Here is a 230,686-nt window from a genome sequence, read left to right on the forward strand (position 1 = left end):
CTCCACGATCGCCATTGGGGCTTTATCACCTTGACGGAATCCTGTTTTCAGGATTCTTACATAGCCACCAGGGCGACTAGCTGAACGTGGACCAATGACATTGAAAAGCTTTGTTACAGCTTCTCTATCGCCAAGTCTTGCGAAAGCCAAGCGGCGATTCGCTACAGAATCTTTTTTGCCTAAAGTAATCAGAGGCTCAACGACACCACGTAACTCTTTAGCCTTAGGCAAAGTGGTACGAATGATTTCGTGTTCAAACAAAGATGTAGCCATGTTTTTGAACATAGCCTTTCTGTGGCTGCTGTTACGATTTAATTTACGACCAGAATTACGATGACGCATTGTTGTTACCCTATTCTTTTATGCTGAATTACTTCAGTATTATTTTTGCTCTAAAGAAGCAGGTGGCCAATTATCAAGGTGCATACCTAATGACAAACCTTTTGAGGCTAATACTTCTTTAATTTCCGTTAATGACTTTTTACCCAAGTTCGGTGTTTTCAGCAATTCCATTTCTGTACGCTGAATTAAGTCACCTACATAATAAATATTTTCTGCTTTCAAACAGTTTGCTGATCTCACAGTAAGATCAAGATCATCGATTGCTTGAAGTAGTGCTGGATCTACAGCAGGTTGTTTTGGTTCAGATACACTTTCTTCAATGACAGTGAAATCAACAAATGAAGTCAGCTGGTCACTTAAGATAGTAGCCGCATATTTGATGCTGTCTTCAGCTTCAAGTGTACCATCTGTTTCAACATCAATGATTAGCTTGTCTAAGTCTGTACGGTTTTCAACACGTGCACTTTCTACGCTATATGTAACCAAACGAACTGGACTGAACGAGGCATCTAGATAGAGCTGTCCAATAGCACGGTCTTCATCTTCACCAACATTACGAGTATTTGCTGCAGAGTAGCCACGACCTTTAGTTACTTTAAACGTAATAGAAAGGCTACCACCTGTGAGATTAGCGATGACATGTTCTGGATTCACTATCTCAACATTATGTGGTAACTGAATATCAGCTGCTGTGACTGGGCCCACACCTTCTTTGTTAAGAGTCAAAACGACTTCATTGCCTTCATGAAGTTTGACCGCAATACCTTTCATGTTAAGAAGAATATCTAAGACATCTTCTTGAACACCATCAATAGCAGAGTACTCATGTACAACACCATCGATTTGGGCTTCAACAACTGCAGCACCCTCCATTGAAGACAATAAGATTCTGCGCAGTGCATTACCTAAAGTATGACCAAAGCCACGCTCTAACGGCTCAAGTACAAGACGTGTACGCGTATCACTAAACTTTTGGATATCTACGATCCTTGGTTTTAGAAATTGACTCGTGTAAGTCGTCATGCAAATTCCTCTAGTAAACTTCTAATGAAGTTTAGTTATGATTATTTCGAGTAAAGCTCTACAACCAAGTTTTCTGAAAGTTCGGCTGGAAGCTCATCACGTTCTGGTAAACGTTTAAATGTGCCAGAAAATGCTTTTGTATTCACTTCAACCCATTCAGGAAAACCTAATTGTTCAGCAACAGACATTGCGTTAGCAATACGCTCTTGCTTCTTAGCTTTTTCACGGATCTCTACAACATCACCTTCTTTAACTTGATACGAAGGAATATTTGTTGCTTTTCCATTAACTAAAATAGCTTTATGTGAAACAAGTTGTCTCGCTTCGGCACGTGTACCAGCAAAGCCCATTCTGTAAACAACGTTATCTAAACGCTGTTCAAGCATGCTTAACAGATTGACACCTGTAGCACCTTTCTTTTGATCTGCTGATTTGTAGTAGTTACGGAATTGTTTTTCTAAAACACCATAAATACGACGAATACGCTGTTTAGCACGAAGCTGCATTGCATAGTCAGAGTCACGACCTCTACGAGCGCCATGTTGACCTGGTTTTGTTTCAATCTTGCATTTACTTTCGATTGGGTTGCCTCTGCTCTTCAAGAACAGATCCGTACCTTCTCTACGGCTTAATTTACAAGTTGGGCCACGATATTTTCCCATTATGTATTACTCCGAAATCTATTAAACGCGGCGACGCTTAGGTGGACGGCAACCGTTGTGAGGAATTGGTGTAACGTCTGAAATATTAGTGATTTTAAAACCTAAGTTATTCAGAGCTCTTACAGCTGACTCACGACCTGGACCAGGACCTTTGATTTCTACATCAAGGTTCTTCATACCAAATTCTTTAGCGACTTCTCCAGCTTTCTCAGCAGCAACCTGTGCTGCGAAAGGAGTGCTTTTACGTGAACCGCGGAAACCACAACCACCAGATGTTGCCCATGACAAGGCATTACCTTGACGATCCGTTATAGTAACGATTGTGTTGTTAAATGAAGCGTGCACATGTGCTACGCCATCAACAACATTCTTTTTAACACGTTTACGTTGTCGTGCTGATGAATTTGCCATCGTTTATCCTTACTTAACCATACGGCGAGGACCTTTACGAGTCCTTGCATTTGTTTTAGTTCTTTGGCCGCGAACCGGAAGACCTCTACGGTGGCGAACACCACGGAAACAGCCAAGGTCTTTCAACCGTTTGATATCCATAGATACTTCACGACGTAAATCACCTTCTACAGTGAATTTTGCAACTTCTGTACGAAGCACTTCGACTTCTTGCTCAGACAAATCCCTTACTTTTGTGTCTGGAGCGATTCCAGCAGCTTCACAGATTGATTGAGCACGTGTGCGTCCAATACCGTAAATTGATGTTAAAGCAATTACAGTGTGCTTCTGCACAGGAACATTAATACCAGCTATACGAGCCATTGATTTACCCTAAATTCCTCAGGAGTGAACAGTGAATTGTAACATACAATTGTTTTGTTCAACAACTAACTAAAGATATTCGCCAATTAACCTTGGCGCTGTTTATGACGAGCTTCTGTACAGATAACCCGTAAAACACCATTTCTTTTTACAATTTTACAATTGCGACAAATCTTTTTAACTGACGCCTGAACTTTCATGTTTTTTCTCCAGCAAACCTTATTCGTGGTTCTAGCCTAAAAAGCCAGACATCCCACCATTATTTTTATTTGACTTTTTCATCAAACTTTCATACTGCTGAGACATCATGTGAGACTGGACTTGAGAAACAAAATCCATTACCACAACAACGATAATCAGCAGAGATGTACCACCAAAATAGAATGGAACACTCCAATATAAAATCAGAAACTCTGGCAGCAAACACACCGCAGTAATATATATAGCTCCAGCTAAGGTTAAACGCCCCATCACTGTATCAATATATCTAGCTGTTTGTTCGCCTGGACGAATACCAGGAATAAAAGCGCCAGACTTTTGTAAGTTCTCTGCAGTTTCTTTAGGATTAAACACTAAAGCAGTGTAGAAGAAACAGAAGAAAACAATAGCTACAGCGTAAGCCATAACATACATTGGTTGACCAGGAGACATCAGTGTAGATATATCCTTCAACCAGCCCATACCATCAGTTGAGCCGAACCAGCCGGCTATTGTAGCAGGAAACAGTATGATACTTGAAGCAAAAATTGGAGGTATGACACCTGCCATATTCAGCTTTAATGGAAGATGTGTAACCTGCCCAGCAATCATTTTTCTACCTTGCTGGCGTTTTGCATAATGCACAGGTATACGGCGCTGTGCTCTCTCGACGAAGACAACAAATGCTGTCACAGCCAACGCAAGTATTATTAGAGCGATAACTAAGAAAGCATGAAGTTGACCCGTTCTCGCTAATTCTAACGTACCACCTACTGCAGCAGGTAATCCCGCGACAATACCAGCAAAGATGATTAATGAAATGCCGTTACCAATGCCACGTTCAGTGATCTGCTCACCAAGCCACATTAAGAACATTGTTCCTGTAACTAGAGTAATAACTGCTGTTATACGGAAAACAAAGCCTGGGTCGATGACAACATTTACACCAGATGCACTTTGTGATTCTAATGCAATAGCAATACCTAGAGCTTGGAATGTAGCCAGAACCAGCGTGCCGTAGCGGGTATATTGCGTAATTTTTCTTTTACCAGCTGCGCCTTCCTTCTTAAGTTGTTCAAGTTTAGGGTGAACAACAGTTAAAAGCTGCATGATGATGGAAGCTGAGATATACGGCATGATACCGAGAGCAAAAACAGACAAACGCTGCAAGGCGCCACCAGAAAACATGTTAAACATGTCTAAGATGGTTCCTTTTTGCTGTTCAAACATAATCGCTAATGCCGCCGGGTCAATGCCTGGAACAGGCATAAATGTCCCCATACGATATACGATCAATGCACCTAAAACGAATAGTAGGCGACTTTTCAATTCGCCAAACTTACCGTTTCCGAGCATAGCTGCAGCAGCTTGTTGTCTGTTTTTTTCCACTTATATTACTCTTCGACTTTTCCGCCTGCAGCCTCAATCGCACTTTTTGCGCCTGCGGTTGCAACAATGCCTTTCAAATTAACTGCAGATTTAATCTCACCTGAGTTAATCACTTTTACACGCAATGTATTTTCTGGGACAAGGCCAGCTGATTTCAGCGATAACAGGTCAATAGTGTCTGCTGTCACTTTTTTCAGATCATCCAGACGAATCTCTGCCGTTGTACGACCAACACGTGAACTGAAACCGACTTTAGGTAGACGACGTTGTAAAGGCATTTGACCACCTTCAAAACCTCTCTTGTGAAATCCGCCAGAGCGAGATTTCTGACCTTTGTGACCACGGCCACAAGTTTTGCCTAAACCAGATCCGATTCCACGTCCGACGCGTTTTGCTGATTTTTTCTCACCTTCAGCAGGAGCAAGTGTATTTAGGTTCATCTTAAACTTCCTCAACCTTTAATAAATACGATACATGGTTAATCATGCCTCGATTTTCAGGTGTATCTAGCACGATGGCACTGCTTCCAGTTTTTCTAAGACCTAAACCAGATACACATGCTTTATGTTTTGCTAGACGACCGATGGTACTTTTCACCAAGGTGACTTTCAATTTAGCTTGTGATGACATCTTTATTATTCCGTAATCTCTTCAACTGTCTTACCACGCTTGGCAGCAATTGCTTCAGGATTATTCATATCAGTTAACCCTTTAATCGTTGCACGAACAACATTAAGTGGGTTAGTTGATCCATTTGACTTAGCCAGTACGTTATGTACACCTACAGCATCGAATACTGCACGCATCGCACCACCGGCAATAACACCTGTACCTTCAGATGCAGGCTGCATAAATACTTTCGCTGCGCCATGGCTAGATTTCACTGCGTGTTGCAGTGTATCGCCTTTCAGAGCAACTGTTTTCATATTCTTACGGGCTTCATCCATCGCTTTTTGAATTGCAACAGGTACTTCACGTGCTTTACCTTGGCCGAAACCAACTCGACCATTTCCGTCACCGACAACTGTCAGAGCAGAGAAACCAAATACGCGACCACCTTTCACAACCTTAGCAACGCGACGAATACCAACTAATTTTTCAATTAAGCCATCAGAGTTATTGGCTTGTCTTTGATCATTCTGAGCCATGTTAATTACCTTTTAAATTAGAACTGAAGGCCGTTTTCACGGGCTGCATCAGCTAATGCTTTTACACGACCATGGTATCTAAAACCTGAACGATCGAAAGCGACTTCAGTAACACCTTGTTTAGCAGCACGCTCTGCAATAGCTTTACCTACAGCTGTTGCTGCATCAATATTGCCTGTAGCTTTAAGGTCTTTTTTCACTTCAGCATCTAAAGTTGATGCAGTAGCGATAACTTTAGAACTGTCATGAGTCAGAACTTGTGCGTAGATATGGCGAGGCGTTCTGTGAACAGTTAGTCTATAAACTTCTAACTCTTTCAACTTTGCACGCGCTCTAGCTGCTCTACGTAAACGTGAAATTTTCTTATCCATTTTTCAGCCTATTTACTTTTTCTTAGCTTCTTTACGAGCAACATGTTCGTCAGAATAACGTACACCTTTACCTTTATAAGGTTCTGGTGAACGGTATGCGCGAATTTCTGCTGCAACCTGACCAACAGTCTGCTTATCAGCACCCGAGACAACAATTTCTGTCTGACTTGGTGTTTCAACAGTAATACCTTCAGGTACTTCATATTGAACAGGGTGAGAAAAGCCTAGGGTTAGATCTAATTTATTTCCTTGAGCTTTAGCACGGTAACCCACACCAACCAGAGTCAGCTTTTTCACAAAGCCTTCTGTAACACCAATAACCATGTTATTGAGTAGGGCACGGGTTGTACCAGCTAAAGCCACTGCAGCTTGTGAATTAACATTTGCTGCAAATTTCAAAGCTGAATCTTCTTGGCTGACGTTAACATCAGGGTGAATATTACGCGTCAACGTTCCTTTAGAACCTTTAACTGTAACTTCTGTATCACTCAGTGAAATTTCTACGCCTGCCGGAATTTGTACTGGTGCATTTGCAATACGTGACATTTTACAATCTCCAATAAATAAAGGCTTAGCTAACAGCGCACAAAACTTCGCCGCCTTGACCTAAGGCGCGAGCTTTACGGTCAGCCATCACACCTTTAGATGTAGACACGATAGCAACACCTAAACCACCAACAACACGTGGTAATTCATCGGCTGATTTATACACACGTAAACCAGGACGACTTACACGGTTAATTTCAGCGATTACAGGTTTACCCTCAAAATATTTAAGAGTAACTGTCAAAATTGATTTACCTTCTACATCACTCACATTGAATGATGAAATGTAACCTTCATCTTCTAATACTTTTGCAATGCTAATCTTTACCTTTGATGAAGGCATTTTCACATCGACTTTATTTGCTTGCTGTGCATTACGAATGCGAGTCAGCATATCAGCAATAGGATCTGTCATACTCATTTATATAGCTCCACTAATCAGGTTGGTAATTACCAACTAGCCATTACCAAACCAGGGATATCGCCCTTCATTGCATGCTCGCGCAGCTTATTTCTTGATAAACCAAACTTACGGTAATAACCGTGTGGTCTACCAGTCAATTCACAACGATTTCTCATGCGTACAGGACTTGAATTACGTGGAAGCGCGTGGAATTTTGTCGCCGCTGCTTCACGTTGTTCAGCAGGTAGAGACATATCCAACATTTGTTTCTTTAATTCCGCACGTTTTGCAGCGTATTTTTCAACCAGTTTCGCTCTTTTGATTTCGCGATTAATCATGCAACGTTTAGCCATAATCTTTTACCATCCAACCTTGTTTATTTTCTAAATGGAAACTTGAATGCAGTTAACAAAGCACGTGATTCTTCAGCATTTTTTGCTGTTGTCGTAATGGTGACATCCATACCACGTAATTTATCGATTCTGTCATATTCAATTTCTGGGAAGATAATTTGTTCTTTAATCCCCATACTATAGTTTCCTTGACCATCAAAAGACTTCGGATTTAACCCACGAAAGTCTCTGATACGAGGAATTGAAATGGTAATCAGACGGTCAAGAAAGTCATACATGCGGTCTGCACGTAATGTTACTTTACATCCAATTGGCCAGCCTTCACGAACTTTAAAGCCTGCAACTGATTTTTTTGCTTTTGTCACAACGGGTTTCTGACCGGCAATTTTTTCCATGTCAGCCATTGCATTTTCAAGCACTTTTTTATCAGTCAATGCTTCACCAACACCCATATTAAGAGTGATTTTTGTGATGCGCGGCACTTCCATTACTGACTTATAGTTAAACTCGTCTTGTAACTGTTTAACTACTGTTTCACGATAATAATCTTTTAATCTGCTCACTGTGTTTTACCTAATACGAAGCTCAAGCGCTTACAACTTCGCCATTTGATTTAAAGAAGCGGACTTTCTTTCCGTCTTCAAGCACTTTAAACCCAACTTTATCGCCCTTACCTGTAGCAGGGTTTAATAAAGCCAGATTCGACCCATCGATTGGCATTTCTTTTTCGATAATGCCACCTGTGCGACCTAAAGCCGGATTGGGTTTTTGATGTTTTTTCACTAAGTTTATGCCTTGAACGACAAACTTAACTTTTCCATCTTTTTCAATTCGACTTAAGATTTCGCCTTGTTTACCACGATCTTTGCCTGTTAATACAACAACTTGATCGCCTTGTTTTAATCTTTCCATCTCAGCGCTCCTTTTACAGTACTTCTGGTGCCAGAGAAATAATCTTCATGAACTTTTCACCACGTAGTTCACGTGTAACTGGTCCAAAAATACGCGTACCGATCGGCTGCTGAGCCGCGTTCAGAAGTACTGCAGCATTTTCGTCAAAACGAATTACTGAGCCATCCGGACGACGAACACCTTTACGTGTTCTTACGATAACTGCGTTATGAACAGTACCTTTCTTCACTTTACCGCGCGGGGCAGCTTCTTTGATTGTCACTTTGATGACATCGCCGATACCTGCATAACGTTTATGCGAACCGCCCAACACTTTGATACATTCTACTCGTCTGGCACCACTGTTATCAGCGACTTCCAGGCTACTTTGCATTTGAATCATGGTCTAAACTCCAAACTGAATAGTTGCTTATTTCGCACGATCGACAATTTCGACCAACTTCCAGCACTTTGTCTTAGACTGTGGGCGAGTTGAGGCAACACTGACGGTATCACCGATGTTACATTCATTATTTTCATCATGAACATGTAATTTGGTAGAACGTCTTACATATTTTTTATAGATCGGATGGGCAACTCTACGTTCGATCAGAACGGTAATTGTTTTGTCCATCTTGTCACTAATGACACGACCGGTTAACGAACGTGCTGTACTTTGCTGATCACTCATTTCCGTGCCCTATCTCTTTTCGTTCAATACAGTCTTAATGCGAGCAATGTCTCTACGAACACGTTGTAACTCACTATTGCGAGTTAATTGCCCTGTTGCATTCTGCATACGCAGATTAAACTGCTCTTTGTGCAACTCACCTAGTTCTTTAACTAGATCTTCAGTTGACTTTTGTCTAATTTCGCTTGCTTTCATTACAGTATCGCCCGCGTTACAAATGTGGTTTTAACGGGAAGTTTTGCTGCTGCCAGACGGAATGCTTCACGTGCAATCTCTTCAGACACACCTTCCATTTCATAGAGCATGCGACCTGGTTGAACATTGGCCACCCAGTACTCGACATTACCCTTACCTTTACCTTGACGTACTTCCAAAGGCTTGCTTGAAATCGGCTTATCTGGAAATACACGAATCCAAATTTTACCGCCACGTTTGATATGACGTGTCATTGCTCTACGAGCTGCTTCAATCTGACGAGCTGTGATACGTCCACGCTCTAGAGACTTCAAGCCAAACTCACCGAAGCTTACTTTTGCTCCGCGATGTGCAAGACCTCTGTTGCGCAGCTTCTGCTGCTTTCTAAATTTCGTTCTTTTTGGCTGTAACATTGGTTATAACCTTATTTTTCAGCTGCAGGTGTGTTTTGAGCAAATGCATCAAAAACTTCACCTTTAAAAATCCAAACTTTGACACCGATGATACCGTATGTAGTTTTAGCTTCCGCTGTACCATAGTCGATGTCAGCACGTAATGTATGCAGAGGTACACGGCCTTCGCGATACCATTCTGTACGTGCGATTTCTGCGCCGTTCAGACGACCTGCAACATTAATACGTATACCTTCAGCACCTAGGCGCATAGTATTAGTAACCGCACGCTTCATAGCACGACGGAACATAATACGACGCTCTAGTTGCTGAGCTACACTTTCCGCAACCAATGTTGCGTCAAGTTCAGGCTTACGAATTTCTTCAACGCCGACATTGACAGGTACACCCATCAGTTTTGACGCTTCTTGACGCAACTTATCGATATCTTCGCCTTTTTTGCCAATAACAATTCCAGGACGAGCTGTGTGAATTGTGATTTTGGCAGTTTTGGCTGGTCTATCAATCTGGATCTTGCTAACTGAAGCATGTGACAATTTTCCTTTAAGGAAGTCACGTACTTTAAGATCGTTGCCCAGCATATTTGAGAAATCTGCTGAATCGGCATACCAGATCGAATTCCAATCTTTAATTATACCAAGTCTAAAACCTGTTGGGTGAACCTTTTGTCCCATAAGTCTGCTCTCTTACTTCTCGTCTACAACCACAGTAATGTGGCTTGTGCGTTTAAGAATACGGTTGCCGCGGCCTTTTGCGCGAGCCTGCATACGTTTCATGGTAGGACCTTCGTCAACCATGACTGCTGAAACGACTAATTCGTCGATGTCGGCACCGTCATTATGTTCAGCGTTAGCGATCGCTGAGTCCAGCACACCTTTCATAAGCTCTGCAGCTTTTTTAGGACTGAACGCTAGTAGATTGATTGCTCGTTCTACTGGCAAACCTCTGATTTGATCTGCAACCAAGCGCACCTTTTGTGCGGAAATGCGTGCGTAGCTGAGTTTAGCTTTTGTAGCCATATCTTAACCTTATCGTTTAGATTTCTTGTCAGCGGCATGACCTTTAAAGGTGCGAGTTGGTGAGAACTCACCCAACTTATGCCCAACCATATCTTCTGTAACAAACACCGGTACGTGTTGACGACCGTTATGAACGGCAATTGTTAAACCGATCATCTCTGGAGAAATCATCGAACGACGTGACCAAGTTTTAATTGGACGTTTGTTATCAGTTTCTCTCGCTTCCAAGACCTTCTTTTCAAGGTGCTGGTCTATAAAAGGACCTTTTTTAATTGAACGCGGCATAGGATTCCCTAAATCTTATTTACGATTACGACGGCGTACGATCATATTGTCAGTACGCTTATTCTTACGTGTTTTGTAGCCTTTGGTTGGTACACCCCAAGGTGTAACTGGGTGACGACCACCTGATGTACGACCTTCACCACCACCATGTGGATGGTCAACTGGGTTCATTACAACACCACGTACTGTAGGACGAATACCACGCCAACGAGTCGCACCTGCCTTACCTAGTGAACGTAGTGAATGTTCACCGTTACCAACTTCACCCATTGTAGCTTTGCAATCTAATGGTACTTTACGCATTTCACCACTACGCAAGCGGATTGTTGCATAACCATTCTCACGAGCAACATACTGTGCGCTACTACCTGCACTACGTGCCAACTGTGCACCTTTACCAGGCTTAAGTTCAATGCAGTGTACTGTACTACCCAGGGGGATAGCAGACAGTTTTAATGCATTACCTGAACGGATTGCTGCATCTTCACCAGACTCAAGACGGTCACCAGCTACCACACCTTTTGGTGCGATAATGTAGCGTTTTTCACCGTCTACATAGTTCAGTAAAGCAATATGTGCAGTACGATTTGGATCGTATTCAATTCTTTCTACTACCGCTGGGATACCGTCTTTATTACGTTTGAAGTCAATCAAACGATAACGTTGTTTATGACCACCACCACGGTGTCTAACAGTAATACGACCAGCGTTATTACGACCGCCAGATTTTGACTTCTTCTCTACTAACGGCGCATATGGTTGGCCGTTATACAAGCCAGGTGTACTGACTTGGACAACAAATCTGCGTCCAGCTGATGTAGGTTTAGCCTTTTTTAATGCCATTCCTGATTCCTCACACGTATTCTATATGTCTATTCGCCAAGGAAGTTGAGATCAGCACCATCAGCTAATGTCACATAGGCTTTTTTCCAGTCACTACGTTTGCCCATTACTCGGCCTGTACGTTTGACTTTACCTTTAACATTAGTGGTAGTTACTGCTGCAACTTTCACATCAAACAAGGTTTCAACCGCTTGTTTGATTTCGATTTTATTGGCATTAGGTAATACTTTCAGTACGACCTGATTGTTGTTTTCAGCAACACGCGATGCTTTTTCAGCAACCACAGGCCCTAGAATTACTTTTGTTAAGCGTTCTGAGTTCATGCGAATGACTCCTCTAATTTGCGAATAGAGTCTTCGCTCATCACAACTTTTTCGAAGCGCAGTAATGCTACTGGATTCACATGCGCTGCATCAGTCGCAGCTATGTCATATAAGTTGCGTGATGCTAGTGCAAGGTTACCTGCAGCATTCTCAGTCACAATCAATGCATTAGAAACACCTAAGCTTGCTGTCTTAGTCAACAAATCTTTCGTTTTAGGTGAGTCAACTTCAACTTTGTCGACTACAATTAATGCATCATTACGACGTAATTCAGACAGAATTACTGCTAATGCTGAACGGTACATTTTACGATTAACTTTTTTGCTGTAATCACGATTTTTAGCAGCAAACGTTGTACCACCCGAACGCCATAAAGGACTACGAATTGTACCAGCACGAGCGCGACCACTTCCCTTTTGAGCGAAAGGTTTACGACCACCACCGCTCACTTCAGAACGTGTTTTTTGTGCATGTGTACCACTGCGAGCACCAGCCAAGTATGCTGTAACAACTTGGTGAACTAATGACTCATTATACTCACGGTCAAATAAAGCATCAGAAACTGTAATGTTTCCCGCTTTTTTGCCGTCAAATGATTGTAATTGAAGATCCACGTTTATTCCCCTAAGAATCTTACTAGGCTTTGACAGCCGGGCGGATAATTACATCACTACCTGTAGCGCCAGGCACTGAGCCTTTTACTAACAGTAAATTGCGATCTGCATCCACCTTGACGATTGACAGGTTTTGAAGGGTACGTTTTTTGTCACCCATATGTCCGGCCATTCTCTTGCCTTTAAATACACGGCCAGGAGTCTGACATTGTCCAATAGAACCAGGTGCTCTATGAGACAGAGAGTTACCGTGTGTAGCGTCACCGCCACGGAAACCATAGCGTTTTACGACACCTGCAAAGCCTTTACCTTTAGTAAGACCAGACACATCAATCTTTTGTCCGTCTTCAAAAATATCAACTTTAACTTCAGCACCCAGTGCTAAGTCGCTCAGTTCATCAACTCTGAACTCCATAACTTTACGACCCGCAGCAGCTTGTGCTTTTGCGAAATGTCCAGCTTGTGGTTTTGTCACACGTGATGCTTTACGCTCGCCAACTGTAAGTTGAATTGCGTTATACCCATCCGTATCGACAGTCTTAAGCTGACTTACACGATTTGGTTCTACTTCAATTACCGTTACTGGGGTAGAAACACCATCTTCAGAGAAGATTCGTGTCATACCACGCTTACGGCCGATGAGTCCGATAGTCATTGACCCAGCCCCTCTTAATTCAATTTAATCTGGACATCGACGCCTGCGGCGAGGTCCAGTTTCATTAAAGCATCTACTGTTTTATCAGTAGGCTCAACAATATCCATAAGACGTTTGTGAGTACGGATTTCATACTGTTCACGAGCATCTTTATTCACGTGTGGCGAAATCAATACAGTGAAACGTTCTTTTTTGTCGGTAACGGTATAGGTCCGTTAATACGAGCACCAGTACGTTTCGCTGTTTCAACGATTTCTTTTGCTGACTGATCAATCAAACGATGATCAAAAGATTTCAGCCTAATTCTAATAGTTTGGGTTGCTGCCATTTCTATTACTCAACGATTTTACTAACGACACCGGCACCAACTGTGCGGCCGCCTTCACGAATAGCAAAACGTAACCCTTCTTCCATCGCAATCGGTGCAATCAAAGTTACGTCCATCTTAACGTTATCACCAGGCATAACCATTTCTACACCTGATGGTAATTCACATGCGCCTGTTACGTCTGTTGTACGGAAGTAGAACTGTGGACGGTAACCATTAAAGAATGGTGTGTGACGACCACCTTCGTCTTTCGACAGTACATACACTTCCGCTTCAAAACGTGTGTGTGGCTTGATAGTGCCTGGGTGTGCCAGTACCTGACCACGGTCTACGTCTTCACGTTTTGTACCACGTAACAAGACACCTACGTTGTCCCCTGCTTGACCTTGGTCTAACAGCTTGCGGAACATTTCAACACCTGTACAGGTGGTTTTTTGGGTATCTTTAATACCAACGATTTCTAATTCGTCACCTACTTTGACAATACCGCGCTCTACACGACCGGTAACAACTGTACCGCGACCTGAGATTGAGAATACGTCTTCAATCGGCATCAGGAAGGCACCGTCAATGGCACGTTCTGGTTCTGGGAAGTAGGTATCCATCGCTTCGGCTAAACGGATGATTGATGGTGCACCAATCTCGCTTGTGTCGCCTTCCAAGGCTTTCAGTGCTGAACCAACAATGATAGGTGTGTCATCACCTGGGAAGTCGTAGCTGTCTAACAGTTCACGGACTTCCATTTCGACTAATTCAATCAGTTCTTCGTCATCCACCATGTCAGCTTTGTTTAAGTAGACAATGATGAAAGGTACACCAACCTGACGTGATAACAGGATGTGTTCACGTGTTTGTGGCATAGGGCCGTCTGCTGCGTTAACAACTAGAATCGCGCCGTCCATTTGTGCCGCACCGGTGATCATGTTTTTAACATAGTCAGCATGGCCTGGGCAGTCTACGTGAGCGTAGTGACGATTTGCTGTTTCGTATTCGACGTGAGCTGTTGAGATAGTGATACCACGCTCTCTTTCTTCTGGTGCGTTATCAATATCCGCGTAATCTTTGAATTCACCACCAGACATTTCACCCAACACTTTGGTGATCGCCGCTGTCAGCGTAGTTTTACCATGGTCAACGTGACCAATAGTGCCCACGTTGACGTGGGGTTTTGTACGTTCAAATTTTGACTTGGACATTCTCGTCTACCTCGTTTAACTTACGTTATTTAGTTTTGTTAATGATCGCTTCTGCAACATTGTTTGGTATTTCACTGTACTTGGCGAACTCCATAGAGTAGGTAGCTCGACCTTGTGTAGCAGAACGCAAATCAGTTGCGTAACCAAACATTTCTGCAAGAGGCACTTCAGCCTTAATAATTTTTCCACTAGGCGCATCGTCCATACCACTGACCATACCGCGACGGCGATTCAAATCACCCATCACATCGCCCATATATTCTTCGGGTGTTACCACCTCAATATCCATTACAGGTTCTAGCAGAACCGGAGATGCTTCTAAAGCGCCATTCCGGAAAGCCATTGAGCCTGCAACTTTAAAAGCCATTTCGCTGGAATCGACATCATGATAGGAACCATCAAACAGGGTTACCTTGATATCTTCCACAGGGTAGCCGGCTATTACACCATTTTTCATCTGCTCTTGTATACCTTTATCTACAGATGAAATATATTCTTTTGGCACAGTGCCACCAACAACCGCATTTTCAAAGGCATAGCCAGCACCTTGCTCTTGTGGTTCGATCTTGATCCACACGTGACCATATTGACCTTTACCACCACTTTGGCGCACAAATTTACCTTCTGCATCAACAGTTTTACGAATTGTTTCACGATAGGCGACTTGTGGAGCACCGACATTAGCACTGACACTAAACTCACGTTTAAGACGGTCGATGATAATATCCAGATGAAGCTCACCCATACCTGCGATAATGGTCTGAGCTGACTCTTCATCGGTAGAAACTCTGAAAGAAGGATCTTCTTTAGCTAATTTGCCAAGAGCAATGCTCATTTTTTCTTGGTCAGCCTGAGTTTTTGGTTCAATAGCAACAGAAATGACAGGCTCAGGAAACTCCATTCTTTCCAGTGTGATTTTATGGTCTATATCACAAAGCGTTTCACCTGTTATCGTATCTTTCAAACCGATTGCAGCAGCAATATCACCAGCGCGAACTTCTGATATCTCTTCTCGACTATTAGCATGCATTTGGACTAGGCGACCAATACGTTCTTTTTTTCCTTTCAAAGGATTAAAGACAGCATCACCAGATTTTAATACACCAGAATAGACACGGAAAAAAGTTAAGGTACCGACAAAAGAATCTGTTGCTATTTTGAATGCAAGTGCGGCAAATGGGAGCGAGTCGTCAGCTTCACGAGTTTCGTATTTTTGATTGTCGACGTCGACCAAACCTTTAATGGCTGGTACGTCATTTGGTGCAGGCATATATTCGACCACAGCATCAAGAACAGCTTGAACACCTTTATTTTTGAACGCTGAACCACAAAACACAGGAACGATTTCATTAGCAAGAGTTTGGTTACGGATGCCTTGCTTGATTTCATCAAGCGTTAATTCACCAGCTTCAAGATACTGGTTCATCAATTCTTCACTTGATTCCGCTGCTGACTCGACAAGAGCTTCATGATACTTCTGGCATTCAGCTGACATGTATTCTGGGACATCGCGTAACTCGTACGTGACGCCTAAGTCTTCCTCGTTCCAATAAATGGCTTTCATTTGAACAAGGTCAACCACACCTTCAAATTCGTCTTCGGCGCCAATAGGTAACTGCATCGCTACAGGCTTTGCACCAAGACGATTCTTGATCTGGTCAATGACTCGAAGAAAATTAGCACCCTGGCGGTCCATTTTGTTAACGAACGCGAGACGAGGTACATGATATTTGTTAGCTTGACGCCAGACGGTTTCTGACTGAGGCTCTACCCCCTACAGCGCAAAATACGGCTACCGCGCCATCAAGAACACGAAGAGATCTCTCTACTTCAATCGTAAAGTCTACGTGACCTGGGGTATCGATAATGTTGATTCGATGTTGCTCAAATTGTTGATCCATACCGGCCCAAAAACAGGTAGTAGCAGCTGAGGTAATGGTAATTCCACGCTCCTGTTCCTGTTCCATCCAGTCCATAACAGCAGCACCATTGTGAACTTCACCAATTTTATGCGAAATACCTGTATAGAACAGCACGCGCTCAGTTGTCGTGGTTTTACCCGCGTCAATATGAGCCATGATGCCTATATTTCGGTATCTGTTAATAGGTGTAGTTCGTGCCACTATTAGCTACTCTTAAATCAACAATGTTAAAGAACAAATCGTCACCAGAACAAAGCTGGTGACGAGCAAATATTTTTTAGAAGCGGAAGTGCGAAAATGCCTTGTTTGCTTCTGCCATACGGTGTGTATCTTCTTTTTCTTAACTGCAGTGCCTTTGTTTTCATAAGCATCTGCAATCTCACCAGCCAAGCGCATACCCATTGATTTTTCGCCACGTTTACGTGATGCTTCAACCAACCAACGCATCGCAAGAGCCACGCGGCGTTCTGGGCGAACTTCGACCGGAACCTGATAAGTTGCACCACCAACACGGCGAGATTTTACTTCGACCATTGGACTGATGTTTTCGATGGCTTTTTGGAAAACTTCCAGACCATTTGCAGATTTACTTTCAGCAACTGAATCCAGTGCGCCATATGTAATTTTTTCTGCAACTGACTTTTTACCATCTTTCATGATGACGTTAATAAACTTGGCTAAACCGATGTTTTGAAACTTCGGATCAGGCAGTACTTCACGTTTAGCAACAACCCTTCTTCTTGGCATTTGTCTTTCCTAATACTTTATACGTTTAACGCTTAAGTTTTGTACTTAGCCCTTCGGACGCTTAGCGCCGTACTTAGAGCGGCCTTGGCGACGAGCAGACACACCTGAGGTATCTAAGGCGCCACGAACTGTGTGATAACGAACACCAGGTAAATCTTTAACACGACCACCACGGATAAGAACAACACTATGTTCTTGCAGGTTATGGCCTTCACCACCGATGTAAGACGTCACTTCAAAACCGTTTGTCAAACGAACACGAGCAACTTTACGCATCGCTGAGTTAGGTTTTTTTGGTGTAGTTGTATAAACACGAGTACATACACCACGGCGTTGCGGACATGCTTGCAAAGCCGGTACATTATTCTTTTTCTTTTGTTTCAATCTTGGCTTACGAACCAACTGATTAATTGTTGCCATTAGTACAACCTTAACAAATATCTATCGATGGTATCCTGCGATACTATTATTCTCGCATTACCATTCATTAAAAAGCGGGCACCCATCGAAGAGTGCCCGACAAAGAAGACGAATTCTATAACGTATGACTAATTACGTCAATACTTATTATGAAACCTCTTTGATTTCTTCGTCTTTATCTTCTGAAGTCAGCGCAGTCTTTGTCACCGGTGACTCACCTAATGCCTCCTGACGACGACGTTGACGTTCCTTGTGGTACGCCAAGCCAGTACCTGCAGGAATCAGACGACCGACTATAACGTTTTCTTTCAGGCCACGTAAGTTATCACTCTTACCTGTGACAGCAGCATCTGTCAGAACGCGCGTTGTTTCTTGGAACGAAGCCGCAGAAATAAAGGACTCCGTTGCCAGTGACGCTTTAGTAATACCCAGTAATAAAGGTGTGAACGTACATTCTACTTTTTCTTTAGCACGCAACTCATCGTTCGCATCTAAAGCGCGGTCATATTCAACCTGCTCACCTTTCAAGAATTTACTATCACCGACAGAATCGATTTCTACTTTGCGTAACATTTGACGCACAATCACTTCAATGTGCTTGTCGTTAATTTTTACACCCTGTAATCGATAGACTTCTTGTACTTCACTTACCATGTAGTTAGCTAAAGCGAGAACACCTTTAAGACGCAAGATATCATGCGGATCTTCAGGTCCATCAACTAACATTTCACCCTTCTCAATGTGCTCACCTTCAAATACTGAAACGTGACGCCATTTCGGAATAAGCTCTTCATATGGCTCACCCTCTTTTGGTGTGATAATCAGTCGTTGCTTACCTTTCGTTTCTTTACCGAAGCTAACTGTACCGGTGATTTCAGCCATCAATGCAGGGTCTTTAGGCTTACGCGCTTCAAATAAATCGGCAACACGTGGTAGACCACCAGTGATGTCACGAGTCTTACTACTTTCTTGAGGGATGCGCGCTACGATATCACCGATTTCAACTTCTTGGCCGTCGCTTACACGAACAATCGCACCACCAGGAAGGAAGTACATCGCTGGTATATCAGTACCAGGAATAAACACATCACTACCATTCGCATCTGTCAGGCGAACCATTGGACGCATGTCTTTTGCTGAACTACTACGCTGCTTTGGCTCACGAACAATAAGGCTTGTCAAACCAGTCACTTCGTCTACTGTTTTATCAACTGTAACACCTTCAACTAAATCACTTAGTTGAACGATACCAGCAACTTCCGTTACGACCGGATGAGTGTGTGGATCCCAGTTTGCTACAACTTGACCAGCATCAACAGCATCGTTATCCGCCACCGTCATTTCAGCACCGTAAGGAATCTTATAACGTTCGCGCTCCCTACCGTTCTCATCAATTAAGTGTAACTCACCTGAACGAGATACGGCGATGAACTTACCCGCACTATTCTGTACATATTTGATGTTGTGATAACGGATATTACCTTTATATTTCAAGGCAACTGAATTATCTGCAGCCGTTCTCGATGCCGCACCACCGATGTGGAACGTACGCATTGTTAACTGTGTGCCAGGCTCGCCGATGGACTGTGCAGCAATAACACCCACTGCTTCACCAACGTTAATTTTATGACCACGGCCCAAGTCACGTCCGTAACAAGCTGCGCAAACACCATAGCGAGATTCACAGGTAATCGCACTACGTACCAAGACTTCGTCAATACCTTCACTTTCGAGTTTATTTACAGCCGCCTCATCAATCATTTCACCAGCTGAAAGTACAATACGCTCGCCATCAGATGATTTCAGATCTTGTGCAACGACACGACCAAGCACACGTTCACCAAGAGGTTCAACAACATCACCACCTTCAATGATAGGTGACATGTTTAAGCCTAATGTTGTGCCACAATCTTCTTCGACTACAACCAAGTCTTGAGAAACATCGACCAAGCGACGTGTCAGGTAACCTGAGTTAGCTGTTTTCAATGCCGTATCGGCCAAACCTTTACGAGCACCATGAGTCGAAATAAAGTACTGTAAAACGTCCAGACCTTCACGGAAGTTTGCCGTGATCGGTGTCTCGATGATCGAACCATCTGGTTTAGCCATCAGTCCGCGCATACCAGCAAGCTGACGAATCTGAGCAGCAGAACCACGAGCACCAGAATCCGCCATCATATAGATAGAGTTCATCGATACTTGCTCAACAGCATTCCCTTCAGCATCCGTTACTGTATCCTTACCAATACCATCCATCATTGCTTTCGCAACTTGGTCATTTGTACGCGACCAGATATCGATAATTTTGTTATAACGTTCGCCATCAGTGACCAGACCAGACGCGTATTGTGAAGCGATTTCTTCCACTTCTGCTTCTGCTTTTGCCAATATGGTTGCTTTCTCAACTGGAATCACCATATCGTCAGCACCAACTGATGCGCCAGATTGTGTGGCTTGTGTAAAGCCTAGATACATTAGCTGGTCAGCAAAGATAACGGTATCTTTCAGACCGAGGCGACGGTAGCTAGTGTTGATTAAATCACCTATCGCTTTCTTCGTCATGGCACGGTCGACGACTGAGAATGGCAGTCCTTTTGGCACAATGCTAAATAAAATGGCACGGCCTACTGTTGTTTCTACACGAATGCGACGTGTTTGCTCAGGTTCTGGCAAAGTAATATCAGTTTCTTCTAAACGAACTGTTACTTTCGCATGCAGCGAAACAACTCTGTTATCGTAAGCACGACGCAGTTCTGAAAGGTCCGCAAAGACACTGCCTTCACCTTTTTCATTCACACGGTCACGAGTCATGTAGTAAAGACCAAGGACCACGTCTTGTGATGGGATAATAACGGGTTCACCATTTGCTGGTGACAAGATGTTATTAGTTGCCATCATTAAAGAGCGTGCTTCTAACTGTGCTTCTAATGATAAAGGTACGTGTACCGCCATTTGGTCACCGTCAAAGTCAGCATTGAATGCGCTACAGACGAGTGGGTGCAATTGAATAGCTTTACCTTCAATGAGTAGTGGTTCAAAAGCTTGAATACCTAATCTATGCAGAGTTGGTGCACGGTTAAGCATAACTGGATGCTCACGAATAACGTCTTCCAGAATATCCCAAACTTCAGGTCCTTCACGCTCAACCATTTTTTTGGCAGCTTTGATAGTTGTCGCCAATCCTGCACGCTCTAATTTGCCGTAGATAAATGGTTTAAATAGTTCTAAAGCCATTTTTTTAGGCAGGCCACACTGGTGTAACTTCAGGTATGGACCAACCACAATAACTGAACGACCAGAGTAATCGACACGTTTACCTAACAGGTTTTGACGGAAACGACCTTGCTTACCTTTAATCATGTCTGCCAAAGATTTCAATGGCATACGGTTTGTACCAGTAATTGCACGACCACGACGACCATTATCTAATAATGCGTCTACTGACTCTTGCAGCATACGTTTTTCATTACGGACAATGATATCTGGTGCATTCAGATCTAATAAGCGTTTAAGACGGTTATTACGGTTGATAACACGACGATAGAGATCATTGAGATCAGATGTCGCGAAACGACCACCATCAAGAGGTACTAAAGGACGAAGATCTGGTGGGAGTACAGGCAGTACTTCCATTACCATCCATTCTGGCTTATTGCCAGACTCATGGAAAGCTTCCATTAACTTCAGGCGTTTGCTCAGCTTTTTGATTTTCGTTTCTGAGTTTGTACCATCGATTTCTTCGCGGATTGTTTCAATTTCTTTGACGACATTGATGTTACGAAGTAACTGTTGAACAGCTTCAGCACCCATACGAGCGTCAAATTCATCACCGTATTCTTCAACGGCCTGCAAGAACGTTTCGTCAGACAGCAACTGGCCCTTCTCCAAAGGAGTCATGCCTGGATCAACAACGATAAATGCTTCAAAGTAAAGCACGCGTTCGATATCACGTAGTGTCATATCCAGAAATAATGAAATACGTGATGGTAGCGATTTCAGGAACCAGATATGTGCTACTGGGCTTGCTAATTCAATGTGACCCATACGTTCACGACGTACTTTAGCTACAGTGACTTCAACACCACATTTTTCACAGATCACACCACGGTGTTTTAAACGCTTATATTTACCACATAAGCATTCGTAATCTTTTACTGGACCAAAGATTTTGCAGCAGAACAAGCCTTCACGTTCTGGTTTAAAAGTACGATAGTTGATGGTTTCAGGTTTTTTGACTTCACCGAACGACCATGACCTCACCATTTTTGGTGAGGCAAGGCCGATGCGAATGGCGTCAAATTCTTCTGGCTGAGTTTGTTGCTTTAACAAATTAAGCAAGTCTTTCATCTTTCATTCTCCGCTGCCGTTAAACGGCTAATATCTTGATTATCTGTAACAACCCGGTATGACTTATTCATCGACCAAATCGACATCAATACCAAGTGAGCGAATCTCACGGGTTAATACTTTGAATGATTCAGGCATACCTGCATCCATTCGATAATCACCATCAACGATGTTTTTATAAATCTTAGTACGACCGTTCACATCATCTGACTTCACAGTTAACATTTCTTGCAATGTGTATGCTGCACCATATGCTTGCAGTGCCCACACCTCCATCTCACCGAAACGCTGACCACCAAACTGCGCTTTACCACCCAGAGGTTGTTGTGTAACCAAGCTGTATGGACCAGTAGAACGTGCATGCATTTTATCGTCAACCAAGTGATTCAGTTTCAGCATGTGCATATAACCAATAGTGACTGGACGGTGGAAGAAATCACCAGTTCTGCCATCAATCAATTTTGCTTGGCCGCTACGTGGTAGCCCAGCTAATTCAAGCATGTTTTTGATTTCATCTTCGTCAGCACCATCGAATACTGGCGTTGCCATTGGCACACCACCTTGAAGGTTTTTAGCCAACTCGATAACTTCGTCATCTGATAATGAATCCAGATCTTCTTTCGTACCGCTAGTGTTATAGACCTTATCCAAAAAGCCACGCAGATCAGCAATAGACTTCTGTTGTTCCAACATTTCTTGAATGCGGTAGCCTAAGCCACGCGCAGCCCAACCAAGATGAACTTCCAGAATCTGACCGATATTCATACGTGAAGGTACACCCAATGGGTTCAGTACGATATCAACCGGACGACCATCTTCGGTATATGGCATATCTTCCACAGGAACGATATTTGAAATAACACCTTTGTTACCATGACGACCCGCCATTTTATCACCAGGCTGAATACGACGTTTCACAGCCAGGAAGACTTTAACCATGCGTTGCACGCCAGGAGCAAGGTCATGACCTGAAGTCAGTTTTTCTTTCTTCAGCTCAAACGCTTCTTCCATTTCCAGACGATACTGTTTCAGGTGGGCATTCGCCTGTTCAAGTTGTGTATTGAGTTCTTCTGACTCCATACGAAGATCAAACCATTTAGCATGCTCTAAACCAGCTAGATAGTCTTTAGTCAGTTTAGTACCGGCTTTCAGGTTTGGACCACCTTCAGCAACTTTGCCTACTAAAGCACGTTCCAGACGTTCAAACACGTCTTCAACCATAATACGGTTCTGATCTTTTAAGTCAGCCCAAACTTTCTCAAGTTCCGCTTTCTCAATTTCACGTGTACGTTCGTCTTTTTCCACACCATCGCGTGTAAAGACTTGGACATCAATAACTGTACCGTAGGTACCAGATGGAACCCGTAATGATGAATCTTTAACATCCGCCGCTTTTTCACCAAAAATGGCTCTTAGCAGTTTTTCTTCTGGTGTTAACTGTGTTTCACCTTTCGGAGTCACTTTACCAACAAGAATATCACCAGGTTTAACTTCAGCGCCCACATAGACAATACCGGACTCATCCAATTTAGCCAGTGCACTTTCACTGACGTTAGGAATATCACTAGTCACTTCTTCTGTGCCGAGCTTGGTATCACGGGCTAAACAGTTCAGTTCCTGAATGTGGATAGTGGTGAAACGATCTTCTTCGACCACACGCTCGGAGACAAGAATCGAATCCTCGAAGTTGTAACCATTCCAAGGCATGAAGGCAACCAGAATGTTTTGGCCTAATGCTAATTCACCTTTATCTGTCGATGGACCATCAGCAAGTACGTCACCTGCACCAACCACATCACCTGGTTTAACGATTGGACGCTGATTGATACATGTACTTTGGTTAGAACGAGCGTATTTGATCAGGTTATAAATATCGACACCAGATTCAGAACCTTCAGTTTCTGCATCATTAACGCGGATAACGATACGGCTGGCATCAACAGAATCGACCACACCGCCACGTTTGGCTGTAACCATAACGCCAGAATCTTGTGCTACAACACGTTCGATACCTGTACCAACTAAAGGTTTATCAGCACGTAATGTAGGCACGGCTTGACGCTGCATGTTCGAGCCCATCAAGGCACGGTTAGCATCGTCATGTTCGAGGAATGGAATCAATGATGCTGCTACCGATACCACCTGACGAGGTGAAACGTCCATCAACTGCACTTGTTCAGATGGTGTCAGTGATGATTCGTTACGATAACGACAATGAACCATGTTCTCTGCAATAGAGTTATCATCATTCAGTGCAATTGTTGCCTGAGCAATTTTATACTCACCCTCATCGATAGCAGACAGATAGACAATTTCATCTGTCGCTTTACCATCGATGACTTTACGATATGGTGTTTCGATAAAGCCATATTCGTTGGTACGAGCATAAGTCGCCAGCGAGTTGATCAACCCGATGTTTGGACCTTCAGGTGTTTCGATTGGACACACACGACCGTAGTGCGTTGGATGTACGTCACGCACTTCGAAGCCTGCACGTTCACGAGTCAGGCCACCTGGGCCTAACGCAGAAACACGACGTTTATGTGTAACTTCTGATAATGGATTGTTCTGGTCCATGAACTGTGAAAGCTGACTTGAACCAAAGAACTCTTTAATTGCAGCAGCTACAGGTTTTGCATTGATCAGCTGTTGTGGCATTAAGCCTTCTGATTCAGCGATGCTCAAACGTTCACGTACAGCACGTTCAACACGGACCAAACCAACACGGAACTGGTTTTCAGCCATTTCACCAACACTACGTACACGACGGTTGCCTAAGTGATCGATATCATCGACAACACCATTACCGTTACGGATAGCGATTAGTTCTTTCAGGACATCCAGGATATCTTCTTTAGATAAAGTCCCTTCACCTTCCATTTCTTCACGACCCAGGCGACGGTTGAATTTCATTCTACCGACGCTAGATAAATCGTAACGATCTAATGTAAAGAATAGGCTAGTGAATAAGTTTTCAGCAGCATCTTCAGTTGGTGGTTCACCTGGGCGCATCATGCGATAGATTTCTACTTTTGCCTCTAATGGGCTATGTGTTTCATCTAAACGCATTGTGTCAGACATGAACGGACCATCATCCAGATCATTAGCATAGATGGTTTCAATTTCATTGATATCGAAACGAGCAAATGCTTCTAACAGATCTTCGGTGATTTCATCATTAGCAGAAGCCAGTAATTCACCCGTTTCTGGGTCAATCATGTCTTTGGCGATGACTTTGCCGACAAGATAAGTTGATGGAACGGTCAGCGAACTAATACCTGACTTTTCCATACGACGGATGTGACGGCCAGTGATTTGGCGTTCAGCCTCAACAATGACTTCACCATCATTATCAACGATTTCAAACGGTACTGATTGGCCACGTAAACGTTGTGGCTCTAGCTTCATTTCGAAGTTATCACCTTTGCGGACAAAGCTATCTGTACTGAAGAAAATCTCAAGGATTTCTTGGTTGTTATAACCCAATGCTCTCAGTAGAACAGTTGCAGGGAGTTTACGACGACGATCAATACGAACAAATACTGAATCTTTTGGATCAAATTCAAAATCTAGCCATGAACCACGGTAAGGGATCACGCGTGCGTTGAATAAGATTTTACCGGAAGAGTGAGTTTTACCGCGGTCACTGTCGAAGAACACACCAGGTGAACGGTGTAGTTGCGACACGATGACACGCTCAGTTCCGTTAATGACAAAGTTACCTTTTTCAGTCATTAACGGGATTTCTCCCATATATACTTCCTGCTCTTTAATGTCTTTGACGACTTTTGACTTTGCAGGGGCATCTTTGTCATAGATGACAAGACGCATTTTAACTCTTAAAGGTGCGGCATAGGTTACACCGCGCAGTTGACATTCTTTAACGTCAAATGATGGAGTGCCTAAACGATAGCTGACATACTGTAGCTCTGCCATGCCTGTATGGCTCTTGATAGGGAACACAGATTCAAATGCGGCATGTAAGCCTTTTGCTCCGCGCTCATCTGCAACGACGCCCATCTGCAGGAAATCCTGATAGGAATTCACCTGGGTAGCTAGAAGGTTTGGAACTTTCAAGACACTTGGACGCTTGCCAAAATCTTTACGAATCCGTTTTTTCTCGGTAAACGTATAGGCCATTTATTACACCTCGAAGAACGTCCTGAGTTCACTTTTGTGGACTTCAGGAAAGATTGTTTTCTTAATGGTCAGTAATATGCACTGACCAGCAACGGAAAAAGGCCGGTGACCAAAGTCACCAGCCATTTTCTTTTTCGTAATAGTCATTTGACCATCACGATGTGTGTGATGCTTACTTAAGTTCAGCAGCTGCACCAGCTTCAGTAAGTTGTTTAACAACGTCTTCAGCTTCAGCTTTTTCAACACCTTCTTTAACTGTAGCAGGTACGCCTTCAACCATGTCTTTAGCTTCTTTCAAGCCAAGACCAGTGATGCCACGAATTACTTTGATGACAGAAACTTTATTGTCACCGAAGCTTGTCATAACAACGTCAAACTCAGTTTGTTCAGCGGCAGCAGCAGCGCCACCTTCAGCAGGAGCAGCGGCAGCAGCTACAGGAGCAGCAGCAGTTACACCAAATTTTTCTTCCATTGCTTCGATCAGATCAACGATCTCAACAACAGTCATATTGGAAATCGCTTCCAAAATATCGTCTTTAGATACAGCCATGATAATTTTCCTATTTCAAGCTTACAGAATTTATTTACTTGCTCAACCCAGTAAAGGATTAAGCTGCGTCTTTCGCATCGCGAACAGCCGCGAACGTACGAACCATCTTGCTGGTAGGTGCTTGCAAAGTACGAACAAATTTCTCAATAGGCGCTTTGATGGTACCCATGAACATGCTTATAGCTTGATCTTTGGTTGGCATCTTCGCCAGTCTATCCAGCTCACTGGCCGGGAATAATTTTCCACCCAGAGAAACCATTTTGACTTCAAGTTGTTTGTTATCTTTCGCAAAATCACCCATGACCCGTGCTACTGCACCTGGATCTTCCATAGAGAAGCCAAGAATCAAAGGACCTGTCATTCCTTCCTGCATGCAGGCGAAATCAGTACCTTCTACAGCACGGCGAGCTAATGTGTTACGAACAACACGCAAATAAACGTTTTGTTTACGAGCTGCAACACGTAGCTCGGTCATTTCAGAAACTGTCAACCCACGATATTCTGCTGCAATAGCAGAATAAGCATTGGCAGCTACTTCAGCGACCTCAGCAACGACGGCCTTTTTACCTTCAAGATTTAAAGCCACCTAAGACCTCCTTAGGTTCATTCATTACTGAATGAATAGTTGCTAAACAAGAGAGTGAAACCACTCCCACCTTTTACGGTATTCAACGTCAGAGATTCTGCAGCTGAACCCGTCTGCGCAGGCTTGCTCTTACAAAGAGCCAATTAAAATTACTTACCTGCGGTCTTAGACGACTCAGCCCGAAGGCTGAGCGGTCCAAATTTTTTAATCTATCCTAAGAAAGATTTATCTACAGTGACACCTGCACCCATTGTGCTAGAGACACTGATGCGTTTGATGTAGACGCCTTTTGCTGAGCTTGGCTTCAGCTTGTTAAGATCATCGATCAACGCTTGTAAATTTTGACGTAATGCGTCGGTTTCAAAGCCTGCATTTCCAATTGGGCAATGAATGATGCCCGCTTTATCTGTGCGGTAACGAACCTGACCAGCTTTAGCATTTTTAACAGCTTCAGCAACATTTGGTGTCACAGTACCCACTTTAGGGTTTGGCATCAGACCACGTGGACCTAAAACCTGACCAAGTGTACCGACGATACGCATAGCATCAGGAGAAGCGATAACGACATCAAAATCCATGTTACCTTTTTTGATATCTTCAGCTAGGTCTTCAAAACCGACAACATCTGCACCGGCTTCTTTTGCCGCATCAGCATTTGCACCTTGTGCAAAAACAGCAACACGAACAGTTTTACCAGTACCATTGGGTAGTACAGTTGAGCTACGAACAACTTGGTCAGACTTACGAGGGTCAACACCTAAGTTGATTGAGACATCAATTGATTCAACAAATTTCGCAGAAGCGTTTTCTTTCACAAAAGTTAACGCATCATCAATTGAAAACACTTTGCCGTCTTTTAATTTCTCGCGAATAGCGCGAGTTCTTTTACCTAAAGCAGCCATTACTCAACACCCTCCGTATTCAGGCCCATGCTACGAGCAGTACCTGCAATTGTTCTTACAGCAGCGTCTAAGTCAGCAGCTGACAGATCAGGCATTTTTGTGTTTGCAATTTCTTCAAGTTGTGCACGAGTCACTGTACCGACTTTGTCAGTGTTAGGTCGGCTGCTACCACTTTTCAGGCCTGCCGCTTTTTTCAGAAGAATTGAAGCAGGTGGTGTTTTAGTGATAAAAGTAAAACTCTTATCATTATAAACTGTGATAACAACTGGAATTGGTAGACCATTTTCCATGTTTTGCGTTTGCGCGTTGAAGGCTTTACAGAACTCCATGATGTTCACGCCTTTCTGACCTAACGCTGGACCAACTGGTGGGCTTGGGTTAGCACCGCCGGCTGGCACTTGCAGCTTGATATAAGCTTCAATTTTCTTTGCCATGATTTCTCCTTATGGGTACAAACGCTTTTCAGCTCCCCGCTTAAATATCAAGTCAACGTAATGAAGTTGACCTTTTTTGTTGAATTTAGCCTTTTGCTACTTGGCTAAACTCTAATTCGACAGGTGTTGAGCGACCAAAAATAACCACCTCAACACGCAGTTTACTTTTCTCGTAATTCACTTCTTCAACAACACCTGTAAAGTCGTTGAAAGGACCATCAGTCACGCGAACCACTTCACCGGGTTCAAACAAGACTTTAGGTCTTGGACTTTCTGCGCCATCTTGAACTCGTTGTAGAATTTGGTTGGCTTCAGCTTCACTAATTGGAGCCGGACGGTCACCCGTACCACCAATAAAACGGAGCACACGTGGCAGATCATTGACCACATGCCATGTTTCATCATCCATTTCCATATTGACGAGAACATATCCAGGGAAAAATTTGCGCTCACTCTTGCGCTTTTGCCCTTCTTTCATCTCAACGACTTCTTCAGTCGGGACGAGGATTTCACCGAACTTGTCTTGCAGTTCAAGGCGATTAATACGCTCTTCGAGAGACCGTTTCACTTGTGCTTCAAAGCCTGAATAAGCTTGAATTACATACCAACGTTTACTCATTTGAAACCCTGTTTTATAGCGTTAGAGCGCGAACGCCCCAACCTAATAATGAATCAACGCCCCATAACATCAACGCGACCATCATTACCATTAAGATAACAACTAAAGTCGTTTGAAGCGTTTCTTGACGTGTGGGCCATACAACTTTTCTAACTTCAACATTGGTATCTCTTACATAAGATAAGACCGTTGAGCCGATGGTTGTTTTAGAGGCGATAAACAGTGATACGCCAGCAACGACCAGGAGACCGAGTACACGTAACAATGTTGAATACTCTGCGTAGGTATAAAACAAAGTAATCGCAGCCGCCATTAAGACAACTGCGATAATTAGTTTGATATTGTCTGCCATTTTTATTCGTTATATCCGCTTTGAGGAAAACATATGATGGCAGGCCAGGAGGGAATCGAACCCCCAACCTACGGTTTTGGAGACCGTCGCTCTGCCAATTGAGCTACTGGCCTATCATATGCTCTCAAAAATTGCTGAGTGCCTATGCACTCAGCATTGTGGCATCCTAATACTATTCGACGATTTTACTAACGACACCGGCACCAACTGTGCGGCCGCCTTCACGAATAGCAAAACGTAACCCTTCTTCCATCGCAATCGGTGCAATCAAAGTTACGTCCATCTTAACGTTATCACCAGGCATAACCATTTCTACACCTGATGGTAATTCACATGCGCCTGTTACGTCTGTTGTACGGAAGTAGAACTGTGGACGGTAACCATTAAAGAATGGTGTGTGACGACCACCTTCGTCTTTCGACAGTACATACACTTCCGCTTCAAAACGTGTGTGTGGCTTGATAGTGCCTGGGTGTGCCAGTACCTGACCACGGTCTACGTCTTCACGTTTTGTACCACGTAACAAGACACCTACGTTGTCCCCTGCTTGACCTTGGTCTAACAGCTTGCGGAACATTTCAACACCTGTACAGGTGGTTTTTTGGGTATCTTTAATACCAACGATTTCTAATTCGTCACCTACTTTGACAATACCGCGCTCTACACGACCGGTAACAACTGTACCGCGACCTGAGATTGAGAATACGTCTTCAATCGGCATCAGGAAGGCACCGTCAATGGCACGTTCTGGTTCTGGGAAGTAGGTATCCATCGCTTCGGCTAAACGGATGATTGATGGTGCACCAATCTCGCTTGTGTCGCCTTCCAAGGCTTTCAGTGCTGAACCAACAATGATAGGTGTGTCATCACCTGGGAAGTCGTAGCTGTCTAACAGTTCACGGACTTCCATTTCGACTAATTCAATCAGTTCTTCGTCATCCACCATGTCAGCTTTGTTTAAGTAGACAATGATGAAAGGTACACCAACCTGACGTGATAACAGGATGTGTTCACGTGTTTGTGGCATAGGGCCGTCTGCTGCGTTAACAACTAGAATCGCGCCGTCCATTTGTGCCGCACCGGTGATCATGTTTTTAACATAGTCAGCATGGCCTGGGCAGTCTACGTGAGCGTAGTGACGATTTGCTGTTTCGTATTCGACGTGAGCTGTTGAGATAGTGATACCACGCTCTCTTTCTTCTGGTGCGTTATCAATATCCGCGTAATCTTTGAATTCACCACCAGACATTTCACCCAACACTTTGGTGATCGCCGCTGTCAGCGTAGTTTTACCATGGTCAACGTGACCAATAGTGCCCACGTTGACGTGGGGTTTAGAACGTTCAAATTTTGCTTTAGACATGAGTAGTATCCCCGGCACTAAATTTATTGAGCCAAAAAATCAAAACAGGCAGGAATACCCTGCCTAAGACAAATTGTGGAGCCCGCAATCAGAATCGAACTGATGACCTCATCCTTACCATGGATGCGCTCTACCGACTGAGCTATGCGGGCCTAAATTCTTCCAAAAAAAATGGAGCGGGTGATGGGAATCGAACCCACGTGATCAGCTTGGAAGGCTGGAGTTCTACCATTGAACTACACCCGCAATTCAGTCATCTTGTATATTAAATGGTGGAGGGGGAAGGATTCGAACCTTCGAAGGTAGAACCGTCAGATTTACAGTCTGATCCCTTTGGCCACTCGGGAACCCCTCCACTAAAGACGTGGCATTTTCCGTAAAACAGAGACTAATGTCAACACTTAAATCAGTAATTCTTATTTAGCTGCTGTCTTTGTACTCGAGATGGCTAAATCTATTCATGATTAACTGAAGTAGAAAAGCATGAATAGTATACTATTGCGTTCTATAAATTTGTCACACTTTAAAAAATCAAACAGGAGTCTCTATGGAGCAGTACCGCGGTACGACTATCCTTTCCTATCGCCGTGACGGCCAAGTGGTCATTGGTGGTGATGGGCAGGTGAGTCTTGGCAATACCATCATGAAAGGCAATGCACGCAAAGTCAGACGTCTTTATCACGGTAAAGTGATTGCTGGTTTTGCCGGTGGCACCGCAGATGCATTTACGTTGTTCGAACGCTTTGAAGCAAAGCTTGAAAAGCATCAAGGTAACTTAACTAGAAGTGCACTTGAGTTAGCTAAAGACTGGCGCACAGATCGGATGATGCGGCGCTTAGAAGCTTTACTCGCTGTCGCCGATGCAGAAGCATCACTGATTATTTCTGGTAATGGCGATGTAATCGAACCAGAACACGGTCTTATTGCTATTGGTTCTGGCGGTCCGTTTGCTCAAGCTGCTGCGACCGCTTTATTGCAAAACACGTCACTCAGTGCGAGGGAAATTGTTGAGAAAGGGTTGAATATTGCCGCTGATATCTGCATCTATACTAATCACAATCTTACAATCGAAACTCTGGAATCAAACTGACATCTACCATGCAATCATTAACGCCAAAACAAATAGTTAACGAACTTGATAAACGCATCATCGGACAACAAGCGGCAAAAAAAGCGGTTGCTATCGCTTTGCGTAACCGCTGGCGCCGCCAACAACTAGATACCTCACTTCAACATGAAGTCACGCCAAAAAACATTCTTATGATTGGCCCAACGGGTGTAGGCAAAACAGAAATTGCTCGTCGACTTGCCGCTCTCGCTAATGCCCCTTTCATTAAAGTAGAAGCCACAAAATTTACTGAGGTGGGTTATGTTGGCCGTGATGTTGAATCAATCATTCGCGACCTCGCTGAAACTGCGATGAAGATGTTACGTGAATCGGCAATATCCTCAGTTAAAACAAAAGCCGAAGATGCTGCAGAAGAACGCATTTTAGATGCCTTACTGCGACCAGCACGCGATGTTGATAGTGAAGATGAATCAGCCACTCGCCAACGTTTTCGCAAAATGCTGCGCGAAGGTAAGCTCGATGATCGCGAAATTGAACTTGAACTGAATGCGCCAAATGTTGGTGTAGAAATCATGTCTCCACCGGGCATGGAAGAGATGACCAGTCAGCTTCAGGAAATGTTTCAGAACATGGGAACAAACCGTAAGAGCACACGCAAGATTACTGTTGGTAATGCCATGCGCATACTGGCTGAAGAAGAAGCCCTAAAACTCATTAATGAAGAAGAGTTGAAAGCGGATGTGCTGGAGCGTGTCGAACAAAACGGCATTGTCTTCCTTGATGAAATTGATAAAATCACCGGTCGTGGTGAGAGTGGTAATAACGCTGATGTCTCGCGTGCAGGCGTTCAGCGGGATTTATTGCCTCTGGTTGAGGGCAGTACAGTTTCCACTAAATACGGCATGATAAAAACCGATCATATTTTGTTCATTGCCTCTGGCGCCTTTCATTTGAGCAAACCTTCTGATCTTATTCCTGAACTTCAGGGTCGTTTACCCATACGCGTCGAACTTGATGCACTTTCTTCTGCGGATTTTGTCCGCATTCTGACCGAACCTGATGCCTCATTAACCGAGCAATATATTGCATTGCTGGCTACTGAGGGAGTGGAACTTCGTTTTACCGACGACGGTATCGAACGAATTGCCGAACTGGCCTGGGAAGTGAATGAGAAAACCGAAAATATTGGCGCACGACGCTTACACACCATGCTTGAGAAATTGTTAGAAGACATTTCTTATGAAGCAGGGAGTGAACAGAATCTCTCCGTCGTCATTGATAGAGACTATGTCAATGAACAACTGTCCGTTGTAGCTGAAGACGAAGACTTATCACGCTATATTCTGTAAGGAATGCTCTAATGGCAGAAACTCAATTACCAACAGACATCACCTTGCACAAACAATCAAAGTGCCTATCTCTCAGTTATGGCGATAGGCAATATCGTCTTTCCGCTGAATATTTACGCGTTTACTCACCTTCTGCAGAGGTACGTGGGCACGGTCCCGGACAAGAAGTTCTGCAAACAGGTAAAGAAAATGTTGGTCTCGATAAAATCGAACCCGTAGGTCACTATGCGCTAAAGTTGTTTTTTGATGATGGTCATGACAGTGGTTTGTATACATGGGATTATTTATACGAACTTGCCATGCATCAAGAATCCCTTTGGCAAGACTATCTTAACCGGCTCGAAAAAGCCGGTTACCAGCGCCAATAACAATAGGTCACGTTATGGAAGTTAAAGAGACAACGCATTTCGGTTACAAAGAAGTGCCCACTGCCGAAAAAGCCAAGCATGTAGCTGAGGTTTTTCACTCCGTTGCCGGTAAATATGATCTTATGAACGACTTGATGTCGCTTGGCATTCATCGTTTCTGGAAACGATTTACCATTCTCAACAGTGGTGTACGGCGCGGAGCTACAGTTCTAGATATCGCAGGCGGAACAGGTGACTTGACGCGAAAATTTTCCAAGCTTGTTGGTGACACAGGTAAAGTAGTGTTAGCTGATATCAATGCCTCAATGCTCAATGTTGGTCGTGACCGTCTAACAGATGACGGTATTGTCGGTAATATCGAGTATGTTCAAGCCAATGCAGAAGCTCTACCCTTTCCTGACAATAGTTTTAACTGTATTACCATCGCTTTTGGCTTGCGTAATGTCACGGATAAAGACAAAGCCTTAGCTTCAATGTATCGGGTTCTCAAACCCGGCGGTCAACTGATGGTCTTGGAGTTTTCTAAACCTGCTGAATGGATGGCCCCCGTTTACGACGCCTATTCCTTCAAGATATTGCCACAACTAGGAAAAGTATTTACTGGTGATGAAGACAGCTACCGCTATTTGGCTGAATCTATTCGTATGCACCCAGACCAAGAGACCTTGAAACAGATGATGGAAAATGTGGGATTTGAACGTTGCGAATATCACAATATGACTGCTGGCATCGTTTCACTCCATCGTGGTTACAAGTTCTAACCCCATGACTACACTATTGCGTCCTATCGAGTTTGCCATCAATCAGGGGTTAAAACAGGATCCTGAAACGTGTGAGCGCCTTGAGGCTTTCGAAAATCGCGTCATCGTTATCCATGTTGAAGACTGGCAGCAATATCTGCATGTCTCCTTCCATCAATCTACTGTCAAATTGTCACATAACGATGAAGAGAACGCTGACTTATTAATCACTGCGAAAGCCTTGAGTTTATTAAAACTCGCCAAGCAGCCTGAGCATTTATTTTCTAATGAAATCCATATTCACGGTAATGTTCAGTTCGCTAAACAATTACAAGACGTACTGGATGGTTTCGATTTTGATTGGGAACAACAAATAGCCAACATAACTGGTGACGTTATCGCCCAACCGCTTAGTTATACGATTAAACACAGTTTCTCATGGCTGAATGCAACTCAACGTTCATTATCTATGTCACTTTCCGAGTACCTTCGTGAAGAAGCGCACATATTACCGGACAAGATTCAAATTGATGACTTTATGAATGATGTGGACAGGTTAACTGCGGATATCGATCGACTTGAAGCACGAATAAACAGGTTGGAAACAGAGTATTGACATTGTCCCTTGACCGCAGTCATAACCATGTAAGGAGCCATTAATGAAGGCTAATCAGTTATCCAGGCTGATTCAAATTAATCACGTCCTGGCAAAACATCGCCTGGACGAAGTGATCAAAGCAATCCATTTATTGCGTCCGCTTCGGTATTTCAGTTTTTTATCGCCACACCGCTGGCGCAATAAACAATCGACACTGCCTCGAGGCGAAAGATTAAGACTGGCATTACAGGACTTAGGACCTATCTTTGTAAAGTTTGGACAGGTGTTATCAACGCGTCGCGATCTCTTGCCGCCTGACATAGCCAATTCATTAGCTAAACTTCAAGACCAAGTAGCACCTTTTCCCGCTGAGCAAGCAAAACAACTGATTGATAAAGCCTATGAAGCAGAATCCATTGAGACATTGTTTGCTCATATTGAACCAGAACCATTAGCTTCTGCCTCCATTGCACAAGTACACGCAGCTACATTAAAAAGTGGTGAGCAAGTCGTTATAAAACTGGTTCGTCCTGGCATAGAGCCCATTATCAAGCGTGATATTGCTTTGTTGTATACCTTGGCATCTTTTGCTGAACGATACTGGTCTGAGGGAAAACGATTACGGCCCAGAGAGATCGTAGCTGAGCTTGAGAAGAACCTTTTTGATGAACTCGATATGTTGCGCGAGGCCTCTTCAGCCTCTCAACTGCAACGCAATTTTGAAGGCACCACCTTACTATATGTCCCCAAGATATACTGGAAGCTGACCAAGCCTAATATCCTGGTTCAAGAACGTATTTATGGCACGCCTATTAGCGATACTGAAGGTTTAATCGCGAAAGGTGTGGATATGGCAAAACTGGCAGAAATGGGGGTCGAAATCTTTTTCACCCAAGTATTCAAGCATAGTTTTTTCCATGCGGACATGCATCCCGGTAATATCATGGTGGATAGTCATGATCCGGCAAATCCACGTTATGTTGCTGTTGATTTTGGCATCATGGGGACATTATCTCCAGATGATCAGCGTTATTTAGCTGAAAATTTCCTTGCCTTTTTTAATCATGACTATCGCCGGGTTGCCGAGTTACATGTGCAATCAGGCTGGGTGCCGGCTGAGACTCGACTTGATGAGTTTGAAGCAGCCATAAGAAGTGTTTGTGAACCCATATTCGCTCGTCCTTTAAAAGAAATTTCTTTCGGACAACTGCTGCTGAGACTTTTCCAAACAGCGCGTCGTTTTAATATGGAAGTGCAACCACAGTTGGTGCTGCTACAAAAAACCTTACTGAATATTGAAGGCTTGGGCCGTGACCTCTATCCCGATCTGGATCTATGGAAAACAGCCAAACCCATTTTAGAATCATGGATGAAGGAAAAAATGGGCTGGCAAGCAGCGTTAAGAACGCTAAAGCAAGAAGCTCCTCATTGGGCTGAAACCTTACCCGAGATGCCGCGTCTATTATATGACCTGACTAAGAGAGCCCAAGATGGTCAGCTGAACGTTAATTTAGCATCACATGATATTCAACAGCTGCGTAAAGAAATCAAAAAAGCCAGTTATCGTAGTGCTGCTGCTACCTCTGGCGCTGCATTTTTGGTAGGCGCTGCCGTTATCACCGGTCTCGATGGTTACTCGACAACTATGTTTGCAGGGTTACCAGTACTGAGCTGGGTATTTGGGCTATGGGGGCTCGGTCTTATTTATTTTAGTATTTCAAACAAAAGTTAATTGTTATGTTTAAGTGGATTGGCCTTATTCTAGGCTTTATATTACTCAGTACGATGAGTGTAGGATTACTCATTTTAGGAATTTTTGGCGCACTGATTGGCTTACTGTTTGGTGGTTTTGCTGACCGTATACGAGCGTATGGTCTGGGCGGTGCTAATCCATTTACAAGTCAAACCCGTCAAACAGTTTTTCTTGAAACTGTGTTTGTTTTGATGGGGAAACTAGCGAAGGCAGATGGTCGAATCAGCCAGATTGAAATCGATCACGTGGAAGCCTTTATCAAAAAAATGGGGATGTCGGGTGAGCATCGACAAGAAGCCATCCGCCAATTTAAGCGAGGCGCAGAACCCGACTTTGATATTACAGACACAATGAATCATTTCAAACAACATTGTGGTAATACGTTTAATTTAAAACAAGTCTTACTGGTTTACCTGATAGTCATGGCCTTAGCTGATGGTAAGCTTGATCCACAAGAAAAAGATATTCTGGAACAAGTCTCTGCTCAGCTAGGATATAACCGGGCCGAGTTTAACCGTATTCTGGATATGGTGATGAGCCAGGCAAGTTTCGCAAGAGGTCATCAGCAGCAATACTCTTCCGGTCCGCAGCGCTCTTATTCTGATGAATTGGCCGATGCTTATAAAGCGCTTGGGGTGACTGAAAAGAGTTCTAATCAAGAAATTAAACGTGCTTATCGAAAACTGATGAGCCAATATCATCCGGATAAACTCATGGGACAAGGCGTTCCAGAAGATATGATTGCCGTTGCGACAGAGCAAGCGAAAGAAATTCAGTTAGCATACGATTTAATAAAAAAACATCGAGAACAAAGTTAACAATTTCGTTTTATTTATTATTATCTGTTTGGTACTATTTTTTCTGGAAACACTTTAACCAAAGCCAAACTCGGTGTGAACCAAGGACGGAAAGTTACAGACCTTATGATACTAAGGTGGCTGTACTGCAATAATATCTAAGGAAAGAACACATGAAAAAAATAGTTTTTATCGCACTGGCTTTATTTACTGGTTTAACTAACGCTGCTATAGCTGCAACAAGCTTATCAACTAATGGTTCATGGCAAACAGCTAATGGCGACCTAAGTTCATTGCTCGGCCAGTCTGCACCAGCTACATGGTCTTACGATACAGACCTAGCATCAGCGACCCTCTACTCATCATATACTCTTCCAAGCACAGGCACAGTGAGTACATACGTATCATCAAATTACGTTCTCTCAGGTACAGCTGCCCCCACTTTGTTTGATGGCAGCCAGTTTGCTCTCAGTATATTAGATAATACTATTGCAAACCTTGATGCATTCAATACAGATATCGTTACATCAATGGTGAATAAAGGTCTCAATCCCGATATCACAGGTGATGCGATTCTATTTACAACTAGCACTCTTTTTCCGGTGTCTGAATTCACAGAAAGTTTTTCTCTGTCTGGCCTGATGATGTTTGATAAAGACTTTTTCACTGGCCCTATATCAACATTACCTTCTGCTGATATTCTGCTTGATAATGCATTATTCATTTATGCATCACTTTCACATGAAATTAACTTTGAAGAAACTGGCTTTGCTAGTTATATCCAAACGCCATCAGCAGTGCCTGTACCTGCTGCCTTATGGATGTTTGCTCCAGCGTTGTTAGGTTTTCTTGGTTTGCGTCGCAAGGTGAATACTCAGGCTTAAAAAATTTAAGCACATAAAAGAAAAAAGCCGTAGTGATAAATCTTTACGGCTTTTTTGCTTAACACCCTTAATATTTGAGCTTTTTTATATCAAAACAGCCCGACTATTGAGCCATTATCATCAATATCAATACGTTCAGCAGCTGGGTGCTTAGGTAATCCAGGCATAGTCATCACATCCCCACAAAGTACAACCAGAAAACCAGCACCGTTTGACAGACGAACATCACGAATTGTCAGCGTATGATTCTCAGCCGTGCCACGTAAGCTCGGGTCACCGCTAAAAGAATACGGTGTTTTTGCCATACAAACTGGAATATCCCCGTGCTGCTCGTTCAACATAGCGATCTTATCCATCACTTTTTTATCAGCAACGACTTCACCACTGCCATATAGACGTTTAGCAACCTGATTGATTTTGTCCCATAGCGGTAAACTATCAGGATATAACAGACGACAAGGCTCAGCAGGGCTATCCAGTATTTCGACAACACGTTCCGCCAGTGTTTCTGCACCGGCCCCACCTTGTGCCCAATGACGAGCAAGAATGGCTTCAGCCCCCATTTCTTTTACAGCCGTTGTAATTAGTTCTATTTCTGCATCGCTATCATTAACAAAGTGATTGATGGCAACAACACAGCGTAGACCAAACTCATTTTGTAAGTTGCTTAAATGCCGTTTTAAATTAGCCAGTCCCACCTGTAACGCATCCAGGTTTTCTTCGCCAAGCTCTTTCAGTTCCAGACCACCGTGATATTTCAAGGCTTTTACTGTGGCGACAACAACAGCCATATCTGGCTTAATCCCAGCTTTGCGACACTTAATATCAATAAATTTCTCAGCACCTAAATCCGCTCCAAAGCCCGCCTCAGTGACCACATAATCACTCAGCTTAAGTGCCATTTTGGTTGAGATAACCGAATTACAGCCATGCGCTATGTTCGCAAATGGACCACCATGAACAAAGGCTGGATTATTTTCTAAGGTCTGCACAAGATTGGGTTTTATCGCTTCTTTTAATAATGCAGCCATAGCGCCGTGGGCCATGATTTCTCGAGCATATCTTGGTGTCCCATCAACGGAATAGCCGATCAGGATATCTCCCAAGCGTTGCTTCAGCTCAGGTAAAGAATTAGCTAGGCAAAAGATAGCCATAACTTCTGAAGCAACAACGATATCAAAACGCTCTTCACGCAAATAACCATTGGCAGAACCGCCCATACCCACCACGATATCCCGCAATGCACGGTCATTCATATCCATGACTCGCTGCCAAACAATACGTCTGGCATCCAACTGTAAGGCATTTCCATGATGGATATGATTATCAATCATCGCTGATAATAAATTGTGGGCTGAAGCTATTGCATGCAGATCGCCCGTGAAGTGAAGATTGATATCCTCCATGGGTACTACCTGAGCATAACCACCACCGGCAGCCCCGCCTTTCAAACCAAAGCATGGCCCCATAGAAGGTTCGCGTACACAGACAATGGATTTCTTACCAATTCGGTTTAGCGCATCACTCAGGCCGATCGTGGTTGTCGTTTTTCCCTCACCAGCAGGAGTCGGGCTAATAGCAGTTACTAGGATTAACTTACCATCGGGCCGGTTTGCCAACTCATCCATGACATCTAATGATACTTTCGCTTTGAAATGTCCGTATGGGTCAATATGTTGAGAGGCAAGACCCAGCTTTTTCTCGGCGAGCTGGATGACTTCCTGCATGGCAGCCTGTTGGGCAATTTCAATATCAGACATGGTTTTCCTGAACGGCATTAAATTTAAGCCACATTATACGTGAGTTAACGACGAATCCCGAATAGCCCATTACTCCCCCATCGCGGCATCAAGTCATGCTCTATCTTGGCTTGGTCAAGTATTCTCGCGACAACAAAATCGACCACTTCAGCTAAGGATGTTGGATTAAAATAAAATCCAGGATTGGGTGGCAAAATACAGACTCCCAGTTTAGCTAACTTCAACATATTTTCGAGATGAATCACAGAAAATGGCGCTTCTCTTGGAACCACGATCAATTTCCGATCTTCTTTAAGCATGACGTCGGCAGCACGGTTGATTAAATTATCACTCTGACCACAAGCAATTGCTGATAACGTTCCCATGGTACATGGGCACACAATCATGGCGGGCACGCGATGTGAACCACTTGCCAGTGGTGATGACCATTGTTGTTCACCATAAACCTGCAATTGTTCAGGAACACAGTCGAATTCCTGACTCAGCTTTTCCTGCACATCCGATGCTCTTGCAGGCAACTTCCAATTGAGTTCATCAGCGAGCACAATTCTACCAGCGGTAGAAATCATTAAATGTACCGTGAGCCCTTGCTTGAGTAATACCTGCAATAAACGCTTCGCGTAAGGCGCGCCAGAAGCACCGGTAATGGCTAATGCAATTTGTTGCTGATCCAACATTCTTAAGCTATCGCCTCTAAAATTCGCTGATGAATACCGCCAAAACCACCATTACTCATTACTAAAATCTCATCACCCGCTTGTGCTTCCTGGCTGATCGTCTTCACAATAGCATCGATCGAGTCAAAGACACTAACATGTTCGCCCAGTGTTTCAGTCACGTTTTTTAATGACCATTTCAAGTCGCTATCTTGTAACAACAATACTCTATCTGCCTGAATAAGTGACTGAGCCAGAGTATCTTGGTGAATTCCCATCTTCATCGTATTTGAACGAGGTTCCAATACAGCTACCAGACGACGGTTACCTATTTTGGCTCTCAGCCCAGCAATTGTTGTTGCTATCGCTGTCGGATGATGGGCAAAATCATCATAAACACGAATATTATTGATTTCACCTTTTAACTCTAAACGACGCTTCACACCAGCAAACACGGATAAAGCCTCACAGGCATGCTCAACCGTGACACCAACATGATGGGCAGCAGCAATAGCGGCAAGCGCATTATTCACATTGTGTTGGCCGAGCATATCCCAACTGACTCGGGCTGTAGACTCACCATATCTGACTTCAAACTCACTGCCATCATTTTTCAATAATGTCGCACACCAATCAGCATTAACACCCAATGTCTGTCTTGGCGTCCAACACCCCATATTAAAGACATGGTCAATCGTCTTATCCTGAGGTGAAATAATCAAACCCTGTTCAGGTACCGTTCGTACCAGATGGTGGAATTGCTTTTGAATTGCCGCCAGGTCATCAAAGATATCAGCATGATCAAACTCAAGATTATTAATAATCAGTGTTCTGGGCATGTAATGCACAAATTTTGAACGTTTATCAAAAAAGGCCGTGTCGTACTCATCTGCCTCAATCACAAAAAATGGCGTATTACCTAAACGTGCTGTTTCGCCAAAATTATCAGGGACACCGCCTATCAAGAAACCTGGCTGCATACCTGCATGCTCCAGAATCCATGCTAATAGACTACTCGTCGTCGTTTTTCCATGTGTACCCGAGACCGCTAATACCCATTTGCCTTGCAGGACATGTTCATTTAACCATTGAGGGCCAGACACATAAGGCAGACCTTTGTTTAAAACATACTCCACAGCCGGGTTGCCACGCGACATGGCATTGCCCATCACCACTAAATCAGGTGCAGGGTCTAAATGCTCAGGTTTATAGCCTTCTTTTACATCAATACCTGCAGCTGCAAGTTGGTCACTCATAGGCGGATAGACATTGGCATCAGAACCACTGACTGTCATGCCTAACTCCCTCGCAAGAATCGCCAGCCCCCCATGAAGGTGCCGCAAATCCCCAGTATATGAATGTGCATTAAGTCACTCCTGAAATAGTAAGTCCAACAACTATCAACGATACGATGACATATGCCACCGTGATAACGGCTGCCAGCCCCGGTCGGATATCTAGTGCATACCTGAAGATATGTGCAACAACAAATAAACTCCAGAAAATGATAATAAGCACCATCAATAGAATGATGCTGGTCAGTTGACTATGTGGTTCGACCAACCTGAATACAGAAAAAACAGGCCAACTCACCAGACCTACGATAGCGCCAGTACTGGCCATCGCTGTAACAGTTTGTTCAAAGCGATGAGATAAACCTCTACTGACTAATAATAGTTTTGTCACGATGATCAACATAATTGTGTCGGCTAGACTCGCCACGAGACTGATAATCCAGTTGTGATCGATATGACTGACCAGCACGCCGACCATAAAGTAACAGACGATACTGATATTAACTAATACTGATGATGCTGGAATATCTGCAGGGCTGGCCTGGAACAAACAAATCTGCAAAAAACGCTTAATCACTTTATTCATCGAGGCATAATAACGTGTCAGTAATTGCTAACAAAGTATTTAATGATCTTTTTCATCACAAACAAAAAAGCCCGGCTTTATAACCGGGCTTTTTCTAAGAAGGTTTAACTATAAATCAATCGTCAACCACTACGCCCCATGGGAATTTTCCAACGTTGATAGTTTTGATATTTTTGTTTGTCGCTGTATCAACCACAGAAACCGTGCCACTCACGCCATCTGCTGTGTATAAACGCGAACCATCACGAGTCATTCCTAAGCCCCATACACGTTTGCCTACAGGGATATTAGCCTGCATCTCAAGCGTTTTGGCATCAAGTACTGCGACAGAATTACCACGACCAGTTGTCACGTAGATTGTTTTATCATCAGGACTAACCGCTATGTCCATCGGTTTTGAATTAGGTAAGTCGATTTCTGCTTGTTTGATAATGGACAGCGTTTTGGTGTCGATAATAGTGACTTCATTACCCACTTCACTGCTTGAATAAGCCAATGAACCGTCACTGTTAAATGCTAGACCACGAGGACGTGCAGCAACCAAAATATTTTTCACCACTTTATGTTTTGCAGTATCGATAACATGCACCATGTTGGTGGACTCGCTGGTGACCAATACCAGACTTCCGTCAGGTGAAACAGCGACACCTTCTGGTTCCAGACCAACGGGAATCACTTCAATGGTTTCGCCTGTTTTGGGATCAATCACACTGGCTTGTGCGTCATCTTCATTAGAAATGTAGATATTGCCATTAGGTGCCACATCAAATGTTTCCGGATCATCACCTGCATCCAGTTTTTTTACCACTTCTAATGTATCAAGATTTACAACGGCAATAGCGCCTTCCTCACTGATGGCAACATAAAGCTGTTTTTGGTCTGGCGATAAACCGATACCTCTAGGACGTTCTCCGATATTGATGGTATTGATTACCTCATTGGTTTTTGTATCAATAACACTGACTGTATTGTCTTTTTCATTGGTCACAAATGCACGGTGTGAAGGTTCAGCCCAGGCCGCTGTGCTGGCTAAAACCAATGTCGTTAACAAAATACTTTTTAATTTCATTATGCTTCCTTCTTCTCTCAAATTATTTACAGCTGATTAGTCCAAGACTATCCAGCCCACCCTTAACACCTCTTAAAGGTGCTTCGGCAACGATGTTGTCATCTTTATCTATCAGCAGAACAATCTGACGTAATTGTCCAGTATCTCTGAATGTGGCGGTGTCACCTTTTTGTCCATCAAAAGACAAGTCCTTCTTGAGGTAGTTCAGCATAGCTGCAGAATCCGTTTTTTGAGTTCTCGCTACAGTATCAGACAACATTTTGATAGCAGCCCATCCGGCCCATGCATCATCCGTCATTTGTGTTTTATGGTTTCTGGTAAAACGATTATTGAGTTGTGACGCTGCAAATTTTACAAAGTCATGATGCCAGGCATGCGCTGTTACTAATTTATCTGGGTTTTTATTTTGCCATTGAGCTAATGCATCCTGCTTCATTTGCTTACTCAGGGGAATATTTAATAAGTTTGGCAAACAAACCTGTCGCAGACTGTCAGCATCTGAACTCAAATTAAAGACCGGTACAGTAGTCAACTTATTCAGTTTAGCTATTTCCAGCATATGCTTTGCATCAGTGCCAACCAGAACCGCCGTTATCTCAGACGCTGGTAATGCGTCAACCTCTTCTTCCGTAATGTTTTTAACATCATATGTCTGGCCTAGAAACTGACCTTGCAAATTAGCCTCTGTTAGACCTTGCTGAATACCAGCCCACACTTGGCCATCTGTAGGACCTATGTAGTGAAGCGTCACATTAATAGTATTGGCAAAAATGATTTGGGGCCATAACAGCAGCATGGCAATCCCGAGATTCTTCAGCATATTTAAACTCTCCGTTATTATTCTTTGTTTGTTGCCTGTGACAATACACATTCACATGGCTAAATAAATCAGCAAATTCCCTAATTTTATAGAGCAATCATCACTCCATAAGGTTCGCTTCTAAACCATTGTGTCAGTAAAACACCCTTTTTACCTCTAGGAGTTTTTCCTGTTTTTTCTGACTAAGATCACAATTCACTAATCACGGCCATCTTTTCGATCGGTTTTCATCTCAAGAAATCAGGACCTGTGTCGATATCTTGATTATCACAACAGGTAGTTTTTATGAATAAACAATTCCGCTCTTTACAGATGCAGCAAACACAGGAAAGCCTCGAAGAATTTATGAATTTTATGAGCTTTCGTAGTGATTGTAGTGGTGTAAGAATATTGTCTATTGAAACAACAGAACAGGCTGCCATTAGAGATGAAGCAGAACGTTCAGGTAAGGTGGTCTCAATCGGAACTCGTCGCAGAACCAAACCCGTGACAGTAACTATCAGTAAAGAGCTGCGGTTTAACGATCAAAATATACACTCATAAAAAAAGCCCGATTGCTCGGGCTTTTTTATTAAACCTGGCTACCATCTTCACCAATTTCCTGGTCACTCTCCTTCACTGGTGGTAGCAAATCTTCTTTACTTACCCCCATAAAGAGCACAGCAGAGCTTGCTACGTAGATCGATGAATAAGTACCAATCATGATGCCTAACAGTAACGCCTCTGCAAAGGAATGAATGACTTCACCTCCAAGCACAAATAAGGCAAAAACAACCAGCAGCGTCGTAAATGAAGTCATCAGCGTACGACTCAAGGTTTCATTTAAAGATGAATCAATCACTTCTTGTGGTGAGGCCTTACGCGCTTTTAAAAATCCTTCCCTGACTCTGTCAAAAACCACAATGGTGTCGTTGAGAGAATAACCAATGATTGCCAATACAGCGGCAAGTACCGTTAGATCAAACTCAACATGGGTTATGGAAAAGAAACCTAGAGTGATAATAACGTCATGCACCAAGGCGGCAACAGAGGCGATAGCAAAACGATATTCAAAACGGAAAGCCACATAAATCAAAATACCAATTAAGGCATATAAAACCGCTAAACCGCCTTGTTCAGTTAAATCATCGCCTACCTGAGGGCCAACAAACTCGACACGACGCACATCGATGGCATTACTGGAATCGACTTGTAGCAGCGAGACAACATTGTTACTGATTTCAGCCATATTCTCAGTTTCGATTATCGGCAAACGAACTAAAACATCATGGATAGAACCAAAATTCTGAACAACAGCCTGAGGATATCCACCGTTTTGAAGGGTTGATCGGATGTTATCTAGATTAGCCGGTTCCTGATAACCGAGCTCGATCATGGTTCCACCAGTAAAGTCGATACCAAAGGTTAAGCCTTGAGTTATCAACGAACCGATAGAAACAATCAGTAATATGCTCGAGAACACCAGCGCAGGCCAGCGTTTCGACATAAATTTGATATGCGTTTGTTTATTAAAAAACTGCATGAAAATGATTCCTAAATTGATAGCTTAGGTTTATGTTTACGACCGTAAAACAGATTCACTAAGGCACGTGTGCCCATAATTGCCGTAAACATAGAGGTTAAAATACCGAGTGATAAGGTGACCGCAAAACCTTTAATTGCACCTGTACCAAAACCAAACAAGACAATTGCAGCAATGAGTGTCGTGATATTCGCATCGGCAATGGTCGAAAAGGCTTTGTCATAACCTGAGCTGATACTGGCTTGGGGGCTATTGCCATTGCGTAGTTCTTCTCTAATACGCTCATAAATCAACACATTGGCATCCACAGCCATACCAACGGTGAGAACGATACCGGCGATACCTGGTAAGGTAAGTGTCGCTTGGAGTAATGAGAGTAATGCCACGATAAATATCAGGTTCGCAGCCAGTGCCATATTGGCAAACACACCAAATACTCGATACCAGATAATCATGAAAACAAGCACTAAAATAAAGCCGATAATGACAGATTCAAAACCCTGCTCGATATTTTGCTGTCCCATGCTTGGGCCAACCGTGCGCTCCTCAACGATTTCTATCGGTGCGGCCAATGCACCAGCACGTAATAGTAGTGATAAGTCTCGTGCTTCCGTAGTGCTGTCCAGTCCAGTAATCTGAAACTTCTTGCTCAACTGATCTCGTATAGTGGCTACATTGATAATTTCAGGTACCTGGCGACGTACAGAGACCAGCTCACCATCAATTTCTTTTGTTTCCATTTTAGACTCAATGAAAACCACCGCCATTGGGTTACCAATATTATCGCGAGTGACATTACTGAAAGCGCGCGCGCCTTTCCCATCTAAAGTCACGGAGACGGCAGGAGAACCAGACTGACCATCTAGTGTTGATGCGGCATTGATAACATGCTCACCTGTTAACATCACACGTTTATCAAGAAGATATGGGCGACCATCACGACTGTAATAAAGCTCCGTATTTGGTGGGACACGGCCATTGAGTGCATCTTTTACATCCTGCTCGATATCAACCAGTCTAAACTCAAGTGTTGCCGTCGCTCCCAGGATTTTCTTTGCTTGAGCAGTATCTTGCACACCTGGTAGCTGGACGACGATTCGGTCTTCGCCTTGCTGTTGCACAGTCGGCTCTGCCACACCCAGTTCGTTTATGCGATTTCTCAAGGTGGTGATATTTTGTTGTAAGGCTAATTGTTTTGTTTCACGAATGCTCTGTTCAGACACATTCATAATGAGCTCAGGGTTAGCTTCATCTTCTGAGACGGTCACTTGAAGATCATTGAAATCATTGTTGATTAACGCTTCCGCTTTATCTCTGTCCTCAGTATTTCGCAGAACCAGAACGATAGTCTGCCCTTCTACTTTGATTTGTTTATAACGAATTTTTTCATCACGAAGTGATAAACGGATATCGCTACCATAGCTATCTAAGCTTTGCTTAACCGCAGCATCCATATCGACTTGCATCAAGAAATGAACGCCCCCTCTTAAGTCCAAGCCCAGATTCATCGGCTCCGCGCCCATAGAAGCTAACCAATGAGGCGTTGTAGAGGCTAAATTCAATGCGATGATGTAATCACCGACTAAGGTTTTACTTAAGACATCTTTTGCCTTTAATTGATTATCAGCAGAGGTCAGTCGGATGAGTAACTTATCATCTTCAAGCTGAACACCTTTATAATCAATCCCAGCCTCTTTTAAAGCCTTTTCTGCTTTGTCTGCTAGATCCAAGTCCACTGTGGCCGTTCTGCCAGCAGAAATCTGGACTGCCGGGTCATCCCCATAAAGATTGGGTAGCGCGTAGAGCCCTGCGACCAGTAACACAACAAGAACGAGTAGATTTTTCCACAGTGGATATCGGTTCATATTTAATTCCTGACATTTTCAAGCCATCTGAAGCGATGGCCAGACTTTATAGCTTTTTCAATGTACCTTTTGGCAAAACAGCATTCACTGATTCACGACGCACTTTCACTTCAACATTTTCAGCAATCTGAACAGCGATAGCGTTATCAGTGATTTCTATAATTTTCCCCATCAGGCCACCATCGGTAACGACTTCATCACCTTTTGCCAATGCAGACTGCATAGCCTTGTGTTCTTTGGCGCGTTTTTGCTGCGGTCTGATTAACATGAAGTAGAACAACACCAGCAAAATAATAGGAAATGCGAAATCCATCATGCCTGGAGAAGCAGCCGTTGTTGTCGCTGCATCAGCAGCAGCGGCCGGAGAGATAAAAAAGTCCATCGTTAATCCTCAAAATCAACAAGAAAAAAGAAACCGATTATGCCACAGCAGACCCAGTGTTCGATAGCATTGAAGCGTTTTAAACAATTTCGGTTTGCCTGAACGCATAAAACTCTTGGCGGAATTGTTCCAGCGTATTGTTTTCTATGACCTGCCTTAAGCCTTTCATTAATGTCTGGTAATAATGAAGGTTATGGATGGTATTTAACCGAGGGCCAAGCATCTCACCTGTTTTATCTAAGTGGTGTAAATATGCCCGGCTATAATTTTGACAGGTATAACAATCACAATAGGGATCCAGGGGGTTTGTATCCGTCTTGAACCGACTATTACGAATTTTGATCACGCCTTGATGAACGAATAGGTGTCCATTTCGAGCATTACGGGTTGGCATGACACAATCAAACATATCCACGCCACGCATCACACCTTCGACAAGATCTTCAGGTCGGCCAACCCCCATAAGATAGTGCGGTTTATCTTCAGGCATTCTTGGCGCCAGAAAATCAAGAATGCGTATCATATCCTCTTTGGGCTCACCAACAGACAGTCCACCGATGGCATAACCATCAAAGCCAATCTCTGTTAAACCATCCAGTGAAATTTGACGCAGCTGCTCATGCATCCCACCTTGCACGATACCAAACAACGCAGAAGGATTTCCGGCGTGGGCTTCCTTACTACGTTTTGCCCAGCGTAGGGATAACTCCATAGATTTTGCTGCTGTTTCCAGATCAGCAGGATAGGGCGTACATTCGTCGAAAATCATCACGATGTCACTACCCAATGCACGCTGCACAGCCATCGATTCTTCAGGGCCCAGAAATACTTTATTACCATTGACTGGTGAACTAAAATGCACACCTTGCTCTGTAATTTTACGCAGCTCGCCTAGGCTGAAAACCTGAAAACCGCCAGAGTCAGTTAGAATTGGGCCTTGCCACTGCATAAAGTCATGCAAATCACCGTGAGCTGAGATAATCTCGGTGCCGGGTCTCAACATTAAATGAAATGTATTACCTAATAAGATTTCAGCTCCTGTTGCACCGACTTCTTCTGGCGTCATTGACTTGACTGACCCATACGTTCCAACAGGCATAAAAGCTGGGGTTTCAACAGTTCCCCGAGAAAAAGTTAAGCGTCCTCGACGAGCAAAGCCATCTCGCGCAAGTAAATCAAATTTCATTCATTCATTCTCAGCAAAAAACGCCCGACAGCATATCATTTTCTTGATCTAAACGGCGAAACAGACGCAATTCTGATCTTCTTAAGGTAGGATCACGGTCATTATCAGTAATGGAGATATCAATGTCCGACTCTAGAATCATTGTTGCCCTTGACTATGCTAACGCGAGTGACGCCCTGCAAATGGCCGATCAAATTGATCCAAAACGTGCGCGAGTGAAAGTGGGAAAAGAACTTTTCACCCGTTCAGGTCCTCAAGTTGTCACTGACTTAGTCTCGCGTGGGTTTGATGTCTTCCTCGATCTGAAATATCACGACATTCCACATACAGTGGCAAAAGCCTGTGCTGCGGCGGCTGACTTAGGCGTTTGGATGTTAAATGTACATACGCTCGGCGGGCCAGCCATGATGCGTGCTGCCAGAGAAGCAGTTGAACAATCATCCAATAAACCTTTATTAATAGGTGTAACGTTATTAACTAGCATGGATCAAACGACTTTTGATCAGATTGGCCTTACTGGCAATATGTCTGAGACTGTCACCCGACTTGCTCAATTGGCAAAACAAAGTGGTCTTGATGGCGTCGTCTGCTCGGCTCAGGAAGCCAGTGCCCTCCGAGATACGCTGGGTAATACCTTTCAACTTATTACTCCTGGCATAAGACCGGAAGGCAGTGAAAAAGGCGATCAACATCGAATCATGACACCCAAACAAGCATTAGACGCGGGAAGCCATTACCTTGTGATTGGCCGTCCAATTACCAAAGCACCCGATCCGATGCAGGCACTTGAAGAGATAGAACAAAGTCTACGTTAAATAAAAAAGCCCGGTTACCCGGGCTTTTTTATGAACTGTATGACACGTTATACCTTAAACTTACTCGCCGCTTCCTGAAGTTGGGTAGCAAGGTTACTCAAGGTTTCGACAGCGACTGAAGACTCTCTCGCGCCCTCCGCTGTATGCTCAGCCACTTGGCTGATATTGACTATACCTCGGTTAATATCTTCAGCAACGGAAGATTGCTCATTCGCAGCACTGGAGATCTGTGCGCTCATTTCATCCATGGTGGAAATCATAGCAGTAATAGAATCTAAGGCAGCACCAGCACTTGATGCCTTTTCCACACTATGTTTTGCTCTTTCACGACCTTCGTTCATGACCTTAACAGCGACTTGAGCGCCTTGCTGTAGTCGTTCAACCATCTCTTCAATTTCATGCGTGGAGGATTGCGTTCTCGCTGCCAGTGTACGAACTTCATCAGCAACAACAGCAAAGCCTCGACCATGTTCGCCTGCGCGTGCCGCCTCGATCGCAGCGTTCAGTGCAAGGAGATTGGTTTGTTCTGTAATACCACGAATGACATCAACTATCGCGCCGATATTACCAATATCTGACTCCAAACTACTTAATTGCTCTGCGGCTTTTTCCACCTCAGTGGCCAATGAGTCAATAGCCTGCATGGTTTCCATAACAACTTGTTTACCAGCCTTGGCCTCGATATCCGCATTACGAGCTGCTTCAGCAGCGCTTGATGCCGTTCTGGCTACTTCTTGAACTGACGCTGTCATTTCATTCATGGCGGTCGCTACCTGAGTCGTTTCAGACTGCTGACGCAACACTCCATCCACTGTCTCTTTGCTGATAGCTTGCATATTTTGGCTGGCTGAAGTGAGCTGCGTTACGCCGCCAACCAATGTATGAACCAGGTTCGCCACATTTTTTCTGGCACTGTCTAATTCAAATGCCATCCAACTAAAGTCGCTTTTACCTGATATAGCCACTTTATTAGTGAGATCACCTTTTTTGATGTTTTGAATCGCACCGACCAAGGTGGTAGCACGTTTATCACCAAAACGGCCTATGTAGTGTGCAATGCCAATCACCGTAATGCTAGCGATGACGACATATATCGCAGCGATATAAATCGCTTCAATTTCCTTGATATCAGAATGGTACATATAGCCTACAAGAACAAGTAGTCCCAATAAGGCAAATACACCCAGCCCACCAATGATATACATGCGTTTTCTCAAAGAGAAATTTTCAAGTTTAAACACGCCCGTCTCTCCCGGATTGAACTTAATATTATTGTTTTATGCCTTAGACGTATAAACTCAGGCCGCTATCCTGCGTAACTGAACCTGCTGTTTCGTCGGCTTCACTCATTATATCGTCACTTTGACGATTGGCTTGAGTAAAATTCTGAGAATTCTGCATTTGCTGTGGCTGCTCATCTCTTTGCTGTTGTTGCTGTTGCTGACCTACTTCAGCATGAGTCAATTGCATACCGTTTTCGGCAAAACTCTCTCGTAATTTTGGTAAAGCTTGTTCCAGCGCATCGCGCGTTGTCGAGTGCTGAGCTAAGAAAGTTACACTGGCTTGTTCATTTTGTACATGGAGTTTTACTTCAACAGGGCCTAAATTTGCCGGGTTCATTTTCATTTCTGCCTGTTGAATACCCTCTTTAGCCATCCAGACCACACGGCTATTCATCACCTGTGACCATGCTGAGCTTTGTATGTTGGGCTGAACAGGCAAACTCACTACTGCACTGGCTGAGGCCGAGGGTGATGAACCAGATGTTGATGCTACACTGCTAGCTGTCGATGTATTCGTTGTCGGGCTCGCTCCAAATAAACGCTCCTGAAGCGTTTTATCTGCTCGAATACCAGACAAATCTATCTCTGTTCTATCTTTATTTTCTGTTTGAGCGGCGATCATATTACGAACAGTCATATTCTGTTCACCATCGACTTTTTGGCGCTGTCTGTTAATGGCATCCATAATATCAGCACGAATTTCGCTAGTTTTACCGTCGGCCTCATTCATGGATTGTAGTGCCTTGGCGAAATTCGGTACCTTGTCACCCTCGGCAGCATGTTGAGTTTGTTTGATAACCGCTTTTTCTGTATCTGTTACTGTCACCAGGCTGGCATCAGGCTGTTTTTTGTTAATCACATAAGACTCAGAAGCTTCATTAGTCGATTTTGTTTGAGTCGAAGCAGCCGCATTCGGTGTTGTTGACTCAGCAACGGCTTGCTTGCCTACAGATTTCTCAGCCACCCCAGCAGTGCTCACTTTGTTATCACTGTTTACTACTTTCGTTTCAGAGGCGGATACCGACACAACGTTTTTTTGCTCAGGCTCAACACTCACATTAGTTTGAGTGTCCGATGAGACTACATTGCTTTCGGCATTATCACTTTCACTATCTTGGTCATCAGACGGCAATTTGTTGCCGTCATCAGCGTCAGTTTTTTCCGTTTGCCCCTCTGCCTCGGCAGTGACTTTATCATCACTATCAGATTGTTCGTTGAGTTTATTCTCGGAAGCTTCAGAGGACTTCGACGGGGCCTTAGTGGATTCAGCAGGCTTATGCTCAGCTGTATTGATATGCTTGTCTAACGTCTCAGAGAAGGTATTATCTTTTGATATTTCTCTGGCCTTTGCAGGCTTTGTATTGACGACATTATCAGTCTGTATAGAAACACTTTGTGGCATACCGCCTCTCCTACTCAATCGTCGTTATCGACTTGTTCATGTAGATAAGAGCAAGCAATGTGCCAGATATGCTTTAGAAGAGTTCGATATCCCCTGCATCGACATTTTTTTGAGTAACTGATCTGTGTTGAGTTTCGTCAATTTTTTTGTGCAGCTCAGCTACAGTTTTTTTGACCTCGAGAAATTGCTGTTGGCATGCCGCCAGATCAGCATCACTCTCTGATGACGAAGGCAAATCATTGATAACCTGAATAAGGTCCGAAACAGTATTTAAACGCTTGTCCATGTGTTCACTTAATTGATGACACATGTCTTCAAACTGCAAAGACGTGACCGCCTGATTTACTAAACCCGAGATTTGCTGACTAATTTCGCTTGTGCCAGAGATAACAGATAAGGTTTTATTGTTGAGAGATGACATAGTCGTCATCATTTCAGCGACTTTCGCTTCACTATTTGTGACCAGATCCGTATCCGCAGTCACTAACTCTGCAATAACTGAGCTTGCCTCATCAATAGTTGATTTTACATTCATTGTGATCTTATTTATCTGATCACTAAACTCATCAGATTTTTGTGATAGTTTTCTGACTTCATCAGCAACTACAGCAAAACCACGACCTGTATCTCCAGCTCTGGCAGCTTCAATGGCTGCATTTAAGGCGAGTAAATTTGTCTGAGAAGCAATATCTTTGACGTCATCAAGCAGAGAAATAACACCATCTACTCTTCGATTAATTTCATCTAACTTTGCCATCACCAAACGACTATCGTCTGTGTTTTTTAGCAATGTCTGCACAAGAAAGCTCATCACAGACTCAGTCTCTTTGATAAACTCAGACAAGCCCTGCTCACCATCTTTTTGGTCAATCAAGCTATGGAGCATATCGTCCTCGTTTGAAGCCTGTTCATTCAATCCTTGGAAACTGTCTCCCAGTGACCGCACAGCATCATTTAAAAGCGTAGCTATTTGCTCATTCTCTGCACGTATATTTTCGATCTGCAAGCTGATATCAGTAACGACGTCTTTTTTTAACTTGTCTATATCTGCTGATTCAAATCGTGATGTATTGATTACTACCTGACTCTGAACAGGCATATTTTGAAACTGTAATAAAAACACCGAAACTGTGGCGAGTAGAACAAGCAATGCCGCCAGCCAATTCACCAAGAATAGGGCGACTAGAACAAATCCCAAGGACGATAGTGAAGCAATAACAAATTTTTTATTCAGTAATTTTTTCATCATATCGTCCTTAATTAACTATCGAACCTGTAACAAAGCTTATCGACCCTGCTTCATGATCTCTTGAGCGATTTTATCCAGTGGCAGCATGAGTTCAGCGGCACCAAGCTTATAAGCTGCACCTGGCATACCCCAGACTACGCTGCTTTTTTCATCCTGAACCATGTTACTCGCTCCATTCTCCCTCATCTCCAACATCCCTCTAGCACCATCATCACCCATGCCGGTCAACATAACCCCAATGGCATTGGCCCCGACATTTTGAGCAATCGAACGAAAGAGAACATCCACGGAAGGTTTATGGCGTGAGACTGCAGGCCCATCATTCAAACGGCAATAGTAACGAGCACCGCTACGCTCGACTAATAGATGCTTATCACCAGGCGCAATGTATGCATGTCCAGGCAGAATCTGTTCTCCATCAATGGCCTGACTAACATTAAGGGCTGACATTTTATTTACCCTTTCAGCAAAAGGGGCACTGAAGCTAGCTGGAATATGCTGAGTAATAACAATGCCCGGCGCATTCGCTGGTAAAGCACATAAGACTGTTTTTATTGCTTCTGTTCCGCCCGTAGAAGCGCCAATGGCAACGATTTTTTCTGTGGTTTTTAAGGGGATGTTTTTGGTGCTCTTAGCGATGACGGCATCTGCTGTTAAGCGCTCCTCAACTTCCAGCATGGCTTTTGTGGTTAATTGCTGAGGCTGAACGCCTGCCGCCGCTTTAATCTTACTGATAATTTCTTCTGAGTAGGAGGACAATGTTTGAGATAAATCTAATTTGGGTTTTTCTACGAAATCAAATGCACCTAAAGCCATCGCTTCAAGGGTAATTTGTGCGCCTTTTTCAGTTAGGGTTGACACCATAACAACTGGCATTGGTCTGAGCCGCATCAGATTACGTAAAAATGTCACCCCGTCCATCTTTGGCATTTCAACATCCAGCGTTAACACATCTGGATTAAACTGTTTAATCTTGTCTCTCGCCTGATAAGGGTCCCCAGCAGTGGCAACAACTTCTAGCTCAGGATCAGAATTGAGAATTTCTGTTAGCAACTTACGAACTAGAGCTGAATCATCAATAACAATGACGGAAATCTTTTTCATGGCTGACCTTTACTCAAACAATTCCACGCCACCGCTAAGCGATGTTTCTTTTAAGCGTTCATGATACTGAGACTCGCGAACCAGGATTGTATCGTTGTATAAATGTTGAATACGTTTGATAAACATTTTTCCTGTTTGAGGGTAATACATTAATTTTCGCGGGTAGATATCACCTAAATCATAGGCAATAACAGGAATGCCTTCGAGTTTTGCAAAATTAAGTACAAACTCACTATTCTGGTGACCAATATCATTGGAAATCCCATCAATAATTTTGCCACCACCACAGACTTTCATTTCCAGGTTTTTACGCGTACCGCCCGCCTTTAGAATTTCGTTAATCAATGCTTCCATAGCATAGCTACCATATCGCGTCCCTAATTTTTTCCAACACTCACTCGTACCATCGCCTTCACAGGGCAACATAAAGTGATTCATGCCAGCGATACCAGCCACAGGATCACGAATACAGGCTGCAACGCACGATCCCAGTGTGGTCGCAATCAGTTCTTTCGCACCACGATTAACATAAATTTCACCAGGCAAAATTTTCGCCACCCAGGCTTGGCGAGAGTTATCCCAATAACGGTTTATATTTTCAAATCCAGCTAATGCCTGAGGCATATCCGTTTTTAATGCCATCATGTAATACGCCGATATATCGTATTGCCATCAGAAACAAACTGGTTACTGATATTGAATAAGGTTTCTGAGTGACCGATAAAGAGATATCCACCAGGTAACATTTTTTCAGCGAAACGATGAAAAAGACCAACCTGCGTTGTTTTATCAAAATAGATAATGACGTTTCGGCAGAAAATCACATCAAACGTTCCTTTCATTGGGAAAGGGTGTAAAAGGTTAAGGCGCCTGAAGGAGATAAACTCTTTTAAAAAAGACTTCACTTTAACCAGCCCATTATTTTCAGCTTTTCCACGTGAGAACCAAGCATGTTTCTCGTCCTCTGAAAATTGACTTACCCGCTCAATGGTGTAAATCCCGGAAGCAGCTTGTTCTAGTACGTTCGCATCTAAATCTGTCGCCAGTACTTTGACATCCCAACCAGGGTGTCCTTTAAAAAACTGATGTAAGCAGATAGCCAAGCTATATGGTTCCTCACCAGTGGAACAACCCGCTGACCATATTCGTATTTTTTTAGTCGCCTGATTTTTAATCAACAGTTCAGGAAGTACATGTTGTTTCAAATAATCAAAATGATGTTTTTCACGAAAAAAGGCGGTTAAATTCGTTGTGATGGCATTGATTAATAACTCAATGGTGTCAGGGTCACCGTTATCAACTGCCAGACAAAATGCGTCAAAACTCCCACCATAGTTTCTACGAACATGTTTAGATAAGCGGCTATAAACCATATCTTTTTTTGCCGCAGGCAGCAGGATGCCTGTCTGCGCTGTGACGAAGCTACTTATTCGAGCAAAATGTTTATCTGAGAACTCAAATTCTCGTGCCGCTTTATCCATAAAACAGTCTTTCTCATTGGAAGGATTAATTGATGAATGGGCTAGAACTCTTCCCATTCATCACTTTCCTGCTCTTTAGTCATTACCTGCCTTTTTGTTGGTAATGATGGCTGAGGAGGAGTCTTAGCATGAGTCGCTATTTGGCGTTTTACATGAGAAGTAGAGGCTTTAGGCGTCGTAACCTGGCGCGGTGTATGCTGTTCAGTAGCATTTGTTGTGAAAAATTGCATCATTTCTTCCAGATGCTTGCCTTGTTCATCTAGAGATTCGCTCGCCGCTGCTGCTTGCTCCACTAGTGCAGCATTTTGCTGTGTCATTTCATCCATTTGTGTCACAGCCTGGTTGACTTGCTCAATACCCGATGTCTGTTCAGTACCTGCTGCCGCGATTTCAGAGATAATATCGCCGACTTTTTTTGCACCTTCAACAATTTCTTCCAATGTCTTCCCTGATTCATTTACAAGAGTAGAGCCCTCTCTTACTTTCTCACCACTATCATTAATGAGCTCTTTTATCTCTTTGGCAGCAGCAGCAGATCGTTGTGCTAAATTACGGACTTCAGAAGCCACTACGGCAAAACCTCGGCCTTGCTCTCCAGCGCGAGCGGCTTCCACAGCCGCATTGAGTGCCAACAAGTTAGTCTGAAACGCAATCTCATCAATCACGCCAATGATGTCTGCTACACGCTTACTGGAAGTACTGATGGCAGCCATGGCCTGAATCGCTTCCTGGATGACATTGCCACCTTTTTCAGCTTTACTTCTGGCGTCTACAGCAAGTTGATTAGCCTGACGAGCATTGTCGGAATTTTGTCTGACTGTGCTGGTGAGCTCCTCCATACTCGCCGCTGTTTCTTGTAATGACGACGCTTGCTCTTCTGTTCGCTGACTTAGATCCGTATTGCCTTGGGAAATTTCACTCGCCGCGGAAGAAATACTGATCGATGCTTCGATAATGTCTTGCACAATCGTTGAAATTTTGCTGATTGAACCATTGACCGCTTGTTGCAGCAGTGCGAACTCTCCTTCAAACTCACCATCCATTAGTCTAGTGAGGTCACCTTGCGCCAATGCATTCATAACCATGGATGTAGCTGATAAGGCCTTCTGAACGTCAAACTGTAAGTGTTTCTCTTCAGTGATATCTGAAGCGTATTTCACCACCTTATAGGGCTTACCGTTCAGGTCAAAAATCGGATTGTAACTGGCCTGTAACCAAATATCTTTACCATCTTTACCAACGCGCTGATACTCACCAGAATCAAACTCGCCGCGATTCAGCTTTGCCCAAAACTCTATATAATCAGGACTTTGTGCTACCTCTGGCACAGCAAACATACGATGATGCTTGCCTACCACTTCCTCACGGCTATACCCCACCACATTAAGAAAATTATCATTCACACTGCGAATGGTGCCATCCATATTGAAACTGATCACACCCATCGCCTTGTTAATAGCAGAAATTTGACCTTCAAAATTGGCACGTTGTAATTTTGTTTCTGTAATATCTGTGGCAAATTTCACCACTTTGAATGGTTTACCATTCATATCAAGAATAGGATTGTAGCTAGCTTGTAACCAGATTTCCTTGCCACCATTGGCAATTCGTTTGTATTCACCACTATCAAACTCACCACGATTGAGTTTTGTCCAGAATTCAGCATACTCAGCACTTTGAGCTAGCTCAGATGTGGCAAACATTCGATGATGCTTACCGATGACATCTTCACGACTATAGCCCACCACTTTGAGAAAGTTTTCATTTACATCAATGATGGTGCCATCCATTTCAAAACTAATCACTCCCATCACTTTGTTGATGGCATCAAATTGACCATGAATATCAGCATTACGAAGTTTTTCTTCAGTGACATTGTGCCATTCAAGCATATTGCCGATATAGCTATCCTCTTCATCCAACATGGCTGTTACATTTAGACGAAAGGCAAGTGGACCGACTTTGATGTCTGCTTGATGAGGTAAATTATCGGGATTACTGAGCATTTGCCTTTGATGAGCAGGATTTTTATGGAACATATCAATATTACTTCCGACCAATCCTTTTATGGAAAATCCAGGGTAGATTCTTCTTAACGTCTCTTCATGCTCTCCCAACATATTTAATGTTGATTGATTGGCATATGTAATAGTGAAGTCTCTATCAATCATCATTACCGCCGTGACCGCATTATCAAGTGCGTTGGCTCTATTTAAGATGTCTTTATCTGCCTTTTCATTAACAGCCATGTCTCTCTCCTCCATGGGATATGCTCCCGTCGTCATTTTTTTAATAACGTTATCTAATGTTTCGTTCCATGCTGATGCAACAGGTTCTGACCATGATGACTCAGCATATTTTTCCAGCACCTTTAACAAGCAACTTTTGACAGCCTGATAATCTGGCTCTTTCACGCCATATGAAATGTGACGTTCACCTAATTCAGTCAAATAACTATCTAGTAAGGCTGGGTGACGCAGGTTTTGTACCAATAACACTAAAGCAGCTAATAATTTTTTCTGTTGCCCTTGCTGCGAGATACTTTTAAACAAGCCTTTTAGCTCCGGGTGCTGTTGAAAAAGCAACGTGTAAAAGTCGGCAACGACATATTCACCACGAGCGGCAATAGGAATGAAGCTCTCTTCTACCAGCTCGATATTCGTTTTAGGCGGTAATGACACTTCAGCCATAGCGTCTTCTGGTAATGATGATGTATCAGCAGATCTGTTCGTTGATTGTGTCGGGGGTTGATTATCTGCAGTCAACCAGGCAAGAGGATCGTTGCCCATTACATTTTTACTCTTGGCCATCAGCCACTCTCCTCTCTAAGACATCGCTAGCCAAAGAAAAATAGTCTTCTGCACCGGAGCTCTTTTTCCGATAGTCGAAAATAGTTTTACCAAAGCTAGGGCATTCTGCTAACGCCACGTTTTCACGAATAGGTGTGAATAGCACTCTACTAGGAAAATATTTCAGTACGCGTTTACGCACTTCTGCTGTGAGTTTTCTACGTAACTGCATCCGCGTTGATACCAGCCATAATCGAATACGGTGCCCAGAGATTTCTTCTGAACGTTTAAGGATCTGCATCATGCGTGATAGGCCTTGTAATGACAGATAGTCTCCAGATACGGGCACAATCAATTCACTAGAAGCAAACATCGCATTAACACCCAGTAAACCTGATGAGGGCGGACAATCTATCAACACAAAATCATAAGCTGATAATGACGACGCTTCGATTGCTTTTCTTAAGCGATGACCGCGCTCTACCCCACCTTCATTCAGGTGTTCAAACTCATTCAAGCGTGGCCCTGCTGGCACGACATCAAGGTTGTCCCGGGCATGCAGCTTGACGGTATCAATGGTCTCCCCTCCAACAGCACAACATCAATGCCGAGCTGCTGATTGTCCAATCCTAAACTGGTGGCCACTTGCCCTTGAGGATCCATATCAATCATGGCTACTTGTTTGCCTTGGATAGCGAGTGCATGCCCAAGATTGACGGTTGTTGTCGTTTTCCCAACGCCCCCTTTTTGGTTCATAATCGCAATGATGCGAACGTGTTCAGAAGTCATCATTAGCCTATTTGCTCTACGCTGAGAAGCTTATCGATATCCAGTAACATCAACATACATTCATCGATGTCAGCAATCCCTTTAATAAAGCTGGTATCAACGATACTGCCTAAGTCTGGTGCATTTGAAATCATATCTGGATGAACATTGTATGCATCAGACACAGCATCAACGACTATACCTAGAATTCGGTCAGTTATACCTTCCACTTTGACAACAACGACAACAGTAGTCTTGGTGTAGGCATTGAAAGGCATACCGAATAGCAATCGAAGATCGATAATCGGCACAATCACGCCACGCAAATTTAATACACCACAGACATGTTCTGGTGTATTTGGAATCGATGTCACCGACCCCCAGCCTTTTATCTCCTGCACACGCAGGATCTCCACACCATAATGTTCGCTATCCAACTCAAATGTCAGGTACTGCTGGGAACCATCGTCGATGCTGTCAGCAATATCAAGAATATCCAGAATCTCATTTTCTGTGTTCATCTCAGCCATGACTCAAACCACACTCTTGAGAGAAGTTTGTTTTATTATTGATGGCTCTTTGTGCATTGCCATCACCCCTGCAATATCCAGGATTAAAGCAACTGTTCCATCACCTAGGATGGTTGCGCCAGCGAGACCTTTCACTTTACGGAAATTCGTCTCTAGACTCTTAATGACAACTTGTTGTTGTGCCAGAAGCTCATCAACAAACAAACCAATTTTGTAATCCTCACAGTCCACAATCACCAGCAAACCATGTTCTAGATCTTCAATACCGCCATCCAGGTTGAACACATGCCGCAATCTGATAAGCGGTACGTATTCGTCCCTGATTTTGTATAACTCCCCTTTACCAGTCACTTTTTTGACTTTGCTGATATCCACTTCAACAGATTCAATAATGGAAATCAGAGGAATGATGTAACGTTGATCTGCAACCTGAATAATCTGACCATCCATGATCGCCAATGTCAGAGGTAGTCTAATAGTGAATGTTGACCCGATTCCTGACTCAGATTTCACCTCAACAGCCCCTCCCAGGCTGTTAATATTTTTCCTCACCACATCCATGCCGACACCACGGCCAGAGAGATCACTTACTTGATCGGCAGTAGAAAAGCCCGGTAAGAATATAAGTTCATGTATTTTCTCAGGTGAAAGTGATTCATTCGGCTCGACCAAACCTTTTTCGATTGCCTTCTGTAAAATCTTCTCTTCGTTTAACCCTGCACCGTCATCACTAATCTCAATCACAATATTGCCACCCTGGTGATAGGCATTGAGTTTTAGAACACCGGTTTCAGATTTGTTAGCCGCCAGGCGTTTTTCGGGTGTTTCCAGGCCATGATCCAGGGAGTTGCGAACAAGATGAACAAGTGGATCACCAATTTTTTCCATCACTGTTTTATCAAGTTCGGTCTGCTCGCCGGTCAGCACCAGTTCCACCTGCTTTCCAAGTTTGCTGGTCATATCATGGACAAGGCGAGGGAAGCGATTAAACACAAAACTGATGGGCAACATACGAATACGCATGATGCTTTCTTGCAACTCTCGGGTATTACGCTCTAACTGCTCTAAACCATCAATTAGTTGTGGCAGCATACTGACATCAAAATTATCACCGATCTGACCTAACATCGACTGAGTAATAACCAACTCACCGACTAAGTTGACGAGTGAGTCGACTTTATCTGTACCCACGCGTATAGAAGCGGTGGAGGCATCACTGCTGACTGTTTTCTTTTTAGGTGCGACGTCATTTTTGATTGGTGTTTTTGATGGAGCATCACCGGCTATAGAGGCGAGGTCAGTCGCCATGGGTTGAGATACAGCTTCAACAACCTCAGGTTTATCATGGCTCTGTTGTTCCTGTAACAGTTCAGGTGAGTCTGAAGCTTCATTTTCTTGAAGTCGTTCAATTGTTAGCTCACAATCACCATCCACCCATTCGAAGACTTCATTTATCTCAGCTTCATCCATTTCGCCAGTAAGCGTCAGTTCCCAACTGAAATAACATATTTCAGGGTCAAGGTCTGTAAAAGGTGGCAACTCTTCATCATTCACATTTACAGCTAATTCACCAAGTTCAGCTAGCTCACGGAACATACGTATGGGTTCATTACCCGTTTGAAGCAGGTGAGGTAGTGGTTTGAAGTGAATCAACCAAGACTGTTGCTGAGTATTCGTTTCAGTAGTATCAGACTCATCGCTGTCTGGTACGGAGGTATCTTCAACATTCATCCCAGTTTCAGCCACAGCAGCATCTAATATCTTCTCAAGCGCGTGAGAAACTTGAGCTACTTTTTCCTCATCAACATCTGAGCTGTTTTGAACAGCTGTCAACATTTCACGTAAGGTATCGACAGCGGAGAGTAATGTTTCAATGACCTCATGAGTTGCTTCACGCTCACCGTTACGAATTTGATCTAAAAGGGTTTCAAGACCATGCGTGAACTCAGAAATATGGCTAAAGCCGAACGTGCCAGCCCCACCTTTAATTGAGTGTGCAGCACGAAAAATGCCATTAACCGTATCATCATCGATCTCCCCTTGAGACATGCTCAGCAGGCCTGTTTCCATAATATCGAGGCCTTCGAAGCTTTCTTCGAAGAATACGCCATGAAATTGGGTAACATCGATGCTCATCTGTCTACCCCAGGACTTTTTTCACCGTTGCTAAAAGCTGATCTGGATTAAAAGGTTTAATCAACCAGCCCGTAGCACCGGCAGCACGCCCTTCTTGTTTCTTTTCAGGGCCTGCCTCGGTTGTCAAAACAAGAATGGGAGCAAACTTAAAACTAGGTAACTTTCTTAATTCTCGAGTTAGCGTCAGGCCGTCCATCACTGGCATATTGACGTCCGTAATCACGAGATCAAAAGATTGTCTTTGAGCAATATCCAGTGCTTGTTTACCATCATCTGCCAGCGTGACTTTATGCCCTGCTCCTTGCAAAGTGAATGTCACCATTTGGCGCATTGAGGCAGAATCATCGACTGCGAGAATATTAGCCATAACAAAAAAGCTCCTTCTTTAACTGTAGTTTTTTTATATTTTATTGTGCGTAAAATGCTTTGATACCCAATCTATCGACAGCTTCACAAAAAAGTTGACTAGGATTTGACCAAATGACTACCAGCCCCTGAAGTTGGGCATCCCGAGAGAATGAATAAAAAAGCTGAATAACGGCCGTGTCGATACGTTCAATATCACTTAAATTAATTTGAATAGCCTGACCTTCAGCCATGGCCATTAAGAGCTGGGCATATAAATCTGCAACTTGTGCGATGGTGACAGACTCAGCACAGTTTATTTCGACAATAGACTCAGCCATTTTTCTATTCCCTCTATTTCTATAGACGATAGATGATGATTTTTCTCACTTGACTCATCTTCACTATTGTTTTTCATATCGTTTTACTAATATCGGCCAGTAATGAGAAAAAATTATCCTGTTTTTCAATTATCTAAAATTTAAGTATCTATTTTATTTATTTCGATTTCTCAACCATGCACCATTAGTATGTTCATCCATTTCAACCTGCTCCCTCTTTAACTGTTTCTTGAGCTCAGTTGCTTCGTAGCGGGCCATTAAAGCATCAATTGCCTGCTCTTTATTTCTTGCTTGCAACCAAAGCTTCTGTTGACGCTCTACATTGGCATTGGCTGACTTAACTTGGGATTCTTGGCTGAGAATAGCTTGATCTAGTTTTGCTAAAAAGCTTCTTAAATCGAGAGCTTTTTTGGCCGTCATGACCATAGGATCATCCTGGCGAAATCGTGCCAAGTATTCGGCTCTGTATTGACGGAGATCATCCAATTGGAATTGCTCCTGTTGAAGTAAGGCATTTTGCTGGCCGAGTTTTTGTAATTCTGACTCCGTTGCCTTTCTTGCCATTTCTATCACGGGATCAAGTTTACGACTACGACTCATGTATTGACTCCACGTTAAGCACGAACATTAAAAACGCCGGGTATTTCCATCCATCAGCATTGGGGCTTGTGATACGTTTTGTTGCTGCTGATTCTGTAATTGCTTTCTTAACTCAAGCACCTGTTTCAGACGTTGATCACTTTGCTCCCAGTTCACCGCTTCATTCATTCCCTGTCGTAACAGCTGAAGTAAAGCAGGGAACATCGCTATCGACTCATCAATAGCAGGATCACTTCCCTTACTATAAGCGCCTACACTGATAAGATCTTGATTTTGTCGGTAAGTGGAATAAATCTGTTTGAACTGCTGGGCCTGTTTCAGGTGGTCTTCACTGACTATATTTGGCATCACCCGACTAATCGAGGCTTCCACATCAATCGCAGGATAATGGCCCGACTCGGCCAGCTGTCTTGATAACACTATATGACCATCCAAAATTGCACGAGCCGCGTCTGCAACCGGATCCTGTTGATCGTCACCTTCGGTTAACACCGTATAAATAGCAGTGATAGCCCCACCATTAAGTGGACCATTCCCTGCACGCTCCACTAATTGCGGTAATAAGGAAAAAACGGAGGGTGGATAACCTTTAGTTGCCGGAGGTTCGCCAATCGCTAATGCAATTTCACGCTGTGCCTGGGCAAAGCGAGTCAACGAATCCATCAGCAATAATACTTGCTTACCTTGGTCCCGAAAGTATTCTGCAATACTGGTAGACAACATCGCACCGTGCAATCGCATCAAAGGCGAATGGTCGGCAGGTGAGGCAACAACAACCGACCGTGACATTCCTTCCTCACCAAGAATATCTTCAATAAATTCTTTTACTTCTCGACCACGTTCACCAATCAAACCAACGACAATGACATCGGCCTCTGTAAATCGTGTCATCATGCCCAATAACACACTTTTACCCACACCACTGCCAGCGAACAGGCCCATACGTTGGCCTCGGCCTACGCTGAGCAAGGCATTAATGCTCTGGACTCCCACATCCAGATGCTGACGAACAGGAGAGCGTGCTAGTGGGTTTACCGGTTCACCGTGTAAGGGAACCTTATCTTGAACACGAAGTGGGCCTTTACCATCTAAGGGTTTACCAGCGCCATCCACAACACGGCCAAGCATCGCTTCGCCGACAGGCACTTGAGAATCACTACGGACCGGCCTGACTTTCGCATTAGGTACCAAACCTCGCATATCACCTGTCGGCATGAGAAACGTCGTTTCGCCAGAAAAGCCGACCACTTCCGCTTCTATCGGTTTTTGTCCCTTACCAATAATCTCACAACGACTACCAATAGGCACCTGAAAGCCTACCGCTTCCAATGTTAACCCCACCATTCTGGTCAACCGCCCTTCAATCAATACATCCTGCTCGTCACCAGAATCCAATCGCTGCTGATATTGCATCAGTTTATTTTGTAGTCGCGATTGGCGTTCCGCATTAGTCATTGTCAGCGTCTCTCTCATCGCCAAGGACTTTACTAATGATGCTATTCAATCTTGATTCAACGGTTGCATCCACACTAGTGTCAGACGTTTCCAGTCTTAATCCACCCCGGGTTAATAAAGGATCTTCTATCCATTGGTATTTGTTTGAATCATGCTCAAGAGATAAGCCTTTCTGAATAATCAAAAGATCATCTGGATGAACATAAATTTTGAGTTGACGGTCACTGATGGGTAAAGCTTCCAACGCCGCACGCATAGCACCGATAACATGCTCGGGTTGATGCTTAAGTTCGCGACGAACCAACTGGCGAGTCATGGTTATCGCTAGATTGACCAGATCTTTTTCTAAAAGCTCATCGAGTTCTGTCAGGGGTTGCTGTAATGTTTGGAGCATTTGCTGGAGCTTTTCAACCTGCAGCTGAATATCTTTCAGCCCAGCTTCCTGACCGTCAGCAAAACCAGCCTGGTGTCCTTCTTCGTAACCCGCCTTATAACCTTCTTCTTGCGCTTGTTGCTGAAGCGCTTCAATGGCTTTGATATCAAGTACTTGGGGCGCATCCTTATCTTCAACGTCCGTCACTGACACCATTCTTGGTGCCTCCCAACGTTTTATCGCATCAGCAATCTCATCGGCAGATAAGACATCAGCTTGTTTAGTAACAACTGTGTCATCAGACGAAGTCATCACCTGCACCTCCGCCTAGCATAATTTCGCCTTTATCAGACAAGCTTCGTGCTGTGGCAAGAATGGCTTTTTGTGCAGCCTCAACATCACTCAAACGAACCGGCCCCATGGCCTCTAAATCATCACGCATCATCTCGCCTGCACGTTGTGACATATTACGCAGGAATTTCTCTTTCAATGCATCATCAGCACCTTTCAAGGCAAGTTGTAATTGATCTGTCTGAATTTCACGCATCAAGGTTTGCATACCACGATCATCCACATCAATAAGGTTTTCAAAGACAAACATAAGATCTTCGATATTTTGACCAAGATCAGGTTCACTTTCTTTGATTTTTTCCATGATAGCGGCTTCAGATGTGCCATCAACGAAGTTGAGAATATCGGCAGCCGTTTTCAGACCACCAACCATGGTGGACTGCCCTCCTGCAGCACCGGTAAATTGTTTTTCCAGAATTTCATTGAGCTCACTCAATGCCGAAGGCTGCACCCCATCAAGCGTCGCTATCCGCAAAATAATGTTGGCTTGATCACGAGCAGGGAACTGTGACAAAACTCCTGCTGCCTGATCGGCATCAAGAAATGAGCAAACAATCGCGATAATCTGAGGGTGTTCAAGTCGGATGATTTCATAAATGCCTCTGGCATCCATCCACTTAAGCTGTTCAAGACCATTGGTATTACTACCCGATAGAATACGATCTAATAAGCTGCCAGCACGATCTTCACCTAAAGCACCCACCAGCATTTTACGAACATAATCATGTGAGCCGATACCCAGTCCGGTTTCTTGCTCGACAGTGGTAACAAAACTATCCAGTACAGATCGAACTTCCTCACGCGTCACATTTTGTAAGGTCGCCATTGCCTGACCGACTTTCTGAACCTCTTTCGGGCCCATATGCTTGAGTATAGCCGCCGCTTCCTCTTCACCGATAGATCGTAAAAAGACAGCCGCTTTTTCAGTGCCTGTCAGTTTTCTGAGTTCTTCTGCCATTAGGCATCACCCGCCGTCCAATTTTTGACTACTTGCGCCACGAGCGCAGGGTCTTGCTGCACTAAACTTCGGACATTAGATAGTTGCTCTTCCATCTTTTCCGAACCAGTGGTCAGTTTAGCAATCTCTTCACCGCTTGCGCTACTTCTAGCTAAAACTTCTTCTGGTGATAAATTGTCATTATCACTCTCGGTGACGGGCACTTTCGTCATATCTCTGAATGCTGGACGAATCACACCAAAGATAAGGAACAGAACAACCAGTGCACCACCCACTTGTTTGGCTAGATTCCAGACCCAAGGCTCTTCCCAGATTGGTTTTTCAGGCAAGGCTTCAACCGTTTCAGGTGCCATGAATGGGGCATTGACCACATTCAAACTGTCGCCTCGCGCTTTGCTAAAGCCAATGGCATCCATGACTAAGGCATTGATACGGGTCATTTCTGATTCAGACAATGGTACGGAAGTAACATTACCTTCGGCATCCACTGTTCTTCTCTCGTCAACCAATACGGCCACACTCAGTTTTCTGACATTACCAGGTGCCATTCGGGTATGACTGATAGTACGGTCTAACTCAAAATTACGTGTCGTGCTTTTTCTGCTTGAACCAGGCGCTGTTGTCGTAGTGGCCGCTTCATCAGCACCTTCCTCTGGAACCGCTTGCTCAGGTGCAACACCACCACCAGGAGGTTGATTACTGAGTGCGCCGGGCACGCCAAACGGTCCACCATTACCAACACGCTCTTCTTCTTGCAGCTGCTCACTTCTCACTGCTGTCATGTCCGGGTTATAACTTTCGTGTGTTTGTTCAGACATTGTAAAGTCAACATCGGCCACGACCTGTGCACGTACACCATTCATACCCACAATAGGTGACAAGATATTTTCTATGCGGTCGATATAGATTTGCTCAACCTTACGTGTGTATTCAAGCTGGGTATCACTCATTGCCACACCCGCCGCACGCTCTGGTTGAGTTAATAAGTTGCCACGCTGATCCACAATAGTGACATCGGCATTTTTCATATCTGGCACACTGGAGGCGACCATGTGTGTGATGGCTGCCACCTGAGATTGGTCAAGTGTTCTGCCAGCATAAAGATGAACCACCACAGAAGCGGTTGGATCTTTACGATCGCGTACAAAAACAGATTGTTTAGGAATAGCAAGATGCACTCGCGCACTTCTGACGTTATTGAGTTCAGCAATGGAGCGAGATAACTCCTCTTCCATTGCACGCTGGTAACGGGCTCGCTCGATAAACTGACTGGTACCAAACCCTTGATCCTGATTCAGCATCTCCATGCCCAGGGCAGCACTTCTGGGTAGGCCTTCAGCAGCAAGTTTCATTCGCAATGTTTGCACATCACCAGCAGGTACTAACAATGCGCCAGTGGCCGGATCCAATTTGTAATCGACATTCATCTGCTGCAAAACGTCAACAACTTCAGTCGATTCAGCAGGTGCCATATTCGCGAAAAGGACCTGATATGAGGGAGTTTGTGACCACAACAGCACGTAACCACCTACGGCGATACTGGCTGCAATTGCCAATAAAAACAACATCTGTTTCACAACAGGTTGTTGAGAGATATTTGCCTGCATAGCGCCCAATGCTGTTGTGGGTCGTGCTGTTGGCATATTGGCTTGTGAGCCGGTGGTGGCAGGTGCGTTTTCCATAGTGTTTCTCTACTCAGGCATATTCGTCAATTAAACAGACATACGCATAACTTCTTGGTAAGCCTCAATCAGTTTATTTCTGACTTGTAAGGTTGCCTCAAAAGCGACACTGGCTTTTTGCGATGCAATCATGACATCAGCCAGATTGACATTCGGGTCACCTAACTCAAATGCCGTTTTTAAATCACCGGAGTTTTTTTGCAGATCATTCACCTCATTCACAGCTTTTTGCATTACGCTGCCGAAATCCACTCGACCATTGCTCTCAGCCTCACCAGAAGGCATGGGTTGTGTTGCTGGTGAAGCCTGAGCTTGTAAAGCTCGCATCTGAGTTAGTAATTGGTTGGGGTCGATAGCTTTAATCATCTTTGTCTCTGCTCCGCTATAAAAATGACGCTGATAGTTGCCTTATGCAGACTTCTTGCCAAGTTTTTCAGGGATTTCCACCCCTTGCTCACGGAATTTGGCGATTTTGTAACGCAAGGTACGTTCACTTATACCTAGCTCTTTTGCGGTCAGTCTTCGGCTGCCTTGATATTTTTCCAGCATGTCGAGAATATGACGTTGCTCTTGTGACCGTAAATCAAATCCCTCTACACTGCTTTTACTGCTTTCTGTAGATGAACTGACCTCAGTTTGACTCACTGAGGTATTCAACTCTTGGCCAGACACCGCCTCAAAAATAATATCTTTTGCTGTGATTGATTGACCCGATTGCAAAATTAACGCCCGCTGCAAGACATTATCTAACTCACGAACATTACCCGGCCAGTTGTGAGAAATTAAGCGAGACTTAGCCGCAGCATCAAGTAAAGGCGCGACGCGTCGTGATTGACTGGCATGTCGCGTCAACAGGCGCTGGGATAAAGGAAGAATATCATCCTGACGTTGTCTAAGAGGTGAAATTTCCAATGGGAAAACATTCAAACGATAATATAAATCCTCACGAAAACGGCCGGCTTTGACCTCCTCTCGTAAAGTTCTATTGGTGGTGGCTAACACTCTGACATCCAGCGGTATCACCTTCCTGCCACCAATACGTTCCACTTCACGCTCCTGCAAAACACGTAAGAGTTTTGCTTGCAACGATAAGTCCATTTCAGAGATTTCGTCTAATAAAATCGTGCCATGATTAGCTTGTTCAAATTTACCGGCATAGGCTTGGCTGGCGCCTGTAAACGCCCCTTTCTCATATCCAAAAAGAGTTGCTTCAAGCATATTCTCAGGAATAGCCGCACAGTTAATCGCTACAAAAGGATGTGAAGATCGGGGGGAATGTACATGAAGGTAGCGAGCTAACACTTCTTTACCAGTGCCACTCTCGCCATTGATAAGTACAGTGGCATCACTGTCGGCCACACGCTTGGCGATAGCTTGCAGATCTTTCGATGCCTGGGCCTGCGCCACCATGTCATCTTCTTCAGTGCCAATATCATTGATATAGCGCTGCACGCGCTGTAAGAGTTCATCAGCTTCAAACGGTTTTAATAAATAATCAGAAGCCCCCTGATGCATGGCATCGACAGCACTTTGTACGGTACCGTAGGCTGTCATCATCACCACAGGTAAATCAGGCATCATGGCTTTTGCCCGCTGCAGTAAAGTATGTCCATCCATCGGTGACATCTGTAAGTCACTTAATAGTAAACCCACTGGCTCGCTGGCGATCTTATCCAGTGCAGACTGTCCATGCTCCATACCAACGGCTCGATAACCAGCGAGTTCAAGTGTGTCGCATAATGCCGTGCGAAGATTAGCATCATCCTCGACCACTAAGATATTTGAGTGATTCATAATGCGACCTCCTCTGCTGCTTGCTCTGGCGATGTATTTGCTGATGTATAAATAGGAAACAATAATTTTACTGAGCTGCCTTTTTTGGGTTCACTTTCGATCGCAAGTAAGCCTCTATGGGCTTTGACAATTGACTGAACAACGGCAAGCCCAAGTCCGGTGCCATTAGAACGAGTGGTGTAGAAAGGCGTTAACACTTTATTTAGCTCAGCTTCAGACATCCCCTCTCCATTGTCATTTACGCTGATCTGGATGCATTGTTCTTTGGCGTTATTTTCAGCGTACTCTGCCATCACCTCAATCTGACCATGACCTTCACATGCTTGACGAGCATTATTGAGTAGATTGGTAATGGCGCTGATTAATGCAGATTGACTACCATAGATGTAATCGTCATTAACCTGGTTGACGAGTGTCATCGTCACTGTGCTGTTTTCTACATCATTTTGAGCAGAAAACTGTTGTTCTAATTCACTTAATAACTCACTCACCGCCACCGGTGAGGGTGATGCCATATTCCCTCTAGAGAAAGATAAAAGATCACGAATCAACTGCTCCATATGGGTGAGACTGTCTTTTACTCTTGTCGCAAAACGCTGCTTAACTTGTTCATCAGCCCCCTCTTTCAGTAAAGGTGAAAGATAGAGCATGGCGGATGACAGGGGGTTCTGATTTGATGAGCCAGTCTTGCTGTAACTTCACCGATGGTCGATAAACGTTGCAAATGGGAAACTTTGCTTTGCAGTGCTCGAGTATCCGTTACATCCTGTAATAAGATAATTTGTCCCGGTTCATGGCCAAGTGGATTCGTTGAGATGTGGACCAGGCGACCATCTTTTAAAGAGACATCATGACCATCACTGGGCTTGGGATCAAAAGCCCGTTCAATGACATTTACCCAACGCTCACCTGACAAAGGTTCACCCAACAACGATATCGCTGCCTCATTGGCTTCCTGAATAAAGCCGGAACCATCAATCACCACCACGCCTGCGGGTAGCACAGCCAATAAACGACTATGACGATTGGCGAGTTGGTCCGCATCGGTATTAGTGGATTGTTGAATATGTTCAGCTGAGATATGGCTGACATTTGAAATAGTGCTGAGATCGATGTCTCGTGAAAAGGGTTGCGACAGATAATTCGATTGTTGAAAATCGTCACCCAGTGATAATTTCAGATTCATGTTTCTTGCTCCTACATGCACTATTGCATCGTATTAGAGCCTGAGCAATTACCATGCCCAAAACATAAAACCTTATTTATCAAACACTTAAATAGAAAACGTCAAAAGATCGACGTTGTTACTTTGATTATTCAGTATCGCGCTGAATACCGTATTTACGCATTTTCTCTACTAGCGTTGTTCTACGCATTTTCAGTTTATTCGCTGCATGAGCAACCACGCCCTCAGCATCATCTATGGCTTGTTTTATCAATAGATATTCAAGATTGGCAAGATGTTCTTTCAGATCAATACCCTCTTCTGGCAACACCATATCTTCTGGGCCAGAAGATGAATTAACTGGGTCAGAGGATGTCTCTGGCACGGGTTTAATCTCTGGCGATGTCTCAGGTAGATTCCTTGAAGCTTCTTGCTGTGGGCCAGCGGCAATGATGCTGGTAATTTCTTCAGGTAACTCATCACCTTCTAGCTGATACTTTTCTGGAAGGTCATCAAAATCGACCGTGCCGTATGGATAGAGAATCACTAATCGTTCGACCACATTCGCTAATTCACGTACATTTCCAGGCCATGGGTAACGGCATAATGAGGTAATCGCAGCAGGGGTGAGTCGAATAGTGCCTCTGTTTTCATGTTCAATACGTTTAATCAATTCATGAATCAGCAGCGGAATATCTTCTGGTCTGTCTCTTAATGCTGGCATTTCAATAGGAAAGACATTCAGTCGGTAAAATAAATCTTCACGGAACCGACCATCAGCAATATGCTCTTCGAGGTTACGATGTGTGGCGGCAATCACGCGAACATTGGCTGTTTGTGTTTTATTACTACCTACTTTTTCATAGGTTCTTTCTTGGAGTACACGTAACAGTTTGACCTGCATTGGCAGTGGCATATCGCCTATTTCATCCAGAAATAATGTGCCACCTTCAGCCATTTCAAAACGTCCTTTTCTGGCCGTTATCGCCCCGGTAAAAGCACCTTTTTCGTGACCAAATAACTCACTTTCCAGTAACTCTCCTGGAATGGCCCCACAATTGACTGGCACAAAGGGTTTATCTCTTCTGGATGAAAAGTGGTGTAAGTTACGAGCAACGACTTCTTTACCAGTTCCTGATTCGCCCAGAATGAGCACATTGGCTTCTGAGTCAGAGACCTGATCAATCATCCGCTGCACATTCTTAATGAGCCGACTATTGCCTACCAGTGACCGGAATAAGTTATTGGGTGTGCTGGCTTCAGCCGTCATCCCCCGATAGATGGTCGCCTGCTGTAACGCATTGCTGAGTTGAGGATACTTAATGGGGTAACGAATAGAACCAATGGTGCCCGGAAAGTCTAATGCTTCGCCAGAGGAAGATTCAAGAACAAAGACGGGAACCCGTGAGTCGTGATTAACCAGTTCTCGAAGTAACTGCTTAGTTTGATTTTGTCCGCCGCAGTCACCCACAATGGCCATCACCACATCATCAAGGTTTTCAACATGCTCAAACCAAAGGTCTGATTCTGAAATCACCACCGGCTGACAATTTATAAACTCAATGAGTGTGCTTAACATCTCGCATCGGTCAATATCACTTTCAACGACCAATACATTATTTACACTCATACTCACTCCATCTCTTCACTTGGTTTTGAACTGGCGATAAGCCTTGAATAACTGGAGTTAAGCATTTTCTGGCAGACATTGTCAAAATTATGACGGGGTAAATTTAAGCAATATGTGACGTACTAGTTAGATTGGTAGGCTGCTGCCACTTTTTTGTTTTTATTGAACTGGCCTAACTCGGTTTGGATCGTTTGTCTTGCATCACGACAACGTTGTTCAACATCCTTATTTAACATAACAATTTGTTCTATCAATGGACGCGCTTCTGACTGGTCAACATGATTATCAAGAGGAAAGATACTTTCCATTAATTCTGCTCGTAGCTTTGTCAAAGTGGAGACATCACTCCATTTGCCAGCATTCACTGCAGCACTCATGTCCTCAGTTAATCTTAATACCTGTTTTAAACGTGTTATCTCAGACATAACTAGTGAAACTCAGGTGGAATGCCGTCCCACCCAGCTTTTATTTCTTCAAGAAGTTTTGTGACTTCATCTAATATCGCGACATCATTGCTCACATTCGCTTCGAGTAAGCGACGAGTAATATAGTCATATAATGAATCAAGGTTTTCAGCTATTTCGCCGCCTTTCTCAGCATCCAAACTGGTTTTTAAACCATCTATGATACGGATACACCAAGAAATTTGATGACCTTTTTCTGCAATTTCATTACGGGCAATACAGCCTTTTGCAGTGGCGACGCGAGCAAGCGCACCTTCCATCAACATCTGAATAATTCGATAGGGAGAGGCATAATTGACTTCTGACTCTATGGCATTCCGGCCATAACCTTCCATCGCTTTTTTATTCACCATTACCTGCATACTCCAATCCTTAATATAGGGATCATTCTACTTAATTTGAGTTCATCGCGGATAGTTGCGAAATCAAATAATTGCCCTGTGACTGTAAACTGCTGACCAAGGTATCCATGGCTGCATACTGAGCTCGTAAACGTGTTTCGGTCATCTCTAGACGTGATTCCATTTGCTCTTTTTGCGTATCCATTCTTTTTAAACGCGAATTGAGCCCTTCTTCTCTTGAGTCAATCAATCCATCTGTTTGTAACCAAGTATCAGCTAGAGACTCTAAACGATTAGCAAAACCTTCACCTTCAGCTGAAAACAGGTTCGCAAATGAGTTAAAGTCAGAACTTAAGACCTCATTAACTTTATCTTCATCAACCGTCATCACGCCATTTTTATCAAAAGAAATGCCTGCCTCAACTAAATAACTAAAGCTCGATCCGGTGATACTGGCTCCCGAGTTGAAGACATCTCTGACTTGGCGTTCAATTGTAAGTAGTGTGCTGTCCGCCTCTAATTGACCACTTCGCTGAGATTTAATTTCTGTCATCAACGTATTGTATGCCGAAGCAAACTCGTTTACTGACTCTAAGATAGCCTCATCATTTCTTGTGATATCGAGTGTCGAACTACCCACATCTTTTACGTTTAATGTCACTCCATCAATAGCGTTGGCTATGGAGTTTGAACTACTGGTAGTCGTGAAGCCATCAATATTAACAATCGCGTCTTTTGCCGTGGAGATAGATGACAAGTTTTCTGTACCGCCAGAGCTATAAACAAAGGCTGACAAACCTGACGTATCGGCATTATTGCCATCACTGTCACCACTCACAGACACACTGATCGCGTTTTCAGTCCCGGTTTCGTTTGATGTCAGAACCAATCTGGCACCACTATCATCTGTAATGATTGATGCCGTTACGCCAGTGTTATCAGAAGCATTATTGATGGCGGTACGAATTCCTGCGAGAGAGCTATTACTGGAGTCTATCGCGACATCGAAGCTCTCACTTCCCACACTGATACTCAGTGTGCCTTCGCCGACTATCGAGTTGTAATCAGTGAATGCAGATGACGCTAACTTATCTCGACTGGCAACTTGGGTGACATCAATATTGTAGGAACCAGCAGATGCTGAACTGGTCGATGTCGCCGTGAATAAGTCTTCATCTTGTGAATTAGCTTGGAACACCTTAAAACTGGATGCACTTGCCAACGACGCCATGGCCGTTTGAAAAGAATCGAGTTTACTCTTAAATGAACCATAAGCACTGATCTGTGCGTTGATAATACTCTGCTTGCTCTCGAGTCTGTCGAGCGGTTGACGCTCAAGATCCATTAAGCCTGTAACAATGCTCTCCAGATCGAGTCCCGTTCCTACGCCTAATGATGAAATTGTCGCCATGTCAATTCTCCGCCTAAACTTAATTGCAAAATTGCAGCAAGTTTTGAGCCAATCAAGCCTTTGTTTCTAGCAATATACCGCGATACTTTTCAGCAGCATGTCTTGCTTCAAGTATCTCCTCAGAAGGGATCTGCCTGACCACTTCCTCAGTTTCTGAGTCAATTACTTTAATCACCGTATCACCACTCGTATCATCGACACTAAATTGCAGGTTACGGTTCATATTCTGCATATAATCGTTAAGTTGAGCCACCTTATCACGCAAATCGTCTGCACGTTGTTGCTGCTGGCTATTCTGTTTCTCAGCTTCTTTCTGAAGAGCTTGAGATTGAACAGATAATTCAGTAACAGTCTCAGTCTGAACAGATTGCGTAACCGGTTTAGACTGACTAGTAACATTGTTTTGCACTGATTGAAGGGCAGATTGCACTAACAGATCATTATTAGCCATTGTCTTCCTCCTAATCTAATTTTTTTGTAAACGGCATAAAGCCTGGAGAGTAGTTTACCCACCAGGCCCATGCGTTTCATCCTTTTGTTATTATCCCAACAGTGATAATGCAGACTGAGGAATAACGTTCGCTTGCGATACGATGGATACACCAGCCTGTTGCAGAATTTGCGCTTTAGTTAAAGAAGCAGTTTCAGCAGCAAAGTCAGCATCCATGATACGGCTACGAGCTGCAGATGTATTCTCTGAAAAACTTTGTAGATTTGAGATTACAGCTTCAAAACGATTTTGAATAGAACCGAATGTAGCACGCAATGTGCTCACAGTGTTTATATCTGAATCTAAATTACCAAGTGCAGTTGAGGCTGCAGTAGAGGTTGAAACGTCTGCTGTAGTATTGCTTAGAGCAGATGCAGATACAGATACAGTATCACCACTATCCTGACCAACTTGAATTGAAATACTCAGTCCACTCAGTACTGCAGTACCATTAAATTTTGTACTAGATACTATACGAGTGTTTTCTGCTTCAAGCTGGGTCACCTCAGCAGACAGACCTGTTCGGTCGGTTACAGTACCGTTAGCAGACTGTACCGCGATTTCACGAATACGTTGTAAGTTATTACTGATTTCCGCTAAAGCACCCTCAGCCACCTGAGCCAAAGAGATACCATCTGCAGCGTTACGTGCTGCCTGGTTCGCACCACGAATATCAGCTGTCATTTGCTGAGCAGTATATAGACCAGCCGCATCATCTTTTGCACTATTGATACGTAAGCCCGAAGACAAACGCTGTAAAGATGTATTCAGTGTGCTTTGAGATTTGTTTAAGTTACGCTGTGCATTTAATGATGCAATGTTTGTGTTGACTACTAATGCCATGAGATTTACTCCCTCATAGGGTCGAGCTAGGCTCGCTTTATACATGGCGGACAAACTATGAATTGTCTAGTTTTTACCGCCTCCGAAAACATTAGCGGCATGGGATTAGGATTTCTTTAAGGCAATTTACAAAAAAAAGGCCAGACTTTGCAAAAGTCTGACCCAGTTCACATTTTACTTTTTTCAGCTTATCCCTGAAGCAGGGATAACGCGTTCTGTGGCAAGGTATTCGCCTGTGCAAGGATAGATGTTCCCGCTTGCTGCAGAATTTGAGCTCGCGTTAATTTCGCCGTTTCTTCAGCAAAATCCGCATCCATAATACGGCTACGGGCAGCACTCGTATTTTCAGCTAAACTTTGCAGATTCGAAATAACCGCTTCAAACCGATTTTGTATCGACCCAAAGGTCGCACGTAATTGACTGAGATTATTAATATCAGTATCAAGTGTGCCAAGAGCAGTAGATGCACCTGTAGAGGTTGACACATCAGCAGTTGTCGTCGTCGCAGCCGTAGCCGCTACAGTTACAGTATCAGCGGCGTCAGCCCCCACCTGAAATGTCAAAGAGACGCCACCCAAGACCTGAGTACCGTTAAACTGGGTACTTGCAATAATACGGGCATTTTCTGATTCAAGCTGCGTTACCTCGGCTTGCAGACCATTTCTATCTGTGACTGTGCCGTTAGCTGACTGTACCGCTATTTCACGAATACGTTGTAGGTTGTTAGTGATTTCAGCCAAGGCCCCTTCTGCGACCTGAGCAAATGAGATGCCGTCAGCAGCATTTCTTGCCGCTTGATTAGCACCACGAATATCCGCAGTCATTTGTTCAGCTGTATATAAACCAGCAGCATCATCTTTAGCGCTATTGACACGAAGACCAGAAGATAAACGTTGTAATGCAGTGTTCAAATCACCTTGCGATTTTGTTAAGTTCCGCTGCGCATTAAGCGACGCAAGGTTAGTATTTACGATTAATGGCATTTGAATTCTCCCATTTCAAATATTATTTGCCTGTAGCCACAAAGGGTTACCAGACTCGATGGGAGTAAAGCAGTTTGCGTACCAGTTTTTTAATCGGTCAACGCAAAAACCATTAACTATTTGTTTTTATTAAACTTAAACACTTTCAACCACTCATGCAAGTGATCTTCAAGGATAAATTTTTGACGTACCCAGTTTTGAAGCTGCCGGCCATGAGCGGCAATTTTCTCCGGTTCGGCTAAAGCGGCAAGAATAGTTTCTATCCACACAACCTCATCATTTGGCACTAATGTCACAGGCGCGCCATATTGCTGGTATGGATAGATATCACTGGCAATAACTGGCCAGCCCATCGCCCCATACTCAAGAAGTCGTAAATTACTTTTTGCTTCGTTAAAAGGGTGTTCCTCTAGAGGTGCGAGAGCCAAATCTAAATCAAGATCGGCTAAAACCTGCGGATATTGATTAAACGACACAAATTGATGGAACTCTTTGACATAAGGTCTGAGTTCAAGCGGACACATCCCCATAAAAACCCAATCTATTCTATCTGCCAATGATTCAACAACAGGAGTCATTAAAGCTAAATCGCCGGCATGCTGATTCGCCCCAGCCCAACCCACTCGGGGTTTTGGGTGAGCGTTTTTCTGTGGTAAGGATAGATTTAACCAGCGTTGTGACTCCAACCTATTAGGAATAACCGTCACATTGTCAGTATATTGACGACATAGATCCGCTAATGGCTCGGTAGAGACGATTGTATGGTCACATAAGGCGAGTGTTTTTCTGAGCCTTGAACGCATATCCCGGAAAACCAGTTTTTTTCTATCACTCATTTTTGGCAAGTTGGTGACCAAGTCGTCCAAGGAAAGGACAATGCTGATTTGGGTGTGCGCTTTGACCTCTTTAAGAAAATTATAGGTGACATCAGTCAACATTTGTTGCAGGTAGATCACATCGGGCTTCAATCGCATCAATTCAAATAAGGTCGGCAATAATGGTTGCTCTTTGAACTCATGAAACGGCATCCATGTGAGTTCTACATCACCTCGTTCTGCCAAAGCCTGCATTGGTGCAATCATGCGATACTGGCCAGTGCCAGAACCATTAAGAGGAAAAACAACAACCCGTGTTTTTAAATTAAACCGAGGGTCCCACTGTCGTTGGATATCTACTTCTGGTGCAAAAAATCGTGAGCGCAGACTCAGGTTGTCATTATAGAAAGGATCGTGTTTGAACAAATCAGACCACTTTTCGACGATGAACTCTTCTCTGTGAGAATTGTAATCGGCCACACCATTTGATTGCTCTGCCAGCTTTTTGTCCTGAAACAAGGTGGCATAGGGTGACCAGATAACCTTTTTACCTTGCTGCTGGATAGTGAGACATAAATCCATAACGGTATAACACGTATCTGAAAATATACTTTCACTCAGCCCTCCAGCCTGGATGAACGTCTGTTTTTCAATACCGAAACATGCTGATGACACGGAGGAATACTGCTGAATGCAATGCGCTCGTTCCATATAGCCCGGTTCAGTAATATCGAGCCCTTGGAATAGACCACTGACATCATCCGTGATACCGAAAACGCCTCCAGCATGAATAATCTTGTTGTTATCATCGAGGATACGGGCACCCACAATCCCCACGTCCTCTCTGGCCAACAATGGCATCATCTCATTTAACCAATTGCCGTTCACAGCCATAGCAAAGCAAGACATAACAACAATATAATCACCACTAGCGATGTTCACACCATGGTTAATAGCTGCCGAGTAGTTTTTCTGTTCAAAACGTGTTGAAACGAAACGTTCCCCCCACATTTCTGACATCTCAGCATACACATCTTCGAGATCTTCGACATCACTCATGACATCTACAACGACCACTTCGTAGTTAATATAGGTCGTGTTGAGCTCTAACTCTTCCAAACATCGGGCAAGGTAGGAAACATAGTTATGATGAGCAACGATAATAGAGACTTTGGGCTGATTTTTCGTGCTATAGACTGTCTGGAATCGCGGCTTGTTTTTGGGGTTCGATATTGTGGCTGAAATACCGCTCCTGTTTAGATGTGCATGGCGGGTCAACCATTCATTTTCTGCCAATAGCTCTTTATTAATCTCTAATGGAATAGATGTGAGCAATACATCAGGGATATGAGAAAACGCTGATTGCTGATATTGCTCATACACCTTAAATGCCATATCGGTGGTGTGCACATAAGCTAAGTTTGAATATCCACCGACCTGTTCAAAGGCTTCTCTACTGACAATGAATGAACGCCCTAAGTATGAATAGGCCCTCAGATAATCCAGACTAAACTCAGGTTTGAACCAGATATCAGCTTTAGACTCATCGACTAATTCATCACTATAGATAAACTGCGCTTTTGTCTCTAAGTTAATCGTATCAGCAAAGCTCAATAAAGCATGTGGCGCTAACTTATCACCAGGAATTAATTGCATAATCCAATCAAGCTGAGCAGCAACCACAACCTGTTCGATGTCTTCATTCAGATTTTTCCCTGAGATCTGGACCCATTCAATATTCTCAGGCACAGAGGAAAACGCATCTGGGGCCGGGATATTACTTAGGATAGTCAAACCCCAAGCTTGATAGAGCTGTTGCTCAAGTGACTCAATCGTATTGGAAAGAGCCTCTAGTTCTGATGCATTGACGATGATAAGTAAATGAAAACCTGGCGTCATTGTCCAAGTACTTGACATTCGTTCAGCAAGTGACATAACAGAGGTTTCTGACAACTCATGTTGATATAACCATCGTTTATTTTTGGAAAGACGTTCCCTTTCTGCAATCAATACATCACTTTGTTCGGAGACAACACCATTTATGTAAGCTAGTGTTTTATCAACCCATGCATTCGATAATCTCTTTCTTTTTGAAAAGAACTCTTGCGTTTGAATCACAAACCATTCGATCTGGGTGGTGCAATCGTTTATTAGTTTTTCGTAGTTTACACCGACCTGTGCGACCGTATTTCTCGCCATTGCTATGGCATCTGGATCAGTTCCAAATGCAATACCAGGGCCATTCAAATCACCATCGATTTTATCCAGATATGGTGTGGGTATCATCGCGACAGGACAACCGCACAAAAGCGCCTCAGCGACTATTGAAGAAGGTTCATAACAGAGTAACAATTCACTTTTTCTAAGAATGCTGGCAAGCTCAGCCTGAGACAAAGAAACATCCTGGCACAAGCTTCTGGCACCCGTAATATGCTCAGTTAAAGCTCTCCCACTGGCTAAATATTTGTTTGCGTAATAACAAATCCCCTCTCTACTCTGATCATCGGGGTTATCGCGATTATTGAATAAAGTATTATCAACAACAGGAACTCTGAGGATATTCGCTTCAATATTGACTGGAATAAAATCAGCTGAGAATGCAAATATCATTTCATCTTCAGAAAAAGTTTTATCACCGCCAACCACACCAGGTGCATTCAACAACCATCGAACAACATTTTCCGCTTCAAGGGGATTACCGGAAATGACCTCTGGATAAATGACGATAGGTGAGAGGCCTAAACGTTCATGACGAACAACATCAAGCTTCGTTAACTGCGGAGTCCTCAAACTGGTATCGACCTTTTTCGTTCCCACGACATATGCCTCAGCACCAAGCTGGTTTAGTGCATGGCATAGATAGTGTAAAGCTCTAACACCAGCGAATTTATTAACAAATTCTGAGGTGTAGATATAGAAAGGTTGCTGTTCCGTTGTAAAAAAATTCAATCGCGCCATTAATTCCTCTTTACTAAGCCATCGACTTAACTTCCGTATGTTGCCACTACACTAATTTGTCAAACTCAGGCTATCGCCATATTCTTGTTGTCACTTTAATAAATGCAGACAAATAATGACACCCATACTTTCAATTTGCATACCAACACTAAATCGAGCCCATTTACTCAAGTCAATGCTGTTCCAACTAGCCAGAGTCGTCGAGGGCTATCTAGACCGAGTTGAAATTGTTATTGCCGATAACGCTTCAATAGATGAGACAAAGAAGGTAGTTGAATCTTGCCCGCTTCCGATTCAATATGGATGCCAAAAAGAAACGGTTGGGTTCACTAAGAATGTATTATTTGCGACCACAGAACTAGCGAGAGGTGAGTTTATATGGATCGTTGGTGATGATGACCTTATTGTTCCCAACGCTCTCAAGCATATTTTTGATTCTCTCGCGAGAGCCCCCGACGTCAGCTACCACTACCTCAACTTTGGTTGGATCAATATCGCCAAGAGAGATGAGATTATTTACGGGCAATCTGGCTACCCCAATGAAACGCAACTCAATAAACTTCAATTTAATGAAACATCTTGGCAACTACTCGACAAAATCGAATTATTGACTCAGCTTCCCTCTGACAACATCTCAGCCTCTTTTAGCGGCATTTTTTGTTTTATTTGTCGCCGACAATTATTTATTAGAGAACAGATAACATTAAATCCTACTGATAGCCTTGATGGCTCATCCACCAATATGAGTGATTGTTTTCCTCATGCAATGCTTACTCTCGCTCCTCTGGCGGGTGAGCCGATTGCTTATGTGGCTGAACCCTGTTTACTACAGGGCATCAACGGATGGGAGTGGGGAGGTTACGCTTATAAAAATATGATTTTGGGCACGTATCAGCTGTTTAGATGGCTGCAATCAACTGTGTTCGATCAGAATGCCCTAGAAATACTATGGAAGAGCTACTACTCCATGGCAGGCAGACTGTTTGCCCGGATGCAACATGAACCAGATCAACATAAAGGGGCTGAGCTGATACTAAAAGAAGCGATCCCTTACTCCACATCGCACCCTCAATTTTGGGATAGCTTGATTACCGAAATGAAAATGTTAATAAATATAGACAATGATGTTGAGGCGTTAGCAAGTTGGCTGAGGCAGGAGCTAACTCATCACCCACAAGCAAAGCTAGGGTTATGGGGTGTAGCCGGTAGAGGAACAAAACTATTCAGAAAACATCCCAATTTTCTGAGAAATCTCATTTGGATAACTGATAAAAATGAGCTGGAACATGGTTTGCCTTTTCTGCAATCTGGACAGTCCATATCACAGCCAGAATCACAGAGTGGAATGGATATTGATATATTACTTATCGGAACACGCTCAGAGTTTGTAATTGATGTAGAAAATCACGTTTGCTCAATCAGCCCATCGCTCACCACGATTAGCGTGAACGGAATAAAAAGACACAAACACAATAATACAGCCATTCATAAAGCTTCTGAAACAGAATACAACGAGACCCAAAAGAATTAGAAAACCTTTACGTGAATTTTATGACGGGATTATTGAGCATTATTCCTGAAACGAGCATAAGTCATCATTAAACATATTTTCCATCTCCATGGTTTTTCTAATTGCGGCACGAAGGTCTGTCCACACATCTAACCCTAGTTCATCTTTTGCAGTCGTAATATCTGGAACATAAACTTGGCGACTACTGCTTTGGTTAGCGCCCCCTTTCCCCACAAATATAGATTTATTTGGAGCAATAATTTGACGAATATGTTCAGCATGATCAATTAAGGATTTTACATCATCAGAACCGACATCGTAGGCTGCTTTATCTCTCCCATTGATAAGTATTTGTAATAGCCATAGCGCCATATCAGCCGCATAAAGGTAACTTCTCACAGGAGAACCATTGCCATGAATAGTGATACATTCATCATTTAAAGCACTTCTGATGAACTGTGCAACAGCAAGATGCTTTGGCAAAAGATAACCAATAAAAGCAAAACATCTGGCCAGTTTTAATTGACACATACTTCCTTCAGTTTCGCTAAGAGCGACCTGCTCCATGAGTTGCTTAGCGATACTGTAATAATTCGCTGAGTTTAATTTGCCTGGTTTTTGCGGAACATAATCAGACTCATATACTGCACCTGAACTGACTATCAAAATAGAATTTGCAGAAGCCATTTTCGCCTGTTCAATAACTCGCTTTATGCCTCTTGTGGCAATATCAATCAAGTCACTACCATTTTTTAATTTATCTGGCCGAGTATCCATGGCTGCGTGAATAACATAGTCATAGACCTCGTTCTTGAATGGGAAATCTCTGATCTCTCCCTTAATTAGATGAAGCCACTTTTTACTTAAAAAGAAAGGGTGTCGCTGATAAAACTCATCAGGATGCCTAGATATACCCGTTACCTGTATATTAAACCCTTTGATATTTAGGCAATGAATCGTCATTAATATCCAATAGCCCATAAATCCGGTACAACCAGTGACGAAAAGGTGCTTATCGGATAACAAGGAGAAGTCAACAAACTCTAGGAGATGATTAATATCAGCCTGAGCTAACTCATCAACATTTAACTCAGAGAAATTTTCAGCCATTATAATTGCTTATAAAATGAAGCAGTTGTAATGGTGAATTGAATACAGTGTGTGATGACTCCCAGTCCCCATACCCCCAGCCAGCTGCAACAAATGGCATAGAATTGAATGTAGCAGCTTGATAGTCGTCTAATTTGTCTCCGATATAAAGTGCTTCTTTTTCTTCAATATTATGTTCTTTCACCAACCTTTGGATAAGAAGCGATTTTTTTTGCTTTCCTAAGGGTAACTGATCGACGGCACCAATATCGGTGAAATACTTTGCTAGTGATAAATGTTCAATAACTGCCATGGTTGGTTCATAACGCTTGTTTGTTGCGATATATAGCTGATACCCCTGTTCATTTAACCAGGCTAATACTTCCTCTATCTCAGCATACATTGGCGTTTCTGTTGCCACACGGCTGTCATAAAAGCTTTTAAACGCGGTTGCCATGTTTTCGATGAGAACTTCATCTTCAGTATTTGCCAGCATGGCTACAGTGTCAGTAAGAGGAGGGCCAATTATCGACGCAGTTATCGGAACAGATGGTGTGATATTCAGATCCGACATGACCTGCTCATAACAATTGAGAATACATGGTGCCGAATCAATGATTGTGCCATCAAAGTCAAAAAGAATATGTTTTAAATTCATAGCTGGTACATCGTTATAATAGGATTTGGATAAATGTCACTAAGCACATGGTTAATGGCATTCTGAGATCGGTATGAAGAGACAAGAACAGGGATATCAGGACAGCGGTTTATTAATATTTCTGGCACATCAATCACCCATTTTCCCATCTGCTTACCCTGAAGATTTGTGTTGCCATCAACAATGCCAACAATATGTTGAGAAACCTGGCAGTCATCGAGATAGGGTAGTAACCGTGCGGTATGGCTACCTGCACCATATATTATTACGGGCTGCCGAACCAATGACTTTATTTTACTTAAGCCTAGCTGCAATTTACTCTCAGACTCTGCCATGTATTCATCCAAAGCGGTATCAGTTGCGATGACATTATCTGTTTTTTGTTTACGCGAATAGAGGCTTAAAAGACTGTCCGTTGTTCCTGGAGGTAAATCCAAGATGTGAGACGTTATTGGATAAAAACCAAAGTTCTCCATTAATCTGTCCAAGGAACTTGCACTAAAAAATTGAATATGTTCCAGAGAGAACTCGCCATAGGGCTCAAAATCACCTCGTGTAAATCGCTCACAAGCAGGTACTTCAATCAGTATGCTGGCATCCTCTTTCACACTATTTAATAATAAGGTGAGATCATCATATAAGTTGGGCAGATGCTCCAATACTCCCATCAGACAGATTAAATCAGCCTCTATCAGCCGATTTAAAGACACTGCATTTTCCAAGCTCCCCGTTGTAATACAGGACAAACCATAAAGCTGGTTTGCTTGGTCGGCAGCATTTGGGGCTGGGTCAACGCCATAGATATTTGACCAACCACTCATCGAGAACCAGTTGAGTAACGTTCCATGTCCACACCCTAAGTCAAAAACTTTTTTATCCAAAGAAATATATGGCTGGATGAAAGAGATAACTTTCTCAGCTCTATAATTATCTATTTCTGGTATCGAGCTGGCAGAAAGAGTGACATCATATTTAGACAAAGATCGATAGTAAGACTGATACGATGATGCCTTAGGTAGCTGATTCGCATAATGAAATCCACAGTGACTGCAGGTTGTAACACTATAGCTCATGTCTCTACCATCAATGACAGCAAGTTGGTTCTCATACAAAACCGACAGATTCAATGTCCCACAAACCTGACAAGCCCTGTTCCAAGCGAAATGCTTATCAGCCATTGCTATTCACCCCCAGCAAGATATCGCTGAGATAATAGATATTATTTAAAGACACTTTTTTCTGAAGCAACTCGTCACGGATCTGCTCCTCATAACGAATACTCGCTATTAAAATGGGGCGTTGTTCATTTTTTTCATTTTCGAAAAGTATGACAGGTTTACCTCCCATCTCTTTTTTCATTGCATCATTATCGAATAATGATATGACGTTTAGATGGGGCATAATCGGCTCTATGTAGTTTTTAAAATCCCCACCCACACAAAAAACATCAAAGGGTTCATGTATCGTTTTTCTGATAGCTTCTATCAGGCTATCCTGTTTGTCTTTTCGAGACAGTGCCAACTCAGCTACTAAGCGAATGCTATCGGTATAACTTGGTGATTCAAAAAAGCCGGTGCTCATCATCTTGATTATGAAGCCATGCCTTTGCAATAAAGCAGCTATTGAACTCATTCCAAATTGGTGAATATGTTCAGGGTTATTATCGTCCTCAACCCACGGATGCCCAGCGTTATTAGGCACCTCCAGAATCACTATTCCATTAGGCTTTAACCAATGTTTCCAATCTACAATGACAGCACTAAGATCAGAGATATGCTCCAATACATGAAAACTCATGATGAGATCAAACTTCCGTTCTTCGCTCACTTGATCAGCTAAACGGAACACACCGTCAAGAACTGTCATGGCTTGTATGACATCTTGCGAAATTTCAAAGCCATAGTATTCCAATTGATACTTTTCTTTAACTTTCTTGCCCAGCTCCCCTTCAGCACATCCGATCTCTAATACTGACATCCCTGTCCTTAAGTAAGGTGCCAAATACTCAACTCTCTCAAGAAGTTTTTTTCTACGTATTTATCAGGAAGTTCATTTCGACCTGTTAATTTAATGTAATGTTTACTTACCCAATGGGGGTCAACATCTTTCCAAACATGATGGCAATGGGGACAGACAAATACACTATTTATAGTATGGTTTATAAGCGACAGACAACATGGGCATGCTAATGATTTGCGGTTTTGAGTATCAACCATCTCCTCGTACCACTTGTTGAGAAATGTCAGCTAAGGACACTAACATTTCCTGTTTTAACTTCTCTAAAGACAATAATGGTGTCATATCTTCTAATGGCATAGAAATCATCGAACCATTTGCTTGTGGGATAGCGGATACTTTTGGCCATAACGCTTCGTCTTTAATGATAGTGATATCACAAAGAATTGGGCCTGGATGATTGAGAACATATTGGATTTTTTCATCCAACTCACTGGCGTCATTAATACGTATTGCTTCAAGGCCGATTGCTTCAGCCAGTTTGACTAAATCCGGAATCAGTAAGCCGGCCTCTTGCCCTGTTGCCACATAGCGTTCATCAAAATAATTGCGTTGTGTGTTTCGAATGGAGGCATAGCCATTATTGTTCATAATGAATAGGCGTATAGGTAAATTGAGGGATTTTAAAGTGCTTAATTCTTGAAGATTAAGCTGCAAGCTGCCGTCACCTTCTACCGAAACGACGGGCTTTTTACCTGAGGCCAGACAGCCACCAATTGCCGCGGGCAAGCCATAGCCCATAGAGCCTAAACCCGAGGTGAGGAAAATACGTTGACCGGTTTTATTCACAAAAGTGGAGTAAAACACTTCGACTGCCAGCCCTGAACTACCGGTAATAATAAGCTCGTTCGCTTTTGTCAGCGTGGATAAACGATCGATAAAATGATAATGACTGATCTGACCATGCTCTGGAAATTTTTCACCATCACAACGTGGATAACGTTGTTTCCAATCGGCTATTTTCGTTATCCATGCTGAATAATCAGCTTTATGTTGAGGCAGCTCAGTATTCAGTTGTTCGATGAAGGTTTTGGCATTCGCCTGAATTAAACGGGCTTTGGGTAGCTGATGTTTTTTCAGTTCAGAGGCGTCAATATCGACAATCACTTTATCGGCATATTGAGCAAAGTTTTGCGGGTTATGGGCGGTGACCACATTATCCAGACGGGCGCCAATGCTGATCAATAAATCACAATTCTGGGCGGCAAAGTTTGCCGGTCTGAGTGCCACTGAACCTGGTCGACCAGCACATAATGAATGTTCGTAAGGAATTAGATCCAGAGAATTCCATGTGGTTAATACCGGAATACCGGTTTTTTCATAAAGTTGTTTGAATGCGTCAGCGGCACCTGATAGACGGATACCATGACCAGCCAAAATAATAGGACGCTCTGCCTGCTGAATGAGTTGGATAACTTCATCCAGCTCAAGTGCACAGTCTGACTCATTGTCTGTATTCGACTCATCCCGGGCTAGCTCTTCCGGCTCAATCAAACTGGCTTGTACATCCAACGGCACATCCAGCCAGACAGGGCCTTTTCGCCCTGTCATCGCTTCATGTAAAGCCTTATCAAGATAAAGACCAATATTCTCTGGCTCATCAACGGTGATGGCATATTTGGTAATGGGTTTAACCATCGACACGATGTCAACTTCCTGCGGGCCCATTTGCCGTACACCGCTATCATCTTTCATATCGGCCCGTTTCACCTGACCGGAAATAATCAGCAGTGGTACAGACTCAATCCAGGCACCCGCTACAGCAGTCAAAGCATTGGTCGCACCTGGCCCTGTGGTGACCAACGCCACGCCGAGTGTTTCATTCACGCGAGAGTAGGCTTCAGCCGCAATCGCTGCAGCTTGTTCGTGATGAGTCGGTATGAAAGTGATATCAGGATTCTGCCCCAAGGCATCCACCAGATGCATGGCCCCACCACCAGGAAGTAAGAAAACCTCTTTAACGCCTAAATCAGCCACTCGGGCAAAGATATAGTCAGCAACGCGTTGTTCGCTCATGCCCACTCCGAAGTTAGCCAGTCAGCACGAAATATCAGGTTCGTTTTGCGACGACTGTTCTGGTTGATGCTTTTATCGTCGTAATATGAGTCATCAGTGAAATGTGTGGTGGATAACTCTTCAAATATCGCCCCAGTTTCACTGCTAAAAGCATGTTTAACACCGCGCTCAACGGTGACCATTTCACCGGCTTTGATGGTTTTTAGCTCATCACCTAGTTGTAAGTACATCTCTCCCGCCAGCACATTAAAGGTTTCTTCTTTTTTATGATGAGCGTGCACCGGATGATTTTGTCCTGGCAGTAGCACCAGAATCTTTTTACAGTATTCACGGTTAACCACATCAATAATGGTCGCACCTGTTTCTTCGAACTTCTCAATGCCATAGTGATGCGATAACTGGCAGTTCACGCCATCAGCAATAGCAATGCCGGCTTCACGTAATAAAGCACACACTTTAGATAATGAAGCTGAAACCATGTCACGGGTATCGGTGATTTCTAACTGCTTGAGTAATAAAGGTTCATTAACCTTTACCGCCGCTTTTAACTCAAACTGTTTGTATTTGGATAAGTCATTGGCCAATAGTTGACCGGGTTGACTTGGAATCGCCAAGTAAAAATCTTCTGTTTGCAATGCTTTGCCTGCAGCGAGATCTTGTTTAGCAAACACCGCTCGGCGTAATGAATTCAGTGTGGTTAATTCTGTCTCTGTCACCGTCACACGCTCGCCCTCAAGACCAAGCATGGCATAAGCTTCTTGCGCTGAGAGTAACCATTGTCTGACTTGTTCAGGGTTCGCCGAGTAAGCATTGAGCTCACCTACCCCAACATGCTTTTCAAACAGCTGCGCGCCCATGGCGACGGCCATTTTCACTGCTTCCGACTCATTAGGATCTTCATGGGTTGAATAGCCCACCGTCACCTCAGGAAAACGTTGTTTTAATAGAGCAATTTGGCCTAACTGTAGATTTTGTCTTGGCGTTGGATACTCACCAACACAGTGCATCACGGCTAATTGTTTGTGGCGATGTAAGAAAAACTGAACGACATTGTCAATCTCTTCCATCGAGGCACCGGCGGTAGACATCACCAGCGGCAAAGAGGATTGAGCGATACGTTCTAATAATGGCCAATCTGTGAGTGAACAGGAAGCAATTTTTAAGATATCAAAACCATGTTGTTCAATCCAATCAACAGAAGCTTCATCAAACGGCGTACACATGGAAATAAAGCCTGCTTCATCAATGGCTTTTTTAACTCCAGCAGTTGGGCTTCGTCTAACTCTGTATCACGAAACCGCTTAACGTATTTTATATCTTGTCTATCTCGATAATCAGGATGAATAAAGGTTTTCAGGTTACGGTACTGCAATTTAAAGGCAAACTGGAAAGGAAAGTCGTCACATACTTGTTTCATTTGCTGAATAACCTGCTTGCCATGAGCAATATCACCTTGGTGATTATTGGCCATTTCCAGCACAAATAACTTTTGGTACATCGGTGTTTTGTCAGTCATCACTCACACTTTGAAATAAGATTGGATAGTATCGATCATATAATCAATCATCTCATCAGATAGCCCCGGAAAAACGCCGATCCACAACGAATCATTCATGACCTGATCGGTGATGGTTAATTCGCCAACTTTACGATAGCTTTGCTGTTCAAAATACGGCTGTTTGATGAGATTACCGCCAAAAACCAGTCGATTGGCTATCTTATGTTGTTCAAGATACTGAATAAAGTCAGCTCGATTACCTTGTTTTAAGGTAATAGCGAAACCAAACCAGGACGGTTCAGCATTATTTTCTGCTTCCGGCAGTAACAAATAATCTTGTAGAGAAGCTAAGCCAGCATATAAACGTTGAAAGTTAGCTTTACGCTTTTCAATAAAGCCCGTGACTTTATCCAATTGAGATAAGCCCACAGCGGCCTGCATATCAGAAATTTTCAGATTATAACCAAGATGAGAATAGGTATATTTGTGGTCATAGCCGCAGGGCAGTTGTCCCAACTGATAACTGAAGCGTTTATTACAGGTGTTATCTTTACCGGGTTCACAGAAACAATCTCGACCCCAGTCACGGAATGACTCCAGAATCAGTTTCAGTTGGCCATTATTGGTATAAACCGCTCCACCCTCTCCCATCGTTATATGATGAGCGGGGTAAAAACTTAAGGTAGCAATATCACCAAAGGTACCGACATGTCGGGGCTGATTCAATGCAATCGGCTGTCCCCGATAATCTGTTAATTCTACAGAAGGTGCATAGGTGGTCCCCAGAGCATCACAACAGTCTTCGATTAACCAAAGGTTATGTTGACGTGCAAAACGCACAACAGCATCTATATTGAACGTATTACCTAATGTATGCGCCATCATAATGGCTCGGGTTTTATCAGATAACGCCGCCTCAAGCTGACTGACATCAATATTGTAGGAAGGCAAGGTAATATCAACAAAAACCGGCACTAAACCGTTTTGTAATATGGGATTCACCGTAGTCGGAAACCCAGCCGCGACAGTGATGACTTCATCGCCTTTTTGTAATGCTTTATCACCTAACTTAGGTGAAGTCAGTGCAGTTAATGCCAACAAGTTCGCTGATGAACCTGAATTTACCGTGAGAACATGTTTGACACCAATAAATTCAGCCAGTGCTTTTTCAAACTGGGCATTAAACCGTCCAGTTGTTAGCCAGCCATCCAGTGAGGCATCCACCATATGCTGGATATCATTGTTATCCAAAACTTTTCCTGACACAGCAACAGCATTCTGCCCAGGCTGGAAAGCCTTTGATGGAAATTTATGTTGGCTGTAGCGTTTCACTTGACGTTGAACTAAGGCACGTAATAACGCTTCTATTGTTGAAGCCGAAAGTTGACCTTGTCGACTGGCGATATTCATTGGACCAGTAAAAATAGGCTGCCGTAAATCCAGATATTCTGCTGAACGGCTTGCTGTCGCTTCCGATAATAAAAACCAGTTATCCCCTGAAGTTGAAGGATTGTCTGTTAAAGCCAGTACTTCATAACATTCTATGACGGCTTCTTCCTGAGAAATCACGACACACAAAGTTGGCGAGGTGGCAGGTTTATTGACAATACACAGTTCACCGCAAGCAAAAGTAGCAGCGTGATTTGTCATATCATGAGAATGCATTGGGTTCATAATGTTGCTTTATGTTATCGAGCTCGCTTACTCGCCTGAACAAACTGCTGAATTTGTTGCAAGCTTATCTCGCGCATGGGCTTTCCAGAATAAAAAGCATCATACCAGTCAAATGTGAGAGAGAGTGCATCATCAATATGCCAAACAGGTTGCCAGTGAAGTTGTTGTCGGGCTTTACTACAGTCGAGCATCAGTATCGATGCTTCATGATGCTCGTTATGCTGAGGTGCAAACCAATCAAGAGACGGCCAACGTTGTTGAGCAAATTCGACAATATAATCTACGGGCTTCGTGTCTTCCATTTCAGGACCAAAATTCCATGCATCACCCACTTCTTCGCCGCACTCAATCAGCTGTTGAGCCAGTAATAAATAACCTGATAAAGGCTCCAATACATGCTGCCAAGGTCTAATGGCTCGCGGATGACGAATCTCAAGCGAATGACCTGTCTGATTGGCTTTTATTAAATCTGGGACTAACCGGTATTCAGACCAGTCACCGCCACCAATCACATTACCGGCACGCGCACTAGCTATGGCAGTTTTATTATCCATAAAAAAGGACTGTCGATAGGCACTGGTGACAAGCTCGGCACAGCCTTTACTATTGCTGTATGGGTCATGCCCACCCAACCGATCGTTTTCGCGGTATGGCCAGGACCACTCATGGTTTTCGTAACATTTATCTGACGTCACCACGACCACAGCTTGAACACTGGGACAATGTCTGACGGTTTCTAGAAGATTGACTGTCCCCATCACATTGGTTTGATAAGTTCCAACAGGATCAAGGTAGCTGGGTTTAACTAATGATTGTGCAGCGAGATGGAACACCACATCGGGTTGTGTTTGATTAACAACGTCAGATAGTGTTGATAAATCAGAAATATCTGCTATCACAGAATTGATAATTGTCTCTAACTCGAGAGCTTGATATATCGAAGGCGTAGTATTTGGCTCAAGCGCATAACCGGTGACTTTGGCGCCAAGCTGGGTTAACCACAAGCTGAGCCAACTCCCTTTAAAACCGGTATGTCCGGTAATCAAAACTGATTTGTTCTGCCAGAAAGTCTTATCAATCACCACACTTTCCATGGTGCATTGCCTGACTGCCAGAGTTGTTCGAGATGCTGTTTATCACGCAAGGTATCCATAGGCTGCCAAAAGCCAGTGTGCTTAAACACCGATAGTTGCTGTTCTTTTACCAACTGCTCCATTGGGCTGGACTCCCAGCTCGTTTGGTCGCCCTCAATATAGTCAATCACTTTGGGTGACAACACAAAAAAGCCACCACTGACCATGCCATTGTCACCTTTAGGCTTTTCCTGAAACTTAGTGACCTGATCCTTTTCAATCTCAAGCGCACCAAACTTGGCTTGAGGATAAGCTGCCATGACCGTGGCTAACCTCCCCTGCTCTTGATGAAAACGAATAGAATCTGTGATGTTGACGTTACTGACACCATCGCCGTAAGTCAGGCAAAATACTTCATCCTCATTGACATATTCGGCAATACGCTTGATGCGGCCACCAGTCATACTATCGTCACCGGTATCCACCAGAGTCACTTTCCACGGTTCAGCATGAGCCTCATGCACATGCATTTTATTGTTTTGCATATCAAACGTGATGTCCGACATATGCAAAAAATAATTCGCAAAATATTCTTTGATGAGGTAGCCCTTGTAACCACAGCAGATAATAAAATCATTCACGCCATGATAGGAATAGATTTTCATAATATGCCAGAGAATAGGCTTTCCACCTATTTCTATCATCGGTTTAGGTTTATTGATGGACTCTTCACTGATACGCGTGCCTAAGCCACCTGCCAGAATTACTGCTTTCATATTTTTATAACTGACAACGGTAAAAAATGTCAGTGTTTCATAAAAAGTTAAAGAGGGACAGTCCTTGTACTTTGACATAGGCTTGTTGAGCGGCTTGCAAACCCGTTGTTTGAGAGTTCAAACGCGATATAGCCTCGGCGTAATCCAAATCTTTTAATTTAGTCAAACTGGTTTCCAGGCTGGCTAAACTGTCTTCATTAATACTACGTTGCTGGTCTATTGAATTGATTCGAGCACCCACTGATGTTCTGGCCGTAGTGAATGAATCAATGGCTGTCGACATATTATCGAGAAACTCACCATTATTAGGGGCCGTACCGATAGTATTGGCTTTCAGCGCAGTAGAAAAATCATCAATAGTTTGGAAGACAGCCTGAGTAGTGGTGTCCGCATTGGTAATGACAAATAACTCATCACCAGGAAAAGTCGCTTCTACCATGTAATCACTTCCCACACGCATACTTCGCTGCCCACCATCGCCACCATAAGCATAGGTAGTGGTGTCAAAGGCTTGTGTGAATGATTGGTAACCAGAAAATAAAAACTCGCCGTTCGCATCTGTCGTATTGGCAAGGCTGACTAGCGAATTATTCAACTCATCAATTTCTTCTGCGATACCCGCTCTTGCATTAGCGTCGTTGCTATCATTAAGCGCTTGAATAGCCAGTTCACGAATGCGTTGAACAATATCTGTTGCACTGGTTAAGGCATTTTCAGCCGCATTAAGTTTATTATTGGCTACGTCGGCATTCGCCTGATATTGCTCATTAATGCTGACTTCACGCTGGTAGTTTAGTGACTTCACCGCTGCCACGGGATCATCAGAAGGTCGTAAAATTCGTTGCCCAGTGGAGACTTGTAACTGTGTATCCGCCAACTGCTTTTGTTGGGCCAGCATCGTATCAACACTCTGCTGTTGAATATAGGATGTAGAAATTCTCATGGTAATCTCCTAAACAGCATTAATCAGTGAATCAAAAATAGTATTGGACACAATAATGATCTGTGATGCCGCCTGATAGGCTTGCTGAAACTTGATCAGCTGAGCGGCTTCTTCATCCAGATTTACACCGCCTACCGCGTCGAAACGCTGTTCGGTCTGTTGCAGTAATGCCAGTTGTGTTTCCTGACTGGCTTCTGCTTGCTGAGTTCTGGTGGCGACATCAGACACCAGCACGGCATAACCTTCTGATAGAGAACGCGTTACACCGGGGGCAATTGTCACGAGCGTTTTATCTGTTTCCAGATTAGCCAGCGCCAAAGCATTTTCGTTATTACCAGAGCCAGAAATATTTATCGTACCTGTTGCCGCATCAAATTTAGAGGAGGCGGCAATGGCGCGCGGATCACTGATTGCCAAGGAGATCGTGGCAGCGGTAATATTTGCCGGGTTAAAGAAATCCCCACCATCATTACCATCCAAATCAACTGAACCCTGACCGCCATTGGCAATATTCGTTGTATTGTTGTGGACGGCATTAAAACCTTCCACTACAGCTTGAGCCAACACATCAAGCTCCGCTCTCACATCATCGATAATCGTGTCACGAAAATCCAAAGCCCCACCTAAGGTACCTCCAGATAACTGACTGGTAATATTCGTGCTGCTATCACCATAGCCAATACCTAATCTTGGTGGACTGGTTGAGGTATCCGTAACCGTTGTGAGAGCCATACTTTTTGTGCCCGCGACAAGGGCCTGGCCATTACCAATCAGGATATTTGTGGTGCCGTTTGATTGCTCAATCGCATTAACGGAGACAATTTCAGACAAGTCAGTAATCAATTTGTCACGTTTATCAAGCAAATCATTTGGCGATCCGCCCGCACCTGTGGCGGCAGTGATGGCCGAATTTAACTCGGCAATACTTTTCGACAGATTATTGATGTCATCGATGGCAACGGTAATATCGTAATCGACCTGCTCGTCAAGCTTTGTTAGCTGTGAGTCCATGGTATTGAACCGATTCGCGAGCAACTCACCTTGGGTCAGCATCAATTGTCTGGCCGCTATAGAAGTCGGGTCATTTGCTACTTCATTAACAGCATTAAAAAATTCACTGATGCCTGTACTCAGGCCTAAGTCTTCTGAGCCAAGTAGATCATCCACCTGTTGAGAGTAACTGAGATAGCTTCTCTGGGCTGCTTCTTGTGCGGTATACGTTCTAACCTGGCTCGCCAGAAAGGTGTCATAAACACGTTCAACCGACGTTATCTGTACGCCAGTGCCAAAATACATATCACCTTTGTAATCAGGTGTACGTGTAGCCTGATCAGCACGCTGGCGTGTGTATCCCTCAGTATTGACGTTACTGATGTTATGACTTGTCGTCGATAAATTACCTTGGGCTGTTAATAATGCCGATGTCCCAATCCCTAGCAGACTCATGGCATGCTCCTTAACTCGTCAGCGTGATTATGCATGGTCTGACTCCAGCGAAATTCGTGCCAGAATGTCACTATTCATAATGCGTTTGATTTTGTCAGCGTATTGAGGATCGGTTGCAAACCCGGCTTTATGCAGGTGTTCAACAAAGGCTTCAGCATCATTGGTGTGCTGCAATGCGTTACGGTAGCGTGGTTGAGTTTGTAAAAACTCAACGTAGTCATTGAAGCTATCTTGGTAAGAATCATAAGCACGAAATTGAGAAGCCTCGTTGTACGCTTTGCCATCACGGTACTCAAGTGCCACTTTACTGACACGCTCTCCGTCCCAGCTTTTATCCGCTTTGATGTTAAACAGGTTAAAACTTGTTTCACCGCTTTTGCTTTTTAATACAAATTTACCCCAGCCGGTTTCGAGTGCAGCCTGCGACAATATCACTTCAGGCGACACGCCTATTTTATCTGCAGCTTGTTGTGCGTACGGCCACAAGGTTTGCACGAAATCTTTGGGTGAATTAAAGACCTTTTCCCCAAGATCCGTTAAGTCTGCTTTTGTCTCAATCTCACCGTTTTCTGCATGAATCTCACGGATTTGTTTGATCATCAGTTCATTCACTTTCTTAGCGAGTGCTGGCCGAATAGTCACTGTGTCATAACTATAGGGTTGATCCGTTCTCGCTGGTTGAGAGGACTGCAACTGATAACTACCTAGCTGTTTGATAATGGCATCTTGCAGTCCCAGACCACCTCGCATCGATAAATCTGAGGCCAGTTGCTGATCAGCCATATCCTGATACATTTTGCTTTGTGTCGAATCAAACATGCCTTCAGCTAAACTGGCTTGACGCATGGACTTGAGCATCATATTCACAAATAATGACTCAAACTGACCAGCCACCTGCTTAAGCGTTTGCTCAGCATCACTACCTTTCACGGCCTGCTGACGAAGCTGGTTCAGACCATGGAAATCAACTGCAGACTGGGCAATATTTGATTCGTAAGCCATGATTAGATGACCACTAAGTCTGCTTTAAGCGCACCCGCTTGTTTGAGTGCCTCAAGTATAGCGACCAAATCACCAGGTGCCGCGCCAACTTGATTCACAGCACGTACGATTTCATCCAGTGACACGCCCGGGTTAAACACAAACATACGACTATTTTCTTCCGTGATATTGATATCGTAGTTAGGCGTCACCACGGTTTGTCCTTGTGAGAACGGTTCAGGCTGGCTAACCTCAGGATTTGCTGAAATAGTGACTGATAAGTTGCCATGAGTGACAGCAGCTGGACTCACTCTGACATGCTGACCAATCACCACCGTTCCGCTGCGTGAGTTAACCACGACTCTGGCAGGAGCCTCACCTGGGCTAAGCTCTAAGTTTTCAATCAGTGATAAAAAAGGTACTCGTTGATTAGGATCTCGTGGCGCATTAACTTTTACGGAAGAAGCATCCATCGAAAAGGCCGTGTTTTTACCCAGAGTATGGTTAATCGCATCACTTAAACGACTGGCTGTGGTGAAGTCAGGGCTATGTAGATTCAGAATAATCGAATCTCCTACATTCAATGCATTTCTGACCGCCCGCTCGACGGTTGCACCGTTAGGCACACGACCAGCACTGGGAATATTGACGGTAACACGTGAACCATCAGCTGCGTCAGCGCCAAAACCACCTACGATTAAATTGCCCTGTGCCATGGCATAAATCTGTCCATCTGCCCCTTTTAAAGGAGTCATCAATAAACTACCACCACGTAAGCTTTTCGCATCGCCTAAAGACGAAACGGTGATATCAATGGTTTGTCCAGGCTTCATGAAAGGCGGCAGATCGGCATGAACAGAAACGGCTGCTACGTTTTTACTTTTTGGGTCAGTACCTGGTGGAATGTTGATGCCCATTTCTACCAGCATGTTTCGTAAACTTTGGCCGGTAAACTTGGTTTTATCACCCGTACCATTGAGGCCGACTACAAGGCCATAACCAATTAATTGGTTATTTCGCACACCCGCAATTGAGGCTAGGTCTTTGACCCGTTCGGCATAAGCCATGCTCGAACTCACTATGAACGCAAATGCGATAAACACTTTAAACTTCATAACTTTCACCCTTTAGAAAGGCATTAATGCACTGACGAAGAATCGACTTAACCAGCCCATCACATTGGCATCATTAGTCGGACCATCTCCTACATAAGAAATCTGAGCATCGGCAATGCGGATAGACGAAATAGAATTATCGGCCTCAATATCTCTGGGACTTATCATGCCTGACAACCGGATATATTCATTGCCTTGATTGATAGTGATGACTCGCTCACCACGAATCACCATATTGCCGTTTGGCAGTACTTCTACAACCGAAACACTGATATTACCGCTCAGTTTGTTATTCTGATCACTGTCGCCCGCACCAGTAAAATCTGAGTTAGAGCCAATACCAAATGCCAAATTGTTATCTGTTGTGTTAGCTAGAGGTAACTGACTGGGTAAATTGAATTGAGGCGTAGTTCCAAACAATGTTGGATTATCAATGTTGTTACTATTTGATTTACTAACAGTGGTTTCTGTTTCTTTTTCGGCATCAGTCTGCTCTTCCAGCTTCACCGTCAAAATATCGCCGACTCGTCTTGCACGATAATCTTCAAATAGAGAAATATTACTGCGTGCGTCAAAAATAGCACCGTCATAATTATCTTGTGGTTCAATAGGAGCAGGACGAACAGCAGCAAACGCGGGGTCACGCTTCACTTCATTGTTGTAGCAACCCGATAACATTGCCACAGCAAGAAATACTAAAAATGGGGCAACAGTTTTCATTTTGACACTCCGAAAAAACCAACTTCACATGAAATAATCTTGCAGAGTTCGTGCCAAAAATGAGTAAGATAGTGAATATTGAAAAAGAAAAAAGGCTACCTGGTGGGGGACCAGGTAGCCAAGTGCTGTAACTAGAGATTTTGGCTGGCGTACTGCAGCATTTGATCGGAAGTAGAAATCGCTTTTGAGTTCATTTCGTAGGCGCGTTGAGTTTCGATCATATTGATCAGCTCAGTCACCACATTCACATTCGATGTTTCTAAAGCGCCCCCAATCGTTTGACCAAAGCCATCCAATCCAGGCGTTCCCGTTATCGGTGTGCCACTGGCGCCGGTTTCCTGAAATAAATTCTCACCGATAGGCTGCAGACCTGTTGGATTAACAAAGTCAGCTAACTCAATGTTGCCTACGATGGTCGGGGTAGCCGTACCTGGCTGAGTTACGCTAACCGTGCCATCTGAACCTACCGTGATACTCTGCGTGTCAGCTGGAATCGTAATGGAGGGTTCTAAAGGGTTACCGTTTGACATCACAATCTGACCATCAGAGTCTAATTGAAATGTACCATCACGAGTGTACGACAATGTGCCATCAGGCATTAAAATCTGAAAAAAACCACGACCATTAATAGCAATATCCAATGCTTGTTCAGTTTGAATAATATTACCTTGACCATGTAACTTTTCCGTCGCAACAGTGCGAACACCTGTACCAATCATTAAGCCGGATGGTAGTTGAGTGCTTGTTGAAGACTGGGCACCAGGCTGTCTTATAGTCTGATATAGCAAGTCTTCAAAAACGGCACGATCTTGTTTAAAACCTGTTGTATTCACGTTAGCCAGATTGTTTGAAATAACTGACATTCGTGTTTGTTGGGCATCAAGGCCGGTTTTGGCAATCCACAAAGCCTGATTCATAATTGTCTCCTGAAATCTATGCAGTCAGTATTACATTGAATGCTAATTACTCATCTGCATTAAACGTGCCGATGCCGCACTATTTTCCTGGGTTGTATCCATCATTTTGACTTGCATCTCATATTGACGCTGCAACTCAATCATATTTACCAGCGCCCCAACCGCATTCACATTGCTTCCTTCCAGTGTGCCGGAAGCGACTTTTACTGTGGCATCTAAAGGTGCTTCAGAGCCATCTTGCATACGCATGAGGCCATCACTATCTTTAAACACTTGCTGCAAGTCTGGTTTGACTAATTTAATCCTGTCTAACACGGCAAGGGCATTTGCCGCTTCACCAATAGGACGGATAGATATCGTGCCATCACTGCCAATTTCGACAGTTTGTGCCGGTGGGATGGCAATAGGTCCACCTTCTCCCATCACGGCCAGACCCGTTCCTGTGACGAGCTGCCCTGCTTCGGTGACATGCAAATCGCCTGCACGCGTGTATCCTTCACGGCCATCTTTACCTTGCACAGCAATAAAGCCTTCGCCTTGAACAGAAATATCCAGATCACGTCCCGTAGATTGAATCGAGCCAGTTTGATAATCCGTCTGAGGCCGTTCCAGCATTGAGTAGACCCTGCTGGGTAAACCTTCACCAAACACTGGCATACTTCTGAACTGCTCAAAGTCAGCCCTGAACCCTGTTGTGTTCACATTCGCCAAATTATTGGCATTGGCTGCCTGAGCAAGCATGGTTTGTTGAGCGCCATTCATGGCGATATATAAGCTACGGTCCATTTTTTCACCCTCAATGTGCTGTTTTAAACAGCGCATTTATACTAAAAACGTTATCGCAGGTTGATAATGGTCTGAGTAATAGCGTTATTTGTCTCAATCGCTTTGGAGTTCGCCTGGAAGTTACGTTGTGCTGTAATCAGTCCCACTAACTCTGCTGTCAAATCAACATTCGAGGTTTCTAATGCACCCGCCTGAATTTGACCAAAACTACCTGTCGCAGCTTCTCCTGCAATGACCGGGCCAGAATCTGTTGTTTCCTTCCATGCCGTACTACCAATTTTGTTCAGCGCTTGTGGATTGGCAAAGTTACCCATAGCAATCTTACCGATTGGGATGGCTTGACCATTACTATAGTTTGCGCGAATCAGTCCTTCTTCACTCACATCAACACCCGTCAAACGTCCGGTCGGAAAACCATTGACCGTCAAGGCACCGACGTTAAAGCTACCTGAGTTCTGTGTCGACCCTCTCAATGAGATAGTAATATCTTGAGTTTCGGCACCACTGGCCCACTCCGTAGCACCACCATCTGTGAAGGATATGACCACATCATCAAGCGCCGCCGTACCAGGATCGGCATCAACGCTGGCAAGTGTACCGTCGGCATTAAAACTGATTCTGGCATCGGTTTCTAACGCATATGGGACACCAGCCGTACCACCTTTGACTTCACCACCATCCACATAAGCAGCCATTTGCCATTGATTGTCACCGACAGGTGTACCACCATCCAAGGCTGCTTCATCAATGTGCTGATAGTAAGTGGTCACAATATGTTCATTACCCAATGAATCATAAATCGTGGCTGATGTTGAAAAGCTGTATGTGGTGTCATCCGTCGGATCAATCGCCAAAATACCACCAGTACCACTATCGATAATGCCATCAGAAGTAGAAGGCAAATTGGTCGCGATAGTTAGCGCCGTTGTAGCTTCAGGCGCACCCACTGAAGCCGGTAATTGAATTGGCGAGGTTGCATTCATACTTGTGGCTGAAATATTGCCTTGCAAATCAACAGGGAACGTTCTCAGATACCAGCCCTCATTTGAAACAATATAACCATCCTTATCCACACCAAACTCACCCGCCCGAGTGTAGATGACTTCACCACTATCCAACTCAGGTGCTAAAGCAAAAAAGCCTTGCCCACTTATCGCTAGATCCAAGGAATTATCAGTGAATTCCAGATTACCCTGGTTAAATTGCTGAGCCACGTTCTGTAACACTGCGCCACTACCAATCGCGGTTTGATTGGTTGAACCAAACGCCGACACGGCAAAGACGTCACCAAACTCTGCACGAGACATCTTAAAGCCTGTCGTGTTGACGTTAGCAATATTGTTTGATTTGACATTTAGATCGGCGGTTGCCGCATTCAAACCACTTAAAGCTGTACTAAATGACATAAGATGTTCTCCTAAAGAATTTCAACTACTTCGCTAAATGACGCAGAACCAATTCCGGCCAAATTCACTATCAGGCCATCGGTCGAGCTAATGGATACACTCGATACCTGAGCCATAACCCCGGTGGCAAAAGCCGTGTTAGATCCGTCTACCGTACCCGAGGCTTTAAACTGATAAACACCTTCTGGTAAGGCCTCACCATTGTCGTCAAATCCATCCCAGGTGAAATCGGTATAGCCCGAAGCAGCACCCATTTCGATGGTACGAACCACCACGCCAGCCTCGTCGTAAATATTCACTTTTAGATCCGTGACAGGATCGGCAACATTTATCCGCCCAGACATACCATCTGTTGCCGTTAAATTACCGATTGAAGATGGAAGTAGTACTTTACGTCCTACTAATGATGATCCCTGCAGTGCTTGGTTAGACTGCATGGAGTTAGAAAAAGTAGAGAACGAATCCTGCAAGTCAGATAAGCCTGTGACCTGGGCAAAAGATGCGATTTGTCCAAGAAAATCACCATTCTCCATAGGGTTCATTGGATCCTGATACTTTAATTGGGTGGTCATCAAGGACATAAAATCTTCCATGCCCAATGTGCCAGGATCTTTTTTGGTTTCTTCACTTGAACGATTCGAGTTCAAGAATGCATACGGATTGTTATCGTTAACGCCGCTCACAGCCATCTTTCACCCCTCCTTATTGCCCTAACTGTAATGTTCTTAACAGCAATTGTTTTGAGGTATTCGCGATTTCAACGTTGTTTTGATAAGAACGTGACGCGGACATCATATTTGCCATTTCGGTAATTGGATCCACATTAGAGTGGAAAATATAGCCATCTTCGTTTGCCATTGGATGACTTGGGTTGTATTCCTGTCTCACAGGTGCCTGGCTTTCAACCACTCCCTGAACTTGCACTGCACCCTGCTTGTAACCTTCCTGAACATCATCAAGTACGGTCGCAAAGACCGGTTGTCTGGCTTTGTATGTTTGATCAACACTGCTACTGACACTGTCCACATTCGCTAGATTACTTGCTGTTGTGTTCAGACGCAGAGACTGAGCACTCATGCCACTACCGGCAATATCAAAAATATTAAATAAAGACATAGTGCCTACTCTCCTTTCAGTGCTCGTGTCATCGAACTAAACTTGCCACCCAAAAACTGAAGGCTGGCCTGATACTGAACAGCATTCTGCATAAACTGTGCCTGCTCAACCTCCTCATCGACACTATTGCCATCAAGTGAGTCCTGAGTGGCCACTCGATATTGGATGGGTCCCATAAGCCCATTAGATTCCGGATTAGTGGCGTAGTGTTTGTTATTCGTCGTGTTCAGTTGGCTAGGAGAAGATCCTGCCATCGCATTCTTCAAAGTCTCTTTAAAATCAATATCCTGAGCTTTGTAATTAGGCGTATCAGCATTAGCCATATTGCTGGCCAGTAACTCTGCACGCTGTGATCGCACCCGCAATGCATCAGCATGAACTCCAATCGCACTATCAAAATTAATCGGCATCTGTACGCCTCCATCCTCATTTACAATTGTCCTTCAGCATTTAACGTGCCAACTAAACTAAGCTCATGAATTGCCGATAAACAGATAAGAATTCGGCAACATATTGGTCGAACATGGCGGCAAAGATTTCCCCTATTGCCGCCATGTTGCTACACTTTAAAATGACGATATGGCTGATATTCACCGTTATTTTTCAAAATATGAGACAAGCCCCACAAAGTCTATTGATTGAAGCTTGACTGAGAAAATAAATAAGACTAAAACCGACCACATGGAGAGGACGATACGACGTGGTAAAAGACAAAATTAATCAAGGATTTACTTTAGTTGAATTGATGGTAACACTCGCTGTTGCAGCCATCATATTAGCTATTGCTGCCCCTAGTTTTTCTCAAATGATTCGAGACCACCGCCTTATCACGACAGCAAATGATTTTATGGGCACCATGCAACTGGCACGCAGCGAAGCTATCAGAAGAGGCATTCAAGTCACCATGCTACCGATTACCAATGGTGACTGGAGTAGTGGTTGGAATGTATTTACTGACTGGGATGCTGATGAATCGCTTGGAGATGTAGGGGCAGCTTGTGCAGAGAATCAGGATTGCTTTCTATCTCAACAAAATGCATTGGACAGCGTTACGTCAGTCGCTGCCGGAAATACAGGCAGTGGATTTCGGTTTATGCCGACAGGTGAAATTCTATCCACACTAGGTTTCCCAAATGGCAATATCACTTTTTGCTCGACAGGCAGCAATGAAAGAATTATTACCGTGAACCAGTCAGGTAGTAGCAGAATTTCTATCGGGAATGTTTGCCCATGATGAGACGTCAACAAACCGGCTTTACCTTACTGGAAGTTATGGTGGCAGTATTTGTCTTAGCTATAGGTTTACTTGGTATGGCACATTTACAAGTCACCACCCTCAAGGCCAACTCAACCGCAGGCCTCAAAACCCAAGCTAATATTCTTGCTGGCAGCATACTAGAGCGCATGAAAGCCAATACCACGGCAGCCTATGCAAAAAACTATGACATTCTTTTTAATCAAGGTACGCCAGCTGGCAATAGTGTTTCTGATACGGATGTTCGAGAATGGCGAGCGGCTTTAGCAGCCTATCTTCCTGCAGGTGAAGGACAAATTGTGTGTGGCAACTTTCTTGTGAACCAGCCCTTCATTTGTACGATCACGGTGAGATGGTCAGATATTCAAATTGGTGATGAGAATACTAATTATGGTGACTATGCGACCTCGACAATGGTTCTGGAAAGTGCAATATGAATAAAGAAAAAGGGTTTTCTCTAGTCGAATTGATGGTGGCACTTGTCATAGGCCTTTTACTGATTGCTGGGGTAATAGAGTTATTCGTTAGTACGCGTCAAACCTATCGTGTACAAGATATGAAAGCGCGCATGCAAGAAGATGGACGCTATGCAATTCATCACATTTCATCGCTTTTAGACCGCGCCGGTTACATCGGTTGTAACTCTATCCCTACAGGGAATAGAGGGGCTGCAGGAAGAAATTCAGGGGGTACAGGTAGAAGCCTAGTCAATAATCTGAACACGGCAAATAATTATTTCTGGGACATAGGTGGTGCCCCAGTCTTAGGCCACGAAGCAGATAACAACGGTGGCTGGTCTCCCGCATTACCTGCTGGAATCAATCAAGCGATAGCAGGTAGTGATGTATTTACCTTACGTACAGTGAGCAATGTCTTTATTGAAGTGAGTCATTTCGATAGCAGTTTAGGCCCCTCTGCTCCGGTTAAAATTCCACAGGATAATCCTCTGGATGACTGCGATCCGGCGACAGAAGCAAAGCCTGGTGAGTGTGCTAACATCGTGATTGCTTCTGACTGCAATAATAGCGTGATTTTTCAGGTGACCAATGATCCCTCAGTAGACGGCAATCTTGAACATGAAACAGGTATCGGTACACCTGGAAATAGTAGAGTTGACTTGGGACTATCTGGCCTAAGTCAGGGCTGGTTAAATACCATCACTACACATACTTTTTTTATTCGAAATGGCCCCAGTAATTACCCTTCTCTTTATCAGATGGTGCTAGGAAAAAATCCAGATGTACTTATCGAAGGTGTCGAACAGATGCAGGTGGAGTATGGTGTCGATACCAGCAATAACGGTAGTGTAGACCAATATGTCAAAGCAAATGCAGTGGCTGACTGGGAGCAGGTTATCAGTGTTCGCATCTCCTTAGTCATGATCAATATTGACCCTCAACAAAATGATAATGTGGCATTAGGGGATGGCACCTATACCCTCGAGGGCAATGTCATCACCCCAGATGACGGCAGGTTGAGGCAAGTCTTTACCAAAACAATAACGCTCAGGAACCGTATATTATGAAAATTCAACAATCAGGTGCGGCCTTGATTGTCAGTCTCATTATGCTGTTATTGCTGACCATGATAGGAATCTTTGCCATGCGTACAGGTGTCATGGAAGAAAAAATGGCAGCTAATCAAATTGACAGAGATATAGCGTTTAAAGCAGCTGAAGTGGCGTTACGAGCTGGTGAAGGTACCGTCTTAAACTGGGTTAATCTGCCAATTTGTTCCGATACTGGTGCCCCCGGGTGTTGGACCAAACAATCTATGGATCCTGTCGGCACAGATGCGACCCCTTGGTGGCTTCAACGTAACGCCGCCTGGTGGACTGCAAATGGCACAGCCGCCACCCAACCACAAGGTGCTGTCAGCCCACCACGTTATGTCATTGAAGAAATTATAAAACCCGGAAATAGTAACGGTAATAAGCCTCGAGACCAGCAACAAGGTGGTGCTAAGTTCTACCGCGTTACTGCCCGCGGTGTGGGTGGCTCAGTGCAATCCGTGGTCCTTTTACAGTCTGTCGTTCGTATGAGGTAAAAATATGAATAAATTATCCTCTTTCACAGCGCTCGTATTATTGGGTATTTACTCGCTGACATCTTCAGCAGCTAATCTCAACATCAGTAATGTGCCACTCTATCTCGGTGGTGTGGTTGCACCGAATATCATGTTTACACTTGATGATTCAGGTTCAATGCAATGGGAGGTCATGCCTGATGAGAATTTACATTATGCGAATTACCTGTTCCCTAGACCGTCCAGTCTTTATGGTGGTGTTACCTACAGTAACCAGGTACCAAACTTTGATGACGATAACGTCCATAACTTCTTTTCACGCTCATCTGTCAACAACGCAGTGTTCTACAACCCAGATGTGACTTATGTGCCTTGGAGTAAGGCTGATGGCACGAGTATGGGGAATGCGAATCCATCAGCTGCGCTATATAACCCGGCCGATCCTTCACGTGGAAGTATCAACTTAAAAACTCAACAAACACAATATTCATGCTGGTTCAAACATGGCAGTAGCCTCAGTAGTGCTTATGGAGACCCATGCAATGGTAACCATAGTTTTTGGCCCATCACATACTACAAATACAATGGCAGCGCTTCTGACTCAGAGGCATTGCGATTAGATCGCTCTCGCTATACACGGGTAAGAATTACCGACTCCACTTCAGCTAGTACAACATTCACCAGTCCAAACGGTACGACTCGAACTCGTGATGAAGAAATACAAAACTTTGCTAACTGGTTTCAATATTACCGCTCAAGAATTTTGACAGCTCGTGCTGGTGTAGGCCGCGCATTTGCCACCCAATCCGAAAATTCCCGTGTAGGTTTTGCTGCAATAAACGAGGGTAGCCGCACTATCGATGGTGTCAGCAGTAACAGAGCCCTCATCAGAGGCGTCAGAAAATTTAGCGGTGCGAACAGGACCGCATTTTACGATAACCTCTACGATCATGTGATTAACAATTACGGTACGCCACTCAGGTCAGCTGCAGCCAGTGTAGGCCAATATTACGAAAGAACCGACAACAGAGGACCATGGGGAGCTAACCCAGGTACTGATGACTCCTCTGCTCACCTGACTTGTCGTCAGAGCTATCATATTCTTACTACAGATGGCTACTGGAATGGCGGCAGCCCTGGGCTTGGAAATGTCGATAATAACAACGGCACCACCATCAGTGGTCCCAATGATGACGATTATACGTACATTGCATCTCCCCCTTTCTCTGACTCATGGTCAAATACACTGGCTGATACAGCCATGCACTACTGGAAACGGGATCTTCGGACAGACTTAGAAAATGAAGTACCAACCAACACGGAAGATCCAGCATTTTGGCAACACATGGTCACATTCACTGTGGGGCTCGGGGTCAAAGGCTCACTCGACCCAGAGAATGATTTAGACGCGCTTTCAGCCACACCTCCGACCAAATCATGGCCTGACCCGGGAAGTTCAAACCCAGCAAAAATAGATGACTTATGGCATGCTGCAGTCAATAGTCATGGTAATTTTTTCAGTGCTGCTGATCCTGATGAGTTTGCCGAATCACTTGCTGGCATTTTACAAAATATCACATCGAGAACTTCGTCCTCCGCTGCTGTTGCCGTTAACTCGGGTGCCATAACTAGTGACAGTAAAGTCTATCAAGCCCGTTTTAACAGTGGCGACTGGACAGGACGACTACTAGCGTTTGGCTTTGATGACGATGGACAATTATTACCTTCAGCATTGTGGGATGCTGCTAATAAAATTCCAAGCGCCGACCAACGAGTGATATTCACCTCTGATGGTAATAATGGTTATGCATTTGACTGGAACGCATTGAATTCTAGTCAAAAATTATTATTAGGCAGCGAAGATGTATTGAATTATCTGCGTGGTAACCAATCGAAAGAGCAGAGTAAGTCCGAGGGTATCTATAGAACACGAACTAAATTACTTGGCGATATTATTAATTCCTCTCCAGTGTTACTTGGTCCTCCTAGATCAGATTATTACGATCAATGGGGCAATAGATCAGAAGATGATGAGCCAGAAGATTCTGTCCTATATTCTGAGTTTGTCAGCACCTATCTGAACCGAACCGCTATGATTTATGTAGGGGCGAATGATGGTATGTTGCATGCGTTTGATGCTGATTCTGGAGTTGAAAAGTTTGCCTACGTCCCGAATAGTGTCTATGACAACTTGAAAGAATTATCATCCCCCAGCTACTCACACAAATATTACGTTGATGCCAGTCCGACTGTTGTGGATGCCTTTTTTGATGGCAGCTGGCATACAGTACTTGTTTCAGGTCTTGGTGCGGGTGGTCAAGGTTACTTTGCCTTGGATATTACGGATCCTTCAGCATTTTCAAATGAAACAGAATCAGCTAAAAAAGTGTTGTGGGAATTTACCGATAAGAATGATCCCGATATGGGATACACAATGGGACAAGCAAATATTGTTCGTTTGAACAACGGTAAATGGGCAGCCTTATTTAGTGGCGGGTACAACAATACTTTTGATAATGACGCTGATGGCAGTGCAAATAATGCAAGTCATGACAGTGATGATGGCAATGGTTATATCTATATCGTAGATTTAGAAACCGGTAGCCTGATTCGTAAGTTTGATACACAAACAGGCAAAAATGAGGATCCAACCGAACAGTTTAGACCAAATGGAATCGCCACGCCGACAGCTATCGACACAAACCAGGATGGCACCACCGATCTAATATATGCCGGTGATATGTTTGGTAATGTTTGGAGCATTGAAATTGGTAGCAATAATAAGAATGAATGGGACTTTACATACAGAGATGCGGATACCAATAAACCACTGCCCTTATACTCAGCGTGTTTCGGGACAAGCTGTAACAAAGACAACATTCAACCAATTACAACACCAGTTAAAGTAGAGCTTCATAGCGAAAAAAATGGCTATTTACTTTTATTTGGTACCGGTAAATATTTTGAAGTTGGTGACAATACTCCAGTTGATCAAGTTACACAGAGTTTTTATGCTATTTGGGATCCGAGAGTATATGATGCTGATACATCCTCCTATACACGTTATGCATTTTCTCGGGCTCAACTTAATAAGAGAGCATTGGCTGAGTTCACGATTCTAGGCACAAACTATCGAACAATTTCGGCCTCAGAATCAGATAAAATCATTAACTGGGGTACAGCTAACACTGATGACCGAGGCTGGTATGTTGACTTAGTCAGTGCATCATCAGGTGAAAATAGTGGTGAAAGACAAGTTTCTGAAGCCATTATCCGAGATGAAAAAGTGATCTTTACGTCACTTGTGCCATCAGAAGATGCATGTGATTTTGGTGGTAGTAGTTGGTTAATGGAATTAGACTATTACACGGGACTACCTCTGAACTATCAGCCGCTGGATATCAATGGCGATGGTGTGATTGATGCAAATGATCTCTATGTAGATACTGATGGTGACGGTGAGCCAGATACCGAGGTGCCAGTTGTCGCAGGTAAAGGCTATGACAGTATCATTTCTCCACCTAAAATCAGCAGACGTGTTCCTGGTTCTGGCTCCACTGAAGTGAAATTTATGAGTGATGCCGAGACAGGTGAGCTTATTTTAGAAGAAGAGTCTTCAAGTGAGGATGCGATAGGAAGACGATCTTGGATTCAACTGACTGATTAAGGACATATGTATGTTTAAAAAAATTATTTAACCATCCTCTCTGTGTTATTAATACCAATGTCAGTATTTGCACAGACTTTTAGTCAGAGTGGAACAGTAACGGACTCATCGCTATCCTCAGATAGATTAGTGATTTCTAATCAAGAGTATCTTATCGACCATAATACAGTCGTGCATGGTCTTGTACCACAAGGGGAAAAAGGTCCTATCGTGAATAAAGACACAGCCATAGGCTTTAACACAAGTCGCTATACAGATGATGAGATCCCCTATATCACTGAAATATGGTTATTAAATGAATAACATAAAATATAGAGAAAATGGTTTTACACTTATCGAATTGATGGTTGTGGTTGTCATTCTCGGTATTTTGGCTGCCATTGCTTATCCATCCTATCAAGAGCAAGTCAGGCAAACTCGACGAGCTAATGCTCAGGCTGATTTAATGGAACTGGCAAGTTATATGGAGAGGTATTACACAGAAAACTTTACTTACGTAGGCACACGGGGTGCCTTACCTTTTGCTCAGTCACCTAAGACTGGAACAGCCTATTACACTATCGTTGTAGCAGCGAATCCTACGGCGACAAGTTATCAATTAGTGGCAACAGCCCAAGGGAGCCAAGCAAATGACGTCAACTGCACCCCCTGACAATAACTCAGACAGGTGCCACTGGTCCAGCTGGTTGCTGGTAGAAACATATAAAATACCCTAATAAAAAAGCCGACTAACGTCGGCTTTTTTACTTTTCTCATATACTGACTTAACTTTGATCTACTTGTATCTGACCACTAGTAATCAAAGAGTTGATAATATCTGCATTTGACATACCAGATGCATCACTACCAACCAGTTGATCAATACTGGTATTTTGTAAGGTGATTGTTTGTGTCATATCACCACCATCGCCTTCTGGGGTTAGCGAAAGTACAACATCGCTACCTTGTTCAGCGACTGAGATATAATCGGTAATATCATTACTTTCTTCTCCCTGCAGAATATCAGAAAGATCCAATACATCACCTTCACTGCCATTAAAATCAGTGACAATATCAGCAGCAGGGCTGGCAGCTGAGCCTTGATCACCTGAGTTCCAGATAAACAAGTCTGCGCCTTCACCACCAGTAAGGATATCATTGCCGCCACCGCCGACAAGCGTATCATCCCCTTCACCACCAAGTAGAATATGCTCACCATCACCACCGACGAGAATATCGTCTCCTGAACCACCATCCAGGGTTTCCGTCACTATTGGTGAGTCATTGACTGTTGCTGTGCTTCCACCATTTACAGAGTCCGACTCATAAGACCCATCGAGACTGGTTCCATCACTGAAAGAGACCTTAAAAGGCACTTCTCGTGATCCAAAATCTTCACCTCTCGTCATCCCCCGGCCATCAGTATCAATACCGAAGGTGAGAGTCTCTCCATTCGTGAAAGTACCAGGTTCAAACGTGATGACTAGCTCATCAGTATCGCCACCTGTAACCATCTGAATGTCATCACTTGATATAGTTGAACCATCACCGAGGGTGAAGGTATAGCTATCGGTTCCTACCTGATCAAAAAAGGCATTATATTCGGCTAAGGAGATACGTACCTCCGTGACATATAATGCAGCAGCGGCTAATGCAGTCAAAGTGAAAGAAAACTGATTATCATTGCCCGTACCAGTTTGTCCTGGACTTACCCTGGCAATGACTTCTCTTTCACCTGAATTATATGTACCGCCTGTACCGCCTATCAGAACATCATTACCAGCGCCGCCATAGATAAAATCAACGTCGTTGCTACCAATTAGAATTTCATCTCGGAATGTGCCTTCCAACAGACTTCCATTCACCTGTGTAACAGAGACATTGGCAGAATCTTGTTGACTGCCTGCCTGATTCTGATAGCTGAAACTGCCGCCATTACTATTGGCATCATTGAAGGTCACACTATTACCATTGACTGAAGCACTATCGGAGTCCGATGGAGCACTAACTCCATTTAGGGAGTATGTTTCACCATCAGCACCACTATCATTAGCAAATAAAGCCCAATCAGGTATATCAACGGAGCTTTGATTAGTAATAACGACGTCATCACTGACGACTAACGTAGATAAATCCACATCGACATCGATAGTAAATGAGTTACTAGCACTATCACCATCGCCATCAGTGACCGCGTAGGTTATTTCTTCAGTGAAGGTACCACTTGCAGAATCCCCTACTGTATAGGTGTATTCACCATTATCCATATCAACCGTTAAAACACTTCCATTAGCGGTTGTAATCGTCCATACGTGTGTTGTCACATCAAAACTGGCGACAGCGCTACCGACAGAGGCTGTATTCGTGAATTGATTGTAAGTATAGTCAACACCATCGATCGTAATCTGACTAATCCAACCGCCATCGGCTCCTGCACTTGATGGGAGTCCGCCGTCGAGTAGATCGCCAGAGACACTATTGCCTGTGACAGTACTTGTTAAAGTGTCACTAAGCTGAGAAAAATCCGTCACTGTAATGACCGGGATTTCTGAACTATTGACACCGTCATAAGCTATCGGCGCTAATTCCTCAGATACAGCATCTGCCCCCATACCTAGGGCGTATGAAGTGATGCCATTATCAATTAAAAACTGTTCCCAGGCCTGTTGCTCACTGCTATCAATGCCCACACCAATAAAATTGCCATCAGCATCGGTTTGATTACTTTCATTTGGTGCGCCATCAGACATGAAGTAAGCAATATTCCGTGCACCGTCTAATTTGCCTGTATCATTAAAGGCATCTATCGCCTCTCGAATAGCATCATCATAATTTGTTTCACCAGTTGCAGAAAGTGAGTTGATGATGTCTTTTGCTGTGGCAGTGTCAACCCAGAGGCTGGTTGGATTCTCAGCATTATTGTTAAATGTCACTAAGTTCACCATGACATCACCAAGGGCTTCGTACTGCTCGATTAAGTTCAAGCTGGATTTAATCATTACTTCCAGTTTCGTCATGCCCTGAAACTCAGCAGATCCATTCATGCTGTTAGACGTGTCAAGGATCAATAGTAGATTTGTATCAACTGATTGTCCTAGCGTTGTTGCACGTTGTTCCGGATTTGCGACAGGCGCATCATCTTGCACTGTAACGTTGAAACTAGCTGACGATGTGCCACCGAGGTCATCAGTTACGTTAACGTTTACATTTATGTTTTCAACAACACCATCGACATCACGTAACGGTTGGAGAAGCTCAACGGTGTAGGATGCTTGCGAATTTGAAATATTACTGAGTGATACTGTAAAAACCTGGTTAGCTGAGTCACTAGAATCTGTTCCACTGATGTAACCTATCAATGTCCCTGTAGAACTATCCCAAACGGTGTCTATCGCTGAACCATCAAGTGTTAATAAATCAGTGGTATCACCTGTGGTGGACAAGGAAATAGAGCTTAAATCATTTCCACCGAGTTCCAAGCTAATCGTTTGTGTCGATGTTGCCGAACCACCTGATATTCCGTTCACTAGTCCGCCTTCAGAAACCAAACTGGATGGCGCCTGGATAACAATATCACCTGGTGGCGGAGGAGGCGGTGGCGGCTCAATTGGCGGTACATCAGACTGTTCAGGATCATTATCATCAATAAACAGCAGATCTGCCTCAGGAAAGTCATAAGTATTGCTGACGCCAACGGTATCAAATCCTGCCTCGGGTATTCTTTCCGGCTCTAAATAGTCGACAAAGACCGCATCATGGCCTTCATTTCCCGCCGCATTACCCGCGCCAGCAGCAGTTTCTTCAGCAGCTTGTGTAGGATCTTGCCCTTCTAAAATAGCCTGTTGGATAGCATCAACATCGTCACTAACAGACTCTTCATTATCAGCAACGTCAATATTGACTGGATCAAATACTTCACTATCCAGCAATGCTTGAGAGCTTCGGCCCAGATCCATGACACTGCCGTCTGCAAACTCGATTTCAATGGCACCTTCTGCCCCTGTTGAAATCAAATCATTGGCATAGACCACATCACCCACTTGTAGTGTTCTTACAGAACCATCCGTGGAGGTGGCTGTTACAGCGCCAATGAGCGCTTTTACAACACCAATTTCTGTAGCCATATTTATTCCCCTGATCGCTGTACTGGAATAGCCAGCACGCGTAACTTATTCATCATGTCGTAATATTGCCCTGAGAGCCTTATTTGATCTACTGTACTTTGGTACTACACCCGCCGTTAAATGTGAAACTGTTCACATTTTTCAAATTCTTGATGGCGAATTCCTGCTTTTGAAAGCAATATCAGTACCATTAATTTCAACTAAGGGAGGAATGAGCTATCAGCTCTTGATGAGATTTTGCCGTTTTTCTTCTTTAGCTAGGTGATCAAGTACATCCGTCACTAACTTTCTAGGAATCCAGGCTTCCCCATCATGCACAACACGCACAGCTCTAACAATAGCATGCCGTTGTTCGTAAGCTACAAATCCTCGACATGTAAAAGCAGACAGCTTTAATTGTTCGTAAGTTGCAGGTTTATCGGTAATAATAATCGTTTTTGTATGCGGTGAACGCAAATTAACATAGAAGCAGAGCTCATCAGCTGAAAGTTCGTCAGTCCGGTCTGAAATGACTAGCACATCAGGCTTAGATTTTGCGATCGCTTCCAGAAGTATTTCAAAGGAAGAGTCATATAATGCATTGGTCGTAATGTTATGCTGGCTCTGCAACAGAGCGAGTTCTTTCTTTATATCAGAACCAACCAGACACACATTTATCATGCATAAACCTCAAGCATTTTTGCCAATAACTGCCATTTTTGATCCCAACCAATAAGCGGTGATTGCCGGTAACTACTTCTCACATATTGCTGCATCTGACCTTCCACCACAGCAAGTAGTAAATTAGCCGTTTCATTTACAGGCCTTCCTCCGGCCTGAGTCAACGTCAACTCGCGCTCTCTAAGGATCTGCCTAAACTGCGTTTCTAAACGGTCAAAAAATTGACTCACTCGCTGTCTTAATCGTTCTGTTTCCCCGGTTAAAGCTGCGCCCATTAATACACTGGTGATCCCCGGATTTTTGGTTGAAAACCCAAGCAGAAGCGTCATGATTTTCTCAATACGGTGCAACGCATTTTGTTCGTCTTGCAAAATACGTTGAATCAAGCCAAACACCGTGTCTTCAGCGAAACCAATTAAACCTTCAAACATCCTGGCTTTACTTGGAAAATGTCTATAAAGAGCCGCTTCAGACACGCCTAAACTCGCAGCGAGCTTAGCGGTTGTGATACGTTGTCCGGGACGCTGTTCTAGTTCTGATGCAAGCGCTTCCAGAATATCCTGACGTCGTGAACGTTTTGTTTCAGCTCTACTCGTTTGCACAGCCTCGCTCATCGACCACCTCCACGAATCAAAGTCCCTACCCCTTCATCAGTAAACATTTCTAGTAAAACAGCATGCTGAACACGCCCATCAATGATATGTGCAGTCGTCACACCCGACTGAACAGCGTCTAGTGCACAGCCTATTTTGGGGAGCATACCACCATATATGACCCCTTCGTCAATTAACTCATTGACTTGCTTAGCATTTAATCCAGTTAATAATTCACCATCAGCATCTAATAGTCCGGCAGTGTTAGTGAGTAGAATTAACTTCTCAGCTTGAAGAACTTCTGCAATCTTTCCTGCCACCAAATCAGCATTGATGTTGTATGACTCACCATCTTTACCAACACCAACTGGCGCGATGACGGGAATGAAATCACTGTGTATCAGCATATCAATCACGCTGGTATCAATGCTCGCGACTTTACCGACATGACCTAAATCGATTAATTCTGATGGTTTGATATCAGGCGACCCGGTTATCTGCAGTTTCTCAGCAAAAATTAAACTGCCATCCTTACCTGTTAAGCCCACAGCTCTACCACCGTGATTATTAATTAAGTTAACTATACTTTTGTTAACTTGACCGCCCAACACCATTTCTACGATATCCATGGTTTCACGGTCAGTAACGCGCATACCATTCACAAATTCACTTTGCTTACCAACCCGCTGTAGTAACTCACCGATTTGCGGGCCTCCACCATGAACAATGACCGGATTAATCCCTACTGCTTTGAGTAACACCACATCTCTGGCAAAACTGTTTTTTAGGGCTTCATCGACCATGGCATTACCACCATATTTGATGACCAGTGTTTTGCCAGAAAACCGCTGAATGTAAGGCAAAGCTTCAGTTAATACCTGAGCGATATGGGTAGCACGTTGTGTGTTTAAACTCATTCTTATTAGTCTTAATTAAATTATAGTTTTAATGCCAGAGTGGGTTTCACTTGCTGCATTTGCTCCACAAACAACTGTTTGATTCTTTCTAACTCAACATCATTTGTGGCTTCAAAACGTAATGTCAACGCAGGCAATGTATTTGAAATACGCACTAATCCCCAGCCATCAGCATAATCCACACGAATACCATCAACCGTCGAAACGTCACCACCATCTGCATTGAAATTGCTTATGAGCGTCGTCATAAACCGTTTGGCTTCTGGGTAAGGCATGTTCACCATAATTTCAGGTGTTGATACACGTTGACTAATTTCAGAGAACAACTGGGTAGGTGTTCGTGACATCGGATCGGCGGCTAATAACTCGATTAACCTTGCTGCGGCATATGTCGCATCATCAAATCCATACCAGCGGTCATTAAAGAAGAAATGTCCGCTCATTTCAGCAGCCAACGCGGCATTATACTGTCGCATTTTATTTTTGATAACAGAATGTCCAGATGGCACCATCATTGGCTCACCACCCGCAAAGCGTATCACGCCCTCAAGCAAACTCGTACTTTTTACATCATAGAGTATCGTAGCCCCTGGCGACTTTTCCAGAACATCCCTTGAAAACAAGATCATAAGTTGATCCGGCCAGATTATATTGCCTTGCGTATCGACCACACCAAGGCGATCACCATCTCCATCCACGGCAATACCCAGCTCTGCTCCTGTAGATTTCACTTCAGAGATGAGTGATTTTAAGTTTTCTGGTTCGCCTGGATTAGGGTGATGATTAGGGAACCGGCCATCAACTTCACAGAATAACTCAATGACATGGCAGCCTATTTCTTTGAGCACTTTAGGTAATACTTTACCTGCAACACCATTGCCACAGTCCACTACCACTTTGATTTTGCGCTCGGGTTTTACCTCAGTTTTTATTCTTTGAATATAGGCATCTGTCACATCCGTTGCACTGATGTTGCCTCGTCCTATTTCAAATGCACCCGTTTTAATACGGCGGTATAAGGCGTGAACTTCATCACCTTCAAGCGTTTTTCCGGCGATAACGAGTTTTATTCCATTGTAATTAGCAGGATTGTGACTGCCTGTGATCATCGCGCCAGAATGCGTATTTAAATGCTCACATGCGAAATAGACCACAGGTGTGGGCACCTGCCCAAGATCAACCACATGACAACCTGTATTGGTAACACCGCGCATGAATGCTTTAGCTAAAGGTTGACTGCTTAAACGTCCATCATGACCAACAACTAACTCGGACACGCCTTGCGCCAACATTTGACTGCCCACAGCGCGACCAATCAATGTCATCACGGGAACAGTTAACTGCTCACCCACAATACCTCTAATGTCATACGCTCTGAATATGCCTTCATCAGGCATATTCTGTGCTGACGGTGGATTCAACTCCAGTTTCTTTTCTGGTGTTAACTGACTTTGCTGAGTATCTTCATGGAAGCTTTCTTTTGCTTCCTCGGGGCTCTCATCGACTTCTAATTCAAAATTAATAGTTGGCTCAGGTGACGTTTCTTTTCCGTCTGAAGAGTCGGGTTCAATAAAGATAGAAGAATCATTCTTGTCCGTCTTTTCTTCTTCATCATTTAATTCGAGCTCAAGAACATCAGAACGGTTGTCAACGGTTTCATCAAGACGATTAGATTTGAATTCATCAGTCACCATCTCATCATCTATTTGCTGAGGGGATGTCATCTCAGCATCTTTGTTCTCGTATGGTTGGTCATAATCAATAACGTCATGATTGCTAGGCTCATTATCAGTAATTAACGACGTCTCTGTTTCAGCACTTAAGTCTGCTTCAGTTGCCTCATCATCTATGACAAAAACGCTGTTTGGTTCATCCACGGGGACGGGACGTTTCTTTTCTGGAATCGCCAATTGTTGAATAAACTCTCGAACGCCATAAAACTCCTGGAAAATCAGTGGGTATTTTGGTTTGAGTTTGACGTCTTGTAGATCATGAAGCTGCTCTTCCAGCGTATCGGCATCTGATCGTAATAATTTTTTCTGCCACCATTCTCGCACCCACCATATCAGTGCAATTAATAGCATCACAGGTAGAAATATCATCCATAGCGATGCACTAGTTGCAAGCGGTGCGGCCCAGAGTTTCACTTGCCAGTATGAATTGGATATTGGCTGACTAACAACAGGATCGGCATGTTTATATTGACTGTTGCCGAGCGTTGTCAGAATGCCCAGTGACATATCGCCCTGAGTAATTTCAACATACGCACCTGGAAGCAATCCTGGATTAATCATTTGGATATCGACAGGCTCAAGCGCAACTGCCACCGCCGCATACTGTTGCTCATCATCAAGAGGTACTTTCGCCGCCAATAAAATATGATCTGCCTGGCCATCCTGCATGATCATAGCGACATCAGCCTGCGCTTCTGTATTCAGTTGCCGCAAGCTTTTTAAGGAAGCATAGGTAATTGACAGGCAAGCTTCACGTGTAGGCGAATCATACTCTTGTGTGATTAAACATACGGCCTTGGCTGTTGGAAAAAAGTGTTCGCTACTGTCTTCCAGTCGTCAATTTCGAAGATATTCTTAGTTTTTGCCAATTGCTTGGTTTCGTCTAACTCAGCCAGCCTCAGCGTTTGTTGCTGCCAAGCTGTAATTTGTTGCTGATAACTCGCAACAACCGCATCGATAATCTGTTGGTTATGTTGGCGCTCACTACTTTCTTGTGCTGTATTGGCCTTTTTATCAGCGAACAGGACGGCAATGCATAGCAATACGAGCACGGACAATAACAACATACTACTAACGAGCCTGCTTCCCAGCGCTATCGCGAGCTTATCCTTCATCGCCATGCCCATCCCCTTTGCTTACTTTTACTGACGACCGGTATGGCCAAACCCACCCGTTCCGCGCTCCGATGAACTGAATTCATCAACTTGCTCAAATCCTACCTGCACGACAGGCACAAATACCATTTGTGCAATCCGTTCTCCCACGCTGATTTCAAAACTATCGCTACCGCGATTCCAGCAGGAAACAAAGACTTGCCCCTGATAGTCACTATCAATCAGTCCAACCAGATTGCCTAAAACAATACCGTGTTTATGACCTAGCCCGGAACGTGGCAATAACACAGCCGCCAGACTGGCATCATCAATATGAATAGCCAGGCCTGTGGGAATTAACACTGTTTCGCCTGGAGCAAGAGTGACAGACTCATCAAGACAAGCACGCAGATCTAAACCGGCCGAACCTGATGTTGCATAATCGGGCAGTGCAATCGTGTCGCCAAGGCGAGGGTCAAGAATTTTTAATTGAATTTTTTGCATAGAATCTTTTTATTATTAATGTCATCAGTTCTCGCGCCAACTGAGTTTTAGGCATCAGTGGCAATGTTTGTTCACCATCATTCCATATCACATGCAAAGCATTGTCATCGACAGCAAACCCCTGTTTTTGTCCAACCCAATTCGCTGCGATCATATCGAGCTTTTTTCGTTCTAATTTCGACTGTGCATATTCCACCAGGTTTTGTGTTTCTGCAGCAAAGCCAACAACAAATGATGGCCTATTGTGGCTTGTCGTTACAGCCGACACAATATCTTTTGTTGGCTGGAGTTCTATTTGTAACGGCTGTTTTTCTGTTTTTTTGATTTTTTCTTGCTCAAACAGTTTAGGTCGGTAATCAGCCACTGCGGCACAGCTAATGAAAATATCACATGATTCCAAGCTGGCATCAACTGCATTTGCCATTTGTTCCGTCGTTTCCACATCAATCCGTTTCACGCCTGTGGGCGTTGTCAGACTGACCGGGCCGCTAATCAGCGTCACGTTTGCACCTGATTCTCTGGCCGCCTGAGCTAAAGCAAAGCCCATTTTCCCCGAACTTCTGTTACCAATAAATCTAACAGGATCTATCGGTTCGTAGGTCGGGCCAGCTGTAATCATGACGTGTTTGTCTATTAACTGGCCTGGCACCATCAACCGACTTAATTCCTCAATAATAGCCAAAGGCTCGAGCAATCTACCTTCTCCCTGTTCGCCGCAAGCCTGGTCGCCACTAGCAGGACCAATCACATGAATGCCGCGATGCCGCAGCAAGCTGAGATTGCTCTGTGTGGCAGTGTTGGACCACATTTTATTATTCATGGCCGGGGCGACAGCAATTGGCGCTTCAGTTGCCAGGCAAACAGCACTCAGTAAGTCGTCAGCACGACCGGCAACCAGCCTCGACAGGCAGTCAGCGGTTGCCGGGGCAATCACTATCCAATCTGCCCAACGAGCTAAGGCAATATGTCCCATTGCGGACTCTTCATCAGCGTCCAACAAGGTCATCGCTACAGGATGCCCACTCAATGTCTGCAATGTCAGTGGTGTAATAAATTCGGCCGCGCCATGTGTCATGACGACACGCACTTCAGCACCAAACTCTTTCAAGCGACGAATTAAATCTGCGGCTTTATAAGCAGCAATACTTCCTGTAACGGCGACAACAATTTGTTTGTTTTTTAGGGATGAAACATTGCTCATTCGCCATCTTTCCTCATCGCAAGTTCACGCAGTGTTAAATCACCTAAGACCTCGGCTTGAGCATCACCAATATCTTTAAGTAATTTGTTCACATCTTTATCCATCATACCTTTGACATGATAGGCACTGTTCTCTTCGGCAGTGCGTAAACAGTTCAATAATGCTGCTACCTTGATTGTTGCCACATCACGCGAGGGCACATAACGTGTTTCATCACCAGCAATTTCAATAAGAAACCCGCCTTTTTCAAGACTGGTGAGTAAATCCTGAACAGCATTATTCGTCAGTCCGGTTTGCTCTTCCAAGTGTTGAATCGTTAGCGGAGGTTGATTTTGACAAAATCGTCTCGCAATCACTGTCATCAGCCAAAGTCCTTCTCGTTCCCGTAGTCGAGGACTTAATATCAACGGTTTACCTGCTAGTTTAACCAACTTAGGATGCTGAAGATAAAAGGCTACCTGAGATCCTGTTAATAGGATGAACCACGCGAGATATAACCAGATCATAAAGAAAAACAAAATAGCAAAGCTGGAATAAATCGCCGTGTAGTTGGATGAAGAAGCCACAAATTTGGCAAATACGGTGCCGACCCCAATCCATAAAGCACCCGCCACTGAAGCACCAATCAATGCCGGACTGAATTTCACTTTTGTGTTCGGTATAAAGGTGTATAAGAACGTAAATGCCGTGATAATCATCAGGTAAGGCAATAGCTTGGTGCCTATCACCAGCAATGTGCCAAAAGGCTCGATACTGCTTAATTGTTGAACAAACTCATGGTTTACAACAGTTGCCACCAGTCCCAATGCTGAAAAAATCAACACTGGGCCAATCATCACCACACTCAGATAATCCGTAAAACGTCGTGCGAATGATCGCGATCGCTTTACACGCCAGACAAAATTGAACGCATTCTCAATTTTCTGGACCAGCGCGATAATGGTGTAGAACAACATCGCCACACCAATTGAACCTAAAACGCCAACTTTGACGTTCTGCACAAAACCAATAATATTTTCCGTTATTTCGGGACCACGCTCACCCAGTGGCTCCAACAAACTCAATAACATCGGTTCCATTTGGTTATGAACACCAAACGCTTTCAAAACAGAAAACGCGACAGCAATTAAGGGGACCAGAGAAAGAATGGTGGTAAACACCAGACTCATGGCACGTAAATTCAACTCACCGGTCGCCAGTTCACGAATCATGATATATGTGACACGAATGGCATTAACCCATAAACGCCATAATGGCGAAGCATCTTCAGCAATGTCTTGCCACAAGGTTATTTCAAAAAAACGTTCAATGCGAAGGCGCTGTTTTTCATAAAAATTTAGAATGGAATTAAACATAAGAACCTAAACCGGATTATCGATATCAATAAAATGATGAGTGATTCCAAACTGTTCCGCCAGCCGTTCACCCAATGCTTTCACCCCATAGCGCTCCGTGGCATGATGCCCCGCCGCCATGTAGTTAATACCTAATTCACGTGCCATATGCACAGTTGGCTCAGAGATTTCACCACTGATATAAAGATCTAACCCCAGTTCAGCCGCCTGCGCTAAATACCCCTGAGCGGCACCAGTACACCAACCAACCGTATTAATTTGGCGTTCATGCCCTTGTATTACCAGCGGATCTCGTTTGAGTTGTTGTCGAACATGACTCGTGAACGCAGCTAGAGATACAGGCTCGGGTAGACTCCCACATAAACCTATTGCTGGATCTCCCATACCTGAAATTCGCCCATCAACTTCGATGCCTAACAATGCAGCAAGCTGGGCATTGTTACCTAAGTTTGGATGAGCATCCAAAGGCAAATGATAGGCGATTAAATTAACTTCATTTTCCAGCAATAATTTTAATCTGCGCTGCTTCATACCGATTATTCGGGCATCTTCTCCACGCCAGAAATAGCCATGATGGACGATGACAGCATCGGCATTTCGATCTACTGCTTCCTTCAGCAAGGCTTCTGAAGCCGTAACACCGGTCACCAGCGTTGAGATATCCTCACGACCTTCAACCTGGAGACCATTCGGGCAATAATCGTTAAAACGCTCAGGCTCTAAAAGTGTATTGATGTAGGCGAGAAATTCAGTTCGGGTTATCATCGACTTAAATCCCTGTGGCTAAGTAAGTCATCACTATAACAAAATGGAGAGCCATCAATGGAAGCAGTCAACATTATTGCACTCAGTATGGGTGCTGCATGGGCAAGCGGGATCAATCTCTATGCCACTATTTTTATGCTTGGTTACATGGGAATCACCGGAAATATTGTCTTACCTGATGAACTTCAGATTCTAACTGATCCGATGGTGATGGCTGCCGCTGGCTTTATGTACTGCGTAGAATTCTTTGCTGACAAAATTCCTGGTGTCGATTCTGGCTGGGATACGATGCACACCTTTATCCGAATTCCTGCTGGGGCGATACTAGCCGCAGGCGCCGTAGGTGATGTCAGTGCAGCTGCTGAATTAAGCGCCGCGTTATTGGGAGGCACCTTAGCGGCTGGCAGTCATGCCACCAAGGCAGGAGGTCGTTTATTGATTAATACCTCTCCCGAACCTGTGACAAATTGGGGCGCCTCTATCAGCGAAGATTTATTAGTGATTGCTGGTTTATGGACAGCGCTTCACCATCCAGTACTGTTTCTGATAATGCTTGTTGTGTTTGTTGCTTTGATGATTTGGTTACTGCCAAGACTATGGCGCTTGCTCAAAGCCATATTCAGTAAGGTTGGTCGTTGGCTTGGCCTGACAAAAACGCCAGAAAGCAGTTTGGGTGAATCAACAACAAATACTGAAGACACACCAGTCAAAAAAATCGAGCACGATCCAAACTAATCTTTTTTGCGATAAACGGTGCTATGTGGCGTACGAACGAGATCAAAGGCATCGGTGTAACCACTAATTGTTTCTGACGCGCCAAGGAAGAGATACCCACCTTTGTTCAGTGATTGCGCCATTCGCTGCAGAATGTCTTTTTTGCGATCGGCCGAGAAGTAAATCAGTACATTTCGACAAAAAATAATATCGAACTTGCCTAAGGTGCCAAAGCTTTGCAACAAGTTCTGAGGCCTAAAACTCACTCGCTGCTTGACTTCATCAATAATACGCCAGCGCTCTCCCTGTTTGGTGAAAAACTGTTGGCGCCGTTGATCAGATAAGCCGCGACCAACGGCCACATCCTCATATTCTGCTTTTTTTGCCTGCACTAACATTGAACTGGAAATATCCGTGGCGATGATTTGACTTGTTGCCAGTCTACTTGACGATACTTTTCGGCAGTATTCACTTAACATCATGCTGATGGTATAGGGTTCCTGCCCAGATGAGCATGCGGCCGACCATATTCTAAGCGACGTTCCTCGCACCTTCTCTAATTCGGGGAAAATCACCTGACCGAGGGTCTCAAAAGGCTGAACATCTCGAAACCAAGACGTCTCATTGGTTGTCATGGCATCAATAACCGCATCACGCAGATGATGGGGCTGACCTCGCTCAACCGCACTAATCAACTCTGACAAGCTTGTCATCTTTTCATCGCGCAACAGACGCGTCAGTCTGCTGACAATGAGATATTGTTTGCCATCCCCGAGAAGAATACCGCAGGCATCTTCTAAGAAACGCTTAAAGCGCTGGTAATCAATATCCGTTATTTCTTGCGTCTGCATAGTGTCTCAAGGTTAAGTGTTAAGGGAATATATAGCATATCGGACAACAGACTTAAACATTTACCCTAACATCCGATAAAGTGATAAATCATTTCGTAAAGATGAAGTAATCAAATGAAAACATGTCTCATCACAGGCTGCTCCAGCGGCATTGGTTTATGTGCCGCCATCACATTACATCAGCGTGGCTATAAAGTCGTGGCCACGGTACGTCAGGACAGCGACAAAGCAGCGCTTGAGGAGCAAGGTATCCATACCATCATTATGGATTTAGCGGATGAAAACAGTGTGAGCGCAGGTTTTCAACAAGCATTAAACTATCTTTCTCATCAACTGGACGGGCTGTTTAATAATGCTGCTTTTGGACAACCAGGTGCCGTTGAAGACTTATCACGCACCGCACTGACAGAACAGTTTGAAACGAATGTATTTGGTACACAACAGCTAACCAATCTGGCTATCGCTCATATGCGCCAACAAGGCTATGGACGCATTATTTATAACAGTTCGGTCTTGGGATTAATCGCCTTAGCTTACCGGGGCGCCTATAACGCCAGTAAATACGCCATAGAAGGTTTGGCTGATACCTTACGAATCGAACTCCATGGCTCTGACATCCATGTCAGTCTGATTGAGCCAGGCCCAATCAGCAGTCGTTTTCGCGACAACGCCTACGCAAAGTATATGCAGCATATTAATAAAACTCACAGCGCTCATCGCCAAACTTATGAAGCGATGGAAGCCAGACTCAAGAAAAAAGGCCCAGCCGCCCCTTTTACGCTGCCTGCAGATGCTGTTGTAAAAAAATGTATTCATGCCTTAGAAGCTAAAAAGCCTAAAAGACGTTACTACGTCACTTTTCCTACTTATCTTTTTGCATATAGTAAGAGACTACTGCCAACAGGTGTACTAGACTGGATGTGCCGTAAGGTCTCCGATAGCTAGCTTGAAAGGATGCGTATCATGAACGAGCTGTCATCATGAGAAGTACCAGACACTCCAATTCAGTCTCCATGACTCAAAACTGGATTATGGTAAGCAGTGTTTTATCCGCTGTCATAGCCCTTGGTACTTTCTTCTTAATACGTTATTTTTTTCCGACATTTTCATCTATCACCTGGATTGCAGGAGCACTGAGTGTTCTCTCTTATTTATGTCTAACTCTATTGTTTTCTCGCTACATTATTCGCCCTCTGCAGTCAGGCATCGATGAGATAGGTCAACTGACTCTCTCCATCCCACTGGTTGCCAGCAAAAAATACATTGAGGCCCGCGAGCAATGTGAAAAAATCGATGAAGTCCAGTCAGACCCGGCCATCGTGAAGCTGAAACAAGCGCTGTGTGATTTAGCTAGTATGCTTGAAGCACTGGAAAGCAAGGTTAGTCAGCGTAATAAAGCGGTATTTAGGGCCCATCAAGCCTTAAAGAGTGAACGCGATTTCATCACACAACTTGTTGATACCGCTCAGATGATTGTGATGACTTCAGACGATCAACACATCATTCAGTTATTCAACCACTATGGTGAGCAATTGACCGGTTTTAGTCGTGACGAAGTGGAAGGTTCGGATGTCGCACGTTTTTTCCCTCCTGGTCACTGGTCCGAAACCGATCATATTCTGAAAGAGCTGCTACTTGGTAACATCCAGATTGCGCAGCAAGAAGCTGAACTTGTTGATAAAGCAGGACATTTAAAACAAATCTCTTGGTTTCATTCACGTGTAGAAAGAAATAATGAAACAACACTGATTCTCTCTGTGGGTCTTGATAATACACAAACCCGAGCAGCTGAGAAGCGTATCGTCTGGATGGCAGAACATGATCCATTAACGGATTTATGTAATAGAAGAAAGTTTACTGAAGAATTCGAAAAGTCATTGCAAACAGCCATTCGTTATCAACATAATAATACGCTTTTGCTACTAGATTTAGATCGCTTTAAAGATATCAACGATACCAGTGGCCATCGAGCTGGTGATGAAGCCTTAAAGCTTGTCGCAAAAACCCTCAATAGAATCACACGTTTTACTGATTTTGTTGCCAGGCTAAGTGGTGATGAATTTGCGATTATCATGCCGGAAAGTGATGAAGCTGGCGCCATCACTCTGTCGAAAAAGATACTGGCTGAGCTATCAACCATTCATCTGAATTATGCGTCTGTGCGTCATACCATCTCGGCCAGTATTGGTATCGTCAACTATCCCCTACAAGATGCCACGACCAATGAACTCATAGGCTTTGCAGATTTGGCCATGTATCGAGCGAAAGCTAACGGCAAAGGTCGCTATCATGTTTTTTCATTGGATGATCAAAGTCGTGAACAGCTACAAAAACGGGTTTATTGGAAACAAAAAATCGAAGAAGCCTTGGAAAATCATCTCTTCGTTCTCTATTTCCAGCCCATACTCAATCTGAATAATAATAACATTCAGCATTATGAAGTCCTGGTCAGAATGCGTGATCCCGCCACCCAAGAAATCACTTTACCCGGCAAATTTATCGAAATTGCTGAAGAAGTCGGACTCATTCAAAGCATCGACCATTATGTTTTACATCACAGCATAAAAAAATTAGGCGAACTACAAAAACAAGGTTCTAAAGTAGAGTTTGCTATCAATCTGTCTGGTGCCGTTGTGGATACTCCCGTCTTATTGCCCTATCTAAAAAAATTAATTAAACGCTTTGATGTGGACCCTACCGCCTTAATTTTTGAAGTTACCGAAACGGTGGCGGTTTCAAACCTGTATCAAGCGAAATTAATGATGACCGCCATCAAAGCGCTGGGATGCCGTTTTTCACTGGATGACTTTGGCGTTGGTTTCGCTTCATTCAATTACATGCGGGAATTGCCCATAGACATCATTAAAATCGATGGTATTTTTATACAAAATCTGGATATCAATAAAGACGATCAGCTCTTTGTTAAAGCATTAATTGATGTAGCAAAAGGGCTTGGTCGCCAGACCATTGCCGAATATGTCGAGAATGAAGCCATACTCCACATTCTACAAAGATACGGGGTCGACTTTGCTCAAGGCTTTTATATTGGCAAGCCCCAACAAGATTTATTACCCGAGTCAGATTAAATCTTACTGCCCTGCACCATGCAGGGACAAAATATTCAATATGGTGCAAAAAACCAGCACTGCCCAAGACCAAAACATCCCTATCACACTGATAAATAAAGTATTATTAAACTGGCATAATAAATGCCAATTTAAATCCACCTTACTTTTTTAGTTCTGTGGAGAAATAAATGCTATGTCTTATATAAGCCCTGGTGAGTTTGTAAAAACAATGGTGGATGCTGGTGAGTCAAAATTATTCATGGCCACCCGAGATGTGTTGATTCGTTCATTTATGGCTGGTGCCATTTTAGCCATCGCCGTCGCTCTGGCTGTGACGGCCGCTGTACAAACCGGTATTCCAATAGTCGGTGCTTTAATCTTCCCCGTCGGGTTTTGTATTCTGAATTTATTAGGGTTTGATTTATTGACCGGTGTGTTTGCACTTGTGCCATTAGCTTTATTTGATAAACGCCCAGGTGCGACATTCAATGGTTTACTTAAAAACTGGGGGCTAGTCGCTCTGGGTAATTTACTGGGGGCATTAACTACAGCGGTGTTGATTGGCATTGCCTGGACCTTCGCCTTCACAACTGAGCCCGGAGCAGTCGGACAAGCGATTGCTAGAGCGGCTGAAGCGAGAACGCTTGGCTTTGCCGAACACGGTGCAGCAGGTTGGTTTACCGTATTTGTCAAAGGCATTTTATGTAACTGGATGGTGTCTGTCGGTGTGGTCGGTGCCATGCTGTCAAAAGACGTGGTTGGTAAGGTCATCGCCATGTGGATGCCGATTCTTATCTTCTTTGGTCTGGTATTTGAGCATGCTGTCGTCAATATGTATTTATTCCCGCTGGGAATGATGATGGGTGCACCTATTACTATTGCTGACTGGTTAATCTGGAATGAAATCCCCGTTATTTTAGGTAATTTAGTAGGCGGTTTATTGTTAACCGGCATGGTGCTTTACGCCACTCACCTTAAACCGGGACCTACTCGTAGCCGTGTTATCGAGCCGGCTAATAAAGTCACCGTTAGCTAATATTGCATTCGTTAATCTGTCGATATCACTTAATAATGCGAGAAATAAGATGAACAAACTGGATATGACTCAAGCCATCATGGTGGCTAAAGAAAGTAAACAGCTTCAGTGGGAAACGATTGCCAACACCATCGGTATGTCCACTGTGTGGACCACTTCAGCTTGCATGGGCATGAATAGCATGCCAGCCGAAAAAGCACATGCTTTATGTGAACTTTTAGAACTACCAGCCGAAGTCAAAACAGCACTTGAGGCTTACCCGATCAAAAGTTGGGATGAGAGCGTGCCTAAAGATCCGTTGATTTATCGCCTCTATGAAATTGTTGGCGTATATGGCCCCACTTTGAAAGAAGTCATTCAAGAAAAGTTTGGCGATGGCATTATGAGTGCCATTGATTTTAATATGTCGGTAGAGCGGGAACACGACCCCAAGGGGGATCGTGTTGTTGTGACAATGAATGGCAAATTTTTACCTTATAAAGCCTGGTAAGTTGCCCCCTTGGTGAAGGGAGATAAACCTCGGTTTTCTCCCTTCTTTTTTCTCATGTTTTAGTGAAGCTTCAGCTCTTTGAACACCAGCTTGTCCGCTTCAACATCGATATTGACGGTATCACCCGCTGAGAACTTACCTGACAATAAGTCCTGCGCCAGAGGGTTTTCAATCTCCTGTTGAATCACACGTTTCAGTGGTCTTGCACCATAGACAGGGTCAAAGCCTTCTGAAGCAATCAAATCCAATGCCTCATCAGATAACATCAGCTTCATCTCACGCTCGGCCAGTCTTGCACGCAGATGAGATAACTGAATCTCAGCAATCGCACGGATTTGCGCCTGTTGTAATGGATGGAATACCACCACATCATCAACCCGGTTGATAAACTCCGGACGGAAATGTTGTGCCACAATCTCCATGACCGCCGCCTTCATGGCGTCATAATTTTCTTCACCGGCCATTTCCTGAATCACGCTTGAGCCTAAATTAGAGGTCATCACAATAACGGTATTACGGAAATCCACTGTACGCCCCTGTCCATCAGTCAAACGGCCATCGTCCAACACCTGAAGCAGGATGTTAAAGACATCCGGATGGGCTTTTTCCACCTCATCTAACAAAATGACAGAATAAGGTTTACGTCTGACCGCTTCCGTCAAATAGCCACCTTCCTCATACCCAACATAACCAGGCGGCGCACCGACCAGACGAGCGACGGAATGTTTTTCCATAAACTCAGACATATCAATTCGAATCATCGCGTCCTGTGTATCAAACAGGAAGTTAGCTAGTGATTTACATAATTCTGTTTTACCCACACCTGTAGGCCCTAAAAACAGGAACGAGCCATTGGGTCGTTGCGGATCAGATAAGCCTGCTCGACTACGACGAATCGCATTGGCCACTGAGGTAACCGCTTCATCCTGACCAATCACGGTTTCATGTAAGGCGTCGTCCATTTTCAGTAGTTTGTCACGTTCACCTTCCAGCATTTTAGAAATGGGAATGCCCGTCCATTTGGACACAACTTCAGCGATTTCCTCTTCACCCACTTTGTTACGTAGCAGAGTGAACTCCTGCATCTCAGCTTCTGTCGCCAGTTTCAGCTGTTTTTCCAACTCAGGAATACGTCCGTATTGTAGTTTCGCCATTTTTTCATAATCAGCATTACGATTAGCTGCATCAAGTTCAAGACGCGCTTTTTCCAGCTCTTCTTTTACGTGCTGACTACCGTGAAGTGATGCTTTCTCAGACTTCCAGACTTCTTCCAGATCAGTATATTCTCTGGCCAGTTTTTTCATCTCGGTCTCAAGCGTTTCCAGACGTTTTTTGGAGGCATCATCACTTTGTTTTTTCAGTGCCATGCGTTCAATTTTTAATTGAATCAAACGACGCTCCAGGCGATCTAACACCTCTGGCTTGGAATCGATTTCCATACGAATGCGACTGGCGGCTTCATCAATAAGGTCAATCGCTTTATCTGGTAACTTTCTGTCTGTAATGTAACGGTTGGACAAGGTCGCCGCAGCCACAATCGCCGGATCCGTAATATCGACACCATGATGGACCTCATAGCGTTCTGTCAGCCCACGTAAGATGGCGATGGTCGCTTCGACAGTAGGCTCACCAACGAGCACTTTTTGGAAGCGACGCTCTAAAGCCGCATCTTTTTCCACATACTGACGATATTCATTTAAGGTGGTGGCACCGATGCAGTGAAGTTCACCACGCGCCAGTGCGGGCTTGAGCATATTACCGGCATCCATCGCGCCTTCCGCTTTACCGGCCCCTACCATGGTATGGATTTCATCAATAAACAGAATAATCTGACCTTCTTGTTTCGATAGATCATTCAAAACAGCTTTCAGGCGTTCTTCAAACTCACCACGGAATTTAGCACCGGCAATCAAAGACCCCATATCCAGCGCTAAAACCCGTTTATTTTTCATACCATCAGGCACTTCACCATTGACGATACGTTGTGCTAATCCTTCCACAATCGCGGTTTTACCGACACCAGGTTCACCGATAAGAACGGGGTTATTTTTAGTACGGCGCTGTAAGACTTGAACAGTACGACGAATTTCATCATCACGACCAATCACCGGATCTAATTTGCCTGCTTCTGCTCTTGCAGTCAGATCAATGGTGTATTTCTCCAAGGCCTGCCGTTGTTCTTCTGCATTTGGATCAGTCACGCGTTCCCCTCCACGAATCTTATCGATGGCGTTATTAATCGCCGTTTTGTTACCACCATGCTGACGTAATAGATCGCCATGTTGGTTTTTATCTTCTGCCAATGCCAATACAAACAGTTCACTGGAAATGTACTGATCCTGACGTTTTTGTGCCAGCTTATCGGTTTGATTTAATAACCGGCTTAAGTCTTGTGAAACATGGATATCACCATTGCCACCTTCCACTTGGGCCAGTCGTGATAACTGCTGTTCTAACTCCGCTTGATAAGCGGCTACATTGACACCACTCTGGGCCAAAATCGGTTTGACACTGCCATTTTGTTGTTGCAACAAGGCCAACATTAAATGTACAGGTTCAATGAACTGATGATCTTGCCCGACAGCCATACTTTGGGCCGCAGCGAGTGCTTCATGAAATTTACTGGTTAATTTATCGATTTGCATAAGAGGTATTTCCCCTAAAAAAGTAAGTTAATACAGAAATGGGGGAAGCCTCGATAAAAATCAAGAGAACGAATGTGGATGTTTTTGCATGGTCTCGATATGACGCGTTAATTCAGCTTTAAGACCATCTATTTCCAGCGCAGGTGGCAATGATTTGCCAACCGTTAAAAGAACTCGGCTTGGCACAAAAGGCGCCAGTAGCACGTGTCCCTGTGCTGTAATACCATCCAATCGCACTGGATATATTGGTGTATTTGTCCATATGGCTAAGCGAACAACGCCTGCTTTTATTGGTCTTGGTGGATCGCTATCTAAATGAATTTTGCCGTGAGGAAATAAAGCAATCACCTCTCCCTGTTCCAGAGCGCGTCTCGCTGCACGAAGTGCTTGTTCTGCTCTCCCCTTACGGTCAACAGGAATACAACCGGCCGCTTTGAAAATCCAATGAAGGACCGGCCGATGATATTCTTCTGAGGCGATCAGAAACCGTAATGGTCGACGACTCGCCGCAATTAACAATAAGGGATCAAGCCCGGAAACATGGTTAGCAGCCACAATAGCTGGGCCTTGTTCTGGCAAGGGCAACACCAGACCAGGATGACGATGTAACACTTTGCAAAGAAGACGGGTTAGCCCATCCAGCCAGTTCACATGCATGCCACCCCAGTCAGCGCGTGACTGAGATAAACACAAGATGAAAAAGGCGAAAACCAGAAGAAGCGTTATCCACATACGCTTAACTCTCGAACGGCGCAGTATCTCCCATGCCATGTCGGGTGACTTCAGGTAAGTCATCAACAAATTCAACCACGGTGGTGGGTTCTGCACCACAGGCACCGCCATCAATAATTAGATCCACCTGCTTACCAATGGCGTCAACAATGTCATCGGCATCGGTCATAGGCATATCATCACCAGGCAAGATGAGCGTTGAACTCATTAAGGGCTCATTCAATTCTTCCAGCAGTGCCAATGCAATCGTGTGTTCCGGAATGCGTAAACCGATGGTTTTTCGTTTGGGATGCTGTAATTTTCTAGGTACTTCCTTGGTCGCCGGTAAAATAAAGGTGTAAGGACCGGGAGTGTAAGCCTTTAAAAGACGAAAGACCGCATTGTTGAATTTTGCATAGGTTGAGAGTTCTGATAAATCCCGACACACCAAAGTAAAGTTATGATCGACATCCAGTTGGCGAATCCGACGCAGTCGTTCCATGGCATTGTTATCGCCAATCTGGCATCCCAGCGCATAACCAGAGTCAGTGGGGTAGACAATCAAACCACCACGACGAATAATTTCGCAGGCCTGTTTGATGAGTCTGACCTGAGGATTCTCTGGATGTATTTGAAAAAACTGGCTCATATGAAATCACTTTATATAAAGTTGGTCTTAATTCACCCATGTAGACCAGATGGGTGTCACGTTTGGCGGCAAGTCTGTCATTTTACCGAGTTCAGTATAGCTATTGTCAGGGCTGTGAAAATCGGAGCCTGCAGAAGCCAGCAAATCAAATTCTGTTGCCAGTCGTGCCATTGTTCTCACTTCTTCCGGGTGCTGAGATCCTGAGGCAACCTCAATACCTGCCCCGCCCAGCTCTTTAAATTCGGCGACTAATTTCCGACGTTTTGTCGCCGTCATTTTATACCGTGCCGGATGCGCTATCACTGCTTGTCCTCCAGCAGCATTAATCCAGTTAACGGTCTCTTCGAGGCTGGCCCAATTGCCACTGACATACCCCGGTTTGTTACGAACCAAAAAGCGCTTAAACACATCCTTCATATCTTTTGCATAGCCTTTTTCAACTAAAAAGCGAGCAAAATGTACACGTCCCATCATCGTTTCAGATGCATATTGACTCGCACCCTCATAGGCTCCAGGGATGCCGGCTTTCTCTAAACGGGTTGCAATATCTATGGCTCGCTGACGCCGATAATCTCGCAAAGCTGATAATCCTTCCTGCAAAGCCGCATTATCAATATCAATTTGTAAACCGACAATATGCACGGTCGCACCATGCCAGCTAACGGAAATTTCTACACCAGGAATCAGAACAAGATCCTGAGACAGAGCTTCCTTCATCGCCTGTCTGATGCCTTCTGTACCATCATGGTCTGTCAACGCAAGATGGGTAACACCTTGTTGTTTGGCGCGCGATACCAACGCTTCTGGTGTGAGCGAACCATCAGACGCGGTGGAATGGGTATGTAAGTCAAACTGAGTCATAGGTGATATTTTACGATAGAATGCAGTCATCCTGCTTGAAGTGAAAAAACGAAATGAAATTATTCTTCGATTTCCTGCCAATAGTGTTGTTTTTTGTAGCGTATAAGTTCGGCGGCGGAGAGTACACGTTTAATGGCATAAGCTATCAGCTAGAAGGTATCTATGTCGCGACCGCCGTCATGATTGTGGTCAGTTTATTACAGGTTTGCATCACTTGGTTGTTGTATCGAAAGGTCGAACGTGCGCATTTAATCACCCTGGCCTTAGTGCTAGTGTTAGGCGGGCTGACGCTCTGGTTACATAACCCGGACTTTATTAAGTGGAAACCCACGGCAGTAAACTGGTTATTCGCATTAGTCTTTATAGGGGCTTATCTGTTTACCGATAAATCGTTGCTGGAACGAATGATGGCGGATCATATTCAATTACCTGCCAAAGTCTGGACTCGTCTCAACCTGGCCTGGGTCGCTTTTTTTATATTATCCGGTCTCGTGAACCTGTATGTGGCGTTTAACTATGATGAAGCTACGTGGGTTAACTTCAAATTATTTGGCATGTTAGGACTAACCATCGTCTTTGTTGTGGCACAGTCTATTTATTTGGCCAAACATGCTGTAGAAGTAAAAAAATAGGGATTGTGAATTATGTTATATGCCATTATCAGCGAAGATAATCCAGACAGTCTCGGCAAGCGTCTTGCTGCCAGACCTGCGCATTTGGACCGTCTTCAAGTACTACAGAACCAAGGCCGTCTTGTTTTGGCTGGTCCTCACCCTGCTGTTGACACGGAAGCCCCGGGAGAAGCTGGATTCAGTGGGAGTCTGGTTGTTGCTGAGTTTGATAGCCTTGAACAAGCACAATCATGGGCAGCAGAAGATCCTTATGTGGATGCTGATGTCTACGCCAACGTCACCGTTAAACCCTTTAAAAAAGTCTTACCATGAGCACCATTGACGATATCAAAACTGCACTGCAAGCCCTCTCACCCGAACTGATTGAAATTGAGGATGACAGCGATAAACATGCTGGTCATGCTGGCAATACAGGTGGTGGTCATTACAACTTGCTGATTGTCAGTGACGCCTTCACAGGCTTAACACTTATCAAACGTCATCGTTTGGTTTTTGAGCAGGTTGAGTCTCTGATGAAATCGAAAATTCACGCCTTGAGTATTCAGGCAAAAACGCCTGCCGAATATCACGTGTAGCTCATACCACCATGGCTGAAAATGCTGATCTTAAGCAAAAAAACCAAGCCTTTTTGCAAGGATTAGAAAAACAACGTCTTAACAAAGATTGCCTGCGAATTATTGATTTACGAGGCAAGGTGAGCGGAGAATGTCAGGCCTATGAGTTTGGTGGCCGTCGACATTATTTGGATGATAGAGCTTATCTCCTAGTCAAACAACTCATGCAGCGTACTCAGGGCCGCTACACCGTGGCAGTCTACGAAGCTGTACTGAAAACGATCAGACAACTAGAACAGGCCAGTATCACGGATGAGCCAAGGGAAGATGACCAAACAAAAATTCAACGACTGAAGCTGGATGAGAATTTCGCCCGAGCAGAGCAACGACTAAGTTTTAGTACGCCCATAAAACTTCGGATTGCAGATGTGCTATACAGCGGCCATAGCGTCAATATATCTTCAACGGCTATCCGAGTCACGATCAAACGTAGTTATACATTGCACATTGGCGACTCTGTGACGGTTGAATTTAGCGAGCTTGCAGAAAAACACCGGCACACTTTTCTCTCGCTTCAGCGTTATCAGATATTAAAACTGGAACACGATGAAGCCTACTCCACCCTCATTCTTACCCAAGAAAACGCGGATATGGAATTTGTAGAGTGGATGTCTGGCTTTATTGAACACCTGGCTAAACAGCGTCATGTTGATACCGAGTATGAGTTACTCAATTTACAAAAAACTTTTTATCGACGCCTGTGGGTTAACCATATTGCTTCCCCGGTATTGTGGCAAGTGCAATATGCAGACTATCCGGATTATCAGGCTATTTTTTGTGCTGCTGAAGCACAGTGGCAGACGCAACATTGGCAAACTAATCTGAGTGCACTGATTGAGAGTCTGCCAGCGCCTGAACAGAAACAACAAGAGAAACGATTGATTTTGATCGGTGACAAACGCTTATGTTTTTCTTCATTAAAATCAGACAAGCAAGTCAGCGCATTACTTAGTCACGCTAATATGGAGCAACAGCATCTTTTTCTGATGCTGCAAAGCCCAATCGAAATTGATGATTCTGTGTCTGCATCATCTCTGAGCATGCTCAAGGAACATGCCCCAGCCTACGCAGAACAGCTAGCAAATAATCTGCACTATCCACAATATGCTATTCGTTTGATTGACTTACAAACCGCGCTATCAGACACCGAAATCAAATCTACACATACGCAAGAGAGTACGCCAGAATGTTATGACATCCCGATGTGGGAGTTAAATGATTTGCCTACGCCATATGCCTTGAGTCATGTTATTAAACGCCAGGTTCAGCGATATCATATCCGTACTCCGGTCACCTTACATATCAATGAGCAAGAGTGGAATAGCACCAGTGTGGATATCTCAAGTCATGGTTTATCAGTGACGCTACCATTAAACGTTGAACTGACTCTGGATAAAGTCGTTTATGTTGATTTTCCTCGCTGGCAAAGTCAGACAAAAAAGGTCAGTCTGCAACGTATTCCCTATCAACTCAAAAATAAAAAACGCTGGGAGAACAAGTATCAACTGGGGTTTGAACGCATTCATGAGCATTGCTCCGCCAGCCAGAATCAGTTTTTTGACAACATCATTGCCAGCAACCATTCACAACTCAAACAAAATCATGATGACCTGATACAGCATCATGAAAGTCGTTTATTCCTCCCCTGCTTACTTACTACCTCAGAATCGATTCCGCTATTTCTGGGCGTCGATGAATCAGGTCAGAGACACATCTCGGTCATTGGCTGCACGAAACGAAATGGTGCTGACCAGCATACGGATAATTTCTGGCGTTCTATCGAGATTCATCTAGCTGAACTGCATGAGCAAGTAAAAGGCTTGCAGGCTAAAGAAGGTGAATCACTGAACACCGCGTTATACGGATTTGAAACCCACCATGACCAATGGCAGTGGATGTTTGATCATCAGTTTATGACGCAAAGGGATAAGGATCGTTTTCTTCAGCGTGGGCTATCAGCCAAACAATTTCATGCATTTCAATGCTTTGTCAGCCCAATCAATGACAGAGAAGCTGATGAGCAGACTGATCTTATACCGCAGCTGAACCAACTGCGGAGTCAACAAGCTCATCGCATAAAAATAATGCGTCAACAGTTATCTCAATTATTTGCACTGCTAGAACTGACCGATATAACGCAGTTAATATCGCTGAAATACGCAACAACTAACCCAGCATAGCTTTATGCAGCCGCTATCATCATTTTATCAATCAACACTGAGCCACAACGCGTATTACCACGAATATCTACGTCACTTCCCACATCCACAATACCCATAAACATGTCTTGTAAGTTGCTGGCGATAGTAAATTCATCGACTGGGTATTGAATTTCACCATTATCTACCCAAAAGCCAGCGGCCCCTTGTGAATAGTCACCATTCACAATATTGACACCCATGCCCATGGTTTCTGTGACGATAATGCCTTTATCCATTTTTTTGATCAGTGCAGCCAAATCAGCATCAGTACTGCTATCAATCGTTAAGTTGTGCACACCACCGGCATTACCTGTTGTTTGCAGACCCAAGCGTCGGGCGGCATAACTGTCGAGCACATAGCCTTGCAACACACCATCTAAAATAATGTCACGATTTTGTGTGGCCACACCTTCACCATCAAAGCTGGCACTACCCAAGGCTTTGAGAATATGTGGTTGTTCATGCACATGAATAAACTCAGGGAAAATTTGCTCACCTTTTTTATCCAGCAAAAATGAGGCTTTGCGATACAGCGCACCGCCGCGGATAGCTGAGATTAACTGTCCGAACAGTGAAGGGGCCATCTGAGCAGTGAATATCACCGGGTAGCTACCTGTTTTTACTTCACCGGCACCTAATCTTGATAAGGTCCGTTCTGCTGCTTTTAAACCGATGGACTCAGCACTCAGAAGATCATTAGCATCACGTTTGATGTCATACCAGTAGTCGCGCTGCATACCGCGTGCATCTTGAGCAATAAGCGTTGCAGACAAACTATGTCGACTGCTTTGCGTCGCCCCTATAAAGCCATGGCTGTTGGCATAAACACGCTGACCTGTATGGCTGGAAACAGTCGCTCCTTCAGAATTTGATATTCGTGGATCGTTATCGAGACCTGCCTGCTCACATAGCGTGGCAAGATCAATCGCCTTTTCAACATCGATCGACCATGGGTGATAGAGCGACAACTCTGGAAATACAGTGGCCATTAAATCAGCATCCGCCAGCCCGGCCGCTTCATCAGCCTGAGTATGTTTGGCAATATTACAGGCCGCCCCTACAGCTTCAGTGATGGCCGCTTCACTTAAATCAGAGGTACTTGACGATGCTTTGCTCTGTCCAAAATAGACTGTGATACCTAAGCCTGTATCATTGTTGTGCTCCAACGTTTCGACTTCGCGTTGACGAACCGTGACGGATAATCCTTCACTGTGGCTAAGCCCAACCTCGGCAGCACTTGCACCGCGTTTTTTGGCTTCAGACAATGCCATTTCCGCAGCACGTTCCAATTCAACAGTATTTGTCATTCGACTCATAGTAGTGTTCAAATCCTCGACTTATTTGTCTTTTCTCAACAGCATGACATGCTTGTTCAGTTTATTCATGGTGATGACTGTCCGCACATACTGGACAGCTTGGATCAGGTTTCAGTTTTATCTCTCGCCAACTCATGGAAAGCCCATCAAGCAGTAATAAACGCCCCGTTAAAGGTGTCCCAATTTTTGCCAGTAGTTTTAATGTCTCCGCAGCCTGAGTACCGCCGATCATGGCCAGCATCGGGGCAAAAACACCACTCTCTGAGCAGGTTTCCTGCAGTTCGCCTTTATCTTCATACAGACAACGATAACAAGGTGAATCTGCTTGACGCGGATCATAAACAGTGACTTGCCCATCAAAACGGATAGCGGCACCAGACACCAGTGGTATCTGATTTTCCCTACTGATCTCGTTTAAGAAAAAACGTGTCTCAAAATTGTCGGTGCAATCCACGATCACGTTCACGTGACGCGATGCCGCCAACATGGCAGGCTTATCCAAGCGCTCATCAATCATGTCGATAGCGATATCAGGATTCAGGGCATGAAGCTGTTCAAATGCTGAGTCGACTTTTTTCGACCGATATTCTTATGTGTATGAACAATTTGCCGTTGTAAATTGGCTAATTCAACCACGTCATCATCGACCAGCGTTAAATGGCCTACTCCTGAGGCAGCAAGATACATCGAAACAGGCGCACCCAGTCCGCCCAACCCGATAATCATGACATGACTATCAAGCAGACGCTGTTGGCCCTCAATATCCATCTGGGATAGTAATATATGTCGACTGTAGCGGAGTAGCTGTTCGTCATTCATCGTCTGTTAACTCTACTGAATAGCCCGGCATTATAACGTGAGTTGTGCTATGACAACCCGATCGTTACCACCAAAGTCCTGGTGAGCCGAAATCTGTACAAACCCTGCCTCTGAGAATAATTGCTGCACTGCCCGGGATTGATCATGTCCATGCTCAATGAGTAACCAGCCACCAGGTTTCAGACAGATCGCAGCCTGCTTGATAATCTGGCGTATATCATCAAGCCCGTCTGGTCCTGATATCAATGCAGAAAGCGGTTCAAAACGAACATCACCCTGCTGTAGATGTGGATCATCTGCTTCGATATAAGGCGGATTCGAGATCACCATATCAAACTGAGCTGGCTGACATGCACTCAACCAGGAAGCCTGAAAAAAATGCACATGGTCAAGCCTATAGGATTGGGCATTTTGTTGCGCTAACTTGACCGCCTGTAGATGAAAGTCACTGGCAATGATAGTGATATCAGGCCGCTCATGAGCAATAGAGAGAGCGATGGCCCCCGTTCCGGTCCCTAAATCAATTATCCGCATACCCGGCTGCAGCTTTGGCAATGCCAGCGCGACCAGTAATTCGGTATCGGCTCGGGGAATAAGTGTCGAATTATTAACCGCCAGATCGAGTGACCAAAAACCTCTGCTGCCCGTAATATGCGCAATTGGCTCACCGGTTTGGCGTCTCGTGATGAGTTGTTTGAAGTCTTGCCATTGCTGCTCTGTCAGATCTGTCTCGGCATCGAGTAACAGGCGTGTTGGCGAACACGTCAACACATGACATAACAGATACTGCACATCGACATCGGGACTGTTTGAATCAGCTAGACAAGTGCGACCATAGGCCTGTGCTTCTCGAATCGATGGCAACATTAAATCAGAACAAAGATTAAGGCGAGTAAGGCAATCACACCCACACCAATACTGATATTACGCTGCATCATCAGTTGCGCCTGAATTTGTGCCCATTGCTCCTGATGACTGGTATCAAATTCATTTTTCATTGCTGTGACCTGGTTACGAATAAGCGGCAATATTTTTTCATTCACCAACCTTTCCAGGCTTTTGGCGACCAGCGGGTTTAGATCATGTTTTAACTGGCGAAGTACCGACTCACGCACCACATTTTGCTGTTTATCCAACCATTTGGTGGCATTTTGCTCCAAAGCACGATCAATGTTTGAACTTAAGTCCATCTCTTTTAGCGTTTGCTCTAAAACCGGTTCTGCGGTTATCGACACCAATTCATTCAGCTGAATTGATAAGGATTGTTTTAAAGCGGAAAACTGTTGTTCAGTGAGCTCTCTTACCAGCTGCACAACCTCATCACGGCCAAACTGGTCTGAAGCTTCAGACTGAGTCGTTGAGCTTGATTGCAACCGTTGTTCAACATCTCGAAGTAACTCATCTTTAAATGAGGCCAGGATGACATTTATCTCTGGCTGCGCTGACTCAGAATCAGCATGAGCATGAGCATGAGCATGAGCATGAGCATGAGCATGAGCAGCATCAGGCAGAGGGATCGCGCTGAACTCAATTTCATCTAATAAACTTTCCAGCTTATCCGCTTCGGGCGGTTTGCTCAGAACAGCTGAGGCACCTGCCTCAAACGCTTTTTTCTGATCAGCTTCGGTTTCATTACCTGTACAAATGACAACCGGAATATGTCCCCATTGTGGGTGTTGTTTCAGCTGGGAGGTAGCTGTCAGGCCATCCATCGTCGCCATCATCACGTCCATAAAGATGATATCCGGTAAGGTATCCGTGGTCTGTAACCATTGCATCGCTTCTTCAGCGCTACCCCATTCCACACTGCTGTAACTATGGTCACGTAGCAATTTGCTTAAGGTCATTCTGGCAACGCGAGAATCATCCACCACTAATGCCATCAATTTAGTCATGATTATCCTCTGTTGATGTTAACCGGCGCGAAACGCATCCATTTTAATCGACTCGACTTTTTTACCCATCATGATGACCTCCCCCTGATAACGCTGCTGCATATCACTGGCGAACTCAAAAAAGTAATACCGCTGCAACTGTATACGGCCTTGGCGATTACGTTTAAATCGTATCTTACGCCAGAACACCGTATCGTTTAAAAAAGCCACGCCGGTATTGGCGCAATACGATTTTGCGGCCAGCGTCGCGCGTTCAGCCACACCGCGACTGTCCCACCAAAACCAGGCTATAGCAGCTAGAATGATGACTAAAATTTCGCTGTCATTCATCCTAGATCACCCCATAATGTTTGAGAGACAGCCAGAGCTGCCACCGCGGCTGTTTCCGTTCGTAAAATACGTGGTCCAAATTGTACAGCCTGATAACCGGTATCTTTTGCCATCGCCACTTCGCTATCCGCTAACCCCCCTCTGGACCAATCAACATGGTTAGCGATTGAGGTTTTGACAACTCAGTAAAGCGTGTTTCTGCTAGAGGATCCAGTACCAAGTTCAGCTCATCCTGATAATCAGATAATACATCGGCTAATGTTTGAACTGGGCTTAATTCAGGCAAAAAACTCCGACCTGATTGCTCACAAGCACTAATCATGACACCTCGCCAATGATGAAAGCGTTTATCAGCGCGGTCACCATTTAGCTGCACATTGCAACGTTCGGTTATCACAGGCACAATTTTTTTGACGCCCAACTCCACCGCTTTTTGTATAGCAAAGTCCATTCGCTCACCACGTGAAACACCTTGTAATAAGGTGATGCCTAATGGTGATTCTTTCTGTGTTTCAATCGCATTGCCCAGGCGCACGCGTGAATGCCGCTTTTCAACAAGAGTCAACTCTGCTTCATACTCCATACCGCCACCATTGAACAAACGAATATTGGCCCCTGGTTTGAGCCGCAGCACTTGAATGGCATGACGGTGCACGTCATCCGGTAAGACAAATTCTGATTCAGAAGATGAGAGTGTTTCAGTATAAAATCGAGGCATGCGCATGTTGTTGGTGTCAAAAAGCAAGTAAAGTGATAAGCAGTTTACAGATTGTCATCGATAGATTGAATCAAATTCCTTTTTTCACTGTTATACTCAAGTCATGAATATAGACCGGCAACAAATTCAACACATTGTCAGAGACGTGGCCTTCACGACCCTTCTTCCATTGACCAATAACGTTAGCCGGGATTACAAAAAAGATGGCAGCATCGTCACCGCAGCAGATGATGCAGTACAAAGCGCTCTAAGTAGAAGGCTCGCCGAACTGTTTCCTGATATTGCGCTACTGGGTGAAGAAATGACTACCGAACAGCAACAGCAGCTTTTCGATTCTGGTAAGCCAATATGGTGTCTTGATCCGGTCGATGGCACTAGCAATTTTGCTTCTGGCTTGCCTCTTTACTCCATTTCATTGGCACTAATCGAGCAAGGTAAAGTGACTTTTGCCATGGTGCTTGACCCATCGAGAGATGAAAGTTTCACTGCTCTTCGTGGTCAGGGAGCCTGGTTAAATGATTTACCTCTACGCTTAACCTCTCCTAATCTCAGTTTGGATAACACTATTGCCTTTGTCGATTTCAAGCGGCTACCTCAAGATTTAGCGTTGAAACTTGTCAGAGATCGTCCTTTTGCTTCACAACGGAATTTAGGTTCCATCGCGCTCGAGTTATGCTGGTTAGCAGCCGGACGGGGCCATATTTATCTGCATGGTAAACAACAGATCTGGGACTATGCAGCTGGTGACTTGATCTTGGAAGAAGCCGGTGGTTTTGCTTCGACACTGTATGGAAACCCTTCATTTCGCTACACATTAGAGCCACGCTCTTCCTGTGCCGCCATTGATGAGGCGTTATTTCAAGTTTGGCAAAATTATTTGCTGGATGCCGTGAATGGTTAGAAAATCACTGGAATTTGTCACGCCAGACTGGACAATGCCCGACCATATTCAGGCATACACAACCACCAGAAAGGGTGGTGTCAGCCCGCCCCCATACGACAGCCTTAATCTTGCCGAACACGTTAACGATACACATGAGAATGTAGAAAAAAATCGTCAACTACTTGCCTCAGCCCTGACGCTGCCGGCTTCCCCGCTTTGGTTACAACAGACCCATAGTACTAAGGTCATCAACAGTCAGGACTGGTATGAAGGCATCGAAGCAGATGCCATCTACTGTAATCAAAACGATCACGTCTGCGCCATCATGACAGCGGATTGTTTGCCTCTATTAATCAGTAATCAGACTGGTACTGAAATTGCCGCCATTCATGCTGGCTGGCGTGGTTTAGCGGATGGCATCATAGAAACGACTATAGAACGTTTTCAAGACTCAACAGATAAACTCCATGTTTGGCTGGCGCCCGCAATTGGTCCCGAAAAATTTGAAGTCGGTCAAGATGTGTTTGAGGCATTTATCAATCACTCAGATACCGCACAAGTCGCCTTTCAGCAAACGGATAATAGCCACTATTTGGCTGATATCTACCAACTTGCTCGTTTGAGATTAAGGCAGCTAGGCATCACACAAATGTCTGGAGGCGATGCCTGTACGGTGACCGAGACCTCACGCTTTTTTCATACCGGCGCGATGGCGAGACCGGTCGCATCGTTTCGCTTATCTGGATCGGCAATAAATAAGGTATCATTACCGGCTTAATTCAGCCTTGTTGGATCATTATGGAATTACTCATCTGGATCATCGTTTTTAGTCTGGTAGGCGGACTTTTAAGCGTCGTTGTCGCTTCATCCTTTTTATTACTGCCCGAAAAACACCGTAGTTTGACGGTGCCACATTTGGTCAGCTTTGCGATTGGTGCCATGTTAGGCGCGTCATTTCTTGGCTTAATCCCTCACGCCATCGAACATGAATACGCCATTGATGCACATGCTATCGGCTTTACCTTACTGCTTGGTCTACTCAGTTTCTTCGCGCTGGAAAAAATGGTGTTATGGCGACATTGTCATAGCCATCATGGTCACGAACATATCCCTGAACTCGACAGACCCGATCACCACGGTGGTCACCATCACGATCACAAACATAAGTCTGCAGGCCCGCTAATTCTCATTGGCGATACAATTCATAACTTTGTCGACGGCATTTTAATTGCTGCCGCATTTTTAACAGACGTGCATTTGGGTATTGTGACGGCATTAGCTATTGCCACCCATGAAATTCCACAAGAGTTAGGTGATTTTGTCATTTTGCTGCACAGCGGCTTTAGCCGCAAAAAAGCGCTTTATTACAATATTCTCTCGAGTTTAGGCACGTTGGCTGGTGCTTTACTGGGTTATTTTGCCCTTTCTGATATGCAACAAATTCTGCCTTATGTTCTGCTTGTTGCGGCATCCAGCTTTATTTATGTGGCTGTAGCAGATTTAATTCCTGGCTTACACGATAAGGTCAAGCCATCAGAGTCTTTGCAACAAATCAGCTTGATCGCCATGGGCGTTATCTTCATCTATATCGCTCATAGCACGCTTCATTAAACATGACGGGAAGGAACCCTGATAAAAAGATTTTGATTGTCGGCCCATCATGGGTTGGCGATATGGTGATGGCACAATCGCTATTTATAGCGTTGAAAAAGAACAATCCAGAAGTCACCATCGATGTGCTCGCTATGGACTGGACTCGACCGCTGCTTCAACGTATGCCAGAGGTCAATGAGGCCATCAGTATGCCCATATCGCATGGTATTTTTGGCTGGAGTATGCGTAAAAAACTCGGTCAGTCATTACGAGATAAACGCTACGACCAAGCTATTGTGCTGCCTAATTCCTGGAAGTCAGCATTAATTCCTTGGTTTGCAAAAATACCGCTAAGAACGGGATGGCTTGGAGAATATCGTTACGGCTTACTGAATGATGTCCGAAAACTCGATAAGCAGGCTTTGCCGATGATGGTCGAGCGTTTTGTCGCTCTGGCGCATCCAGCGTCATTATCACGAACTCCGCTCACTTATGAAGCACCCTTGATGCTTGCCGAGCCTGCTAATGAAGCGATTAACCCCAAACGACAGTCGGACGACCAGAAACGACTTATTCTCTGTCCGGGCGCAGAATTTGGCCCAGCCAAACAATGGCCAACCTCTCATTACGCCGCTTTAGCTGATTTTTTCTTACATCTGGCTGGCAAGTGTTGATACTCGGTTCCAAAGCGGATGTCAGCACCGCTGAAGAAATCATCCATCTTTCCAGTCAGCAATCAAACAACCTTATCAGCCTGGCTGGTCAGACAAAGTTAGAAGAAGCCATCGACCTGTTAGGAACAGCCGATCAGGTAGTTTCTAATGATTCAGGGTTAATGCACATCGCCGCGGCCTTACAAGTGCCATTAGTCGTTGTATATGGTCCGACCTCTCCGGCATTCACCCCACCTTTAGCCAGCAATGCGCGCATCACCCAGATAGACATCGAGTGCAGCCCATGCTTTAAGCGTACCTGCCCATTAGGCCACCATAACTGTATGAAAAAACTGTCTGTTGACAGTGTGATTGAACTAATAAAAACAACATTATGAAACCGTTAAACTCGTTTTTTTCAGACTTATCCCTTCACAATATTCGTCTATTTACGGCATTCATTAGTCTGCTGTTTTCCGTATTGGCATTCTCCACCGATCAGCTGATTAATAGCGATGGTGTTTTATACTTGAATATGGCAAAAGCTTATATAGAAGGTGGATTGGCTGCGACAGCAGCCATGTACGATTGGCCATTTTTTTCCATCTTAATTGCCGTTATTCATCAATTTACAGGTATCCAACTAGAATTGAGTGGGCAGATCATCAATAGCCTGCTTTTTGTGGTTTTTACTGATGCGCTAGTACTGATTGCTAATAAATTATTAGCTAACCTAAGATACGTCTTTATTGCATCCTTAATCATTCTCTGTTTTTCTACACTTAATGACTACCGTAGTTATATTATTAGAGACATTGGCTATTGGGCTTTTATCTCAATTTCAATCTACCGAACCATTATTTTTTTAGAAAAGCCTAATTGGCAAAATGGTATTTACTGGCAATTATCCAGCCTATTAGCCCTGTTATTCCGTGTTGAAGCTATTGTTATTATTCTGGCAACGCCTCTATTCATAGTGTTCCAACTAGGATTTAGAGATGGCTTAAAATCAGCTATTAAACTCTGTTCATTATTCCTTCTTGGTGGCGTATTGGCTGCAGCCGTATTTACTCAACAACAAGGCATGAAAAGCTCCTTTGGCAAACTCCTCAGTGTGACCGAATTTCTGGACCACTCAAGTATTACTGAGGTATTTCATGAGAAAGCGACTATTCTAGGTAAAGAGTTATTGAGTCAATATTCCGAACGCTACGGCGGGATGATTTTAGCTTCAGGCCTTGTATATATGTTACTAGCAAAAATCATTACGGGTTTATCGCCGCTAAACCTTATTTTTTTTACCATGGCTAAAGTGCAGCAAAAAACAGGCTCGTCGGAAAGTAATACTCGTCGCTTCCTGCTTTTCTTCATTGGCATCAACCTCATTATTCTGCTTACGTTCCTATTTAAACATTACTTCATCAGTACCCGTTATGCAGTCATGCTAATTACTGCTGTGGTCCTGCTTATGCTACCTGCGATGTGTCGTCTGATTGATGATTACTGGCTAGCCAAAAATAAATTTGCCCTTACAATCATCCCCTTCTTACTTCTTGCGAGTATCATTGATACCTTCACCACCAGTGTGACCAAAGGCTATATAAAAGAAACTGCGATCTGGGCGAGCCAAAATTTGCCGGAAAACAGCCGGGTTCTCACCAACGATATTTTTATTGATTTTTATTTCCATGAAAATGAGCCTAAGGCGCGGTTAAAACTCGATAGAACGCTTCAAACTAACAAGCAGTTTGATTATTTTATTGTTATCGAGAAGCCCTCTCACGCAGAAAGAAAAAAACAATATGCTAACTGGAATTTGATCCCTATTCATTACAGCGAGAATTCTCGAGCTGATAAGGCTGTGGTCTATAAGGTGTTAAATATTGACAACTAGACCACGTCACGTTCTGCAGTTATGCCATAGCTACGATCCGCCTTTTGATGATTGCGCGCGACAATATGCATCATTATTTAAAGGCACTAGTTTCCTTGTTACAACGGTCTTCCTAACGGGAGCCCCCAGAGCTGACTTGTTAGAAAATACACTGTCTGACGAGGTCATTTTTCTTGAAAGCCCAAAGCATAAACTTAAAGGACTTAAGTTATCACTACTGAAACGAGTGAAGAGAATATCTCAACAAAAACACTACGAACTTTGTATTGCACATAGGACAAAACCCACATATTTAGCCCTCATTGCCACACAACTTCCTGTAATGAGTATTCATCACGCTTTTGGTGACTTTGACCGTTTAGGAAGAAGGCTTTTTACAGAATTCTTCTCATCTCGCTTATTACTCATAGGGGTATCCAAGGCTGTATCAGCCGATATAAAACAGCACTTACCCCGTTTTCCCGTAGATGGGATCGAAACTTTATATAACAGAGTGGATATAGAACACTCAAAAAATGAGCTCTTGAGTAAAGCTAAAGCCAGAGAAATGCTAGATATTCCTGATGAATCTTATGTTATCGGTAATGTAGGCAGATTACATCCTGATAAAGACCAAGAGACACTGATTCGGGCATTTGCCAAAGCAAAGCATGCGCTCCCTGAGAATACTTTGTTAATTATTATTGGCAAGGGCAAGCTTCAACAAAAACTTCATGATCTTGCTCAATCACTGAATGTAGAAGACAACATCAAATTTATTGGCTACATCAAAGATGCGAAGCGTTACTTTACAGCCTTCGATATTTTTGTCTTGACCTCTGATAGTGAGCCTTTTGGTATGGTTGTGCTGGAAGCTATGATCGCGAATCTACCTATAATTTGTAGTGATTGTGGAGGAGCAAAAGAAATTGTAGAAAACACAGGGCTATTATTTCCTTTTGCATCTTCTGAAAAGTTAGCAGAGTTACTGGTTCATTCAGCCAATAACAGAGAGTCAACATATAGTCATGATGCTTCGCTTATGAAACTACATACTTACTTTTCTGATGAAGCTGGGAGGAGAGCATTTTGGAAATTAGAGCAAATAAAGAAAATTCTCTCACCTTAACTGATCTGTTTTTGCCAATTAATCAGTATTTAAGAATAATGCATTACTTTACATAGCAAATATATTCAATAATCAGGTCGTATAAAAATGGCAGACATAAAACACAAAAACAAATATGACTTTGACACGATATGGCAACTGGATACAGATTGGTTCGAGCCCCCAAACCACAGACGCGGTGGCTGGAGTGGTGTGGTTAAATATGTACTTGAAACAACACATGGTGCTATTGATGTGTTTATCAAACGTCAGGAAAATCATCGCACAAAAACATGGTGTCATCCTTTAAAAGGCATTCATACCTTTCAAAAAGAATATAACAATATTCTTAAACTTACGGCTAAGCATATTCCTACACTTGAACCTGTCTATTTTTCATGTGACCAGTCAAGGGCGATACTGGTTACAAAAGAGCTTCGAGATTATCAATCACTCGAAAACATTTCTCCCTCAAGCTTATCAAATGTGTCACGTAAACAATTACTGAAAGCTGTAGCTCATGTATTGGTGAATATGCACCAAGCACATTTTCAACATAATTCACTTTATCCCAAACACATTTTTGCTAAGCCAGTATCTGATGGCTGGAAGATAAAAATCATCGATCTGGAGAAAATGAAACGTACATTGTTGGTCAGACAATCGATGCTGAGAGATCTGGGCACACTAGACCGTCATGCTAATGAATATTGGTCAATGAAAGACCGCGTTTTCTTTTTACAACAGTATTTCAATGAGCAACCATTGTCTAAAAAGACTAAACAACTTTTACATAAAATTGCTAAGCCCAAAAAAGCAAAACGTCATTAGTCGTGTTGACCGACTGCATGCGATATACTTACGCACTGTTTAACTCAAAGACATATATCACATCATGATCGTTTTAGGTTTGTCTGGCGCGGTAAATCACGACGCCTCTGCTGCTTTATATATTGATGGAAAGCTTGTAGCTGCTGCTGAAGAGGAGCGTTTTCTGCGTGACAAGCACGCCAAAGGGAAAATGCCTTATGAGGCCACTAAATTCTGTTTAGAACAGGCTGGTATTCGTCCCGATCAGATTGATATTGTGGCTTTCCCTTACGCTGAGATTGGCCTGAAATCACCCGCACGCTGGCACTATGCAAAGCGCCATTGGTATGCCCCTGACCGCGCACTTACCGCTTTATTCAGCGGTAACCGTCGATATTGGCGGAATCACCGAAATGTAATGAAGTTATTAGATGATCTAGGTATCGGAGCGAAACGCGTTAAATTTGTCCCAGTTGAACATCATCTAGCGCATGCCAGTAGTGCCTACCATTTGAGTGGTTTTAAAGAAAAAACAGCCATTATCGGTATTGATGGTAAAGGCGAATATGCCACTACTTTTTTTGGTTATGGCGAAAATGGCAAGATTCATAAGATCAAAGAATTCTATGATCCGGATTCACTTGGTGGTGTCTATGGTGCATTAACAGAATATCTTGGCTTTGAAATGCTGGATGGCGAATTCAAAGTAATGGGTATGGCCCCTTACGGTGATCCGAAGCGTTTCGACTTCTCACGTTTAATTGACTACAAAAACGGTGACTTCAAGGTCAATACCAAACTGGTCAATGTCGTAGGCACTCGCCGTTACAAGAAGAATGGCAAAGGCTACTTTTTCAGCCCTGAGTTAATCGAATGGTTAGGCCCAATGCGAGAAGGCGATGAAAAAGACGAGCCTTACATCGATTACGCAGCAAGCATTCAAGACCTGTTAGAGAAAACAGCTTTAAAACTAATTGATTTTTATCTGGGTGACATTATTAAAGAGACTGGCAAAATCGCTTATGCTGGTGGTGTGGCTCTCAATGTGAAACTCAACCAGCGTATTATTGCCATGCCTGGTGTCAAAGAACTGTTTGTACAACCGGCGGCAAGCGATGCGGGTACCGCCATTGGTGCGGCCAGTTATGCTTCACAATTAGCCGGTGTACCCGTAGAAAAAATGGAGCATGTCTACTTAGGCCCAGCCTATACCACTGAACAATGTATTGAGGCCTGTGAGCAATACGAACAGCCAGTTAAATGGGAGCGAATGAACAATGTCACCGCCGAAACAGCTAAAATTCTAGCTGATGGTAATCCAGTTTCCTGGTTCCAGGGGCATATGGAGTTTGGACCTCGCGCTTTAGGTAATCGAAGTATTCTGGGTTCACCGAGTCATTCAGGCGTAGCTGACAGAATTAATGCCCAGATTAAATATCGTGAACGTTGGCGCCCCTTCTGTCCTAGTATGCTGGATACAGTTGCACCAGAAATATTACAGACAGATCATCCTAGCCCGTATATGACATTTACATTTGATGTGGCTGAAAGTTGGAAGTCGCGTATTCCTGAAGTCGTGCATGAAGATGGTACGGCTCGGGCTCAAATTGTCACTCAAGCAACCAATCCTCGTTACTACTCACTGCTGCAGGAAATGGAGAAACTCACGGGCAATGGTGTGGTTTTAAATACCTCGCTGAATCGCCGCGGAGAGCCAATGGTATGTAGCCCAACTGATGCATTAAATATGTTTTTCGGTTCTGATCTACAGTATTTAGTGATGGAAGATATACTCATCACAAAGTAGATTGATTTAATCCGTATAGCTCAGCATATACTCAACACGTTTTTTCCAGGTGTAGTGTTGGCTTATTTTCTGCTGTCCCCGTTTAGCTATAGCTAAACGGGCATCATCATTACTCAAATAATAAAGCACTTTTTCTACCAGCTCTTTTGAGCCCTTAAACGTCTCAATTTCCAAACCAATCTCGAATAAATCTGCCACTTCATCACAATAATCTGTTAAGACAAAACACCCTGCCGCCATTGCCTCAAAGATTCTTAAATTAACACCAGTTTCAGCTGCATAGAATGGTCCTCGAGTGATATTCAATACAATCTTAGAACTGACAAGATGCTGATAAAGTTCTTGTCCCCATAACGGTTTGTCATCAACTTTCTGTTGTAAAGCAGGTGACATTATTGATTGATTTCTTTTCCATCGATTTCCCTTGATAGAAACATAATCAGCAATATGTTCCAGCATAAAACAACGTCTCAGATCAGCGCTACCTACAAATAAAACGTCATGCTGATACTTAGCTGGCTCAGCTTCAACCAGATTAGCCCCAAAAGGTGAAAATATCGTATTAATATTTTTTCGATTGAAAAACTCTGTCACTACTTTTGAAAATGAAAATACGCGATCATAAACACGGACTTCATTCTCAATAAAATAGATAAACTCTCTACGCTTTGAATATAGATTGCAGCTATCAGTATCGTATAAATAGAGTTTTATACCTTTAGTTTTAGCTAAATCTGCGAGGTGGTTGGGTTTAATAAAGCGATATAAAAAACCTATAACAAAAATACTGTCAGGTTTAATTTCCTCAATTAATGATAACAACGACTCAAAACGTTTCTTGGGTAAGTAATAAAAACTATTTTTCTCAGATAGTTTTCGTTGTACTTTTGTGAAAGCTGAGCGAGGCTTATATAAGCTGATATTCTCCAACTTAGCTAAATCATAATATTCTGAGTTGTCTATACAAGCATGAATATCTCGACCGAGAGTGGCACCACCAATTCCATCCAGAATTAAAATTTTCTTGTCCGTCACCAACCAATGTCCTTATATTGCTTTTATAATTTTCTGTATGCTGGGTTGGTTAATAAATTGCTTTGATAACAGGCGTTGAAACTTTTCCCATTTCCGTTCAATCTTTCTTTTGCCGAAAAGCCGAACATAACTGCTAATCGGAATAATATCCGAGTTACCGATATTATCGATAATCAAACACCTCATGCCATCATTCCGCTGCTGCAAAACCATATTTTTCGGTTTGAGTGTCATGGTAATAATGTTCTGTTCTAACAGGTCCTGTTTCAATCGGATTAGAGCCTGACTGATGGGTTCGACTAATGCAGAAGTCGATGCCAGATTATCCAGATAAAACTCTAATGTTTTTGAAACCTGACCATCCTCGTCACGAATCAAATCAAACACCGCACCAGATCCCATATTGGTGTCTTCATTACCATAGAACTTTGGCAAACTTAGCCAGTCGATATTTCGCTGTTGTAAAAATCGATAATAGGCCTGTTCACGACGTGTTTCTTCCTCACCACGTAAAACGACCACTTTGACGCATTTTGATGAATCATCAGGGTGCACATGTACTTCTCTGTGCAAGCCTTTACCGACTAGAGTCGTGTTGGATAACTCAAGCATTACCATACCCGTTAGGATTTTGACTCTGCCAACGCCACGCATCGGTGACCATATCTTCAAGTGATTTTTCAGCAGTCCATCCAAGTAGAGATTTGGCTAATGTCGGATCCGCATAATTAGTGGCGACATCACCTGCCCGTCGTTCAACAATTTGATACTTCACTTGTTTATTTGAGGCTTGCTCAAAAGCTGCAATCACTTCAAGTACGCTGTAACCTTGTCCTGTGCCAAGATTGACGGCTTTACAACATGGCGCGGTTGCTTCTGATTCCAGCCAGTTAAGTGCTTCAAGATGCCCTCGAGCTAAATCCATCACATGAATGTAATCACGCACCCCTGTACCATCTATTGTGTCATAGTCACCGCCAAACACAGACAGGCACTCTCGTTTACCAATCGCAGTTTGTGTCACATAGGGCATTAAATTGTTAGGAATGGCACTGGGGTCTTCACCGATTAGGCCCGACTCATGCGCCCCTGCCGGATTAAAGTAGCGTAGCAATACAACATAATGTGTCTGGCGTCGCCTTGACCATATCCGCCAGAACTTCTTCTATCATCAATTTGGTTCGCCCATAAGGATTGGTCGCTGATGTTGGAAATGTTTCATTAACAGGCATGGAAGCCGGATCACCATAGACCGTGGCTGAAGAACTAAACACAAAATTCTTCACGGAGAACTGTTGCATTACTTCTAGTAAGACGAAAGTAGCATCAAGATTATTCTGGTAATACATCAAAGGAAATGCGCATGACTCCCCCACTGATTTCAGGCCAGCCAAATGAATAACAGCGTCAATAGGATGCGTATTAAAAATACCTTGTAGGGCAGTTTTATCACGACAGTCGGATTTATAAAAAGCCAATTTTTTTCCGGTGATCTGACTGACACGATCTAACGCAATAGATGAACTATTACTGAGGTTATCCACCACCACGACCTCAAAACCGGCTTCTAATAACACCACACAAATATGTGAACCAATATAACCCGCGCCACCGGTGACCAATACTGTTTTTGTCATTACGTTTCCCTTTTTTGTTTTGCCAGTGATGTAATCACTGTGGCAGCCTGCTGCGGCATACTATACAAATCCTCGGTCGCGGCATAGTGAAGCGCCTGCTGCGACCAGTACAGTAACTTGTCTTTATCCAACATTTCCGCTAAATCTAAAGCCGTTTTTTCTGCATTCTCGGCATCGCTAATAACCCGTCCCGCATCTGCCTTAGTCACATGTTTGGTGTAACCGCACACATCAGAGACTAAGCTTGGTAACCCTGCCACCATAGCTTCCAGAATCACCGTACCTGTATTTTCTTTTCTTGCTGGGTGAATTAACAGATCGGCCGCCAGCAAAAATCGGGGAATGTCGGAACGTCCCCCAAGAAATGTCACTTGCTGAGCAATAGAGGCTTGCTGTGCTTGGCGTTGTAGATAACGGTTATCACCGTCACCAATTATCATTAGTTTGGTTTTATTCTTGAGCTTATCAGGTAATCTGGCCAACGCAGCAATAGCCCTATCAACCCCTTTGGTTTTGAAACCAGTCCCCACCATCAGTACTAACCATTCATCTTGAGGAATATTAAATTCAGCACGGACTTGCTGACGAATGTGTTCAGCATTGGCAGGACGCTGCCTGTCACGGTCAATACCTGGCGGTAAGCTGATTAAACGATTTTGAGGTGTCTGATAATGTTGTTCGAACAGGGCTTGCTGCACATCAGAAATCATCATTGACACGGTATTCGACTGCTTGCCAAAAACGGCTTCTTCACAAGCTTTATAAAATTTTACACGTCCGGAAAACTGTAAAAGCGCATACAGAGGATGTGACTGAATACGATCGATATAACAAGGGTCTGCCGCGTAATAAACATCCAGCCCCGGCATTTTATTAAATCCAATGACCAGGTCATAATTTTGCTGATGTAATTGTGGCAAAAGCTGATCAATATAGGATTGTAACTTGGCGTGGTTGCTCCAGCCCTTGGTTTCAATAATATGCACATTAAACTGCTCAGGGACGTCCCCTTGCCATTCCATCACATATACGTCGACCGTATCATCAGCTTGCAGGCAGCATTGCATGATATTCATAAAATCACGAGCAAGTCCGCCAAAAGGGAAAAACTTATATAAACAGACCGCGTATTTCATAAACGTGTATTTTGTCCCTGCAGCATGACTCTGAAAAAGGCCTCCAACTCAGGATTCTTCCAGTTTTTCAGAAAGCGTTTTTTATCTTGCAAGTGAGCCATGATCGCTTGTTTTTTATTGCCATATTCTCGCATAGCATCTAAATCAATAAGCCTGATTTTACCTTGCTTATCTAATAACAAGTTCTGCGCTTTCATATCACCATGGCCAACTTGCATTGTGTTCAGATCTGAAAAGATAGTTTGAATCTGACTCACTTCTGATTCCGTTGGCATGCGTTGCTGGTAAACATCTAACAACTCCTCGGCCTCATGGTATTCGCTAATAAAATAAGCTGTTTGTCTCAATGGACCCATGCGCTTTTCAATAAAGGCGAGAGGCTCGGTTGTCGGAATACCAGAAAAAACCAGTAAATTAGCATTGCACCATGATGCCGCGGCCCGGCTTGGTCGCCAGCAGCGGCTTATGGCATGACCCAGATTCTTAATATTATAACGTTTGATAACGACCTCACGGCCAGCCAGCTTTGTGCGTACAACTGTCGCCGTATTACCGGCTTTTAATACCTGAGCGCCAGCAAATAATGCCTCAATATCACGGACGGACTGAAGTTGACTCTGTTGCCAGAAATCTCGTTTTGCTGCGACCTGCCAATGAATATTCTTTTGATAATACGTCATCGTACATGGACGAAAACATTTCTTAAGAAATTGTGTTTTGCGTTGCTGCCATGCTTTGTCTAACAGCTGACTAAACTGTTGCTGCTCATCGGCCGAATAATGCCAACCACGTCCTTCATAATAAACTTTAAGCAAAGGCATCAAATGACTACGCTGTTGCAATGAAAACTGGGCAAATAGTCTGGCCAAGTTTGTCAGGCTAGTATCTTTATCAAGTGCTTTGCCGTCACCTGACTGTTTCACAGAGCCCAGATCGATAAGCACAATCTCATCACCGCTGAGTAATAAATTATCGAGATGGATATCATCTTGATAAATACCGCCTGAGTGCAGAGTAAGCATTAACTCTGATAGCAATGCCAAGCGCTGAGGAACCGCCGAATCAAGGTGAAACGTCTGACTGTTTTCAATAAAGTCATACACCAGTGCTGAACCATGTGGCTCAGACACAGAGAACAATAAATTAGGTGTTTTTACTGCCACAGGCTTGACCGCATCAACACCTTGTAACTCTCGTTCAAAGTCTTTTTGAGCTTTTGCCTGATTAGCGAATAATTTAATTACGACATTTTTGCCGTGACTATCTACGGCTTTCATCACCAAGCGACGCTCTGGCAAGTCACGCAGAATTTGCACACACTGATAGCTGTTTTGTTCTAATTGCAGCTCAAACGGTAATTGCGGTCGGCTATCAGTGCTGATAATGACATAAATATCTGACATATTATTCAGCATATAGTTTATCTGCCCGCTGTTTAACCTGCTGCCACAAATCAGCATATTGAGACAGTGCCTGGCGCAAAGGTAGTTGGGTATAGGTCTTGATAAAGCGGAACAAATCTCGCTGGGTCAGCGGCACAGCGTAGGCAGAAAAATATAAACTACCCAAGTCCTTTATTTGCCAGCGTAATGGCACTTTTTTCCGAATTTGAGCACGGTGAAGGTCAATTAAATATATCGGCATTGAGGGCTGATAAACATTGGTCTCAGCAAACGACTTATCCAGCAAAAAATGACAAAGATAAAAATCTCGATGATTCATACCATTTTTATGCATGGTCCCAGCGATATGGGCTAGTTTCTGGATTAAATCGTATTTGCTTTTGAATGACGGTGGTGTCTGTCGCCACTGCTGCCCCAGATATTCCAGACTCATGGTATCGGTCAAATCATCAGTAATCACAAAAGAATGGCGTTTGGCTGGATTCCATCCTTTTTCGCCATAGCCGGCTAAGGTCATGGTATCCAGATGATGAGACTGTAAAAACTGCACCGCCTGCCATTCATTTCTGGCACTGATAATCGGTAAGCGTAGAGACAACAGGTTTTTGAAAATTTCTTCCCAACCTACACCTTGATGATATTTCAGAAAGTAGCTGTGTTGTTCGACCTCGAAACGTAATGTCCGCCGCCCTTCTTTGTCACGAAAGATTTCACCCGGCATGGTCTGCAACCAAGGAAAGATAGCTTTATTCCGCCAAGCCTGGGCTAAGTCTTCACGTAAATACAGTGTATGTGTTTTCATTCAGTTTTATGATGTGATTCAGTCAAACTCAGTCTTGCCTCAAAACCGCCAGTCAGTCTGAATTTTGTTAAACTGTCGATGTCGAAAAGTGAGATGTTATCATCACTACACCAGTTTAAGGGGAAGCCGTGTCATTTAAAGCCACTATCGTACGTCATCAGGCGATGATCGAAAGTCTGTTTGCACTTGAACCACAAGTCACAGCACTTGCTGCCCGAATTTCAGATTGTGTAAAACAAGGCAATAAAATTCTGTTCTTTGGCAACGGTGGCAGCGCCTCTGATGCGCAACATTTAGCAGCAGAATTTGTGGTGCGTTATCACAAAGACCGTCGACCCTATGGTGCCATCGCTTTAACTACAGACACCTCAATTCTGACGGCTCACAGCAATGATTATCAGTTTGATACGGTCTTTGATCGCCAGATTCTCGCTTTGGGACGCCCAGGCGATATCGCCATTGGATTATCCACATCAGGTAATAGTGGCAATGTTATTAACGGAATCAAGACGGCTAAGGAGATGGGTATCTGGACCTGCGCTTTCACCGGTGAAGGTGGTGGTCAGCTAGCTGACATTGCTGATGAGTGTGTGGCCGTTCCCGTCAAAGAAACCGCTCGGGTACAAGAAGGACATATTCTGATTGGTCACTGGTTGTGTGAAACCCTCGACGAGACAGACTAAATTTATTCATGACTCAAACTACTCTTCACACCGATATCGTCATTATCGGCGCAGGCATTGCTGGCTTATGTCTACATCATCGCCTTAACGATATGGGTATCCATGCCTTGCTCATAGAGAATGGGCAAATCGGCCAGGGACAAACGCTTAGCTCTCAAGGCATTATTCATGGTGGCAGTAAATATGCCCTGAACGGTGTGTTATCCAAAGCAGCGCAAGTCATCAGTACCATGCCTGCTCGCTGGAAAGACGCCCTAAATGGTGAAGGTGATATCGATCTTCGTGATGTCAAAAAATTGGCTGATCACCAACTACTCTGGTCTAAAGACAAACTGTCTTCAAAGATGGTGTCGTTTTTTGCCAGCAAAGCCTTAAGCAGCCGCATGCAGCGTGTTGATAAACGGGATGCGCCAGCATTATTTCAGGATGCAGGCTTTAAAGGCACACTCTATCAACTTGATGAGCCTGTATTAGATATTCCAAGCCTGCTGAAAAAAATCACGGCAAAATGGCGTTCGCGTATGTTATCAGTGCCTAGCAATAGCCAATACCAATGGCAACGTTCAGGACAACAGCTGGAGTCAGTTCAGGTTGGCGATATCACTATCCATGCCCAACAATTTGTGCTGACAGCAGGAGAAGGCAATGAAGTCTTATTGCAATCGCTGTCGATTAAACAACCCAGCATGCAGCGTAGACCGCTACAAATGGTGCTATGCAAGAGCCAAAACCCCAATCAACCTCTGCCGACCATCTATGCCCATAGCCTGGGTAGTGGTTCCAAACCTATTGCGACAATTTCCAGCCATAAAACACAGCAAGGTGACACGGTCTGGTATATCGGCGGCAATATCGCTGAAGAAGGCGTTGCTAAATCGCAAGAAAACTTGATCACCGAAGCCAAGCAATTGCTCAACAATATTTTGCCATGGTTTGAATTGCCAGCTCTTGATTGGGCCACGCATGCTGTGAACCGCGCAGAGCCCAAGCAATCCAATCTTACCCGACCGGATCATGCTTTTATTGATTCACAACAGAATCTTCATATTTGCTGGCCCACCAAATTAGCTCTGGCACCGGATTTAGCCGATCAGGTTCTGAAAGCCATTAATGTCGATGCTATAGAAAAACGCAGTTACGACAATCCTGATTTTCCTCACCCAGAGATCGCTAAACCGTTATGGGACAGAGTTTTTTGATGGCCTATTTAGAACAAAAAAATCCAATTGCGGAGACAGGTATACAAGTTTCACCACTCGGTCTTGGCACTGTAAAAATCGGTCGCGACAAAGCGGTGAAATACCCTGATGGCTTTCAAATTCCAGATGATGAACAAGTGATTGCCTTGCTTGAGCAAGCCTGGGAATCGGGTATTAATCTGATTGATACCGCACCAGCTTATGGTCGCAGTGAGCAACGCCTTGGAGAATTATTAAAAAAGTCCGGCGCGAATGGATTATTGCCACCAAAGCGGGTGAGTATTTTGATGCCGTAAGCGGTGAATCACACTATGACTTTACACCTGAATCACTGATTAAAAGTATCGAAAACAGCTTAAAAACTTTACAACAAGATGCGTTAGATATTGTGTTGATTCACTCTGATGGAAATGATGAACATATCATCCGTCATCATGGTGCTCTGGAAGTCTTAGCTGACTTAAAACAGCGAGGTTGGATTCGTGCCAGTGGTATGTCCACCAAAACCGTTACAGGCGGGATGTTGACGTTGGAACAGTCTGATATCGCCATGGTGATGCATAATCTGCAATACTTGGAAGAACAGGCCGTCATTGAGCAGGCAGCCAAACTCAATAAAGGCATTTTCATTAAAAAAGCGCTTGGTAGTGGCCACCTGGCGAAACAAGCCGGTACAGACACGGTTCAGGACAATTTCGACTTTATCTTTAATGAACCAGCCGTAAGTAGTGTGATTATCGGCACGATTAACCCAGCTCACCTATATGACAATATCAGTAAGGCGGTTAAAGCTTTAGCTGAATAAATTCGTATTAAAAGCTAGTCGCGCTGATTAATTTTATTCACAATTGCTGTCGTAGAGCAGTTTTCCACCAGCCCCATCACTTTCACTTCACCGCCATAAGCTTCAACGATTTCCCAGCCGACCACGCCTTTTTTATCATAGTCACCGCCTTTGACCAGGATATCGGGCTGGATCAGTCGTAATAACTCCTCTGGCGTATCACCAGGGAAACAGGTCACCCAGTCCACATCAGCTAATCCAGCCAAAACAGTCAGACGTCTGTCTGCGGTATTAATTGGACGACCTTCACCCTTTAATTTTGTAACTGATTCATCAGTATTGATAGCAACAATCAGACGATCACCCAAGGCTCTGGCTTGTTGAAGGTAAGTCACATGCCCGGCATGCAAAATATCAAAACAGCCGTTGGTAAACACGACTTTCTCACCACGGTTTTTGGCTTGGTCTACCGCCATTTTTAACTGCTCAACGGTAACAGCACCGCCAATGCAATGATCGGTGTTGTTGATGCCCTGATGACGTTCATATTCCTGACGCAGTTCAGGTTCACTGACCGTTGAGGTGCCTAGTTTAGTCACCACAATACTGGCAGCTACATTGGCTAAAGTGACCGCTTGTTCCAGGCTGACGCCGGCAGCTAATGCTGTCGCTAATGTTGAAATAACGGTATCACCAGCGCCTGTCACATCAGCCACTTCTTTAGCGATAGCAGGCAAATGAAATTCAGGTTTATCCGCCTGCACTAGCGTCATACCATGTTCACTACGAGTAATGAGAATCGCTTTAATATTCAGAGATTTAATCAGCGTTTGCGCTTTGCTGATAAGATCCTGTTCTGATTCCACGGCGCCAACGACCGCCTCAAACTCACTCATATTCGGGGTAATCAGATCGGCACCACGATATTTAGTGAAATCGTCTCCTTTCGGATCCACCAAAATCAGGCTTTGTTTATCTCTGGCTTTTTCAATCCAATACTGCGGATGGGCTAAGGTACCCTTGTTATAGTCTGACAGCACAATCACTTTCGCATTATCGGTAACGTGCTCAGCTAAATGCTCCATATCCTGAGCCACTTGCTCTGTGAAACGCTGTTCAAAATCCAGACGGATTAACTGTTGATGACTGCTGATGACACGTGACTTGATAATGGTGCAGTTATGGGCGGCTTGATGAAATAAACAATTCACCCCCACCGCATGCAGTTTTTGTTTGAGGACATTGGCGGCTTCATCAGCCCCTGTGATGCCGGTGATATTACATTGTGCACCCAACGAAGCAATATTCATCGCCACGTTGGCAGCACCACCAGGTACATCTTCCAGGCGTTCCACATTCACCACTGGCACAGGGGCTTCAGGTGAAATTCGGCTGGCTTTGCCATAGTAAAAACGATCAAGCATCAAGTCACCAATAACAGCAATACGGGCTTGATGGAATTCAGGAAAATCAAATTTCATAATGCGGTTTTATCACGCCAGAAAAGAAGTCAGAGGCGTTATTGTGCTTGTAAAACAGCGGCGAGTCTATTCCAGACTTGGTCTGGCTGCATCTCAGCCATACATACGGGCATACCGGATTTTGCTTCTGGCAGAGGACAACGTCGTTTATAACAAGGTGAACACGACATTCCTGTAATCAAATGCTGCTGATTCTGGCCCGCTGTGCCAATCAGATGCGTATCCGTTGAGCCATATAGAGTAATGGCGGGTTTATCCATCATTGCGGCCATATGCGCAAGGCCCGTATCACTACACAAAGCGGCTTTGGCACCTTGCATAATGGCCACGACATTATCGAGTGGCAACCTCGGTAAGGTATAGGCATGGTCGCTAACAGCGGCGATCTGCAAGGCTCGCTGATACTCTTCATCATTCCCTGAGGGGATTACCACAGAATATCCTGCTTCAATCGCTTTTAAGGTCAACGCTTGCCAATGTTGTACTGGCCATAATTTCGTTAGCCAACTTGCGTTGTGAACCAGCATTACATAATTTTTTGGTAGTTCAAATGCCAATTGTGGCAACTGACAGTGTGCCAAATCCACGCCATACTCTGCTTCGGAGTCAGGCAAAGGATAATCAAGCGCTTTTGCCATAATCTGACGCATACGCTCAACCGCATGCTGGTTTGGATTCACATTAAGTTTATGGCGATAAGCAAGATAAGCCGGCTTTTCACGACAACTGTATTTGTCCAGGCCGGAAACGGGTCCTTTTCTTAACAGACTGACCAGGGCACTTTTCAGATTATTTTGCATATCAATGACAACGTCATAGTCATCGAGATTTAATGCTTTATAAAAATGACCTATCTCACCATTAAATAAATGACCAAACCAGTTTTGCCGCCAGCGTCGGTGTGATGTAGTAATCACACGCTTCACACGTGGATGCCATTGAGGTACCGCCGCAAAGGCACTATCCACCACCCAGTCAAATTCAATATCAGGAAAGACCTTAGCAGCATCAGTGAGCGCTGGCAGAGCATGCATCAGGTCGCCCATTGAAGTCAGTTTAATTATCAGAACGCGCATCAGCTGTTTAGTTAAAATCCAGCGTTAATGGATGCTCACGGTGATACTTGAGAATAGTTAAAAATGCATCCGGGTTTTTAATTTGAGTCAGCTCACCTTCACGCGGAAAAAGTTGATCCTGTAATCGAGACAGCCAGAAACGCAGTGCCGCCGCCCGGCAAACCATATTCCAATTGGCTTGCTCGGATTCTGTTAATGCTCTTTTTTGTAGATAGTGCGTCATAAGAGACTGGTAACGATTAGTTTCGGGTAAACCATCTTCTCCGACACACCAATCATTCACGGCGACAGCCAAGTCATAAAGTAAGTATTCATCACTCGCAAAGTAGAAGTCGATAATGCCGCTAAGTTTGTTACCCTCGAACAACGCATTATCACGGAATAAGTCTGAGTGAGTGACCCCTTCAGGTAATCCCAACGTCGCATAACCTTGCTGATAAGCAAGTTCATTTTTTAATATGCTCGCTCTGTCATCATCCAGCTTAGACAATAGTTGCTGTGCTGTTTGCTGGCGCCAGTCAGGACCACGCTCAGAAGGTCGTCTTGATTGAAATGACTGCCCCACAATGTGCATCTCAGCCAGTACATCGCCAATTTGTGCGCATTGCTCAACTGTAGCAGTCGTATTGACGCCCTTGCCTGGTAATCGCACAACCAGCGCCGCAGGTTTGCCACAGAGCTTCTTTAGATATTGCCCCTGGCTATCCGCTTCAGGATGCGCAGATGGAATATCATTCATATAAAAAAACGTCATCACATCAAGAAAATAAGCTAACTCACCAAAAGTGTGCTGCTCAAATAAAGTGAGTACATACTCACCTTTGCTTGTACTGACAAAATAATTGGTATTCTCGATGCCGTCACTGATGCCCTGATATGACACCAATTCCCCGACAGAATAATCATTCAAAAACGCGACTAAATCGTCGCGCTCGACTTCAGTGTAAACTGACATTAAAAGAACTCAGATAGATAAAGGACTTACCACTCCAATAGAATCCAGTTTGGAACGGCACCAGAGTCCAGCTCAAAGCTTTTTGTCTCAAGTGAACCATCCCCATCAGAGTCCATCAAGTAATAAGGTTTGCCAATAGACGGCGTAACTTTAATCATATAAAGCTGACCATTCATTCGGTACTCTTCAACAGTACGGTCATCTTCCTGGATAATATTGATATCGGGCTCCATGCTTTCACCGCTTTGTAATGGCTCAGGAATCACTGGTGGTTTTTCCATCACTGATTTTTCATCTGCCCAAACTTGGGTTGTCATTACCAGGGTAACTGCGCATACAATAGCGAATTTGTTAAACATGTGGATGCTCCGTGTCATTTGGCACTAAAGATAGCATTTCCGCTGCTTGGAGAAAAGCAGTCTGTTCCCTATTATCCAATTGGTCGTTATAACTTATGAGTCAATCTGCCCCTTTCGTTCTGGTCGACGGTTCTTCTTATCTCTATCGCGCATTTCATGCCATGTTCAAAGCGGATCTTCGTAACTCCGCTGGTGAGCCGACCGGCGCCGTCAGAGGTGTGACCGCGATGTTACGCCGCTTATTGGCCGATTACCCTGACAGTCCGATTGCTGTCATTTTTGATGCGAAAGGGAAAACCTTCCGTGATGAGTTATTCGCTGAATACAAAGCGCAGCGCCCGCCTATGCCGGATGACTTACGTTCGCAAGTGCAGCCAGTGCATGACATTATTAAAGCCATGGGCCTGCCGCTACTGGTGATTGACGGCGTTGAAGCAGACGATGTGATAGGAACCTTTGCGCGTCAAGCGACTGAAAAAGGTCTGGATGTAGTCATCAGTACTGGCGATAAAGATATGGCCCAGCTGGTCAACCAGCATGTCACGCTGGTCAACACGATGACGGAAACTGTGTTGGATATAGAGGGCGTAAAAGAAAAGTTTGGTCTGCCACCAGAACTGATTATCGACTTTCTAGCTTTGATGGGCGATAAGGTGGACAACATTCCCGGCGTGCCCGGTGTGGGTGAAAAGACCGCCTTAAGCCTGCTACAAAATCTGGGCAGCCTGAAAGATATCTATGCCAACCTGGAAGCCGTGCGTGAGCTTGATTTTCGTGGTGCGAAAAAAATGCCGGAGAAACTGGCAGAAAACAAAGAAATGGCGGAACTGAGTTATCAACTTGCCACGATAAAATGTGATGTTGAATTAGATATTCATCTTGAAGATATCAAAAATCAACCGCAAGACACCGAAGCACTGCTCAAGTTGTTTAAGGAACTCGAGTTCCGCAGTTGGATAAGTGAATTACAATCTTCAGATACCTCATCAACAGCGAATAATGATTCAGCTGATAACATTACGACAGAACAAAATTACGACACTATCCTGGATCAGCAACAATGGCAGGTCTGGTTAGAAAAACTGCAAAAAGCGGAACTGTTTGCCTTTGATACCGAAACCACCAGTCTCGACTACCTTGAAGCCAGAATTGTCGGTGTTTCGTTTGCAGTAAAAGCAGGGGAAGCGGCTTACTTACCGCTCAAACATGACTATCCAGGTGCACCGGAGCAATTGGACTTTGATAGTGTTATGCAGGATCTCAAACCCTTACTTGAAAGTCCTAAACACCTCAAAGTCGGCCAAAACCTGAAATACGATCGCCATGTATTACTCAATCATGACATCAATCTGCAAGGGATAGCTCATGACACCATGCTCGAATCCTATGTGCTTGATAGCACGGCAACCCGGCATGATATGGACTCATTAGCTCAAAAATATCTGGGCCGAGATACGATTCATTTTGAAGATATTGCCGGAAAAGGTAAAAAACAACTGACATTCAATGAGATAGGTATAGAACAAGCCTCGCCTTATGCCGCAGAAGATGCTGATATCACTTTGCAACTACACCAGACTTTATGGCCTAAAATTGAAAACATTCCGTCTCTGGCCAAAGTGTATCGAGAATTGGAAATGCCGCTATTGCCGGTACTAAACACATTGGAACGTAATGGCGTCAATATCGATATCTGGATGCTGCAGCAGCAAAGCGACAATATGGCTAGACAAATTGCGGATCTCGAAGAGCAGGCTTATGCCGTTGCCGGTCAAAAATTCAACCTGGGTTCACCAAAACAATTGCAAGAAATTCTTTACGAGAAACAGCAATTACCGGTGAAAAAGAAAACGCCTAAAGGTCAGCCATCAACGGCAGAGGAGGTCTTACAAGAATTAGCGGACGAAGGGTATGAACTGCCACAAATCATTATGCAATATCGTGGACTGAGCAAACTGAAATCCACTTATACCGATAAGTTGCCTCTTCAGGTCAATAAAACCAGTGGGCGAGTACACACTTCGTATCATCAGGCCGTCACCGCTACTGGACGATTATCCTCCTCTGATCCTAATCTACAGAATATTCCTATCCGCAGTGAGAATGGTCGCCGCATTCGTGAAGCCTTTGTTGCATCGGATGGTTACGTCTTATTAGCAGCCGATTACTCACAAATCGAACTACGCATTATGGCGCATTTATCTGGTGATAAAAGCTTACTGAATGCCTTTGCTAATGGCGAAGATATTCACCGTCATACCGCCTCAGAGATCTTTGGTGTGGCATTAGAAGACGTCACCAGCGATCAACGCCGTAGCGCCAAAGCCATTAATTTTGGTCTGATTTATGGCATGTCTGCACATGGCTTGTCTCGACAACTCGGTATCGAACGCCATCAGGCTGCGGACTATATGAATGTCTATTTTGAACGTTACCCAGGCGTTCGTCAGTATATGGACAGCACTCGCCAGCAGGCCAAAGATCAGGGGTATGTTGAAACCATCTTTGGACGACGTCTGTACCTACCAGAAATTAATTCCAGTAATGGTATGCGCCGCCAATATGCCGAACGCACAGCGATTAATGCGCCTATGCAAGGCAGTGCAGCTGACATCATCAAACGCGCCATGATTGATATCCATACCTGGTTAGCTGATGCCGATAATGGCATCAAAATGATCATGCAAGTACACGATGAGCTGGTATTTGAAGTGCCGAAAGAGCAGCTGGATATGGCAAGAAAGACCATTGAAGATTTTATGGTGAAAGCCGCTCAATTAAATGTGCCACTGGAAGTGGGTATTGGGGTTGGTGATAATTGGGAGCAAGCACACTAACTTTAGTTGCTCAAATATAGTCTCTTCTAATTTCGCCTTAATGGCGAGTCAGGGAAATGCTTGCCCATTTCCCTAACAACCCTAGGGCACCCCACCGTGCTGGCCTGCGGCTTCACTCGTCATAACATTGATTCAGGCAGTCGGCTAAAACTCGCTACGCTCAGACACTAGCCTCCCTCAGACCTGAATAAATGTCACTCCTCGCCAGCACAAACGGGGGTTAAAAAAGCACCCAATCTTCCCGTCTATTGCCGCTAAAAATTCGCTGTATTTTATGGATTAAGTGGGCACGTGTTTGAGCGTAGCGAGTTGGTCTCCACGCCATAAAATACAGTGTATTTTTAGAGACAAGGCAATATCGGGTGCCCTTTTGTTTGATTCGTTTATTTTGGGCATGCACAAATTCGTCTGGAACGAATTTGGACGCCAGAGGCGCCCGTAGGGTGAGTGACATGGATGTCACGAATCAAATTAAATGAATGGACTGCAATTAAATCAAAATGATATTGCTAGTCAGCAACAGGCGCTAAGTTGGTTTTTTATAAAGTCAGACTGAAATGATAAATAATGATCGTGCTTATGAATCTGAGCGCTTTTTAGCTCGCGGATGCGCTGAATCATACACCTTAGCAAGATGCTGAAAATCCACATGAGTATAAATCTGAGTCGTACTAATATCGGCATGTCCCAACAGCTCCTGCACCGCACGTAAATCACCACTGGCTTCAAGCATATGCGATGCAAATGCATGCCTGAGTCGATGAGGATGAACACGATCAGAAATACCTTGTTTTTTACCCCAGTAACTCAGTCGTTTTTGGATAGAACGCACACCTAAACGTCGTCCTTGTTGCGTGATAAAAACGGCTGGTTGATCAAAAAAGCCGAGTTGATCGCGTTTATCCAGCCAATCTTGTAATGCAGATAAAGCTTTGCCACCAAAAGGACAAACCCGGTCTTTATTTCCTTTACCAGTGACATGCACCAGATGATCACCAAAATCGATATCTCGTAACTCAAGAGCAGCCAGTTCAGCTAATCGCAGACCGGAGGAATAAAAGAGTTCCATCATGGCGCGGTCTCTTGCAGCCACAAAAGTATCAGGGCGTGTGTTATCCAGTAAGGCATTCATCTGATCCACATCCAGTGTAGATGGCAAGAGTTTTTCTGTTTTAGGTGCTTGTACTGCTTGCGCTGGATTGAAGTCAACCAGGCCTCGTTTAATCAGAAACTGATAAAAAGAACGCGTCGCTGATAACATGCGCTGAATGGTTTTGCCAGACAAGCCTTTACGATGCAAAAAAGCGATGAACTGTCTGAGCTGACTGGATTTAAGAACCGTCCAGTCTGAGATATTTTTTTGCTCGATATAGTCTGCAAGTTGCAGTAAATCGCGACGATAATTGTTAACTGTATGTTCAGACAAGCGCCGCTGTTGCGACAAATTGTCCAGAAAGTCATCAACAGGGTGAATTATCTCACTGCGCATGCTGTTGGTGAGTATATTGTCTGACAACACGCATAAATACTTCACCCAAGAAACGCAGATAGTCGGTCGCCATATCCGCATGGAAACGATTAGCATCGACACTGCCAATGGCTAATAAACCGGCACAAGGTTGATGACCTAAAGGCAAACACGCAACAGAATTAATCTCTTCAGCCCGTTCATCAAACAGTAATCCTTTCTGTGCTTTGGTTAAGCGACCACACACGGGTTCTTGTTTGGTAAATAAGTTGTCAAAAATACGTAGTTTTTTATCATCAGCATGAAGCTGTGACACATTGGCTTCAAGTTGAGGTAAATCAAGTTTATGCTGGCCCTGATAGAACAGCCTCAATGCCACTTCATCTGCAGCAAACTCATGCTTGAGTTCTGTCTGAATTAAGTTGATGAGATCAGCCAAATCCACAGCATCCATGATGCTTAAACAAAGATTGTGCACACGCTTTTCTAATGCTGCGTTACTGTGTGCATTATCAATCAGCGCATGAAGCTGTTCATTAAGCTGTTGGTTTTTTTCTTGTAAGCGATGGGTCTGTCTCTGGGCTAGAGAAATAGTCCCTTCCGGAGAGCTGTTCAGGTTTAGCAACTCCAGCAGATGAGGCTGCTCAAGAAACAGATCAGGATGTGCCTCTAAATACTGTTCAATCTGTTCCAGTGTTAAATCTGTTGTAGTGTCGACCACGCAATTTCTCCGTCAAATACATGCTCTGCAGGGCCGGTCATCCATACAGAGGCATTTTCATCTGGCCAGCTAATCTGCAACTGCCCTCCAGGTAAAGAGACAGTTACATCTCTGGCTAATAAACCTCGGCGAATACCTGTTACAACGGCGGCACAAGCCCCTGTGCCACAGGCTGTTGTTTCACCTGAACCGCGTTCAAAAACACGTAACCGAATCGTTTCTGAATTCACTAATTGCATAAAGCCGACATTAACACGTTCCGGAAAACGTTCATGAGACTCCATAACAGGACCTATTTTTTCTACGACAGCAGTATCGACATCATCGACCAGCATCACCGCATGTGGATTTCCCATCGAAACACTGGCAATTTCGACTTTATCATACCCCTGCACATCTATGAGGTAGGTCACTGCTTCAGATTCAGCCATAAAAGGCACTTTTTCTGGTGCAAAAGCCGGTTTTCCCATATCGACCCGAACGTTACCGTCAGCTTGTATTGTTGGGTAAATCACACCTGATGCCGTTTCCACAGCAATTGTTTCTTTAGTGGTCAACCCCTGATCATGAACATAGCGAGCAAAACAACGTGCGCCATTCCCGCATTGCGAGACTTCACCACCATCGGCATTAAAAATCCGGTAACGAAAATCCACATCGGCCGATGTGGATTTTTCAACCAGCAAAAGCTGATCACAACCAATACCAAAATGCCTATCCGCCATAAAGCGGATTTGCTCTGTGCTCAGTTGTACATTTTGCTGAATGGCATCAATCACAATGAAATCATTGCCCAAGCCATGCATTTTGCTGAATTTCAACATCATCTATGCCTGTATCGTGTGCTCGCCGGCGAATAAGTCATTGATAGTCTCACGCTCTCTGACGAGATGAATTTTATCATCTTCAACCATCACCTCCGCTGCTCTTGGGCGAGAGTTGTAATTCGAACTCATAGCAAAACCATACGCCCCTGCAGAGCGGATAGCTAACAAATCACCTTGCTCGAGAGCAAGCTCACGGTCTTTACCTAAAAAGTCGCCGGTTTCACAGATAGGGCCGACAATGTCATAGTTGAGCGCTTTCGTGCTCGGATGTTGCTTGACGGTTTGGATTTGTTGCCATGACTGGTAGAGCGCAGGGCGTAACAAATCATTCATTGCCGCATCCACAATCGCAAAGCATTTGGCTTCCGTTGGCTTAATGAACTCGACTTTTGTTAGTAAAATACCTGCATTACCAGCAATCGCACGTCCAGGCTCCAAGAGAATCTCCAGGTCACGGTCTTTTAATAACGGAGCCAGTGCCTGTGCGTATTCAGCTGGTGTGGGAGGCGTTTCATCACGGTAATGAATGCCTAAACCACCGCCGATATCGAGATGTTCAATGTGAATACCGTCTTCAGCTAACTCATCTATCAGCGTCAATACACGCTCCAAGGCATCCACAAAAGGAGCTACAGAGGTCAGCTGAGAACCGATATGACAATCCACCGCGACTACATCTAAATTTGGCATGTTTTGAGTAGAACGATACACCTCACGTGCATCCTCAATCGCAATACCAAATTTGTTCTCTTTCAGCCCTGTCGAAATATATGGATGAGTTTGCGCATCCACATCGGGATTGACGCGAATGGAAACAGGCGCTTTTTTCCTAATCGACCTGCAACAGTATTAATACGATCTAATTCAGGGATCGACTCCACGTTAAAACAACGTATGCCGTGTTGCAGTGCATATTCAATTTCCTGCTCAGTTTTACCGACACCAGAAAAAACGGTTTTTGCCGGATCACCGCCAGCGGCCATCACTCTTGCCAACTCGCCCATTGAAACAATGTCAAACCCAGAACCGCGTTTAGCCAGCACGTTCAATACTCCCAGATTAGAGTTTGCTTTCACTGCGTAGCAGACAAGGTGTGGGTAAGCCGAAAAAGCATCATCAAACGCTTGCCAGTGATTCTCTAATGCCGACCGTGAGTAGATATAAACAGGTGTGCCATATTGTTCTGCAATTTTATCAACCGACACATTCTCTGCGTGCAATGTGCCCGCCTGATAATCAAAATAACTCATTTCTACCTTACCCTGCCGCAATTAAATTTGTCTGACCTTCCGGCATGTAAAGATCCCCTTTTTGTCCACAGCCAGTCACGGCCATCAGCACGCAAACCAGCAATGCCAGTCTGGTCCAGCAAGAAATTGCTCGCATTTTATTTCCTCAAAAAATTTATTCGGCAGTATATAACGTTGCAGACTGATTCGTCTTAAATCTGAAAACTAGAATTTCTCGTTTAACTTACATACTATTAGTGTTCCTAGATTAGCTTATGTTAAGGAATCACAAATAGTCATGGCAAATATGGCAGCCCCCATGAGACTCAGTGGCCTCGCTCGACGCCTAGTTAACGAAGGTCTTTTAACTGAAGAGCAAGCACTGCATGCCCAGTCTGCAGCCAAAGAAGCCAAGCAGCCTTTCGTGACATATCTGGTTAATCACAAAATTCTGGCCAGTGCCGATATTGCGGCGATTGCCTCACAGGAATTTGGTGTACCGCTTTTCGATATTGATGCGATGAATCTGGATCTGGCAGCGACGTCTCTGATTCAGGAAAAGTTAATCCGTCAACATAACGCTTTGCCTTTATTCCAACGTGGTAAACGTCTCTATGTTGCCGTGTCAGACCCGACAAATTTACAGGCACTAGATGAATTCCAGTTCAATACGGCCATGAACACGTTTCCGGTGTTGGTTGATGAACAAAAACTCTCCAACATTATCGAAAAAGCACTGGATAAAACCAATGAAACATTAGATAACTTCGATGATGAAGAACTGGATGATATTGATCTTGGTCCCGATGAAGATGCTGATAAAGCGGATCAACTCAACGATAAAAACATTGATGATACCCCTGTCGTTCGTTTTATAAACGGTATTCTCACCAATGCTATCAAGTCCGGCGCATCCGATATTCACTTTGAACCTTATGAACAAAAATACCGGGTCCGGGTGCGTATCGATGGCATGCTTCACGAAATGAAAACAGCACCTGTCGCTCTGGGTGGACGCATCGCAGCGCGCTTGAAAGTCTTATCACGCTTAAATATCGCAGAACGTCGCGTGCCACAGGATGGTCGGATGCGACTCAAAATGTCGAAAAATAAAGCTATCGATTTTCGTGTGAACACCTGCCCGACTTTGTTTGGTGAAAAAATCGTTTTGCGTATCTTGGATCCGACCAGTGCTCAATTAGGTATTGATGCCTTAGGTTACGAAGAAAATCAAAAGAAAACGTTTCTGGAAATCATGCATAAACCCTACGGCATGGTACTGGTTACAGGTCCGACCGGTAGTGGTAAAACCGTCTCACTTTATACAGCCCTGAATATTCTGAATACTGGCGATCGTAATATCTCGACCGCTGAAGATCCGGCTGAAATTAGTTTACCGGGTATTAATCAGGTTAATGTTCATCCAGCCATCGGCCTCACCTTCTCTGAAGCTTTGCGTGCATTTTTACGACAGGATCCTGATGTCATCATGGTCGGTGAGATCCGTGATCTGGAAACGGCAGAAATTGCCATCAAAGCCGCACAAACCGGACACATGGTGTTTTCTACCTTACATACTAATGACGCACCACAATCATTAACACGTCTTATGAACATGGGTGTGCCAGCCTTTAATATTGCTTCTGCCGTCTCTCTCATTATTGCGCAACGTCTGGCGAGAAGACTGTGCTCAAAATGTAAAGCACCAGAAACACTTCCTGATGAAGCACTGTTAGCAGAAGGTTTCACACAGGCTCAAATTGATGCCGGTGTCACAGTTTATAAAGCGGTAGGATGCGATAGTTGTACAGAAGGCTATAAAGGCCGTGTCGGTATTTATCAGGTCATGCCGGTATCCGAGGCGATGGGTCGCATCATTATGGAAGGTGGTAATGCAATCCAGTTAGCGGATCAGGCTGAAAAAGAAGGCATTGACGATCTTCGTAAGTCTGGACTCAAAAAAGTCGCGGCTGGCTTGACCAGTCTTGAAGAAGTCAATCGTGTAATCAAGGAGTAAGATGTGGCACAAGCACAAGCGGCTAAAGCAAAAAAGTCAAAGTACCCGATATCTTTCTCTGGCAGGGAACCAATAAACAAGGCCGAAAAGTTAAAGGTCAGATCAGTGCTGAAAATCTGAATCAGGCTAAAATGGATCTGCGTCGCCAAGGGATTACGCCGTTAAAAGTACGCAAAAAACCTAAAGACCTATTCGCGCCAAGAAAACCAAAAATCAAGCCGTCTGACATTGCTGTATTCAGCCGAATGCTAGCCACCATGATGTCTTCAGGTGTGCCACTAATGCAATCATTGCAAATTATCGGCGAAGGCCACGAAAACAGTAGTATGCAAGAAATGATTCTGGCCATTAAAGCTGATGTCGAGTCAGGCACGAGTCTGGCTGAATCCTTATCCAAATATCCTCATCATTTTGATGATTTATATGTCAACCTCATTAATGCCGGTGAGCAATCTGGTGCATTGGAAACGTTGTTACATGAAATTGCAGCCTATCAGGAGAAAACGGAGGCCTTAAAAGCTAAAATTAAAAAAGCCCTTGTTTACCCTGCCTCAATTGTCGTCGTGGCCTTTATTGTGACGGCCATCCTGATGATTTTTGTTATTCCCCAATTCGAGTCACTTTTCAAAGGCTTTGGGGCTGATCTGCCGGGTCTAACAAAGTTAGTCATCCGAGTATCCGAAGTTTTCCAGGAAAAATGGTGGTTAATTTTTGGCATCATTATCGGTGCCATCTATGCCGCGATGGAATCTCGTAAGCGCTCACGCAAGGTTCAACATTTCCTCGACAGGATGTTACTTAAAATTCCTGTTGTGGGTGAGATCATGCGTAAAGCCGCTATCGCCCGCTTTGCCAGAACTTTTTCAACCATGTTCAAAGCCGGTGTGCCGATGGTAGAGGCGATGACCTCCGTTGCTGGCGCCACCGGTAACGTAGTTTTTGGTGAAGCGACACTGGTTATGCGTGATGATGTTGCTACTGGCACACAATTGAACAAAGCCATGATTGATGTCGAATTATTCCCTAATATGGTTGTACAAATGGTTGCTATCGGTGAAGAGTCCGGCTCATTGGATGCTATGTTGGCGAAAGTTGCCGAATTCTTTGAAAGTGAAGTGGATGATGCTGTCGATAATATGACGGCTCTGTTAGAGCCTCTCATCATGGTGTTTTTGGGTGGTATTGTCGGCACTCTGGTTATTGCGATGTATCTTCCTATATTTAAACTCGGTGCAGCTATTTAACCATGCCCATCATTGATTATCTGGCAGTATCGCCAGTCGCTTGGATAGTTGTAGCCAGCATACTGGGTCTACTGGTTGGCAGTTTTCTGAATGTCGTTATTTATCGTCTGCCTATTATTATGCAACGCGAATGGGCCGAGCAGTGTGCTGAGTTAACTGGAGAAGTCAGTAGTCAGCCTGAAACCGCGTTCTCTCTTTCCAAACCACGCTCTGCTTGTCCTCATTGTGGTCATGCCATCTCAGCTTTAGAAAATATTCCCGTTATCAGCTACTTAGTATTAGGTGGTAAATGTAAAGCGTGTCGAACACCGATATCTATACGCTATCCCATTATCGAACTTATATCAGCATGCATGTCAGCCACCATAGCTTGGCAGTTTGGCTTTGACTGGAGTGCCATAGGCGGGCTTTTTCTTAGCTGGGCCCTGCTTGCTTTAACGTTTATTGATGTCGATCATCAGCTCTTACCTGACAAAATTACACTTCCACTCATCTGGTTAGGCTTAATTTTTAACTTAGGTACGGTTTACACTGATCTTAATAGTAGTGTTATTGGCGCTGTGGCAGGCTATCTATCACTTTGGAGTATCTATCACCTGTTTAGACTAGTCACAGGTAAAGAAGGTATGGGCTACGGTGATTTTAAGCTTCTTGCAGCTCTAGGTGCCTGGATGGGCTGGCAAGCGTTGCCGATGATTGTTTTATTATCATCCTTTGTTGGCGCGGTCATCGGTGTCACACTCATTCTACTAAAGCAGCATCAGCGTGATATTCCTATTCCATTTGGGCCTTATCTTGCCATTGCCGGCTGGATAGCTCTTGTGTGGGGAGATACGATTAACAGTACTTACCTTCATTGGTCAGGACTTGCTTAATGGTATTTAAGGTTGGCCTCACTGGTGGCGTTGCCAGTGGAAAATCGACCGTCACTAATCTCTTTCACGACCAATACCAGATTGATGTAATTGATGCAGATAAGATTGCACATAATCTTTTAGTAAAAAACTCAAGTTGTTATCACGAAGTTGTTGAGACTTTCGGCGAGTCCGTTTTATTGGATAATGGTGAAATTAATCGTCGTTATCTCCGCGAACGCATATTTCGTGAAGCTGCGGCTAAACAACAACTTGAAGCCATATTACATCCTGTCATTCGTCAGCAATTGTTCAGTGAGGCGGAGCATGCAACATCAGCTTATTGTATTTTATCTGTGCCGCTGTTAATCGAAGTAGGTCTGCATAGAGAAGTCGATCGAGTTTGCGTTATTGATGTCAGTGAAGATGTACAGTTAGCGCGCTTAATCAGCCGTGATAAGCTCTCTACTGAAACCGCTATAGCCATGATCAAAAACCAATGTGACCGCGCAGTACGCTTGCAACATGCCGATGATATTATTAATAATAATGATTCAAAAGATTCATTGGCTCATCAAGTGGCTAAATTACATGAACTCTTCTTAAAGTTTGCTGACCAATCACATTAAGTTGCTTGCCAGCATAGAGTCATGGACAATAACCTCATTCACTTACCGTTATAAAAAAAGACCCGTGTCAGATTCGATAATTTTTGAACAACCACTCAATGAACGAATTCGGACCTTTCTGAGGTTAGAATTTCTATTTAAACGTGTTGATTCTGCATTGAAGGGCCAATCCGAAATGCATCATCGCGATGCATTGGATGGGATATTGAGCATGCTCAGTGTATTTGAGCGTAGCGATATGAAACAAGAATTAATGAAAGAGATCGAACGCTTGATTGCCAATCTTTCAGCGCTTGAGAATACGCCAGGAGTGGACCGGCAGGCATTAGATGCATTACTTTCGGATCTCGATCAAAGCCTGGATGCTTTGCATATCCAGAAATCAGGCTTAGGTCAGCAGCTAAGAGACAATGAGTTTTTATACAGTATTCGCCAGCGCTCCAGTATTCCCGGCGGTACCTGTGAATTTGATTTACCTTCTTACCACTTCTGGCTACAACATACTGTCGCTGAGACGCGTTCAGAACAACTTCAGCTTTGGATGAATGAATTTATCTCGGTCAGAAATGCAGTGGAATTAAGCTTACGTCTTATCCGTGGCAGTGTTGGGTTTAGAGATGAAGTGGCAGAAGCAGGCTTCTATCAACGTAGTCTGGATTCAAATCAGCCTTACCAGCTTATTCGGGTTGAAATTCCACGTGATAAAGCCTATTTTCCTGAAGTCAGTGGAGGGAAACATCGATTCACTGTGCGCTTCATGCTGTTTGATATCCAACAGCGACCGCAACAATCATTCGAAAGCATCCCCTTTAAACTCAGCTGTTGTGCAATGTAATCATGGTAACGATTGTTAACTGCCCACAATGTGGTAAACAAGTTCCTTGGCAAGCAGATCAAATCTGGAAGCCCTTTTGTAGTGAACGCTGTAAGCTAATCGACCTCGGTGAATGGGCTTCTGAAGGACACAAAATTCCTGGTCCTCCGGTTAATACCCCTCTGGATGATGATGACTCAGACTATCACTAGCCTTAGGCATCACCTGCAGTCAAAATACCTTGTTCATAAGAAAAATTAAGCATTCGATTCAGTGGAATCAGTGCCTTTTGACGAACATCCTCATCGACTTCAATCGTATTATTCATCTCGACCAATGTCTTATGTAAGTTCACAAGCGTATTCATTGCCATCCACGGACAATGGGCACAGCTTTTACACGTAGCACTTTTACCACCTGTCGGCGCAGGTATTAAACGTTTACCTGGAACAGCCTGACTCATTTTATAAAACAAGCCGTAATCCGTAGCAATGATCAACGTATCCGCTTTTGAGGCTTTACCCGCGGCAATAATTTGTTTAGTTGACCCCACAAAGTCTGCCTTGGCAATCACTGCCTCAGGTGACTCAGGATGCACTAACACCTCTGCCTCAGGATATTTTTTCATAAGCTGTTCAAGTTCATACAGCTTAAACTCATCATGAACAACACAATGCCCTTGCCATAACAACATATCGGCACCGGTTTTATTCTTGATATATTGACCCAGATGGCGGTCAGGACCCCATATAATTTTTTTACCGTCGGCTTTCAAGGATTCAATAATCTGAATGGCGTTACTGGATGTCACAATCCAGTCAGCACGCGCTTTTACTTCAACACTGGTATTGGCATAAACCACCACAGTACGATCAGGGTGCTGGTCACAAAATTCACTAAAGGCGTCTATTGGACAGCCCAGATCAAGTGAACATTCTGCTTCCAGTGTCGGCATAATCACGGTCTTTTCCGGACTCAGTATTTTTGCCGTTTCCCCCATAAAGCGAACACCACAAACAACTAATGTATCAGCTGGATGCTTAGCACCAAAATTAGCCATATCCAGAGAGTCAGACACATAGCCGCCAGTCTGTTCAGCCAAAGCCTGCAGCTCATCGTCAACATAATAATGGGCAATCATCACGGCATTTTTTTCTTTTAGCAGGTGTTTGATTTTCTCAATATAATCCGCTTTTTCTTCTTCTGAAAGCCAGGGTGTTGGCGCCACATTGTCGATGATTGAGTCAATTTTTGACTGAAGAGATTGAGGAATGGCTTCTGCTAAACTCATAATTCTAAACTGCCTGTGTGGTATTCAATTGCTGTTGTATTGCTGTCACAATAATTTTATTGGCTGCTGGAAATTCGTAATAATCGAGGGCTGCAATATCAACCCATTTAATGGTTTGACCTTCATGCCCTGTTGGCGTTCCATCAAAAGCATCTATCCACCAGACGTCCAGTAATACTGACTTATCGCCATAATCATGACTGTGCTCTATAAGCGGTTCAGCACGGAGAATATCGATAGCTAATTCTTCTTTGATTTCTCGCGTCAGAGCCTGCTGGACCGTCTCGCCCGACTCGACTTTACCGCCGGGGAATTCCCATAAATTACCCTGATGCTGGTCAGGCTTACGCAGCGCAATAAGCACTTCTTTTTGCTGCACAATAACGGCGACAGCCACATGTATTTGACTCATTTATTCTGACCCGTGAGCGTGAATAACGCCCCACAGTAAGGGCAAGCGACTTCACCTTTCGTTTCTATATCGAGATATACCCGAGGGTGTGCATTCCACACCGGCATATCAGGCATGGGACAGCTCAAAGGGAGATCGTCAGGATGAACCCAATAATGTTTTTCAGCACACGATTTATCACTATTTTGTTCACCCATAAGATCTCCTAGATAACTATTCAGCCTGTGGATTTTTCCTCAATCTAATGTTCAGCTCTTTCAATAACGTATCATCAATAGGGCTAGGGGCATCAGTTAATAGACAACTGGCTGATTGTGTTTTTGGGAACGCCATGACATCACGAATAGATGCCGCTCCGGTCATCAGCATGACCAAGCGATCCAAACCAAATGCCAGCCCGCCATGCGGAGGACAGCCATATTTCAGTGCATTTAATAAGAAGCCAAATTTATCCTGTGCTTCTTCTTCATCAATACCCAGTAATTCAAATACTTTTTGCTGAACATCGGTCTTATGAATACGCATTGACCCACCGCCCAGCTCTGTACCATTCAAGACCATGTCATATGCACGTGACAGACATTTTTCTGGGTCAGAATCTAACAAGGCCAGATCCGATTCGCGTGGTGCTGTAAACGGATGATGTAGCGCATGCCAGCGTTCTGACTTTTCATCCCATTCAAACATAGGGAATGCGACGACCCATAAAGGTTTCCAGCCACGTTCAACCATACTAAGATCATGGCCCAGTTTGACACGCAATGCACCCAGAGACTCGTTAACGATGGTGGCTTTATCAGCGCCGAAGAAGACCAAATCGCCAGTTTCGGCAGAAACGCGCTGCATGATGGCAGAAACAACTTCATCAGGTAAAAACTTCAGAATCGGAGACTGCAAGCCTTCGCGTCCCGCCTCAGCATCATTTACCTTGATATAAGCCAGCCCTTTAGCACCATAAATGCTGACATATTTCGTGTAGTCATCAATTTCTTTACGACTCAGGTTATTACCACCTGGTACTTTCAAAGCTGCCACACGACCGCGTGGATCATTAGCGGGTGCAGAGAAGACTTTAAAATCGACTTCGCCCATTAAATCACTGACATCAACCAATTCCAGCGGAATGCGCAGATCAGGTTTATCACTACCAAAACGATCCATGGCTTCAGCATAGGTCATTCTTGGGAAAGGATTCGGTAAGGCTTCTTCCAGCACATTAGCAAAAAGACTGCGAATCATTTCTTCCATCATGTTCATGAAATCTTCTTCTTCAACAAAAGAAGTTTCAATATCAATCTGAGTGAATTCAGGTTGACGATCCGCACGTAAATCTTCATCACGGAAACAACGGACAACTTGGTAATAGCGGTCCATACCTGACATCATCAATAACTGCTTAAAAAGTTGGGGAGACTGCGGCAACGCGAAGAACTCACCCTGATGAGTACGGCTCGGCACGAGATAATCACGGGCCCCTTCTGGTGTAGCTTTTGTCAGTATGGGCGTTTCAATATCTAAAAAGCCGTTTGAGTCGAGATAGCTACGTAACTGACGGGTAATCTGTGAACGAAAACGTAAGCGTTGTTGCATTTCAGGACGTCGTAAATCGATATAACGGTAACGCAGACGAATATCTTCATTGACGTCCAGCAATTCATTCAACGGGAAAGGAGGTGTTTCTGATGCATTGAGAATTTCAAGTTTCTTAGCAATGATCTCAATCTTACCGCTACGCAAATCAGCATTATCACTACCGGCAGGTCTGAGCTGAACAATACCCTCAATTTTCAGAACATATTCACTTCTTACACGTTCAGCATGAGCAAAACAATCAGCATCTTCAGGATTACAAACAACCTGGACTAACCCTTCGCGGTCCCGTAAATCAATAAAAATGACACCACCGTGATCTCGTCTACGATGCATCCAGCCAACAATAGAAACTGACTGACCTTCGAGGGTTTCATTTACCTCGCCGCAATAATGGCTACGCATAATAACTTCCAATCTTTAAAATTTTTATAGTTTGCAATTGAGTTCTGAATAGTTGAATTCGAACCCATCAATTTATTTAACTTAGGCTTTTGTTGTCGGCCTGTTGTTTGTGCAATTGTTCTTTCTTCCAATCTGGAACAACAACCCCCATTGAGATAATCATTTTCAAGCCTTGTTCGACTGTCATATCCAACTCAATAACATCCTCTTTCGGCAGCATCAGCACAAATCCTGAGGTGGGATTCGGTGTCGTTGGTATAAACACACTCATCACTTCAGATTGTGTTTTTTCTTGTACTTCACCAAGCTGATCAGATGTCATAAAGGCTAGGCTCCAGACACCTTTCCTTGGATATTCCACTAACAATACACGACGAAATGACTGACCATCGGTTGTTAATACTGCTTCTAATATCTGTTTAATGCCAGCATATAGTGTTCTGACTAAGGGAATCCTAGATAACAAAGATTCCCAAGCATTAACTAAACGTCTTCCTAATAAGTTGGCAACAATCATACCGGTTGCTAACACCAATACAACCGCTAACAAAACGCCTAATCCAGGGATGTGAAACCCTAATAAATTATCTGGCTGATACGCATGAGGTAATAGTAATAATGTTTGATCTAAAAACCCCACGATAGCGCGGATAACTAAAAAGGTGATACCCAAGGGCATCCATACAAGTAATCCGGCTATCAGGTATTTACGCATTTACTTTCTAAATAAAATGTATCAATCAATGGCAGCCACAGCCTGTTCCGCATGCAGCTGCACTAGTCTTTTTTGCGCTATCGCTTGCCCCACTCTCAGCTAAGTTACGTTTACTACCTGTTTTAAAGTCAGTCTCGTACCAGCCATCTCCTTTCAAGCGAAATCCTGAAGCTGATACCAGTTTACGCAGCTGCGCTTGTTCACATGCCGGGCAATGCACAAGGGGCTCATCACTAATTTTTTGCAGTGCTTCAAACTCATGTCCACAGGCATCACAGCGATATTCATAAAGTGGCATTATTCCTTCCTCATACTATAGAAAAATGTTGGAGACCACTTTTAATAGTGTCTCGAAAACCGCATTTCAAGAGTTAAACTCATTAATTATAACTAAAAAGTTCTCTTGCCGCCGTGCTCACTTTCAACATGGGTATTTTAATACGCTAAACTATATCGATGAGATCCCATAATGATTGGCAGGCCATACGCCGACTTCTTCCCTTTTTAAAGAAATTCAAAGGCCGTGTATTGTTCGCACTTGGCCTTCTGACGCTAGCAAAATTGGCTAACGTAACCGTCCCTATTACTCTGAAACATGCCATTGATGCTCTAGACCCTCAACATCAAGAGATTATTTACCTTCCCATTTTTATGCTGGTTGCATATGGTCTTTTACGCTTTGCTAGCAGCGCTTTTAGTGAGCTGCGTGACGCCCTGTTTGCCAAAGTAATATTTCGCTCGGTTCGGCGAATAGCGACACAAATTCTCTCACACTTACACGATCTATCTTTGCAATTTCACTTACAGAGACAGACGGGGGGCATATCACGTGATATTGAGCGTGGTAGCCGAGGCATCAGTTTTCTGATGAACTTCATGATATTCAATATATTACCAACACTGGTAGAAATAGGCCTTGTTAGTGCCATCTTGCTTATCAACTATGACAGCATTTTTGCGATTATTACCACCAGCACCATTCTCATATATATCTTCTACACACTCATCATCACTGAATGGCGAATGCGTTATCGTCGAAGAATGAATGAGATGGACTCTCAAGCTAATAATCAGGCAATAGACAGCCTGATGAATTACGAAACGGTCAAATACTTCAACAATGAGACTCTCGAAGTGTCTCAATACGATGAAAAACTGGCTTCCTGGGAAAAGTCGGCCATACATAATCAGACATCGTTATCGGTATTAAATATCGGACAAGGCATTATCATTTCTGCTGGTCTGACCGCTCTCATGTTACTTGCCGGTCAAGGCGTCGTTAATGCTCAGTTATCACTTGGTGATTTGGTACTCATCAATGCTTACCTCCTCCAACTCTATATGCCGCTGGGCTTTCTTGGTTTTGTCTACAGAGAAATTCGTCACTCACTGGCAGATATGGAACGGATGTTTAATTTGCTCGATCAACAGCGTGAGGTACCAGACAGCAGGGATGCAGTTGAGATTGATGTGAATGCAGGAGAAATTAAATTTGTTAACGTAAGTTTTTCCTATCATGCCGATAGAATGATATTAAAAAATATCAATTTCACAGCTAAAGCAGGACAAAAACTCGCTATCGTCGGCCCCAGTGGTTCAGGAAAATCAACAATTATCCGGCTACTTTATCGCTTCTATGATCCACAAGTTGGTCATATTGAAATAGATAATCAAGACATAAAGACGGTTAGCCAAAACAGTTTACGAAAGCACATTGGTGTTGTTCCTCAAGACACCGTTTTATTCAACGATACGATTTATCACAACATTGCTTACGGCAAGCCCTCAGCCAGCAATGAACAAGTCATTATGGCTGCAAAACAAGCTAATTTAGATGACTTTATTAATAATCTACCAGACGGGTACGAAACCATTGTAGGTGAACGAGGATTAAAGCTATCAGGGGGAGAAACAGCGTATCGCCATCGCACGAACACTGCTAAAAGCGCCTGAAATCCTATGCTTTGATGAAGCCACTTCAGCGCTTGATAGTCATGCAGAGCAGCGTATTGGGCAAGAAATCATCAATATCAGTGCGAACAAAACCTCACTGGTTATTGCACATAGACTTTCCACTATTGTCGATGCGCATCAAATATTGGTGCTAGACAAAGGGCAGATTGTAGAACAAGGGACACACCAGCAACTCCTACATCAACATGGCGTTTATGCATCCATGTGGCGCCTCCAGCAAAACTACAGAGAAATACCTCATCGTGAGTAAACGGGTTATTTGACACATTTCCATGAGTTTTTTGGACTTTCCGACAAAACTCAGGTTAGTATGTCGCGCGGTTCTGACCGACATAAATCAATACATACAACAAGATAACGATTTATACCCGTTCAGTTTCGGTTCAGTTTGGTTGTGCCAAACTTGCATCGCACTGGGTCAAATAACCCAATAAAACAAGAGGATTAAAAATGAAATATGGTAAATCACTTATTGCTGCGACTTTAACTGCGGCTACTTTAATGTCGACTTCTGTAATGGCTGAAAACCATACTGTGACAGCTCAAGTAACAGCTTTCAAACCAATGGTTATTAAAGTACAACCAGGTGATACTGTTTCTTTCGAAAACATGAACGGACATATCGCTAATACAAAATTCGTTCAAGCTGACGGTGAACATGAATATATTCCAGAAGGCGCCACCGGCTGGACTTCACAAATGGGTGAAAACTTCACCACACCAGAATTAACAAAAGAAGGTGTTTACTTATATAAATGTGACCCTCACTGGGGTGCAGGCATGGGTGGTGTCATCATTGTCGGCGAACCAACAAACTTAGAAGCTATCAAAGCAACTAAACCAAAAGGCGCTCTGAAACGTCTAGTGAAAAAAGCTGAAAAAGCTGTCAAATAAGATCGACTAAAATCGTTCTGAAATGAGAAGCCCGCCTAATTCTAGGCGGGCTTTTTTGATCATTTACTTCCAGTACTATGATAATATCTATGAGTTTTGTAGTTAACCGTGTCATCGAACAATAATAATTGGTGCGGTTAATAAAGAATTTAAAGATTTTCAGATAGCTGGGAGGACTCCGTCGATGAGTCACAATGTCGATACAGGCAAAAGGCGTTTTCTGACTGCAGCTGCCAGTGTTGTTGGTGGCGCTGGTGCAGTTGCCGTTGCCGTACCATTTGTTTCGTCCATGTTACCTAGTGCTAAGGCTCAGGCCGCCGGTGCACCCGTTGAAGTGGATATTAGTAAGTTAGAAAAAGGGCAGTTATTGACCGTTGAGTGGCAAGGAAAGCCTGTCTGGATTTTCAGACGTAGTGAAGAAACTATCCAAACGCTTGTTTCTCTGGATGAGAAACTCGTCGACCCTCATAGTGAAATGGCTAGTCAACAACCCTCTTATTGCCAAAACGAAGCACGCTCTATTCGAGATGAATTGATGGTGCTTGTTGGCATTTGTACACATTTAGGCTGCTCCCCGACATACCGACCAGAATTAGCACCAGAAGATCTTGGCAAAGATTGGAAAGGTGGTTTCTTCTGTCCATGTCATGGTTCAAAGTATGACCTCGCTGGTCGTGTTTTCCAGAATATGCCTGCTCCGAAAAATATGCTCGTGCCTCCTTATCATTTTGAAGGCGACAATGTAGTGATTGTAGGTGAAAGTTTAGAAGGAGCCGCGTAATGTTTTCCGGATTTATGAACTGGGTAGATGCCCGCTTCCCTGCATCAAAAATGTGGCGTGAGCATCTTTCTGAATATTATGCGCCAAAGAATTTTAATTTTTGGTACTTCTTTGGTTCATTAGCTTTACTGGTTTTAGTCATACAGATTGTCACCGGTATATTTCTAACCATGAATTACAAACCTGACGCAGCCTTAGCGTTTGCTTCTGTTGAATACATCATGCGCGATGTTCAATGGGGTTGGCTGATACGGTATATGCATTCCACTGGTGCCTCAGCATTTTTTGTTGTCGTTTATCTTCATATGTTTCGAGGCTTAATCTACGGTTCGTATAAGCAACCACGTGAACTTGTATGGTTATTCGGGATGCTGATATACCTTGTTCTCATGGCTGAAGCATTCATGGGTTATCTGCTACCTTGGGGACAAATGTCTTATTGGGGTGCTCAAGTTATTATTTCGCTATTCGGCGCCATTCCTTTTATAGGTGAGCAACTGGCATTATGGATTCGAGGTGACTTTGTTGTTGCAGATGCCACGCTGAATCGTTTCTTTGCCTTCCATGTCATTGCTTTACCTATAGTCTTGCTTGGGCTTGTTGTCGCACACATCATTGCTTTGCATGAAGTTGGCTCCAACAACCCTGATGGCGTTGAAATCAAGAAACTAAAAAACAAGGAAGGTAAGCCTTTAGACGGCATTCCTTTTCACCCTTACTACACGGTGAAAGATATCGTGGGCGTTATCGTCTTCCTCATCATATTCTCACTGGTATTGTTTTACATGCCAGAGATGGGTGGCTGGTTCCTGGAGCATGCTAACTTCATCCCTGCGGATCCATTAAAAACACCAGAACATATTGCACCTGTTTGGTACTTCACTCCTTTTTATGCCATTTTGAGGGCTGTACCGAGTATCAATGCCTCTGCATTTCCTGGTGTGGTAGCAATGGGCTTATCTATCGTCTTTTTATTTCTATTACCTTGGTTAGATAGAAGTCCGGTTAAATCCATTCGTTACCGTGGTCCATACTTTAAGATCGCTCTTACCTTGTTTATTATCAGCTTCTTTGTTCTCGGCTTTTTAGGCACACAACCTGCTACAGAGCTGTACACACTGATAGCTCAAATTTCGTCAGTCGTTTATTTTGCCTTCTTCATCTTTATGCCGTTTTATACGAAATTTGACAAAGATAAACCTGTGCCAGAAAGGGTGACATTCAAATGAAATCATTAATACTGACATTATTAATTTCGCTCACCTCATTTCAGGTGCTAGCAGCAGAAGCCACTCACGTTGATAAAGTTGAAGTTGATATTACTGATCAAGCTTCTCTTCAACGTGGGGCAAAAACCTTCGTTAACTATTGTTTGAGTTGTCATCAGGCTGCCTATATGCGGTATAACCGTATGGCAAAAGATTTGGGTTTAACTGATGATCAGGTCAAAGATAATCTGATGTTCGCATCTGATAAGGTGGGTGACACCATGACGGTTGCTATGCGCCCAGAAGATGCAAAAAAATGGTTTGGTGTAACACCACCAGATTTGTCTGTGATCGCGCGTTCCAGAGGAACAGACTGGTTATATACTTATCTGAGAACATTTTATCTTGATTCTTCTCGTCCCGTTGGTACGAATAACCTGGCATTTAAAGATGTTGGTATGCCGCATGTTCTATGGGAACAACAGGGTTATCAGACCAAGGACGAGAAAACAGGCGAATTAATCTCACCTGAAGATGCACCACTTTCTACACATGAATATAATCAGCTAGTTTATGATTTAGTTAACTTTCTTGAATATATTGGTGAGCCATCAAAACTCCAGAGAATGGCACTTGCCAAATGGGTTCTGCTGTATCTGGTATTATTTTTACTGATTGCATATCCATTGAAAAAAGCTTTCTGGAAAGATATTCACTAAGTCACCATTGATGAAAATAACAGATGATAGGATCAGATAAAAAATGAATAGTACTCGCCGTTCTAAAATGACGGTTTTCTCTGATCCTATCTGTCCTTTTAGTCATCAGATCCGTATCATTCTTCATGAAAAAGAGATTGATGCCAATATTGAGTCTTTAACCGAAGGCAATTGGCCAGAAGAGGTTGCCATTGCTAATCCTTATGGTATTGGTCCAACATTATTTGATCGTGACTTAGTGCTATTCAATGCCAGTGTCATTGCTGAATATTTAGACGAACGTTTTCCTCATCCACCATTGATGCCTGTTGACCCAGTCGCCAGGGCAAAGACACGTCTAATGCTCTATAGAGTTGATAGAGATTGGTACTCACACTGGAATGTCATCTCAGGACGTGAAAAAGGGAATGTCAGCAAAGCCCGTAAAACGATTCAAGAAGACTTGACGGTACTTGCGCCCTTATTTGAAGACTCAGCATTTTTTATGGGTGATGAATTTTCTATATTGGATTGCACGCTTGCGCCATTGTTATGGCGACTTCCAGCTTTAAAAATAAAGCTGCCTGCCAGCGCCGCTGCAGTAGAAAAATATGCACAGAAAATTTTCCGTAGAGAGCGTTTTCAACTGAGTTTAACGCCAGCAGAAAAGGCCATGCGATAAATCTTATGACTTCACAAAAGCCATATCTTATTCGAGCTATACATGAGTGGTTACTCGATAATGCCAGCACACCATATGTATTGGTCAATACAGAGTATGATGGTGTTCAAGTACCCACTGATTTTGTACGTGATGGACGTATCGTGCTCAATATTGCACCTGATGCGGTTAGAGATCTTCATATCAACAATGACTGGCTCAGCTTTTCAGCAAGATTTGCAGGAAAGCCGATGGATATTTTTATCCCCGTGATTGCTGTTCAGGCAATTTATAGCAAAGAAAATAATGAAGGTATGTTTTTTCCAGAAGAGGATAATCCGCCTCCACCACCACATTCACCTGAGCCAGATGAAACAGTGGAAAAAACAGCTAAAAAACCAGCAAGCCGTCCAAGCCTGAAAGTCGTCAAATAGTTTATAGCTGATATTTTTCCATACGATAACGCATCGCCATTCTGGTTAAGCCAAGCTCACGAGCAGCACGTGAAACGTTTCCAGCAGTGCGTTCCAGCGCTTTTTCTAATAAATATTTTTCTACTTGTTCCAAGGTCATATGTCCAAGTACTTCAACAGGATCTTGTTGAAGTGATTTCGTGACGGTTGTCTGCATTATTAACTGGGGTATATCTATTAAACCATCTGTAGACATCATGACGGCACGTTCAACCACGTGCTGTAACTCGCGAATATTGCCAGGCCAGTGGTAATCTTCCAATGCATTTACCGCGGTCTCAGTAAAAACGGGTAAATCAAGTCCATATCGTCTTGCCACTATGGCGACAAAATGCGCCGCGAGTGGTGCAATATCCATTTTCTCTCTCTGAGTGGAGGCATCTGTAACTGTATGACGTTTAGACGAAAGTACAGATCTGAGCGAAACTCACCATCAGCTACCATTTGAGGAAGATCACGGTTTGTGGCTGCAATAAAATGTGCAGAGACGGGTCTTTCCTGTGTAGCACCAATACGTCTCACCTGACGCCGCTCTAAGACATTCAGTAATTTCGATTGCAATTCAATTGGCAGTTCGCCTATCTCATCCAAAAAAACAGTGCCAGCTTCAGCAACTTCAATGAGTCCTGCTTTAGCTTGGTGTGCATTTGTAAATGCCCCTCGCTCATAGCCAAAAAGCTCAGCTTCTATTAATTCTTTTGGTAATGCAGCACAATCAACGTGCACAAAAGGTTTGTCACGCCATTTACCCGATTGATGGTAGTAGCGCGCGAGCACATCTTTACCTGTACCTGTCTCACCATTGATCAAAATAATGGGAAACTCAGTTTCGGCACGATCAACTAACTGGATTATGCGTTCCATTTGCTGCTTAATTGAATGCATGGCACTACTGTGACCGATCATCACCACAGGCTCGCTACCATGTGCCTCTCGCACATGGGAATAGTCAAGTTGCTGGCTCAGCTTTTGTGTTTGCATCACCTTATTTAAAGTCAGTACGAGCTCATCTAAGTCGACCGGCTTTTTCAGATAGTCTGTTGCCCCCAGTTTCATGGCTTGAACGGCATCTTCTAACTCACCGTAGGCTGTCATCATAATGACAGGAATGGCATGCCATGATTGATGCGCTCTCAGACTCTGTAAAAAATCGAGTCCACTAGCATCCGGTAAACGAACATCGAGCAAGATGACATCGGGTAATGATTTTTCTAAATACTCATTGGCATCAGTGATCGTTTCCATCACTGTTGCGGTATGACCTTCTCTTTGAAGCCGCTTCAAAACAGATTTTGCAAACAATGTTTCATCTTCGACTAGTAAAACATTCAACATCAAGTAACCTTAATTAATTTGGGTAGTTTAATTGTGACCGAAGTGCCTTTTTCCTCGTTAGCGTTATAAATTAGCTCTCCTTGGTGCTGTTTTATGACTTTTAAAGTAAAAGGGATGCCTAAACCAAAACTGAGTCGCTTGGTTTCATCTCTACCAATCACATTCTCTTCTATTGGATCAAAGTTAATTCCTTTCCCTTTGTCACGAATGCTGAGTTCAATGTGATCAATGTCTTCTTTGTATACCAGTACTATTTCTGATGAAACAGCTGATGCTTCAATCCCATTCTGTAGGAGGTTAAATATAGCTTGCTCCATCAAATTAATGTCAATCATCAGCTCAGTAGAGCCAATATCCCAGCCTTCACGTCTGATTTGTATATCTTTGTCTTTAAGCTGCAAATCCATCATTAGGAGTGCATTATCAGCGGCAGCGGTCAATGAATGGTAAATAAAATGGGCTTTGATAGGATGCAAATAGGTTAATAAGGAGGTCACCCAACGTTCAAGACGGTCAACAGCGATAATGATATCTTTTAGTGCTTCCTGAATTTCTGGTTCCGTATTCTCGTCAAGCGTAACTTGTGATGCAGCGCGTATTCCTGCTAATGGGTTCCTGATATTGTGGGCAACAATAGGAACCAGCTCACCCAAAGCAGCTTGTTTTTTTGCATCAATGAGCCGATCACGATTGATGGCCAAATCATTCGCCATAGAATTTATCGCATCAGAGAGACGAACTAATTCCTCCACGCCACCACGCTTTATTTCATGCTTGAGATCACCTTTACTAAAACGCCGCGCGCCATGCATAACTCTGGCGAGAGGTTTAAGTACATTATTATTAACAAACTGTCGTGACAGTAACAATAAAGTGAATGCCAGTAAGACAGGGATAGGAACCAATAACATTAACTGTGACATCCATTTCTGCCGATCATCAGCCAATGCGTACTGCTTACTATTAAGTAAGCTTTCAAACTGGCCAAAAGCATCCTCAAGCTCTTTAAAGGTGTATTTTTCCAATTGCAGATTAAGTAGCTCTTTTTGCTGCTCAGAAGGATTTTCAGCCGTTAGTAATAGAGATGTCTCATCATGAAATCGCTGATAAGCAAGCTGGATATCAATAACTGCACGTAACTCTCTCTCTTCAATTGCTTCCTGTTTGAGTTCCTTAATAAATCCATTGATTCTGTTGGTATAGTCTTCATATTCCTCTGGAGCAGACTCATCATCTAAAAAGTTTGCATCAAAGACTTCTTTTAATTGTCGATATAACTCACCCCGGATATTTTGCATATGATTATTCATGGAGGTTAGCCGTAATGATTCCTCCGAGCTTTGCTGCCATGCAAACGCCCAGACAATACCAACACTGGCAGTCACCAGAATAATGATGAAGAAGCTAAGCTCATGTAATAATAATGAGCCTTGAATACTCCGAAAACGAGATAGTAGTTTCATATAAAAAAAACGGGCTGTTGTTAGCCCGTTCAATAACGTTCCTGTCAGATAAATAATAGCTTAGGTTGGCTCATAACTTTCAAAAGTAATACTTTCATCAACCAAAGCTGCTTCACCTTCATGCCAAGTGTCGCCATCCGGCACAATGGTTCTAACCTGATAAATTTCACCAGGAATCTCTTCTGATAGAGTAAATATATAATATTTACTCGCATATAGCTTATAACGTGCATTTTTAGGATCGTTGATATACGGTTGAATAATATACTGCGTGCCCTTCACTTTTTTACCGTTGTAATCAATATCAACCTGGTTTTTTCTGCGCCTGCCGCCATTGCCCAGCGAATTTTACGCTGAAAATAGCGCCATTCACCGCCTGTCAGGCGCTTCATATCGTGTACATCAAACTCTAAGAATAAGACAAACACACCATTGCCACGCTGATTTTCCATAGGTTCGTATGGACGTTTAAAATTGCCGGTAAAAAAATCAAACGCGAGATCACTACGACCAGTATTACGAATATTAGACACCTGCATTTTTATAGTGTCTTGTCGTGAGTCTTCAACAAAACTCTTTTTTTATATTGGTATGTTAATTCACCTGGCTGAGTAATATTTTTTAAGTGTGCTTTATCAAACAACTCATTATTGACTTCAGAAAATCCCGGCTCAGCATATGCAGAACTGAATAGAACAAGAAGCCAGCCTGTCACACATAGCATTAGTATTTTTTTCACTTCGAACCTCTCTCTTTTTTACTTCAATTTTATAGTGTTATTCTTTATGGCTATTCATTATAAATTAGCGATAACCTTATGAAACATGATCGTTTAATTACGCGCTCCATGAAAGCAATATTGTTAGTTTTGACACTATATTTCCTTATTTCGTGCAGTCAATTTCAGCCTGCGGCTCAGATATATGAACGCACTAGCCCTTATTCATTTGAAGACACCCTGTTAAATCTTGATATTGCTATTTCTGAGCAAAACTATCGCATTATCCATCGTAGTCATATCGGACAAGCGGTCCGGGATCGGGGAGATGATGATTTTCCTCTAGCGACTATCACCAACTTTTGTAACATCACCTATGCCAAAGAAATGATGCAAATTAATCCACAGCTCATCAATGAGATGCCCTGTTTTATTAGTGTACGTCAGTCTGGTTCAGATGGCGTGGTGGTTAGCACAAAATTAATGGATGAAGATGTCGCCGATACAAAGCAAAGCGAATTTGCAAAAAAATTAATCTCAATCTGAAAACAATTATCGGGGCAACTATTGAATAGTCACCCCGATACCGGTTTACTTCATCCTAATCGTCATCATCTTTGCGAACACGTTTTTTAGGATATGGATTCACATTTTCCAGTGAAGGCAAATGATATTGAGCCATTATTGCATCAATCTCATCTTTATTTTTTGCTAGAAACTCGTTCAGAAGTGCATTCCATTTTTTATCCTGATAGCGTGTTCCCATACTAAAACTAAAAATAAAGGCCTCACCTAATTCATTCAAAGGCTGTACTATCATCGGAACATCTGATTCGTTAGCATAATAACCTGCAATCGGGCCCCATAGTAATGCCACATCAATTGTATCTTTTGCCAATTCTTCATTAATGATCCGACCTGCATTAACACGGGCATCGCCTGGCATCATTTGGAAATATTGAATTTGGTCAGCCAAACCAAGATCCAACAGCGCTTTTGTTGCTACGCCACGATCAAAAATACCAATGCGCAGTGGTTTACCATCTTTTTTGGCTGTAGCAATATCTTTTAATTGATTCAGTTCATACCCTTCGCCTTTACGATAAACCATCGCTTCAATTGAGCTCCAATATGGTTTAGTTGGTTTTAGAAAGTCAGTATGCTCTGGAATACTCATCGCTAAATCACACAAAAACAATCCTGTCTCTGGATCAACTTTTTTAATTGTATTTCGTGAAAAGCCAATTCGTTGCGGGAAAAAGTAATACTCAACAGGTAATCCTAATTCTTTACCTAGTAGCTCAGCAATCTTATTGTCAAAACCTTCCCCTTCTCTATTTGAGTAAGGTAGGTTATAGCCATCGGCACAGACGCGAACGGCTTTTTGTCCAGGTAGGGGCTTCAAGTCACCTGCTGCATATGAGGATGTTGAACCCAGTAGGACTCCCATAATAACTAGTGCCCAATACTTTATTTTGGTCATTCTCTCTTCCTTTTTTTGATTATGAAAAACTTTCGACCATAAAGCTAACATATTTGTTTCAAAAAAAGACCCGACATCAAAAGATGCCGGGCCTTTTATTCAGATTAAGATTACAGAGTAATCTATATCATCTGGGTCTTACAGGCTGAATACACTCAGAACACCACCCAGGTTAGTCCAGCTAGACAGTGATTTGTATGCACCGACTGCGCCAAGACCATCTGTGTCGTTTTCTAAGCTTGGAATCGCCATACCGATACCAGCCCAACCACCTACACCTGACAGGATTGAGATGTACTGCTTACCGTCATGTTTGTAAGTGTTGACGTTACCGATAACACCTGATGGCGTTTTGAATCTCCACAGTTCACGACCAGTTTGCGCATCAACCGCTTTCAGATAACCTTCCAGTGTGCCGTAGAACACAACATCAGAAGCTGTTGCTAACGCACCTGACCAGACTGAGAAACGCTCTGGGTTAGACCATACGATCTTACCTTCACGTGAATCCCAAGCAATGAAGTTACCCAAATGTGTTTGGCCTTCAGGTGGGTACATGCTTAATGTAGCACCAACGTATGGTTGACCTGCTACGTATTCCACTTCAAATGGTTCATAGTCCATGCACACATGGTTTGTTGGAACATAGTGTAAACCAGTACGTGGTGAGTACGCAGATGGTTGTTGGTCTTTAGACCCTAACGCCGCAGGACAGATACCTGTTGTGTTCACGTCTTCACCGTTACGTGCAGTAGAGTATTTCGCTACACGATCATGTAAACCTGTTTTCAGATTCACACCGTTTGACCAGTTAACCACTGGATCGTATTTTTCAGCGACTAACAGTTCGCCAGTTACGCGGTCCATGGTGTAACCAAAACCGTTACGGTCAAAGTGAACGGCAGTTTTACGCATTTTGCCTTTCAGTTTTTGGTCAACAAGCACAACTTCGTTAACACCATCATAATCCCACTCATCGTATGGTGTCATTTGGTAAACCCATTTCGCCATACCGGTGTCTAAGTCACGACCCCATAGAGACATTGACCATTTGTTATCACCAGGACGTTGAACCGGGTTCCAAGTTGATGGGTTACCGTTGCCGTAGTAGAACATGTTCAAATCAGGATCGTATGAATACCAACCCCAAGTTGTACCACCACCAATTTTCCATTGGTCACCTTGCCAAGTTTTCAACGATGAATCTTTGCCAACTGGTTTCAGCATAGAAGTGGTTTTTTCTGGGTCAACTAACATTTCATCATCAGGACCGGTGCTGTACGCTTTGTATTTCACGTTACCATCTAAGTCATAAGCTTGAACGTAACCACGTACACCAAACTCACCACCTGAGATACCGACGATGATTTTATCTTTAAATACGTGAGCCGCTGCTGTGCTGGTCGCACCACGTTTTGGATCATCACGTTTGTCAGACCATGCAACACTACCATCAGCTGCATTCAGAGCAACCAGAGTTGTATCCGCTTGGTTCAGGAAGATTTTACCGTCTGCATAGCTTAAACCACGGTTAACTGTGTCACAGCACATAACAGGTACTGTTTCATCGTAGTTTTGTTTTGGTTCATATTTCCATTTGATCGCGCCATCGTTGTTTAAATCCAACGCAAACACGATATTCGGAAATGGTGTGTGAACGTACATTGTGCCGTCGATAACTAAAGCATTACCTTCGTGACCACGTAAAACACCCGTTGAGAAAGACCATGCCATGTTTAAATCTTTAACATTGTCTTTGTTGATTTGAGTTAATTCAGAGTAACGTTGGTTATTGTAGTTACCTGCTGGCATTACCCAGTTGTTTTCGTTTTGTTGCATTTGCAATAGCTCATCAGCAGCAGCCAGACCTGGTACAGCTAATGTCATCATTGCGATTGATAAAGTTTTCAGCTTCATAAAGTTTTCCTCTTTATTGCTTTCTAGTTATATACGACACGAAAATTGTTCAGTGTTGAACCTCATGCGTAGGGCAACAATAATCTCGAAGAAAACGTTAGTCAAGCATATTTCCCATCTTTTTTATGATAATTTACTTATAACTTTCGGGAATTTTTTCCCGAAAGCCTAAGTAAATGAAATTCCTATCTTTTTTCCTTTTGCCTGATCATGAGTCCTGATTATTGATCCAGTCGATAGCGAACTCAATTGCAGCCAATGTGCGCTCACGACCAAGCAATTCCAGTGTCACATCCAAGGAAGGAGACACAGTATTCCCTGTGATTGCCACCCTGATAGGCTGAGCAACTTTCCCCATGCCGACTTCATGCATGTCTGCACAGGCTTTTATTTCTGTATGAATAGGCTCAGCCAACCATTCTGATAAAGCTGATAATCGTGATTGCATATTTTGAAGCAGAGGCAAACTAGCCTGATTCAAGTTTTTCTTAGCTGCTTTTTCGTCAAAACTGCTGACTTTGTTATAAAAGAATAGGCTGCTTTCCGCCATTTCAACCAGCGTTTTTGCTCTTTCCTGATAAAGCACGGCAATTTTTTCAAGACTAGGGCCGACAGAAATATCAACGTTATGCTGCTGCATATGCCAGGCAAGGTGATCAGCAATATGAGTTGGAGTGCTATTTTTGATGTATTGCTGGTTTAACCACAATAATTTCTCTGTATTAAAACTTGACGCTGCCTTGTTGACATCTTCAATGTCAAAAAGCTCAATCATTTCTTGTATTGAAAAGATTTCCTGATCGCCGTGTGACCATCCCAGTCTGACGAGATAGTTTAGTAAGGCCTCGGGGAGATACCCTTGATCACGATAACTCATCACGCCAACAGCACCGTGCCGTTTTGAGAGTCTGGCCCCATCATCACCAAGAATCATCGGCACGTGAGCAAACTTAGGCGGCTCAGCCCCGAGTGCTTTGAAGATATTGATCTGTCTGGGTGAGTTATTGAGATGATCATCACCACGGATAACATGGGTCATCTGCATATCCATATCATCGACCACAACCGTGAGATTGTAGGTCGGTGTGCCATCGGGGCGGGCAATAATCAAATCATCTAATTCAGCGTTTTTAAACTCAACATTGCCACGAATCATATCTCTGACGATGACACTACCAGTCGTGGGATTCTTAAAGCGGATAACCGGTTCAACACCGGGTTTAGGCTCAGTCAGTTTCCTGCAACGGCCATCATAACGAGGCTTTTCTTTGTTGGCGCGTTGCTGCTCACGCATCTCTTCCAGCTCATCTTTAGAGCAATAGCAATAATAGGCATCACCCTGATCCAAGAGTTGCTGAATGATTTCTTTATAACGGTCAAAGCGCTGCGTTTGATAAAACGGCCCTTCATCATAATCGAGCCCTAGCCATGACATCCCATCAAGAATGGCTTGCACAGATTCAGCCGTAGAACGTTCAAGATCCGTATCTTCTATACGAAGTACAAATCGACCACCGTGTTTACGGGCATAAAGCCAGGAAAACAGAGCTGTTCTCGCCCCACCAACGTGTAAATAACCTGTTGGACTTGGAGCAAAACGGGTACGTATAGTCATGTTAGAAACTCTCAACTAGGTAGGTTCAATAAAGGCAGTATTGTAACAGTTGAACATCGATATATCGCGGTTCAGACATTCCTAATCTGAATCTAATTTAATTGTCTACATGCCAATTTTATTTGCACATTAGGAAAGCTCAGTCTGACCGGCGAAGGAAATATCCTTTTTATACAAACTTTTAATAATGATTAGCCGCTGCCAAACCAGGAACTTTTCCCATACAATACATTTCAAAAAACATAAAACAACAACAACTTCTTATTGGGGAGAGAGAAATGTTTAGTCGATTATCAACGATCATGTTTGCAGGATTAGTACTCATTCTAAGTAGTCACTCCACCTGGGCGGCCACACCAGAAGAGCCCGTATGGCCAACGCTGAAACAAACTTACTTCGGTGACAGGACAATACAGGATGAGGCGGAAGATATATTAAGCTTGGAAGCACCAAAGCGTGCTGAAGATGCAGCCATTGTGCCCCTCACCATAAAATCGTTAAAACCGCAATCGCAGGATAACTATATTGAGAACATCTATATCTTTATAGATAACAATCCAATGCCTTATTCTGCAAAATTCCATCTTTCACCTGAGCTAGGTAATGTTGATTTATCCACACGCATGCGAGTCGATCAATATACCTATGTTCGAGCTGTCGCTGAAATGAACGATGGCAGTTTATACATGGTGTCACGTTTTGTTAAAGCTTCCGGTGGTTGCAGTGCACCCGCTGGCAAGGATGCCGCCGCCGCATTAGCTCGGTTAGGTAAAATGCAGTTGCGAATGCGTCAACCGAGCGTCGGTGAGCCCGTTCAGGCTCAGATGATCGTTAGCCACCCTAACTACAATGGGCTGCAATTTGATCAAAAAGCACGTAAATATATTCCGGCTCACTACATCGATAAAATGAATATCAGCTATAACGGACAAGCACTGATTACGGTGGATGCCGGTATTTCGATGAGTGAAGATCCAAGCATTCGTTTTACATTCACTCCTCAAGAGCATGGTAAGCTAGAAGCAAAAGTACATGACACAAAATCTCAAGAATTTAAAATAGAAAAAGAGATCTGATTTTTAATGTTTGAAACAAAAAAGGCCGCTTGAGCGGCCTTTTTTAACTAAATAATAGTCATCTTAGTTATGGATGCGACATTCTTTATAAGCAGCTTGATTCACTTCTTCGAACAGTTTTAAGCCCTTTTGAACACCTTTATCATCTCTGAATTCAGCACCTTTATCTGCAGGCATGTTTTTGTACATAAAGCCAGTACTGATATCTTCGAATTCCTTTTCAGTAAAAGCTTCCGCTAACTTATCTACAACACATGAACATTTATGAACTCCCTCATAAACATTCATTTTTGAATTCGCATCCATACAATCCATGACGAAATGCACACGGGTAACCGTAGAAAAATCATTGGACATTGCCATTGTTGGCAATAAAGCCAAACCAGTAGCAAACAATGCAGCAGCTCCAGCAATCTTCATTCATTCTCTCCTATATTTTATTATTCATTTGTTCGGATGAGTTAAGACTCAACCTTCAAACCTTTAGTTCCACTTATCCTGATTTTGATACAGAATTGAATAGACATACTACATGAATTCTTCATAATCTTCTGCCATCACGGCGCGGTAAAAAAACGCTTTATTTTCACACAAGACCAACATCAGGTAGAATTTCAACCTCACTAAGACACTAATAAACACAGGCGGGAGATAGCCAAATGAAAAAATTGTTATTGCACTTGGATACAGATCCAGTTGCCAGCACCTTCGACCAAGCAGTGGCTTATGATGCTGGTGTCGATAACATCATTGCTCATGGCGGCGCCACACGTGACAATGTCACACCACATGTTCACGGAATGATTTTTACCCGTGGTGGAAAAAACCTGAAAAATAGCGCTATTTTCATCGGTGGCTCAAATGTGCCTGCCAGTGATCTTGTCGGTAAAGCTGTAAAAAAAGCATTTTTCGGTCCTGTCAGCGTATCGGTAATGCTCGATCCAAATGGCTCGAATACAACAGCTGCAGCCATCGCTCGTAAAGTGCTTACTGATTACGATGTCAAAGATAAAAATGTCGTCATTCTTGGCTCCGGTCCTGTAGGCCAGCGCACGGCTTTGTACATGCTCAGAGAAGGCGCAAAAAAAGTGACGCTGACTTGTCGTAGCATGGAGAGAAGTAAAGCCACGGTCAAAGAAATGAAAGAGCACTACGGTGTCGATGTCATGCCAGGCGAAACACGAAGTGATGAAGCTGTTAAACAAATCGTATCTGATGCGCATGTGGTGATTGCCGCTGGTCCAGCTGGTGTTTGTGTTGTACCGGAAATGGCACTGGCCAATAACACATCAATTGAAGTGGTTGCTGATGTTAACGCTGTCCCACCTCTGGGTGTTGCAGGCATGGAAGTCATGGATAACGGTGTCGAGAAAAATGGCATGCGTTACTACGGTGCAATAGCTATTGGTAACTTCAAAATGAAAGTTCATCGTGGTGCTATCGCCTCGCTCTTTGAAAGCAATGATGCCTTTCTAGATGAAACCACAATTTACGATATAGCCTGCAAGATTGATAACGAACAGTGAAACAAAAAACTGCTGAAGCGGAGAGCCTAACGGCAATGCCAACTGTCACCGTTCAGGCTCCAGCCAGGCTTCATCTTGGATTTCTTGATTTAAATGCTGACATTGGTCGCAAGTTCGGTAGTATCGGACTTGCTATCAACAGCCACCACACAATCATTAATATATCTCCCGCTGAAAACTTCAATATTCAAGGCGCATATGTCACTGACAATATGCGATTGAAGATAAATCAAATATGTACGCTGTTTTATGAAAAGCTCGGGCAACATTTACCCCAAGCCAACCGTAGCGTCGCTATTTCTGTTAATTCAGCTATCCCAGAACATTCAGGGCTAGGCTCGGGAACACAACTCACTCTTACTCTCGGCGTCGCACTTGCGAAGTTTCATGGTTTATCCATTGATACGCCATTGCTTGCCAAAGAGTTGGGGCGTGGCAAACGTTCAGGAATTGGTATTGCTACTTTTGATCATGGCGGATTTGTGATTGATGGTGGCCTTAAGCCTCAGCAAACTGTCCCACCTGTTCTTGCTCAGCTTAACTTTCCTGAGAAATGGAAAATCGTGTTAGTAATGGATCCAAATCATCAAGGTATTCATGGCAGCGCTGAATTGCAGGCATTTAAACAACTGCCCGTGTTTCCTCAGGAAAATGCTCGCATCATCAGTCATATGACGCTGATGCAGCTATTACCTGCGCTCATTGAACAATCCTGTGATGAATTTGGTAAAGCCGTAACAGATATTCAAGCGTTAATTGGCGATCATTTTGCCCAAGCACAAGGAGGCCGATACACCAGTAAACGTGTCGAAGCCTGTCTATTGCAGGCCCAAAAATGGGGGCATACAGGCATTGCTCAGAGCTCTTGGGGGCCGACAGGATGTATATTCGTCGAAAGTGATGCTCAGGCAGAGCAGCTGATCAAACAGCTTGAGACATTTGCTAAAACGACTTTTTCTGAGGATGAGGCACCTGTTTTTATTCAAACATCTGCAGATAATCATGGTGCAGTTGTTGAATCCTCTATGTAACTGTGGCTATTATCATATTCCAGCCGTAATTTGATTATTATAAGGATTAATTATGTCCAAACGTTCGATTATTCACATGCTTAACCCAATGAAGCACAACAGTCCCTTTGACATTAACATGGCACTAGATGCGGGTTACGATGTATTGATTCCATATTCACATGTTGAGTTAAACGAAGTTGCAGGTCTAACTCAGGATGCTATTTTTTCACGTGGTCCCTCAGGTGTGAAAAAACCGGCATGTTCATCGGTGGACGTGATATCGGATTGGCGATGGACATGTTGGAATCAGCTAAAAAATCCATGGTTCCTCCTTTTGAAATTTCAGTTTTTGCTGATCCAAGTGGTGCTTTCACTACAGCTGCAGCGTTGGTGGCTTGTGTCGAGCGTGAACTGAAAAATAAATTTAAACAAGAATTAAAAGGCGCTAAAGCCGTTGTCTTCGGTGGAACCGGACCAGTGGGTATTGCTACAGCAGTTATTGCTGCCCTTCAGGGTGCAGAAACGGCCATTGTTGATCACTTCTCTATTGATACTGCACTAGAGTTTGCTGCAGAAGCCAAAAAACGCTATGACGTTGATTTACGAGGCACGACAGCGGCTTCTGATGCTGATAAAGCCCGTTTATTGTACGACGCAGACATCGTTTTCTGTGCAGCTAAAGCAGGGGTCCAGGTACTGAATGCATCTGTTTTACGTGATGCGACTAAACTCAAAGTGGCTGGCGATGTTAATGCCGTGTCACCACTGGGTATCGAAGGCGTTAAATTGATGGACTTTGGCGCACCGTTGACACATGCCACTAATTCACCTGATGCCGTTGGTATTGGTGCATTAGCTATTGGTGATGTTAAATACAAATTACAGCAAGCACTGTTAAGAGAGACATTAGAGTCAGAAAAACCTGTTTATCTTGATTTCCGTAATGCCTTCGATGGTGCGCGTAAATTAGTCTAATCTCATACAACGATGGATGAAGAGCGGTTACCACTTCTCATTTTTGGTCAAACAGCTCGCTTTATTGCACAGTCAGCGGCTCAGCTTGGATACACAACCTGGGTCGTTGACTGTTTTGCAGATAGAGATACACAAAAAGTTGCTGATCGATGTATCCGTATCCCTCCCCTAGAACTGCTTTCCATAGAATCCATACTCACATCTTTTGAACTAATTACCCAACAACAGCGCTGCCTGCTGATTTTTTCTACTGGCATTGAACGCTTCTATGAACTCTTAAACTGCTTGCCCACACATATCCAAATTCTTGGTAATGATTTTCAAGTATTAGATAAATTAAGATCACCACAACGCTTTTTCCCTCTACTTCAACAACTTGACATTCCTTTTCCAGAAACCCATTGGGTTCAGGCTTTTGATAAAAAGAAAAAACGTTGGATAACAAAAGATCTGATGGGCAGCGGTGGTACACATATTCAACAGCCGAGTATATCTAACTACGTTGATCGCCATCTCATTTTTCAGGAATATATCAATGGTCGGTCAGGCTCAGTCAGTTTTCTTGCTGACGGTGAGTCTGTGTTCATCTTTGGGTTTAACGAACAGATACACACAGAAACATTTCAGCTACAGCAAATCATTAATCACTTTGATATCAGCCAGTCTTCTAAAGCAACTCTTGCTAAGGCACTAGAAAAGCTTGTAACAGCAATCACTTTTCGCGGTTATGGCAGTCTCGACTTTATGATTGACGAGTTAGCTAATATTTATATCCTTGAGCTGAATCCAAGACTTTCCGCTTCAGCGGAGCTTTACGCCAATAATACGGATATGTTGCGTTGGCATATTCAGGCTTGTATTGGGAAACTACCTGCTGAAATCCAACAGCAAAATAGTGAAATGACGAACGTTACCAGTCTCTCATACCTTTTTGCAGATAAAGCATTATTCGTAAAGAGCAAGGCAACGTGGCCTGTTGAGACTCGGGATATTCCCCACGCCAGACAGAAGATTCAGCCTGGCGAGCCTGTGTGCACAGTACTTGTTGAAGCTCAATCACATCTGGATTGCGATAATAAACGTCATCAAGTGGAAACTGAGATAAGGAAAAATTGTCTTTTTTCTGCTTGAAAATAGCAGTGTCTCAACCCATATTAACGATGACTTATTAAGACAGGATCACATGCATGAAACGCATACTACTTTTTCTTGGTACAAATATCGCTGTACTCGCCGTTCTCAGCATTACAATGCGACTGCTTGGCATAGATAGCCTTTTAGACGAACAAGGCGTCGGTCTGGATATGAATGCCTTGATTATTTATGCCGCCGTAATCGGCTTCAGTGGCTCGATCATCTCCCTGCTTATTTCAAAATGGACGGCAAAACATCTGACAGGGGCTCAGGTCATTGAACAACCTAAAAATGAGACTGAACGATGGTTGCTAAGTACCGTTACCCGCCTGGCGCAACAAGCTAATATTGGTATGCCTGATGTGGCTATTTATAACTCACCACAACCGAACGCGTTTGCCACTGGTGCCAATAAAAATAATGCACTAGTGGCTGTCAGCACGGGTTTGATGCAGTCCATGACTCAAGATGAAGTGGAAGCCGTTCTCGCCCATGAGGTCAGCCATATAGCCAATGGGGATATGGTGACTATGGCTTTAATACAGGGTGTAGTGAACACGTTTGTCATTGTTCTATCACGTGTGATTGGACATCTCGTTGATCGTACAGTCTTTAAAGTAGAACGAGGTCATGGCCCGGCATTCTGGATTACTTCCATCATCGCAGAACTGGTACTGGGTATTCTGGCTAGCATTATCGTGATGTGGTTTAGTCGTCAACGTGAGTTTCGTGCCGACGCCGGTGCTGCCAGTTTAGTTGGAGCACCAAAAATGGTTGCTGCATTGCAACGCTTAGCTGGCACATCCACCGAAGCGTTACCAGATCAACTTCATGCTATGGGTATTTCTGGTGGCAAAGGTGGTGGTCTTTCAGCATTATTTATGACGCACCCACCATTGGAAGAGAGAATTAACGCTTTACGCGGAAATAGATAAAAATAAAGCCGGGCTTCTGACCCGGCTTTTTTTACTAAAGCTCACAGCTCGTCATCTTCAAAGTTGTAATTCATTTCAGGTGATGGCTCGTGGATATAATAACCTTGGGCATAATCTACACCTAAGCGCCACAACAGCGCTAAGCTATTCGCATCTGATACAAACTCCGCGATAGAACGCTTGCCCGCTTCTTTTGTCATTTCAATGATGGCTTTGACAGCTGCCTGATTTTCAACATCATGTGCCATATTTTCAACAAATGTACCGTTGATTTTTAGATAATCCACATTAAATGCTTTCAGACTATTTGAGAAATCTATACCCGATCCAAAGTGCTCTAAACCAAATTCACAGCCCAAGCCTTGTAAACGTTCGATCACGTGCCTGACTTGCTCAACATTATCAATCGCCATTGTCTCACTGACTTCAAAAATAAGGGCGTGTGCATTCAGCTGTTGTGCTGAAAGTGAAGCGGATAACCAATCTACAAACGCTTCTTCATGAAGACTTTGCTCTGATAATTTGATGAAGAAACGTGTTTTAGGATAACGTTGACGATGAATGGTTAATGCTTTTAAAGCACTACGAATCACCCACTTATCTATCTCTGTCATCATTTTTAACTGAACAGCATGTTGGATAAAGCTATCCGCTGCAATCAGTTCGCCATTTACCTCAAGGCGCAATAATACTTCGTAAAATTCCTGCTCTTCACCATGCAAACTGACAATCGGTTGATAAAATAAAGTGAAGTTATCGTCCTGCAACGCTTTTTGTAGCTGCTGACGCCAGCTTTCGCTGGACTGCTGTCCAGTTTGATTTGTTTGAGCACGGAACCGTATGACCTGGTTTCCACCCGCATGCTGAGCTTTCATCGCCGCTCTATCTGCATTTTCTAACACAGCTTCAGCGGTCAACTGACTTTCATTAACGCGAGCGATACCAACACTGCAGCGTAAATCTATCGTTTTACCTGCAACATGTGACACGTAGTCATCAATGGTTCTTCGGAAAGACTCTGCGCGCTCATCAACATACGTATCGTCATGATTCGGTACGATTATGGTAAAGACCTGATCACCGTAATGGCCGATAACTTCCTGTTCAGCCAAGTTATCGTGCAATAAATCAGACACACTCTTCAAAATAACTTCGCTGGTAGCCAGTCCCACTTTTTCTTTTATCGAAAAGAAATCATCCAGTACCAAATAGAGTAGTTGCGCATCGCCCTCACCCTCAGCAGCACGGTGCACAGTTTTTTCCAACTCAGTAATAAAACGACTACGGTTATATAAGCCGGTAAGTTGGTCATGATCATCCAGTACTGGGATAACAGCCTTAGGTTGTTGATTGATTACCGTATCGTCTCTGATCACAACCTGAGTGCAATCTTCCCCTTCAACACGAGCGTGACTAAATTGAATTTCTGCCTTGAAGGTTATGCCTTCTGCTGTTAATCCATTGCCAGTCATCGTCACTGGGGGAGCATCCGTTTGCTCAGTAAACTGTCTGAATACCGCCTTAAATTTAGGATGGTCATCTGCACTGAATAAATCGAGAATCGGCAGCCCAGCAATATCTTCCGCCTCTTCATAACCAAACAAATTCAGGTAAGCCTGGTTTACATAGATATGCATCCCTTCATGCATATAAGCAACAGCATCTCTTGAACTATCAAGCAGTGTTTTAGAGCGTTTCTCACTCTCCCTGAGTGCTCGCTCATTACGTCGGGCTAAACGTCTGATAAATAGATTATCCAGCTCGCGATTAATCACAAACTGTAATCGTGGTTTATCTTCAAACAAGACAACATCTTTTACGATGCTCGAAAAGTATTCCGTTTCATGTGATTTATCATCAGCAATGATGATGCAGGGCAGGTCTTTATCTAGATGCTGTATCAGGTTCAAAATATCCATCGGCTGGATATCAGCGATATTTTCTCGACATAAAATTAATTCCCAATTCTGGGCTGATAACAGCTTTTCAATTGCTGCAGGCTTATCTTCCCTTGTTGCTCTGACCGCATGTCCAGCACTACGGAGCACGTTGACGATAGCATCTGCATCGGTCAAAGAACTATCGATAATCAGTACTCGTAAAATGCCTTCTGCTCTCGCCACGGTCGTTACCTTATTGTTCTTTCTTTTTGTCCAGAAGCATCGGTTTCTTACCTTCCAACTTGGTTTGTTGTATTTCCATCCACTCGAACAACTGCTGATTTAATTCAGCTGCAGATAGGCTATCGGTAGCTATCTTCTGACCTATAGTCATTTTTATTACACCAGGGTATTTCAAAAAACCATGTTTGGGCCATGATTTACCGGCATCATGACAGACAGGAATAACCGGATATCCGGTTTCTTTTGCCAGTCTGGCGCCACCAATTCCAAATCGACCAATATAGCCTTTTGCTATTCTGGTACCTTCCGGAAAAATCACCACCCAGGCACCCGATGTTAAACGATCTAAGCCTTGCTCTATCACTTGATTCAGGGCTTTTCGGCCTGCTTTACGGTCTATTGCAATAGGGTTTAGAGATGCTAATCCCCAACCAAAGAACGGAATCCAGAATAATTCACGCTTTAACACCCAGACCTGAGGCGGAAAAACAGCTTGTAATGCCAGGGTTTCCCATGAAGATTGATGTTTACATATGATTACGGCAGGTTCATCACCGATATGCTGACGACCCTCAACTTCGAGCTTTACATGACAAATTTTATCTAATAGCCAGATATTGGATTTCGCCCACTGGCTGACGACGGCATAACGCCATTTAAATGGTAAAGGCCATAGCAGAACGCCTAAACAGGAAAACAATACTGCCGTCACCGCATGCAAAATAAAGAAAATAGTGGATCGAATATAGATCATTGTAGTTTGCGTTCTAATAGGGCTGTAGCGACACTCGCCAGATCATCATAAACCTCTACACCGTCAGGAATGCCTGCAGCTAGAGTCTTCTCACCTTTACCTGTTCTGACCAATATAGGCCTGGCCTGAGATAACATCGCCGCCTGAATATCACGAAGAGAATCACCCACAGCAGGTACATTGTCCAGATTCACACGTAAACGATGGGCTAGATCCACGAAAGAGCCATTCTTTGGCTTGCGACATTGACAATCATCTTCCGGACCATGAGGACAAAACATGATCGCCTCAATTTTGCCACCAACCTGAGCCAGCATACGACGCATTTTGCTGTGAATACGGTTTAAGGTTTCTACATCAAACAAACCGCGCGCGATACCAGATTGATTGGTAATCACTACCACCCGGTATCCCGCATAATTTAATCGAGCAATCGCTTCGAGGCTGCCGTCAATCGGCTCCCACTCTGCCGGATTTTTAATGAAATCATCCGAATCATGATTGATGACGCCATCTCGGTCCAGAATAATCAGCGACATAATTGCTCCTGTTACTCCTGCAAGCAGGAAATATCGGCAACCCCTAAAAATAAGGCTCGGGTTTGATTGAGTAAGGCTAATCGATTGTTTCTCACTGCCTCATCATCAGACATTACCATGACTTGCTCAAAAAAAGCATCGATGGTTTCACGCATGCCGGCAAGATAATTCAGAATGCCCGCATAATCTGATGCAGCATAGAGAGGCTTCAAGGCTTGTTGTGCCTCCACAACCTGTTCAGCCAGCGCTTTTTCAGCTGGTTCAACTAACAGGCCAGGCTCAACAACCAGGCCTTCTTGCTCAGCCTCATTTTTACGCAAAATATTACCAATACGCTTATTACCGGCTGCCAGCGATTCTGCTTGCTCCAATTTTCTAAACTCGGCTACAGCATTCAGTCTTTGCATGAAATCAAGCGGTTGCGTTGGTGATACTGCCAGCACTGACTCGTATTCATCCGCTTTAGCCCCTTGGTCGATAACATAACCACGCAGACGGTCGTAAAAATACTGCATCACCTGAGTTCTCACATCATCTTCAGTCAGAATATCAACAAAGTTGTTGACCGCTTCAGAGATAAGCTCGAACAGATCAAGTGACAGTTGACGCTCAATAATAATACGCAGCACACCTAATGCCGCACGTCGTAAGGCAAACGGGTCTTTAACACCAGAAGGCGGCTGGCCAATACCAAACAGACCAACAATCGTATCCAGTTTTTCGGCTAAACTGACGGCAATACCAGTCGCTGTTTGCGGCAGCTCATCACCGGCAAAACGTGGACGATATTGCTCGTCCAGTGCTTCCGCGACATCAGTAGGCTCACCATCCAATTGAGCATAATAACGGCCCATAATACCCTGTAATTCGGGGAACTCACCGACCATTTCCGTGACAAGATCACATTTTGCTAATAATGCTGCACGCTCAGCTAACTGAGCCTCACTTCCCATCTGCTGTGCAATAATGGCGGCTAATGCGGCAACACGCTGAGATTTGTCATAAACCGTGCCTAACTTATTCTGGAACACAATGGTTTTTAACTGTTCTTGGCGAGCAGCCAAAGGTGACTTGCGATCTGTTTCCCAGAAAAAGGCCGCATCACTCAGTCGTGGCAGAATCACACGTTCATTACCGGCAATCACTTGTGCCGGATCCTGACTAGCGATATTACAGATAGTGATGAAATGCGGCAGTAAATCCCCATTCTTTGCTCGTACCGCGAAATATTTCTGATGACCTTCCATTGATGAAATCAACGCTTCAGGAGGTAATTCTAGAAAACGCTGATCAAAGTTACCTGCTAGGGCCACGGGCCACTCCACTAAGCCAGTCACTTCCTCAAGTAACTCAGGATTAATCACGGCATCACCACCGAGGCTGGCTGCCAGTTCATTTACCTGCCCATGAATCGCCTGTTTTCTGGCTTCGTAATCCACCATCACATGGCCTTCTGTTTCCAGTTGTGGTGCATAAGTCATCGGTGTGCTGATACGGATAGGTTGAGGATGGTGGAAACGATGACCAACCGTAAAACGGTCTGCGCTCACGCCGAGTAATTCGACAGGAACAATGTCATCCCCTAGTAACACAACCAACCAGTGAACAGGACGAACAAACTCACCCGGCAAGTCGCCCCAGCGCATACGCTTGGGAATGGGTAAAGCATTTAACGATTGCTGAATGATGTCTGGCAATAAAGTGGCGGTTTCAGCCCCTTTTTGCTGTTGTCTGAAGATCAACCATGCGCCTTTTTCTGTCTGCATCGTTTCCAAATCATCAACATCCACGCCACAAGAACGAGCGAAGCCTTGTAAGGCTTTGGTCGGATTACCATCTTCATCAAATGCGGCGGTTACGGCCGGGCCACGTCGTTCTACAGTGAGATCATCTTGTTGCGTTTGTAACTTCGAAATCACTAAAGCCAAACGTCTTGGTGTAGCGTAAGCACGAAGTGCATCAAAGCTTAGCTCAGCATTTTTTAGGCCTTGTTCAACCCCTTGGTGAAATGCCTGACTCAATTTCAACAAAGCCTTCGGCGGTAATTCTTCTGTGCCTATCTCAATAAGCAAATCCTGAGTCTGACTCATGCCTGTGCCTCCTTATTTTCAGACTGAACCATTGGAAAACCTAATGATTCACGTCTGTCGTAATAGGCCTGAGCAACGGCTCTGGCTAAGGTACGTACACGGAGGATAAATCGCTGTCTTTCTGTCACGGAAATGGCTTTTCTTGCATCGAGTAAGTTAAACGTATGTGACGCTTTCAACACCAGCTCATAGGCAGGTAGCGGTAAACCTGCTTCTATCATGCGTTGACTTTCACGTTCACAGGTATCAAATGTAGTGAATAAACTGTCCACATCGGCATGTTCGAAGTTGTAAGTCGACATTTCGACTTCGTTTTGGTGGAACACGTCACCATAAGTGACTTTACCCATAGGACCATCTGCCCAGATTAAGTCATAGACACTGCTCACACCTTGCAGGTACATGGCTATACGTTCCAGACCGTAGGTAATTTCACCGGTGACGGGTCGACATTCGAGTCCACCCACCTGTTGGAAATAGGTGAACTGTGTGACTTCCATACCGTTCAACCATACTTCCCAACCAAGACCCCATGCACCGAGGGTCGGTGATTCCCAGTTATCTTCGACAAAACGCACATCATGAATAGCAGTATCCAGCCCCAGCATTTCCAGAGAGCCTAAATACAGTTCCTGAATGTTAATTGGTGATGGTTTTAACACAACCTGAAACTGATAATAGTGCTGTAATCGGTTCGGGTTTTCACCATAACGGCCATCAGTCGGGCGACGTGAAGGCTGAACATAAGCAGCACTCCATGGTTCAGGGCCAATCGCGCGCAAAAATGTCGCTGGATGGAATGTCCCTGCACCGACTTCCATATCGTAAGGTTGGAGAAGCACGCAGCCCTGCTCAGCCCAGTACTGTTGCAGCCTGAGGATCAGTTCCTGAAAGGTTCTTGGCGTTTCCGCCTTCATCACCGCTGTCTTAGTCATTAGCTCGATTTCACAATCCAAAGTCAAAACATACGGGATTATAGCGAATACAGAGCTGACTGTAGAGGTCGACAGCAGATAAATCTGATACGAGAAAGCCTGAGCACACATTTTCCTCGCCACTCCATTGTCACCATTCAGGTACAATTCACCATCTGAGTCAGGCAATCATGAGAGTGACTATGCAACGAACCATTGGCATCGTTATGGATCCGATCGATCGGATTAATACCAAAAAAGACAGTAGTCTTGCGATGATGCTAGCCGCGCAGCAGCGAGACTGGCAGATTTTATATATGGAACAGCAAGACCTTTTTCTATCTGAGGGAAAAGTTTTTGCTGAAATGCGCAGTCTTCGCGTGTTTGATGACCGGCAGCACTGGTTTGAACTGGGTGAAAAAGTCACTCGACCCATCACTGATGTAGAAGCCATATTGATGCGTAAAGATCCGCCATTTGATATGGAATATATCTACAGCACTTATTTGCTGGAACAAGCTCAGGCTAATGGCGTGCTTATTATCAATGATCCACAAAGCCTGCGTGATGCCAATGAAAAACTCTTTACCGCCTGGTTTCCACAATGCTGTCCTCCCACTCTGGTGACACGCCAGAAACATCTGATAAAAGATTTCCAGCAGACGCATGGCGATATTATTCTTAAGCCACTTGATGGCATGGGTGGCGCGTCGATATTCCGCATCAATCAGGGCGATCCTAATTTCTCAGTTATCGTCGAAACGCTGTCAGAACATGGAAAACGTTCGGTCATGGCGCAAAAGTATTTGCCGGCAATCAAAGACGGCGACAAACGTATTCTGTTGATAAATGGTGAGCCGGTGCCTTACGCCCTGGCCCGTATCCCAGCTGAAGGTGAAACGCGCGGCAACCTTGCTGCAGGTGGGCGAGCCGAAGGTCGGCCACTGACTGACAGGGATCGTTGGATCTGCGAGCAAGTTGGCCCCAAACTACGCGAAAAAGGCTTAATTTTTGTCGGACTGGACGTCATTGGTGATTATCTGACAGAGATAAATGTCACCAGCCCGACCTGTATCCGTGAACTTGATAGACAATTTGGTATCAATATTGGTGCCGACTTAATGACAGCGATAGATAAACTTTTATGATGAAACTCTTTCCTCTTTTATTAATTCTAGTAGCCCTACTCACCGCTTGTGGAGAACCACAAGAAAGCGCCCGCCAGGCGAAGTTCTATGCCTTTGGTACTGAGATTGATGTCAGCCTTTATGGCGTAGATGCTGAAACAGCTGAAAAAACCGTTGATGCTTTGGAAGACTCATTCAACGCCATCAACGACACCTGGCATGCCTGGAAACCCAGCACCTTAACTCGAATAAATAAAGCTATCGCGAATGGCGAACCAGTTGAAATCAAACCTCAAGTCGCTGCCGTTATCGAAGAAGCGGCCACCTATGCCAAGGAAAGTCATCATTTATTCAACCCGGCCGCTGGTAAATTATTTGAGCTCTGGGGTTACCATCGTGATGATTGGTTTGAATCGCGCCCGCCACCCGCTCAAGACAAAATCGACGCCTGGTTAAAAGCCGCCCCCAGTATGGAAAATATTCATATTCAAGATAATATTCTGACCAGTGATAATCCTATGGTGAAACTGGGCTTTGGTGGTTTTGCCAAAGGCACAGCGGTAGATGCCGCTATTGAGGCACTGAAAAAACAAGGTGTGAATAATGCCATCATCAATATCGGTGGCGATTTACGTGCTATTGGTAAGCATGGTCATCGCCCTTGGGTCATTGGTATTCGTCACCCACGCAAAGAAGCCGCAATGCTGGCTTCCGTAGCCGTTTCGGGTGATGAAAGTGTTTTCACCTCGGGTGACTACGAAAGATTCTTCACCTATGAAGGTAAACGTTATCCTCATATATTGGACCCAAGAACAGGTTATCCGGCTCAGGATAATATCTCTGCAACGGTTATTCATCAGCAAGCCGCTCGTGCTGATGCCGCAGCGACCGCATTAATCGTGGCTGGCAAAGACTGGCCAGAGATTGCCGCATCAATGGGTATTAAGGAAGTGATGATTGTTCGAACTGATGGTCAAGTCGAAATGACCCCATCCATGCAGAAAAAATTCATTTTACTGACAAATCAACTCAACCGATTTTACGTGAAATAGGCACAACAACGACTCCATAATCATGGCTACCAGCGCATCATCAGATCGACTTATTTTTACTTTGCTGTTTTCAGTCATCCTGCATCTGGTGATTGTGCTGGGCGTGAGCTTTGATGTGTTTTCAAAACCCACCAATGCACCTGCGAATAATCTTGATATCACATTGGTGAAACAACAAGACAAAATCAAACCGGAAGAGGCAGACTTTCTGGCGCAGGCCAATAATGAAGGTGGAGGTGAGCTTGATACACCGACCCCAGAACCGACAAAAGATAAACCTGTCCCGGTCACCAAAGATGTTCCATCAGCACCGCCGCCAGCACCAAAAACAGACACTGTCGCCGACACGGAAACAGTTGCGGTACAACCTCCGGCTCCAGAGCCAACACCACCAAAACCCAAAGAAGTAGAACCTAAGCCTGAAGTCAAAAAACCTAAACCGCAGCCCAAGGCAAAACCCGTTCCTCAACCTGAAAAGCCCGTTAAAAAGCTCACTCAGGAAAAAGCGGAACGCAAGGTAGAAAAAACCGAGACAGCAGAAACCGCAGCTAAAACTGAAGCAGAACCTGAAAAGGTCACTAAACCTGACATTTCTGCCCGTGATTTGATGATGCAAGCCAGAAGTGAAATCAGCGAGCTGCAGGAAAAACTCGATAAAAGCACTAAAGCACTGAGTGAAAGACCAAAAAAACGACGTATTTCAGCCTCTACCAAAGAGTTTGCTGCCGCTGCCTATATGAAAGCGTGGGAAATGAAGGTCGAGCGAATAGGTAATATGAACTACCCGCAGGAAGCGAGGCAAAAAGGCCTAAGTGGTAGCCTGATGTTGTCTGTAGATATTAATCCTGACGGCAGTGTGCCAGCGGGTGGCATCGTCGTATCACGTTCATCAGGCCATAAAGTACTGGATGATGCCGCGGTCAAGATCGTCCGACTGGGGGCGCCTTATGCTGCCATACCGGAAGATGTATTGAAAAATAACGATATGCTGACCGTGATTCGTACCTGGAAGTTTGAAACTGGTCGAGGTCTGTCAACAAGATAAAAAAAGCCGGCAACAACGTATTGTTACCGGCTTAACTGAATATTACTGAAATAAATACTGGCGAATTTCTTGTTCGCTTTTATTGATAAAGTTTTTGTTAATGGTCTGACTGATATATTTTTGTGTCACTTCACCCATTTGTTGCTTGAGTGCCCCCAGAAAGCTGGGTGGGGAAATCAACACAAGGTCGTTGACATCACCTGTGCGGCGAGCCGTTTCCAAACGCTCACTTAAGTCATGAGCAAACATTTGCATTTCCTGTTTTTTCGGTTCCGTTTTGGACTCCATAGCATGACGCCCTCCAGAACCATAACTATCGAAACCTCGCCCCGGCTCGTCAGATACTAAGTCCTGATTATGAGCGCGACTGGCAGTATTGACCATGTCATCGATTTCTTTAAGTGGACTAGTCCGACTCTCAACAGAAAAAATCCGAGCCCGACTGCTCTCGGCGACAACGATCCACTTTTTCTTCATAGTCGATTCTCCTTCTCGCTTGGGAAAACAAGCAACACAGAGCAATAAGCGGGAAATCACCCTGCATCATCATTAACTTGATAGAAGCAATGGTTCGACTATAACAGACAATATGGCCTTTGTCTGTCACTTAACATTTCTAAACAATTCTTTACTTATCAGTGTCTTGTGACAATTTATATCCCAAGCCCGCCTTACTGATATTGCTGTATTCAAGTGGCAGAGCGGCCTTAAGCTTGTCGGCTAATTTTTGGCAATGTTCTATATCGCCGTGCTTTAATTCCAGCTCAATTTCATGAATCGCTGTTTGTTTGCCACCTGCTCTGACTTCTCCTCGGTCATAAGCCAGTTCAACCACGGTGTCAGCCTCTAACACCAATAACCAGACATCTCGTTCAAACTCGGTGGTAAACACCGGCTCGATAGCACTCCATACTTGTTCTTGTTCCAGTAATGGTGCAATCGCGGTTTCTGCCAGACGCTCAAGATCAAATACCGGAGCAACTAATTCATGCTCCCATTCTTGACGTTCATGCAAGCCAGAACTAGCACGACCGCTACATTTCACTGTTTGCAGCCATTGTTCACCTATTTGACGTAATCTCAGCCCTACGCCAAATGTCATTAAGGCTTTGTCCGGCGTATCAAAATAGGTACTCAACAAATGTTGTTGATATACATCCTGTTTCAACATGGAAGTCAGCCAGCCCAGCGCTTGCAAGTTAAGCGAGTCAGCCTGCGTTACCTGAAGTTTTATTTCTTGTTCTAGGCTCATGAGTTCAATAAAGGCTTTAAATATTTACCGGTGTAAGAAGCCGGATGTTCGGCCACCTCCTCTGGTGTACCAACGGCCAGCACTTCACCACCACGTGCACCACCTTCAGGGCCCATATCAATGATCCAGTCTGCTGTTTTAATCACATCCAGATTATGCTCAATGACCACAATGGTATTGCCACGGTCTCGCAGGCTGTGCAGGACTTTGAGTAACTGTTCGATATCGAAAAAGTGCAGCCCCGTGGTTGGCTCATCTAAGACATACAGGGTTTTACCTGTATCACGCTTGGATAACTCTTTAGCTAATTTGACCCGCTGCGCCTCACCACCCGATAAGGTAGTCGCATTCTGGCCAAGCTTGATATAGGTCAGACCAACATCAATCAATGTCTGTAACTTTTTCGCCACGACCGGAATATTTTCAAAAAAAACATTCGCCTCTTCGATTGTCATATCCAGTACTTCGGTAATGGTTTTACCTTTGTAGCGGATATCCAGTGTTTCGCGGTTATATCGCTGGCCCTTACAGACATCACATGGCACATAAATGTCGGGCAGGAAATGCATTTCAACTTTAATCAGACCATCGCCCTGACAGGCTTCACAACGTCCGCCTTTCACATTAAAACTAAACCGCCCCGGACCATAACCACGTGAACGTGCTTCTGGTGTACCCGCAAATAACTCACGTATGGGTGTAAACAACCCCGTATAGGTGGCCGGGTTTGAACGCGGCGTACGGCCAATCGGACTTTGATTAATCGCCACCACTTTATCCAGCTGCTCTAAACCAATAATTTCAGAATGTGGTGCGGGTTCTTCTGAATTGCCGTTTAAGTTTTTTGCGGTCAGCTTTAATAAAGTTTCGTTGATTAGCGTGGACTTCCCAGAACCTGACACACCGGTTACACAGGTCATCAGCCCAATCGGCACATCAATATCCACATTTTTCAGATTATTTCCGCAAGCACCTCTCAAACCAATCACACGGCCTGCATGAGGTGGCTGACGTTTCGCTGGCAGTTCAATTTTTCTACGGCCTGACAGATATTGCCCGGTCAGTGACTCTTCACTTTTCATGATTTCTTCAGGTGTACCCTGAGCCACAATTTGACCACCATGCACACCGGCACCAGGCCCAATATCCAGCACAAAGTCTGCCATGCGAATCGCATCTTCATCATGCTCAACCACAATGACCGTGTTACCTAAATCACGTAGTCGGGTTAAGGTTTCCAGCAGGCGATCATTATCACGTTGGTGCAGCCCTATCGAAGGTTCATCCAGAATGTACATGACCCCTACTAAACCCGCACCGATCTGACTGGCTAAACGAATACGCTGCGCTTCACCACCCGATAATGTTTCCGCGCTGCGTGCAAGGTTCAGATAATCAAGACCAACATTCACCAGAAAGCTCAGACGCGCTGAAATTTCGGTGACAATCTTTTCTGCAATTTCGCCACGTTTACCAGGTAAGGTGAGTGTTTCAAAGAAAGTACTCACTTCACCGATAGGCATTGCTGTGACTTCAGGTAAGGTAATTTCATTCACAAATACATTACGCGAAGCCAGCGTTAATCTGGCTCCATGACACTCCGGACAAGCACGGATGGAATGAAATTTAGCCAAATCTTCACGAACACTGTTTGATTCTGTTTCGTGATAACGACGCTGCATATTCGGAATCACGCCTTCAAACGGATGTTTACGACTGACGCTTTTACCACGGTCGCCCATGTAGCTGAAGGCAATCTGCGTTTTACCACTACCATATAAAATGACCTCACGAATCTCATCGGACAAGTCCTGAAAGGGCGTATCCAGATCAAATTTATAATGCTCCGCTAGCGATAGCATTAGTTGGTAGTAATACGCATTTCGGCGATCCCACCCCCGAATGGCACCTGCTGCCAGACTTAATTCAGGATGAGTCACTACTCGAGCGGGATCAATAAACTGCTTCACCCCAAGCCCGTCACAAGTCGGACAAGCTCCAGCAGGATTATTGAATGAGAACATGCGTGGTTCTAATTCAGAAATCGAATAACCACACTCTGGACAGGCAAAACGTGCAGAAAATAAAGTCTCATCAGATTCATCATCCATCGACACGACTTTCGCCACACCATCCGCCATGGCTAATGCCGTTTCAAAGGATTCAGCCAACCGTTGCTGAATGTCCGGGCGCACTTTAAAACGATCCACCACCGCTTCAATGGTATGTTTTTTACGCAGCTCCAATTCAGGCGGATCATCGAGCTCAATAACTTGACCATTCACGCGCGCACGAACAAAGCCTTTGATTCGTAATTCTTCCAAGACATCACGATGCTCACCTTTACGATCCTGAATCACTGGTGCAATCAGCATCAAGCGTTTACCTTCCGGCATATCCAGCACGGCGTCTACCATTTGACTCACCGTCTGTGCTGCCAATGGTTGATGATGTGTCGGACAACGTGGTTCACCCGCACGAGCAAATAACAACCTTAAATAGTCATAAATTTCGGTGATGGTACCGACCGTTGAGCGCGGATTATGTGATGTTGATTTTTGTTCAATCGATATCGCAGGAGACAAGCCTTCAATATGATCCACATCCGGCTTTTCCATCATCGATAAGAACTGTCTGGCGTAGGCTGACAAGGATTCCACATATCGACGCTGCCCTTCTGCGTATAATGTGTCGAAGGCAAGCGAGGATTTTCCCGAACCAGACAGGCCAGTAATTACAATCAGAGCATCTCTCGGCAGGTCCAGGTCAATATTTTTAAGATTGTGGGTTCGAGCCCCACGAATGCTTATATTTTTCATCCCGGGAACGCTTATATTTTTCATCAGGATTCCGTAGTAAAATCAAACGGATCAATATACTCTGTCCGACTACCATGACGCAAAAACAAACTACAACAAACTCATTGACCTCGCTGGAAAAGCGGAGTATTTCAGGGCTTTCGTTGATATTTGCCTTGAGAATGCTGGGCTTATTCATGATTTTGCCGGTTTTTTCGATATCGGCGCATCAATACACGGGCAGCACGCCAATGCTTATCGGCATTGCTATTGGCGCATACGGATTGACGCAAGCGCTCTTACAAATCCCATTTGGGATGTTATCCGACAAAATCGGTCGTAAGCGCGTTATCACTATTGGCTTACTATTATTTGCTGCGGGTAGTGTGATTGCGGCGACCGCACAATCGATTGAAATGGTCATCGTCGGTCGTTTGTTACAAGGAAGTGGTGCCATCGCTGCTGCCATTATGGCTCTCACCGCCGATCTCACCCGAGATGAACAGCGTACAAAAGCCATGGCAAGTATTGGTATCAGTATTGGTCTGTCATTTTCTGTTGCATTGGCCACAGGCGCTATTCTTGAACACTGGATTGGTTTGTCAGGTATTTTCTGGGCCACCGCGCTGCTGGCATTACTTGGTATTGGCATTCTGCATCTATGGGTTCCCTCTCCCAAACGACTGGTGACGCACACTGATCTGGGCCCCGTGCCAAAGCAATTTGGCAAAGTGTTTGGCAATAAACAAATCATGCGATTAGTGCTCAGCATTATGCTGTTGCATTTGCTACTCACCACCAGCTTTTTCGCATTACCCCACGTCTTACAGGATGTAGCGGGCTTAGACAAAAGCCAACACGCCATGGCGTATTTACCGGTATTACTTTTAGCTTTTGTCACCATGGTGCCATTCATCATCATCGCTGAGAAAAAACGTAAAATGAAATCTGTTTTCATCAGTGCTATCGCGGTGATTGGTTTGGCAGAATTAGGTTGGGCGTTTTTTGCTCACTCGTTAACCACTATACTGATTTGTCTGTGGTTATTCTTTACCGCATTCAATATTCTTGAAGCCAGTCTGCCATCGATGATGTCAAAGCTTAGCCCATTGGAAAACAAAGGCACGGCGATGGGTGTGTATTCCAGCGCTCAATTCATCGGTGCCTTCATTGGCGGTGCTATGGGTGGAACACTATATGGCTCGTTTGGACTCGAGGGTATCTTTGTTGCCAGTGTTGTCTTGGTGGTTATCTGGTTATTACTTGTTTTCCCAATGCAAGCACCTAAACATTACAGCAGTAAGATTATTCATCTGAATGACACATCCATGCAGAATTCTGCTCAATTCATTCAGGAGTTAAGAGCTATTGCAGGTATCAAAGAAGCAGTAGTGGTGCCTGAAGAACAGGTGGCTTATGTCAAATACTCACCAGATGAAATTAATATGGATGAACTAGAGTCATTTGCTTCCCAGCATTAAGGAACATTGAGAAATAATGATCGACAAGTCAAGAGACAATCAGGGTCAGGTTATTTCTAACACTGCAGCTATTCTTACTGCTTTAAGACATCACCCTGCTGGGCTAAGTATGGATGAGTTAATACGCCGGACTGAGCTGCCACGATCAACAGTTGAGCCGCTACTATCGTCTCTTGAGAGAGAGGCATTTATTATCCACTCTCATAATCATATTTATCTGGGTCCAGCATTATCACAACTGACACGAGTAGCGCATGCTGAGATTATCAGTGTCGTAAGAACACACTTAAATACATTGGCTAATAAAACCGGAGAAACGGTTGAACTGTGCATTTTCAGAGGTCAGCATTCGCTGTCTGTTGATCACATTATCAGTCAGCAAGAGCTCCGGGTAGCCTCACCGCTTGGAAAAGCTTTTTCTGTATACACTTCAGCTCATGGCAAAGCCGTTCTTGCTTCTTTAAGTAATGACGAAGTTAAAGCGATTATTGACGATAAGTGGATACAACAAACAGAGGCGAGTCATATATCTTATGACACTCTTTTTCAGGATCTAGACCTCATTCGCAAAAATGGCTGGGCTGTCGATATTGAAGAACACGCAGAGGGCATTTGTGCTGTCGGTGTGGCAATTAATGCAGAGATGACCGATCATTATTCTATTGCCGTTTCCCTACCGACGATTCGTTTTAATAGAAATATGTCTAAGGTCACTTCAGCATTGCTTGCGTGTAAAGCGGAAGTGGAAGAAAGTATTAAGCCTTAAATTTCTGTGCTCAGTACAGTTGCTCGCAATACGACCCTAGTCATCAACATTCTATTTTGTATTGGGCATGAGCGATTGAGATGATATTATCCCTGCTCATTAGCAATCCTTTTTCTACCCACCATAGTGTGGTTGACGGTAGAAATGCTTTTAACTGTTTTTTTTACACCGAGACGGTCACTTGACCGATGTTCAGCAACATCGGCATAGATTTGACAGTCCCCATTAAACCAAGGAACAAGCCATGTCAGTAAACAAGGTCATTCTGGTCGGACGACTCGGCGCAGAGCCTGAGAGTCGCGCCTTCCCTAATGGTGGTTCAATTTGTAATTTACGTATTGCCACTTCAGAAAGTTGGAAAGACAGACAAACCGGTGAGCGTCAGGAGCGCACTGAATGGCACCGTGTAGTATTACGCAATAAGCTGGGTGAAATTGCTCAGCAGTACCTGCACAAAGGCTCACAAGTCTATATTGAAGGTCGTATTCAGACCCGCAAATGGCAGAACCAGCAGGGGCAAGATCAATACACCACAGAAATCGTGGGTAACGAAATGACGATGCTGGATAGCCGTGGCGGCGGCGGTGGTAATCAAGGTGGTGGCAGTAACTACAATGCCGGTGGTGGTGATACTTCGTTTGACCAACGTCCTCAACAACAATCTGGCGGCTATAACGCACCACAACCGGCCTCATCCTCTGCAGGTCCTGATTATGGTGGCGGTGGTGACGACTATTACGACGATGATATTCCGTTCTAGACTTGTCTGAGCCAATAAAAAAAGCCCTGTTTTTCAGGGCTTTTTTGTGTTTTCAGATCAGAAAATTTTATAACAAAGCATCAATATGACTGGCCACACTGCGTCCTAATGCTGACATGACATAACCGCCTTCAAGTGTTGATACTATCCGACCTTGAGCATAGTTATCGGCTATTTTTTTCACTTCACGGGTCACCCAGGCAAAGTCCTCTTCCACTAAGTCCAGATCTGACATATCGTCTTCCCGGTGCCCATCAAATCCGGCAGAAATAAAAATCAATTCGGGCTGAAATGTTTCCAGCTCCGGTAACCATTGCTGCTCAACCAACTGACGAAACTGTTCACCGCTGGTCCCGGCAGCTAGGCCAATATTAATCATGTTGTCATGCTTGCCGGGCACGCCAGTATCTGGGTAAAACGGATGTTGAAAACTACTGCATAAAAGGACTTGTTCATTGCCTCGGAAAATATCTTCTGTGCCATTACCATGGTGTGCATCAAAGTCGATAATAGCTACTCGCTTCAGACCGTATTGAGCTATTGCATGAGCCACACCGACAGCAACATTGTTAAAGATACAAAACCCCATCGCCTTATTATGTTCGGCATGATGACCGGGCGGCCTGACACAACAAAAGGCGCTATTTGCGTCTTGGCTCATCACTAAGTCAACTGCTTTTACAACAGCACCGGCTCCACGTTGTGCCGCCGTTAATGACGCTGATACCATCAAGGTATCGGCATCCAACCAAACACGTTCATTGTCTTGCAACTTCTGAAAGATCTCACTGACATAATCAGCATCATGGACACGGCATAATTGCTCTACAGAGACCATCGGCGCGTCATAAAAATGCATAATCATTTCCAGGCCGCTGGCAATTAGGCGATCGTGAATGGCGGCAAGCCTTTCTGCCGTATCTGGGTGATATGATGTCGTTTCGTGCAATGCACAGTCAGCATGAGAGATAAACGCGATAGTCATAACGACACCTTAAACAATCGTAATAAAGTTTTTGTAAGCTAATCGTATCAGGAAACTGGACCAGTGATATGACCACACATTTTTTAGACCGTCTGTTTTCACCTCGCTCAATTGCTGTATTTGGCGCCAGTCAGACCACAGATGCGGTTGGCAGACGGGTGTTTGACAACCTGATTGACACTGACTTTAACGGACCCGTCTATGCCGTGAACCCTAAATATGATCGTATTGATGATCATATTTGCTACCCGAATATCGAAGCCATTAATGAAGCTGTGGACTTGGCTGTTATCGCTACCCCCGCCAGCACCATAGAAGCCATCATGCATCAATGTGGTCATGCCGGAGTGAAAGCGGCCATCATTATTTCGGCGGGTTTCAGTGAAGGTCAGGGGCAAGGTCTCAAGCTCGAACACGATGTTGTTAAAGCAGCCAAGCAATCCAATATCCGAATTCTCGGACCTAATTGTCTTGGCCTTATCCGCCCCAGTATTGGCATGAATGCCACCTTTAGTAAAAATACTGCAGCGCCTGGCCAACTAGCTTTAATTTCACAATCAGGCGCTTTATGTACGGCGATTCTGGACTGGGCGGCCGCCAATGAGGTCGGTTTTTCTGCCATTATTTCATTGGGTAATGCCGCTGATATTGATTTTGGTGATCTGCTCGACTTTCTAGCTCAGGATCACAAAACCCAGAGTATTCTGCTGTATGTCGAAGGTATTCGCGATGCCCGCCGTTTTATGAGCGGGCTACGGATTGCTTCACGCATGAAACCAGTGGTTGTAATCAAAGCAGGCCGCCATCAAGCTGGCTCACAGGCGGCTTTAACGCATACCGGTGCCATGATGGGTGGTGATGATGTATTTAATGCCGCAATTCAACGAGCTGGTGTGGTCAGAGCCGATACCATTCAGCAGCTTTTTGCCGCCGCTGAGTTATTAGCCACTCAATGTAGGGTGCATGGCCGGCGTTTGGCGATCGTCACCAATGGCGGAGGCCTTGGGGTGATGGCGACTGACAGAGCGATTGATTTAGGCATTGAGTTAGCCAGCCTGTCGGAGGCGACTATTACCAACCTGGATAAAGTATTACCTCATCACTGGTCGCGCAGTAATCCGATTGATGTACTTGGCGATGCCTCACCAGAACGCTATAAAGCTGCCGTAAATGTCTGTTTGCAGGATGAAAGCATTGATGGGGTATTAGTGATGCTGTCTCCACAAGCCATGACCGATCCTGATGCCTGTGCACAAGCCGTTATTGATGCACACCAGACAAGCTCAAAACCCGTTCTGGCTTGCTGGATGGGTCAACAGCTTATTGCCAGTGCGGATCGTTTATTTGCCCGTCATCATGTGCCCTGTTTTTCTGATCCGGAATCCTCAGTAGAAGCCTTTGCCTGCCTCGCGCGCTTTTATGAAAACCAGCAATTATTAATGCAGGTACCAGGCCCATTATCATCACACAGCGAACCGGATATTGAGGGTGCGCGACTGATTATCGAGAGTGTACTGGCTGAAAACAGGCAAACATTAACCACAGCTGAGTCGAGAGCCTTATTACATGCTTTTGATATCCCGGTCAGTTTGAGCATTCAGTGCCACAGCGCCAATGAAGCGCTGGTCGCGGCAGAGAGTTTTGGTTATCCGGTAGCGATGAAAATCAATGATCGTCATATCCAGCATAAAACCGATGTAGGCGGCGTTCGCTTAAATATCAACAATGCGGCCGCCGTCAGATTGGTTTACAAAGAACTACAGGAAGCGGTGCGTAAGAAAGTCCCGGATATGAAGGCATTCAGCGTCAGTATCGAACCAATGTATACCGATCCCTTCGGTAGAGAATGTCTGGTCGGCGTTAACCGTGACCCAGTATTTGGTACCACGATTGTATTTGGGGCCGGAGGTGTCAAAGTCGAAGTCTTGCAAGATACCGCTATTGCTCTGCCACCTTTAAACACGTTCCTGGCAGACAAGCTGATTAACCAAACCAAAATTGCCGCTATGCTCGGCGAGTTCCGTGATATGCCTGCCGTGAATCGTGACGCCTTAATACAAGTGTTGTTACGGGTGTCTGAGATGGTTTGTGAATTACCAGAAATTGAATCACTGGACATCAACCCACTGGTCGTCGATGAACGCGGAGTGCTCGCTTTAGATGTCAGAATCGTCGTCGCACATCATGTAAAGACCATTCACCGCTATGATCATATGGCCATTCATCCATATCCAACACATTTGACCAGACAGGAACAGTTAGCCGATGGCACGGATATTATTATCCGTCCTATTCGCCCCGAAGATGCGCTGATTGAGCAGGTCTTTTTCCGAAAACTGTCTACAGAATCTCGCTACTTCCGCTTTATGCAAGAACTCAACGAATTGTCGCAAGATATGTTGATACGTTTTACACAGCTTGATTACAGCCGCGAATTGGCTTTAATGGCAGTGACCATGGAAAACAATGAAGAAATTGAAGTCGGTGTCGCCCGTTACAGTATGAACCCGGATGGTAACAGCTGTGAGTTTGCTTTGGTTGTCGCTGATGAATGGCAACATAAAGGTATTGGCACACGACTGATGCAGGCCTTGATTTCCAGTGCCCGCCAGCAAGGGTTCAGCCTGATGGAAGGTGAAATTCTCACCAGTAATCAACCCATGCAACGACTGGTCGAAAGCCTAGGGTTTACCGTGACGGCCAGTCTGGAAGAGCCATCGATAAGACTGGCATCCATGTATTTGTAGAGCTGCAAGCAAAAATTATCTGAAAACCATTGATTGTTAGTAACAAGAGTGGGAGCATCAAATAGTAACCACCAAAGAAGGCGTGTGAATGAAAAAAATCCCTTATACCACTGTTCGTCCGATTCGAAGTCTTAACCTGTTATCACAGGAAGAAATCATCAAACTCAGCTCTCCCAGCGCTGAGCTGCACCAACTATTCAGAGAATGCGCTCTGGCGATTCTCAACACTGACAGCCATGAAGATGATGCCGAAGAAATTCAGCAACTCTATGCGGACTTTGATATCCGCCTAAAGTCACAACCCCGTGGCGTGATGCTGGAAATATTTAATGCGCCAGCCCAATCCTTTGTTGATGGCACGCTGATTCGCGGTATTCAGGAGCATTTATCGTCGGTATTACGCGATATTGTCTACACTGACTTTAAAATTCTGGCAGAAGAAACCAATAGTTCGGCGAAAATCACCGATAAAGTGTTCCGTATCTTGCGTAATGCCAATATGGTCAGGCCCAATGTCTCGCCTAATCTGGTGGTCTGTTGGGGCGGTCACTCTATTCCCCGCGAAGAGTATGACTATGCCAAACATGTCGGTTATGAATTCGGCTTAAGAGGACTGGACATCATCACCGGATGCGGTATTGGTGCCATGAAAGGTCCCATGAAGGGTGCTGCCGTCGGTCATGCCAAACAGCAAATCACTCATGGTCGTTATATTGGCATTAGCGAACCAGGCATCATTGCCTCTGAATCACCCAATGCCATCGTCAATGAACTGGTTATCATGCCGGATATTGAAAAGCGACTGGAAGCCTTTGTACGTCTGGGTCACGTTATCGTGGTCTTTCCCGGCGGCGTTGGCACGGTGGAAGAAATCTTCTATTTACTCAGTATTCTGCTTCATCCGGAAAATAAATACGGTATCCCATTAATCTTTGCCGGGCCCGAATCATGCCGGGACTATTTCGACACATTGGATGCCTTCCTCAAACAATGTCTGGGTGAAGACATTAGCCAATTATATGAGATTGTTATTGGTGAGCCAGAGACCGTCGGCTACAAAGTCAAACAGGCCATAGCTGAAGTCCATGATAATCGTAGAGAAACGGAAGAAGCGTATTACTACAACTGGCAGTTACATATTGACCCAATGCTGCAGCAGCCATTTATTCCCACTCATGAAAATATGGCCGCATTAAATTTAGATCCATCACTGCCTAAGCACCTGCTTGCCAGCCAAATTCGTTCAGCATTTTCAGGCATTGTAGCCGGCAATGTGAAAAGTTTTGGTATCAAAGAAGTGGCGAAACACGGGCCCTATTTGCTTAAGGGCGATCCCAGCATCATGCGTGCGATTGATAATCTCCTCCATATTTTCGTTAAACAACAACGAATGAAACTCGGCCAGGGCGAAGGAGTTTACCAACCTTGTTATAAATTAGTGGGGTAGCGTTTACTCGACAATAGTAAGGGATGTCACATAGACGACTTCACAGGCGTGAGCACCGATATCATCTCTGGTCATGGAGCTTTTCCATGACCAGCCATCGGTGGCTCTAGCCTGAATTAACTGGCCTTCCAATGCAATTATCTGTCCTGTTTTTACTTTCTTTAAGACCGTGGCAACCTGACTATCAGCAGGGATCATATGCATATTGGCACTTTGGGTTTCAATATCACGTCGTGGTATCGGGAACTGCTCCACTTGCCAGTAATACCATCGCCTGGTCTGAGTGATTTCAATCTTCGCCAAAACGCTCTCATCTGACATTTTCTGCCAGCCTAATGCTAAGTCGGTCGGGGATAAGTCACTTTCTCTGTCTAAACGATAATCTTCACGCCCCAACACTTTCGCTTGTAGTGAAAAGTGTGCCAGGGGTGTGATTTGATACCCTTCAAAGTTAAACGGTATCACTTGACTGAGCGGTGATTGCACTGGCGCCTGAGCCACTTTAACACCCGGCCCTAAACTGACTTCTTCTTTATGCTGACATTGTTTTACAGTAACAACGACAAGCACAATCAACAAAAGCCATTTCACTAGCGTCATTGGGGAGTAGTGAGATTAAAGCGTTTGCCAGCAAGCATAATCAGCAATAAGACCGGTAGCCCCATCAGGGCCGTCATCAAGAAAAAGTTTTCAAAACCGATGGATTCCACCATAGAGCCTGAATAACCGCCCAACACTTTGGGTATTAAGGTCATCAATGAGCTAAAAATCGCATACTGTACAGCGGTAAAAGAGATATTGGTCAAACTGGATAAAAAAGCAATAAAGGCGGCATTCGCCAGGCCACCCGATAAATTATCAGCGGTAATCACCACATAGAGCATGGTGATATCGTGACCGCTTTGCACCAGCAGCATAAATAGCAGATTGGTAATAGCAGATAACACCGCGCCCAGCATCAATATCGGCATCACGCCATAACGCAAAACCAATATACCACCGTAGAAAGCACCGAAGATGGTCATAAACACGCCAAAGGTTTTCACGACAGTGGCGATTTCAGTTTTGGTAAACCCCAGGCTTTGATAAAGTGGATTTGCCACCACCCCAAGCACAATATCTGAAATCCGATACAAGCCCACTAGAGCCAATAATAACCAAGCTAAAGACCAGCCATAACGGGTAAAGAAGTCCTGAATAGGTGCAACATAACTGTGAGTCACACTTTGTTTATCGATAAACTTTATTTGTGTCATCAGCATCGCCACCAAGGCTGCAGCAAAACCGGCAAATACCAGCCGGATCAATTCGATAATCACTGACACCAACTGAGGGTTACTGAGCAACATACCCAGCTTTTGTTTCGCCTGCTCCGTTAAGTCTGCTGTCAGTGAAAAGCTACAGATAAAGGCGCTCACCGCCAGCAAAAAGGTTATAAAAAATCGCACATGATGACGACGGTTGATTAAAGCTGATTCCTGTTGTTGCTTGGGCTCATCAATGATCAAGGTGGTCACAATGCCAAACAAAAATAAACTGGCCATGCTCCAGTAGGTTATTTGCCAGGCTCCATAATTATAATGGTCCATGCTGGTGCCAAAATAACTGGCCAGGAATAAGGCGCCACCACCCGCCACTAACATGCCAATTCGATAACCAGCAATGTAACTGGCCGACATCATCGCTTGCAGTTCAGCATTGGCAGATTCAATACGGTAGGCATCAGTCACAATATCCTGGGTAGCCGAGGAAAAGCCCAGACACACGGCTGCTACGCCCATCCAAACCAAAGAATCTTGGGCTGGATCCACCATTGCCATAAAAATAATGGAGCCCATCACCATGCATTGGGATAATAATAGCCAGGCACGACGACGGCCGAGCAGACGGGTTAATATCGGTAAGGGCATCACATCCACCAGCGGTGCCCAGACGAATTTGAATGAGTAACCCAGGGCTGCCCAACTGAAATAAGTGATTTCACTTTTTGCGATACCGACTTCGCCAAGCCATAGGCTTAATGTGGAAAAAATCAGTAATAACGGCAGACCTGCCATGATGCCAAACACAAGCATTGTGAGCACCCGTGGGTGCATAAATGCTTGTAAACTCTCATGCCATGAACGTAGTCGTGCTATCAAAATCGGTCTCAGATCGCGTTGAATCAGCTAAAGTAACATTGAAGTATATCTGGTTCCACTTTTGTTGCTTGAGATGCAGATAGCCAGAAAACATTGCTGATCATCATGCAGTCAACGATAATGAGAAAATAATGAGAACACACTTCTGATATTCTTGATACCTCATGGCTAAGCAACGCAAAATAATTCACGTTGATATGGATGCTTTTTTTGCTTCGGTAGAACAGCGTGATTACCCGGAATACAAAGGCAAACCATTGATTGTCGGTGGCCAGCCTAACAGCCGTGGCGTGGTCGCAGCCTGTAGTTATGAAGCCAGAAAATATGGCATTCACTCGGCTATGCCCTGTTCGCGCGCCTATCGCTTATGCCCCCATGCGCTGTTTGTGCCGCCGCGCTTTGATGCCTATCGTGAAGTTTCCAACCAAATCCGTGATATTTTCTGGCGCTATGCCAGTGAAGTTGAGCCTTTATCTCTCGATGAAGCCTATTTGGATGTCACCTACACCGAGGCCTTTAATGGCTCAGCGACATTGATTGCCCAGGCCATTAAACGTGAGATTTTGCAGGAAACTAGACTCACAGCCTCTGCTGGTGTTTCCTACAATAAATTCCTCGCAAAAATTGCCTCAGATATGGATAAACCCAACGGGCTCTATGTCATCAGACCTGAGCAAGGCGAAGTCTTTGTCGCCGATCTTCCTGTCGGTAAATTTCATGGCGTTGGCCCTGCCACAGAAACCAAAATGCATAATCTCGGCATTCATACCGGCAAGGACCTGCGTGAGAAATCATTAAGCGAACTGACTGAGCGTTTCGGCAAGGCGGGTCAGTATTACTACAACATCGCCCGAGCTATCGACGACCGCCCGGTTCGTAGCCAACGTATCCGTAAATCACTCGGTAAAGAAACTACCTTTGCAGAAGATATTCACTCGATTCCTGAGTTAACCGCCAAACTGCTCGATTTGGCTGAACGCGTGTTTGAGAGTTTGGATAAACAACACCTGAAAGCACGTACCGTCACCGTTAAAGTGAAATATGCTGACTTTCAACAAGTCACCCGGGCACACAGCGCCGAGCACATCATTAAACTGACTGACTTAAAAAAGATTATTCCGTTGTTGCTGGAGAAAACAGAGGCGGGTCATAAACCAGTAAGACTGGTCGGATTAAGTATGAGTGGGTTTGATTTGCCTTCTACAGAAACTGTTCAACCACAGCTGGACTTTGAACTGCATGATCAGTTTTAAAAACCACGCATCCTAGAGTTGGATTGAAGGGGGAACCCCAATGTGAGCTTAATAACGACATTGAGCTCCTCCCTCCTTTTTTATGCCAAGCAGTATTTCCTAAAAAGCCGATTTAATACGATTTTTCAGGATTTTATAACGGCTAAACGCACATTTCACAAAGTTGCCATCTCTATGTTTAAAACGTTTCTTTAGTGCTTTTTTCACTTCCCATGTGCCTTTATAACCATTGGGGAAAACCACTAAATCCCCGGCTTTAAATGTGGTTGCAGGCCCACCATCATTGGGCGTCATTACACACTCACCTTCCACAATGTATGCCACTTCAGTGGTGACAAATGACCAAGGGAATACAGAGACTTCTTTTTCCCAAGTGGGCCAATGCTCGACGCCCATCTGTTTTAATTGTGCTTCGCTGGGATTGCTGTCCACGGTAATGTTGTTCATTTAGATTCCTAGATATAAATTTGCTTAAAACCTGCCATGTTTGGCATGAGCTGAAAGTTGAAGATGCTATATTCTGCCTGTATTTCTGTAATAAACCGAATTTGCTGTTCATATTCGATATCAGAGTGAAGCCATATTTGCCATAATGCCCCTTTGCTTTAATCACTGATTTATCTATGTATACTGAAGGACAACCCGCACTGGACGTGCTACAGAACATCTTTGGCTACGATTCCTTTCGACATAATCAACAGGATATCGTTGATCACCTTATCCATGGTGGTGATGCTCTGGTATTAATGCCAACCGGCGGTGGTAAATCGCTTTGTTATCAGATTCCGGCACTTATCAGAAAAGGCACTGGCATTGTGGTGTCACCGTTAATTGCCCTGATGCAGGATCAGGTGGTGGCGTTAAACGAATTAGGTGTAAAAGCCGCTTTTCTGAACTCCAGTCTTTCAGCAAATGAAGCCCGTACAGTCGAGCAAGAACTTGAAGCTGGACTGATTGATGTGCTGTATATCGCCCCAGAGCGTTTATTAAACGAACGCACACTATCTTTGTTGAGTCGTGTCAGTATTGCTTTGTTTGCGATAGACGAAGCGCATTGTGTGTCGCAATGGGGACATGACTTTCGCCCTGAATACCAACAGCTTCGTTTGCTTCATGAGCTATTTCCTAATGTGCCGCGTGTCGCCCTCACAGCTACAGCCGATAAACGTACGCGTCAGGAAATCATTGAACAGCTCAATCTGCAGCAAGCCAATGTTTATCTGAATAGTTTTGACAGGCCCAATATTTTTTATGCGATTACTGAAGCGACTCAAGCCAAACAACAGCTTTGGCAGTTTATCGAGGAACATCACGCCAACGATGCCGGTATTGTTTATTGCCTGTCTCGCAAAAAAGTAGAAGCCATTGCCGAGTGGCTTCAGGAACAAGGTCGGGTTGCCCTGCCTTATCATGCCGGCCTATCTAATGACCTCAGGGCTAAACATCAACAGCGCTTTTTACGCGAAGAAGGTGTGATCATTGTCGCCACCATCGCCTTTGGTATGGGTATTGATAAACCCGATGTGCGATTTGTCGCTCACCTGAATTTGCCGAAAAATATTGAAGCTTATTATCAGGAAACCGGCCGCGCGGGTCGCGATGGTTTACCGGCCAATGCCTGGATGGCCTATGGCCTGCAGGATGTCATTACCCTGCGGCAGTTTATGCAAGACTCTAATGCGCCCGATATGATCAAGCGGGTTGAACAGCATAAATTAGATGCCATGCTCGGTTTATGTGAA

General features: G+C 44.0%; 222 protein-coding genes, 4 tRNA genes, 12 pseudogenes and 1 riboswitch (2 of these 239 running past the window's edge). Of the genes and pseudogenes, 69 read left to right on the plus strand and 169 right to left on the minus strand.

All coding sequences use genetic code 11. The annotated features are described in order from the left end of the window. From rplQ to QUE24_RS05215, 45 genes and pseudogenes are all read right to left on the minus strand, one after another. On the minus strand, positions 1-342 hold the 5' portion of the coding sequence (rplQ, locus tag QUE24_RS04995) for a 50S ribosomal protein L17 (RefSeq protein ID WP_286305534.1). It extends 42 nt beyond the left edge of the window; the window shows 342 of its 384 coding nt (coding positions 1-342); it begins with the start codon at positions 340-342; its stop codon lies off the left edge, out of view. 39 nt (positions 343-381) lie between these two features. Next, complete coding sequence (locus QUE24_RS05000; RefSeq protein WP_091716156.1) at positions 382-1,365, minus strand: DNA-directed RNA polymerase subunit alpha; 984 nt, start codon at positions 1,363-1,365, stop codon at positions 382-384. A 41-nt stretch (positions 1,366-1,406) separates the two neighbouring features. Beyond that, positions 1,407-2,027, minus strand: a complete 621-nt coding sequence (rpsD, locus tag QUE24_RS05005; RefSeq protein ID WP_286305535.1) for a 30S ribosomal protein S4 — start codon at positions 2,025-2,027, stop codon at positions 1,407-1,409. Between the two features lie 21 nt (positions 2,028-2,048). Continuing rightward, positions 2,049-2,438, minus strand: a complete 390-nt coding sequence (gene rpsK, locus QUE24_RS05010; protein WP_007144695.1) for a 30S ribosomal protein S11 — start codon at positions 2,436-2,438, stop codon at positions 2,049-2,051. Between the two features lie 9 nt (positions 2,439-2,447). Further along, positions 2,448-2,801: a 30S ribosomal protein S13 gene (gene rpsM, locus QUE24_RS05015; protein ID WP_007144694.1), complete on the minus strand. Its 354-nt coding sequence runs from the start codon at positions 2,799-2,801 to the stop codon at positions 2,448-2,450. Between the two features lie 86 nt (positions 2,802-2,887). After that, positions 2,888-3,001: a 50S ribosomal protein L36 gene (rpmJ, locus tag QUE24_RS05020; protein ID WP_084003086.1), complete on the minus strand. Its 114-nt coding sequence runs from the start codon at positions 2,999-3,001 to the stop codon at positions 2,888-2,890. A gap of 31 nt (positions 3,002-3,032) precedes the next feature. Beyond that, a complete protein-coding gene (secY, locus tag QUE24_RS05025) occupies positions 3,033-4,388 on the minus strand; it encodes a preprotein translocase subunit SecY (RefSeq protein WP_286305536.1) in 1,356 nt (451 codons plus the stop codon). A gap of 5 nt (positions 4,389-4,393) precedes the next feature. Next, a complete protein-coding gene (gene rplO, locus QUE24_RS05030; RefSeq protein WP_286305537.1) occupies positions 4,394-4,828 on the minus strand; it encodes a 50S ribosomal protein L15 in 435 nt (144 codons plus the stop codon). A gap of 1 nt (position 4,829) precedes the next feature. Continuing rightward, positions 4,830-5,018, minus strand: coding sequence for a 50S ribosomal protein L30 (gene rpmD / locus QUE24_RS05035; RefSeq protein ID WP_007144691.1), 189 nt, complete (start codon positions 5,016-5,018; stop codon positions 4,830-4,832). Between the two features lie 5 nt (positions 5,019-5,023). Continuing rightward, positions 5,024-5,536 (minus strand): 30S ribosomal protein S5, encoded by a 513-nt coding sequence (gene rpsE, locus QUE24_RS05040; RefSeq protein ID WP_007144690.1) that lies wholly within the window; start codon positions 5,534-5,536, stop codon positions 5,024-5,026. 17 nt (positions 5,537-5,553) lie between these two features. Continuing rightward, positions 5,554-5,907 carry a 50S ribosomal protein L18 gene (rplR, locus tag QUE24_RS05045; protein ID WP_286305538.1) on the minus strand — a complete coding sequence of 118 codons (354 nt, stop codon included), beginning with the start codon at positions 5,905-5,907 and terminating at the stop codon, positions 5,554-5,556. Positions 5,908-5,919: 12 nt separating this feature from the next. Further along, on the minus strand, positions 5,920-6,453 hold the full coding sequence (gene rplF, locus QUE24_RS05050; protein ID WP_286305539.1) for a 50S ribosomal protein L6: 534 nt from the start codon (positions 6,451-6,453) through the stop codon (positions 5,920-5,922). Positions 6,454-6,478: 25 nt separating this feature from the next. Next, positions 6,479-6,874 (minus strand): 30S ribosomal protein S8, encoded by a 396-nt coding sequence (gene rpsH / locus QUE24_RS05055; RefSeq protein WP_007144687.1) that lies wholly within the window; start codon positions 6,872-6,874, stop codon positions 6,479-6,481. A gap of 29 nt (positions 6,875-6,903) precedes the next feature. After that, complete coding sequence (rpsN, locus tag QUE24_RS05060; RefSeq protein WP_007144686.1) at positions 6,904-7,209, minus strand: 30S ribosomal protein S14; 306 nt, start codon at positions 7,207-7,209, stop codon at positions 6,904-6,906. A gap of 23 nt (positions 7,210-7,232) precedes the next feature. Continuing rightward, a complete protein-coding gene (gene rplE, locus QUE24_RS05065; RefSeq protein ID WP_273270721.1) occupies positions 7,233-7,772 on the minus strand; it encodes a 50S ribosomal protein L5 in 540 nt (179 codons plus the stop codon). Positions 7,773-7,794: 22 nt separating this feature from the next. Continuing rightward, positions 7,795-8,121: a 50S ribosomal protein L24 gene (gene rplX / locus QUE24_RS05070; protein ID WP_286305540.1), complete on the minus strand. Its 327-nt coding sequence runs from the start codon at positions 8,119-8,121 to the stop codon at positions 7,795-7,797. Positions 8,122-8,134: 13 nt separating this feature from the next. Continuing rightward, positions 8,135-8,503, minus strand: a complete 369-nt coding sequence (gene rplN, locus QUE24_RS05075) for a 50S ribosomal protein L14 (protein WP_007144683.1) — start codon at positions 8,501-8,503, stop codon at positions 8,135-8,137. Positions 8,504-8,530: 27 nt separating this feature from the next. Next, positions 8,531-8,791: a 30S ribosomal protein S17 gene (rpsQ, locus tag QUE24_RS05080; RefSeq protein WP_286305541.1), complete on the minus strand. Its 261-nt coding sequence runs from the start codon at positions 8,789-8,791 to the stop codon at positions 8,531-8,533. A 9-nt stretch (positions 8,792-8,800) separates the two neighbouring features. Continuing rightward, entirely contained in the window at positions 8,801-8,986 is a 186-nt protein-coding gene (gene rpmC / locus QUE24_RS05085; protein WP_286305542.1) for a 50S ribosomal protein L29, read from the minus strand. Continuing rightward, entirely contained in the window at positions 8,986-9,399 is a 414-nt protein-coding gene (gene rplP / locus QUE24_RS05090) for a 50S ribosomal protein L16 (protein ID WP_007144680.1), read from the minus strand. The genes rpmC and rplP overlap by 1 nt, the downstream gene beginning before the upstream one ends. 11 nt (positions 9,400-9,410) lie before the next feature. After that, positions 9,411-10,073, minus strand: coding sequence for a 30S ribosomal protein S3 (gene rpsC, locus QUE24_RS05095; RefSeq protein ID WP_286305543.1), 663 nt, complete (start codon positions 10,071-10,073; stop codon positions 9,411-9,413). Positions 10,074-10,085: 12 nt separating this feature from the next. Further along, entirely contained in the window at positions 10,086-10,418 is a 333-nt protein-coding gene (gene rplV / locus QUE24_RS05100; RefSeq protein ID WP_007144678.1) for a 50S ribosomal protein L22, read from the minus strand. A gap of 9 nt (positions 10,419-10,427) precedes the next feature. After that, positions 10,428-10,703: a 30S ribosomal protein S19 gene (rpsS, locus tag QUE24_RS05105; protein ID WP_286305544.1), complete on the minus strand. Its 276-nt coding sequence runs from the start codon at positions 10,701-10,703 to the stop codon at positions 10,428-10,430. 15 nt (positions 10,704-10,718) lie between these two features. Then, positions 10,719-11,546: a 50S ribosomal protein L2 gene (gene rplB, locus QUE24_RS05110; RefSeq protein WP_286305545.1), complete on the minus strand. Its 828-nt coding sequence runs from the start codon at positions 11,544-11,546 to the stop codon at positions 10,719-10,721. A gap of 29 nt (positions 11,547-11,575) precedes the next feature. Further along, positions 11,576-11,869, minus strand: a complete 294-nt coding sequence (gene rplW / locus QUE24_RS05115) for a 50S ribosomal protein L23 (protein ID WP_286305546.1) — start codon at positions 11,867-11,869, stop codon at positions 11,576-11,578. Further along, positions 11,866-12,483, minus strand: a complete 618-nt coding sequence (gene rplD / locus QUE24_RS05120) for a 50S ribosomal protein L4 (RefSeq protein WP_286305547.1) — start codon at positions 12,481-12,483, stop codon at positions 11,866-11,868. The genes rplW and rplD overlap by 4 nt, the downstream gene beginning before the upstream one ends. 22 nt (positions 12,484-12,505) lie before the next feature. After that, positions 12,506-13,138, minus strand: coding sequence for a 50S ribosomal protein L3 (gene rplC, locus QUE24_RS05125; protein ID WP_286305548.1), 633 nt, complete (start codon positions 13,136-13,138; stop codon positions 12,506-12,508). A 14-nt stretch (positions 13,139-13,152) separates the two neighbouring features. Then, positions 13,153-13,466 (minus strand): annotated as a pseudogene (rpsJ, locus tag QUE24_RS05130) (30S ribosomal protein S10). A gap of 5 nt (positions 13,467-13,471) precedes the next feature. Beyond that, positions 13,472-14,662 (minus strand): elongation factor Tu, encoded by a 1,191-nt coding sequence (gene tuf, locus QUE24_RS05135; protein WP_286305549.1) that lies wholly within the window; start codon positions 14,660-14,662, stop codon positions 13,472-13,474. A gap of 25 nt (positions 14,663-14,687) precedes the next feature. Further along, positions 14,688-16,785, minus strand: a pseudogene (gene fusA, locus QUE24_RS05140) (elongation factor G). 76 nt (positions 16,786-16,861) lie between these two features. Beyond that, positions 16,862-17,331, minus strand: a pseudogene (rpsG, locus tag QUE24_RS05145) (30S ribosomal protein S7). Between the two features lie 45 nt (positions 17,332-17,376). Further along, the gene (gene rpsL / locus QUE24_RS05150) at positions 17,377-17,751 is read right to left on the minus strand and encodes a 30S ribosomal protein S12 (RefSeq protein ID WP_007144668.1); all 375 of its coding nucleotides are present in this window, start codon (positions 17,749-17,751) and stop codon (positions 17,377-17,379) included. A 147-nt stretch (positions 17,752-17,898) separates the two neighbouring features. Then, positions 17,899-22,098, minus strand: coding sequence for a DNA-directed RNA polymerase subunit beta' (rpoC, locus tag QUE24_RS05155; protein ID WP_286305550.1), 4,200 nt, complete (start codon positions 22,096-22,098; stop codon positions 17,899-17,901). 63 nt (positions 22,099-22,161) lie between these two features. Beyond that, a complete protein-coding gene (gene rpoB, locus QUE24_RS05160) occupies positions 22,162-26,238 on the minus strand; it encodes a DNA-directed RNA polymerase subunit beta (protein WP_286305551.1) in 4,077 nt (1,358 codons plus the stop codon). 172 nt (positions 26,239-26,410) lie between these two features. Further along, the gene (rplL, locus tag QUE24_RS05165; RefSeq protein ID WP_091716113.1) at positions 26,411-26,788 is read right to left on the minus strand and encodes a 50S ribosomal protein L7/L12; all 378 of its coding nucleotides are present in this window, start codon (positions 26,786-26,788) and stop codon (positions 26,411-26,413) included. 58 nt (positions 26,789-26,846) lie between these two features. After that, on the minus strand, positions 26,847-27,374 hold the full coding sequence (gene rplJ / locus QUE24_RS05170; protein ID WP_286305552.1) for a 50S ribosomal protein L10: 528 nt from the start codon (positions 27,372-27,374) through the stop codon (positions 26,847-26,849). A 209-nt stretch (positions 27,375-27,583) separates the two neighbouring features. Beyond that, positions 27,584-28,276, minus strand: a complete 693-nt coding sequence (rplA, locus tag QUE24_RS05175; RefSeq protein ID WP_286305553.1) for a 50S ribosomal protein L1 — start codon at positions 28,274-28,276, stop codon at positions 27,584-27,586. Further along, positions 28,276-28,710 carry a 50S ribosomal protein L11 gene (gene rplK, locus QUE24_RS05180; RefSeq protein ID WP_091716106.1) on the minus strand — a complete coding sequence of 145 codons (435 nt, stop codon included), beginning with the start codon at positions 28,708-28,710 and terminating at the stop codon, positions 28,276-28,278. The genes rplA and rplK overlap by 1 nt, the downstream gene beginning before the upstream one ends. A gap of 85 nt (positions 28,711-28,795) precedes the next feature. Next, positions 28,796-29,329, minus strand: a complete 534-nt coding sequence (nusG, locus tag QUE24_RS05185) for a transcription termination/antitermination protein NusG (RefSeq protein WP_091716104.1) — start codon at positions 29,327-29,329, stop codon at positions 28,796-28,798. Between the two features lie 13 nt (positions 29,330-29,342). Further along, complete coding sequence (secE, locus tag QUE24_RS05190; RefSeq protein WP_286305554.1) at positions 29,343-29,681, minus strand: preprotein translocase subunit SecE; 339 nt, start codon at positions 29,679-29,681, stop codon at positions 29,343-29,345. 37 nt (positions 29,682-29,718) lie between these two features. Continuing rightward, positions 29,719-29,794, minus strand: a tRNA-Trp gene (locus QUE24_RS05195). Positions 29,795-29,853: 59 nt separating this feature from the next. Continuing rightward, positions 29,854-31,044 carry an elongation factor Tu gene (tuf, locus tag QUE24_RS05200; RefSeq protein WP_286305555.1) on the minus strand — a complete coding sequence of 397 codons (1,191 nt, stop codon included), beginning with the start codon at positions 31,042-31,044 and terminating at the stop codon, positions 29,854-29,856. Positions 31,045-31,120: 76 nt separating this feature from the next. After that, a tRNA-Thr gene (locus QUE24_RS05205) sits at positions 31,121-31,196 on the minus strand. Between the two features lie 20 nt (positions 31,197-31,216). Next, a tRNA-Gly gene (locus QUE24_RS05210) sits at positions 31,217-31,290 on the minus strand. Positions 31,291-31,314: 24 nt separating this feature from the next. Next, positions 31,315-31,399: transfer RNA gene (locus tag QUE24_RS05215), tRNA-Tyr, on the minus strand. A gap of 192 nt (positions 31,400-31,591) precedes the next feature. Between QUE24_RS05215 and hslV the strand changes: the two genes are divergently transcribed. The 8 genes from hslV to QUE24_RS05255 all read left to right on the plus strand — a co-directional run bounded on the left by hslV (position 31,592) and on the right by QUE24_RS05255 (position 38,602). Continuing rightward, positions 31,592-32,134, plus strand: a complete 543-nt coding sequence (gene hslV, locus QUE24_RS05220) for an ATP-dependent protease subunit HslV (protein ID WP_286305556.1) — start codon at positions 31,592-31,594, stop codon at positions 32,132-32,134. 8 nt (positions 32,135-32,142) lie between these two features. Further along, the gene (gene hslU, locus QUE24_RS05225) at positions 32,143-33,462 is read left to right on the plus strand and encodes an ATP-dependent protease ATPase subunit HslU (protein ID WP_286305558.1); all 1,320 of its coding nucleotides are present in this window, start codon (positions 32,143-32,145) and stop codon (positions 33,460-33,462) included. A gap of 11 nt (positions 33,463-33,473) precedes the next feature. Next, positions 33,474-33,830: a gamma-butyrobetaine hydroxylase family protein gene (locus QUE24_RS05230; protein ID WP_286305559.1), complete on the plus strand. Its 357-nt coding sequence runs from the start codon at positions 33,474-33,476 to the stop codon at positions 33,828-33,830. Positions 33,831-33,844: 14 nt separating this feature from the next. After that, a complete protein-coding gene (gene ubiE / locus QUE24_RS05235; protein ID WP_286305560.1) occupies positions 33,845-34,591 on the plus strand; it encodes a bifunctional demethylmenaquinone methyltransferase/2-methoxy-6-polyprenyl-1,4-benzoquinol methylase UbiE in 747 nt (248 codons plus the stop codon). Positions 34,592-34,595: 4 nt separating this feature from the next. Next, on the plus strand, positions 34,596-35,186 hold the full coding sequence (locus tag QUE24_RS05240; protein ID WP_286305561.1) for a ubiquinone biosynthesis accessory factor UbiJ: 591 nt from the start codon (positions 34,596-34,598) through the stop codon (positions 35,184-35,186). A gap of 43 nt (positions 35,187-35,229) precedes the next feature. Then, complete coding sequence (ubiB, locus tag QUE24_RS05245) at positions 35,230-36,900, plus strand: ubiquinone biosynthesis regulatory protein kinase UbiB (protein WP_286305562.1); 1,671 nt, start codon at positions 35,230-35,232, stop codon at positions 36,898-36,900. A gap of 5 nt (positions 36,901-36,905) precedes the next feature. Further along, positions 36,906-37,739, plus strand: coding sequence for a co-chaperone DjlA (gene djlA, locus QUE24_RS05250; protein WP_286305563.1), 834 nt, complete (start codon positions 36,906-36,908; stop codon positions 37,737-37,739). A gap of 53 nt (positions 37,740-37,792) precedes the next feature. Continuing rightward, a riboswitch (cyclic di-GMP riboswitch) is annotated at positions 37,793-37,872 on the plus strand. 19 nt (positions 37,873-37,891) lie between these two features. Further along, positions 37,892-38,602 carry a hypothetical protein gene (locus QUE24_RS05255; RefSeq protein WP_286305564.1) on the plus strand — a complete coding sequence of 237 codons (711 nt, stop codon included), beginning with the start codon at positions 37,892-37,894 and terminating at the stop codon, positions 38,600-38,602. A gap of 89 nt (positions 38,603-38,691) precedes the next feature. Here QUE24_RS05255 and QUE24_RS05260 read toward each other — a convergent pair whose 3' ends face one another. The 6 genes and pseudogenes from QUE24_RS05260 to QUE24_RS05285 form a co-directional block, all read right to left on the minus strand. Further along, positions 38,692-40,362, minus strand: coding sequence for a formate--tetrahydrofolate ligase (locus tag QUE24_RS05260; RefSeq protein WP_286305565.1), 1,671 nt, complete (start codon positions 40,360-40,362; stop codon positions 38,692-38,694). A 44-nt stretch (positions 40,363-40,406) separates the two neighbouring features. Beyond that, positions 40,407-41,039 carry a UbiX family flavin prenyltransferase gene (locus QUE24_RS05265; RefSeq protein ID WP_286305566.1) on the minus strand — a complete coding sequence of 211 codons (633 nt, stop codon included), beginning with the start codon at positions 41,037-41,039 and terminating at the stop codon, positions 40,407-40,409. Between the two features lie 2 nt (positions 41,040-41,041). Beyond that, a pseudogene (gene mpl / locus QUE24_RS05270) lies at positions 41,042-42,384 on the minus strand (UDP-N-acetylmuramate:L-alanyl-gamma-D-glutamyl-meso-diaminopimelate ligase). Next, the gene (locus tag QUE24_RS05275; RefSeq protein WP_286305567.1) at positions 42,384-42,899 is read right to left on the minus strand and encodes a hypothetical protein; all 516 of its coding nucleotides are present in this window, start codon (positions 42,897-42,899) and stop codon (positions 42,384-42,386) included. The pseudogene mpl and the gene QUE24_RS05275 overlap by 1 nt, the downstream one beginning before the upstream one ends. 115 nt (positions 42,900-43,014) lie before the next feature. After that, positions 43,015-43,968, minus strand: a complete 954-nt coding sequence (locus QUE24_RS05280) for a PQQ-dependent catabolism-associated beta-propeller protein (protein ID WP_286305568.1) — start codon at positions 43,966-43,968, stop codon at positions 43,015-43,017. A gap of 22 nt (positions 43,969-43,990) precedes the next feature. After that, the gene (locus QUE24_RS05285; protein ID WP_286305569.1) at positions 43,991-44,788 is read right to left on the minus strand and encodes an ABC transporter substrate-binding protein; all 798 of its coding nucleotides are present in this window, start codon (positions 44,786-44,788) and stop codon (positions 43,991-43,993) included. A gap of 285 nt (positions 44,789-45,073) precedes the next feature. Between QUE24_RS05285 and QUE24_RS05290 the strand changes: the two genes are divergently transcribed. Beyond that, on the plus strand, positions 45,074-45,331 hold the full coding sequence (locus tag QUE24_RS05290) for a hypothetical protein (protein ID WP_286305570.1): 258 nt from the start codon (positions 45,074-45,076) through the stop codon (positions 45,329-45,331). A 28-nt stretch (positions 45,332-45,359) separates the two neighbouring features. On the opposite strand, the gene secF is transcribed toward QUE24_RS05290, so the two are convergent. From secF to tgt, 4 genes are all read right to left on the minus strand, one after another. Next, positions 45,360-46,310 carry a protein translocase subunit SecF gene (gene secF / locus QUE24_RS05295; RefSeq protein WP_286305571.1) on the minus strand — a complete coding sequence of 317 codons (951 nt, stop codon included), beginning with the start codon at positions 46,308-46,310 and terminating at the stop codon, positions 45,360-45,362. 11 nt (positions 46,311-46,321) lie between these two features. Then, entirely contained in the window at positions 46,322-48,175 is a 1,854-nt protein-coding gene (gene secD / locus QUE24_RS05300) for a protein translocase subunit SecD (protein WP_286305572.1), read from the minus strand. A 46-nt stretch (positions 48,176-48,221) separates the two neighbouring features. Further along, complete coding sequence (gene yajC / locus QUE24_RS05305) at positions 48,222-48,557, minus strand: preprotein translocase subunit YajC (RefSeq protein WP_286305573.1); 336 nt, start codon at positions 48,555-48,557, stop codon at positions 48,222-48,224. A 79-nt stretch (positions 48,558-48,636) separates the two neighbouring features. Next, the gene (gene tgt, locus QUE24_RS05310; protein ID WP_286305574.1) at positions 48,637-49,743 is read right to left on the minus strand and encodes a tRNA guanosine(34) transglycosylase Tgt; all 1,107 of its coding nucleotides are present in this window, start codon (positions 49,741-49,743) and stop codon (positions 48,637-48,639) included. A 122-nt stretch (positions 49,744-49,865) separates the two neighbouring features. Between tgt and pyrF the strand changes: the two genes are divergently transcribed. Continuing rightward, positions 49,866-50,558, plus strand: coding sequence for an orotidine-5'-phosphate decarboxylase (gene pyrF, locus QUE24_RS05315; RefSeq protein WP_286305575.1), 693 nt, complete (start codon positions 49,866-49,868; stop codon positions 50,556-50,558). 47 nt (positions 50,559-50,605) lie between these two features. On the opposite strand, the gene QUE24_RS05320 is transcribed toward pyrF, so the two are convergent. The 30 genes from QUE24_RS05320 to QUE24_RS05465 all read right to left on the minus strand — a co-directional run bounded on the left by QUE24_RS05320 (position 50,606) and on the right by QUE24_RS05465 (position 82,299). After that, positions 50,606-51,799, minus strand: a complete 1,194-nt coding sequence (locus tag QUE24_RS05320) for a methyl-accepting chemotaxis protein (protein WP_286305576.1) — start codon at positions 51,797-51,799, stop codon at positions 50,606-50,608. A 43-nt stretch (positions 51,800-51,842) separates the two neighbouring features. After that, positions 51,843-53,243, minus strand: coding sequence for a flagellar hook-length control protein FliK (locus QUE24_RS05325; protein ID WP_286305577.1), 1,401 nt, complete (start codon positions 53,241-53,243; stop codon positions 51,843-51,845). A gap of 73 nt (positions 53,244-53,316) precedes the next feature. Further along, positions 53,317-54,492 (minus strand): methyl-accepting chemotaxis protein, encoded by a 1,176-nt coding sequence (locus tag QUE24_RS05330; protein WP_286305578.1) that lies wholly within the window; start codon positions 54,490-54,492, stop codon positions 53,317-53,319. 36 nt (positions 54,493-54,528) lie between these two features. Next, on the minus strand, positions 54,529-55,596 hold the full coding sequence (locus QUE24_RS05335) for a protein-glutamate methylesterase/protein-glutamine glutaminase (RefSeq protein WP_286305579.1): 1,068 nt from the start codon (positions 55,594-55,596) through the stop codon (positions 54,529-54,531). Positions 55,597-55,605: 9 nt separating this feature from the next. Then, positions 55,606-56,241 (minus strand): chemoreceptor glutamine deamidase CheD, encoded by a 636-nt coding sequence (gene cheD / locus QUE24_RS05340; RefSeq protein ID WP_286305580.1) that lies wholly within the window; start codon positions 56,239-56,241, stop codon positions 55,606-55,608. Beyond that, entirely contained in the window at positions 56,238-57,134 is an 897-nt protein-coding gene (locus QUE24_RS05345) for a CheR family methyltransferase (RefSeq protein WP_286305581.1), read from the minus strand. Before QUE24_RS05345 ends, cheD begins: the two co-directional genes overlap by 4 nt. Further along, a complete protein-coding gene (locus QUE24_RS05350; protein WP_286305582.1) occupies positions 57,119-59,887 on the minus strand; it encodes a methyl-accepting chemotaxis protein in 2,769 nt (922 codons plus the stop codon). The genes QUE24_RS05345 and QUE24_RS05350 overlap by 16 nt, the downstream gene beginning before the upstream one ends. Continuing rightward, entirely contained in the window at positions 59,874-60,383 is a 510-nt protein-coding gene (locus tag QUE24_RS05355; RefSeq protein ID WP_286305583.1) for a ParA family protein, read from the minus strand. Before QUE24_RS05355 ends, QUE24_RS05350 begins: the two co-directional genes overlap by 14 nt. Beyond that, positions 60,380-60,658 carry a ParA family protein gene (locus tag QUE24_RS05360; protein WP_286305584.1) on the minus strand — a complete coding sequence of 93 codons (279 nt, stop codon included), beginning with the start codon at positions 60,656-60,658 and terminating at the stop codon, positions 60,380-60,382. Before QUE24_RS05360 ends, QUE24_RS05355 begins: the two co-directional genes overlap by 4 nt. Then, entirely contained in the window at positions 60,658-61,164 is a 507-nt protein-coding gene (locus QUE24_RS05365; protein ID WP_286305585.1) for a chemotaxis protein CheW, read from the minus strand. Before QUE24_RS05365 ends, QUE24_RS05360 begins: the two co-directional genes overlap by 1 nt. A 3-nt stretch (positions 61,165-61,167) precedes the next feature. Beyond that, positions 61,168-63,300 (minus strand): chemotaxis protein CheA, encoded by a 2,133-nt coding sequence (locus QUE24_RS05370; RefSeq protein ID WP_286305586.1) that lies wholly within the window; start codon positions 63,298-63,300, stop codon positions 61,168-61,170. Between the two features lie 4 nt (positions 63,301-63,304). Further along, positions 63,305-63,667 carry a response regulator gene (locus QUE24_RS05375; protein ID WP_286305587.1) on the minus strand — a complete coding sequence of 121 codons (363 nt, stop codon included), beginning with the start codon at positions 63,665-63,667 and terminating at the stop codon, positions 63,305-63,307. A gap of 40 nt (positions 63,668-63,707) precedes the next feature. Further along, entirely contained in the window at positions 63,708-63,986 is a 279-nt protein-coding gene (locus tag QUE24_RS05380; RefSeq protein WP_286305588.1) for an STAS domain-containing protein, read from the minus strand. A 153-nt stretch (positions 63,987-64,139) separates the two neighbouring features. After that, positions 64,140-64,586, minus strand: coding sequence for a flagellar export protein FliJ (gene fliJ, locus QUE24_RS05385; protein ID WP_286305589.1), 447 nt, complete (start codon positions 64,584-64,586; stop codon positions 64,140-64,142). 27 nt (positions 64,587-64,613) lie between these two features. Beyond that, a complete protein-coding gene (gene fliI, locus QUE24_RS05390) occupies positions 64,614-66,041 on the minus strand; it encodes a flagellar protein export ATPase FliI (protein WP_286305590.1) in 1,428 nt (475 codons plus the stop codon). After that, on the minus strand, positions 66,034-66,726 hold the full coding sequence (locus tag QUE24_RS05395; RefSeq protein ID WP_286305591.1) for a flagellar assembly protein FliH: 693 nt from the start codon (positions 66,724-66,726) through the stop codon (positions 66,034-66,036). Before QUE24_RS05395 ends, fliI begins: the two co-directional genes overlap by 8 nt. Beyond that, positions 66,713-67,723 carry a flagellar motor switch protein FliG gene (gene fliG / locus QUE24_RS05400; protein ID WP_286305592.1) on the minus strand — a complete coding sequence of 337 codons (1,011 nt, stop codon included), beginning with the start codon at positions 67,721-67,723 and terminating at the stop codon, positions 66,713-66,715. The genes QUE24_RS05395 and fliG overlap by 14 nt, the downstream gene beginning before the upstream one ends. Beyond that, positions 67,723-69,405 carry a flagellar basal-body MS-ring/collar protein FliF gene (gene fliF, locus QUE24_RS05405; RefSeq protein WP_286305593.1) on the minus strand — a complete coding sequence of 561 codons (1,683 nt, stop codon included), beginning with the start codon at positions 69,403-69,405 and terminating at the stop codon, positions 67,723-67,725. Before fliF ends, fliG begins: the two co-directional genes overlap by 1 nt. Before the next feature lie 30 nt (positions 69,406-69,435). Then, positions 69,436-69,771 carry a flagellar hook-basal body complex protein FliE gene (gene fliE, locus QUE24_RS05410; protein WP_286305594.1) on the minus strand — a complete coding sequence of 112 codons (336 nt, stop codon included), beginning with the start codon at positions 69,769-69,771 and terminating at the stop codon, positions 69,436-69,438. A gap of 42 nt (positions 69,772-69,813) precedes the next feature. Further along, positions 69,814-71,199 (minus strand): sigma-54-dependent transcriptional regulator, encoded by a 1,386-nt coding sequence (locus tag QUE24_RS05415; protein WP_286305595.1) that lies wholly within the window; start codon positions 71,197-71,199, stop codon positions 69,814-69,816. After that, positions 71,196-71,849 carry a sensor histidine kinase gene (locus QUE24_RS05420; RefSeq protein ID WP_286305596.1) on the minus strand — a complete coding sequence of 218 codons (654 nt, stop codon included), beginning with the start codon at positions 71,847-71,849 and terminating at the stop codon, positions 71,196-71,198. Before QUE24_RS05420 ends, QUE24_RS05415 begins: the two co-directional genes overlap by 4 nt. After that, positions 71,825-72,385, minus strand: a complete 561-nt coding sequence (locus QUE24_RS05425; RefSeq protein ID WP_286305597.1) for a PAS domain-containing protein — start codon at positions 72,383-72,385, stop codon at positions 71,825-71,827. Before QUE24_RS05425 ends, QUE24_RS05420 begins: the two co-directional genes overlap by 25 nt. Positions 72,386-72,512: 127 nt before the next feature. Beyond that, positions 72,513-73,994 (minus strand): sigma-54 dependent transcriptional regulator, encoded by a 1,482-nt coding sequence (locus QUE24_RS05430; RefSeq protein WP_286305598.1) that lies wholly within the window; start codon positions 73,992-73,994, stop codon positions 72,513-72,515. 122 nt (positions 73,995-74,116) lie between these two features. Next, positions 74,117-74,419 (minus strand): flagellar protein FliT, encoded by a 303-nt coding sequence (locus tag QUE24_RS05435; protein WP_286305599.1) that lies wholly within the window; start codon positions 74,417-74,419, stop codon positions 74,117-74,119. A 2-nt stretch (positions 74,420-74,421) separates the two neighbouring features. After that, positions 74,422-74,820, minus strand: coding sequence for a flagellar export chaperone FliS (fliS, locus tag QUE24_RS05440; RefSeq protein ID WP_286305600.1), 399 nt, complete (start codon positions 74,818-74,820; stop codon positions 74,422-74,424). Between the two features lie 31 nt (positions 74,821-74,851). Then, complete coding sequence (gene fliD / locus QUE24_RS05445) at positions 74,852-76,210, minus strand: flagellar filament capping protein FliD (protein ID WP_286305601.1); 1,359 nt, start codon at positions 76,208-76,210, stop codon at positions 74,852-74,854. A gap of 52 nt (positions 76,211-76,262) precedes the next feature. After that, the gene (locus QUE24_RS05450; protein ID WP_286305602.1) at positions 76,263-76,661 is read right to left on the minus strand and encodes a flagellar protein FlaG; all 399 of its coding nucleotides are present in this window, start codon (positions 76,659-76,661) and stop codon (positions 76,263-76,265) included. Between the two features lie 90 nt (positions 76,662-76,751). After that, on the minus strand, positions 76,752-77,543 hold the full coding sequence (locus QUE24_RS05455; RefSeq protein ID WP_286305603.1) for a flagellin N-terminal helical domain-containing protein: 792 nt from the start codon (positions 77,541-77,543) through the stop codon (positions 76,752-76,754). A 188-nt stretch (positions 77,544-77,731) separates the two neighbouring features. After that, positions 77,732-78,526, minus strand: a complete 795-nt coding sequence (locus tag QUE24_RS05460; protein ID WP_286305604.1) for a flagellin N-terminal helical domain-containing protein — start codon at positions 78,524-78,526, stop codon at positions 77,732-77,734. A 116-nt stretch (positions 78,527-78,642) separates the two neighbouring features. Further along, entirely contained in the window at positions 78,643-82,299 is a 3,657-nt protein-coding gene (locus QUE24_RS05465; RefSeq protein WP_286305605.1) for a glycosyltransferase, read from the minus strand. 115 nt (positions 82,300-82,414) lie between these two features. Between QUE24_RS05465 and QUE24_RS05470 the strand changes: the two genes are divergently transcribed. Continuing rightward, positions 82,415-83,830, plus strand: a complete 1,416-nt coding sequence (locus tag QUE24_RS05470; RefSeq protein ID WP_286305606.1) for a glycosyltransferase family 2 protein — start codon at positions 82,415-82,417, stop codon at positions 83,828-83,830. A 39-nt stretch (positions 83,831-83,869) separates the two neighbouring features. On the opposite strand, the gene QUE24_RS05475 is transcribed toward QUE24_RS05470, so the two are convergent. The 21 genes from QUE24_RS05475 to flgB all read right to left on the minus strand — a co-directional run bounded on the left by QUE24_RS05475 (position 83,870) and on the right by flgB (position 104,449). After that, the gene (locus QUE24_RS05475) at positions 83,870-84,919 is read right to left on the minus strand and encodes an NAD-dependent epimerase/dehydratase family protein (protein WP_286305607.1); all 1,050 of its coding nucleotides are present in this window, start codon (positions 84,917-84,919) and stop codon (positions 83,870-83,872) included. Further along, positions 84,912-85,556: an HAD family hydrolase gene (locus QUE24_RS05480; protein WP_286305608.1), complete on the minus strand. Its 645-nt coding sequence runs from the start codon at positions 85,554-85,556 to the stop codon at positions 84,912-84,914. The genes QUE24_RS05475 and QUE24_RS05480 overlap by 8 nt, the downstream gene beginning before the upstream one ends. Continuing rightward, positions 85,553-86,734, minus strand: a complete 1,182-nt coding sequence (locus tag QUE24_RS05485) for a class I SAM-dependent methyltransferase (protein WP_286305609.1) — start codon at positions 86,732-86,734, stop codon at positions 85,553-85,555. Before QUE24_RS05485 ends, QUE24_RS05480 begins: the two co-directional genes overlap by 4 nt. Next, positions 86,727-87,593, minus strand: coding sequence for a class I SAM-dependent methyltransferase (locus tag QUE24_RS05490; RefSeq protein WP_286306075.1), 867 nt, complete (start codon positions 87,591-87,593; stop codon positions 86,727-86,729). Before QUE24_RS05490 ends, QUE24_RS05485 begins: the two co-directional genes overlap by 8 nt. Positions 87,594-87,764: 171 nt before the next feature. Continuing rightward, positions 87,765-89,588, minus strand: a complete 1,824-nt coding sequence (locus QUE24_RS05495; protein ID WP_286305610.1) for a thiamine pyrophosphate-binding protein — start codon at positions 89,586-89,588, stop codon at positions 87,765-87,767. Then, positions 89,585-90,811, minus strand: coding sequence for an N-acetylneuraminate synthase family protein (locus tag QUE24_RS05500; RefSeq protein ID WP_286305611.1), 1,227 nt, complete (start codon positions 90,809-90,811; stop codon positions 89,585-89,587). The genes QUE24_RS05495 and QUE24_RS05500 overlap by 4 nt, the downstream gene beginning before the upstream one ends. Further along, positions 90,748-91,104: a hypothetical protein gene (locus tag QUE24_RS05505; protein ID WP_286305612.1), complete on the minus strand. Its 357-nt coding sequence runs from the start codon at positions 91,102-91,104 to the stop codon at positions 90,748-90,750. Before QUE24_RS05505 ends, QUE24_RS05500 begins: the two co-directional genes overlap by 64 nt. A gap of 3 nt (positions 91,105-91,107) precedes the next feature. Then, complete coding sequence (gene rfbH, locus QUE24_RS05510) at positions 91,108-92,736, minus strand: lipopolysaccharide biosynthesis protein RfbH (protein ID WP_286305613.1); 1,629 nt, start codon at positions 92,734-92,736, stop codon at positions 91,108-91,110. A 38-nt stretch (positions 92,737-92,774) separates the two neighbouring features. Next, a complete protein-coding gene (rfbG, locus tag QUE24_RS05515) occupies positions 92,775-93,854 on the minus strand; it encodes a CDP-glucose 4,6-dehydratase (protein ID WP_286305614.1) in 1,080 nt (359 codons plus the stop codon). After that, positions 93,839-94,609 (minus strand): glucose-1-phosphate cytidylyltransferase, encoded by a 771-nt coding sequence (gene rfbF, locus QUE24_RS05520; RefSeq protein WP_286305615.1) that lies wholly within the window; start codon positions 94,607-94,609, stop codon positions 93,839-93,841. The genes rfbG and rfbF overlap by 16 nt, the downstream gene beginning before the upstream one ends. A 37-nt stretch (positions 94,610-94,646) precedes the next feature. Continuing rightward, entirely contained in the window at positions 94,647-95,552 is a 906-nt protein-coding gene (gene flgL / locus QUE24_RS05525) for a flagellar hook-associated protein FlgL (RefSeq protein WP_286305616.1), read from the minus strand. A 9-nt stretch (positions 95,553-95,561) separates the two neighbouring features. Beyond that, the gene (flgK, locus tag QUE24_RS05530) at positions 95,562-96,998 is read right to left on the minus strand and encodes a flagellar hook-associated protein FlgK (protein ID WP_286305617.1); all 1,437 of its coding nucleotides are present in this window, start codon (positions 96,996-96,998) and stop codon (positions 95,562-95,564) included. Positions 96,999-97,025: 27 nt separating this feature from the next. Further along, a complete protein-coding gene (gene flgJ, locus QUE24_RS05535; RefSeq protein ID WP_286305618.1) occupies positions 97,026-98,000 on the minus strand; it encodes a flagellar assembly peptidoglycan hydrolase FlgJ in 975 nt (324 codons plus the stop codon). A gap of 2 nt (positions 98,001-98,002) precedes the next feature. Continuing rightward, a complete protein-coding gene (locus QUE24_RS05540; RefSeq protein WP_286305619.1) occupies positions 98,003-99,094 on the minus strand; it encodes a flagellar basal body P-ring protein FlgI in 1,092 nt (363 codons plus the stop codon). A gap of 12 nt (positions 99,095-99,106) precedes the next feature. Beyond that, the gene (locus tag QUE24_RS05545; RefSeq protein ID WP_286305620.1) at positions 99,107-99,814 is read right to left on the minus strand and encodes a flagellar basal body L-ring protein FlgH; all 708 of its coding nucleotides are present in this window, start codon (positions 99,812-99,814) and stop codon (positions 99,107-99,109) included. A 131-nt stretch (positions 99,815-99,945) separates the two neighbouring features. Next, on the minus strand, positions 99,946-100,731 hold the full coding sequence (gene flgG, locus QUE24_RS05550) for a flagellar basal-body rod protein FlgG (RefSeq protein ID WP_286305621.1): 786 nt from the start codon (positions 100,729-100,731) through the stop codon (positions 99,946-99,948). 42 nt (positions 100,732-100,773) lie between these two features. Beyond that, positions 100,774-101,517 (minus strand): flagellar basal-body rod protein FlgF, encoded by a 744-nt coding sequence (flgF, locus tag QUE24_RS05555; RefSeq protein WP_286305622.1) that lies wholly within the window; start codon positions 101,515-101,517, stop codon positions 100,774-100,776. Between the two features lie 50 nt (positions 101,518-101,567). Then, entirely contained in the window at positions 101,568-102,923 is a 1,356-nt protein-coding gene (gene flgE, locus QUE24_RS05560; RefSeq protein ID WP_286305623.1) for a flagellar hook protein FlgE, read from the minus strand. Positions 102,924-102,934: 11 nt separating this feature from the next. Further along, the gene (locus QUE24_RS05565) at positions 102,935-103,612 is read right to left on the minus strand and encodes a flagellar hook assembly protein FlgD (protein WP_286305624.1); all 678 of its coding nucleotides are present in this window, start codon (positions 103,610-103,612) and stop codon (positions 102,935-102,937) included. 13 nt (positions 103,613-103,625) lie between these two features. Continuing rightward, positions 103,626-104,039 carry a flagellar basal body rod protein FlgC gene (gene flgC / locus QUE24_RS05570; protein WP_286305625.1) on the minus strand — a complete coding sequence of 138 codons (414 nt, stop codon included), beginning with the start codon at positions 104,037-104,039 and terminating at the stop codon, positions 103,626-103,628. A 5-nt stretch (positions 104,040-104,044) separates the two neighbouring features. Continuing rightward, complete coding sequence (flgB, locus tag QUE24_RS05575) at positions 104,045-104,449, minus strand: flagellar basal body rod protein FlgB (protein WP_286305626.1); 405 nt, start codon at positions 104,447-104,449, stop codon at positions 104,045-104,047. A 290-nt stretch (positions 104,450-104,739) separates the two neighbouring features. On the opposite strand from flgB, the gene QUE24_RS05580 reads away from it, so the two are divergent. The 7 genes from QUE24_RS05580 to QUE24_RS05610 are packed head-to-tail and all read left to right on the plus strand — an operon-like array spanning position 104,740 to position 111,638. After that, entirely contained in the window at positions 104,740-105,273 is a 534-nt protein-coding gene (locus QUE24_RS05580; protein ID WP_286305627.1) for a GspH/FimT family pseudopilin, read from the plus strand. Beyond that, the gene (gene pilV, locus QUE24_RS05585) at positions 105,270-105,731 is read left to right on the plus strand and encodes a type IV pilus modification protein PilV (protein ID WP_286305628.1); all 462 of its coding nucleotides are present in this window, start codon (positions 105,270-105,272) and stop codon (positions 105,729-105,731) included. Before QUE24_RS05580 ends, pilV begins: the two co-directional genes overlap by 4 nt. Further along, positions 105,728-106,819 (plus strand): PilW family protein, encoded by a 1,092-nt coding sequence (locus QUE24_RS05590; protein WP_286305629.1) that lies wholly within the window; start codon positions 105,728-105,730, stop codon positions 106,817-106,819. The genes pilV and QUE24_RS05590 overlap by 4 nt, the downstream gene beginning before the upstream one ends. Further along, positions 106,816-107,340, plus strand: coding sequence for a pilus assembly PilX family protein (locus QUE24_RS05595; RefSeq protein ID WP_286305630.1), 525 nt, complete (start codon positions 106,816-106,818; stop codon positions 107,338-107,340). The genes QUE24_RS05590 and QUE24_RS05595 overlap by 4 nt, the downstream gene beginning before the upstream one ends. Positions 107,341-107,344: 4 nt before the next feature. Continuing rightward, complete coding sequence (locus QUE24_RS05600; RefSeq protein WP_286305631.1) at positions 107,345-110,986, plus strand: pilus assembly protein; 3,642 nt, start codon at positions 107,345-107,347, stop codon at positions 110,984-110,986. A 57-nt stretch (positions 110,987-111,043) separates the two neighbouring features. Further along, positions 111,044-111,289: a hypothetical protein gene (locus QUE24_RS05605; protein ID WP_286305632.1), complete on the plus strand. Its 246-nt coding sequence runs from the start codon at positions 111,044-111,046 to the stop codon at positions 111,287-111,289. Beyond that, on the plus strand, positions 111,282-111,638 hold the full coding sequence (locus tag QUE24_RS05610; RefSeq protein ID WP_286305633.1) for a type IV pilin protein: 357 nt from the start codon (positions 111,282-111,284) through the stop codon (positions 111,636-111,638). Before QUE24_RS05605 ends, QUE24_RS05610 begins: the two co-directional genes overlap by 8 nt. 112 nt (positions 111,639-111,750) lie before the next feature. Here the strand turns inward: QUE24_RS05610 and QUE24_RS05615 are convergent, their stop codons facing one another. From QUE24_RS05615 to QUE24_RS05660, 10 genes are all read right to left on the minus strand, one after another. Further along, positions 111,751-115,089: a retention module-containing protein gene (locus QUE24_RS05615; protein ID WP_286305634.1), complete on the minus strand. Its 3,339-nt coding sequence runs from the start codon at positions 115,087-115,089 to the stop codon at positions 111,751-111,753. Between the two features lie 219 nt (positions 115,090-115,308). After that, positions 115,309-115,749 (minus strand): hypothetical protein, encoded by a 441-nt coding sequence (locus QUE24_RS05620; protein WP_286305635.1) that lies wholly within the window; start codon positions 115,747-115,749, stop codon positions 115,309-115,311. Beyond that, positions 115,746-116,363 carry a nucleoid occlusion factor SlmA gene (slmA, locus tag QUE24_RS05625; protein WP_286305636.1) on the minus strand — a complete coding sequence of 206 codons (618 nt, stop codon included), beginning with the start codon at positions 116,361-116,363 and terminating at the stop codon, positions 115,746-115,748. The genes QUE24_RS05620 and slmA overlap by 4 nt, the downstream gene beginning before the upstream one ends. Beyond that, the gene (argB, locus tag QUE24_RS05630; protein WP_286305637.1) at positions 116,360-117,259 is read right to left on the minus strand and encodes an acetylglutamate kinase; all 900 of its coding nucleotides are present in this window, start codon (positions 117,257-117,259) and stop codon (positions 116,360-116,362) included. The genes slmA and argB overlap by 4 nt, the downstream gene beginning before the upstream one ends. Before the next feature lie 20 nt (positions 117,260-117,279). Continuing rightward, positions 117,280-119,706 (minus strand): phosphomannomutase/phosphoglucomutase, encoded by a 2,427-nt coding sequence (locus QUE24_RS05635; RefSeq protein WP_286305638.1) that lies wholly within the window; start codon positions 119,704-119,706, stop codon positions 117,280-117,282. Positions 119,707-119,774: 68 nt separating this feature from the next. Continuing rightward, a complete protein-coding gene (locus tag QUE24_RS05640) occupies positions 119,775-120,113 on the minus strand; it encodes a hypothetical protein (protein WP_286305639.1) in 339 nt (112 codons plus the stop codon). Positions 120,114-120,134: 21 nt separating this feature from the next. Then, entirely contained in the window at positions 120,135-120,590 is a 456-nt protein-coding gene (dut, locus tag QUE24_RS05645) for a dUTP diphosphatase (protein ID WP_286305640.1), read from the minus strand. Then, complete coding sequence (coaBC, locus tag QUE24_RS05650) at positions 120,562-121,791, minus strand: bifunctional phosphopantothenoylcysteine decarboxylase/phosphopantothenate--cysteine ligase CoaBC (RefSeq protein ID WP_286305641.1); 1,230 nt, start codon at positions 121,789-121,791, stop codon at positions 120,562-120,564. Before coaBC ends, dut begins: the two co-directional genes overlap by 29 nt. After that, on the minus strand, positions 121,788-123,146 hold the full coding sequence (locus QUE24_RS05655) for a YihY/virulence factor BrkB family protein (RefSeq protein ID WP_286305642.1): 1,359 nt from the start codon (positions 123,144-123,146) through the stop codon (positions 121,788-121,790). Before QUE24_RS05655 ends, coaBC begins: the two co-directional genes overlap by 4 nt. Positions 123,147-123,152: 6 nt before the next feature. Beyond that, positions 123,153-123,911: a Nif3-like dinuclear metal center hexameric protein gene (locus QUE24_RS05660; RefSeq protein WP_286305643.1), complete on the minus strand. Its 759-nt coding sequence runs from the start codon at positions 123,909-123,911 to the stop codon at positions 123,153-123,155. Positions 123,912-123,968: 57 nt separating this feature from the next. Here QUE24_RS05660 and QUE24_RS05665 point away from each other — a divergent pair, with 57 nt between their 5' ends. Further along, a complete protein-coding gene (locus tag QUE24_RS05665; protein ID WP_286305644.1) occupies positions 123,969-124,646 on the plus strand; it encodes a DUF4126 domain-containing protein in 678 nt (225 codons plus the stop codon). Here QUE24_RS05665 and QUE24_RS05670 read toward each other — a convergent pair. After that, entirely contained in the window at positions 124,643-125,476 is an 834-nt protein-coding gene (locus tag QUE24_RS05670; protein ID WP_286305645.1) for a CheR family methyltransferase, read from the minus strand. The two genes, QUE24_RS05665 and QUE24_RS05670, sit on opposite strands and share 4 nt — an antisense overlap. A 114-nt stretch (positions 125,477-125,590) precedes the next feature. Between QUE24_RS05670 and QUE24_RS05675 the strand changes: the two genes are divergently transcribed. The 4 genes from QUE24_RS05675 (at position 125,591) to cynS (ending at position 130,070) form a co-directional block, all read left to right on the plus strand. Beyond that, positions 125,591-126,421 carry an SDR family NAD(P)-dependent oxidoreductase gene (locus QUE24_RS05675; RefSeq protein ID WP_286305646.1) on the plus strand — a complete coding sequence of 277 codons (831 nt, stop codon included), beginning with the start codon at positions 125,591-125,593 and terminating at the stop codon, positions 126,419-126,421. A gap of 35 nt (positions 126,422-126,456) precedes the next feature. Continuing rightward, entirely contained in the window at positions 126,457-128,562 is a 2,106-nt protein-coding gene (locus tag QUE24_RS05680; protein WP_286305647.1) for a putative bifunctional diguanylate cyclase/phosphodiesterase, read from the plus strand. A gap of 175 nt (positions 128,563-128,737) precedes the next feature. After that, positions 128,738-129,580 (plus strand): formate/nitrite transporter family protein, encoded by an 843-nt coding sequence (locus QUE24_RS05685; protein ID WP_286305648.1) that lies wholly within the window; start codon positions 128,738-128,740, stop codon positions 129,578-129,580. A 49-nt stretch (positions 129,581-129,629) separates the two neighbouring features. Further along, positions 129,630-130,070, plus strand: a complete 441-nt coding sequence (gene cynS, locus QUE24_RS05690; RefSeq protein WP_286305649.1) for a cyanase — start codon at positions 129,630-129,632, stop codon at positions 130,068-130,070. 59 nt (positions 130,071-130,129) lie between these two features. Here cynS and clpB read toward each other — a convergent pair whose 3' ends face one another. The 4 genes from clpB to QUE24_RS05710 are packed head-to-tail and all read right to left on the minus strand — an operon-like array spanning position 130,130 to position 134,936. Next, positions 130,130-132,715, minus strand: a complete 2,586-nt coding sequence (gene clpB / locus QUE24_RS05695) for an ATP-dependent chaperone ClpB (protein WP_286305650.1) — start codon at positions 132,713-132,715, stop codon at positions 130,130-130,132. Between the two features lie 60 nt (positions 132,716-132,775). Further along, entirely contained in the window at positions 132,776-133,486 is a 711-nt protein-coding gene (locus QUE24_RS05700) for a lysophospholipid acyltransferase family protein (protein ID WP_286305651.1), read from the minus strand. Next, entirely contained in the window at positions 133,452-134,075 is a 624-nt protein-coding gene (locus QUE24_RS05705; protein ID WP_286305652.1) for an L-threonylcarbamoyladenylate synthase, read from the minus strand. Before QUE24_RS05705 ends, QUE24_RS05700 begins: the two co-directional genes overlap by 35 nt. A 27-nt stretch (positions 134,076-134,102) precedes the next feature. Beyond that, a complete protein-coding gene (locus tag QUE24_RS05710; protein ID WP_286305653.1) occupies positions 134,103-134,936 on the minus strand; it encodes a PHP domain-containing protein in 834 nt (277 codons plus the stop codon). 53 nt (positions 134,937-134,989) lie between these two features. Here QUE24_RS05710 and QUE24_RS05715 point away from each other — a divergent pair, with 53 nt between their 5' ends. Genes QUE24_RS05715 through QUE24_RS05730 form a run of 4 tightly spaced genes read left to right on the plus strand, consistent with a single transcriptional unit; the run spans position 134,990 to position 138,362 of the window. Next, on the plus strand, positions 134,990-135,568 hold the full coding sequence (locus tag QUE24_RS05715; protein WP_286305654.1) for a septation protein A: 579 nt from the start codon (positions 134,990-134,992) through the stop codon (positions 135,566-135,568). Positions 135,569-135,580: 12 nt separating this feature from the next. Further along, complete coding sequence (locus QUE24_RS05720) at positions 135,581-135,880, plus strand: YciI family protein (RefSeq protein WP_286305655.1); 300 nt, start codon at positions 135,581-135,583, stop codon at positions 135,878-135,880. Continuing rightward, positions 135,877-136,143 carry a BolA family protein gene (locus QUE24_RS05725; RefSeq protein ID WP_286305656.1) on the plus strand — a complete coding sequence of 89 codons (267 nt, stop codon included), beginning with the start codon at positions 135,877-135,879 and terminating at the stop codon, positions 136,141-136,143. The genes QUE24_RS05720 and QUE24_RS05725 overlap by 4 nt, the downstream gene beginning before the upstream one ends. A gap of 11 nt (positions 136,144-136,154) precedes the next feature. After that, positions 136,155-138,362, plus strand: coding sequence for a PilZ domain-containing protein (locus tag QUE24_RS05730; RefSeq protein ID WP_286305657.1), 2,208 nt, complete (start codon positions 136,155-136,157; stop codon positions 138,360-138,362). Between the two features lie 2 nt (positions 138,363-138,364). Here the strand turns inward: QUE24_RS05730 and pmbA are convergent, their stop codons facing one another. The 6 genes and pseudogenes from pmbA to QUE24_RS05765 form a co-directional block, all read right to left on the minus strand. Continuing rightward, a complete protein-coding gene (gene pmbA / locus QUE24_RS05735; protein ID WP_286305658.1) occupies positions 138,365-139,699 on the minus strand; it encodes a metalloprotease PmbA in 1,335 nt (444 codons plus the stop codon). A gap of 61 nt (positions 139,700-139,760) precedes the next feature. Then, a pseudogene (locus QUE24_RS05740) lies at positions 139,761-140,518 on the minus strand (HesA/MoeB/ThiF family protein). A gap of 30 nt (positions 140,519-140,548) precedes the next feature. Then, positions 140,549-141,385 (minus strand): peptide chain release factor N(5)-glutamine methyltransferase, encoded by an 837-nt coding sequence (gene prmC, locus QUE24_RS05745; protein WP_286305659.1) that lies wholly within the window; start codon positions 141,383-141,385, stop codon positions 140,549-140,551. Next, positions 141,385-142,413: a response regulator gene (locus QUE24_RS05750; RefSeq protein WP_286305660.1), complete on the minus strand. Its 1,029-nt coding sequence runs from the start codon at positions 142,411-142,413 to the stop codon at positions 141,385-141,387. The genes prmC and QUE24_RS05750 overlap by 1 nt, the downstream gene beginning before the upstream one ends. Before the next feature lie 18 nt (positions 142,414-142,431). Then, positions 142,432-142,743 carry a DUF3301 domain-containing protein gene (locus tag QUE24_RS05755; protein WP_286305661.1) on the minus strand — a complete coding sequence of 104 codons (312 nt, stop codon included), beginning with the start codon at positions 142,741-142,743 and terminating at the stop codon, positions 142,432-142,434. Further along, a pseudogene (locus QUE24_RS05765) lies at positions 142,740-143,467 on the minus strand (16S rRNA (uracil(1498)-N(3))-methyltransferase). Before QUE24_RS05765 ends, QUE24_RS05755 begins: the two are co-directional and overlap by 4 nt. Before the next feature lie 97 nt (positions 143,468-143,564). Between QUE24_RS05765 and QUE24_RS05770 the strand changes: the two are divergent. The 8 genes and pseudogenes from QUE24_RS05770 to QUE24_RS05805 all read left to right on the plus strand — a co-directional run bounded on the left by QUE24_RS05770 (position 143,565) and on the right by QUE24_RS05805 (position 152,188). After that, complete coding sequence (locus QUE24_RS05770; protein WP_286305664.1) at positions 143,565-144,362, plus strand: inositol monophosphatase family protein; 798 nt, start codon at positions 143,565-143,567, stop codon at positions 144,360-144,362. Next, on the plus strand, positions 144,355-145,122 hold the full coding sequence (pgeF, locus tag QUE24_RS05775) for a peptidoglycan editing factor PgeF (protein WP_286305665.1): 768 nt from the start codon (positions 144,355-144,357) through the stop codon (positions 145,120-145,122). The genes QUE24_RS05770 and pgeF overlap by 8 nt, the downstream gene beginning before the upstream one ends. 20 nt (positions 145,123-145,142) lie before the next feature. Continuing rightward, positions 145,143-145,955, plus strand: coding sequence for a ZIP family metal transporter (locus QUE24_RS05780; RefSeq protein WP_286305666.1), 813 nt, complete (start codon positions 145,143-145,145; stop codon positions 145,953-145,955). 68 nt (positions 145,956-146,023) lie between these two features. Next, positions 146,024-146,988: pseudogene (gene waaF / locus QUE24_RS05785) on the plus strand (lipopolysaccharide heptosyltransferase II). Between the two features lie 137 nt (positions 146,989-147,125). Next, positions 147,126-148,484: a hypothetical protein gene (locus QUE24_RS05790; protein ID WP_286305667.1), complete on the plus strand. Its 1,359-nt coding sequence runs from the start codon at positions 147,126-147,128 to the stop codon at positions 148,482-148,484. A gap of 136 nt (positions 148,485-148,620) precedes the next feature. Continuing rightward, positions 148,621-149,592, plus strand: coding sequence for a glycosyltransferase (locus tag QUE24_RS05795; RefSeq protein ID WP_286305668.1), 972 nt, complete (start codon positions 148,621-148,623; stop codon positions 149,590-149,592). 87 nt (positions 149,593-149,679) lie between these two features. Continuing rightward, positions 149,680-150,402, plus strand: coding sequence for a lipopolysaccharide kinase InaA family protein (locus QUE24_RS05800; protein WP_286305669.1), 723 nt, complete (start codon positions 149,680-149,682; stop codon positions 150,400-150,402). A 64-nt stretch (positions 150,403-150,466) separates the two neighbouring features. Continuing rightward, positions 150,467-152,188: a carbamoyltransferase family protein gene (locus QUE24_RS05805; RefSeq protein WP_286305670.1), complete on the plus strand. Its 1,722-nt coding sequence runs from the start codon at positions 150,467-150,469 to the stop codon at positions 152,186-152,188. A 6-nt stretch (positions 152,189-152,194) separates the two neighbouring features. Here the strand turns inward: QUE24_RS05805 and QUE24_RS05810 are convergent, their stop codons facing one another. The 6 genes and pseudogenes from QUE24_RS05810 to rfaP form a co-directional block, all read right to left on the minus strand. Beyond that, positions 152,195-153,223: a CgeB family protein gene (locus QUE24_RS05810; RefSeq protein WP_286305671.1), complete on the minus strand. Its 1,029-nt coding sequence runs from the start codon at positions 153,221-153,223 to the stop codon at positions 152,195-152,197. Positions 153,224-153,235: 12 nt separating this feature from the next. Continuing rightward, positions 153,236-153,835: a YrbL family protein gene (locus QUE24_RS05815; RefSeq protein ID WP_286305672.1), complete on the minus strand. Its 600-nt coding sequence runs from the start codon at positions 153,833-153,835 to the stop codon at positions 153,236-153,238. Then, positions 153,828-154,860 (minus strand): annotated as a pseudogene (galE, locus tag QUE24_RS05820) (UDP-glucose 4-epimerase GalE). Before galE ends, QUE24_RS05815 begins: the two are co-directional and overlap by 8 nt. Then, the gene (locus tag QUE24_RS05825; RefSeq protein WP_286305673.1) at positions 154,860-155,996 is read right to left on the minus strand and encodes a glycosyltransferase family 4 protein; all 1,137 of its coding nucleotides are present in this window, start codon (positions 155,994-155,996) and stop codon (positions 154,860-154,862) included. Before QUE24_RS05825 ends, galE begins: the two are co-directional and overlap by 1 nt. After that, positions 155,993-157,399 (minus strand): protein kinase domain-containing protein, encoded by a 1,407-nt coding sequence (locus QUE24_RS05830; protein ID WP_286305674.1) that lies wholly within the window; start codon positions 157,397-157,399, stop codon positions 155,993-155,995. Before QUE24_RS05830 ends, QUE24_RS05825 begins: the two co-directional genes overlap by 4 nt. A gap of 1 nt (position 157,400) precedes the next feature. After that, entirely contained in the window at positions 157,401-158,201 is an 801-nt protein-coding gene (gene rfaP, locus QUE24_RS05835) for a lipopolysaccharide core heptose(I) kinase RfaP (protein ID WP_286305675.1), read from the minus strand. A gap of 128 nt (positions 158,202-158,329) precedes the next feature. Here rfaP and QUE24_RS05840 point away from each other — a divergent pair, with 128 nt between their 5' ends. From QUE24_RS05840 to QUE24_RS05850, 3 genes and pseudogenes are all read left to right on the plus strand, one after another. After that, positions 158,330-158,884, plus strand: a complete 555-nt coding sequence (locus tag QUE24_RS05840) for a D-sedoheptulose-7-phosphate isomerase (protein WP_286305676.1) — start codon at positions 158,330-158,332, stop codon at positions 158,882-158,884. 8 nt (positions 158,885-158,892) lie between these two features. Continuing rightward, positions 158,893-160,083 (plus strand): FAD-dependent oxidoreductase, encoded by a 1,191-nt coding sequence (locus QUE24_RS05845; RefSeq protein WP_286305677.1) that lies wholly within the window; start codon positions 158,893-158,895, stop codon positions 160,081-160,083. Then, positions 160,083-160,888 (plus strand): annotated as a pseudogene (locus QUE24_RS05850) (aldo/keto reductase). The gene QUE24_RS05845 and the pseudogene QUE24_RS05850 overlap by 1 nt, the downstream one beginning before the upstream one ends. 14 nt (positions 160,889-160,902) lie before the next feature. On the opposite strand, the gene hldE reads toward QUE24_RS05850, so the two are convergent. The 4 genes from hldE to QUE24_RS05870 are packed head-to-tail and all read right to left on the minus strand — an operon-like array spanning position 160,903 to position 164,696. After that, positions 160,903-162,348, minus strand: a complete 1,446-nt coding sequence (gene hldE, locus QUE24_RS05855; protein ID WP_286305678.1) for a bifunctional D-glycero-beta-D-manno-heptose-7-phosphate kinase/D-glycero-beta-D-manno-heptose 1-phosphate adenylyltransferase HldE — start codon at positions 162,346-162,348, stop codon at positions 160,903-160,905. Positions 162,349-162,386: 38 nt separating this feature from the next. Beyond that, the gene (gene waaC, locus QUE24_RS05860) at positions 162,387-163,424 is read right to left on the minus strand and encodes a lipopolysaccharide heptosyltransferase I (RefSeq protein WP_286305679.1); all 1,038 of its coding nucleotides are present in this window, start codon (positions 163,422-163,424) and stop codon (positions 162,387-162,389) included. 7 nt (positions 163,425-163,431) lie between these two features. Next, positions 163,432-164,379 (minus strand): homoserine kinase, encoded by a 948-nt coding sequence (locus QUE24_RS05865; protein WP_286305680.1) that lies wholly within the window; start codon positions 164,377-164,379, stop codon positions 163,432-163,434. Positions 164,380-164,405: 26 nt separating this feature from the next. Further along, positions 164,406-164,696: a DUF2782 domain-containing protein gene (locus QUE24_RS05870; protein ID WP_050797540.1), complete on the minus strand. Its 291-nt coding sequence runs from the start codon at positions 164,694-164,696 to the stop codon at positions 164,406-164,408. A gap of 137 nt (positions 164,697-164,833) precedes the next feature. Between QUE24_RS05870 and polA the strand changes: the two genes are divergently transcribed. Beyond that, positions 164,834-167,575, plus strand: a complete 2,742-nt coding sequence (gene polA / locus QUE24_RS05875; RefSeq protein ID WP_286305681.1) for a DNA polymerase I — start codon at positions 164,834-164,836, stop codon at positions 167,573-167,575. A 577-nt stretch (positions 167,576-168,152) separates the two neighbouring features. Here the strand turns inward: polA and xerC are convergent. The 5 genes and pseudogenes from xerC to lptM form a co-directional block, all read right to left on the minus strand. Continuing rightward, entirely contained in the window at positions 168,153-169,064 is a 912-nt protein-coding gene (gene xerC, locus QUE24_RS05880; RefSeq protein WP_286305682.1) for a tyrosine recombinase XerC, read from the minus strand. Next, positions 169,054-169,764, minus strand: a complete 711-nt coding sequence (locus tag QUE24_RS05885; protein WP_286305683.1) for a DUF484 family protein — start codon at positions 169,762-169,764, stop codon at positions 169,054-169,056. The genes xerC and QUE24_RS05885 overlap by 11 nt, the downstream gene beginning before the upstream one ends. Then, entirely contained in the window at positions 169,740-170,588 is an 849-nt protein-coding gene (gene dapF / locus QUE24_RS05890) for a diaminopimelate epimerase (protein ID WP_343749708.1), read from the minus strand. The genes QUE24_RS05885 and dapF overlap by 25 nt, the downstream gene beginning before the upstream one ends. 3 nt (positions 170,589-170,591) lie before the next feature. Next, positions 170,592-171,841 (minus strand): annotated as a pseudogene (lysA, locus tag QUE24_RS05895) (diaminopimelate decarboxylase). Between the two features lie 7 nt (positions 171,842-171,848). Further along, a complete protein-coding gene (gene lptM, locus QUE24_RS05900) occupies positions 171,849-171,977 on the minus strand; it encodes an LPS translocon maturation chaperone LptM (protein ID WP_286305684.1) in 129 nt (42 codons plus the stop codon). Between the two features lie 141 nt (positions 171,978-172,118). On the opposite strand from lptM, the gene pilB reads away from it, so the two are divergent. The 6 genes from pilB (at position 172,119) to yacG (ending at position 177,590) form a co-directional block, all read left to right on the plus strand. Further along, the gene (gene pilB, locus QUE24_RS05905) at positions 172,119-173,837 is read left to right on the plus strand and encodes a type IV-A pilus assembly ATPase PilB (protein ID WP_286305685.1); all 1,719 of its coding nucleotides are present in this window, start codon (positions 172,119-172,121) and stop codon (positions 173,835-173,837) included. Between the two features lie 50 nt (positions 173,838-173,887). Further along, a complete protein-coding gene (locus tag QUE24_RS05910) occupies positions 173,888-175,081 on the plus strand; it encodes a type II secretion system F family protein (RefSeq protein ID WP_491562456.1) in 1,194 nt (397 codons plus the stop codon). Between the two features lie 2 nt (positions 175,082-175,083). Then, positions 175,084-175,956 carry a prepilin peptidase gene (locus QUE24_RS05915; protein ID WP_286305687.1) on the plus strand — a complete coding sequence of 291 codons (873 nt, stop codon included), beginning with the start codon at positions 175,084-175,086 and terminating at the stop codon, positions 175,954-175,956. Continuing rightward, entirely contained in the window at positions 175,956-176,564 is a 609-nt protein-coding gene (gene coaE / locus QUE24_RS05920) for a dephospho-CoA kinase (RefSeq protein WP_286305688.1), read from the plus strand. Before QUE24_RS05915 ends, coaE begins: the two co-directional genes overlap by 1 nt. A gap of 64 nt (positions 176,565-176,628) precedes the next feature. Beyond that, on the plus strand, positions 176,629-177,399 hold the full coding sequence (zapD, locus tag QUE24_RS05925) for a cell division protein ZapD (RefSeq protein WP_286305689.1): 771 nt from the start codon (positions 176,629-176,631) through the stop codon (positions 177,397-177,399). A 2-nt stretch (positions 177,400-177,401) separates the two neighbouring features. Then, positions 177,402-177,590: a DNA gyrase inhibitor YacG gene (gene yacG, locus QUE24_RS05930; RefSeq protein WP_286305691.1), complete on the plus strand. Its 189-nt coding sequence runs from the start codon at positions 177,402-177,404 to the stop codon at positions 177,588-177,590. A 2-nt stretch (positions 177,591-177,592) separates the two neighbouring features. On the opposite strand, the gene nadA is transcribed toward yacG, so the two are convergent. From nadA to QUE24_RS05960, 6 genes are all read right to left on the minus strand, one after another. Then, the gene (gene nadA / locus QUE24_RS05935; RefSeq protein WP_286305692.1) at positions 177,593-178,669 is read right to left on the minus strand and encodes a quinolinate synthase NadA; all 1,077 of its coding nucleotides are present in this window, start codon (positions 178,667-178,669) and stop codon (positions 177,593-177,595) included. A 4-nt stretch (positions 178,670-178,673) separates the two neighbouring features. Continuing rightward, positions 178,674-179,081 carry an 8-oxo-dGTP diphosphatase MutT gene (mutT, locus tag QUE24_RS05940; RefSeq protein WP_286305693.1) on the minus strand — a complete coding sequence of 136 codons (408 nt, stop codon included), beginning with the start codon at positions 179,079-179,081 and terminating at the stop codon, positions 178,674-178,676. Then, entirely contained in the window at positions 179,078-179,278 is a 201-nt protein-coding gene (locus QUE24_RS05945; RefSeq protein WP_286305694.1) for a zinc-finger domain-containing protein, read from the minus strand. Before QUE24_RS05945 ends, mutT begins: the two co-directional genes overlap by 4 nt. 16 nt (positions 179,279-179,294) lie before the next feature. Next, positions 179,295-181,076, minus strand: coding sequence for an aspartate--tRNA ligase (gene aspS, locus QUE24_RS05950; protein ID WP_286305695.1), 1,782 nt, complete (start codon positions 181,074-181,076; stop codon positions 179,295-179,297). Between the two features lie 76 nt (positions 181,077-181,152). Next, positions 181,153-181,791 carry a DUF502 domain-containing protein gene (locus QUE24_RS05955; RefSeq protein ID WP_286305696.1) on the minus strand — a complete coding sequence of 213 codons (639 nt, stop codon included), beginning with the start codon at positions 181,789-181,791 and terminating at the stop codon, positions 181,153-181,155. A gap of 25 nt (positions 181,792-181,816) precedes the next feature. Next, positions 181,817-182,089 (minus strand): FmdB family zinc ribbon protein, encoded by a 273-nt coding sequence (locus QUE24_RS05960; RefSeq protein WP_286305697.1) that lies wholly within the window; start codon positions 182,087-182,089, stop codon positions 181,817-181,819. A 158-nt stretch (positions 182,090-182,247) separates the two neighbouring features. Here QUE24_RS05960 and QUE24_RS05965 point away from each other — a divergent pair. The 7 genes and pseudogenes from QUE24_RS05965 (at position 182,248) to QUE24_RS05995 (ending at position 188,441) form a co-directional block, all read left to right on the plus strand. Further along, positions 182,248-184,015, plus strand: a pseudogene (locus tag QUE24_RS05965) (ABCB family ABC transporter ATP-binding protein/permease). A gap of 200 nt (positions 184,016-184,215) precedes the next feature. Beyond that, complete coding sequence (locus QUE24_RS05970) at positions 184,216-184,659, plus strand: plastocyanin/azurin family copper-binding protein (protein WP_286305698.1); 444 nt, start codon at positions 184,216-184,218, stop codon at positions 184,657-184,659. A gap of 184 nt (positions 184,660-184,843) precedes the next feature. Beyond that, positions 184,844-185,440, plus strand: coding sequence for a ubiquinol-cytochrome c reductase iron-sulfur subunit (petA, locus tag QUE24_RS05975; protein ID WP_286305699.1), 597 nt, complete (start codon positions 184,844-184,846; stop codon positions 185,438-185,440). Further along, positions 185,440-186,669 carry a cytochrome b gene (locus QUE24_RS05980; RefSeq protein ID WP_286305700.1) on the plus strand — a complete coding sequence of 410 codons (1,230 nt, stop codon included), beginning with the start codon at positions 185,440-185,442 and terminating at the stop codon, positions 186,667-186,669. Before petA ends, QUE24_RS05980 begins: the two co-directional genes overlap by 1 nt. Then, positions 186,666-187,367, plus strand: a complete 702-nt coding sequence (locus QUE24_RS05985; protein ID WP_286305701.1) for a cytochrome c1 — start codon at positions 186,666-186,668, stop codon at positions 187,365-187,367. Before QUE24_RS05980 ends, QUE24_RS05985 begins: the two co-directional genes overlap by 4 nt. Before the next feature lie 43 nt (positions 187,368-187,410). Next, positions 187,411-188,028 (plus strand): glutathione S-transferase N-terminal domain-containing protein, encoded by a 618-nt coding sequence (locus QUE24_RS05990; RefSeq protein WP_286305702.1) that lies wholly within the window; start codon positions 187,411-187,413, stop codon positions 188,026-188,028. A 5-nt stretch (positions 188,029-188,033) separates the two neighbouring features. Continuing rightward, the gene (locus tag QUE24_RS05995; protein ID WP_286305703.1) at positions 188,034-188,441 is read left to right on the plus strand and encodes a ClpXP protease specificity-enhancing factor; all 408 of its coding nucleotides are present in this window, start codon (positions 188,034-188,036) and stop codon (positions 188,439-188,441) included. 1 nt (position 188,442) lies between these two features. On the opposite strand, the gene QUE24_RS06000 is transcribed toward QUE24_RS05995, so the two are convergent. The 5 genes from QUE24_RS06000 to QUE24_RS06020 are packed head-to-tail and all read right to left on the minus strand — an operon-like array spanning position 188,443 to position 191,817. Further along, positions 188,443-188,838, minus strand: coding sequence for an AAA-type ATPase lid domain-containing protein (locus QUE24_RS06000; RefSeq protein WP_286305704.1), 396 nt, complete (start codon positions 188,836-188,838; stop codon positions 188,443-188,445). Further along, a complete protein-coding gene (locus QUE24_RS06005) occupies positions 188,799-189,815 on the minus strand; it encodes a sigma-54-dependent transcriptional regulator (protein ID WP_286305705.1) in 1,017 nt (338 codons plus the stop codon). Before QUE24_RS06005 ends, QUE24_RS06000 begins: the two co-directional genes overlap by 40 nt. Then, the gene (locus tag QUE24_RS06010; protein WP_286305706.1) at positions 189,815-191,311 is read right to left on the minus strand and encodes an ATP-binding protein; all 1,497 of its coding nucleotides are present in this window, start codon (positions 191,309-191,311) and stop codon (positions 189,815-189,817) included. Before QUE24_RS06010 ends, QUE24_RS06005 begins: the two co-directional genes overlap by 1 nt. Before the next feature lie 27 nt (positions 191,312-191,338). After that, entirely contained in the window at positions 191,339-191,560 is a 222-nt protein-coding gene (locus tag QUE24_RS06015; protein WP_286305707.1) for a hypothetical protein, read from the minus strand. Beyond that, a complete protein-coding gene (locus QUE24_RS06020) occupies positions 191,557-191,817 on the minus strand; it encodes a hypothetical protein (RefSeq protein WP_286305708.1) in 261 nt (86 codons plus the stop codon). The genes QUE24_RS06015 and QUE24_RS06020 overlap by 4 nt, the downstream gene beginning before the upstream one ends. Positions 191,818-192,095: 278 nt before the next feature. Between QUE24_RS06020 and QUE24_RS06025 the strand changes: the two genes are divergently transcribed. After that, positions 192,096-192,542 (plus strand): DUF302 domain-containing protein, encoded by a 447-nt coding sequence (locus QUE24_RS06025; protein WP_286305709.1) that lies wholly within the window; start codon positions 192,096-192,098, stop codon positions 192,540-192,542. A gap of 55 nt (positions 192,543-192,597) precedes the next feature. Here the strand turns inward: QUE24_RS06025 and QUE24_RS06030 are convergent, their stop codons facing one another. From QUE24_RS06030 to gltX, 3 genes are all read right to left on the minus strand, one after another. After that, positions 192,598-193,479: a quinoprotein dehydrogenase-associated putative ABC transporter substrate-binding protein gene (locus QUE24_RS06030; RefSeq protein WP_286305710.1), complete on the minus strand. Its 882-nt coding sequence runs from the start codon at positions 193,477-193,479 to the stop codon at positions 192,598-192,600. Positions 193,480-193,617: 138 nt separating this feature from the next. Next, the gene (locus QUE24_RS06035) at positions 193,618-195,396 is read right to left on the minus strand and encodes a methanol/ethanol family PQQ-dependent dehydrogenase (RefSeq protein ID WP_286305711.1); all 1,779 of its coding nucleotides are present in this window, start codon (positions 195,394-195,396) and stop codon (positions 193,618-193,620) included. 208 nt (positions 195,397-195,604) lie between these two features. After that, positions 195,605-197,011 (minus strand): glutamate--tRNA ligase, encoded by a 1,407-nt coding sequence (gene gltX / locus QUE24_RS06040; protein WP_286305713.1) that lies wholly within the window; start codon positions 197,009-197,011, stop codon positions 195,605-195,607. A gap of 278 nt (positions 197,012-197,289) precedes the next feature. On the opposite strand from gltX, the gene QUE24_RS06045 reads away from it, so the two are divergent. Further along, positions 197,290-198,087 carry a quinoprotein dehydrogenase-associated SoxYZ-like carrier gene (locus tag QUE24_RS06045; protein WP_286305714.1) on the plus strand — a complete coding sequence of 266 codons (798 nt, stop codon included), beginning with the start codon at positions 197,290-197,292 and terminating at the stop codon, positions 198,085-198,087. A gap of 63 nt (positions 198,088-198,150) precedes the next feature. Here the strand turns inward: QUE24_RS06045 and QUE24_RS06050 are convergent, their stop codons facing one another. Beyond that, positions 198,151-198,507 (minus strand): hypothetical protein, encoded by a 357-nt coding sequence (locus QUE24_RS06050; protein WP_286305715.1) that lies wholly within the window; start codon positions 198,505-198,507, stop codon positions 198,151-198,153. 239 nt (positions 198,508-198,746) lie between these two features. On the opposite strand from QUE24_RS06050, the gene QUE24_RS06055 reads away from it, so the two are divergent. From QUE24_RS06055 to htpX, 5 genes and pseudogenes are all read left to right on the plus strand, one after another. Continuing rightward, complete coding sequence (locus QUE24_RS06055; RefSeq protein ID WP_286305716.1) at positions 198,747-199,613, plus strand: NAD(P)-dependent methylenetetrahydromethanopterin dehydrogenase; 867 nt, start codon at positions 198,747-198,749, stop codon at positions 199,611-199,613. Beyond that, on the plus strand, positions 199,610-200,644 hold the full coding sequence (locus QUE24_RS06060; RefSeq protein ID WP_286305717.1) for a beta-ribofuranosylaminobenzene 5'-phosphate synthase family protein: 1,035 nt from the start codon (positions 199,610-199,612) through the stop codon (positions 200,642-200,644). Before QUE24_RS06055 ends, QUE24_RS06060 begins: the two co-directional genes overlap by 4 nt. A 118-nt stretch (positions 200,645-200,762) precedes the next feature. Further along, positions 200,763-201,601: pseudogene (locus tag QUE24_RS06065) on the plus strand (NAD(P)-dependent methylenetetrahydromethanopterin dehydrogenase). Between the two features lie 12 nt (positions 201,602-201,613). Continuing rightward, the gene (locus QUE24_RS06070) at positions 201,614-202,732 is read left to right on the plus strand and encodes an ATP-grasp domain-containing protein (protein ID WP_286305718.1); all 1,119 of its coding nucleotides are present in this window, start codon (positions 201,614-201,616) and stop codon (positions 202,730-202,732) included. Between the two features lie 56 nt (positions 202,733-202,788). Continuing rightward, the gene (gene htpX, locus QUE24_RS06075) at positions 202,789-203,670 is read left to right on the plus strand and encodes a protease HtpX (RefSeq protein WP_286305719.1); all 882 of its coding nucleotides are present in this window, start codon (positions 202,789-202,791) and stop codon (positions 203,668-203,670) included. 41 nt (positions 203,671-203,711) lie between these two features. Here the strand turns inward: htpX and QUE24_RS06080 are convergent, their stop codons facing one another. Genes QUE24_RS06080 through glyQ form a run of 5 tightly spaced genes read right to left on the minus strand, consistent with a single transcriptional unit; the run spans position 203,712 to position 210,111 of the window. Beyond that, positions 203,712-205,793, minus strand: a complete 2,082-nt coding sequence (locus QUE24_RS06080; protein ID WP_286305720.1) for an EAL domain-containing response regulator — start codon at positions 205,791-205,793, stop codon at positions 203,712-203,714. A gap of 10 nt (positions 205,794-205,803) precedes the next feature. After that, on the minus strand, positions 205,804-206,547 hold the full coding sequence (locus QUE24_RS06085) for a lysophospholipid acyltransferase family protein (protein ID WP_286305721.1): 744 nt from the start codon (positions 206,545-206,547) through the stop codon (positions 205,804-205,806). Then, complete coding sequence (gmhB, locus tag QUE24_RS06090; protein ID WP_286305722.1) at positions 206,544-207,086, minus strand: D-glycero-beta-D-manno-heptose 1,7-bisphosphate 7-phosphatase; 543 nt, start codon at positions 207,084-207,086, stop codon at positions 206,544-206,546. The genes QUE24_RS06085 and gmhB overlap by 4 nt, the downstream gene beginning before the upstream one ends. An 11-nt stretch (positions 207,087-207,097) precedes the next feature. Further along, positions 207,098-209,176 (minus strand): glycine--tRNA ligase subunit beta, encoded by a 2,079-nt coding sequence (gene glyS / locus QUE24_RS06095; RefSeq protein ID WP_286305723.1) that lies wholly within the window; start codon positions 209,174-209,176, stop codon positions 207,098-207,100. Continuing rightward, positions 209,173-210,111: a glycine--tRNA ligase subunit alpha gene (glyQ, locus tag QUE24_RS06100; RefSeq protein ID WP_286305724.1), complete on the minus strand. Its 939-nt coding sequence runs from the start codon at positions 210,109-210,111 to the stop codon at positions 209,173-209,175. The genes glyS and glyQ overlap by 4 nt, the downstream gene beginning before the upstream one ends. A 182-nt stretch (positions 210,112-210,293) precedes the next feature. On the opposite strand from glyQ, the gene gshB reads away from it, so the two are divergent. The 3 genes from gshB to QUE24_RS06115 are packed head-to-tail and all read left to right on the plus strand — an operon-like array spanning position 210,294 to position 213,314. Continuing rightward, the gene (gene gshB, locus QUE24_RS06105) at positions 210,294-211,238 is read left to right on the plus strand and encodes a glutathione synthase (protein ID WP_286305725.1); all 945 of its coding nucleotides are present in this window, start codon (positions 210,294-210,296) and stop codon (positions 211,236-211,238) included. Beyond that, positions 211,235-212,269 carry an FAD:protein FMN transferase gene (locus QUE24_RS06110; protein ID WP_286305726.1) on the plus strand — a complete coding sequence of 345 codons (1,035 nt, stop codon included), beginning with the start codon at positions 211,235-211,237 and terminating at the stop codon, positions 212,267-212,269. The genes gshB and QUE24_RS06110 overlap by 4 nt, the downstream gene beginning before the upstream one ends. A 22-nt stretch (positions 212,270-212,291) precedes the next feature. Beyond that, positions 212,292-213,314 carry an energy transducer TonB gene (locus tag QUE24_RS06115; RefSeq protein WP_286305727.1) on the plus strand — a complete coding sequence of 341 codons (1,023 nt, stop codon included), beginning with the start codon at positions 212,292-212,294 and terminating at the stop codon, positions 213,312-213,314. A gap of 42 nt (positions 213,315-213,356) precedes the next feature. Here the strand turns inward: QUE24_RS06115 and QUE24_RS06120 are convergent, their stop codons facing one another. The 3 genes from QUE24_RS06120 to uvrA all read right to left on the minus strand — a co-directional run bounded on the left by QUE24_RS06120 (position 213,357) and on the right by uvrA (position 217,385). Then, a complete protein-coding gene (locus tag QUE24_RS06120) occupies positions 213,357-213,791 on the minus strand; it encodes a host attachment protein (protein ID WP_286305728.1) in 435 nt (144 codons plus the stop codon). A 151-nt stretch (positions 213,792-213,942) separates the two neighbouring features. Then, the gene (locus QUE24_RS06125; RefSeq protein ID WP_286305729.1) at positions 213,943-214,566 is read right to left on the minus strand and encodes a CYTH domain-containing protein; all 624 of its coding nucleotides are present in this window, start codon (positions 214,564-214,566) and stop codon (positions 213,943-213,945) included. Continuing rightward, positions 214,563-217,385 carry an excinuclease ABC subunit UvrA gene (gene uvrA, locus QUE24_RS06130; RefSeq protein ID WP_286306077.1) on the minus strand — a complete coding sequence of 941 codons (2,823 nt, stop codon included), beginning with the start codon at positions 217,383-217,385 and terminating at the stop codon, positions 214,563-214,565. The genes QUE24_RS06125 and uvrA overlap by 4 nt, the downstream gene beginning before the upstream one ends. Before the next feature lie 74 nt (positions 217,386-217,459). Between uvrA and QUE24_RS06135 the strand changes: the two genes are divergently transcribed. From QUE24_RS06135 to QUE24_RS06145, 3 genes are all read left to right on the plus strand, one after another. Beyond that, positions 217,460-218,845 carry an MFS transporter gene (locus QUE24_RS06135; RefSeq protein ID WP_286305730.1) on the plus strand — a complete coding sequence of 462 codons (1,386 nt, stop codon included), beginning with the start codon at positions 217,460-217,462 and terminating at the stop codon, positions 218,843-218,845. 16 nt (positions 218,846-218,861) lie between these two features. After that, a complete protein-coding gene (locus QUE24_RS06140) occupies positions 218,862-219,611 on the plus strand; it encodes an IclR family transcriptional regulator (protein ID WP_286305731.1) in 750 nt (249 codons plus the stop codon). A 244-nt stretch (positions 219,612-219,855) separates the two neighbouring features. Next, positions 219,856-220,371, plus strand: coding sequence for a single-stranded DNA-binding protein (locus QUE24_RS06145; RefSeq protein ID WP_286305732.1), 516 nt, complete (start codon positions 219,856-219,858; stop codon positions 220,369-220,371). A 67-nt stretch (positions 220,372-220,438) separates the two neighbouring features. Here QUE24_RS06145 and QUE24_RS06150 read toward each other — a convergent pair whose 3' ends face one another. After that, complete coding sequence (locus tag QUE24_RS06150; RefSeq protein ID WP_286305733.1) at positions 220,439-221,356, minus strand: histone deacetylase family protein; 918 nt, start codon at positions 221,354-221,356, stop codon at positions 220,439-220,441. A gap of 68 nt (positions 221,357-221,424) precedes the next feature. On the opposite strand from QUE24_RS06150, the gene QUE24_RS06155 reads away from it, so the two are divergent. Both QUE24_RS06155 and ppnN read left to right on the plus strand, forming a co-directional pair. Then, positions 221,425-224,103 carry a bifunctional acetate--CoA ligase family protein/GNAT family N-acetyltransferase gene (locus tag QUE24_RS06155; RefSeq protein ID WP_286305734.1) on the plus strand — a complete coding sequence of 893 codons (2,679 nt, stop codon included), beginning with the start codon at positions 221,425-221,427 and terminating at the stop codon, positions 224,101-224,103. An 88-nt stretch (positions 224,104-224,191) separates the two neighbouring features. Further along, complete coding sequence (ppnN, locus tag QUE24_RS06160; RefSeq protein WP_286305735.1) at positions 224,192-225,550, plus strand: nucleotide 5'-monophosphate nucleosidase PpnN; 1,359 nt, start codon at positions 224,192-224,194, stop codon at positions 225,548-225,550. Between the two features lie 3 nt (positions 225,551-225,553). On the opposite strand, the gene QUE24_RS06165 is transcribed toward ppnN, so the two are convergent. After that, on the minus strand, positions 225,554-226,141 hold the full coding sequence (locus QUE24_RS06165; protein ID WP_425541721.1) for a hypothetical protein: 588 nt from the start codon (positions 226,139-226,141) through the stop codon (positions 225,554-225,556). 5 nt (positions 226,142-226,146) lie between these two features. Then, a complete protein-coding gene (locus QUE24_RS06170; protein ID WP_425541722.1) occupies positions 226,147-227,646 on the minus strand; it encodes an AmpG family muropeptide MFS transporter in 1,500 nt (499 codons plus the stop codon). A gap of 209 nt (positions 227,647-227,855) precedes the next feature. Here QUE24_RS06170 and dinB point away from each other — a divergent pair, with 209 nt between their 5' ends. After that, positions 227,856-228,944, plus strand: coding sequence for a DNA polymerase IV (dinB, locus tag QUE24_RS06175; RefSeq protein WP_286305739.1), 1,089 nt, complete (start codon positions 227,856-227,858; stop codon positions 228,942-228,944). A gap of 99 nt (positions 228,945-229,043) precedes the next feature. On the opposite strand, the gene QUE24_RS06180 is transcribed toward dinB, so the two are convergent. After that, a complete protein-coding gene (locus QUE24_RS06180) occupies positions 229,044-229,391 on the minus strand; it encodes a cupin domain-containing protein (protein ID WP_286305740.1) in 348 nt (115 codons plus the stop codon). A 176-nt stretch (positions 229,392-229,567) separates the two neighbouring features. On the opposite strand from QUE24_RS06180, the gene recQ reads away from it, so the two are divergent. After that, positions 229,568-230,686 carry the 5' portion of a DNA helicase RecQ gene (gene recQ, locus QUE24_RS06185; RefSeq protein WP_286305741.1) on the plus strand. 1,008 nt of this gene lie beyond the right edge of the window, so only the first 1,119 of its 2,127 coding nucleotides appear in the window; the start codon lies at positions 229,568-229,570; its stop codon lies off the right edge, out of view.

Origin of the sequence: Methylophaga marina (assembly GCF_030296755.1) — a bacterium.
Taxonomy (GTDB): domain Bacteria; phylum Pseudomonadota; class Gammaproteobacteria; order Nitrosococcales; family Methylophagaceae; genus Methylophaga; species Methylophaga marina.

Coding starts and splice junctions, on each gene's coding strand:
- QUE24_RS05000 (WP_091716156.1), bottom strand. CDS start 1,365: ATGACGACTTACACGAGTCAATTTCTAAAACCAAGGATCGTAGATATC.
- rpsD (WP_286305535.1), bottom strand. CDS start 2,027: ATGGGAAAATATCGTGGCCCAACTTGTAAATTAAGCCGTAGAGAAGGT.
- rpsK (WP_007144695.1), bottom strand. CDS start 2,438: ATGGCAAATTCATCAGCACGACAACGTAAACGTGTTAAAAAGAATGTT.
- rpsM (WP_007144694.1), bottom strand. CDS start 2,801: ATGGCTCGTATAGCTGGTATTAATGTTCCTGTGCAGAAGCACACTGTA.
- rpmJ (WP_084003086.1), bottom strand. CDS start 3,001: ATGAAAGTTCAGGCGTCAGTTAAAAAGATTTGTCGCAATTGTAAAATT.
- rplO (WP_286305537.1), bottom strand. CDS start 4,828: ATGAACCTAAATACACTTGCTCCTGCTGAAGGTGAGAAAAAATCAGCA.
- rpmD (WP_007144691.1), bottom strand. CDS start 5,018: ATGTCATCACAAGCTAAATTGAAAGTCACCTTGGTGAAAAGTACCATC.
- rpsE (WP_007144690.1), bottom strand. CDS start 5,536: ATGGCTCAGAATGATCAAAGACAAGCCAATAACTCTGATGGCTTAATT.
- rplR (WP_286305538.1), bottom strand. CDS start 5,907: ATGGATAAGAAAATTTCACGTTTACGTAGAGCAGCTAGAGCGCGTGCA.
- rplF (WP_286305539.1), bottom strand. CDS start 6,453: ATGTCACGTATTGCAAATGCACCAGTACAAATTCCGGCAGGCGTAGAA.
- rpsH (WP_007144687.1), bottom strand. CDS start 6,874: ATGAGTATGACAGATCCTATTGCTGATATGCTGACTCGCATTCGTAAT.
- rpsN (WP_007144686.1), bottom strand. CDS start 7,209: ATGGCTAAACGTTGCATGATTAATCGCGAAATCAAAAGAGCGAAACTG.
- rplX (WP_286305540.1), bottom strand. CDS start 8,121: ATGGAAAGATTAAAACAAGGCGATCAAGTTGTTGTATTAACAGGCAAA.
- rplN (WP_007144683.1), bottom strand. CDS start 8,503: ATGATTCAAATGCAAAGTAGCCTGGAAGTCGCTGATAACAGTGGTGCC.
- rpsQ (WP_286305541.1), bottom strand. CDS start 8,791: ATGAGTGATCAGCAAAGTACAGCACGTTCGTTAACCGGTCGTGTCATT.
- rpmC (WP_286305542.1), bottom strand. CDS start 8,986: ATGAAAGCAAGCGAAATTAGACAAAAGTCAACTGAAGATCTAGTTAAA.
- rplP (WP_007144680.1), bottom strand. CDS start 9,399: ATGTTACAGCCAAAAAGAACGAAATTTAGAAAGCAGCAGAAGCTGCGC.
- rpsC (WP_286305543.1), bottom strand. CDS start 10,073: ATGGGACAAAAGGTTCACCCAACAGGTTTTAGACTTGGTATAATTAAA.
- rplV (WP_007144678.1), bottom strand. CDS start 10,418: ATGGCTACAAAAGCTAAACTCAGCTACGCACGCATTTCCGCACAAAAG.
- rpsS (WP_286305544.1), bottom strand. CDS start 10,703: ATGCCGCGTTCAATTAAAAAAGGTCCTTTTATAGACCAGCACCTTGAA.
- rplB (WP_286305545.1), bottom strand. CDS start 11,546: ATGGCATTAAAAAAGGCTAAACCTACATCAGCTGGACGCAGATTTGTT.
- rplW (WP_286305546.1), bottom strand. CDS start 11,869: ATGAACTCAGAACGCTTAACAAAAGTAATTCTAGGGCCTGTGGTTGCT.
- rplC (WP_286305548.1), bottom strand. CDS start 13,138: ATGACTATCGGACTCATCGGCCGTAAGCGTGGTATGACACGAATCTTC.
- tuf (WP_286305549.1), bottom strand. CDS start 14,662: ATGTCCAAGTCAAAATTTGAACGTACAAAACCCCACGTCAACGTGGGC.
- rpsL (WP_007144668.1), bottom strand. CDS start 17,751: ATGGCAACAATTAATCAGTTGGTTCGTAAGCCAAGATTGAAACAAAAG.
- rpoC (WP_286305550.1), bottom strand. CDS start 22,098: ATGAAAGACTTGCTTAATTTGTTAAAGCAACAAACTCAGCCAGAAGAA.
- rpoB (WP_286305551.1), bottom strand. CDS start 26,238: ATGGCCTATACGTTTACCGAGAAAAAACGGATTCGTAAAGATTTTGGC.
- rplL (WP_091716113.1), bottom strand. CDS start 26,788: ATGGCTGTATCTAAAGACGATATTTTGGAAGCGATTTCCAATATGACT.
- rplA (WP_286305553.1), bottom strand. CDS start 28,276: ATGGCTGCTTTAGGTAAAAGAACTCGCGCTATTCGCGAGAAATTAAAA.
- rplK (WP_091716106.1), bottom strand. CDS start 28,710: ATGGCAAAGAAAATTGAAGCTTATATCAAGCTGCAAGTGCCAGCCGGC.
- nusG (WP_091716104.1), bottom strand. CDS start 29,329: ATGAGTAAACGTTGGTATGTAATTCAAGCTTATTCAGGCTTTGAAGCA.
- secE (WP_286305554.1), bottom strand. CDS start 29,681: ATGGCAGACAATATCAAACTAATTATCGCAGTTGTCTTAATGGCGGCT.
- tuf (WP_286305555.1), bottom strand. CDS start 31,044: ATGTCTAAAGCAAAATTTGAACGTTCTAAACCCCACGTCAACGTGGGC.
- hslV (WP_286305556.1), top strand. CDS start 31,592: ATGGAGCAGTACCGCGGTACGACTATCCTTTCCTATCGCCGTGACGGC.
- hslU (WP_286305558.1), top strand. CDS start 32,143: ATGCAATCATTAACGCCAAAACAAATAGTTAACGAACTTGATAAACGC.
- QUE24_RS05230 (WP_286305559.1), top strand. CDS start 33,474: ATGGCAGAAACTCAATTACCAACAGACATCACCTTGCACAAACAATCA.
- ubiE (WP_286305560.1), top strand. CDS start 33,845: ATGGAAGTTAAAGAGACAACGCATTTCGGTTACAAAGAAGTGCCCACT.
- QUE24_RS05240 (WP_286305561.1), top strand. CDS start 34,596: ATGACTACACTATTGCGTCCTATCGAGTTTGCCATCAATCAGGGGTTA.
- ubiB (WP_286305562.1), top strand. CDS start 35,230: ATGAAGGCTAATCAGTTATCCAGGCTGATTCAAATTAATCACGTCCTG.
- djlA (WP_286305563.1), top strand. CDS start 36,906: ATGTTTAAGTGGATTGGCCTTATTCTAGGCTTTATATTACTCAGTACG.
- QUE24_RS05255 (WP_286305564.1), top strand. CDS start 37,892: ATGAAAAAAATAGTTTTTATCGCACTGGCTTTATTTACTGGTTTAACT.
- QUE24_RS05260 (WP_286305565.1), bottom strand. CDS start 40,362: ATGTCTGATATTGAAATTGCCCAACAGGCTGCCATGCAGGAAGTCATC.
- QUE24_RS05265 (WP_286305566.1), bottom strand. CDS start 41,039: ATGTTGGATCAGCAACAAATTGCATTAGCCATTACCGGTGCTTCTGGC.
- QUE24_RS05275 (WP_286305567.1), bottom strand. CDS start 42,899: ATGAATAAAGTGATTAAGCGTTTTTTGCAGATTTGTTTGTTCCAGGCC.
- QUE24_RS05280 (WP_286305568.1), bottom strand. CDS start 43,968: ATGAAATTAAAAAGTATTTTGTTAACGACATTGGTTTTAGCCAGCACA.
- QUE24_RS05285 (WP_286305569.1), bottom strand. CDS start 44,788: ATGCTGAAGAATCTCGGGATTGCCATGCTGCTGTTATGGCCCCAAATC.
- QUE24_RS05290 (WP_286305570.1), top strand. CDS start 45,074: ATGAATAAACAATTCCGCTCTTTACAGATGCAGCAAACACAGGAAAGC.
- secF (WP_286305571.1), bottom strand. CDS start 46,310: ATGCAGTTTTTTAATAAACAAACGCATATCAAATTTATGTCGAAACGC.
- secD (WP_286305572.1), bottom strand. CDS start 48,175: ATGAACCGATATCCACTGTGGAAAAATCTACTCGTTCTTGTTGTGTTA.
- yajC (WP_286305573.1), bottom strand. CDS start 48,557: ATGGACTTTTTTATCTCTCCGGCCGCTGCTGCTGATGCAGCGACAACA.
- tgt (WP_286305574.1), bottom strand. CDS start 49,743: ATGAAATTTGATTTACTTGCGCGAGATGGCTTTGCTCGTCGAGGACGC.
- pyrF (WP_286305575.1), top strand. CDS start 49,866: ATGTCCGACTCTAGAATCATTGTTGCCCTTGACTATGCTAACGCGAGT.
- QUE24_RS05325 (WP_286305577.1), bottom strand. CDS start 53,243: ATGCCACAAAGTGTTTCTATACAGACTGATAATGTCGTCAATACAAAG.
- QUE24_RS05330 (WP_286305578.1), bottom strand. CDS start 54,492: ATGATGAAAAAATTACTGAATAAAAAATTTGTTATTGCTTCACTATCG.
- QUE24_RS05335 (WP_286305579.1), bottom strand. CDS start 55,596: ATGAAAAAGATTTCCGTCATTGTTATTGATGATTCAGCTCTAGTTCGT.
- cheD (WP_286305580.1), bottom strand. CDS start 56,241: ATGATGGCATTAAAAACGGATATGCCTCAGGCATTAGCTGGATTTGAA.
- QUE24_RS05345 (WP_286305581.1), bottom strand. CDS start 57,134: ATGGGAAGAGTTCTAGCCCATTCATCAATTAATCCTTCCAATGAGAAA.
- QUE24_RS05350 (WP_286305582.1), bottom strand. CDS start 59,887: ATGGCCAAGAGTAAAAATGTAATGGGCAACGATCCTCTTGCCTGGTTG.
- QUE24_RS05360 (WP_286305584.1), bottom strand. CDS start 60,658: ATGATGACTTCTGAACACGTTCGCATCATTGCGATTATGAACCAAAAA.
- QUE24_RS05365 (WP_286305585.1), bottom strand. CDS start 61,164: ATGGCTGAGATGAACACAGAAAATGAGATTCTGGATATTCTTGATATT.
- QUE24_RS05370 (WP_286305586.1), bottom strand. CDS start 63,300: ATGAGCATCGATGTTACCCAATTTCATGGCGTATTCTTCGAAGAAAGC.
- QUE24_RS05375 (WP_286305587.1), bottom strand. CDS start 63,667: ATGGCTAATATTCTCGCAGTCGATGATTCTGCCTCAATGCGCCAAATG.
- QUE24_RS05380 (WP_286305588.1), bottom strand. CDS start 63,986: ATGGCTGAGTCTATTGTCGAAATAAACTGTGCTGAGTCTGTCACCATC.
- fliJ (WP_286305589.1), bottom strand. CDS start 64,586: ATGAGTCGTAGTCGTAAACTTGATCCCGTGATAGAAATGGCAAGAAAG.
- fliI (WP_286305590.1), bottom strand. CDS start 66,041: ATGACTAATGCGGAACGCCAATCGCGACTACAAAATAAACTGATGCAA.
- QUE24_RS05395 (WP_286305591.1), bottom strand. CDS start 66,726: ATGACTTCGTCTGATGACACAGTTGTTACTAAACAAGCTGATGTCTTA.
- fliG (WP_286305592.1), bottom strand. CDS start 67,723: ATGGCAGAAGAACTCAGAAAACTGACAGGCACTGAAAAAGCGGCTGTC.
- fliF (WP_286305593.1), bottom strand. CDS start 69,405: ATGGAAAACGCACCTGCCACCACCGGCTCACAAGCCAATATGCCAACA.
- fliE (WP_286305594.1), bottom strand. CDS start 69,771: ATGATTAAAGCTATCGACCCCAACCAATTACTAACTCAGATGCGAGCT.
- QUE24_RS05415 (WP_286305595.1), bottom strand. CDS start 71,199: ATGAATCACTCAAATATCTTAGTGGTCGAGGATGATGCTAATCTTCGC.
- QUE24_RS05420 (WP_286305596.1), bottom strand. CDS start 71,849: ATGCTCTATCTTTCACCTTTACTGAAAGAGGGGGCTGATGAACAAGTT.
- QUE24_RS05425 (WP_286305597.1), bottom strand. CDS start 72,385: ATGAATCTGAAATTATCACTGGGTGACGATTTTCAACAATCGAATTAT.
- QUE24_RS05430 (WP_286305598.1), bottom strand. CDS start 73,994: ATGAGTGTAAATAATGTATTGGTCGTTGAAAGTGATATTGACCGATGC.
- QUE24_RS05435 (WP_286305599.1), bottom strand. CDS start 74,419: ATGTCTGAGATAACACGTTTAAAACAGGTATTAAGATTAACTGAGGAC.
- fliS (WP_286305600.1), bottom strand. CDS start 74,820: ATGCAGGTAATGGTGAATAAAAAAGCGATGGAAGGTTATGGCCGGAAT.
- fliD (WP_286305601.1), bottom strand. CDS start 76,210: ATGGCGACAATTTCATCATTAGGCGTAGGAACGGGACTCGATCTGGAG.
- QUE24_RS05450 (WP_286305602.1), bottom strand. CDS start 76,661: ATGGCTAATAATGATCTGTTAGTGCAATCTGCCCTTCAATCAGTGCAA.
- QUE24_RS05455 (WP_286305603.1), bottom strand. CDS start 77,543: ATGGCATTAGTAGTCAACACAAACATTGCATCATTAAATGCACAGCGT.
- QUE24_RS05460 (WP_286305604.1), bottom strand. CDS start 78,526: ATGCCATTAATCGTAAATACTAACCTTGCGTCGCTTAATGCGCAGCGG.
- QUE24_RS05465 (WP_286305605.1), bottom strand. CDS start 82,299: ATGGCGCGATTGAATTTTTTTACAACGGAACAGCAACCTTTCTATATC.
- QUE24_RS05470 (WP_286305606.1), top strand. CDS start 82,415: ATGACACCCATACTTTCAATTTGCATACCAACACTAAATCGAGCCCAT.
- QUE24_RS05475 (WP_286305607.1), bottom strand. CDS start 84,919: ATGGCTGAAAATTTCTCTGAGTTAAATGTTGATGAGTTAGCTCAGGCT.
- QUE24_RS05480 (WP_286305608.1), bottom strand. CDS start 85,556: ATGAATTTAAAACATATTCTTTTTGACTTTGATGGCACAATCATTGAT.
- QUE24_RS05485 (WP_286305609.1), bottom strand. CDS start 86,734: ATGGCTGATAAGCATTTCGCTTGGAACAGGGCTTGTCAGGTTTGTGGG.
- QUE24_RS05495 (WP_286305610.1), bottom strand. CDS start 89,588: ATGAGCGAACAACGCGTTGCTGACTATATCTTTGCCCGAGTGGCTGAT.
- QUE24_RS05500 (WP_286305611.1), bottom strand. CDS start 90,811: ATGTGTACGCCGTTTGATGAAGCTTCTGTTGATTGGATTGAACAACAT.
- QUE24_RS05505 (WP_286305612.1), bottom strand. CDS start 91,104: ATGACTGACAAAACACCGATGTACCAAAAGTTATTTGTGCTGGAAATG.
- rfbH (WP_286305613.1), bottom strand. CDS start 92,736: ATGACAAATCACGCTGCTACTTTTGCTTGCGGTGAACTGTGTATTGTC.
- rfbG (WP_286305614.1), bottom strand. CDS start 93,854: ATGGAAAGTGTGGTGATTGATAAGACTTTCTGGCAGAACAAATCAGTT.
- rfbF (WP_286305615.1), bottom strand. CDS start 94,609: ATGAAAGCAGTAATTCTGGCAGGTGGCTTAGGCACGCGTATCAGTGAA.
- flgL (WP_286305616.1), bottom strand. CDS start 95,552: ATGAGAATTTCTACATCCTATATTCAACAGCAGAGTGTTGATACGATG.
- flgK (WP_286305617.1), bottom strand. CDS start 96,998: ATGAGTCTGCTAGGGATTGGGACATCGGCATTATTAACAGCCCAAGGT.
- flgJ (WP_286305618.1), bottom strand. CDS start 98,000: ATGGCTTACGAATCAAATATTGCCCAGTCTGCAGTTGATTTCCATGGT.
- QUE24_RS05540 (WP_286305619.1), bottom strand. CDS start 99,094: ATGAAGTTTAAAGTGTTTATCGCATTTGCGTTCATAGTGAGTTCGAGC.
- QUE24_RS05545 (WP_286305620.1), bottom strand. CDS start 99,814: ATGAAAACTGTTGCCCCATTTTTAGTATTTCTTGCTGTGGCAATGTTA.
- flgG (WP_286305621.1), bottom strand. CDS start 100,731: ATGAATCAGGCTTTGTGGATTGCCAAAACCGGCCTTGATGCCCAACAA.
- flgF (WP_286305622.1), bottom strand. CDS start 101,517: ATGGACCGTAGCTTATATATCGCCATGAATGGCGCTCAACAAACCATG.
- flgE (WP_286305623.1), bottom strand. CDS start 102,923: ATGTCATTTAGTACAGCTTTAAGTGGTTTGAATGCGGCAACCGCCGAT.
- QUE24_RS05565 (WP_286305624.1), bottom strand. CDS start 103,612: ATGGCTGTGAGCGGCGTTAACGATAACAATCCGTATGCATTCTTGAAC.
- flgC (WP_286305625.1), bottom strand. CDS start 104,039: ATGTCTTTATTTAATATTTTTGATATTGCCGGTAGTGGCATGAGTGCT.
- flgB (WP_286305626.1), bottom strand. CDS start 104,449: ATGCCGATTAATTTTGATAGTGCGATTGGAGTTCATGCTGATGCATTG.
- pilV (WP_286305628.1), top strand. CDS start 105,270: ATGATGAGACGTCAACAAACCGGCTTTACCTTACTGGAAGTTATGGTG.
- QUE24_RS05590 (WP_286305629.1), top strand. CDS start 105,728: ATGAATAAAGAAAAAGGGTTTTCTCTAGTCGAATTGATGGTGGCACTT.
- QUE24_RS05595 (WP_286305630.1), top strand. CDS start 106,816: ATGAAAATTCAACAATCAGGTGCGGCCTTGATTGTCAGTCTCATTATG.
- QUE24_RS05600 (WP_286305631.1), top strand. CDS start 107,345: ATGAATAAATTATCCTCTTTCACAGCGCTCGTATTATTGGGTATTTAC.
- QUE24_RS05605 (WP_286305632.1), top strand. CDS start 111,044: ATGTCAGTATTTGCACAGACTTTTAGTCAGAGTGGAACAGTAACGGAC.
- QUE24_RS05610 (WP_286305633.1), top strand. CDS start 111,282: ATGAATAACATAAAATATAGAGAAAATGGTTTTACACTTATCGAATTG.
- QUE24_RS05615 (WP_286305634.1), bottom strand. CDS start 115,089: ATGGCTACAGAAATTGGTGTTGTAAAAGCGCTCATTGGCGCTGTAACA.
- QUE24_RS05620 (WP_286305635.1), bottom strand. CDS start 115,749: ATGATAAATGTGTGTCTGGTTGGTTCTGATATAAAGAAAGAACTCGCT.
- slmA (WP_286305636.1), bottom strand. CDS start 116,363: ATGAGCGAGGCTGTGCAAACGAGTAGAGCTGAAACAAAACGTTCACGA.
- argB (WP_286305637.1), bottom strand. CDS start 117,259: ATGAGTTTAAACACACAACGTGCTACCCATATCGCTCAGGTATTAACT.
- QUE24_RS05640 (WP_286305639.1), bottom strand. CDS start 120,113: ATGGCGATGAAGGATAAGCTCGCGATAGCGCTGGGAAGCAGGCTCGTT.
- dut (WP_286305640.1), bottom strand. CDS start 120,590: ATGCAAAAAATTCAATTAAAAATTCTTGACCCTCGCCTTGGCGACACG.
- coaBC (WP_286305641.1), bottom strand. CDS start 121,791: ATGAGCAATGTTTCATCCCTAAAAAACAAACAAATTGTTGTCGCCGTT.
- QUE24_RS05655 (WP_286305642.1), bottom strand. CDS start 123,146: ATGTTTAATTCCATTCTAAATTTTTATGAAAAACAGCGCCTTCGCATT.
- QUE24_RS05660 (WP_286305643.1), bottom strand. CDS start 123,911: ATGATAACCCGAACTGAATTTCTCGCCTACATCAATACACTTTTAGAG.
- QUE24_RS05665 (WP_286305644.1), top strand. CDS start 123,969: ATGGAAGCAGTCAACATTATTGCACTCAGTATGGGTGCTGCATGGGCA.
- QUE24_RS05670 (WP_286305645.1), bottom strand. CDS start 125,476: ATGCAGACGCAAGAAATAACGGATATTGATTACCAGCGCTTTAAGCGT.
- QUE24_RS05675 (WP_286305646.1), top strand. CDS start 125,591: ATGAAAACATGTCTCATCACAGGCTGCTCCAGCGGCATTGGTTTATGT.
- QUE24_RS05680 (WP_286305647.1), top strand. CDS start 126,457: ATGAGAAGTACCAGACACTCCAATTCAGTCTCCATGACTCAAAACTGG.
- QUE24_RS05685 (WP_286305648.1), top strand. CDS start 128,738: ATGTCTTATATAAGCCCTGGTGAGTTTGTAAAAACAATGGTGGATGCT.
- cynS (WP_286305649.1), top strand. CDS start 129,630: ATGAACAAACTGGATATGACTCAAGCCATCATGGTGGCTAAAGAAAGT.
- clpB (WP_286305650.1), bottom strand. CDS start 132,715: ATGCAAATCGATAAATTAACCAGTAAATTTCATGAAGCACTCGCTGCG.
- QUE24_RS05700 (WP_286305651.1), bottom strand. CDS start 133,486: ATGGCATGGGAGATACTGCGCCGTTCGAGAGTTAAGCGTATGTGGATA.
- QUE24_RS05705 (WP_286305652.1), bottom strand. CDS start 134,075: ATGAGCCAGTTTTTTCAAATACATCCAGAGAATCCTCAGGTCAGACTC.
- QUE24_RS05710 (WP_286305653.1), bottom strand. CDS start 134,936: ATGACTCAGTTTGACTTACATACCCATTCCACCGCGTCTGATGGTTCG.
- QUE24_RS05715 (WP_286305654.1), top strand. CDS start 134,990: ATGAAATTATTCTTCGATTTCCTGCCAATAGTGTTGTTTTTTGTAGCG.
- QUE24_RS05720 (WP_286305655.1), top strand. CDS start 135,581: ATGTTATATGCCATTATCAGCGAAGATAATCCAGACAGTCTCGGCAAG.
- QUE24_RS05725 (WP_286305656.1), top strand. CDS start 135,877: ATGAGCACCATTGACGATATCAAAACTGCACTGCAAGCCCTCTCACCC.
- QUE24_RS05730 (WP_286305657.1), top strand. CDS start 136,155: ATGGCTGAAAATGCTGATCTTAAGCAAAAAAACCAAGCCTTTTTGCAA.
- pmbA (WP_286305658.1), bottom strand. CDS start 139,699: ATGAGTCGAATGACAAATACTGTTGAATTGGAACGTGCTGCGGAAATG.
- prmC (WP_286305659.1), bottom strand. CDS start 141,385: ATGTTGCCATCGATTCGAGAAGCACAGGCCTATGGTCGCACTTGTCTA.
- QUE24_RS05750 (WP_286305660.1), bottom strand. CDS start 142,413: ATGACTAAATTGATGGCATTAGTGGTGGATGATTCTCGCGTTGCCAGA.
- QUE24_RS05755 (WP_286305661.1), bottom strand. CDS start 142,743: ATGAATGACAGCGAAATTTTAGTCATCATTCTAGCTGCTATAGCCTGG.
- QUE24_RS05770 (WP_286305664.1), top strand. CDS start 143,565: ATGAATATAGACCGGCAACAAATTCAACACATTGTCAGAGACGTGGCC.
- pgeF (WP_286305665.1), top strand. CDS start 144,355: ATGGTTAGAAAATCACTGGAATTTGTCACGCCAGACTGGACAATGCCC.
- QUE24_RS05780 (WP_286305666.1), top strand. CDS start 145,143: ATGGAATTACTCATCTGGATCATCGTTTTTAGTCTGGTAGGCGGACTT.
- QUE24_RS05790 (WP_286305667.1), top strand. CDS start 147,126: ATGGCAAAAGCTTATATAGAAGGTGGATTGGCTGCGACAGCAGCCATG.
- QUE24_RS05800 (WP_286305669.1), top strand. CDS start 149,680: ATGGCAGACATAAAACACAAAAACAAATATGACTTTGACACGATATGG.
- QUE24_RS05805 (WP_286305670.1), top strand. CDS start 150,467: ATGATCGTTTTAGGTTTGTCTGGCGCGGTAAATCACGACGCCTCTGCT.
- QUE24_RS05815 (WP_286305672.1), bottom strand. CDS start 153,835: ATGCTTGAGTTATCCAACACGACTCTAGTCGGTAAAGGCTTGCACAGA.
- QUE24_RS05825 (WP_286305673.1), bottom strand. CDS start 155,996: ATGAAATACGCGGTCTGTTTATATAAGTTTTTCCCTTTTGGCGGACTT.
- QUE24_RS05830 (WP_286305674.1), bottom strand. CDS start 157,399: ATGTCAGATATTTATGTCATTATCAGCACTGATAGCCGACCGCAATTA.
- rfaP (WP_286305675.1), bottom strand. CDS start 158,201: ATGAAAACACATACACTGTATTTACGTGAAGACTTAGCCCAGGCTTGG.
- QUE24_RS05845 (WP_286305677.1), top strand. CDS start 158,893: ATGACTCAAACTACTCTTCACACCGATATCGTCATTATCGGCGCAGGC.
- hldE (WP_286305678.1), bottom strand. CDS start 162,348: ATGAAATTTGATTTTCCTGAATTCCATCAAGCCCGTATTGCTGTTATT.
- waaC (WP_286305679.1), bottom strand. CDS start 163,424: ATGCGCGTTCTGATAATTAAACTGACTTCAATGGGCGACCTGATGCAT.
- QUE24_RS05865 (WP_286305680.1), bottom strand. CDS start 164,379: ATGTCAGTTTACACTGAAGTCGAGCGCGACGATTTAGTCGCGTTTTTG.
- QUE24_RS05870 (WP_050797540.1), bottom strand. CDS start 164,696: ATGACAACCCAAGTTTGGGCAGATGAAAAATCAGTGATGGAAAAACCA.
- polA (WP_286305681.1), top strand. CDS start 164,834: ATGAGTCAATCTGCCCCTTTCGTTCTGGTCGACGGTTCTTCTTATCTC.
- xerC (WP_286305682.1), bottom strand. CDS start 169,064: ATGCGCAGTGAGATAATTCACCCTGTTGATGACTTTCTGGACAATTTG.
- dapF (WP_343749708.1), bottom strand. CDS start 170,588: ATGTTGAAATTCAGCAAAATGCATGGCTTGGGCAATGATTTCATTGTG.
- lptM (WP_286305684.1), bottom strand. CDS start 171,977: ATGCGAGCAATTTCTTGCTGGACCAGACTGGCATTGCTGGTTTGCGTG.
- pilB (WP_286305685.1), top strand. CDS start 172,119: ATGGCAAATATGGCAGCCCCCATGAGACTCAGTGGCCTCGCTCGACGC.
- QUE24_RS05915 (WP_286305687.1), top strand. CDS start 175,084: ATGCCCATCATTGATTATCTGGCAGTATCGCCAGTCGCTTGGATAGTT.
- coaE (WP_286305688.1), top strand. CDS start 175,956: ATGGTATTTAAGGTTGGCCTCACTGGTGGCGTTGCCAGTGGAAAATCG.
- yacG (WP_286305691.1), top strand. CDS start 177,402: ATGGTAACGATTGTTAACTGCCCACAATGTGGTAAACAAGTTCCTTGG.
- nadA (WP_286305692.1), bottom strand. CDS start 178,669: ATGAGTTTAGCAGAAGCCATTCCTCAATCTCTTCAGTCAAAAATTGAC.
- mutT (WP_286305693.1), bottom strand. CDS start 179,081: ATGAGTCAAATACATGTGGCTGTCGCCGTTATTGTGCAGCAAAAAGAA.
- QUE24_RS05945 (WP_286305694.1), bottom strand. CDS start 179,278: ATGGGTGAACAAAATAGTGATAAATCGTGTGCTGAAAAACATTATTGG.
- aspS (WP_286305695.1), bottom strand. CDS start 181,076: ATGCGTAGCCATTATTGCGGCGAGGTAAATGAAACCCTCGAAGGTCAG.
- QUE24_RS05955 (WP_286305696.1), bottom strand. CDS start 181,791: ATGCGTAAATACCTGATAGCCGGATTACTTGTATGGATGCCCTTGGGT.
- QUE24_RS05960 (WP_286305697.1), bottom strand. CDS start 182,089: ATGCCACTTTATGAATATCGCTGTGATGCCTGTGGACATGAGTTTGAA.
- QUE24_RS05970 (WP_286305698.1), top strand. CDS start 184,216: ATGAAATATGGTAAATCACTTATTGCTGCGACTTTAACTGCGGCTACT.
- petA (WP_286305699.1), top strand. CDS start 184,844: ATGAGTCACAATGTCGATACAGGCAAAAGGCGTTTTCTGACTGCAGCT.
- QUE24_RS05980 (WP_286305700.1), top strand. CDS start 185,440: ATGTTTTCCGGATTTATGAACTGGGTAGATGCCCGCTTCCCTGCATCA.
- QUE24_RS05985 (WP_286305701.1), top strand. CDS start 186,666: ATGAAATCATTAATACTGACATTATTAATTTCGCTCACCTCATTTCAG.
- QUE24_RS05990 (WP_286305702.1), top strand. CDS start 187,411: ATGAATAGTACTCGCCGTTCTAAAATGACGGTTTTCTCTGATCCTATC.
- QUE24_RS05995 (WP_286305703.1), top strand. CDS start 188,034: ATGACTTCACAAAAGCCATATCTTATTCGAGCTATACATGAGTGGTTA.
- QUE24_RS06000 (WP_286305704.1), bottom strand. CDS start 188,838: ATGGATATTGCACCACTCGCGGCGCATTTTGTCGCCATAGTGGCAAGA.
- QUE24_RS06005 (WP_286305705.1), bottom strand. CDS start 189,815: ATGTTGAATGTTTTACTAGTCGAAGATGAAACATTGTTTGCAAAATCT.
- QUE24_RS06020 (WP_286305708.1), bottom strand. CDS start 191,817: ATGCAGGTGTCTAATATTCGTAATACTGGTCGTAGTGATCTCGCGTTT.
- QUE24_RS06025 (WP_286305709.1), top strand. CDS start 192,096: ATGAAACATGATCGTTTAATTACGCGCTCCATGAAAGCAATATTGTTA.
- QUE24_RS06030 (WP_286305710.1), bottom strand. CDS start 193,479: ATGACCAAAATAAAGTATTGGGCACTAGTTATTATGGGAGTCCTACTG.
- QUE24_RS06035 (WP_286305711.1), bottom strand. CDS start 195,396: ATGAAGCTGAAAACTTTATCAATCGCAATGATGACATTAGCTGTACCA.
- gltX (WP_286305713.1), bottom strand. CDS start 197,011: ATGACTATACGTACCCGTTTTGCTCCAAGTCCAACAGGTTATTTACAC.
- QUE24_RS06045 (WP_286305714.1), top strand. CDS start 197,290: ATGTTTAGTCGATTATCAACGATCATGTTTGCAGGATTAGTACTCATT.
- QUE24_RS06050 (WP_286305715.1), bottom strand. CDS start 198,507: ATGAAGATTGCTGGAGCTGCTGCATTGTTTGCTACTGGTTTGGCTTTA.
- QUE24_RS06055 (WP_286305716.1), top strand. CDS start 198,747: ATGAAAAAATTGTTATTGCACTTGGATACAGATCCAGTTGCCAGCACC.
- QUE24_RS06070 (WP_286305718.1), top strand. CDS start 201,614: ATGGATGAAGAGCGGTTACCACTTCTCATTTTTGGTCAAACAGCTCGC.
- htpX (WP_286305719.1), top strand. CDS start 202,789: ATGAAACGCATACTACTTTTTCTTGGTACAAATATCGCTGTACTCGCC.
- QUE24_RS06085 (WP_286305721.1), bottom strand. CDS start 206,547: ATGATCTATATTCGATCCACTATTTTCTTTATTTTGCATGCGGTGACG.
- gmhB (WP_286305722.1), bottom strand. CDS start 207,086: ATGTCGCTGATTATTCTGGACCGAGATGGCGTCATCAATCATGATTCG.
- glyS (WP_286305723.1), bottom strand. CDS start 209,176: ATGAGTCAGACTCAGGATTTGCTTATTGAGATAGGCACAGAAGAATTA.
- glyQ (WP_286305724.1), bottom strand. CDS start 210,111: ATGACTAAGACAGCGGTGATGAAGGCGGAAACGCCAAGAACCTTTCAG.
- gshB (WP_286305725.1), top strand. CDS start 210,294: ATGCAACGAACCATTGGCATCGTTATGGATCCGATCGATCGGATTAAT.
- QUE24_RS06110 (WP_286305726.1), top strand. CDS start 211,235: ATGATGAAACTCTTTCCTCTTTTATTAATTCTAGTAGCCCTACTCACC.
- QUE24_RS06115 (WP_286305727.1), top strand. CDS start 212,292: ATGGCTACCAGCGCATCATCAGATCGACTTATTTTTACTTTGCTGTTT.
- QUE24_RS06120 (WP_286305728.1), bottom strand. CDS start 213,791: ATGAAGAAAAAGTGGATCGTTGTCGCCGAGAGCAGTCGGGCTCGGATT.
- QUE24_RS06125 (WP_286305729.1), bottom strand. CDS start 214,566: ATGAGCCTAGAACAAGAAATAAAACTTCAGGTAACGCAGGCTGACTCG.
- uvrA (WP_286306077.1), bottom strand. CDS start 217,385: ATGAAAAATATAAGCATTCGTGGGGCTCGAACCCACAATCTTAAAAAT.
- QUE24_RS06135 (WP_286305730.1), top strand. CDS start 217,460: ATGACGCAAAAACAAACTACAACAAACTCATTGACCTCGCTGGAAAAG.
- QUE24_RS06140 (WP_286305731.1), top strand. CDS start 218,862: ATGATCGACAAGTCAAGAGACAATCAGGGTCAGGTTATTTCTAACACT.
- QUE24_RS06145 (WP_286305732.1), top strand. CDS start 219,856: ATGTCAGTAAACAAGGTCATTCTGGTCGGACGACTCGGCGCAGAGCCT.
- QUE24_RS06150 (WP_286305733.1), bottom strand. CDS start 221,356: ATGACTATCGCGTTTATCTCTCATGCTGACTGTGCATTGCACGAAACG.
- QUE24_RS06155 (WP_286305734.1), top strand. CDS start 221,425: ATGACCACACATTTTTTAGACCGTCTGTTTTCACCTCGCTCAATTGCT.
- ppnN (WP_286305735.1), top strand. CDS start 224,192: ATGAAAAAAATCCCTTATACCACTGTTCGTCCGATTCGAAGTCTTAAC.
- QUE24_RS06170 (WP_425541722.1), bottom strand. CDS start 227,646: ATGCACCCACGGGTGCTCACAATGCTTGTGTTTGGCATCATGGCAGGT.
- dinB (WP_286305739.1), top strand. CDS start 227,856: ATGGCTAAGCAACGCAAAATAATTCACGTTGATATGGATGCTTTTTTT.
- QUE24_RS06180 (WP_286305740.1), bottom strand. CDS start 229,391: ATGAACAACATTACCGTGGACAGCAATCCCAGCGAAGCACAATTAAAA.